This is a genomic window from Comamonas antarctica (genome assembly GCF_013363755.1).
GTDB classification, from domain to species: Bacteria; Pseudomonadota; Gammaproteobacteria; order Burkholderiales; family Burkholderiaceae_C; genus Comamonas; species Comamonas antarctica.
The window spans coordinates 2,206,120-2,435,035 of record NZ_CP054840.1 but is presented as its reverse complement, the minus strand read 5'-3'; the positions used below and the strand labels follow the sequence as shown (position 1 = coordinate 2,435,035).

The 228,916-nt window shown below is 65.0% G+C and carries 199 protein-coding genes, 2 tRNA genes and 1 riboswitch (2 of these 202 running past the window's edge); of the genes, 111 read left to right on the top strand and 90 right to left on the bottom strand.

Translation table 11 applies throughout. The features are described 5' to 3' along the window. Positions 1-734 carry the 3' portion of an isocitrate lyase gene (gene aceA / locus HUK68_RS11390; RefSeq protein ID WP_175504249.1) on the top strand. 598 nt of this gene lie to the left of the window's left edge, so only the last 734 of its 1,332 coding nucleotides appear in the window; its start codon lies beyond the left edge, outside the window; it ends in the stop codon at positions 732-734. 200 nt (positions 735-934) lie between these two features. On the opposite strand, the gene HUK68_RS11385 is transcribed toward aceA, so the two are convergent. Together HUK68_RS11385 and HUK68_RS11380 are read right to left on the bottom strand one after the other, a co-directional pair. Beyond that, on the bottom strand, positions 935-1,438 hold the full coding sequence (locus tag HUK68_RS11385) for a hypothetical protein (RefSeq protein WP_244146146.1): 504 nt from the start codon (positions 1,436-1,438) through the stop codon (positions 935-937). A gap of 163 nt (positions 1,439-1,601) precedes the next feature. After that, entirely contained in the window at positions 1,602-2,279 is a 678-nt protein-coding gene (locus HUK68_RS11380; RefSeq protein WP_175504248.1) for a GntR family transcriptional regulator, read from the bottom strand. 297 nt (positions 2,280-2,576) lie between these two features. On the opposite strand from HUK68_RS11380, the gene HUK68_RS11375 reads away from it, so the two are divergent. The 21 genes from HUK68_RS11375 (at position 2,577) to HUK68_RS11275 (ending at position 22,366) form a co-directional block, all read left to right on the top strand. Beyond that, positions 2,577-3,329 carry a DUF969 domain-containing protein gene (locus HUK68_RS11375; RefSeq protein ID WP_175504247.1) on the top strand — a complete coding sequence of 251 codons (753 nt, stop codon included), beginning with the start codon at positions 2,577-2,579 and terminating at the stop codon, positions 3,327-3,329. Between the two features lie 2 nt (positions 3,330-3,331). Continuing rightward, positions 3,332-4,288: a DUF979 domain-containing protein gene (locus HUK68_RS11370; protein ID WP_175504246.1), complete on the top strand. Its 957-nt coding sequence runs from the start codon at positions 3,332-3,334 to the stop codon at positions 4,286-4,288. Between the two features lie 13 nt (positions 4,289-4,301). Next, on the top strand, positions 4,302-4,970 hold the full coding sequence (pcp, locus tag HUK68_RS11365; protein WP_175504245.1) for a pyroglutamyl-peptidase I: 669 nt from the start codon (positions 4,302-4,304) through the stop codon (positions 4,968-4,970). Between the two features lie 16 nt (positions 4,971-4,986). After that, complete coding sequence (locus HUK68_RS11360) at positions 4,987-5,757, top strand: LamB/YcsF family protein (RefSeq protein ID WP_175505822.1); 771 nt, start codon at positions 4,987-4,989, stop codon at positions 5,755-5,757. 7 nt (positions 5,758-5,764) lie between these two features. Continuing rightward, on the top strand, positions 5,765-7,393 hold the full coding sequence (locus tag HUK68_RS11355) for a 5-oxoprolinase subunit B/C family protein (RefSeq protein ID WP_175504244.1): 1,629 nt from the start codon (positions 5,765-5,767) through the stop codon (positions 7,391-7,393). Positions 7,394-7,397: 4 nt separating this feature from the next. Next, positions 7,398-9,131 carry an acetyl/propionyl/methylcrotonyl-CoA carboxylase subunit alpha gene (locus tag HUK68_RS11350; protein WP_175505821.1) on the top strand — a complete coding sequence of 578 codons (1,734 nt, stop codon included), beginning with the start codon at positions 7,398-7,400 and terminating at the stop codon, positions 9,129-9,131. 282 nt (positions 9,132-9,413) lie between these two features. Beyond that, a complete protein-coding gene (thrS, locus tag HUK68_RS11345) occupies positions 9,414-11,345 on the top strand; it encodes a threonine--tRNA ligase (RefSeq protein WP_175504243.1) in 1,932 nt (643 codons plus the stop codon). Between the two features lie 76 nt (positions 11,346-11,421). Beyond that, positions 11,422-12,027, top strand: coding sequence for a translation initiation factor IF-3 (gene infC, locus HUK68_RS11340; protein ID WP_175505820.1), 606 nt, complete (start codon positions 11,422-11,424; stop codon positions 12,025-12,027). Between the two features lie 208 nt (positions 12,028-12,235). Further along, positions 12,236-12,439 carry a 50S ribosomal protein L35 gene (rpmI, locus tag HUK68_RS11335; protein ID WP_175504242.1) on the top strand — a complete coding sequence of 68 codons (204 nt, stop codon included), beginning with the start codon at positions 12,236-12,238 and terminating at the stop codon, positions 12,437-12,439. 26 nt (positions 12,440-12,465) lie between these two features. Further along, on the top strand, positions 12,466-12,825 hold the full coding sequence (rplT, locus tag HUK68_RS11330; protein WP_159912880.1) for a 50S ribosomal protein L20: 360 nt from the start codon (positions 12,466-12,468) through the stop codon (positions 12,823-12,825). A gap of 101 nt (positions 12,826-12,926) precedes the next feature. Then, positions 12,927-13,979 carry a phenylalanine--tRNA ligase subunit alpha gene (gene pheS / locus HUK68_RS11325; protein ID WP_175504241.1) on the top strand — a complete coding sequence of 351 codons (1,053 nt, stop codon included), beginning with the start codon at positions 12,927-12,929 and terminating at the stop codon, positions 13,977-13,979. Positions 13,980-14,051: 72 nt separating this feature from the next. After that, positions 14,052-16,499: a phenylalanine--tRNA ligase subunit beta gene (gene pheT / locus HUK68_RS11320; protein WP_175504240.1), complete on the top strand. Its 2,448-nt coding sequence runs from the start codon at positions 14,052-14,054 to the stop codon at positions 16,497-16,499. Positions 16,500-16,537: 38 nt separating this feature from the next. Next, complete coding sequence (locus HUK68_RS11315) at positions 16,538-16,873, top strand: integration host factor subunit alpha (RefSeq protein WP_175504239.1); 336 nt, start codon at positions 16,538-16,540, stop codon at positions 16,871-16,873. Between the two features lie 94 nt (positions 16,874-16,967). Next, a complete protein-coding gene (locus tag HUK68_RS11310; RefSeq protein ID WP_390887782.1) occupies positions 16,968-17,405 on the top strand; it encodes a MerR family transcriptional regulator in 438 nt (145 codons plus the stop codon). Between the two features lie 32 nt (positions 17,406-17,437). Further along, a tRNA-Pro gene (locus HUK68_RS11305) sits at positions 17,438-17,514 on the top strand. Between the two features lie 103 nt (positions 17,515-17,617). Continuing rightward, positions 17,618-17,965 (top strand): single-stranded DNA-binding protein, encoded by a 348-nt coding sequence (locus tag HUK68_RS11300; RefSeq protein ID WP_175504237.1) that lies wholly within the window; start codon positions 17,618-17,620, stop codon positions 17,963-17,965. Between the two features lie 111 nt (positions 17,966-18,076). Next, on the top strand, positions 18,077-18,877 hold the full coding sequence (locus HUK68_RS11295; RefSeq protein WP_175504236.1) for a MetQ/NlpA family ABC transporter substrate-binding protein: 801 nt from the start codon (positions 18,077-18,079) through the stop codon (positions 18,875-18,877). A 403-nt stretch (positions 18,878-19,280) separates the two neighbouring features. Next, positions 19,281-20,132, top strand: a complete 852-nt coding sequence (locus tag HUK68_RS11290) for a methionine ABC transporter ATP-binding protein (RefSeq protein WP_175504235.1) — start codon at positions 19,281-19,283, stop codon at positions 20,130-20,132. Then, positions 20,125-20,790, top strand: a complete 666-nt coding sequence (locus HUK68_RS11285; protein ID WP_175504234.1) for a methionine ABC transporter permease — start codon at positions 20,125-20,127, stop codon at positions 20,788-20,790. The genes HUK68_RS11290 and HUK68_RS11285 overlap by 8 nt, the downstream gene beginning before the upstream one ends. An 89-nt stretch (positions 20,791-20,879) precedes the next feature. Further along, positions 20,880-21,701, top strand: coding sequence for a MetQ/NlpA family ABC transporter substrate-binding protein (locus HUK68_RS11280; RefSeq protein WP_175504233.1), 822 nt, complete (start codon positions 20,880-20,882; stop codon positions 21,699-21,701). A gap of 113 nt (positions 21,702-21,814) precedes the next feature. Next, positions 21,815-22,366 carry an NADPH-dependent FMN reductase gene (locus HUK68_RS11275; protein ID WP_175504232.1) on the top strand — a complete coding sequence of 184 codons (552 nt, stop codon included), beginning with the start codon at positions 21,815-21,817 and terminating at the stop codon, positions 22,364-22,366. A gap of 72 nt (positions 22,367-22,438) precedes the next feature. Here HUK68_RS11275 and HUK68_RS11270 read toward each other — a convergent pair whose 3' ends face one another. The 3 genes from HUK68_RS11270 to HUK68_RS11260 form a co-directional block, all read right to left on the bottom strand. Next, on the bottom strand, positions 22,439-24,541 hold the full coding sequence (locus HUK68_RS11270) for a TonB-dependent receptor (protein WP_175504231.1): 2,103 nt from the start codon (positions 24,539-24,541) through the stop codon (positions 22,439-22,441). Between the two features lie 247 nt (positions 24,542-24,788). Further along, the gene (locus HUK68_RS11265; RefSeq protein ID WP_175504230.1) at positions 24,789-25,163 is read right to left on the bottom strand and encodes a hypothetical protein; all 375 of its coding nucleotides are present in this window, start codon (positions 25,161-25,163) and stop codon (positions 24,789-24,791) included. A gap of 150 nt (positions 25,164-25,313) precedes the next feature. After that, positions 25,314-25,931 carry an FMN-dependent NADH-azoreductase gene (locus HUK68_RS11260; RefSeq protein WP_175504229.1) on the bottom strand — a complete coding sequence of 206 codons (618 nt, stop codon included), beginning with the start codon at positions 25,929-25,931 and terminating at the stop codon, positions 25,314-25,316. A 136-nt stretch (positions 25,932-26,067) separates the two neighbouring features. On the opposite strand from HUK68_RS11260, the gene HUK68_RS11255 reads away from it, so the two are divergent. From HUK68_RS11255 to HUK68_RS11210, 10 genes are all read left to right on the top strand, one after another. Then, positions 26,068-26,991 carry a LysR family transcriptional regulator gene (locus HUK68_RS11255; protein ID WP_175504228.1) on the top strand — a complete coding sequence of 308 codons (924 nt, stop codon included), beginning with the start codon at positions 26,068-26,070 and terminating at the stop codon, positions 26,989-26,991. 69 nt (positions 26,992-27,060) lie between these two features. Next, the gene (locus HUK68_RS11250) at positions 27,061-27,636 is read left to right on the top strand and encodes an RBBP9/YdeN family alpha/beta hydrolase (protein ID WP_175504227.1); all 576 of its coding nucleotides are present in this window, start codon (positions 27,061-27,063) and stop codon (positions 27,634-27,636) included. Positions 27,637-27,782: 146 nt separating this feature from the next. Then, the gene (locus HUK68_RS11245; protein WP_175504226.1) at positions 27,783-28,784 is read left to right on the top strand and encodes a sulfate ABC transporter substrate-binding protein; all 1,002 of its coding nucleotides are present in this window, start codon (positions 27,783-27,785) and stop codon (positions 28,782-28,784) included. 21 nt (positions 28,785-28,805) lie between these two features. After that, complete coding sequence (cysT, locus tag HUK68_RS11240) at positions 28,806-29,699, top strand: sulfate ABC transporter permease subunit CysT (protein ID WP_175504225.1); 894 nt, start codon at positions 28,806-28,808, stop codon at positions 29,697-29,699. Further along, positions 29,696-30,619, top strand: a complete 924-nt coding sequence (cysW, locus tag HUK68_RS11235; protein ID WP_175504224.1) for a sulfate ABC transporter permease subunit CysW — start codon at positions 29,696-29,698, stop codon at positions 30,617-30,619. The genes cysT and cysW overlap by 4 nt, the downstream gene beginning before the upstream one ends. 13 nt (positions 30,620-30,632) lie before the next feature. Then, positions 30,633-31,757, top strand: a complete 1,125-nt coding sequence (locus HUK68_RS11230; protein WP_175504223.1) for a sulfate/molybdate ABC transporter ATP-binding protein — start codon at positions 30,633-30,635, stop codon at positions 31,755-31,757. A gap of 41 nt (positions 31,758-31,798) precedes the next feature. Beyond that, positions 31,799-32,308 carry a disulfide bond formation protein B gene (locus tag HUK68_RS11225; RefSeq protein WP_434082439.1) on the top strand — a complete coding sequence of 170 codons (510 nt, stop codon included), beginning with the start codon at positions 31,799-31,801 and terminating at the stop codon, positions 32,306-32,308. Positions 32,309-32,353: 45 nt separating this feature from the next. Continuing rightward, a complete protein-coding gene (locus tag HUK68_RS11220; protein ID WP_175504222.1) occupies positions 32,354-33,157 on the top strand; it encodes an MlaE family ABC transporter permease in 804 nt (267 codons plus the stop codon). 17 nt (positions 33,158-33,174) lie between these two features. Next, positions 33,175-34,170 carry an MlaD family protein gene (locus HUK68_RS11215; protein ID WP_175504221.1) on the top strand — a complete coding sequence of 332 codons (996 nt, stop codon included), beginning with the start codon at positions 33,175-33,177 and terminating at the stop codon, positions 34,168-34,170. Next, positions 34,167-34,904 (top strand): hypothetical protein, encoded by a 738-nt coding sequence (locus HUK68_RS11210; protein ID WP_244146145.1) that lies wholly within the window; start codon positions 34,167-34,169, stop codon positions 34,902-34,904. Before HUK68_RS11215 ends, HUK68_RS11210 begins: the two co-directional genes overlap by 4 nt. A 30-nt stretch (positions 34,905-34,934) precedes the next feature. On the opposite strand, the gene HUK68_RS11205 is transcribed toward HUK68_RS11210, so the two are convergent. Both HUK68_RS11205 and HUK68_RS11200 read right to left on the bottom strand, forming a co-directional pair. Further along, positions 34,935-35,096, bottom strand: a complete 162-nt coding sequence (locus HUK68_RS11205; protein WP_175504220.1) for a hypothetical protein — start codon at positions 35,094-35,096, stop codon at positions 34,935-34,937. Positions 35,097-35,320: 224 nt separating this feature from the next. Continuing rightward, positions 35,321-36,349, bottom strand: a complete 1,029-nt coding sequence (locus HUK68_RS11200) for a porin (protein ID WP_175504219.1) — start codon at positions 36,347-36,349, stop codon at positions 35,321-35,323. A 217-nt stretch (positions 36,350-36,566) separates the two neighbouring features. Between HUK68_RS11200 and HUK68_RS11195 the strand changes: the two genes are divergently transcribed. Together HUK68_RS11195 and HUK68_RS11190 are read left to right on the top strand one after the other, a co-directional pair. Continuing rightward, positions 36,567-36,779 (top strand): hypothetical protein, encoded by a 213-nt coding sequence (locus tag HUK68_RS11195; RefSeq protein ID WP_175504218.1) that lies wholly within the window; start codon positions 36,567-36,569, stop codon positions 36,777-36,779. 96 nt (positions 36,780-36,875) lie between these two features. Further along, the gene (locus HUK68_RS11190; protein WP_175504217.1) at positions 36,876-37,289 is read left to right on the top strand and encodes a hypothetical protein; all 414 of its coding nucleotides are present in this window, start codon (positions 36,876-36,878) and stop codon (positions 37,287-37,289) included. Positions 37,290-37,305: 16 nt separating this feature from the next. On the opposite strand, the gene HUK68_RS11185 is transcribed toward HUK68_RS11190, so the two are convergent. From HUK68_RS11185 to infA, 3 genes are all read right to left on the bottom strand, one after another. Then, positions 37,306-37,881, bottom strand: coding sequence for a thermonuclease family protein (locus tag HUK68_RS11185; RefSeq protein ID WP_244146144.1), 576 nt, complete (start codon positions 37,879-37,881; stop codon positions 37,306-37,308). A gap of 57 nt (positions 37,882-37,938) precedes the next feature. Beyond that, positions 37,939-38,015: transfer RNA gene (locus HUK68_RS11180), tRNA-Pro, on the bottom strand. An 82-nt stretch (positions 38,016-38,097) separates the two neighbouring features. Continuing rightward, the gene (gene infA, locus HUK68_RS11175; protein ID WP_175504216.1) at positions 38,098-38,346 is read right to left on the bottom strand and encodes a translation initiation factor IF-1; all 249 of its coding nucleotides are present in this window, start codon (positions 38,344-38,346) and stop codon (positions 38,098-38,100) included. A 362-nt stretch (positions 38,347-38,708) separates the two neighbouring features. On the opposite strand from infA, the gene asd reads away from it, so the two are divergent. Further along, positions 38,709-39,554, top strand: a complete 846-nt coding sequence (gene asd, locus HUK68_RS11170; protein WP_175504215.1) for an archaetidylserine decarboxylase — start codon at positions 38,709-38,711, stop codon at positions 39,552-39,554. A gap of 171 nt (positions 39,555-39,725) precedes the next feature. Here the strand turns inward: asd and HUK68_RS23500 are convergent, their stop codons facing one another. From HUK68_RS23500 to HUK68_RS11115, 11 genes are all read right to left on the bottom strand, one after another. Further along, positions 39,726-40,133, bottom strand: a complete 408-nt coding sequence (locus HUK68_RS23500; protein WP_350355225.1) for a hypothetical protein — start codon at positions 40,131-40,133, stop codon at positions 39,726-39,728. A 118-nt stretch (positions 40,134-40,251) separates the two neighbouring features. Next, entirely contained in the window at positions 40,252-41,313 is a 1,062-nt protein-coding gene (locus HUK68_RS11160) for an NAD(P)/FAD-dependent oxidoreductase (protein WP_175504214.1), read from the bottom strand. A gap of 18 nt (positions 41,314-41,331) precedes the next feature. After that, on the bottom strand, positions 41,332-41,661 hold the full coding sequence (gene fdxA, locus HUK68_RS11155) for a ferredoxin FdxA (protein WP_175504213.1): 330 nt from the start codon (positions 41,659-41,661) through the stop codon (positions 41,332-41,334). Positions 41,662-41,787: 126 nt separating this feature from the next. Beyond that, positions 41,788-43,122: a sulfate adenylyltransferase subunit 1 gene (locus HUK68_RS11150; protein WP_175504212.1), complete on the bottom strand. Its 1,335-nt coding sequence runs from the start codon at positions 43,120-43,122 to the stop codon at positions 41,788-41,790. Next, positions 43,122-44,054: a sulfate adenylyltransferase subunit CysD gene (gene cysD, locus HUK68_RS11145; protein ID WP_175504211.1), complete on the bottom strand. Its 933-nt coding sequence runs from the start codon at positions 44,052-44,054 to the stop codon at positions 43,122-43,124. Before cysD ends, HUK68_RS11150 begins: the two co-directional genes overlap by 1 nt. A gap of 37 nt (positions 44,055-44,091) precedes the next feature. After that, a complete protein-coding gene (locus HUK68_RS11140) occupies positions 44,092-44,868 on the bottom strand; it encodes a phosphoadenylyl-sulfate reductase (protein ID WP_175504210.1) in 777 nt (258 codons plus the stop codon). Further along, complete coding sequence (locus HUK68_RS11135) at positions 44,865-45,248, bottom strand: DUF934 domain-containing protein (protein WP_175504209.1); 384 nt, start codon at positions 45,246-45,248, stop codon at positions 44,865-44,867. Before HUK68_RS11135 ends, HUK68_RS11140 begins: the two co-directional genes overlap by 4 nt. Positions 45,249-45,277: 29 nt before the next feature. Continuing rightward, the gene (locus HUK68_RS11130) at positions 45,278-47,068 is read right to left on the bottom strand and encodes a nitrite/sulfite reductase (RefSeq protein ID WP_175504208.1); all 1,791 of its coding nucleotides are present in this window, start codon (positions 47,066-47,068) and stop codon (positions 45,278-45,280) included. Between the two features lie 251 nt (positions 47,069-47,319). After that, a complete protein-coding gene (mnmC, locus tag HUK68_RS11125) occupies positions 47,320-49,239 on the bottom strand; it encodes a bifunctional tRNA (5-methylaminomethyl-2-thiouridine)(34)-methyltransferase MnmC2/FAD-dependent 5-carboxymethylaminomethyl-2-thiouridine(34) oxidoreductase MnmC1 (protein WP_175504207.1) in 1,920 nt (639 codons plus the stop codon). A gap of 6 nt (positions 49,240-49,245) precedes the next feature. After that, positions 49,246-49,857 (bottom strand): trimeric intracellular cation channel family protein, encoded by a 612-nt coding sequence (locus HUK68_RS11120; protein WP_175505815.1) that lies wholly within the window; start codon positions 49,855-49,857, stop codon positions 49,246-49,248. Positions 49,858-50,078: 221 nt separating this feature from the next. Next, positions 50,079-50,167, bottom strand: a riboswitch (glycine riboswitch). A gap of 40 nt (positions 50,168-50,207) precedes the next feature. Further along, entirely contained in the window at positions 50,208-50,483 is a 276-nt protein-coding gene (locus HUK68_RS11115; protein ID WP_175504206.1) for an oxidative damage protection protein, read from the bottom strand. A 139-nt stretch (positions 50,484-50,622) separates the two neighbouring features. Between HUK68_RS11115 and HUK68_RS11110 the strand changes: the two genes are divergently transcribed. The 8 genes from HUK68_RS11110 (at position 50,623) to HUK68_RS11075 (ending at position 55,725) form a co-directional block, all read left to right on the top strand. Further along, positions 50,623-51,645: a sulfate ABC transporter substrate-binding protein gene (locus HUK68_RS11110; protein ID WP_175504205.1), complete on the top strand. Its 1,023-nt coding sequence runs from the start codon at positions 50,623-50,625 to the stop codon at positions 51,643-51,645. 44 nt (positions 51,646-51,689) lie between these two features. Then, positions 51,690-51,875, top strand: coding sequence for a hypothetical protein (locus tag HUK68_RS11105; protein WP_175504204.1), 186 nt, complete (start codon positions 51,690-51,692; stop codon positions 51,873-51,875). Beyond that, positions 51,872-52,285 carry a VOC family protein gene (locus tag HUK68_RS11100; protein WP_175504203.1) on the top strand — a complete coding sequence of 138 codons (414 nt, stop codon included), beginning with the start codon at positions 51,872-51,874 and terminating at the stop codon, positions 52,283-52,285. Before HUK68_RS11105 ends, HUK68_RS11100 begins: the two co-directional genes overlap by 4 nt. A 56-nt stretch (positions 52,286-52,341) precedes the next feature. Then, on the top strand, positions 52,342-53,280 hold the full coding sequence (locus tag HUK68_RS11095) for a CysB family HTH-type transcriptional regulator (RefSeq protein WP_175504202.1): 939 nt from the start codon (positions 52,342-52,344) through the stop codon (positions 53,278-53,280). Between the two features lie 71 nt (positions 53,281-53,351). Next, positions 53,352-53,909: a pseudouridine synthase gene (locus HUK68_RS11090; RefSeq protein WP_175504201.1), complete on the top strand. Its 558-nt coding sequence runs from the start codon at positions 53,352-53,354 to the stop codon at positions 53,907-53,909. Positions 53,910-54,103: 194 nt separating this feature from the next. Continuing rightward, positions 54,104-54,373, top strand: coding sequence for a hypothetical protein (locus HUK68_RS23495; RefSeq protein WP_175504200.1), 270 nt, complete (start codon positions 54,104-54,106; stop codon positions 54,371-54,373). A gap of 16 nt (positions 54,374-54,389) precedes the next feature. Then, positions 54,390-54,485, top strand: a complete 96-nt coding sequence (locus HUK68_RS23490) for a hypothetical protein (protein WP_175504199.1) — start codon at positions 54,390-54,392, stop codon at positions 54,483-54,485. Positions 54,486-54,588: 103 nt separating this feature from the next. Continuing rightward, positions 54,589-55,725 carry an ankyrin repeat domain-containing protein gene (locus HUK68_RS11075; RefSeq protein WP_175504198.1) on the top strand — a complete coding sequence of 379 codons (1,137 nt, stop codon included), beginning with the start codon at positions 54,589-54,591 and terminating at the stop codon, positions 55,723-55,725. A 52-nt stretch (positions 55,726-55,777) separates the two neighbouring features. Here the strand turns inward: HUK68_RS11075 and HUK68_RS11070 are convergent, their stop codons facing one another. Both HUK68_RS11070 and argA read right to left on the bottom strand, forming a co-directional pair. Further along, positions 55,778-56,437: a glutathione S-transferase gene (locus HUK68_RS11070; RefSeq protein ID WP_175504197.1), complete on the bottom strand. Its 660-nt coding sequence runs from the start codon at positions 56,435-56,437 to the stop codon at positions 55,778-55,780. Positions 56,438-56,636: 199 nt separating this feature from the next. Then, positions 56,637-57,983, bottom strand: coding sequence for an amino-acid N-acetyltransferase (gene argA, locus HUK68_RS11065; protein WP_175504196.1), 1,347 nt, complete (start codon positions 57,981-57,983; stop codon positions 56,637-56,639). Between the two features lie 268 nt (positions 57,984-58,251). On the opposite strand from argA, the gene hrpA reads away from it, so the two are divergent. Both hrpA and HUK68_RS11055 read left to right on the top strand, forming a co-directional pair. After that, positions 58,252-62,247, top strand: coding sequence for an ATP-dependent RNA helicase HrpA (gene hrpA / locus HUK68_RS11060; protein ID WP_244146342.1), 3,996 nt, complete (start codon positions 58,252-58,254; stop codon positions 62,245-62,247). A 5-nt stretch (positions 62,248-62,252) separates the two neighbouring features. Beyond that, complete coding sequence (locus tag HUK68_RS11055; protein WP_175504194.1) at positions 62,253-62,786, top strand: hypothetical protein; 534 nt, start codon at positions 62,253-62,255, stop codon at positions 62,784-62,786. Here the strand turns inward: HUK68_RS11055 and HUK68_RS11050 are convergent. Continuing rightward, complete coding sequence (locus tag HUK68_RS11050; protein ID WP_244146141.1) at positions 62,775-63,362, bottom strand: pyridoxamine 5'-phosphate oxidase family protein; 588 nt, start codon at positions 63,360-63,362, stop codon at positions 62,775-62,777. The genes HUK68_RS11055 and HUK68_RS11050 overlap by 12 nt on opposite strands. A 450-nt stretch (positions 63,363-63,812) precedes the next feature. On the opposite strand from HUK68_RS11050, the gene HUK68_RS11045 reads away from it, so the two are divergent. The 3 genes from HUK68_RS11045 (at position 63,813) to HUK68_RS11035 (ending at position 68,002) form a co-directional block, all read left to right on the top strand. Further along, positions 63,813-65,504 (top strand): long-chain fatty acid--CoA ligase, encoded by a 1,692-nt coding sequence (locus HUK68_RS11045; protein ID WP_175504193.1) that lies wholly within the window; start codon positions 63,813-63,815, stop codon positions 65,502-65,504. A 62-nt stretch (positions 65,505-65,566) separates the two neighbouring features. Then, positions 65,567-66,574, top strand: coding sequence for a Bug family tripartite tricarboxylate transporter substrate binding protein (locus HUK68_RS11040; protein ID WP_175504192.1), 1,008 nt, complete (start codon positions 65,567-65,569; stop codon positions 66,572-66,574). 141 nt (positions 66,575-66,715) lie between these two features. Continuing rightward, complete coding sequence (locus HUK68_RS11035) at positions 66,716-68,002, top strand: glutamate carboxypeptidase (protein ID WP_175504191.1); 1,287 nt, start codon at positions 66,716-66,718, stop codon at positions 68,000-68,002. A gap of 13 nt (positions 68,003-68,015) precedes the next feature. Here HUK68_RS11035 and HUK68_RS11030 read toward each other — a convergent pair whose 3' ends face one another. From HUK68_RS11030 to HUK68_RS11015, 4 genes are all read right to left on the bottom strand, one after another. Further along, positions 68,016-68,684 carry a hypothetical protein gene (locus HUK68_RS11030; RefSeq protein WP_175504190.1) on the bottom strand — a complete coding sequence of 223 codons (669 nt, stop codon included), beginning with the start codon at positions 68,682-68,684 and terminating at the stop codon, positions 68,016-68,018. A 183-nt stretch (positions 68,685-68,867) separates the two neighbouring features. Continuing rightward, complete coding sequence (locus HUK68_RS11025; RefSeq protein ID WP_175504189.1) at positions 68,868-70,040, bottom strand: CoA transferase; 1,173 nt, start codon at positions 70,038-70,040, stop codon at positions 68,868-68,870. A 94-nt stretch (positions 70,041-70,134) separates the two neighbouring features. Beyond that, on the bottom strand, positions 70,135-71,133 hold the full coding sequence (locus HUK68_RS11020) for a tripartite tricarboxylate transporter substrate binding protein (protein ID WP_175504188.1): 999 nt from the start codon (positions 71,131-71,133) through the stop codon (positions 70,135-70,137). 34 nt (positions 71,134-71,167) lie between these two features. Next, positions 71,168-72,046, bottom strand: a complete 879-nt coding sequence (locus HUK68_RS11015) for an HpcH/HpaI aldolase/citrate lyase family protein (RefSeq protein ID WP_175504187.1) — start codon at positions 72,044-72,046, stop codon at positions 71,168-71,170. Positions 72,047-72,121: 75 nt separating this feature from the next. On the opposite strand from HUK68_RS11015, the gene HUK68_RS11010 reads away from it, so the two are divergent. From HUK68_RS11010 to HUK68_RS10960, 11 genes are all read left to right on the top strand, one after another. Next, positions 72,122-73,057, top strand: coding sequence for a LysR family transcriptional regulator (locus HUK68_RS11010; RefSeq protein ID WP_175504186.1), 936 nt, complete (start codon positions 72,122-72,124; stop codon positions 73,055-73,057). 84 nt (positions 73,058-73,141) lie between these two features. Further along, positions 73,142-74,260, top strand: coding sequence for a 4-oxalomesaconate tautomerase (locus tag HUK68_RS11005; RefSeq protein WP_175504185.1), 1,119 nt, complete (start codon positions 73,142-73,144; stop codon positions 74,258-74,260). A gap of 72 nt (positions 74,261-74,332) precedes the next feature. Further along, on the top strand, positions 74,333-75,709 hold the full coding sequence (locus HUK68_RS11000) for an MFS transporter (RefSeq protein WP_175504184.1): 1,377 nt from the start codon (positions 74,333-74,335) through the stop codon (positions 75,707-75,709). 35 nt (positions 75,710-75,744) lie between these two features. Beyond that, positions 75,745-76,773 (top strand): amidohydrolase family protein, encoded by a 1,029-nt coding sequence (locus tag HUK68_RS10995; RefSeq protein WP_175504183.1) that lies wholly within the window; start codon positions 75,745-75,747, stop codon positions 76,771-76,773. Positions 76,774-76,801: 28 nt separating this feature from the next. Beyond that, a complete protein-coding gene (ligK, locus tag HUK68_RS10990; protein WP_175504182.1) occupies positions 76,802-77,485 on the top strand; it encodes a 4-carboxy-4-hydroxy-2-oxoadipate aldolase/oxaloacetate decarboxylase in 684 nt (227 codons plus the stop codon). A 164-nt stretch (positions 77,486-77,649) separates the two neighbouring features. Continuing rightward, a complete protein-coding gene (locus HUK68_RS10985) occupies positions 77,650-78,579 on the top strand; it encodes an amidohydrolase family protein (RefSeq protein ID WP_175504181.1) in 930 nt (309 codons plus the stop codon). Positions 78,580-78,581: 2 nt separating this feature from the next. Continuing rightward, on the top strand, positions 78,582-79,025 hold the full coding sequence (gene ligA / locus HUK68_RS10980; RefSeq protein WP_175504180.1) for a protocatechuate 4,5-dioxygenase subunit alpha: 444 nt from the start codon (positions 78,582-78,584) through the stop codon (positions 79,023-79,025). After that, complete coding sequence (locus HUK68_RS10975; RefSeq protein WP_175504179.1) at positions 79,026-79,892, top strand: class III extradiol dioxygenase subunit beta; 867 nt, start codon at positions 79,026-79,028, stop codon at positions 79,890-79,892. Further along, on the top strand, positions 79,889-80,848 hold the full coding sequence (locus tag HUK68_RS10970) for a Gfo/Idh/MocA family oxidoreductase (RefSeq protein ID WP_175504178.1): 960 nt from the start codon (positions 79,889-79,891) through the stop codon (positions 80,846-80,848). Before HUK68_RS10975 ends, HUK68_RS10970 begins: the two co-directional genes overlap by 4 nt. A 91-nt stretch (positions 80,849-80,939) precedes the next feature. Then, positions 80,940-81,953 (top strand): aldo/keto reductase, encoded by a 1,014-nt coding sequence (locus HUK68_RS10965; protein WP_175504177.1) that lies wholly within the window; start codon positions 80,940-80,942, stop codon positions 81,951-81,953. Positions 81,954-82,140: 187 nt separating this feature from the next. Beyond that, positions 82,141-82,905 carry a hypothetical protein gene (locus HUK68_RS10960; protein ID WP_175504176.1) on the top strand — a complete coding sequence of 255 codons (765 nt, stop codon included), beginning with the start codon at positions 82,141-82,143 and terminating at the stop codon, positions 82,903-82,905. Between the two features lie 85 nt (positions 82,906-82,990). Here the strand turns inward: HUK68_RS10960 and HUK68_RS10955 are convergent, their stop codons facing one another. Beyond that, positions 82,991-83,992: a Bug family tripartite tricarboxylate transporter substrate binding protein gene (locus HUK68_RS10955; protein ID WP_175504175.1), complete on the bottom strand. Its 1,002-nt coding sequence runs from the start codon at positions 83,990-83,992 to the stop codon at positions 82,991-82,993. Positions 83,993-84,160: 168 nt separating this feature from the next. Between HUK68_RS10955 and HUK68_RS10950 the strand changes: the two genes are divergently transcribed. Beyond that, positions 84,161-85,069, top strand: coding sequence for a LysR family transcriptional regulator (locus HUK68_RS10950; RefSeq protein WP_175504174.1), 909 nt, complete (start codon positions 84,161-84,163; stop codon positions 85,067-85,069). 257 nt (positions 85,070-85,326) lie between these two features. Here the strand turns inward: HUK68_RS10950 and HUK68_RS10945 are convergent, their stop codons facing one another. Continuing rightward, positions 85,327-86,124, bottom strand: coding sequence for an IclR family transcriptional regulator domain-containing protein (locus HUK68_RS10945; RefSeq protein ID WP_175504173.1), 798 nt, complete (start codon positions 86,122-86,124; stop codon positions 85,327-85,329). A 130-nt stretch (positions 86,125-86,254) separates the two neighbouring features. On the opposite strand from HUK68_RS10945, the gene pobA reads away from it, so the two are divergent. Beyond that, the gene (gene pobA, locus HUK68_RS10940; RefSeq protein WP_175504172.1) at positions 86,255-87,430 is read left to right on the top strand and encodes a 4-hydroxybenzoate 3-monooxygenase; all 1,176 of its coding nucleotides are present in this window, start codon (positions 86,255-86,257) and stop codon (positions 87,428-87,430) included. 18 nt (positions 87,431-87,448) lie between these two features. Here the strand turns inward: pobA and HUK68_RS10935 are convergent, their stop codons facing one another. Further along, a complete protein-coding gene (locus HUK68_RS10935) occupies positions 87,449-88,465 on the bottom strand; it encodes a Bug family tripartite tricarboxylate transporter substrate binding protein (protein ID WP_390887783.1) in 1,017 nt (338 codons plus the stop codon). Positions 88,466-88,548: 83 nt separating this feature from the next. Continuing rightward, positions 88,549-89,781 (bottom strand): MFS transporter, encoded by a 1,233-nt coding sequence (locus HUK68_RS10930; RefSeq protein ID WP_175504171.1) that lies wholly within the window; start codon positions 89,779-89,781, stop codon positions 88,549-88,551. A 100-nt stretch (positions 89,782-89,881) separates the two neighbouring features. Here HUK68_RS10930 and HUK68_RS10925 point away from each other — a divergent pair, with 100 nt between their 5' ends. Further along, on the top strand, positions 89,882-90,328 hold the full coding sequence (locus tag HUK68_RS10925) for a winged helix-turn-helix transcriptional regulator (protein WP_175504170.1): 447 nt from the start codon (positions 89,882-89,884) through the stop codon (positions 90,326-90,328). A gap of 71 nt (positions 90,329-90,399) precedes the next feature. Here the strand turns inward: HUK68_RS10925 and HUK68_RS10920 are convergent, their stop codons facing one another. The 3 genes from HUK68_RS10920 to HUK68_RS10910 form a co-directional block, all read right to left on the bottom strand. Beyond that, entirely contained in the window at positions 90,400-91,389 is a 990-nt protein-coding gene (locus HUK68_RS10920) for a TauD/TfdA dioxygenase family protein (RefSeq protein ID WP_175504169.1), read from the bottom strand. A gap of 20 nt (positions 91,390-91,409) precedes the next feature. Continuing rightward, positions 91,410-92,471 carry a Bug family tripartite tricarboxylate transporter substrate binding protein gene (locus HUK68_RS10915; RefSeq protein ID WP_244146140.1) on the bottom strand — a complete coding sequence of 354 codons (1,062 nt, stop codon included), beginning with the start codon at positions 92,469-92,471 and terminating at the stop codon, positions 91,410-91,412. A gap of 124 nt (positions 92,472-92,595) precedes the next feature. Beyond that, on the bottom strand, positions 92,596-93,276 hold the full coding sequence (locus HUK68_RS10910; RefSeq protein WP_175504168.1) for a GntR family transcriptional regulator: 681 nt from the start codon (positions 93,274-93,276) through the stop codon (positions 92,596-92,598). Between the two features lie 106 nt (positions 93,277-93,382). On the opposite strand from HUK68_RS10910, the gene HUK68_RS10905 reads away from it, so the two are divergent. The 4 genes from HUK68_RS10905 (at position 93,383) to HUK68_RS10890 (ending at position 97,034) form a co-directional block, all read left to right on the top strand. Next, positions 93,383-94,363, top strand: coding sequence for a Bug family tripartite tricarboxylate transporter substrate binding protein (locus HUK68_RS10905; protein WP_175504167.1), 981 nt, complete (start codon positions 93,383-93,385; stop codon positions 94,361-94,363). A 30-nt stretch (positions 94,364-94,393) separates the two neighbouring features. Then, positions 94,394-95,668, top strand: a complete 1,275-nt coding sequence (locus HUK68_RS10900; protein ID WP_175504166.1) for a glucarate dehydratase family protein — start codon at positions 94,394-94,396, stop codon at positions 95,666-95,668. Positions 95,669-95,753: 85 nt separating this feature from the next. Continuing rightward, positions 95,754-96,527, top strand: coding sequence for a 2OG-Fe dioxygenase family protein (locus HUK68_RS10895; RefSeq protein ID WP_175504165.1), 774 nt, complete (start codon positions 95,754-95,756; stop codon positions 96,525-96,527). A 69-nt stretch (positions 96,528-96,596) separates the two neighbouring features. Beyond that, positions 96,597-97,034, top strand: a complete 438-nt coding sequence (locus tag HUK68_RS10890; RefSeq protein ID WP_175504164.1) for a universal stress protein — start codon at positions 96,597-96,599, stop codon at positions 97,032-97,034. Between the two features lie 63 nt (positions 97,035-97,097). Here HUK68_RS10890 and HUK68_RS10885 read toward each other — a convergent pair whose 3' ends face one another. Further along, positions 97,098-97,508: a hypothetical protein gene (locus HUK68_RS10885; RefSeq protein WP_175504163.1), complete on the bottom strand. Its 411-nt coding sequence runs from the start codon at positions 97,506-97,508 to the stop codon at positions 97,098-97,100. 106 nt (positions 97,509-97,614) lie between these two features. Between HUK68_RS10885 and HUK68_RS10880 the strand changes: the two genes are divergently transcribed. After that, the gene (locus HUK68_RS10880; RefSeq protein WP_175504162.1) at positions 97,615-98,535 is read left to right on the top strand and encodes a LysR family transcriptional regulator; all 921 of its coding nucleotides are present in this window, start codon (positions 97,615-97,617) and stop codon (positions 98,533-98,535) included. Here HUK68_RS10880 and HUK68_RS10875 read toward each other — a convergent pair. The 4 genes from HUK68_RS10875 to HUK68_RS10860 form a co-directional block, all read right to left on the bottom strand. Continuing rightward, positions 98,518-99,216 carry an MOSC domain-containing protein gene (locus HUK68_RS10875; RefSeq protein ID WP_175504161.1) on the bottom strand — a complete coding sequence of 233 codons (699 nt, stop codon included), beginning with the start codon at positions 99,214-99,216 and terminating at the stop codon, positions 98,518-98,520. The genes HUK68_RS10880 and HUK68_RS10875 overlap by 18 nt on opposite strands. 22 nt (positions 99,217-99,238) lie before the next feature. Beyond that, on the bottom strand, positions 99,239-100,555 hold the full coding sequence (locus tag HUK68_RS10870) for a sulfatase family protein (RefSeq protein ID WP_175504160.1): 1,317 nt from the start codon (positions 100,553-100,555) through the stop codon (positions 99,239-99,241). Between the two features lie 23 nt (positions 100,556-100,578). Further along, positions 100,579-101,586, bottom strand: a complete 1,008-nt coding sequence (locus HUK68_RS10865; RefSeq protein ID WP_434082438.1) for a Bug family tripartite tricarboxylate transporter substrate binding protein — start codon at positions 101,584-101,586, stop codon at positions 100,579-100,581. Between the two features lie 170 nt (positions 101,587-101,756). After that, entirely contained in the window at positions 101,757-103,484 is a 1,728-nt protein-coding gene (locus tag HUK68_RS10860) for a RecQ family ATP-dependent DNA helicase (RefSeq protein ID WP_175504159.1), read from the bottom strand. A gap of 218 nt (positions 103,485-103,702) precedes the next feature. Between HUK68_RS10860 and HUK68_RS10855 the strand changes: the two genes are divergently transcribed. Then, positions 103,703-104,473 (top strand): glutathione peroxidase, encoded by a 771-nt coding sequence (locus tag HUK68_RS10855; protein ID WP_175504158.1) that lies wholly within the window; start codon positions 103,703-103,705, stop codon positions 104,471-104,473. Further along, a complete protein-coding gene (locus HUK68_RS10850; protein ID WP_175504157.1) occupies positions 104,473-105,786 on the top strand; it encodes a lytic murein transglycosylase in 1,314 nt (437 codons plus the stop codon). The genes HUK68_RS10855 and HUK68_RS10850 overlap by 1 nt, the downstream gene beginning before the upstream one ends. Positions 105,787-105,862: 76 nt before the next feature. Here the strand turns inward: HUK68_RS10850 and HUK68_RS10845 are convergent, their stop codons facing one another. After that, entirely contained in the window at positions 105,863-108,046 is a 2,184-nt protein-coding gene (locus HUK68_RS10845) for a bifunctional 2',3'-cyclic-nucleotide 2'-phosphodiesterase/3'-nucleotidase (RefSeq protein WP_175504156.1), read from the bottom strand. 240 nt (positions 108,047-108,286) lie between these two features. On the opposite strand from HUK68_RS10845, the gene HUK68_RS10840 reads away from it, so the two are divergent. The 3 genes from HUK68_RS10840 to HUK68_RS10830 are packed head-to-tail and all read left to right on the top strand — an operon-like array spanning position 108,287 to position 110,536. Continuing rightward, entirely contained in the window at positions 108,287-108,856 is a 570-nt protein-coding gene (locus HUK68_RS10840; RefSeq protein ID WP_175504155.1) for a helix-turn-helix domain-containing protein, read from the top strand. A 34-nt stretch (positions 108,857-108,890) separates the two neighbouring features. Beyond that, a complete protein-coding gene (locus HUK68_RS10835; RefSeq protein WP_175504154.1) occupies positions 108,891-109,355 on the top strand; it encodes a GNAT family N-acetyltransferase in 465 nt (154 codons plus the stop codon). Further along, complete coding sequence (locus HUK68_RS10830; protein WP_175504153.1) at positions 109,355-110,536, top strand: MFS transporter; 1,182 nt, start codon at positions 109,355-109,357, stop codon at positions 110,534-110,536. The genes HUK68_RS10835 and HUK68_RS10830 overlap by 1 nt, the downstream gene beginning before the upstream one ends. A gap of 24 nt (positions 110,537-110,560) precedes the next feature. On the opposite strand, the gene HUK68_RS10825 is transcribed toward HUK68_RS10830, so the two are convergent. Then, positions 110,561-111,340: an alpha/beta fold hydrolase gene (locus HUK68_RS10825; RefSeq protein ID WP_175504152.1), complete on the bottom strand. Its 780-nt coding sequence runs from the start codon at positions 111,338-111,340 to the stop codon at positions 110,561-110,563. A 5-nt stretch (positions 111,341-111,345) separates the two neighbouring features. Further along, entirely contained in the window at positions 111,346-112,323 is a 978-nt protein-coding gene (locus HUK68_RS10820; RefSeq protein WP_175504151.1) for a tripartite tricarboxylate transporter substrate binding protein, read from the bottom strand. Between the two features lie 672 nt (positions 112,324-112,995). Between HUK68_RS10820 and HUK68_RS10815 the strand changes: the two genes are divergently transcribed. From HUK68_RS10815 to HUK68_RS10795, 5 genes are all read left to right on the top strand, one after another. Then, complete coding sequence (locus HUK68_RS10815; protein ID WP_175504150.1) at positions 112,996-125,457, top strand: Ig-like domain-containing protein; 12,462 nt, start codon at positions 112,996-112,998, stop codon at positions 125,455-125,457. A 125-nt stretch (positions 125,458-125,582) separates the two neighbouring features. Continuing rightward, positions 125,583-127,094, top strand: a complete 1,512-nt coding sequence (locus HUK68_RS10810) for a TolC family protein (protein WP_175504149.1) — start codon at positions 125,583-125,585, stop codon at positions 127,092-127,094. Positions 127,095-127,114: 20 nt separating this feature from the next. Then, positions 127,115-127,918 carry an efflux RND transporter periplasmic adaptor subunit gene (locus tag HUK68_RS10805; RefSeq protein ID WP_175504148.1) on the top strand — a complete coding sequence of 268 codons (804 nt, stop codon included), beginning with the start codon at positions 127,115-127,117 and terminating at the stop codon, positions 127,916-127,918. 154 nt (positions 127,919-128,072) lie between these two features. Further along, positions 128,073-129,470, top strand: coding sequence for an efflux RND transporter periplasmic adaptor subunit (locus tag HUK68_RS10800; protein WP_175504147.1), 1,398 nt, complete (start codon positions 128,073-128,075; stop codon positions 129,468-129,470). Further along, the gene (locus HUK68_RS10795) at positions 129,470-131,629 is read left to right on the top strand and encodes an HlyD family secretion protein (protein WP_175504146.1); all 2,160 of its coding nucleotides are present in this window, start codon (positions 129,470-129,472) and stop codon (positions 131,627-131,629) included. Before HUK68_RS10800 ends, HUK68_RS10795 begins: the two co-directional genes overlap by 1 nt. A gap of 76 nt (positions 131,630-131,705) precedes the next feature. On the opposite strand, the gene HUK68_RS10790 is transcribed toward HUK68_RS10795, so the two are convergent. Then, entirely contained in the window at positions 131,706-132,647 is a 942-nt protein-coding gene (locus tag HUK68_RS10790; RefSeq protein ID WP_175504145.1) for a universal stress protein, read from the bottom strand. 4 nt (positions 132,648-132,651) lie between these two features. Beyond that, positions 132,652-133,632, bottom strand: a complete 981-nt coding sequence (locus tag HUK68_RS10785; protein WP_175504144.1) for a bile acid:sodium symporter family protein — start codon at positions 133,630-133,632, stop codon at positions 132,652-132,654. Between the two features lie 131 nt (positions 133,633-133,763). Between HUK68_RS10785 and HUK68_RS10780 the strand changes: the two genes are divergently transcribed. Beyond that, complete coding sequence (locus HUK68_RS10780) at positions 133,764-134,531, top strand: AraC family transcriptional regulator (RefSeq protein ID WP_244146139.1); 768 nt, start codon at positions 133,764-133,766, stop codon at positions 134,529-134,531. 30 nt (positions 134,532-134,561) lie between these two features. Here HUK68_RS10780 and HUK68_RS10775 read toward each other — a convergent pair whose 3' ends face one another. Continuing rightward, positions 134,562-135,554: a LysR family transcriptional regulator gene (locus HUK68_RS10775; RefSeq protein WP_175504142.1), complete on the bottom strand. Its 993-nt coding sequence runs from the start codon at positions 135,552-135,554 to the stop codon at positions 134,562-134,564. Positions 135,555-135,646: 92 nt separating this feature from the next. On the opposite strand from HUK68_RS10775, the gene HUK68_RS10770 reads away from it, so the two are divergent. Then, entirely contained in the window at positions 135,647-136,969 is a 1,323-nt protein-coding gene (locus HUK68_RS10770) for a sulfatase family protein (RefSeq protein WP_175504141.1), read from the top strand. Positions 136,970-136,993: 24 nt separating this feature from the next. Beyond that, the gene (locus HUK68_RS10765; RefSeq protein ID WP_175504140.1) at positions 136,994-137,968 is read left to right on the top strand and encodes a Bug family tripartite tricarboxylate transporter substrate binding protein; all 975 of its coding nucleotides are present in this window, start codon (positions 136,994-136,996) and stop codon (positions 137,966-137,968) included. Between the two features lie 27 nt (positions 137,969-137,995). Here the strand turns inward: HUK68_RS10765 and HUK68_RS10760 are convergent, their stop codons facing one another. Next, entirely contained in the window at positions 137,996-139,153 is a 1,158-nt protein-coding gene (locus tag HUK68_RS10760) for an acetyltransferase domain-containing protein (RefSeq protein ID WP_175504139.1), read from the bottom strand. Between the two features lie 284 nt (positions 139,154-139,437). On the opposite strand from HUK68_RS10760, the gene HUK68_RS10755 reads away from it, so the two are divergent. After that, positions 139,438-140,349, top strand: a complete 912-nt coding sequence (locus HUK68_RS10755) for a bifunctional GNAT family N-acetyltransferase/nucleoside diphosphate kinase regulator (RefSeq protein ID WP_175504138.1) — start codon at positions 139,438-139,440, stop codon at positions 140,347-140,349. Positions 140,350-140,366: 17 nt separating this feature from the next. On the opposite strand, the gene HUK68_RS10750 is transcribed toward HUK68_RS10755, so the two are convergent. Beyond that, positions 140,367-140,537 carry a type 2 periplasmic-binding domain-containing protein gene (locus HUK68_RS10750; RefSeq protein ID WP_175504137.1) on the bottom strand — a complete coding sequence of 57 codons (171 nt, stop codon included), beginning with the start codon at positions 140,535-140,537 and terminating at the stop codon, positions 140,367-140,369. 340 nt (positions 140,538-140,877) lie between these two features. Between HUK68_RS10750 and HUK68_RS10745 the strand changes: the two genes are divergently transcribed. The 5 genes from HUK68_RS10745 (at position 140,878) to HUK68_RS10725 (ending at position 149,247) form a co-directional block, all read left to right on the top strand. Further along, positions 140,878-141,237 carry a PaaI family thioesterase gene (locus HUK68_RS10745; RefSeq protein ID WP_175505810.1) on the top strand — a complete coding sequence of 120 codons (360 nt, stop codon included), beginning with the start codon at positions 140,878-140,880 and terminating at the stop codon, positions 141,235-141,237. Between the two features lie 73 nt (positions 141,238-141,310). Next, on the top strand, positions 141,311-144,628 hold the full coding sequence (locus tag HUK68_RS10740; protein WP_175504136.1) for an acetyl-CoA carboxylase family protein: 3,318 nt from the start codon (positions 141,311-141,313) through the stop codon (positions 144,626-144,628). Positions 144,629-144,658: 30 nt separating this feature from the next. Further along, on the top strand, positions 144,659-147,112 hold the full coding sequence (locus tag HUK68_RS10735; RefSeq protein WP_175504135.1) for a CaiB/BaiF CoA-transferase family protein: 2,454 nt from the start codon (positions 144,659-144,661) through the stop codon (positions 147,110-147,112). 47 nt (positions 147,113-147,159) lie between these two features. Next, a complete protein-coding gene (locus HUK68_RS10730) occupies positions 147,160-148,167 on the top strand; it encodes a Bug family tripartite tricarboxylate transporter substrate binding protein (protein WP_175504134.1) in 1,008 nt (335 codons plus the stop codon). A gap of 123 nt (positions 148,168-148,290) precedes the next feature. Then, the gene (locus tag HUK68_RS10725; protein WP_175504133.1) at positions 148,291-149,247 is read left to right on the top strand and encodes a 3-hydroxyacyl-CoA dehydrogenase; all 957 of its coding nucleotides are present in this window, start codon (positions 148,291-148,293) and stop codon (positions 149,245-149,247) included. A 24-nt stretch (positions 149,248-149,271) separates the two neighbouring features. Here the strand turns inward: HUK68_RS10725 and HUK68_RS10720 are convergent, their stop codons facing one another. Then, positions 149,272-150,375 (bottom strand): LysR family transcriptional regulator, encoded by a 1,104-nt coding sequence (locus HUK68_RS10720; protein WP_279614304.1) that lies wholly within the window; start codon positions 150,373-150,375, stop codon positions 149,272-149,274. On the opposite strand from HUK68_RS10720, the gene HUK68_RS10715 reads away from it, so the two are divergent. Beyond that, positions 150,361-150,594, top strand: a complete 234-nt coding sequence (locus HUK68_RS10715) for a hypothetical protein (protein WP_175504131.1) — start codon at positions 150,361-150,363, stop codon at positions 150,592-150,594. The two genes, HUK68_RS10720 and HUK68_RS10715, sit on opposite strands and share 15 nt — an antisense overlap. Positions 150,595-150,714: 120 nt before the next feature. On the opposite strand, the gene HUK68_RS10710 is transcribed toward HUK68_RS10715, so the two are convergent. The 7 genes from HUK68_RS10710 to HUK68_RS10680 form a co-directional block, all read right to left on the bottom strand. Further along, positions 150,715-151,917, bottom strand: a complete 1,203-nt coding sequence (locus HUK68_RS10710; RefSeq protein WP_175504130.1) for a PepSY-associated TM helix domain-containing protein — start codon at positions 151,915-151,917, stop codon at positions 150,715-150,717. Continuing rightward, positions 151,917-154,373, bottom strand: coding sequence for a TonB-dependent siderophore receptor (locus tag HUK68_RS10705; protein ID WP_208458659.1), 2,457 nt, complete (start codon positions 154,371-154,373; stop codon positions 151,917-151,919). The genes HUK68_RS10710 and HUK68_RS10705 overlap by 1 nt, the downstream gene beginning before the upstream one ends. A 118-nt stretch (positions 154,374-154,491) precedes the next feature. Further along, entirely contained in the window at positions 154,492-155,484 is a 993-nt protein-coding gene (locus tag HUK68_RS10700) for a FecR family protein (protein WP_175504129.1), read from the bottom strand. Positions 155,485-155,505: 21 nt separating this feature from the next. Next, on the bottom strand, positions 155,506-155,982 hold the full coding sequence (locus HUK68_RS10695; RefSeq protein WP_175504128.1) for an RNA polymerase sigma factor: 477 nt from the start codon (positions 155,980-155,982) through the stop codon (positions 155,506-155,508). Between the two features lie 9 nt (positions 155,983-155,991). Continuing rightward, positions 155,992-156,339 (bottom strand): hypothetical protein, encoded by a 348-nt coding sequence (locus HUK68_RS10690; RefSeq protein ID WP_175504127.1) that lies wholly within the window; start codon positions 156,337-156,339, stop codon positions 155,992-155,994. A gap of 135 nt (positions 156,340-156,474) precedes the next feature. After that, positions 156,475-157,155 (bottom strand): GIY-YIG nuclease family protein, encoded by a 681-nt coding sequence (locus tag HUK68_RS10685; protein ID WP_175504126.1) that lies wholly within the window; start codon positions 157,153-157,155, stop codon positions 156,475-156,477. A 756-nt stretch (positions 157,156-157,911) separates the two neighbouring features. Then, entirely contained in the window at positions 157,912-160,242 is a 2,331-nt protein-coding gene (locus tag HUK68_RS10680; RefSeq protein WP_175504125.1) for a P-loop ATPase, Sll1717 family, read from the bottom strand. Between the two features lie 828 nt (positions 160,243-161,070). Between HUK68_RS10680 and HUK68_RS10675 the strand changes: the two genes are divergently transcribed. The 4 genes from HUK68_RS10675 (at position 161,071) to HUK68_RS10660 (ending at position 165,789) form a co-directional block, all read left to right on the top strand. Beyond that, on the top strand, positions 161,071-161,712 hold the full coding sequence (locus HUK68_RS10675; protein ID WP_175504124.1) for a hypothetical protein: 642 nt from the start codon (positions 161,071-161,073) through the stop codon (positions 161,710-161,712). Then, positions 161,709-162,821 carry a helix-turn-helix domain-containing protein gene (locus HUK68_RS10670; RefSeq protein WP_175504123.1) on the top strand — a complete coding sequence of 371 codons (1,113 nt, stop codon included), beginning with the start codon at positions 161,709-161,711 and terminating at the stop codon, positions 162,819-162,821. The genes HUK68_RS10675 and HUK68_RS10670 overlap by 4 nt, the downstream gene beginning before the upstream one ends. Before the next feature lie 79 nt (positions 162,822-162,900). Then, the gene (locus HUK68_RS10665) at positions 162,901-164,145 is read left to right on the top strand and encodes a hypothetical protein (RefSeq protein WP_175504122.1); all 1,245 of its coding nucleotides are present in this window, start codon (positions 162,901-162,903) and stop codon (positions 164,143-164,145) included. Between the two features lie 624 nt (positions 164,146-164,769). After that, a complete protein-coding gene (locus HUK68_RS10660) occupies positions 164,770-165,789 on the top strand; it encodes an MBL fold metallo-hydrolase (protein WP_175504121.1) in 1,020 nt (339 codons plus the stop codon). Positions 165,790-166,121: 332 nt separating this feature from the next. Here HUK68_RS10660 and HUK68_RS10655 read toward each other — a convergent pair whose 3' ends face one another. The 6 genes from HUK68_RS10655 to HUK68_RS10630 all read right to left on the bottom strand — a co-directional run bounded on the left by HUK68_RS10655 (position 166,122) and on the right by HUK68_RS10630 (position 173,066). Further along, positions 166,122-166,631, bottom strand: a complete 510-nt coding sequence (locus tag HUK68_RS10655; protein ID WP_175504120.1) for an ankyrin repeat domain-containing protein — start codon at positions 166,629-166,631, stop codon at positions 166,122-166,124. 261 nt (positions 166,632-166,892) lie between these two features. Beyond that, a complete protein-coding gene (locus tag HUK68_RS10650) occupies positions 166,893-167,819 on the bottom strand; it encodes an ankyrin repeat domain-containing protein (protein ID WP_175504119.1) in 927 nt (308 codons plus the stop codon). A gap of 241 nt (positions 167,820-168,060) precedes the next feature. Further along, complete coding sequence (locus HUK68_RS10645; RefSeq protein ID WP_175504118.1) at positions 168,061-169,653, bottom strand: MFS transporter; 1,593 nt, start codon at positions 169,651-169,653, stop codon at positions 168,061-168,063. A 2-nt stretch (positions 169,654-169,655) separates the two neighbouring features. Further along, the gene (locus tag HUK68_RS10640; protein ID WP_175504117.1) at positions 169,656-171,554 is read right to left on the bottom strand and encodes an amidohydrolase; all 1,899 of its coding nucleotides are present in this window, start codon (positions 171,552-171,554) and stop codon (positions 169,656-169,658) included. A 67-nt stretch (positions 171,555-171,621) separates the two neighbouring features. After that, a complete protein-coding gene (locus HUK68_RS10635) occupies positions 171,622-172,299 on the bottom strand; it encodes a hydrolase (RefSeq protein ID WP_175504116.1) in 678 nt (225 codons plus the stop codon). A 47-nt stretch (positions 172,300-172,346) separates the two neighbouring features. Further along, positions 172,347-173,066 carry a pirin family protein gene (locus HUK68_RS10630; protein ID WP_175504115.1) on the bottom strand — a complete coding sequence of 240 codons (720 nt, stop codon included), beginning with the start codon at positions 173,064-173,066 and terminating at the stop codon, positions 172,347-172,349. A 142-nt stretch (positions 173,067-173,208) separates the two neighbouring features. On the opposite strand from HUK68_RS10630, the gene HUK68_RS10625 reads away from it, so the two are divergent. Then, positions 173,209-174,111: a LysR family transcriptional regulator gene (locus HUK68_RS10625; protein WP_175504114.1), complete on the top strand. Its 903-nt coding sequence runs from the start codon at positions 173,209-173,211 to the stop codon at positions 174,109-174,111. Here the strand turns inward: HUK68_RS10625 and HUK68_RS10620 are convergent, their stop codons facing one another. Beyond that, entirely contained in the window at positions 174,112-175,320 is a 1,209-nt protein-coding gene (locus HUK68_RS10620) for an MFS transporter (RefSeq protein WP_175504113.1), read from the bottom strand. 145 nt (positions 175,321-175,465) lie between these two features. On the opposite strand from HUK68_RS10620, the gene HUK68_RS10615 reads away from it, so the two are divergent. Continuing rightward, on the top strand, positions 175,466-176,368 hold the full coding sequence (locus HUK68_RS10615; protein ID WP_175504112.1) for a LysR family transcriptional regulator: 903 nt from the start codon (positions 175,466-175,468) through the stop codon (positions 176,366-176,368). A 54-nt stretch (positions 176,369-176,422) separates the two neighbouring features. Here HUK68_RS10615 and HUK68_RS10610 read toward each other — a convergent pair whose 3' ends face one another. The 12 genes from HUK68_RS10610 to gcvT all read right to left on the bottom strand — a co-directional run bounded on the left by HUK68_RS10610 (position 176,423) and on the right by gcvT (position 191,533). Beyond that, the gene (locus HUK68_RS10610; protein WP_175504111.1) at positions 176,423-177,403 is read right to left on the bottom strand and encodes a Bug family tripartite tricarboxylate transporter substrate binding protein; all 981 of its coding nucleotides are present in this window, start codon (positions 177,401-177,403) and stop codon (positions 176,423-176,425) included. A 384-nt stretch (positions 177,404-177,787) separates the two neighbouring features. Then, positions 177,788-178,546: an SDR family NAD(P)-dependent oxidoreductase gene (locus HUK68_RS10605; protein WP_434082437.1), complete on the bottom strand. Its 759-nt coding sequence runs from the start codon at positions 178,544-178,546 to the stop codon at positions 177,788-177,790. A 39-nt stretch (positions 178,547-178,585) separates the two neighbouring features. Beyond that, the gene (locus HUK68_RS10600; protein ID WP_175504109.1) at positions 178,586-179,296 is read right to left on the bottom strand and encodes an ABC transporter ATP-binding protein; all 711 of its coding nucleotides are present in this window, start codon (positions 179,294-179,296) and stop codon (positions 178,586-178,588) included. Then, positions 179,296-180,063 (bottom strand): high-affinity branched-chain amino acid ABC transporter ATP-binding protein LivG, encoded by a 768-nt coding sequence (livG, locus tag HUK68_RS10595; RefSeq protein WP_175504108.1) that lies wholly within the window; start codon positions 180,061-180,063, stop codon positions 179,296-179,298. Before livG ends, HUK68_RS10600 begins: the two co-directional genes overlap by 1 nt. Beyond that, positions 180,060-181,307: a high-affinity branched-chain amino acid ABC transporter permease LivM gene (locus HUK68_RS10590; RefSeq protein WP_175504107.1), complete on the bottom strand. Its 1,248-nt coding sequence runs from the start codon at positions 181,305-181,307 to the stop codon at positions 180,060-180,062. Before HUK68_RS10590 ends, livG begins: the two co-directional genes overlap by 4 nt. 186 nt (positions 181,308-181,493) lie before the next feature. Next, on the bottom strand, positions 181,494-182,423 hold the full coding sequence (livH, locus tag HUK68_RS10585) for a high-affinity branched-chain amino acid ABC transporter permease LivH (protein WP_175504106.1): 930 nt from the start codon (positions 182,421-182,423) through the stop codon (positions 181,494-181,496). 112 nt (positions 182,424-182,535) lie between these two features. Then, a complete protein-coding gene (locus HUK68_RS10580; RefSeq protein ID WP_175504105.1) occupies positions 182,536-183,660 on the bottom strand; it encodes a branched-chain amino acid ABC transporter substrate-binding protein in 1,125 nt (374 codons plus the stop codon). A 152-nt stretch (positions 183,661-183,812) separates the two neighbouring features. After that, the gene (locus tag HUK68_RS10575; protein WP_175504104.1) at positions 183,813-184,475 is read right to left on the bottom strand and encodes an RluA family pseudouridine synthase; all 663 of its coding nucleotides are present in this window, start codon (positions 184,473-184,475) and stop codon (positions 183,813-183,815) included. 4 nt (positions 184,476-184,479) lie between these two features. Further along, complete coding sequence (locus tag HUK68_RS10570; protein WP_175504103.1) at positions 184,480-186,660, bottom strand: PAS domain-containing hybrid sensor histidine kinase/response regulator; 2,181 nt, start codon at positions 186,658-186,660, stop codon at positions 184,480-184,482. Positions 186,661-186,917: 257 nt separating this feature from the next. Next, complete coding sequence (gene gcvP / locus HUK68_RS10565) at positions 186,918-189,812, bottom strand: aminomethyl-transferring glycine dehydrogenase (RefSeq protein WP_175504102.1); 2,895 nt, start codon at positions 189,810-189,812, stop codon at positions 186,918-186,920. A 95-nt stretch (positions 189,813-189,907) separates the two neighbouring features. After that, positions 189,908-190,282 carry a glycine cleavage system protein GcvH gene (gene gcvH, locus HUK68_RS10560; RefSeq protein WP_175504101.1) on the bottom strand — a complete coding sequence of 125 codons (375 nt, stop codon included), beginning with the start codon at positions 190,280-190,282 and terminating at the stop codon, positions 189,908-189,910. 90 nt (positions 190,283-190,372) lie between these two features. After that, positions 190,373-191,533, bottom strand: a complete 1,161-nt coding sequence (gene gcvT, locus HUK68_RS10555; RefSeq protein WP_175504100.1) for a glycine cleavage system aminomethyltransferase GcvT — start codon at positions 191,531-191,533, stop codon at positions 190,373-190,375. A gap of 177 nt (positions 191,534-191,710) precedes the next feature. Between gcvT and HUK68_RS10550 the strand changes: the two genes are divergently transcribed. Continuing rightward, positions 191,711-193,300 carry a long-chain-fatty-acid--CoA ligase gene (locus HUK68_RS10550; protein ID WP_175504099.1) on the top strand — a complete coding sequence of 530 codons (1,590 nt, stop codon included), beginning with the start codon at positions 191,711-191,713 and terminating at the stop codon, positions 193,298-193,300. 96 nt (positions 193,301-193,396) lie between these two features. After that, a complete protein-coding gene (locus HUK68_RS10545) occupies positions 193,397-194,926 on the top strand; it encodes an amidohydrolase family protein (protein ID WP_175504098.1) in 1,530 nt (509 codons plus the stop codon). Positions 194,927-194,969: 43 nt separating this feature from the next. Here the strand turns inward: HUK68_RS10545 and HUK68_RS10540 are convergent, their stop codons facing one another. From HUK68_RS10540 to HUK68_RS10520, 5 genes are all read right to left on the bottom strand, one after another. Beyond that, complete coding sequence (locus HUK68_RS10540) at positions 194,970-196,457, bottom strand: amino acid permease (RefSeq protein ID WP_175504097.1); 1,488 nt, start codon at positions 196,455-196,457, stop codon at positions 194,970-194,972. Positions 196,458-196,621: 164 nt separating this feature from the next. Beyond that, positions 196,622-197,416, bottom strand: a complete 795-nt coding sequence (locus HUK68_RS10535) for an ABC transporter ATP-binding protein (protein WP_175504096.1) — start codon at positions 197,414-197,416, stop codon at positions 196,622-196,624. 13 nt (positions 197,417-197,429) lie between these two features. Further along, entirely contained in the window at positions 197,430-198,320 is an 891-nt protein-coding gene (locus HUK68_RS10530) for an ABC transporter permease (RefSeq protein WP_175504095.1), read from the bottom strand. 87 nt (positions 198,321-198,407) lie between these two features. Next, positions 198,408-199,373 (bottom strand): ABC transporter substrate-binding protein, encoded by a 966-nt coding sequence (locus tag HUK68_RS10525; RefSeq protein ID WP_175504094.1) that lies wholly within the window; start codon positions 199,371-199,373, stop codon positions 198,408-198,410. A gap of 152 nt (positions 199,374-199,525) precedes the next feature. Continuing rightward, the gene (locus tag HUK68_RS10520) at positions 199,526-201,232 is read right to left on the bottom strand and encodes an electron transfer flavoprotein-ubiquinone oxidoreductase (RefSeq protein WP_175504093.1); all 1,707 of its coding nucleotides are present in this window, start codon (positions 201,230-201,232) and stop codon (positions 199,526-199,528) included. A 203-nt stretch (positions 201,233-201,435) separates the two neighbouring features. On the opposite strand from HUK68_RS10520, the gene HUK68_RS10515 reads away from it, so the two are divergent. Further along, positions 201,436-201,855, top strand: a complete 420-nt coding sequence (locus tag HUK68_RS10515; RefSeq protein ID WP_175504092.1) for an acyl-CoA thioesterase — start codon at positions 201,436-201,438, stop codon at positions 201,853-201,855. Positions 201,856-201,871: 16 nt separating this feature from the next. Here the strand turns inward: HUK68_RS10515 and HUK68_RS10510 are convergent, their stop codons facing one another. The 3 genes from HUK68_RS10510 to HUK68_RS10500 form a co-directional block, all read right to left on the bottom strand. Beyond that, positions 201,872-202,456, bottom strand: coding sequence for a peroxidase-related enzyme (locus HUK68_RS10510; protein ID WP_175504091.1), 585 nt, complete (start codon positions 202,454-202,456; stop codon positions 201,872-201,874). Positions 202,457-202,607: 151 nt separating this feature from the next. Then, the gene (locus HUK68_RS10505; protein WP_175504090.1) at positions 202,608-204,053 is read right to left on the bottom strand and encodes a catalase; all 1,446 of its coding nucleotides are present in this window, start codon (positions 204,051-204,053) and stop codon (positions 202,608-202,610) included. A gap of 136 nt (positions 204,054-204,189) precedes the next feature. Next, on the bottom strand, positions 204,190-204,732 hold the full coding sequence (locus HUK68_RS10500) for a LuxR C-terminal-related transcriptional regulator (protein ID WP_175504089.1): 543 nt from the start codon (positions 204,730-204,732) through the stop codon (positions 204,190-204,192). 75 nt (positions 204,733-204,807) lie between these two features. Here HUK68_RS10500 and HUK68_RS10495 point away from each other — a divergent pair, with 75 nt between their 5' ends. The 3 genes from HUK68_RS10495 (at position 204,808) to HUK68_RS10485 (ending at position 207,710) form a co-directional block, all read left to right on the top strand. Further along, positions 204,808-205,515, top strand: coding sequence for a CoA transferase subunit A (locus HUK68_RS10495; protein ID WP_175504088.1), 708 nt, complete (start codon positions 204,808-204,810; stop codon positions 205,513-205,515). Positions 205,516-205,517: 2 nt separating this feature from the next. Further along, entirely contained in the window at positions 205,518-206,156 is a 639-nt protein-coding gene (locus HUK68_RS10490; protein WP_175504087.1) for a 3-oxoacid CoA-transferase subunit B, read from the top strand. A 120-nt stretch (positions 206,157-206,276) separates the two neighbouring features. After that, on the top strand, positions 206,277-207,710 hold the full coding sequence (locus HUK68_RS10485) for an HD-GYP domain-containing protein (RefSeq protein ID WP_175504086.1): 1,434 nt from the start codon (positions 206,277-206,279) through the stop codon (positions 207,708-207,710). A 10-nt stretch (positions 207,711-207,720) separates the two neighbouring features. Here HUK68_RS10485 and HUK68_RS10480 read toward each other — a convergent pair whose 3' ends face one another. Continuing rightward, the gene (locus tag HUK68_RS10480) at positions 207,721-210,021 is read right to left on the bottom strand and encodes an AsmA family protein (RefSeq protein ID WP_175504085.1); all 2,301 of its coding nucleotides are present in this window, start codon (positions 210,019-210,021) and stop codon (positions 207,721-207,723) included. Between the two features lie 201 nt (positions 210,022-210,222). On the opposite strand from HUK68_RS10480, the gene HUK68_RS10475 reads away from it, so the two are divergent. Further along, complete coding sequence (locus HUK68_RS10475) at positions 210,223-211,143, top strand: pseudouridine synthase (protein WP_175504084.1); 921 nt, start codon at positions 210,223-210,225, stop codon at positions 211,141-211,143. Positions 211,144-211,885: 742 nt separating this feature from the next. Next, positions 211,886-213,829, top strand: a complete 1,944-nt coding sequence (locus HUK68_RS10470; RefSeq protein WP_009876631.1) for a tyrosine-type recombinase/integrase — start codon at positions 211,886-211,888, stop codon at positions 213,827-213,829. 37 nt (positions 213,830-213,866) lie between these two features. Here the strand turns inward: HUK68_RS10470 and HUK68_RS10465 are convergent, their stop codons facing one another. Both HUK68_RS10465 and HUK68_RS10460 read right to left on the bottom strand, forming a co-directional pair. After that, on the bottom strand, positions 213,867-214,835 hold the full coding sequence (locus HUK68_RS10465; RefSeq protein ID WP_020924940.1) for a Dyp-type peroxidase: 969 nt from the start codon (positions 214,833-214,835) through the stop codon (positions 213,867-213,869). A 118-nt stretch (positions 214,836-214,953) separates the two neighbouring features. After that, positions 214,954-215,769, bottom strand: coding sequence for a substrate-binding domain-containing protein (locus tag HUK68_RS10460; RefSeq protein WP_434082436.1), 816 nt, complete (start codon positions 215,767-215,769; stop codon positions 214,954-214,956). On the opposite strand from HUK68_RS10460, the gene HUK68_RS10455 reads away from it, so the two are divergent. Continuing rightward, positions 215,727-216,020, top strand: coding sequence for a helix-turn-helix domain-containing protein (locus HUK68_RS10455; protein ID WP_071536335.1), 294 nt, complete (start codon positions 215,727-215,729; stop codon positions 216,018-216,020). The two genes, HUK68_RS10460 and HUK68_RS10455, sit on opposite strands and share 43 nt — an antisense overlap. A 21-nt stretch (positions 216,021-216,041) precedes the next feature. Here HUK68_RS10455 and HUK68_RS10450 read toward each other — a convergent pair whose 3' ends face one another. The 3 genes from HUK68_RS10450 to HUK68_RS10440 form a co-directional block, all read right to left on the bottom strand. After that, on the bottom strand, positions 216,042-216,932 hold the full coding sequence (locus HUK68_RS10450) for a LysR family transcriptional regulator (RefSeq protein WP_023093405.1): 891 nt from the start codon (positions 216,930-216,932) through the stop codon (positions 216,042-216,044). Positions 216,933-217,416: 484 nt separating this feature from the next. Beyond that, the gene (locus HUK68_RS10445; protein ID WP_023093406.1) at positions 217,417-218,631 is read right to left on the bottom strand and encodes a glutathione-independent formaldehyde dehydrogenase; all 1,215 of its coding nucleotides are present in this window, start codon (positions 218,629-218,631) and stop codon (positions 217,417-217,419) included. Positions 218,632-219,097: 466 nt separating this feature from the next. After that, complete coding sequence (locus HUK68_RS10440; RefSeq protein WP_028698648.1) at positions 219,098-220,039, bottom strand: LysR family transcriptional regulator; 942 nt, start codon at positions 220,037-220,039, stop codon at positions 219,098-219,100. Between the two features lie 485 nt (positions 220,040-220,524). On the opposite strand from HUK68_RS10440, the gene HUK68_RS10435 reads away from it, so the two are divergent. Both HUK68_RS10435 and uvrB read left to right on the top strand, forming a co-directional pair. Further along, positions 220,525-220,956, top strand: coding sequence for a DUF488 domain-containing protein (locus HUK68_RS10435; protein WP_023628836.1), 432 nt, complete (start codon positions 220,525-220,527; stop codon positions 220,954-220,956). Between the two features lie 375 nt (positions 220,957-221,331). Further along, entirely contained in the window at positions 221,332-223,308 is a 1,977-nt protein-coding gene (uvrB, locus tag HUK68_RS10430) for an excinuclease ABC subunit UvrB (protein WP_023093409.1), read from the top strand. Positions 223,309-223,458: 150 nt separating this feature from the next. On the opposite strand, the gene HUK68_RS10425 is transcribed toward uvrB, so the two are convergent. Beyond that, a complete protein-coding gene (locus HUK68_RS10425) occupies positions 223,459-224,364 on the bottom strand; it encodes a LysR family transcriptional regulator (protein WP_023093410.1) in 906 nt (301 codons plus the stop codon). Between the two features lie 154 nt (positions 224,365-224,518). On the opposite strand from HUK68_RS10425, the gene HUK68_RS10420 reads away from it, so the two are divergent. From HUK68_RS10420 to HUK68_RS10390, 7 genes are all read left to right on the top strand, one after another. Then, positions 224,519-224,926 carry a ketosteroid isomerase-related protein gene (locus HUK68_RS10420; protein ID WP_017514126.1) on the top strand — a complete coding sequence of 136 codons (408 nt, stop codon included), beginning with the start codon at positions 224,519-224,521 and terminating at the stop codon, positions 224,924-224,926. Between the two features lies 1 nt (position 224,927). Continuing rightward, positions 224,928-225,536, top strand: a complete 609-nt coding sequence (locus HUK68_RS10415; RefSeq protein WP_023093411.1) for a GNAT family N-acetyltransferase — start codon at positions 224,928-224,930, stop codon at positions 225,534-225,536. Further along, positions 225,533-226,423, top strand: coding sequence for a carbon-nitrogen hydrolase family protein (locus HUK68_RS10410; protein ID WP_023093412.1), 891 nt, complete (start codon positions 225,533-225,535; stop codon positions 226,421-226,423). Before HUK68_RS10415 ends, HUK68_RS10410 begins: the two co-directional genes overlap by 4 nt. Positions 226,424-226,705: 282 nt before the next feature. Next, positions 226,706-226,981 carry a formaldehyde-responsive transcriptional repressor FrmR gene (frmR, locus tag HUK68_RS10405; protein ID WP_023093413.1) on the top strand — a complete coding sequence of 92 codons (276 nt, stop codon included), beginning with the start codon at positions 226,706-226,708 and terminating at the stop codon, positions 226,979-226,981. A gap of 59 nt (positions 226,982-227,040) precedes the next feature. Continuing rightward, positions 227,041-228,150 (top strand): S-(hydroxymethyl)glutathione dehydrogenase/class III alcohol dehydrogenase, encoded by a 1,110-nt coding sequence (locus HUK68_RS10400; protein ID WP_011871467.1) that lies wholly within the window; start codon positions 227,041-227,043, stop codon positions 228,148-228,150. 43 nt (positions 228,151-228,193) lie between these two features. Then, positions 228,194-228,592, top strand: coding sequence for a VOC family protein (locus HUK68_RS10395; protein WP_023093414.1), 399 nt, complete (start codon positions 228,194-228,196; stop codon positions 228,590-228,592). A 182-nt stretch (positions 228,593-228,774) separates the two neighbouring features. Next, positions 228,775-228,916: the 5' portion of a DUF3422 family protein gene (locus HUK68_RS10390; RefSeq protein WP_023093415.1), read on the top strand. 1,193 nt of this gene lie beyond the right edge of the window; 142 of the gene's 1,335 nt are visible here — the first part of the coding sequence; the start codon lies at positions 228,775-228,777; the stop codon falls past the right edge of the window.

Here is a 228,916-nt window from a genome sequence, read left to right as displayed (position 1 = left end):
TGAAGAAGTGCGGCCACATGGGCGGCAAGGTCCTGGTGCCGACCCAGGAAGCGATTGAAAAGCTCAAGTCGGCGCGCTTTGCCGCCGACGTGATGGGCGTGCCCACGCTGATCCTGGCCCGCACCGACGCCGAAGCCGCCAACCTGATCACTTCCGACCACGACGCCAACGACAAGCCGTTCCTGACCGGCGAGCGGACCCAGGAGGGGTTCTACCGGGTGAAGAACGGCATCGAGCAGGCCATCAGCCGCGGCGTGGCGTATGCGCCCTACGCCGACCTGGTGTGGTGCGAAACCGGCACGCCCGACCTGGGCTTCGCCCGCGAATTCGCCCAGGCCGTGCATGCTGCCTGCCCGGGCAAGCTCCTGAGCTACAACTGCTCGCCCTCGTTCAACTGGAAGAAGAACCTTGACGACAAGACCATTGCCTCGTTCCAGGAAGAACTCTCGGCGCTGGGCTACAAGTACCAGTTCATCACCCTGGCCGGTATCCACATCAACTGGTTCAACACCTTCCAGTTCGCCCATGCCTATGCCAACGGCGAAGGCATGAAGCACTACGTGAACATGGTCCAGGAGCCGGAGTTCGCGGCGCGCGACAAGGGCTACACCTTCGTGTCCCACCAGCAGGAAGTCGGCGTGGGCTACTTCGACGACGTGACCACGGTGATCCAGGGCGGTTCGTCCAGCGTGAAGGCGCTGACCGGCTCGACCGAGGAAGAGCAGTTCCACTGATCCTGGCGAAAGCCTGCGCTGCCGACAGAGGCGACAGGTTCGCGCGCGGCACGCGCAGCGGCTCGGGCCGCTGAACGACTCGGTCGCATGGGCCGATGCCGCAGTAAAAAAACCAGCAACGCAGTGAAATGCATTGCTGGTTTTTTTCTGCTTCAACCATTTCTCCAAGGGCCGCATCTGGATGCAGCCGCCGAAGTGCGTTATTTGGCGCTGACCACCTGACCGGCGGCGCTATTGGCCGCCGGAGTGGAATCGGCAGGCTGGGCACCAATGGTCGGCTGGCCTTCCTTTTCGGCCGTGCGGTCGAAAATCAGCGTCTGGCCGAAAACCAGCTGGATCCAGGTGGGATAGGTATAGGCGGTGCCTTTGTTGTGGTCGATGATCGCGCCAATTCCACCACCGATGATGATATTGCCCCACATGCCGCTGTTGGCCCGGGATATGGCGCGTGCATTTGCGTCGGGGTTTTGCGGATCCCTGCAGACGATGTCCAGATCCTTGCTGGAACGCCTGACCTGGGTCGTGTCACCGGACTTGACGGTGAAAGTCCCGTAATCGTTGGTCATCTTGCATTCTGCACCGGTGACCAGCTGACCGGTCTGGGTCTTTGTCTCTACTTTCACCGGATGCATGGAGTCATTCATCACGGAAGCACAACCCGTACACGCCAGCGTCACCGCCAACATCGAAATATTTTTAATCACTGCCACCCCTCTCTTTATAGGCAGTGAAATGTAACCGATGGTGTAATCTGTTTTTTTGTATTAACGAGTCTATTTCGCAAGCTCAGGGTTTTCACGCAAGCAGCGCGGCACTAAGCAAGTCGATGGGTGTTTTAACCACCATGCCCATGGCTCGACGTCAGCTCTAATCCTGTTTTGCAATCTGCCGGGCATAAACCGCCAGCACGATGCGTTCCGAATGCACCAGGTAGTCATTGAGTGACGCGGCCGCCTGCGCCATCTGGCCGGATTCCACCAATTCCATCAGTTGCAGGTTCATGCTGACATAAGGCGCGTGCAGGAATTCGGGGTCGTTGAGCAGGCCGAACGCCAGCCGCAACTCAACCAGCAGATGCGCGAAGAAACTGTTCAGGCGCTCGCTGTCGGCCATCTCCACCAGCGCCATGTGGAAATCCATATTGGCCGTGCCCACGCCCTGCCAGTCGCCGCTGGCGCGGCAGGCATGGGCCTTGTCCACGGCCTGGCGCATGCGTTTTTTCGCCGGGTGGTAGGGGTAGGCCTGGGCCAGAGCCTGGCATTCGATCATGCGGCGCACGCGGTAGATGTCGATGATCGAGGCAATGCTGGGGGTGGCCACGAACACGCCGCGGTTGGGCGCGTGCCGCAGCAACCCTTCCTTGGTCAAGGTACGGAACACCTCGCGCAAGGTGTTGCGTGAAATCTCCAGGTTTTCGCTCAAGGCCGCTTCGGACAGCTTCTGTCCCGGCACGAATTCTCCCTGCACGATGCGCTGGCGGATCATTTCCGCGACGCGTTCGTTGAGGCTGGTGCTGGTGGTGGCGAGTTCGGCGTCAAAGGTCATGGGGGGCAGGAAGCGGGCGCTGGAGGGAAAGAGGGCGGGCGTCCATTGTGCCGCCTATCTTCTATAAGACCGGCTTGGGCAACGGCTCTGCTTAGGGTAATTACTGACTTATCAGGGCCTGCATTGGCTTGCACAATCTAGGCATTGTTCATTCATTGTCTTTTGAATGCTCAACCTTCCAAGTTAATTGTTCAACAAAATGCAAGGGCTGGTCAGCAAACCAGCCCTTGCGCCGTTCTCCTTCCCAATGCCGGCGCCCTGGCGCCGGGAGCCGGGGCGGAATAAAAGGTTTACCAAATGATTGCAGACGTCAGCCTTTGGCCCCTGATCGGGGTCGGCGTCATCATTGCGGGCTTCATCCTGCGCTTCAATCCGATGCTGGTGGTGATCGTCACCGCGATCGCCACGGCCTTTGCCGCGGGTTTCGGGCCGGAAAAGATCCTGGCCGTGATCGGCGCCGGCTTCATCAAGACGCGCAACCTGCCCTTGATCATCCTGCTGCCGCTGGCCGTGATCGGCCTGCTCGAGCGCCATGGGCTGCGCCAGCATGCGCAGAACTGGATCAGCTCGATCAAGTCGGCCACCACCGGCCGTCTGCTGGTCGTGTACCTGGCGGCGCGTGAACTCACGGCGGCCGTGGGCCTGACCAGCCTGGGCGGCCACCCGCAGATGGTGCGCCCGCTGCTCGCCCCCATGGCCGAAGGTGCGGCCGAGACCAAGTACGGCGCACTGCCGCAGCGCGTGCGCCACAAGCTGCGCGCCTATTCGGCGGCCACCGACAACGTCGGCCTGTTCTTCGGCGAAGACATCTTTGTCGCGTTCGGCGCCATCGTGCTGATGGTCACCTTCCTGCGTGAAGCCGGCATCGAGGTCGAACCCATCCACGTCGCGCTGTGGGGCATTCCCACGGCCATCTGTGCCTTCATCATCCACGGCTGGCGCATGCACCGCGTCGACCGGATGCTGGAAAAGGAACTGGGCGGCGGCCGCGCCGCCGAGGAAGTTGCCGCTGAACAAGCGACTGCCGCGAAGAGCGTGGAGGCGCGCTGATCATGATTCTGTCGATCCAACATCTTTACTATCTCGTCGGCATCATCCTCGCGATCACCGCGCTGATGACGCTGGCCGACAAGGGCCACACGCGCCGCTACACCAGCGCCGCCTTCTGGGGTCTGTACTCCCTGGTCTTCCTGGTGGGCGAACGGCTGCCGCCCGAATGGGTGGGCGTGGGCGTGATCGTCATGGCGCTGATTGCAGGCTTCGGCGGCGTGGGCTTCGGCAAGCACAAGCCGCGCACCGACGCGCAATACTTCGCCAGCGCCAAGCGCCTGGGCAACAAGCTGTTCGTGCCGACGCTGGCCATTCCTGCGGTCACCGTGATCGGCACCGTGCTGCTGCACAACGTGAAGATCGGCGATGCGCTGCTGCTCGACCCGAAGAACACCACGCTGGTGAGCCTGGGCCTGGGCTGCATCGTGGCGCTGGGCCTGGCCTGCTGGCTCACGCGTGAGACACCGGTGCAGGGCATGCGTGAATCGCGCCGCCTGACCGACGCGCTCGGCTGGGCCGTGGTGCTGCCGCAGCTGCTGGGCATGCTGGGCCTGGTGTTCTCCGACGCCGGCGTGGGCAAGGCCGTGGCCTATGTGACCACGAGCTACATCAACATGGACATCCGCCTCGTGGCCGTGGCCGTGTACGTGCTGGGCATGGCGCTGTTCACCATCATCATGGGCAATGGCTTTGCTGCCTTCCCGGTCATGACCGGCGGCGTGGGCGTGCCCATCCTGGTGGGCGTGTATGGTGGCGATCCGGCCGTGATGGCGGCCATCGGCATGTTCTCGGGCTACTGCGGCACGCTGCTGACGCCGATGGCCGCGAACTTCAACATCGTGCCCGCGGCGCTGCTGGAGCTGCCGGACAAGAACGCGGTGATCAAGGCGCAGGCACCGACGGCGCTGGCGCTGCTGGTGGCAAACATCTTCCTGCTGTATTTCCTGATGTTCCGTTGATGGGAGAAATGCGATGAGTGAAGCCCTGAACATCCTGCTCACGGGCTTCGAGCCCTTCGAGCGCGACACCGTCAACGCGTCGTGGGAGGTGGCGCGCGCGCTGGACGGGTGGACATTTGCGTTCGAGGGCCGCATGGCCACCGTGCAGGCGCTGCAGCTGCCCTGCGTCTTCGGCGCTTCGGCCACCGCGCTGCGCGCCGCCATCGCGCAGCATGCACCGCAGCTGGTCGTCTGCCTGGGCCTGGCCGGCACGCGCACCGAGATCACGCCCGAGCGCGTGGCCATCAATGTCGACGATGCGCGCATTCCCGACAATGCCGGCGGACAACCCATCGACGAGCCGATTGCTGCCGAAGGTCCTGTGGCCTACTGGTCCACCTTGCCGATCAAGGCCATCGTGCGCGACCTGCGCGCGGCCGGCGTTCCGGCATCGGTCTCGAACACGGCGGGCAGCTTTGTCTGCAACCATATCTTTTACGCGCTGATGCATGCGCTGGCGCAGCAGGGCAACCGGGCGCGTGGCGGCTTCGTGCATCTGCCCTTGCTGCCCGAGCAGGCCGCGCGCCTGCCGGGCGCGCCCAGCATGGCGCTGGCCACCCAGGTCGAAGGCATACAGCAATTGCTGCGCACCGCGCTCAGCGTGCAGGCCGATGTGCGCGAAACTGGCGGCAAGCTGCATTGAGAAGGAATACACGATGTTGAAAATGGATTTGAACAGCGACCTGGGCGAAAGCCTGGGCGCATGGCGCATGGGCGACGACGCGGCCATGCTGAAGATCGTCAGCAGCGCCAACGTCGCCTGCGGCTTCCATGCGGGCGATACCGCCGGCATCCTGCAGACGCTGCGCGAAGCCAAGGCCAACGGCGTCACGGTGGGCGCGCATGTCGCCTACCGCGACCTGGTCGGCTTCGGCCGCCGCAACATGGATGTGGCGAGCGAGGACCTGGTGGCCGACGTCATCTACCAGATCGGCGCCCTGCAGGGCCTGGCCAGGGCCGCCGGCACCGAGGTGCGCTACGTCAAGCCGCATGGCGCGCTCTACAACATGATTGCGCACGACGCGCGCCAGGCACGCGATGTGATCAACGCGCTGCTGGCCATCGATGCCAGCCTGGTGCTGGTCTGCCTGGCGGGCTCGCCGCTGATCGGCTGGGCGCGCGACGCCGGCCTGAAAACGGTTGCCGAAGCCTTTGCCGACCGCGGCTACATGCCTGACGGCAGCCTGGTCTCGCGGCGCGAGAAGGGCGCGGTGCTGCACGATGCCGACGAAGTCGCGGCGCGCATGCTGCGCCTGGTGCGCGAGGGCATGGTCGCCGCCGTGAACGGCAGCGATGTGCGCATCGAGGCCGACTCGATCTGCGTGCATGGCGACAGCCCCGGCGCCGTCGGGATGGCGCGTGCGGTGCGCGCGCGCCTGCAGGCCGAAGGGGTCGAGATCGCGCCGTTTGCCGCGCGCAGTGGGAGCTGAGCCGGCAATGCGTTTCCTGCCTGTCAACCTGAACGCGGTGCTGGTCGAACTCGACGACCTGGCGCAGACCCTGGCTCTGCTGCAATCGCTGCAGGCCGAGCCGGTACCCGGTGTGCAGGAGCTGATTCCTGCGGCGCGCACCATCCTGGTGTATTTCGAACCGTCGCAGACGCAGCTGCCAGAGCTGATCGACGCGATCGGTGCGCGCGATGTCGGCGCGCAGGTCGAACGCTCCAGCCACCTGGTGCGCATTCCCGTGCATTACGACGGCGAGGACCTGCAGGAAGTGGCGGATCTGCTGGGCACCACGCCCGCAGAAGTGGTGCGCATGCACTCCGGCAGCGCGTACTCCGTGGCCTTCACGGGGTTCGCGCCGGGCTTTGCCTATCTGTCGGGCGGCCATCCGCGCCTCGACGTGCCGCGGCGCAAGACACCGCGCACGCGCATTCCCGCGGGCGCGGTCGGCCTGGCCGGCACCTTCAGCGGCGTCTACCCGCAGACCAGCCCGGGCGGCTGGCAGATCATCGGCACGACGCCGGTGCAGATGTGGGATCTGGAGCGTGCCGCGCCCTCGCTGCTGCGGCCGGGGTTTCGCGTGCAGTTCGTCGACATCGCCACGCTGGTGCCCGAAGCGCTGGCGGCGCTGATGGCGCAGTGCGCGGGCGAGCGCGCGGTGGCGCAGGGCAAGCGCGCGGCTGCCGATGCGCCGGCGTTCCGGGTCGAGGCCGCGGGCTTGCAGACGCTGTTCCAGGATGGCGGCCGTATCGGCCATGCGGGGCAGGGCGTGGGCGCGTCCGGTGCCATGGACCGCAGCGCGTTGCGCGCGGCCAACCGCGTGGTGGGCAATGCGCCCGAGACTGCCTGCCTCGAAGTTGCCTATGGCGGCTTGGCGCTCGAAGCGCTGCAACCCGCGGTCGTTGCCGTCACCGGTGCCGATGCGCCGCTGGAGGTGCAAACCGCCGAGGGCCGGCGTTACGCCGCGGCCACCTACGCGCCGCTGGCGCTCGATGCAGGCGACCGCCTGTCGATCCAGTCTCCGCAAGCCGGCTCGCGCAACTATGTGAGCGTACGCGGCGGCTGGAAGGTAGCGCCGGTGCTGGGCAGCGTGTCCACCGATACGCTGGCGCGCGTCGGCCCCGCAGCGCTGGCGGCGGGCGACACGCTGGCCGTCGGCAGCACTGCGGGCCTGCCGCCCGTTGCGCTCGCCGAGCAGCCGGCATTCGACATGCCGCGTGCGGGCGAGGAGGTCTGTCTCGATATCGTGCTGGGCCCGCGCACCGACTGGTTCGACGCGAACGCGCTGGCGCTGCTGACTTCGCAGGCCTGGGCCGTGACGCCCCAGTCCAACCGGGTGGGCATCCGCCTTCAGGGCGAAGCGGCGCTCACGCGCGCCGAAGCCAGGGAACTGCCCAGCGAAGGCACGGCGCGCGGCGCCATCCAGGTGCCGGCCAGCGGCCAGCCCGTGCTGTTCCTGGCCGACCATCCGCTGACCGGCGGCTATCCCGTGATCGCCAGCGTGGCCAGCTACCACCTCGATCTGGCCGCGCAGATCCCCGTCAACGCGCGCGTGAAGTTGCGCGTGGTGCGCGGCTTCGACGTCATCGACGTCGCGCCGCCGACAACCGAGAAGCATTGAAATGATGAAAAAAGTCCTGATTGCCAACCGCGGCGAGATCGCCGTGCGCATCGCGCGCGCCTGCGCCGACTACGGCGTGAAGTCCGTCGCGGTCTATGCCGACGCCGATATCGATGCGCTGCATGCGCGCATGGCCGACGAAGCCTACGGCCTCGACGGCCAGCGTCCCGCCGATACCTATCTGAACATCGCCAAGCTGCTGGAAGTCGCCCGCAAGAGCGGCGCCGACGCGGTGCACCCGGGCTATGGCTTCCTGTCGGAAAGCGCGGCGTTCGCGCAGGCCGTGCTCGACGCCGGCCTGGTATGGATCGGCCCTTCGCCCGAAGCCATCAGCCGCCTGGGCGACAAGGTCCAGGCACGCAAGCTGGCGATCCAGGTCGGCGCGCCGCTGGTGGCCGGCACCGCCGAGCCCGTCAAGGACGCGCAGGAAGTCGTGGACTTCGCCAAACAGCATGGGCTGCCGATTGCGATCAAGGCCGCGTTTGGCGGCGGCGGCCGCGGCATCAAGGTCGCGTGGAAGCTCGAGGAAGTCGCTGAACTCTATGACTCGGCGGTGCGCGAGGCCGTGACGGCGTTTGGCCGCGGCGAATGCTTTCTGGAGCAGTTCCTCGACCATCCGCGCCATGTCGAGGCGCAGGTGCTGGCCGACCAGCATGGCAATGTGCTGGTGCTGGGCACGCGCGACTGCTCGCTACAGCGGCGCAACCAGAAGCTGGTCGAGGAGGCCCCGGCCCCGTTCCTGAGCTACGCGCAGCGCGCCAGCATCCACCAGTCGGCCAGGGACATCTGCGCGGCCGCGGGCTATTCGGGCGCGGGCACGGTGGAATTCCTGCTGAGCCAGAACGGCGCGATCTCCTTCCTCGAAGTCAACACGCGGCTGCAGGTCGAGCATCCGGTGACCGAGGAAACCACCGGTATCGACCTCGTGGTCGAGCAACTGCGCATCGCCGACGGGCTGCCGCTGCGCGTGCTGGAAACACCCGCGCCACGCGGCCACGCGCTCGAGTTCCGCATCAACGCCGAAGACGTGGGCCGCGGTTTCGTGCCCACGCCCGGCGCGATCACGCGCTTCGACGCGCCCTCGGGCCCGGGCGTGCGCGTCGACTCCGGCGTGGTCTCGGGCTCGGTCATTCCGGGCACGTTCGACTCGATGATGGCCAAGCTGATCGTCACCGGAGCGACGCGCGCCGAAGCCATCGTGCGCGCGCGCCGCGCACTCAAGGAGTTCCAGATCGAGGGTGTGGCCTCGGTGCTGCCGTTCCACCGCGCGGTGCTCGAACAAGCCGATTTCTGCGCCGACGCCGCCGAGGACTTCAAGGTCCACACGCGCTGGATCGAGACCGATTTCGCCAATGACCTCGAAGCCGCGGCGCGCGTGGCACCGGTGCCTGACACTGCGCTGCACCGCAGCGTGATGGAGATCGACGGCCGCCGCGTGAGCCTGGGCCTGCCCGCCGAATGGCTGGCCGGCCTGTCCGCAGGGCGCGCGGCGTCGGCTGCCGCGCCGCAGGCCGCCGCGCCCGTGGACGAAAGCGCGGTGCGCGCCGCCGTCACCGGCACGCTGCACAAGTGGCAGGTCGCCGATGGCGACCAGGTGCAAGCCGGCGATGTGGTGGCCGTCATGGAAGCCATGAAGATGGAAATGCAGGTCACCGCCCACCGCGCCGGCCGCATCACGCTCAAGGCCGAAGCCGGCTCCTTCCATCAACAGGGCGCGAGTATCGCCAGCATCGAGTGAGGAGGGGTGGTGCGGGTGTGCAACGCCTTGGCCGCACGGATCGTGCAGCCGGGGTAAAATGCACGCCGGCACCACTGTTTCCAACATACAAGGGCGAGAAAGGCAATCTGGTTATGACACCGCGAACTACCTCCACGGAGATGTCCACCGGCCGCTAGGCTGGCTGTTCGCGCCTGCACGAGATTTGCTTTTCCCCTCTCAAGCGCGGACCCGTTCCGCGCTTTTTTGTTTTCCGGCATGGGCGCGCAGCTATCCCCCGACAAGATTTGACAAGGAATCCCCATGATCCACATCACGCTTCCCGACGGTTCCCAGCGCGAGTATCCCGGCCCGGTCACGGTCGCCGACGTTGCCGCCTCGATCGGCACCGGCCTGGCCAAGGCGGCGCTGGCCGGCAAGATCGGCAGCGGCGACGCGGCCAAGGTCGTCGACACCAGCTATCTCATCGACCAGGACGCCCAGTTGTCCATCGTCACCGCCAAGGATGCGGACGGCCTCGACGTGATCCGCCACTCGACGGCCCACTTGCTGGCATACGCCGTCAAGGAACTGTTTCCCGAGGCCCAGGTCACGATCGGCCCGGTGATCGAGAACGGCTTCTATTACGACTTTGCCTACAAGCGCCCGTTCACGCCCGAAGACCTCGCGGCCATCGAGAAGCGCATGGCCGAACTCGCCGCCAAGGACGAGCCCGTGCAGCGCCGCGTGCTGCCGCGCGACGAAGCCGTGGCCTATTTCAAGGGCCTGGGCGAGAACTACAAGGCCGAGATCATTGCCAGCATCCCGAGCAATGAGGACGTCAGCCTGTACCGCGAAGGCAACTTCGAGGACCTGTGCCGCGGCCCGCACGTGCCCAGCACCGGCAAACTCAAGTTCTTCAAGCTGATGAAGGTGGCTGGCGCCTACTGGCGCGGCGACCACCGCAACGAGATGCTGCAGCGTATCTACGGCACGGCCTGGGCCAGCAAGGAAGCGCTGGCGCAGTACCTGCATATGCTGGAAGAAGCCGAAAAGCGCGACCACCGCAAGCTGGGGCGCGAGCTGGACCTGTTCCACATCGACGAGCATTCGCCAGGCACCGTGTTCTGGCACCCCAAGGGCTGGACGCTGTGGCAGCAGGTCGAGCAGTACATGCGCGCCGTCTACCGCGACAACGGCTACCAGGAGGTCAAGGCGCCGCAGATCCTGGACAAGGGCCTGTGGGAGAAGACCGGCCACTGGGACAAGTACCGCGACAACATGTTCGTCACGGAAAGCGAAAAGCGCGACTACGCGCTCAAGCCGATGAACTGCCCGGGCCACATCATCATCTTCAACCAGGGCATCAAGAGCTACCGCGACCTGCCGCTGCGCTACGGCGAGTTCGGCCAGTGCCACCGCAACGAGCCCACGGGCGGCCTGCACGGCATCATGCGCGTGCGCGGCTTCACGCAGGATGACGGCCACATCTTCTGCACCGAGGACCAGATCCAGGGCGAGGTGCTGGCCTTCAGCCGTCTGCTGCAGAAGGTGTATGCCGATTTCGGCTTCACCGAGATCATCTACAAGGTCGCGACGCGCCCCGCGGCGCGCATCGGCTCGGAGGAAAGCTGGGACAAGGCCGAGTCCGCGCTGATGGACAGCCTGGCCGCCTCGGGCTGCGAATTCGAGATCGCCCCCGGCGACGGCGCGTTCTACGGCCCGAAGATCGAGTACACGCTCAAGGATGCGCTGGGCCGCCACTGGCAGTGCGGCACCATCCAGGTCGACTTCTCGATGCCCGAGCGCCTGGACGCCGAATATGTCGGCGAAGACGGCAACCGCCATCGCCCGGTCATGCTGCACCGCGCGATCGTCGGCAGCATGGAACGCTTCCTTGGCATCCTGATCGAGCAGTACGCCGGTGCGTTGCCGGTCTGGCTGGCACCGGTGCAGGCAGCCGTGCTGAACATCACCGATGCACAAGGCGACTACTGTCGTGAAATTGCCGAAAAACTGCGAAAGGCCTTGCCCGGCCAGGATCTTCGCGTGGTCACTGACCTGCGCAACGAAAAGATTACGTATAAAATACGCGAGCATTCGTTGCAGAAGCTGCCTTATATCCTTGTTGCAGGCGACAAGGAAAAGGCTGCTGGAGCGGTAGCAGTGCGCGCCCGGGGCAACAAGGACCTCGGTGTGATGTCGGTCGACGCCTTCATTGAACTGGTCGCCAACGACATTGCCTCCAAGATCTGACTGAGATGTCAGCATTTGGCTTGCGTGCACAGTGCACGCAAGCTGGTTACGCTGTTGTAGCCATTTCAAATCAAGGGTGAAAACCATAGCTACTGAATTTCGCGATCGCCGTCACCGTGAGGAGCGCAAGCACCGCCTCAACCGTGAAATCATGGCGCCTGAAGTGCGCCTGTCCGGCCCAGACAACGAGCCCCTGGGCATTGTTCCGATCATGGAAGCATTGCGCATGGCCGGCGAACTGGATGTCGACCTGGTGGAAATTGCCGCGACGGCAAATCCGCCGGTCTGCCGGTTGATGGATTACGGCAAGTTCAAGTACCAGGAACAAAAGCGCGCTGCGGAAGCCAAGGCCAAGCAGACGGTCATCGAAATCAAGGAAGTGAAGTTCCGTCCCGGTACCGACGACGGCGACTACAACATCAAGCTGCGCAATATCCGCCGCTTCCTGGCCGAAGGTGACAAGTGCAAGATCACGCTGCGTTTCCGCGGCCGTGAAATCACGCACCAGAACCTGGGCCTGGCCTTGCTCAACCGCCTTCGCGATGACCTGGCCGACAGCATTTCCGTCGAGCAGTTCCCCAAGCTCGAAGGCCGCCAGATGATCATGATGATCGCGCCGGCCAAGAAAAAGCCCACGGGCGCCAAGCCGCAGGGAGATGCGCCCACAGCGCCGGCCGCTTGAGGCATAATCCTGCCTGCAAGCGAGGTGAGCCCCAAAGGCTCACCTTTTGTTTTGCGCGGCATGGCTTTCGGGCCGTGCCGCACAGGCCGCGGATTCGTCCGTTGCCAGGCCTGCCTGAAAGGGCGGGCCAAAAAAGAAGTGGCTCGGGGCCAACAAGTTCGCGCAGTTTGCACGAACGCCTCACGAGCACAACTAAAGGAGCATTCACATGCCCAAAATGAAGACCAAGAGCAGCGCGAAGAAGCGATTCCGCGTTCGTCCCGGTGGCACCGTCAAGCGCGGTCAAGCCTTCAAGCGTCACATCTTGACGAAGAAGACCACCAAGAACAAGCGTCACCTGCGTGGTGCGGTTGCTGTGCACGAGACCAACATGGGCTCGATCGCACAAATGCTGCCCGGCTTTGGCTTGTAATTAACTGACGAACAAGGAGTACTTACATGCCTCGCGTCAAACGTGGTGTAACGGCCCGTGCCCGTCACAAAAAAGTTCTGGCCCTCGCTAAGGGTTTTCGCGGTCGCCGCGGTAATGTCTTCCGTATCGCCAAGCAGGCGGTAATGAAGGCTGGGCAATATGCCTACCGTGACCGTCGTAACAAGAAGCGCGTGTTCCGCCAGCTGTGGATTGCCCGTATCAACGCCGCTGCGCGTGAACTGGGCATGACCTACAGCGTGTTCGCCAACGGCCTGAAGAAGGCATCGATTGAAATCGACCGCAAGATGCTGGCCGATATCGCGGTGCACGACAAGGCTGCTTTCGCCAGCATCGTGGAACAAGTCAAGGCCAAGCTGGCTGCTTGAGTTCACGGCCTGCAGCTGCATGACCTGTAGCTGCTAACGCACTAACAACAAGGGCTAGAGCTTGAAAAGGCACTAGCCCTTGTTTATTTTCAAGAGTCGATATGAACGAGTTGGATTCTCTGGTTGAAAGCGCGCAGCAGCTGTTTGCGCAAGCCGCTACCCCTGCCGATCTGGAAAACGCCAAGGCCCAGTTCCTGGGCAAGTCCGGTCGCGTGACCGAACTGATGAAGGGCATGGCGCAGCTTTCCGTCGAGGAGAAGAAATCGCGCGGCGCGCAGATCAACGTCGCCAAGCAGGCCATCGAAGCGGCCCTGACGGCGCGCCGCCAGGCACTGGCCGATGCCGAGCTGCAAACCCAACTCAAGGCCGAGGCGCTGGACGTGAGCCTGCCCGGACGCCGCCGCGGCCAGGGCGGCCTGCATCCGGTGTCGCTGACGCTCGAGCGCATCGAAGGCATCTTCGGCTCGATGGGCTTCGACGTGGCCGACGGTCCCGAGATCGAGTCCGACTGGTTCAACTTCACCGCGCTCAATACGCCCGAGGACCATCCCGCGCGCTCGATGCACGACACCTTCTATGTCGAAGGCGGCACCGAGACCGCTCCCAATCTGCTGCGCACGCACACCAGCCCGATGCAGGTGCGCTATGCCGTGCAGCATGTGAAGAAATACCAGGCCCTGCTCGATGCGGGCCAGAGCATGCCCGAGATCCGCGTGATCGCGCCGGGCCGCACCTACCGCGTGGACAGCGATGCCACGCACTCGCCGATGTTCCACCAGTGCGAAGGCATCTGGATCGGCGAGAACGTCAGCTTCAAGGACTTGAAGGTGGTGTTCACCGATTTCTGCCGCACCTTCTTCGAGAGCGATGACCTGGTGCTGCGCTTCCGTCCGAGCTTCTTTCCGTTCACCGAGCCCAGCGCCGAGATCGACATCCAGTTCCAGACCGGTCCGCTGGCCGGCCGTTGGCTCGAGGTCGCGGGTTCCGGCCAGGTGCACCCGAACGTGGTGCGCAACATGGGGCTCGATCCCGAGAAGTACATCGGCTTTGCCTTCGGCATGGGCCCCGACCGCCTGACGATGCTGCGCTATGGCGTCAACGACCTGCGCCTGTTCTTCGACGGCGACATCCGCTTCCTGTCGCAGTTCCAGTAAGCACCGCAACCACCGCCTGTGTTGGCGCCTGCGCCCGGTGCGCAGGCCCGTTAGAAGCCAAAGAGACTGACTATGCAATTTCCTGAATCCTGGTTGCGTGCGTTCTGCAACCCGCCTTTGAGCACCACCGAACTGGCCGAGACCCTGACCATGGCCGGCCTGGAGGTCGAGGAGCTGGCGCCCGTCGCGCCGCCGTTCTCGAAGATCGTCGTGGGCGAGATCAAGCAGGCCGAGCAGCATCCCAACGCCGACCGCCTGCGCGTGTGCCAGGTCGATGTCGGCCAGGCCGAGCAGCTGACCATCGTCTGCGGCGCGCCCAACGCGCGCGTGGGCATCCGCGTGCCCTGCGCCATGGTGGGCGCCGAGCTGCCCCCGGGCGATGACGGCAAGCCTTTCCTGATCAAGATCGGCAAGCTGCGCGGCGTCGAGAGCTACGGCATGCTGTGCTCGGCCAAGGAGCTGAAGCTGGCCGACGACCATGGCGGCCTGCTCGAGCTGCCGCTCGATGCGCCGCTGGGCCAGGACATCCGCACCTACCTGAACCTGGATGACACGCTGTTCACGCTCAAGCTCACGCCCAATCTGGCGCACTGCCTGAGCGTGTACGGCATCGCGCGCGAAGTCGCCGCGCTGACCGGCGCGCCGCTGCAGAACCCGACATTCACGCCCGCGGCCGTGGCCACCGACGCCCGCCTGCCGGTCAAGATCAGCGCGCCCGATCTGTGCGGCCGTTTCTCGGGCCGCGTGATTCGCAACGTCAACACCCAGGCCAAGACACCGGCCTGGATGGTCGACCGCCTGGCGCGCTGCGGCCAGCGCAGCGTCGCGCCGCTGGTCGACATTTCGAACTACGTGATGTTCGAGCTGGGCCGTCCGTCGCACATCTTCGACCTGGACAAGATCCATGGCGGCCTCGATGTGCGCTGGGGCCGTCCCGGCGAGCAGCTCAAGCTGCTCAACGGCAATACCGTGACCGTCGATGACAAGGTCGGCGTGATTGCCGACGACCAGGCCATTGAATCGCTGGCCGGCATCATGGGCGGCGACGCCACGGCGGTGTCGGATGATACGCAGCACATCTATGTCGAAGCCGCTTTCTGGTGGCCGCGCGCGATTGCCGGCCGTTCGCGCCGCTTCAATTTCTCGACCGATGCGGGCCACCGCTTCGAGCGCGGCGTCGATCCAAGCCTCACGGTGGAGCATATCGAGCGCATCACCGAACTGGTGCTCGAGATCTGCGGCACGCCTGAAACCCAGTGCGGCCCGGTCGATGACCAGATCGTCAACGTGCCCACGCCCCAGCCGGTGCAGCTGCGCGTGGCGCGCGCCGCCAAGGTCATCGGCATGCCCGTGACCCAGCAGCAGTGCGCCGACGCGCTGCAAGGCCTGGGCCTGGCCGTGGAGCAGGGCGCGGGCGTGCTGACGGTGACCCCGCCGTCGTACCGCTTCGACATCGCGCTGGAAGAGGACCTGATCGAGGAAGTCGCGCGCATGCTGGGCTACGGCCGGCTGCCGACCACGCCGCCGCTGGCGCCGATCACGCCCAAGCTGCGTGCCGAGAACCGCCGCAGCAGCTTTGCCGTGCGCCGCGAACTGGCGGCCCTGGGTTACCAGGAAACCATCAACTTCAGCTTTGTCGAAGAGCGCTGGGAGCATGAACTCGCAGGCAACCCGAACCCGATCAAGCTGCTGAACCCGATCGCCAGCCAGCTGAGCGTCATGCGCAGTTCGCTGCTGGGCTCGCTGCTGCAGGTCGTGAAGTTCAACCTGGACCGCAAGGCCCAGCGCGTGCGCGTTTTCGAGCTGGGCCGCGTGTTCCTGCGCGATGCCAGCGTGCAGAACACCGACACCACGGTGCAGGGTTTCGACCAGCCGATGCGCGTGGCCGGCATGGCCTGCGGCCCGGCCGACCAGCTGCAATGGGGCCGCAAGGACCAGGCAGTGGACTTCTATGACGTCAAGGGCGATGTCGAGGCGCTGCTGGCGCCGCTGCGCCCGACCTTCGAAGCCGCCCAGCACCCGGCCATGCACCCGGGCCGCTGCGCGCGCGTGCTGCTGGACGGCAAGGCCATCGGCTTCGTCGGCGAACTGCACCCGCAGTGGCGCCAGGGCTGGGAACTGCTGCAGGCGCCAGTGATGTTCGAGCTCGAGCTCGATGCCGTGCAGCAGCGCCAGGTGCCGCAGTTCCGCGCGGTCGCCAAGCACCAGTCGGTGGAGCGCGACATCGCCGTGGTCGTCGCGGAATCGGTCACGCATGCCGAGATCATGGCTGCCGTCGAGGCTGCGGCCGCGCAGACCGTGCTGCGCTCGGCCGTGCTGTTCGACGTGTTCCGTGCCAAGCCGCTGCGTGCCGGTGAAACCCCGGCGCCGGGCGCGCTGGCACCGAACGAGAAGAGCCTGGCCGTGCGCCTGCTGCTGGGCAGCGATACCGCCAGCCTGACTGAAGCCGAGATCGAAGCCGCGATGTCGGCCGTGGTCGAACAGCTGGTCGCGCGCTGCGGCGCACGCCTGCGCGGATGATGGATATGGCTGTCTTTTCCCAAGACAAGGGGTCTGCCATGGAGTTGGCCATTGAAAGCCTGGACAGCCCGGCGCTGACCAAGGCGCAGCTTGCCGATCTGCTGTTTGACCAGATCGGCCTGAACAAGCGCGAGTCCAAGGAGATGGTGGACGCCTTCTTCGACCTGGTCTCGCAGAGCCTGGTCGAGGGCGACGACGTCAAGCTGTCGGGTTTCGGCAACTTCCAGATCCGCACCAAGGCTCCGCGGCCGGGGCGCAATCCGCGCACCGGCGAGCTGATCCCGATCCAGGCGCGGCGCGTGGTAACGTTCCATGCGAGTACCAAGCTCAAGGAACAGATCCAGAGCGGCGAGACTTCGGCGTCGGCACTCTGAGCGTTCCGTTGCCATGCGCCTTGGCCCGAGCAGGGCGATTGCGCATGGCAGTGCGGCACCGCCTGCGGTAGCCTTGTCGGGTTGATGAATGGAGATGCCAGCGATGTCCCAGGGTTCCCCGCTCCCGCCGATTCCGGCCAAACGCTACTTCACGATCGGCGAGGTGGCGCAGCTGTGTTGCGTGAAACCCCATGTGCTGCGCTACTGGGAGCAGGAGTTCACCCATCTGCGCCCGGTGAAGCGCCGCGGCAACCGGCGTTATTACCAGCATCACGAACTGCTGATGATCCGCCGCATTCGCGAGCTGCTCTACGACCAGGGCTTCACCATTCAGGGGGCGCGCAACCGCCTGCGTGAGACGGGCGGCATCGACGCGGCTCCAGCCGAGGAGTTCGATCTCGTGGCCACGGACTGGGAGGGCCCGGCGCCCGAGATGGCATCGCCGCCGTCGCTGGCGCCGGCGGCGCTGATGCTGGCTCCATCGGCGATGCGCGAGGAACTGCTGCAAATTCGTGAGCTGTTGACTTTGTGAGCGATTTTTTCGGTATATAATTCAATTCTCGTCGGCGTGTAGCGCAGCCTGGTAGCGCACTTGCATGGGGTGCAAGGGGTCGAAGGTTCGAATCCTTTCTCGCCGACCAAAATCCCAAAAAGGGCCAGCAGTTTTTTCTGCTGGCCCTTTTTTCATTGCGGGCCGCGGCCGGCTGCAGCAACAATGTCGCGCGCGACGCGAAAGGTATGGCCATGATGGATGGATTGATTGCAGGGCGCCTGTATGGCACGCCCGAGCAGCGCATCAGCAAGACCGGCAAGCCCTTCATGGTGGCGCGCATGCGCGCCGAATGCGGCGACGGCGAGAACCTGTTCGTGAATGTGATTGCCTTCGATGCCGCGCCCTGCGCCGCGCTCGAGGCCTTGCGCGAGGGCGATGCGATTGCCATCGCCGGTCCGATCACACCCAAGGTCTGGACGGACAAGCAGGGCGTCGTTCATCCTGCGCTCGATGCCATCGCGCACCAGGTGCTCACGGCCTACCACGTGGAGCACAAGCAACGCCAGGTCGCGGCCGGGCAGGCGGGCCGCGACGCGTGAGGCGGCGCGGATTATTTCCTGCAGGCATAAACAGCTGATTTTTTCTTCGAAATAGCGCTTGCGATTTGCGCGTACAGTGCTGCATCTGAATTTTTCGACACAAGGCATTCCGTGAACAAGCGCCAACTTCTGCAGACAACCCTGGCTTTGGGCCTGGCCTTCGCCGCGCCGCTGGCCGCCGTGGCCCAGGACAAGACATCGATCAAGATCGGTGTCACCGCCGGCCCCCACGCCCAGATCTTCGAGAAGGTCAAGGCCGTGGCCGACAAGCAGGGCCTGAAGATCCAGATCGTCGAGTTCGGCGACTATATCCAGCCGAACGCGGCACTGGCGGCAGGCGACCTCGATGCCAACAGCTACCAGCATCTGCCTTACCTCGATGCCCAGGTCAAGGACCGCGGCTACAAGCTGGTGCGCGTGGCCGACACCGTCAACTTCCCCATCGGCCTGTACTCGAAGAAGGTCAAGAACCTGGCCGACCTGCCGCAGGGCGCGAAGTTCGGCATTCCGAACGATCCCACCAATGGCGGCCGCGTGCTGCTGCTGCTGCAGGCCCAGGGCCTGATCAAGCTCAAGGAAAACGCCGGCCTCAAGGCGACGCCGCTGGATGTGGTGTCGAATCCAAAGAAGCTGCGTTTCGTCGAACTCGACGCCGCCCAGCTGCCGCGCTCGCTGGACGACCTCGATGCCTCGGCCATCAACACCAACTTCGCGATCTCGGCGGGCCTGAATCCGAAAACCGACTCGATTGCGCAGGAAAGCGCCAAGAACCCCTATGTCAACATCCTCGTGGTGCGCGAGTCCGAGAAGGCCCAGCCCTGGGTGGGCAAGCTGATCAAGGCCTACCAGTCGCCTGAAGTGCGCCAGTTCATTGAAACGCAGTTCAAGGGCGCGGTCGTGCCCGCGTTCTAAGCGCTGCGCAGGGCAGCCGGCGCGGGCCCTGCCGCGCGTCGCCACAAGCCGGTTCCGCATGCGGCGGGGCCGGCTTTTTTCATGCCTGTTCAAGCCGTGTGCAGGCGGTGACCCACGCCTGTCAACCATTCTTCGGCGTGGCGACTTTTGCTAGGGATTGAAGGCATTGAAGCTCCCCGCTTTATTAGCAAAAATGCATAAGCATGGGTCTTTAAATTCGTTGATGAAATCCGGGGATGGCGGCAAACTCCACGTCTTTCCCCTGTCGGAAGCGGCTGCCTTACCAGCGCTCCGCGTCAGCGCCTGGCGCTGCCGCGTACTCCCGGCATCGGACCCATGGCAACTGGCATGAGCCGCCAATGCCCCCGGGCTCCAGGGGTTTCGTTTCCAATGATGTGATTGCATGAGCCAGAACACTGCCGACAAACCGCCGCTCATCCGCCTGCGCGATGTGCAGAAAAAATTCGCCACGGCCGACGGCGGCCTGTTCGAAGCCGTCAAATCGGTGACGCTGGAGGTGCGCCAGGGCGAGATCTTCGGCCTGATCGGCAAGAGCGGCGCGGGCAAATCGACGCTGCTGCGGCTGATCAACCTGCTCGAGCGCCCTGACGCCGGTGAAGTGCATGTCGCCGGGCGCGAGCTCACGAAGCTGAGCCGGCGTGAACTGCGCGATGCCCGGCAGAACATCGGCATGATCTTCCAGCAGTTCAACCTGCTGCAAAACGCCAGCGTGTTCGACAACGTCGCCTTCCCGCTGAAGATCCATGGCGGCCTGTCGCGCGCCCAGATCGATGCACGGGTGCGCGAATGCCTGGCTCTCGTGGGACTGTCCGACAAGCTCGGCAGCTATCCGGCGCAGCTATCGGGTGGCCAAAAGCAGCGCGTGGCGATCGCGCGCGCACTGGCGCCGCGCCCCCAGGTGCTGCTGTGCGACGAGCCGACCTCGGCGCTGGACAGCGAAACCACGCGCTCACTGCTGGAGACGCTGCGCGACATCCAGCAAAAGACCGGCGTGACGATCGTGATCGTGACGCACGAACTGTCGGTGGTCGAAGTGCTGTGCAGCGAAGTGGCCATTGTCGAAGGCGGTCGGATCGCCGAGCAGTTCTCGCTGCACGGACCGCGCGTTGAACGCCGCACCGTGCTGGGCCAGGAACTCGAAGCCCTGCGCGAGCGCACCGAGCGCGAAGCGCGCTGGAGTGCGGCCTCTTCATCGAACGCTGCCGCGGCGGCCCAGGAACTGCACCATGTCTGAAAATATCGCTGCCATTCTTCCCGAACTGTGGGTGGCCATCGGCCAGACCGCGCTGATGCTGGGCATCGGCCTCACCGCCGCCGTGGTGCTGGGCGGACCGCTGGGCGTGCTGCTGTTCCTGCTGGGCCCCGGACAATCGCTGGCCAACAAGCCCGCCTTCCTGGTGCTCAACTGGATCGTGAACACCGTGCGCTCGTTCCCGTTCATCATCCTGCTGGTGGCGCTGGTCCCGCTCACACGCGTCATCGCAGGAACCTCGATTGGCCCGCTGGCCGCCGCGGTGCCACTGTCGATTGCCGCGATTCCGTATTTCGCGCGCCTGGTCGACCAGTGCCTGCGCGAAGTGCCGCGCGGAGTCATCGAGGCCGCGCATGCGATGGGTGCCTCGGAGCTGCAGATCGTCTGGCGCGTGCTGGTGGTCGAAGCGCGTTCCGGCCTGGTGCTGGCGCTGACGGTGCTGGCCGTGAGCTTCCTGTCGTACTCGGCCATTGCCGGCGTCGTGGGCGGCGGCGGCATTGGCGACCTGGCCATCCGCTACGGCTATTACCGCTTCCAGACCGACGTGATGGTGCTCACCGTCACCGTGCTGGTGGTGCTGGTGCAGATCCTGCAGTTTGTCGGCAACGCCACCGCGCGGCGCCTGGACAAGCGCGGCTGAAAGGCAAAGAGGGGGGGCCGCAGAGCGCCCCAGGTTTTCCATGTGCTGCCGTTGCTGGCAGTGTTGATTTCTCCTGAAAGAGGTTTGTGATGAAGAATCCCGTAGTGCGTCGTTCCCTGCTGGCTGCCGCGGTCGCGGCTGTGACCCTCGTCGGCCTGGCCGCGCCGGTGCAGGCCCAGGCCAAGAAGGAACTGGTCATCGGCGGCACCGCCGGCTCGAACATCGACCAGCTCAAGCAAGGCATCGTGCCGATCCTGGAGAAGAAGGGCTACAAGGTCAAGCTGGTCGAGTTCAACGATTACGTGCAGCCCAATCTGGCGCTGGCCCAGGGCTCGCTGAACGCCAACTTCTTCCAGCACCGCGTCTACCTGCAGAAATTCGCGGCCGACCAGAAGCTCGACATCGTCGAGCTGGTGCAGGGCCCGATCGCGCCGCTGGGCGTGTATTCCACCAAGCGCAAGACGCTCGAGGAAGCCAAGACCGGCGACCGCGTGACGCTGCCCAACGACCCCAGCAACCTGGCGCGCGCGCTGGTGCTGCTCGAGCAGAACCAGCTGGTGAAGATCAAGCCCGGCATCGATCCGCTGCGCGCTTCGGAAAAGGACCTGGTCGAGAACCCGCGCCAGCTCAAGTTCATCCCGCTGGAAGCCGCGCAACTGCCGCGCTCGCTGGGTGATACCGAGTACGCGATCATCAACGGCAACTTCGCGATCTCCTCGGGCCTGAAGCTGACCGAGGCCGTGAAGCTGGAGAAGACCCCCGACCATTACCTGAACGTGGTCGCGGTCAAGCGTGCCGACAAGGACACGGCATGGGCCAAGGACCTCGAAGCCGCCTACCGCTCGGCGGAATACAAGGCCGTGGTCGACAGCAAGTTCCAGGGCTATGCCAAGCCCTCGTTCCTGCAGTAAGCCGCGCATCGGCATGGCCATGCATCCTGTGGTGTAGGACGCGACCCACGGCCCTTGCCACCCGGGGCTTCCATAATGGGAAGCCCTTTTTGTTTTTGACGCGAGGAGTTTTCATGAGCCAATACAAGGTCGCGGTGATCGTCGGCAGCCTGCGCAAGGATTCGTTCAATCGCAAGCTGGCACACGCCATCGAACGCATGGCGCCCGAAGGTTTCAGCTTCGAGGAAATCGCCATCGACGCGTTGCCGCTGTACAACCAGGACGCCGATGGCAATGAGGTCGAGGCCGTGAAGCGCTTTCGCGCGCAGATCGCCGCCGCCGATGCGCTGCTGTTCGTCACGCCCGAGTACAACCGCTCGATTTCGGGCGTGCTCAAGAATGCGCTGGACCAGGGCTCGCGTCCCTATGGCCAGAGCGTCTGGGGCGGCAAGCCGGGCGCGGTGCTCGGCGTCTCCGTGGGTGCCATCGGCACGGCCCTCGCGCAGCAGCATCTGCGCAATATCCTGGCTTATCTCGACGTGCCGCTGCTCGGCCAGCCCGAGATGTTCATCCAGGCCAAGGACGGCCTGTTCAATGACGATGGCTCGATTGGCGAAGGCAGCCGCGAGTTTCTCCAGGGCTGGCTGCACCGCTATGTCGAGTGGGTGAAGAAGCACGCCGTCTGAGGCGCAGTTGCAGGCAAAGAAAAACCGGCCAGAGGCCGGTTTTTTCATGGTGTGCGCGTCTCGCGGCGCAACTCAGAACTGGTAGGCGGCGCTCACGCCCGTGATCCACTGCCGGCCCGGGGCGCCTTCGAAGTAGCGCTGGTTGCCATCGTTGACGATGACCGAGCCGACATACTTGCGGTCGAACAGGTTGTCGACGCGTGCAAACGCACGCAGCGTCCAGGGGCCCATGACCTTGCGGTAGCCGATGCTGGCCGCAGCCACGGTGTACGACGGAGCGGATTCGCTGTTGGCGTCGTTCACGTAGACCTGGCCCATGTACTCGGCCGACACCCCAACGCGCCACTCGGAAGTGAGGTCGTAGTCCAGGCCCAGCGCCAGATGCTGCTTGGCCAGGCCAGGCAGCATGTTGCCCGCGGCGGCGGTGCCCGACGCCTGGAGGAACTTGGCGTCGAGGTAGGTATAGGCAGCCTGCAGCTTCCACTGCGGCGCCAGGCGCAGGTCGGCTTGCAGTTCCAGGCCCTGGCGGCGGGTGTCGCCGGCATTGCGGTAAGTGGTGCGGCCGTTGCTGGAGCCGGCGCTGACGATCTCATCGCTGGTACGCGACTGGAACACGGCCGCGCTCCAGCCGCCCTTGACGGCGCCGGTAAGGCGCTCGCGGTAGCCGACTTCATACTGCGTGCTCACGCTGGGCTGCAGGTCGAAGTTCAGGCCGCCGATGCTGCCCGGGCGGTACGACAGTTCGGCAAAGGTCGGAGTCTCGAAACCGCGCCCTGCACTGGCGTAGACGGTCTTTTCGGGGGTGAGCTGATACGACAGCGACACCACCGGCAAGGCCTTGCTGTGGGTCACGCTGCCGGAGTCGTCGGGATTGCCGGCGCGGATGTAGCGGTCGTCCGACTCGAACTTGAGATGGCTGTAGCGCAGGCCGGTGCCCAGGCTCCATGCGGGTGCGAGTTGCCAGGTGGCCTGCACATAGGGGTCGATGCTGGTGACGCTGTTGTCCTCATCGCGGCGCAGCGCGCCCTTGACGCCCAGCTGGCTGCCGACGAAGTTCTCATAGCCCTGGCGGTCTTCCTTGACGGTATCGACCGACAGGCCAGCCGTCACGGTGAGGGGCACCGGCGTATTGCTGAAGCGTCCCGTCCAGCGCGCATCGAGGCCGGCGTAGTCGCGCGACATGTCGATGACGCCGCCCGCGTGGCCGGCGGCGCGTTGTGCGGACTCGGGAATGGACTGGTATTGCTCCATGGAGCGGTGCCCCGCATAGGCCGTGAGCGACACGCTGTGCGCGGCGCTGAGGCGGCGCTCATAGGTCGCGCCGACCTGGGTCTGCTCCAGCGTCTTGCGGGTGTTGAAGGTTTCGGCCACCGCCGAGGCCTGGCGCGGGTTGGCCTGCCACTGGGCCCAGGTCAGCCCTTGCGGATCCTGCGCGTCGGTCTTCATGGTATTGGCCACGATGGTCAGCGTCGCGTCGTCGCCGATGGCGGTGGACAGCTTGGCATTGGCCACATTGCGGTCGGCGGCGCTGTGGTCGCGATACCCGTCGGTCAGATAGCGGCTGGCGCTGAGCACATAGCTCAGGCCCTGGCCGGTCTGGCCGCTGGCCTTGGCCGAAATGCGTTTTTGGCCGTTGCTGCCCACCGTGTAGCCGCCTTCGAGGCTGGGGCGGCCGGTGGGCGTTTCGGTGTACATGCTGATCACGCCGCCGGACGAGTTGCCATACAGCGCGGAGTAGGGGCCGCGCAGCACCTCGACGCGCTCCAGGCTGCCGATGTCGATGTGCGACAGCGAACCCTGTCCGTCGGGCATGGTGGCAGGAATGCCGTCGACGTAAAGGCGCACGCCGCGCAGGCCAAAGGTCGAACGCGCGCCATAGCCGCGTATCGACAGCTGCAGGTCCTGCGCGTAGTTCTGGCGGTTGTTGATCTGCAGGCCCGGCACGCCGGACAGGCTTTCCGACAGGTTGACCTGCAGCTGGCGGTCGCGCATCTGCTCGCCATCGACCACCGTCACCGAGGCCGGCGTCTGCTCCAGCGTCGTGCCGCCCAGCGTGCTGTGGACCGTGATCTCGGAGAGGCGGGCGTCGGTGGCAGGCTGGGCAATTGCCATGCCGTACATGCCGCCGACGAGGACGGGCAGGCCGGCAACCCAGCGCAGATGATGCAGTGTCATGAAGAGAACCTTGTGGTTTGCATGCGCCGGCCGTGGCTTGTGGGCTGCGGCCATGCGCGGCGCAACGCGGCACGGCCGGCGGGGCCGGCAGGTGCTGCGCTGCAGTCGTTTCAGTGGGGAAAGGGCCGGCCTAGGATACAGCTACGCGCGGCAAGGGCCGAAGAATGCCACAGAGCGTTCATCCGATGTCACCGGGCGTTGTAAACACCGAGAATCCCGTGGTTAATGTTCCAGCCGGAGATCCATTTCAGGAGCGCGGCGCAGCCTGGCGGCCCTGGGCGCCATCGATCGCGTCGACGATCGCCTTGCCCGTGCTCTGCACGCCGGGCGAGGCGAAACCCGGGCCGGGCTTGACGCCGGGATGCGCCAGCAATTCGTCGCGTACCTTGAAACGCTCGGCAACCGCATCCGGCAGGGGCTGCGGCGGCTGGGGCGGGGTGCTGCGCAGGTACTGGCGGTAGACCGCGGACTGGGCCTGGTCCATTTCTCGCTTGCTGCGCGCATCCAGATACCAGTTCAGCAGGTAGCCCGAGACGATGGCGATGATCAGCCCGATGGTCACGGCCTTGATGACAAAGGACTCGTCCGTATATTTGCGTGGGCGCTGCGGGGCGGAAGACATGGCTGGGGAGGGGGCAGAAAGGCAGGAGCAGTGAAACTCTGGGTAAACCCTAGCCTAACAAAAAATGCCCCTGTGTCCATGACAGCAGGGGCAATGTCCGAGTGAGCGAGTGCTGCATCACCGCGGCGCGGGCCGCTCGGGCCCGGCAGTTCAAGCGGCAATGGCCAGCTGGCTGCGAATGGCTTCCTCTGCCTGCGCCAGGGCTGCGGCCTTGGCGTCTGGGCCCATGGCCACGCCTTCGGCGCGCACGAAGCGCACATCGGTCACGCCCAGGAAGCCGAGCACGGTCTGCAGCAGGCTTTCCTGGTGCTCCATCGCGCGGCCGCCTTCGGAGGTCGAGTACACGCCGCCACGGGTCGAGACGATGATGACCGTCTTGCCCTTGGCCAGGCCTTCGGGGCCGGCCGCGGTGTAGCGGAAGGTGCGGCCGGGCTGGGCAATGCGGTCGATCCAGGCCTTGAGCTGGCTGGGAATGCTGAAGTTGTAGAACGGCGCGCCGATCACCACGACGTCTGCGGCCAGGAACTGGGTCACGAGCTTCTCGGAAATCGCGTTCTCGGCGCGCTCGGCTTCGGTCGCGGCGTTCTGGCCGGTGCGAAAGCCCATGGACTGGGCGGACAGGTGGCTCGGGGCATCCTGGGCCAGGTCCAGGTAGTCGACCTGCAGGCCGGGATGGGCCTGGGCCCACGCCTGCACGGTGCGGGCGCTCAGCTCGCGGGAAACGGACATGTCGCCGGTGATGGCGGAATCGATGTGCAGCAGTTGCATGGAAAAGGCTCCTTCGGTGTTGGTTGGGACGGGTATTCCGTCAAGCTTGGTATAGATTATGCCGTTGGGACAACAGCTTGATAAGCTGCGGTTTATGCAATAGATTGTTCCGAAAATAGAACGATTGGAGGCAAGAGTGAATGATCTCAATGACATGCTGTATTTCGCCGAGGTGGTCGAGCGCGGCGGTTTTGCGGCTGCGGGACGGGCTTTGGGCATCCCGAAGTCGCGGTTGTCGCGGCGCGTGGCCGAGCTAGAAGCGCGGCTGGGCGTACGCCTGCTGCAGCGCACCACGCGCAAGCTGTCGCTGACCGAGGTCGGCGAGGCCTACCTGCGCCACTGTCAGGTCATGCGCGATGCCGCGCAGGCCGCGGCCGATACCGTGGCCCAGGTGCGCACCGAGCCCTGCGGTACGCTGCGCGTGAGCTGTCCCGTGACGCTCGCGCAGACCGTGGTGGGCGAATTGCTGCCGGTCTATCTGCAGCGCAACCCATTGGTGCGCGTGGAAATGCAGGTCACGAACCGGGCCGTGAATCTGGTCGAAGAAAGCATCGATGTGGCGCTGCGCGTGCGCTCCTCGCTCGATGACAGCGGCAGCATGGTGGTCAAGCGCCTGGATATGTCGCGGCTGGTGCTGGTGGCGAGCCCCGAACTGCTGCGCCGCCAGGGGCGGCCCACGCGGCTCGAGGAACTCGGGCGGCTCGACTCCCTGGCAATGTCGGCGGTGGACGGGCGCGCGAGCCTGTTGCTGCACGGTCCGGGCGGGCAGGAATATACGCTGGTGCATCACCCACGCTACGTCGCGGATGACCTGCTGACGCTCAAGTTCGCGGTGCTGGCCGGCACCGGCATGGGCTGGCTGCCTGACTACATGTGCCACGACGAGTTGGCCGATGGCCGCATGGTGCACCTGCTGCCGGGCTGGTCGCCGCCGCAGGGCGTGGTGCATGCGGTGTTTCCGTCGCGGCGCGGCCTGTCGCCCGCGGTGCGCGGCTTTCTCGATTTCCTCGCTGAAAGCATGCCGGGCACCAGCCACACGGCGCCGCGTGCGGACCCATAAGATAACAACCAATGGTTCGTTGGGATTTCCAGCAAAGCTGCCGACAATCTGCGCTCAAGGAGAACAGGCATGCATACAAACCCACGCGTTCTGATTGTGCCCGGCTGGCGCGACTCGGGCCCTGGCCACTGGCAGAGCCTCTGGGCCGAGCAGCTGCCCGGCGCCCAGCGCGTGGTGCAGGACGACTGGATCGCACCGCACCGCGAAGCATGGGTGCAGCGCCTCGAGGAATGCGTGCTCTCGCGCCCCGAGCCGGTCGTCATCGTCGCCCATAGCCTGGGCTGCATTGCCACGACACACATGGGCGCGGAGGCGGTCGGGCGGGTCGCCGGCGCGCTTTTCGTGGCGCCGGCCGATCCGGAGCGCCGCGCCCAGCTGATCGACTTCGCGCCCGTGCCTTCGGCCGCGCTGCCCTACCGCAGCGTGCTGGTGGCAAGCAGCAATGACCCCTTTTGTCCGATCCGGCTTGCGGGTGCCTATGCGCGCGCCTGGGGCAGCGAACTGGTGCGGCTGCAGAATGCCGGCCATGTCAATGTCGAATCGGGGCACGGCCCCTGGCCGTTGGGGCTCGCGCTGCTGCAGTCGCTGACGGCGGGACTTGCATGGTCATCCACACCGGCGGAAACTTCGGCCTTGCAGGCTTGACCCGCGCCACCGGGGCGGCCTTGGCCTTGTCTCGGGCTTGGCTCTATATTCCCAGTGCTGATTAATTAACAAGAATATATTCGTTTGAGTTTGAAGGTCGAACTCGCACAATCGAAACACTTCTTTACGTTCCAGGCTTTGCTACCATGAAATCTCTGACTCTCAAGACAGTTTTGGCCAGCCTCGCGTTTGCGGCCAGCGGCGCGGCAATGGCCCAAAACCAGTTGCTCAATGTGTCGTATGACGTGGCGCGCGAGTTCTACAAGGACTACAACGCGGCCTTCGTCGCGCACTACAAGAAGACGACGGGCAAGGACGTGAAGATCGACCAGTCGCATGCCGGCTCCAGCGCCCAGGCACGTGCGGTCAATGACGGCCTCGATGCAGACGTGGTGACCATGAACACGACCACCGACATCGAGTTCCTGGCCAGCAAAGGCGTGGTGGCCAAGGACTGGGCCAAGAAATTCCCCAATGATGCCTCGCCCACGACCTCGACCATGCTGTTCCTGGTGCGCAATGGCAATCCCAAGAACATCAAGGACTGGGACGACCTGATCAAGCCCGGCGTGCAGGTCGTCGTGGTCAACCCCAAGACCGGCGGCAACGGCCGCTATGCCTATCTGGCCGCGTGGGGTGCGGCGCGCGAGAAGGGCGCGACCGAGGCGCAGGCTGCCGAATTCGTCGGCAAGCTCTACAAGAACGTGCCGGTGCTGGGCAAGGGCGGCCGCGACGCGACCGCGATCTTCCTGCAGCGCAATATCGGCGACGTGCTGATCACCTTCGAATCCGAAGTCATCTCCATCGACCGCGAATTCGGCAAGGGCAAGGTCCAGGCGGTCTATCCCTCGTCGTCGATCGTTGCCGAGAATCCCGTGGCCGTGGTGGAACGCACGGTTGCCAAGAAGGGCACGGGCACGCTGGCCAAGGATTACCTGGACTACCTGTACTCGGAAGAGGCACAGGAGATTGCCGCCCAGCATGCGCTGCGCCCGCGCTCGGAAGCGGTGCTGAAGAAGCATGCCGCGACGTTCAAGCCGCTCAAGCAATTCACCGTGGCCAAGTACTTCGGCTCGCTGTCCGAAGCCCAGAAGGTGCACTTCAACGACGGCGGACAGTTCGACAAGCTCTACACGCCTGGCAAGTAAGCCGGCGCGCGCTCCTGCACCATGGCATCCGCTGCTAACTCGGCTCCGGCCGCATCCCTTGCCGCGGCCACGCCCCGCCGGCGCGGCCGTGGCGCCAAACGCGTGCTGCCCGGCTTCGGGCTCACGCTTGGCTACACGCTGTTCTACCTCAGCATCATCGTGCTGATCCCGCTGTCGGCGCTGGTCTTCAAGACCTTCACCATGACCTGGCCCCAGTTCTGGGAGGCCGTGAGCGCGCCGCGCGTCATGGCGTCGTACCGGCTGACGTTCGGCGCCTCGCTGATCGCGGCGCTGGTCAACCTGGTGTTCGGCCTGCTGATTGCCTGGGTGCTGGTGCGCTACCGGTTTCCTGGCAAGAAGATCGTCGACGCGCTGGTCGACCTGCCATTTGCGCTGCCCACGGCCGTGGCCGGCATCTCGCTCACGGCGCTGCTCGCGGGCAATGGCTGGATCGGCCAGTATCTCGAGCCACTGGGCATCCAGCTGGCGTTCAAGCCCGCGGGCATCGTCATCGCCTTGATCTTCATCGGCCTGCCGTTTGTCGTGCGCACGGTGCAGCCGGTGCTCGAGGATGCGGAAAAGGAACTGGAAGAGGCGGCCACCAGCCTGGGCGCGACACGCCTGCAGATCTTCGTCAAGGTGATCCTGCCGAGCATCACGCCGGCGCTGCTCACCGGCTTTGCGATGGCGTTTGCCCGCGCCGTCGGCGAGTATGGCTCGGTCATCTTCATTGCCGGCAACATGCCCATGATTTCCGAGATCACGCCGCTGATCATCATCGGCAAGCTCGAGCAATACGACTATGCCGGCGCCACCGCCGTGGCAGTGGTGATGCTGGTCATCTCCTTCGTGCTGCTGTTGATCATCAATGCGCTGCAAGCCTGGCAGCGCCGCCACGCAGGAGCGCCGGCATGAGTGGAATCTCCTCCTCCCGCAGCCCGGTACGCCGCGCCAAGGCCGGCACGACCGAGGCACCCTGGGTGCGCTGGACGCTGATCGGCATCGCGCTGGCTTTCCTGCTGCTGTTCCTGGTGCTGCCGCTGGCCGCGGTGTTCACCGAGGCGCTGCGCAAGGGCTTTGGCGCCTACCTCGATGGCCTGCGCGAGCCCGATGCCTGGTCGGCCATCAAGCTGACGCTGATCACCGCCTTGATCGCGGTGCCGTTGAACCTGGTGTTCGGTGTCGCCGCGGCCTGGTGCATCGCCAAGTACGAGTTCAAGGGCAAGGCGTTCCTGACCACGCTGGTCGACCTGCCGTTCTCGGTCTCGCCCGTGGTCGCGGGCCTGACCTACGTGCTGATGTTCGGCTCGCATGGCTGGCTCGGTCCCTGGCTGCAAGCCCACGACATCAAGATCATCTTTGCCGTGCCCGGCATCGTGCTGGCAACGATCTTCGTCACCTTCCCGTTCATTGCGCGCGAATTGATACCGCTGATGCAGGCCCAGGGCAGCGACGAGGAGCAGGCGGCCATCGTGCTGGGCGCGACCGGCTGGCAGACCTTCTACAAGGTCACGCTGCCCAACATCAAATGGGGTCTGCTGTATGGGGTGATCCTGTGCAATGCGCGCGCCATGGGCGAGTTCGGCGCGGTGTCGGTGGTGTCGGGCCATATCCGCGGCCAGACCAACACCATCCCGCTGCACGTCGAAATCCTCTACAACGAATACCAGTCGGTTGCGGCATTTGCCGCTGCCTCTTTGCTGGCGCTGCTGGCGCTCGTGACGCTGTTGGTGAAGTCGGTTGCCGAGTGGCGCGCCGAGCGCGAGCTGGCCGCGACCGCAGACCTGCCTCCCGAGCGGCCCACGCCGCTGCCGACGCCAGCGGGCATCCGCTGAAGGAAGAAACACCATGAGTATCGAAATCCGCAATGTCAGCAAGCAGTTCGGCAGCTTCCAGGCGCTGCGCGATGTGAGCCTGGACATCAACTCCGGCGAACTGATCGCGCTGCTGGGCCCCTCGGGCTGCGGCAAGACCACGCTGCTGCGCATCATTGCCGGCCTGGAAACGCCCGACGTCGGCACCATCCATTTCAGCGGCGAGGACACCACCGATGTGCATGTGCGCGAGCGCAATGTCGGCTTCGTGTTCCAGCACTATGCGCTGTTCCGCCACATGACGGTGTTCGAGAACGTCGCGTTCGGCCTGCGCATCAAGCCGCGCAAGCAGCGTCCTACCGAGGCGCAGATTCGCACCAAGGTCATGGACCTGCTCAAGCTGGTGCAGCTCGACTGGCTGGCCGACCGCCATCCGTCGCAGCTCTCGGGCGGCCAGCGCCAGCGCATTGCATTGGCGCGCGCGCTGGCGGTCGAGCCCAAGGTGCTGCTGCTGGACGAGCCGTTCGGCGCGCTCGACGCCAAGGTGCGCAAGGAACTGCGCCGCTGGCTGCGACGCCTGCACGACGAACTGCATGTGACCTCGATCTTCGTGACCCACGACCAGGAAGAGGCGCTCGAAGTGGCCGACCGCGTGGTGGTCATCAACCAGGGCAGGATCGAGCAGAGCGGTTCGCCCCAGGAAGTCTGGGAAAACCCCGCGAGCCCGTTCGTCTACGGTTTCCTCGGCGACGTGAACCTGTTCCAGGGCCGTGCGCATGAGGGCCTGGTGCACATGAGCGGCATCGAGCTCGATGCGCCCGAGGCCGACGACGCCAAGGACGCCAAGGCCTTTGCCTATGTGCGCCCGCACGACCTCGATGTCGAGCGCTATTCGCCGGGCCAGGGCCTCGATGCCCAGGGCCGGCCGCGCGGCATCGTGGCGCGCCTCGATCGCGCCATCGTGGTGGGCCCGATTGCGCGCCTGGAACTTATTCCAGACGACGATAATCATTCCACCACGCAAAGTGGAGAGGATGCCCTGATCGAAGCGCAGATTCCTGCGCAGCAGTTCAAGGACATGGGTTTGCGTGAGGGCGAAACGCTGGTGGTGACACCGCGCAGGGCCAAGGTGTTCATTGACCAGGCTGCAGGCATCTGAGGTCCTTCGGGGCCGGCTGCTGCGGCCCATGAAGGATGGAAATGTTGTTGTTGAACTGGTTTGAAACGGCGCCGCGCCGCGTGCTGGCGCTGATCAGCGCGGCCTGCGTGGCAATGCTGGCGTTTGGCATGTACCTGCAGTATGGCGTCGGCCTCGAGCCCTGCCCGATGTGCATCGTGCAGCGCTATGCGCTGATTGGCGTGGCGCTGTTCACCGGCCTGGGCAGCCTGCGCGGCGGCCGTGGCTGGGGGCTGGGGTGGGGCGTCTTGGCGCTGCTGGCCGCGGGCTTCGGTGCCTTTGTTGCCGCGCGCCAGAGCTGGCTGCAGTGGAATCCCCCGGAGATCGCGACCTGTGGCCGCGACTTCTACGGCATGGTCGAGAACTATCCTTTGAGCCGCGCGATTCCCATGATCTTCCGCGGCTCGGGCGACTGCACCGCCATCGACTGGACCTTCCTCGGCGGCTCGATCGCCAACTGGTCGTTCATTGCCTTCGTGCTGATGGCGCTGGCGCTGCTGGCGCTGTTCGTGCGCCAGCGCACGGCGCGCTGACGCATCCGGCCTGCGGGGCGCCAGCCGCCCCGTATCATTGCCAGCATGAACGTGAGCCATACCACCTGGGGTTTTGCCGCGCGCCTGTGGGACGGCGCGGCCGAGACGGCACTGGCCTGGTGGCGCAGCGTCTACCTGGGCGCCGTGGTGCTGGTGCTGCTGCTGTCGCCCTCGAGCTATCGCGGCCAGTTGCGCGCGCGCATGGCTTATCAGCTCTACGTGCAGACCGGTCCCGTGCTGCTGGGTTTCACGGCCCTCGCGGCGCTGCTGTGCGCGGTGATCACCCGCATCGTGATCGTCACTGCCTTGAGCTATGGCTTGTCGCGCTATGCGCTGGAAATGGTGGTGCGGGTCTTGGTGCTGGAACTGATTCCGCTGACCGCCTGCCTGTTTGTCGCCATGCGCTGCACCATTCCCAACGGCTCGCAGCTGATCCAGATGCGGCTGCGCGGCCATGCCGATGTGCTGCAGCGGCGCGGGCTGGACCCGGTGCGCAGCGAATTGCTGCCGCGCGCCGTGGGCGGACTGTTTGCCTGCCTCACGCTGGCCGCACTCAGCTGCGTCGTGGCGCTGGTCACGGTCTATCTCAGCGTCTATGGATTCACGCTGGCGGGGCTGCCGGCCTACACCCGGCTGTTCGGCCATGTGTTTTCCCCGGTCGTGACCCTGGTGTTCACACTCAAGACCGCCTTCTTCAGCCTGGCGGTGGCGCTGATTCCACTGTCCTCGGGCTGGTACTCGCCTTTGCAGCGGCTGCGCCACGAGGGGCGTGAGCTCGGCGGCCTGACGCGCATGTTCGCCGTGTTGCTGGTGATAGAGATTCTTTCACTGATGGGCAATTACTATTGAGGTTTTGGAGCTTGCCGATGAACCCCAACCCCCCGGCTGCGCACGCGCCAGTGCCTGCTTCGACCGAAGGCGTCGAGCTGCGCCCCGTGGCCCATCTGCGTGCCAAGGCCGCGGCCTTGCTGCTGTTCACGCTGGCGCTGTTGCTGGGCTCGGCACTCTACCTGCTGTATTCGCGCGGGGCCTTCGAGCCCACGCAGCGCCTGGTGTTGACCACTGACGATTCGGAAGGCGTGGTGGTGGGCATGGACATGACCTTCTCGGGTTTTCCGATCGGGCGGGTGCGCGAGATCCAGCTGTCGGAAGACGGCAACGTGCGCATCCTCGTCGACGTGCCGCGCAAGGACGCGCACTGGCTGCGCGAGAGCAGCATCTTCACGCTGGTGCGTGGCCTGGTCGGCGGCACGACCATCAAGGCCTATAGCGGCATCTTGGCCGATCCTGCCCTGCCGCCCGATGCCGAGCGGCCGGTGCTGCGCGGCGATGCGACGGCGGAAATTCCGCAGATCATGGCGTCGGCCAAGGAGCTGCTGAGCAACCTGGGCGCGATGACGGCGCAGGATTCCGCGCTGGGCGGAGCGCTGGGCCAGGTGCAGTCGCTGGCGCAACGCCTGCAGGGCCCGGGCGGCGCGCTGGGCGTCGTCATGGGCAACGAGGCCGATGCGCGCAAGGTGGTGCTCACGCTCGAGCGTGCCAACGCGCTGATGGCCCGCATGGAACAGCTGGTGGTGCGGGCCGACCGCCAGGTATTCGATGCCGACGGCGTGATGCCCGAGGTGCGCGCCACGGTGGTGCAACTCAACGGGCTGCTGGCCGATACGCGCCAGAGCCTGCGCAAGGTCGACGCGGTATTGGTCGAAGCCCAGGCGGTGGGTGCCAATGCCCGGGAAGCAAGCGGCGACCTCGGGGCACTGCGCAGCGAGGTGGAGAGCAATCTGCGCCGTCTGGAAGACATTCTTGGCGACATCCAGCGCAAGTGGCCGTTTGCGCGCAAGCCGGAACTGGAGTTGCCGTGAAAACCATCCTGGGTCTCTCGATGCGCCCGGCGCTCTTCGCCCTGTGCTGCTGCGCGCTGGCGGCGTGCAGCCAGAAACCGCCAGCGGCCGATTGGGCGCTCAATGCCGAATCGGCGGCCGACCGTGCCACCCAGGCGTATCTCAAGGCCGATCAGCGGGTACAGGCGCTGGAATGGAGCAAGGCGCGCGCCGAAGTGGAGCGTACCGCCAGCCCGCAGTTGCTCGCCCGGTTGGCATTGATGCGTTGCGCCGTGGAGCATGCGAGCCTGCAATGGGAGGGGTGCAGCGAGTACCAGGCGCTGGCCATCGATGCGGACCCGCCCGAACAGGCTTATGCGCTTTATCTGCAGGCCGCAGCCATGGCGCCCCAGGCGATCGCGCTGCTGCCCGAGGCCCAGCAAGCGGTGGCGCGCGCTGGCGACGCCAAAGCCGCACTGGCTGCGGTTCAGGCGATCAAAGCGCCGCTTTCACGGCTGCTTGCTGCGTCGATGGCACTGCGTGCGCACGGTCCCACTGCGGGATTGCTGGCCGAAGCCGTCGACACCGCGGCAGGCCAGGGATGGCGTCGGCCCTTGCTTGCCTGGCTGCTGCTTTCGGTGCGCGAAGCGCGGCGACGCGGTGATGAGGACCAGGCTCAGCGGATGGAGCGGCGCGTGCAGGTACTGCAGGGGCAGATGCGTCCAGGCCCGCAGCACTCCACGACGCCTGCTGCTTCAGCGAATGCATTGCCGTGACAGGCGGCAGGGCGCGCTTGCGCGCCCGGGTCACTCCTCGAGCAGTGTGAACAGATCCACCACCTGCAGGCTGTCGGCAGCCTGGGCGGCGTTGTCGATCCACAGCATCGAGCCCATGGAAGAGATTGCCAGCACTACGGTGACGGCAAAGGCGACGAGCGGGTGGCGGGAAACGGATGGGAAGGCTTTCATGGCGGCCTCCTGGACAGGTTGGTGGCGGCGGGACGATCGGCTGTGAGGGCAAACCCTGCACACCTCGATTGCACCGCTTATCCTCGACCACGCCTGTGGGACAAATGCGCATCCGCTTGACACTTGGATGACAGTCCGCTAGGTAGGCGAAAAAAAAGCGAAGCCGCCGGCTTCGCTTTTTGCTGCAGTGCAGGACCCCAGGGGGCGCACCGCAACAGCGCCGTTTAGAAACGGTGGCGCACGCCAAGCACCAGGCTGGTGCCCGAACGCACATCGGTAACCTTGTCGTACATCGCCACGGCATACAGGTCGGTGCGCTTGGACAGGAAGTGGTCGTAGCCAATGCTCGTGGTGGTGCGCGTTGCATTGACCGTGCCTTCCACTTCGGTGCGTGCCACGGCGGCCTTCACGGTACCCGCCTTGTTGAACACCGGCACATCCAGGCCGAGCGAAGCCGTACGTGCCTCGAAGTTGGTGGCGTCGACTTCCGCGCGGCCGTAGGTGCCATAGGCCTTGGCAACGCCGAAGTCGTAGGCGCCGCCCAGCATCCAGTCGGACTTGGTGTTCATCGGCGAGGGGTTGACCGGGTTGCTGATCTTGGCGTTCTCGTAGAAGCCAACCAGCGTCAGCGGACCGCCGAAGTACAGCGCGTTCACGCCCACATTGCGCTTGCCCGAGTCGCCGGCTTGCTCGCCGAACTGGTAGTGCAGGTTGGCCTTGAAGCCGCCAAAGCTGGGGGTGGTGTAGGTCACCTGGTTGCTCCAGCCGGTATCGGCAGGCGTCGTCAGGTTGCCAAAGCCCCAGACCGGCACGTTGGCGATGTTGGCATGCAGCACCAGCGGCGAAATGGTGAACGAGTCGCCGTAGGGGTTGGCCAGGATGGTGGGCAGGAAATTCGGGGCCATCGAGCGGCCCAGGCGCAGGGTACCGAAACCGCCCGACAGTGCGACGTTGGCATCGCGCGAGAAGGCCGGGTCGCCGTCGTAACGGCCCAGATTGCCGACGTCGGCGCGCAGGAAGGACGAGATCGCGAACTCCGCCTTGAGGCCGCCGCCGAGGTCTTCCGTGCCGAAGAAGCCGAGCCAAGAGGTCGTCATGCCGCCCGAACCCACGGTGCTGGTGCGCTGAGCGCCGGCGTACTGCATCGAGCCGGCGTAAACGTCGACCAAGCCGGAAATTTTGACCGTGCTTTGGGCGTGTGCCGCGCCAGCGCAGGCCAGGACTGCAACCATGGCGAGCAGGGACTTCTTCATAGGGGACTCCTGTAATAAAAGATTAGGTAACGGACTATAGCAAGAGATGTGCCAACTTGTTAAAGCGGTGTTGTCCTACGCGCAAATTAGCTTATTACGGCGCTATTACTGTTGCCCGCTGCCAACATGGGCGGCAGACGCCGTGGACCAACGCCGTGTTGCTGCATTGGTTTGCGCGTCGCAAAATGGCTCACGTGCCACAACAAAGGAAATACCTATGCAATCCGAAGTCCCTGGAGAACAAGTGTTTGGCGAGAGTGATGGAAGCACCTACAGCGCAACGCTGTGCCAGGCCGACGGCGTCTGGTATTGCTCCAGTTTCGTAGTGGACGAACACAACATCCTGCTGAATGGCGAAAGCTGGCCCACCCGCGAGGCCGCGCTGGATGCGATCCGCCGGATCGCCTCCGGCGACCGCGCGCCGCTGTAGCGTGTAACAACCTGCGTTTAATTTATTATCGGTATTGTTGATTTAATAGTTTAGCACTATTAAGATCGGGCTCTGGTCACTTTGATGAGTCGATCCATGCGCAAACTTTTCGTTGCCTGCCTTGGCGTGCTTGCATTTGCAGGCGCCCATGCCGCGCCCGAGCACCTGATCCCAGAAGAGTTCTTTGGCAGCTATCTGGCCGAGCGCTCGGCGCACACTTGCCGGCGCGACGAGAGGCAAACCCCGGCGTCGCCTGCGTATCTGGTGATTCAGGCGCGCTATTTCCGCTACGGTTACATGAATCCTGAGGCGGATAACAGCCTTGACGCCATGGTGTGCCGTGCAACGGAGCCGGTGGCCCTCGACAAGGAAGGCATGGAGGTGCACAGCGAGTGCTTCCTGACCGATCGCTTGGTCAAAAGGCATTTCCGTTTCAGCAAGAGCGCGGGCGTGCTCATGCTGCGTGATCTGGACCGTAAGACGCAGGAGCAGTTCGAAGCCTGCTATTGATGAGGCGCCGCGTGTCTCAACGGGCGTGCGCCTGTGCGTGGCGCCACTGCCATGGGGGCACCGGGTCGCTGTATGCCCAGAGGCCTGCATGGCTCTTGCGCGCCTGTGCCTGGAGTGGCGGGAGATCAGGGCGCGTGTCGGCGTACCGGGTGTAGACCCAAGCCATGCCCCTGGCCACCTGGTGCCTTGCCACATCCCGCCCGCGGCATTCGACCTGTGCGATGGAGCGCCCATATCGATCGGTTTCTATGGGGCGGATGTGTGCGGGGACATTCAGGCACAGCGCGGCCAGGCTGCTGCGTGATGTGTCGCTGAAGGACTGATAGCGCTCGGGAGCGTCGATGCCATGGACGCGGAGCTCGCGTTCGCGCATATCGCCAGGCGGCCCGCAGCGCGCCAGAAAGGAGTCGCCATCATGGATGCCGATCACCATGCAGACCAGCAGCGCGGAAATCATCTGCGCATGATGCCGCAACTGCCTGGCCCCATTGGCAGTGGTGGCGTGGCGTGTCAGCGATGGGCTGCGTGCGAGAAACAGTGGCTGCGGGGATTGGGCCAAGCCCCGCACGAGGTCTGACAGCTCCCACGTCATTTTCAGATTCAAATAGACAAAAGGCCTTGGCTATTTCTAGCCAAGGCCTTGAATCAATGGTCGGAGCGGCGGGATTCGAACTCGCGACCCTCTGCTCCCAAAGCAGATGCGCTACCAGGCTGCGCTACGCTCCGACAAAATGAATTCTAAGGGGGTTTTCCAAGCGCTTTTTTGAATTTTCAAAAATAATTCAAAAATAACGTGGAAACCACCTTGTCAGCGCGGCGCAGGGCCCGGGCCACGGCCGGCCAGATGGCGGAACGTGATGCGGCCCTTCGTCAGGTCGTAGGGCGACATTTCCAGCGACACCTTGTCGCCAGCCAGAATGCGGATGTGGTGCTTGCGCATCTTGCCGCCGGTATAGGCAATCAGTTGGTGTCCGTTTTCCAGCGTCACGCGAAAGCGCGAGTCGGGCAGGACTTCCGTGACGGAGCCTTGCATTTCAATCAATTCTTCTTTGGCCATATTCTCAATCTCTCATATAAATCTGGGTCGGCGCGCCTGGGGAAAAGACACAGCAGCATGCACGGACCCGTTGGGGCCACTGAAGGTACTGTGCAGGGCAGGCGGTGCAAGCCGCTGTGCTCCTGGCGACCAGCGGTCAGAAGGCCGGAAAACGGCTTCATTCGTACAGGCGCGGGGCTGTACGGAATCTCCTAGATTGTAACCCGTAGGCGTTGCGCCTGCCACAGTGGCGCAAAACGAGTGTTGTGCAATGTCTGCTGCACGCCGATTCAGGCGGGCAGGGCGGGCCATCCCGAATGGCTGCCGGTGCAAATGCATGGCTAGAATGCCCTGCTCTACAAGAACCATCTGGAAACCTATCCGTGTCTGACCGCCTTGCCGTGCTTCCCCAATATCTGTTGCCCAAGCAGGCGCTCACGGCCTTGATGGGCCGTCTGGCAAGCGCCCGGGCCGGTGGATTGACCACCTGGGTGATCAAGCGCTTCATTGCGCACTACAAGGTGGATATGACGGAAGCCGAGAATTCCGACCCGGCGAGCTATGACACCTTCAATGCGTTTTTCACGCGCAGCCTGCGTGCAGACGCGCGCAGGCTGGCCGATGCGCCTTTGCTGTGCCCGGTCGATGGCGCGGTGAGCCAGCTCGGAGCGATTGCCGGCGACCAGATCTTCCAGGCCAAGGGCCACCATTATTCGACGCGGGCGCTGGTGGGTGGCGATGCCGAGCTGGCCGCCGAATTCGACAACGGCCACTTCGCAACCATTTACCTGAGCCCAAGCGATTACCACCGCATCCACATGCCCTGCGATGGCCGCCTGCGTGAGATGGTCTATGTGCCTGGCGACCTGTTCTCGGTCAATCCGCTGACGGCGCGCGGCGTGCCAGGGCTGTTTGCACGCAACGAGCGCGTGGTCTGCACGTTTGACTCGGCTGAAGGTCCGTTTGTCATGGTGCTGGTGGGCGCCACGATTGTCGGCAGCATGGCCACCGTATGGCATGGCCAGGTCAACCCGCCGCGCAGCGCCGAGATCCGCCGCTGGCAATATGGCCAGGACGGTCCGCTGCTGCGCAAGGGCGAGGAAATGGGGCGTTTCCTGCTCGGCTCGACGGTGGTGCTGCTGTTTCCCAAGGGCCCGCTGCTGTTCAATCCGATGTGGCAGGCGGGCAGTTCCGTGCGCCTGGGCGAGGCGCTGGCAGAGCGGGAGTGACAGGAGCGGCCACTTCCAGGGAGTGGGGAAGGTGGCCGTTGATCCTCCGATCCTTAGGCATGCTGAGGATCAGGACAAGCGCAACCGCGTGCATCGCGCCTTCGCCGGTCTGAGTACGAGCGGGGCCGAGCCCAACAGTCCTCAGGACGGCTCAGCGGACGCGGCAGCGACCTAGAGGAACCAGCTCAGCCCTTCGGCACGGCGGGCCGTGGTGAAGCGCGTCGGCGGCAGCCGCAGGCGATCCGGGCGTACCGGCTCTTCGCGGCCTACCAGGTAGACCATCATTTCGCGCCGGCGCAGGATCACATGGCTCACGGTTTCGGTACGGCCGCCTTCCTGGACTTCGACACCGGGCCGGAACAGCGGCATGTCGAAGGTGAAGCTGCGCGCGGGCACGGGAGCAGGGTGGGGCTTGGCCGCCTCGGCAAAGGCCGCCTCGGCATAGGCCGCCCCGGCATAGGCCGCCTCGGCAAAGACCTCCTCTGTATAGACGGCCTCGACTTGGGCCGCCCCGACGTGGGCCGCCCCGACGTGGGCCGCCCCAACAGCATTTTCCGGTGAAGTAGTTAAGGATTGCATAGGCGCAGTCTGGGCAAATAAGCCATTTATCGACAGTCCGCGCTCAAAGTTAAGGGCAAATGTCTGAAAGCGCAATGAATTTGCCTGGATGCACCTCGACGCCAGGCAGCGCAGGCGCTCAGCTGGCGTCGGAGTGCTGCACGCCCAGGATGCCGTGCAGCCGCGCGCTGGTCGTCGTGTATTGCAGCAGCACTTTCTGGCCGCTGAGCCATTCGGCTGCAGCGAATGCGGCCATGGTGGCTTCATGGAAGGCACACAGGATCAGCCGGCGCTTGCCGGGATAGCTGTTGATGTCGCCAACGGCGTAGATGCCGGGCTGGCTGGTGGCAAATGTGGCAGCATCGACCAGCAACTGCTTGCGTTCGATGGCCAGGCCCCAGTCGGCCACCGGGCCCAGGCGCGGCGAGATGCCCAGGTAAACCCAGAGTTGATCCAGCGGCAGGCGCCGGGCGTCGCCTTGCGGGTCGGTGAGCTGCAGCGCGCACAAGCGGCCCTCTTGCTCCTCGATGCCGCTGATCTGCGCCGCGACCACGGTGATGCGGCCCGCATCGCGCAATGCCTGAAGGCGTGCCAGCAGGTCGGGCGCGGCCTGGAACACATCGCGGCGGTGCAGCAGCGTGACCTGGGCTGCGGGGTGGGCTTCGGCGCCATCGACGGCCGCGGCCACCGCGTCCTCGTCGCCGCCATGCACCACGATGCGCTGGCCCGCAGCCACCTCGGCGTGGGCGGGATGGTAGTACAGCTGGCGGCCCAGGTGGGCTTCGATGCCTTCGATCTTGAGCGTGCGCGGCACGAACGCCCCCACGCCTGCGGCAACGAACACGCAGCGGGCGCGCAATTGCGTTCCGGCGGAGGTGGTCAGCAGGAAGCGGCCATCATCCAGGGTTTGCAGCGCCTGCACCTGGCTGCCCAGATGCCATTGCGGCTTGATCGGCGCGAGCTGCGCGAGCAGCCGTGCCACGAGTTCGTGGCCGGTGCAGACCGGAATGCCGGGCACGTCGTAGATCGGCTTGTCGCCATAGAGCTGCGCGCACTGGCCGCCCGCATGGGGCAGGGCATCGACGATATGCACTCCCAGCCCTTGCAGGCCCAGCTGGAAGGCCTGGAACAGGCCGGCCGGGCCAGCGCCGATCACCACGGCATCGGTGTCGACGGGAGGAAGGGCGGCGTGCGCGGTCATCCGACGCAGCTCAGGCGCTCAGCGCTGCAGCGCGGCAATCTTGCCGGGCTGGCCGTTGAAGTCGTCGGCGTCGGGCAACGCGTTCTTGCGCTTGGTGATGCTCTTCCAGCCCTGTGCCACGGCCAGCTCGGCGTTGAGCTTGATGAAGGCCAGCTGATCGGGCGGCACGTCTTCTTCGGCAAAGATCGCGTTGGCCGGGCACTCGGGAATGCAGACTGCGCAGTCGATGCACTCATCCGGGTCGATGACCAGCATGTTCGGGCCTTCGCGGAAGCAGTCCACGGGGCATACGTCCACGCAGTCGGTGTATTTGCACTGGATGCAGTTTTCGGAAACGACGTGAGTCATGAGGGAACTTTGGAGTTATAGGGTCAGTACGGAGCCGATTTTATTTCACCGGGCCGATTCATGGGCGCAATGCGCAATGAGGAAAGCGCAGCGCCGGGGTATCCGCCCCGGCGCTGCGCCCTGGTTTCAGTGTGCGAGCGCCGCGGCAGCCGTCTTGTGGCTGGCCGTATCGACCAGGATCAGCGCGCCCTGGATGCGCGCTTCGGTGAAGGCGCGCAGCGGCAGCGGTTCCTGCAAGGCCAGCTCGACCACGCCGATGGCGTTGGCCTGCAGGTTGGCGGCGGGCTCTTCGGCCAGCGTATGGATGTCGAGGTGGTGCACCACGCGGCGCACCTTGGCCTTGACCCAGCGGTGGCCGTGCAGCGCGAGGTAGACGCGACCCGGCACCAGGGGTTCGTCGTCCATCCAGGCGACCGTCGCGGTAACGTCGCGCCTGCCCACCGGGACGGCTTCGGGGGGATCGAAATCGTCGGCTGCGGCGGCGGCCGGGGTTTCGGGCGCGGCCAGGATCCAGTCGCCGCGCGAGACGTCGACCTCGCGGTCCAGCACCACGCCGGCGCTGTGGCCGGCGCTCACCTTGCCCGGACGGCGCGCATGGTCAAGCACCTGGGCCACGAGCGCGCTCTGGCCGCTGGGAAAGATCTGCACGCTCTGGCCGACCTGCAGTTCGCCGGCGCCGAGCCGGCCCCAGAACACGCGGCGGCCCTGCGAGGTGTCGGACGACGAGGAGAACTTCTCGACCCACTGCACCGGCAGTGCCGCGGGCAGCGCGGTATCGGCCGGCGTGCCGGGCAGGCCCTCGAGCCATTGCAGCAGGCTCGGGCCTTCATAGCCGCACCAGCCTTCATGCGGCGTGACCACGTTCCAGCCCTTGAGCGCCGAGACCGGCACCGTGGCGGCAACGCGGATGCCGGCATCCTTGGCAAAGCGCTCGAGCGCGGCCTTGATATGGACAAACGCGAGGGCGGGATCCTCGACGGCATCGAGCTTGTTGACGGCGAACACCAGCGAAGGCACGCGCAGCAGATGCACCAGCAGGCTGTGGCGGCGCGTCTGCGGCAGCAGGGCCAGGTCGGCCGAGCGCCAGTCGAGCTTGGTTGCATCGACCAGCACCACGGCGGCGTCGGCGCTGCTCGCGGCCGTGACCATGTTGCGCGTGTACTGCTCGTGGCCGGGTGCGTCGCCAATGATGAACTTGCGCGCCGGCGTCGCGAAATAGCGGTAGGCGACGTCGATGGTGATGCCTTGCTCACGCTCGGCCGACAGGCCGTCGGTCAGCAGCGCGAGATCGGTTTCGCCGCTGCGCTGCACGCCGGCGAGCTGGTCTTGCAGCACCGACTTGCTGTCGACCAGCAGGCGGCCGATCAGCGTGCTCTTGCCGTCGTCGACGCTGCCGCAGGTGATGAAGCGCAGTGCCGATGCGGTATCGGCGGCGGGGGAGCTGTATGCGGTGCTGGTCATCAGAAGTAACCTTCCTTCTTGCGCTTTTCCATGGACGCGTCGCTGGTCTTGTCGTCCATGCGCGTGGCGCCGCGTTCGCTGACGTCGGCGGCCAGGGTTTCAATCACGATGTCGGCGGCGCTGGCGGCCGTGCTCTCGACGGGGCAGGTGCAGGTGATGTCGCCCACGGTGCGAAAGCGCACGTCGCGCACCACGACTTCCTCGCCCTCGCGCGGCGGGGTCAGCGGGGTCACGGGCACCAGCAGGCCGCGGCGCTCGACGACTTCGCGCGGGTGCGTGTAGTAGATCGAGGGCAGCGCGATCTGCTCGCGCTCGATGTATTGCCAGACGTCGAGTTCGGTCCAGTTGCTGATGGGGAACACGCGGAAGTGCTCGCCCGGCGCGATGCGCGTGTTGAACAGCGTCCACAGCTCGGGACGCTGGGCCTTGGGTTGCCACTGGCCGAAGCTGTCGCGGTGCGAGAAGATGCGCTCCTTGGCGCGCGCCTTTTCCTCGTCGCGGCGCGCGCCGCCGATCAGCGCATCGAAGCGGAATTCCTCGATGGCCTCGAGCAGCGTCACCGACTGGTGCACGTTGCGCGACTCGCCGGGATGCGCCAGGCGCACCGTGCCGCGCGCCATCGAGTCCTCGACGCTGCGCACGATCAGCTCGGCGCCGAGTTCCTTGGCGCGCAGGTCGCGGAAGTCGGTGACTTCGGGGAAGTTGTGGCCCGTGTCGATCATCAGCAGCGGATAGGGCAGGCGGCCCGCGCCAAACGCCTTCTCGGCGCAGCGCAGCATCACCAGCGAATCCTTGCCGCCGGAAAACAGCAGCGCCGGGCGCTCGAAGCTGGCGGCAACTTCACGCAGGATGAAGATGGTTTCCTCTTCCAGTGCATCGAGGTGCTGGTTGCTGAGCTGGCTCAGCACATGGGGGGCGATGGGTGCGTTCATGCAAAACCTTGGAAAGCAATATCGGGAGAAGGCGGGCTCAGGCCGCCTTGACGTGCAGGCCGCATTCCTTGGCGGCCTCGTCTTCCCACCACCAGCGGCCGGCGCGGAAGTCCTCGCCCAGGCTGATGGCACGGGTGCAGGGCGCGCAGCCGACCGAGGGAAAGAACTGGTCGTGCAGCGGGTTGTAGTCGACATCGTGGTGCGCGATGTAGTGCCACACGTCGCCCCAGGTCCAGTCGGCCAGCGGATTGAACTTGGTCAGCCCCTTCGACGCGACTTCGCTGGTGTCGACGGCGGGCACATCGGCGCGCGCATTGGACTGTTCGCGGCGCAGGCCCGTGATCCAGCCGCTCCTGCCGGCCAGCGCGCGCGCCAGCGGCTCCATCTTGCGGATGCCGCAGCACTGCTTGCGCAGTTCCAGGCTGCGGTACATCGCGTCCTGGCCTTCGCGGCGCACGAATTCAATGACCTGTTCGTGCTGCGGGTGGTAGACCCGTACCGGCGCGCGCGACGTGGCTTCGGTGCGCTCGAGCAGGGCCAGCGTCTCGCGGTGCAGCGCGCCGGTTTCCAGCACGAACACCGGAATGTCGAGCGCCAGCGCATTGATCAGATGGGTGATGACCACGTCTTCCGCGCCCAGGCTCGAGGCCTGCGTCACGCCACCGGCGCCGGGATGCGCCGCGGCCTGTACCAGCAGCGCGCGCGTCGCCTCGAGCTTGGCATCGAAGCCGCTGCTCGGTCGGGCGTTGGCCTTGATCGCCTGGCGCGCGCCGCCCGCGGGCGCCGACAGGGAACTGATGGCGCTGGCAGTCATGGCTGGGCCGCGAAGATCGGCGCGGTCTGCACCGCGTCGGCCTGGTAGTAGCGCGAGAAGCGCTCGAACTGGCGCTGCGCCGCCGAGGCATCGACATCGGGGCGCAGCACGGCGCTGCTGAAGCCGGTGCGGTGCATCTGCACGAGCTGGTCGATCAGCACATCGCCGGTGGCGCGCAGGTCGCCGGTGAAACCGCGGCGGCGGCGCAGCAGATAGGCCTGGCTGAACGCGCGGCCGTCGGTGAACTGCGGAAAGTGCAGGTCGATGCGCTCGACGCCTTCGAGCGGCAGCTGCAGGGCATCGGCGTCGTTGGCCAGCGCCACGTGGCGCGTATCGCCCTCTGCCGGGGCCTGGTGTTCGTGGGAGGTCAGGATTTTCATCGTCTCAAGCGCAATGCGTGGTGCGGGGTTCAGGCCGTAGCCTCGGCTTCGGCGGGAGCGGGGTGGCGCGCGGCTTTGCCGGCTTCCTTGAACAGATCGAGGCCCAGGCGGCGCACCGTGTCCTGGAAGCGTTCGCCGCTCACGCGCTGGTCGCGGTAGGTGGCCAGCACGGCCTCGATCACGTCGGGCACTTCGGCCGCCGAGAACGAGGGGCCGATGACCTTGCCGGCGACCGACGCGCCCGACAGCGACGAGCCGTCCGAGCCGCCCAGCGTCACCTGGTACCACTCCTTGCCGTCCTTGTCGACGCCCAGGATGCCGATGTGGCCGCTGTGGTGGTGGCCGCAGCTGTTGATGCAGCCGCTGATGTGCAGGTCGATGGGGCCGATGTCGTCGAGCTCGTCGAGATCCTGGTAGCGCTGCGTGATGGCTTCGGCGATCGGCAGCGAGCGCGCATTGGCCAGCGCGCAGAAGTCGCCGCCGGGGCAGGCGATCATGTCGGTGAGCAGCTGCACGTTGGCGCTGGCCAGGCCCAGGGCGCGCGCTTCCTGCCACAGGGCAAACAGCTCGCTGACGGGCACCCACGGCAGCAGCACGTTCTGGTCGTGCGTCACGCGCGCTTCGCCGGCCGAGTAGCGGTCCATCAACGCGGCCAGCGCATCGAGCTGGTCGGCGCTGGCATCGCCGGGCGCCTGGCCGGGGCGTTTGAACGACAGTGTCACGGCGCGCAGCTGCGGGTTGCGGTGCGGATGCACGTTGCGCGACAGCCAGCGCGCGAAGGCGGGCTGCGCGGCGGCATGGCTCAGCAGCGACTGCTCGATCTCGGCTTCGGAAAGCGGCGCCAGCGCGGGCAGCTGCGGGTCGGCAAAGCAGGCCTTGACGCGGTCGAGTTCGGCCTGGGGCACGGTATGCGGGCCGCCGTCGATTTCGACGATCTGGCGGTACTCCTCCTCGACGTCATCGATGTACTGCTGGCCTTCGGATTTGACCAGGATCTTGATGCGCGCCTTGTACTTGTTGTCGCGCCGGCCGTGCTCGTTGTAGACGCGCACGATGGCCTCGATGTAGTTCATGATCTGGTTCCAGGGCAGGAACTCGCGGATCAGCGTGCCAACCACGGGCGTGCGGCCCATGCCGCCGCCGACGAACACCTTGAAGCCGACTTCGCCGGCCTCGTTCTTCACCAGGTGCAGGCCCACGTCATGCCAGCCGGTGGCCGCGCGGTCCTCGGCAGCGCCGCTGATGGCGATCTTGAACTTGCGCGGCAGGAACGCGAACTCGGGGTGCAGCGTGGTCCACTGGCGCAGGATTTCGGCATAGGGACGCGGATCGACGATCTCGTCGACGGCAATGCCGGCCAGCGCATCGGTGGTGGTGTTGCGGATGCAGTTGCCGCTGGTCTGGATGCCGTGCAGGTTCACGCTGGCCAGCAGGTCCATCACATCGGCGGCCTTGGCCAGCGGAATCCAGTTGAACTGCACGTTGGTGCGCGTGGTGAAATGCGCGCAGTTCTTGGGCAGGAAGGTGGTGCCCAGCAGGCCCTGGCCTTCCATGGCGGCCTTGAACACCTCGGCTTCGGGCTCGTCGTACTCGCGTGCCACGCGCGCCAGTGCGCGGATCTGCGCGCTGGCGATCTCGCCATAGGGCACGGCCACGCGCAGCATGGGCGCGTAGCGTTGCACATACCAGCCGTTTTGCAGCCGCAGCGGGCGGAAGTCGTCCTCGGGCAGCGTGCCGGCTTGCCAGCGTTCGAGTTGGTCGCGGAACTGTTCGGCGCGCAGCTTCACGAATTCCTGGTCAAAGGGGGTGTATTGGTACATGGCGGTTCAGTGCGAAAACCGGTGAGGCCTCGTCTCTAGCGGGCGAGTGCGGATGCGGGGCGGCGGCATGGGCGCGCCGCGCCGTGGTGCGGCGGTTGTGGGTGGGCGCTCCATGTTTGCATGCTGGGAATGTAGGCGCGTATGGGTGCGGGGCAAACTATTGTTTTGTGCTTCCTTTATGCGAATAAGCTTATGCGCCAATGCTGGTGCGGGCTGGCGCCGATTGCAGCGGCGTGGCTGGCAGGCTGCGATCAGCCGCCCAGGCGGGCGGTGGACAGGGCCTGCGCCAGCCGTGCGTCCAGCGGCAGCGGCTCGCCGTGCAGCCTTGCCGCCAGCAGTTCGGCGCACAGCTGCGCCAGCGTGATGCCGCGCGCTCCCATCGCGGTGCAGGTCCAGAGGCCGGGCTGGCGCAAGGGGTCGACCGGGCCGACCAGCGGCAGGCGGTCGTGCGTCGCCAGGCGCACGCCGGCCCAGAGACGGGGCGTGGCCTGGAAAGCGGGCGCCAGCGCTGCCGATTTCTCCGGCAGCAGGGCTTGCAGGCGCTGGGCGTTGGCCGCATGCGCCGCGCTCTGGTCTTCGGCCGATGGCGGCAGCGCGTCGTGTCCGCGCTCGAACGTGGAGCCCATGAACCAGCCGGGTCCGCCCGACGCGAGCGGAATATGCGGCACCAGGCTGCCCTTGCCATTGACCGGGAACGGCGGCAGGGCATCGGCTGGCAAGCCGGCCTGGGTGCCCCAGGACACCTGGCCGCGCATGCGCTGCAAGGGCCAATGCGCGGGCAGCAGGCGGTCGCTGCCATATCCCGTGGCAACCACCAGCAGCGGCGCCTCTCCCAGCACCAGGCCCTGCGCGTCGAGTGCCTGCCAGCTGCCATCTGCGTGGCGCAGACTTGCCACATGGCAGTGGCCTCGCCAGGCAATGCCCGGGTGGTCCAGCAGGGCGCGCACCAGCTGCGCCGGGCGTATCCAGCCGGCTTGCCGATGCCAGCAGGCGGGCGCGGCCGCATCCAGCCCCGCCTGCGCGCGCTGTTCGGCATCTGCGGGGCGGCTCCAGTCCTGGCCGGGATGTGGCTGTGCATCCGCACCAGGGCCTTCGAGCCGCCAGTCGCGCGGCAGGCCGATCAGGCCGTCGGTGCTCTCCACGCGGTGCTCCAGCACGCCGCAGTGCTGCCAGTCGCGGCCGGCTGCCAGCAGGGTGTGGGCCAATTGCATGGTCGTGCGCACGCCGCTGCGCGACAGCCGCGACAGCACGCTGTCGTCGGGCGAGACATGCGGCGCAAACAGGCCCGCGGGCAGGCCCGAGGCGCCGGCCGCGGGCGCCTCGGCCTGGTCCAGCACGGTGACGCGCCAGCCCCGCTGCGCCAGCTGAAAAGCCACGGCCGCGCCCGCCAGCCCACCGCCCACCACGATGCAGTCGCGCGCTTCGGGCGCGGGCAGGGCGGGCGCATCGCTCCACGGGTCGGCGCGCCGGCGCGGCTCCCAGCGTGGGTTGAACCGTGCCTGCAGGTTGTCGCGCTTGGGCGGCACGCCAGGCATCTTCGTCACCTCGAAGCCGTTCTCGGCCAGCGCATCGCGCACGGCGCGCGCGATGGTCCAGGTTGCCAGGCGCGTGCCGCGGCGGCAGCAGCGTGCGACCGCCTTGAGCGTGTGCGGGTCCCAGATGCCGGGATTGCGCGCGGGGCTGAAGCCATCGAGATAGACCGAGTCGGCGGTCGGCATCTGCTGGCGCAGCTGGGCCTGGGCATCGCCGATGTAGAGCGTCAGCTGCACCTGGCCCTGCTCGAACGCCAGCCGGTGCACTCCCGGCAGCAGGCCGTGGAACTGCTCGGCCAATTGCGTCGCCAGCGCCCGCAGTTCGGGCGACTGCGGCAACGCGCGGCGCAGGTCGTGCGCCGTGACCGGGAAGGCTTCGGTGGAGATGAAATGCAGGCGCCGCGGCCGCGCCGGATCGGCCTTCCAGGCGGCCCAGGTGACGAGGAAATTGAGGCCGAAGCCGAAGCCGGTTTCCAGGATGCGCCATTGCGTTTGACCGGCCCAGGCCCCGGGCAGGCCGCAGCCGGCGAGAAAGACCTGGCGCGCCTGGTCGAGGCCGCCGTTTTCGCTGTGGTAACGGTCAGCGAAGCGCGGGCTGTAAGGCGTGCCGTCGGGCATCCAGTCAATCGTTTCGGACATGGGCGGTCATTCCCAGCGCTGCTGGTAGGAGAAGGTCGGCAGGCGCCATTTGCAGCGGATGGCCAGCAGGCGCAGCGCCAGGCCGCCGGCAAAGCACACCGCGGTGCTGATGCCGGTGGCGACATTGAAATGCTGCAGCAGCAGGAACAGCGCGCAGACCGCGAGCGACACGCTGGCATACAGTTCGCGCCGGAACACCACCGGCACCTGGTTGCACAGCACGTCGCGCAGGATGCCGCCGCTGATGCCGGTCAGCATGCCCGAGATGATGACCACGACCAGCGGGTAGTTGAGCTCGAGCGCGACATTGCAGCCGATTAGCGAGAACGCGATCAGTCCCATGGCGTCGAGCAGCAGGAACAGCTGCTTGAGGCGCAGCATGTGCCGCGCCACGAGCGTCGTGAGCAGGCCCGCGGAGATCACCAGATACACGTATTCGGGATGCTGGGTCCATCCGACCGGGAAATGGCCCAGCACCATGTCGCGGATGGTGCCGCCCCCCAGAGCGGTGACGAAGGCAATCACCGCGACGCCGAAGATGTCCATGTTGCGCCGGCCTGCGGCCAGCGCGCCGGACATGGCTTCGGCGGTGATCGCCACGAGGTAGATCACCAGCATGGTGTCGATGGGGCCGGCGGGCGGCGTGGAGATGAGGGTGGAGGGCACGCGAAAACTCTTGGTGGAAACCAGCCCGCCGCGTGGCGGCGCCGGTGCGCCTCTCCCGCTGTCCTTTGTACCTGAGAGTTTGCGTACCGGGAAAGCAGGCTGCTTCCTGGCACTTGCCCCTTCGGTGAACCGGCGGCGCAGTGCATGCACCCCGGTTGCTCTCCAGTTGGCGAACGATTCCTGCGGTTCGGGGGGCCTGAGCGATTATGGGAGTTTGCGCCTTCGGCGAAGGCGTGGTGCCTTGCTCTCCCGCAGAAAGGCGGAATTATCCCGTCCTCTCATGGAGCCGTCAATGCAGTGGCTCAGCCCTCGGTGGGCGGCACGTAGCCGACCGCGGCATCGGCGCCGCCGCCGAAGAAATGGTTTTCCATCTGGCGTGCGAGGTACTGGCGCGCGCGCGCGTCGGCCAGGTTCAGGCGGTTCTCGTTGACCAGCATGGTCTGGTGCTTGAGCCAGCCGGCCCAGGCCTCCTTGCTCACGCTCTCCCAGATGCGCTTGCCCAGTTCACCCGGGTAGGGCGGGAAATCCAGGCCTTCGGCTTCCTTGTTGAGCTTGATGCAATGAACGGTACGTGCCATGGGGAAAACTTCCTTGTGCTGACTTCAGATGTTTTGGGTATAACGAACTGAAATCTTATTGGTTTAAGTATTGATGGGCCGGTTTCAGAATGCAGTCAGCAGCGCAAAAGCACCTACCGCAAACCTTTTCGAGGCCCAAATGACAATTCGCCGTCACTTTATCAAGTTTCCTGCCCTGCTCGCGTTGACCGCCAGCCTTGGACTCACGGCGGGTCCGGCCATGGCCCAATCCTTGACACTGCTCAACGTGTCCTACGACCCGACGCGCGAGCTGTACGTCGAATACAACCAGGCCTTTGCCAAGCACTGGCAGGCCAAGACCGGGCAGACGGTGTCGATCAAGCAGTCGCATGGCGGCTCGGGCAAGCAGGCGCGCTCGATCATCGATGGCATCGATGCCGATGTGGCAACGCTGGCGCTGGCCGGCGACATCGACGCCATCGTCAAGAATGGCGGCCAGGTCAATGCCGACTGGCAAAAGCGCCTGCCGCACAATTCCGCCCCCTACAGCTCGACCATCGTGTTCCTCGTGAAGAAGGGCAATCCCAAGGGCATCAAGGACTGGGATGACCTGATCAAGCCGGGTGTGCAGGTGATCACGCCCAACCCCAAGACCTCGGGCGGGGCGCGCTGGAACTACCTCGCGGCCTGGGAGTTCGCCAAGCGCAAGTACGGCGGCGACGCCAAGGCCAAGGAGTACATCGGCAAGCTATTCCAGAACGTGCCGGTGCTCGATACCGGTGCGCGCGGCGCGACCATGACCTTCGTGCAGCGTGGCGTGGGCGACGTGCTGCTGGCCTGGGAAAACGAAGCCTTCCTGGCGCTCAAGGAATTCGGCCGCGACAAGTTCGACATCGTCGTGCCCTCGATCTCCATCCTGGCCGAGCCTTCGGTGGCCGTGGTCGACAAGGTGGTCGACAAGCGCGGCACGCGCGCCGTCGCCGAGGAATACCTGAAGTACCTGTATTCCGAGGAAGCCCAGGCGATTGCAGGGCGCAATTTCTACCGCCCGACCTCGGAAAAGGCCAAGGCGCAGTTCGCCAGCACCTTCCCCAAGCTGACACTGGTGACCATCGACCAGGCGTTTGGCGGCTGGACCAAGGCCGACAAGGACCACTTTGCCGACGGCGGCAGCTTCGACCAGATCTACACCCGCAAGTAAGCGCAACCGGCACCGACCGTTTTCGGCGCCGCAAGGAGAGCACCATGAAAACCTGCCTGCAGCCTGTGGCCCGCGTTGCCGCGCCGTTGACGCCGACATTGCAGCTGATCGCCGTCACGGCGGCCAGCTGGAACCTGATCGCACCCGCGCGCCCGCGCAAGCGCGTGCGCCGCATCCCGCTGCGCAGCCTGGCGCGCACCAGCTGCGCGGCAGCCGGGAGCGCGGCATGAGCATCCGCGGCGTCCATCACCTGCAGTTGGCGTTTCGCGCGGGCAATGCGCCGGCGATGCGGCATTTCTACCGTGACCTGCTGGGTTTGACGGAACTGCCTGACGAGCCCGCCGAAGGGGCGGCCAGGCGCGAGGCCACGCTGCGCTTTGCCGCCGGCGGCCAGCGCATCGATCTGGTCGGCGTCGCGCAGTGGCAGCCGCTGCCCGCGGTGTCGCACCTGGCGTTCGAGGTGCAGGATCTGTCGTCGCTGCGCGCACGCCTGCGCGCCGCCGAGCTGGCGCTGGTCGAAACCCAGGGCCTGGCGGGGTTCGCGCGCTTCTATCTCAAGGACCCGGCCGGCAACCAGCTCGAGTTCCTCGAAGCCGAGGCCGCGCTGCAGCCCGCGCGCCAGGAGCTGGCGCTGGCGTGAGCCGGGTCCGTTTCACCAGACGCGTGGGAACCACGCGCGAAGAATAGGTCAGTGGCATGAATTTCCAGCAATTGCGTTCGGTGCGTGAAACCGTGCGCCGAGGCTTCAACCTCACCGAGGTCGCGCAGGCGCTCTATACCTCGCAGCCCGGCGTGAGCCGCCAGATCCGCGAACTGGAAGAAGAACTGGGCGTGCAGATCTTCGTGCGCGCCGGCAAGCGCCTGACGGGGCTGACACCGCCGGGAGAAAGCCTGATGCCCATTGTCGAGAAGCTGCTGTTCGAGGCCGACAACCTGCGCCGCGCCGGCCTGGATTTCAGCACCAGCGACCAGGGCCGGCTGTCGATCGCAGCCACGCACTCGCAGGCGCGCTATGCGCTGCCGCACGTGGTGCGCGACTTCCGCAGCCGCTTTCCCCAGGTCGTGCTTCATCTGCACCAGGGCTCGCCCCAGCAGGTGGCGCAAATGCTGCTGAGTGGCGAAGCCGACATCGGCGTGGCCACCGAGGCGCTGAGCAGCCATGACGAGCTGGTCACGCTGCCTTGCTACCGCTGGACCCACAGCATCGTGGTGCCGCCGGGCCATGCGCTGCTGGAGATCGACGGGCCGCTGACGCTGGAGCAACTGGTGCAGCACCCGATCATCACCTATGAGCAGGGCTTCACGGGCCGCGCGCACATCGACGAAGCGTTTGCGCGCGAGGGCCTGGCGCCCGACGTGGTGCTGTCGGCCATGGATGCGGACGTGATCAAGACCTATGTCGAGCTGGGCATGGGCGTGGGCATCGTGGCCTCGATTGCCGTCGATGCCGAACGCGACCGCCATCTGCGGCTGCTGGATGCAGGCCATCTGTTCGAAGTCAACCTCACGCGGCTGGGCCTGCGCCGCGGCGCCTGGCTGCGCGGCTATGCGTTTCATTTCATCGAGAGCTTTGCGCCCACGTTGACGCGCGACGTCGTGGCGCAGGCGCTGGAGGTCACGCGCAGCACTGAATAGGTGCCGGATGCGCCCCGATGGGCGCCGGTGAGCACATATCGGGGACAATCGCGCTTTTGCCCGCGCTGCCCATGCCCCGCTATTTCCTGTTCCACAAGCCGTATGGCGTGCTGTCCCAGTTCACGCCCGAGGATGGCGCGCGCTCGCTGGCCGAGTTTGGCTTGCCCAAGGGCGTATACCCCGCAGGCCGGCTCGACAAGGATTCCGAAGGCCTGCTGCTGCTCACCGACGACGGCCCGCTGATCGAGCGCCTGCTCAATCCGCGCAACGAAAAACCCAAGACCTACTGGGCGCTGGTCGAACGCGTGCCGACCGAGGAATCCTTGCAGCGCATGCGCGCGGGCCTGCGCATCGAGGATTACCAGACCAAGCCCTGCGCGGTGCGCTTGCTCGACCCGCAGCCTGACGTGCCGCCGCGCGAGCCACCGGTGCGGCTGCGCAAGTCGGTGCAGGATGTGTGGCTCGAAGTGCAACTGATCGAGGGCAAGAACCGCCAGCTGCGCAAGATGACCGCGGCCATTGGCCACCCGACGCTGAGGCTGGTGCGCCAAGGCATGGCGAATCTGCGCCTGCAGGGCATGGAGCCCGGGGAATGGCGGGAAATCGAACGCGGCGACATAGCCTTCTAGCTCGCGCGCCGGGCAATGGCGCAGCGCCTTGCGCGGGGCGGTGGATCTACTTGCATCTGCGACTAGGGTTAACCCTGAATAACTCTTTGGCAGCGTGTGTCACCAATGGCCACACATTTGAATGCGATGCCAAGAGGCGTCGATGCGCGTGTGCAAGGCTAACTCTGTCAATTGCCAGACCATTGGAGATCCAAATGCCACCAGTCGCAGGAGCAGTGCAGGGGGTGTCGCCAGCAATGAGCTTGGGGCCTTCCAGTCAGAAGAAATGGGATCAATTGCTTGTTTTCGCTGTAAGGGAGAGGTTGCACGACAAGATGCGCGAGGCGCTTGCCGCCAGAGCCAACGTCAATGTAAAGCATGCAAGCGGATATACACCGTTGATGATTGCGGTGCTGAATGGCGATAGTTATTCGGTAAAGACACTGAAAGTCACGGGCGGATCTCGAAGCGGTCAGTGCCGTTGACGGGTATACCGCACTGATGCTGGCGGTAAACTCCGACCTGAAACGCAACCGCGATGACGAGATCGTCGACATACTGCTTGAAGGGAATCCAGACATCGGCTTTGTTTGGTGAACCCTGGTGTATCGCACGTTGGCCATTGTCACCATAATCAGCAGAGTTGAAAAAGGCTTCGATGGGCTTTGACTCCTGCACAAATCCTGATCCGGAGCTTTCCATGAAGATCAATCCAGCAAAAACGGACGAATCAACTTTGGGCGCCTTTTCGAGGGATATCGATCAGCCTTTGAGCATACGGGATAGAAATCTTATTTCAGCGGCTCGAGCCGGGATTCTTGGAGATTTGCGTGCGGCCATGCGATGCGGTGCCAATGTCAATGTAAAAGACTCTCGCGGATATACGCCACTGATGATACTTGCAGATATCGATAATTTGAGAGGTGTGCAATTCCTGATAGACAGCGGGGCCGATGTCAAAGCCCAAAGTACCGGAGAAGGTTTTACTGCACTGATGATTGCGGCCAACAGTGCTATTCGGATCGGATGCGGCAATGCAATTGTCGACGCCTTGCTCAATGCAGATCCCAGCGATGCGCATGTCAATTGCGTCTCGCACTCAGGTGTGACTGCCTTGATGATTTCATTGAGCGCTCGCAGAGAAAAAATGTCGCTCAAGTTGCATGATGCAGGCGCAAACATCAATCTATTGAACGACCAGGGTGACTCCGCACTTACGTTTGCCGTAAAGAATCAAGATCTAAAAACTGTGGAGTTTTTACTAAGGGAAAAATTTCCATTGTCGAGAAGCCAGGTGTGGGAAGCAATTGGAATTGCGGTCAAAAACAACATTCCAATGTGCCTGACGCTGTGGCTGGCAATAGAGAAAAATCCGGAGAACTTCATCGATTCTTCCGAGGAATGCGTAATTCCTGACGAAGTGCTGCGGTTCAGAAATCCGGGGCCTCAAGTTTCAGTCGAAGACCTTGGTTTCAATTGTCAGGACAGAAACGCAAATCCAGCAATAGCGCTGGCGAATCCATATGTTCCGGCTGCGGTACCCGATAATTTGAATGATGAGTATCAATCTGCATATCAAGATTCATATTACAGCGAATATTGGATGAACAAGCCGATCTACATGTCTCTATCTGAAGAAGAGTCTGAAGATGAACTATCGACTTTTACGCCTCGGCGGCGTCTCTTCGATCATTACGCTGACGTGAGTCATCCTGACAATCAACTGGTGCAATTGCCGAACGCCATGACGCCGGACCCGGGCGGTGGCACCGCTGCTTCGAACCCGAATGGTCCCATCGATATCGCTTCGGGCGGTGGACGCGGCCGGCCGGACTGAAGCGCGGAGGATGGGCACCCTTTTTCCCGAACGGCGGCCAGACGGGTGCTCCTTATTCGCCCGACACCTGGGCCATGAAGGTCGGACCGGTCTCGCCCTCGCGCCAGCCGGGGTAGGTTTCCATGACTTCGGCAAACAGTGCGGAGTCGATCCAGCGCTGCAGCCAGGCCTGCAGCGCGGGCCAGGGCTGCTCGGCCCACTGGGCTTCGTCGATGCGCGCGTACTGGCGCACGAAGGGGCGCAGCGCCATGTCGGCGAGGCTGGGGTGCAAGCCGAAAAGGTAGCCGGTATCGGCCAGTTGCTGGTCCAGTCCGGCCAGCCAGGTCAGAGCCTCGGCCTGGGCGTCGTTGACTTCGGCGGCGCTGTAGCGCTCAGGGTATTTGCAGCGGTCGAGCGCGGGCTTGAAGCGTGTATCGAGCTCGTTGACCAATGCCAGCATGTCGGCTTCGCTGCCCTCGGTGGGCGCAAGCCAGCCGTCGGGGTCATTCTGGCGCAGCGCCCAGAGCATGATTTCCAGGCTTTGCTCGATCACTCCGTCCGTGGTCACCAGCACCGGTACCGTGCCTTTGGGCGAGGCCAGCAGCAGCGCTTCGGGCTTGGCGCGCAGATTGACCTCACGCAGCTCGCAGGCAATGCCCGCATGCGCCAGCGCCAGGCGGGCACGGATGGCGTAGGGGCAGCGGCGGAAGGAATAGAGAACGGGCAGGGGCATGAAAACGGCAGCGGTGAGCGTGGATGGATGAAGCGGCGATGATAGCGCTGTGCAGGGGTGGGAGCGGTTCGGCCTGGCTATAGGGCCGGCCGCTCACCCTTCGACAAGCTCAGGGGGCTCGCCTAGGGCGAACGGGTTATTTCGCTCACCCTTCGACAAGCTCAAGGGGCCCGCCTAGGGCGAACGGATGGCTTAAAAATCAGAGTTTCTTGACCAGCACCTGGCTCTTGCGGTCCCAGTTGTATTTGGCCTTGCGGGATTCGGGCAGCCAGTTGGGGTCCACCGGCTGGAAACCGCGCTTGATGAACCAGTGCATGGTGCGCGTGGTCAGCACGAACAGGCTTTCGAGTCCCTGGTTGCGCGCGCGCTGTTCGATGCGCTTGAGCAGTTTCTCGCCATCGCCCGTGCCCTGGCTCTTGGGCGAAACCGTGACGGCGGCCATTTCGGCGGTCTTTTCCTTGGGGTATGGATACAGCGCTGCGCAGCCGAAAATCACGCCATCGTGTTCGATCAGCGTGTAATTGGTGATATCGCGCTCTATTTCGGTACGGCTGCGCTTGACCAGCGTGCCGTCGTTCTCGAACGGCTCGATCAGCTGCACGATGCCGGCCACGTCGTCGGGCGTGGCTTCGCGCAGTTCTTCGAGTTTCTCGTCGATGACCATGGTGCCGATGCCATCGTGCACATAGATTTCCAGCAGCAGCGCGCCATCGACGGCAAACGGCAGAATGTGGCTGCGCTCGACGCCGGCTTTGCACGCCTTGACGCAGTGCTGCAGGTAGAAGGCGGTGTCGGTGGGTTGCTGCGGCGGCGGCAGCTGGGCCAGCAGCGCCTGGGCCGTGGCCAGCGGCAGCTCGGTGTCGATGGGGTTCTCGTCGCCCGCGGGCTCGAGCGGGTCCTGGTGGATGCCCGGCACTTCGGTGAGGAAGATCAGCTTGTCGGCCTTGAGTTCGATCGCCACGCTGGTCGCAACCTCCTCCATGTTCAGGTTGAAGGCCTCGCCCGTGGGCGAGAAGCCGAACGGCGACAGCAGCACCATGGCGTCCATGTCCAGCGTCTGGCGGATCGCATTCACATCGACCTTGCGCACCAGGCCCGAATGCTTGAAGTCGACGCCGTCGACGATGCCCACCGGGCGCGCGGTGATGAAGTTGCCCGACAGCACACGCACCGTGGCGCCCGCCATGGGCGTGTTCGGCAGGCCCTGGCTGAACGCCGCTTCGATCTCGTAGCGCAGCTGGCCTGCTGCTTCCTGCGCGCAGTCGAGCGCCACCGAGTCGGTGATGCGGATGCCATGCGAATACTGCGGCGCGTGCCCCTTGGCCTGCAGCTGCTCGTTGACCTGGGGGCGGAAGCCATGCACCAGCACGATGCGCACGCCCATCGCCTGGATCATGGCCAGGTCTTGCGCAATGCTCGTGAGCTTGCCCGCGGCAATTGCCTCGCCCGTGATGCCGACCACGAAAGTCTGGTTGCGGAACTTGTGGATGTAGGGCGCAACCGAACGGAACCAGGGAACGAAGGTGAAGTTGAAGACGGTGGACATGGACGGCGGGGCGATCTTGGAAGGCTGCGGCAACGGGGCGTGCGGCGTCGAATGGCGCATCATAAGCATGTGACGGGCCGGTGCGCCGCGTGGTGGCAAGAAGTTGACACCGCAGAGTCCCGCGCGGGGAGCGCGGAAATCGGCGCCGGCGAGCGCTTATCGCCAGTGCTGCGGATAATGGCGGGCTATGCCTTTGAATCCCGCGCGCTGCGCCCTGTCCATTGAATTTCCCCCGTCCTTGCCCGTGTCCGCGCGGCGCGAGGAGATCATGCTGGCGATGCAGCAGCACCAGGTGATCATCGTCTGCGGCGAAACCGGATCCGGCAAGACCACGCAGCTGCCGAAGATCGCGCTGGCGCTGGGCCGCGGCAAGTGCAATGCGCCCGAGGGCACGCGCGGCCGGCTGATCGGCCACACCCAGCCGCGGCGCATTGCGGCCAGCTCGGTGGCCAAGCGCATTGCCGAAGAACTCAAGACGCCGCTGGGCGATGTCGTCGGCTACAAGGTGCGCTTCCAGGACCGCCTGTCCAAGGACGCTTCGGTCAAGCTGATGACCGACGGTATCCTGCTGGCCGAAACCCAGACCGACCCGCTGCTGCAGGCCTACGACACGCTGATCATCGACGAGGCGCACGAGCGCAGCCTGAACATCGACTTCCTGCTGGGCTACCTGCGCCAGATCCTGCCCAAGCGCCCCGATCTCAAGGTGGTGGTGACCTCGGCCACCATCGATGCCGACCGCTTCGCGCGCCACTTCGCCTCGGCCGATGGCCCGGCGCCGGTCATCATGGTCTCGGGCCGCACCTATCCCGTGGAGCAGCGCTACCGTCCTTTCGAGGAAAGCCGTGACTACGGCCTCAACGAGGCGATTGCCGATGGCGTCGACGAACTCTGGGCCGGCGCGCGTGGCGGCGACATCCTGGTGTTCCTGCCGGGCGAGCGCGAGATCCGCGAGGCCGCCGACCATCTGCGCAAGCATTTGCAGCACCAGCCGGTGCTGCGCGGCGCCGAGGTGCTGCCGCTGTTCTCGCGCCTGTCGCAGGCCGAGCAGGACCGGATCTTCGAGGGCCACACCGGCCGGCGCATCGTGCTTGCGACCAACGTGGCCGAAACCTCGCTCACGGTGCCGGGCATCCGCTACGTGATCGACGCGGGCACGGCGCGCGTCAAGCGCTACAGTTTCCGCAGCAAGGTCGAGCAACTGCTGGTCGAGCCGATCAGCCAGGCCGCGGCCAACCAGCGCGCGGGCCGCTGCGGGCGCGTGGCCGACGGCATCTGCCTGCGTCTCTATGACGAGGCCGACTTTCTTGCGCGCCCGGCCTTCACCGACCCCGAAATCCTGCGCAGCTCGCTGGCCGGCGTGATACTGCGCATGAAGTCGCTGGGCCTGGGCGACGTGGTCAACTTCCCGTTTCTCGAAGCACCCACGGGCCGGGCGATTGCCGATGGCTACCAGCTGCTGGCCGAGCTCGGCGCCGTCACCGAGCGCGGCGACATCACGCCCATGGGCCAGGAGCTGTCGCGCCTGCCGCTCGACCCGCGCGTGGGCCGCATGATCCTCGAGGCGCGCGCGCGCGGCGCCGTGGCCGAGGTGCTGGTGATCGCTTCGGCGCTGTCGGTGCAGGACGTGCGCGACCGGCCCATCGATGCCCAGCAGCAGGCCGACCAGCAGCACGCCAAGTTCGACGACGAGAAAAGCGAGTTTTCCGGCTACCTGCGGCTGTGGAAATGGCTGCACGATGCGCGCGGCGGCAAGGTCGTCGCGCAAAGCCGGCGCGAGATGGCGGCCCAGGCCGCACCCGCGCCGCGCGTCTCGTCGCGCAGCGCGGCCTTCCTGCCCGCGTCCCAGCGCAGCAGCGGCGCGCAGCCGGCCGGCGCAGCGGCACCCGCCTGGACTCCCGCGCCCGGCGTGCCCGAAGCCGCCGACGACGCGTCGCACAAGATCAGCAACCGCCAGTGGGAGCAGTTGCTGCGGCAGAACTTCATCAACATCCGCCGGGTGCGCGAATGGCGCGACATCCACTCGCAGCTGCTCACGGTGGTCAAGGAACAGCGCTGGCAGATCAACACCGAGCCCGCGGGCTACGAGGCGCTGCACCTGTCCATGCTGTCGGGCCTTCTCGGCAACATCGGCTACAAGGCCGACGAGAGCGACAGCTACCTCGGAGCGCGCGGCATCCGCTTTCATCCGCACCCCGGCGCGCATCTGGCGAAGAAGCCCGGGCGCTGGATCGTCGCCGCGGAACTCGTCGAGACCTCGCGCCTCTACGGCCGCGGCATTGCCGCCATCGAGCCGGTGTGGCTTGAAGAGGTCGGTGCGCATCTGCTGAAAAAGCAGCTGCTCGACCCGCATTGGGAAAAGAAGGGCGCCGATGTGGTCGCGCTCGAACGCGCGACGCTTTACGGGCTGGTGGTCTACAACGGCCGGCGCGTGAGCTTCGGCAAGGTCGATCCGCAGTCGGCACGTGAGCTGTTCATTCGCCAGGCGCTGGTCGATGGCGGCTGGGACACGCGCCTGCCATTCCTTCAGGCCAACCGCAAGCTGGTGGCCCGGATCGAGGAGATGGAGCACAAGTCGCGGCGCCAGGACGTGCTGGTCGACGACGAGTTGATCTACGCTTTCTACGACCAGCAACTGCCGCAGGATGTGTTCAGCGGCGCGACGTTCGAGCGCTGGTTCCAGGGCGCGAGCCGCGAGAACTCCGACCTGCTGCGCCTCACGCGCGATGAACTGATGCGCCACGAGGCCGCGGGCATCACGACCCAGGCGTTTCCCAAGGTGGTCAAGCTCGGCGGCGTCGATTGCGTGGCCCAGTACCTGCATTCGCCCGGCGACGCGCGCGACGGCGTCACGGTGACGGTGCCGCTGTTCGTGCTCAACCAGGTCAGCGAGGAACGCGCCGAGTGGCTGGTGCCGGGCATGCTCAAGGACAAGATCCAGGCCTTGCTCAAGAGCCTGCCGCAGCGCCCGCGCAGCCGTTTCGTGCCGCTGCCCGAGAACGCTGCGCGCCTGGCCGAGCTGCTGTGCGCGCCCGAGCGCTATGTGCAGGGCGGGCTGATCGATGCGCTGCTCAAGCAGGTGCGCGACGAAACCTCGCTGGACGTCAAGCGCGCCGACTTCAAGCTCGACATGCTGAGCCCGCACCTGTTCATGAACTTTCGCGTCACGGATGAGCATGGCCGCCAGCTGGGGCAGGGCCGCAACCTGGGCGCGCTCAAGGCCCAGCTGGGCGCCAAGGCGCGCGGTGCGTTCCAGGCGCTGGCCGGCATGAAGCTGGCCAGCGTGCTGGACGAACCCGCGCCCGCGCCTGTGGCCGCACCGGCACGCAGCGCTGCGGCCAAGGCCGCGTCCGGCAAGGCGCCCGCAGCCGCGGCCAAGGCAGCCGCTGCGCCCGCCAGCAACGCGCCCTCGGCAAGCCAGCGTTACACGCAGTGGAGCTTTGGCACGCTGCCCGAGCTGATGGAGATCCGCCAGGGCCAGCAGTCGCTGGTCGGCTTCCCGGCGCTGATCGACCATGGCGATGCGGTCGGCATCGAAGTGTTCGACGAGCCCGAAGTCGCCGCCGCGCGGCACCGCGCGGGGCTGCGCCGGCTGTTTGCGCTGCAGATCCGCGACGCGCTCAAGTACCTCGAGAAGAACATTCCCGACCTGCAGAAGATGGCCGTGGCCTATATGCCGCTGGGCACGCAGGAGGAGCTGCGCCAGCAGATCATTGATGTCGCCATCGACCGCGTCTTCCTGCTCGAGCCGCTGCCCACGACCGAAGCCGAGTTCACCCAGCGCGTGCAGGACGGCCGCGGCCGGCTGACGCTGATTGCCAACGAGGTCGCACGCCTGGCCGGCGCCATCCTGACTGAGTATTCGGCCGCGGCGCGCAAGCTCAAGGACACGAAGAACGCGCCCGAGGCCACGGCCGACGCGCAGCAGCAGCTGCAAAGGCTCATGCCCAAGCAGTTCATCGCGGCCGCGCCCTGGACGCAGCTCGCGCACTTTCCGCGCTATCTCAAGGCCATCACGCTGCGCCTGGACAAGTACCGCGCCGACATGGCGCGCGATGCCGCGCGGCTGTCCGAACTGCGCCCGCACGAGCAGCGCTACTGGCGTCTGGTGGCGGACCGCAAGGGGCAGGTCGACGCGCGCATGCAGGAGTACCGCTGGATGCTCGAGGAGCTGCGCGTGGGCTTCTTTGCCCAGGAACTGCGCACGCCGTATCCGGTCAGCGTCAAGCGGCTGGACAAGGTGTGGGCGCAACTCCAGCGCTGAGCGCCATGGCTGGCTGGTTCTGGCGCCGCCCGCTGCTGCCGTCCGAGCGCGACTTCGTGCGGCAGCACTTTGGCGCGGCGCTCGATGGCCTGCTGCCGGGCATCCACCTGTACCTGCGCCGCGTGGGCGACACGCGGCGCGCGCTGTCGCTCAATGGCGGGCGCATCTCCATGCCGCGTGCCTGCTTCATGGCGGGCGACCCGTGCCAGCCGCTGCGCCTCACCAATGCGCAGATTGCCGGGTGGTTTGCGCATGAGCTGCTGCACCAGTGGCAGCGCGCGCAGGGCCTGCCGGTCACGCGCCAGGCCCTGTGGCTGCAGCTGCGCCATCTGCTGGGCGGGCGCAATCCCTACGACTATGCGCGCTGCGGCGATGCGCAAGCCATGCACGACTGCTTTGCGCGTGCCCAGGTCGAACAGCAGGGCCAGATCTGGGAGGACCATGTGCGCGCCTGCGTCGCGGGCCAGCCGGCGCAGGAGTTTGCGCTGGTGGCCCGGCGGGTGCGCGGCGGCGTGCCGCAAGACGCGTCAATGGGGTGAGGCCAGCAGGGCCAGCAGTTCCGGCTGCTCGACGCTGCGCGTCGCGCCGTAGCCGACCACATGGCGCGCATGTTGCGGACCGATGCAGACGAAGCGGAAGTCGCCCAGTTGGGTCATGGTCGTGGCATCGGGAAAGCGGCGCAGATAGGCGTGGCGTGCGCTGACCCAGGCCGCGGACCCCGATACCGGAAATTTCGCCAGTCCGATGATGGACACCCGCTCATGGATATGCACGGGCTGCGGCGCGGATTCGCTTTGTGCAATCAACAGGCTGACCACGGGCTGCGCCTGCATCTGGCGCGCATGGGGCGCCGCGCTGCTAGCCAGCAGCACCAGGCACTTGCCCACGCCGTCGATGGCGTAGGGCACCAGCCAGATGCCTGGCGCCTCGGCCGCCTGCTGGCTTTGGGTTGCGAGAGTGGCCGTGCGCCGGCTGTGAAGCAGCGCGCGCAAGGTCTGCGCGGACCGGGGAGACGCGGGTGACGGCTCGCTCGCGCCCGAGGCGCCGGCTGCCCGGGCTCCGGCCGAGGATGGAGCGTGCTTGCGCGCCATGCCGCTGAGGATGGTGTGGTTCATGCGGTCCCTCCCGGTAAACAGTGATGCTGAATGGGACGAGTTATAGAGGTGAACGCAGCCATCTGGTCAGTTGTAAATCAGCCGGTTTCCTTGTTTCAAATGGATACATTTTGCGAAATGGTCTTTTCTCCGGCAATAAAAACGCAGCGCCTGGCACATCCGATTTCCGGCTCTGCCGGGCAGCCTCGCGGTTTGGCCCAGAAACCCGTCAAAAACGGGTCGGCGGCATGGTGGCTTGGCGGTCTGAAGTGCCTCGACCCCCGGTGATGTCGGATAGCCGGGTGCCACCAAAGGGGTAGCCTGGCGCAAGGGGCTGAGGGCAATGAAAAATGCCCGCGAGTGCATATGGCCGGGTCGCGCAGATGACTCGACCCGGGGTTTGCTCCCGATGCCAGAGCGGGGCGGGTGGTCTAGGCTGGAAGCCTTCCCTGCCAACGATCCAAAACCTCCATGCGCCCTCACTACGCTTTCTGGCCCCAGCGGCTGCCCCATTCGATCACCGTTCCAGCGACCTCCGTCTGGGAGAACCTGGCCATCAGCGCGCGGCGCTATCCCGACAAGACCGCGCTGGTGTTCTTCGGCCGGCACACGAGCTACCGCGAGCTGGCCGAAGGCGTGGAGCGCATGGCCGCGTATCTGCACGGATTGGGCGTGCGCGCGGGCGACCGGGTGGTGGTGCTCATGCAGAACTCGCCGCAACTGGTGCTGGCGCATTACGCCATCCTGCGCGCCAACGCGGTGGTGGTGCCCGTGAACCCGATGAACCGCGCGGAAGAACTGCAGCACTACATCACCGATCCCGAGGCGCGTGTCGCGTTGACCAGCGGCGATCTCGCGCTCGAACTCGCCAAGGCCAGCAACGCCTTGCCCGCGGGCAATGGCTTGAAGCACCTGGTGGTGACCCAGTTCACCGACGCGTTTGAAACCGGGGTGCAGGGCGCCGATGCGCCGCCCGCGCAGTGGCGCGAGTGGCTGGGCACGCGCCATCCATTGCCCGATCTCGCGCGCGGCGAAGTCCATGCCTGGGAAGAGGCGCTGGCCTGCACCGAGGCGCCGCCGCAGCACACCGCCGGCAGCGGCGACCTGTGCGTGCTGCCCTATACCAGCGGCACGACCGGCCTGCCCAAGGGCTGCATGCACACCCACCACAGCATCATGCACAACGCGGTGGCATCGGGCATCTGGAGCAATGGCACGAGCGAGCAGGTGGTGCTGGGCGTGGTGCCGATGTTCCATATCACCGGCCTGGTGTCGATGCTGCACGCCTGCATTTACCTGGGCGCGACCCTGGTGATCATGCCGCGCTGGGACCGGGACCTGGCAGGCCGCCTGATCTCGCGCTACCAGGTCACGAGCTGGACCAACATCCCGACCATGGTCATCGACCTGATGGGCAGTCCGAATTTCGACGAGTACGATCTCACCAGCCTGCGCCACATCGGCGGCGGCGGCGCGGCCATGCCGCAGGCCGTGGCACAGCGCCTGCTCGACCAGTTCGGCCTGCGCTACATCGAGGGCTACGGCCTGACCGAAACCGCCGCGCCCTCGCACAGCAATCCGCCCGACCGGCCCAAGCAGCAATGCCTGGGCATTCCGTTCATGAGCACGGATGCGCGCGTGATCGACCCCGACACGCTGCTGGAGGTGCCCCAGGGCGAGCAGGGGGAGATCGTGATCCACGGCCCCGAAGTGTTCGCGGGCTACTGGAAATGCCCCGAGGCCACGGCCGCGGCCTTCATCGAGATCGAGGGCAAGCGCTTTTTCCGCTCGGGCGACCTGGGCCGCGTCGATGAGGACGGCTACTTCTTCATCACCGACCGCCTCAAGCGCATGATCAACGCCAGCGGCTTCAAGGTGTGGCCCGCGGAGGTCGAGGCGCTGATGTTCAAGCACCCCGCCGTGCAGGAAGCCTGCGTGATCTCGGCGCGCGACAGCTACCGCGGCGAGACCGTCAAGGCGGTCATCGTGCTGCGCGCCTCGCACAAGGACCAGGTCAGCGCCCAGGAGATCCTCGACTGGTGCCGCGAGCACATGGCCAGCTACAAGGCGCCGCGCCAGGTGGTATTCGTCGACGCGCTGCCCAAGAGCGGCAGCGGCAAGGTGATGTGGCGCGTATTGCAGGAGCGCGAGGCCGCCGCGTGATGCCGGGCGCGGTTCACCAGACCCCCGATCCAGCCATGATTTCGCACTCTCAGGAATACGCCATGAATGTTCTGCCAATCCATCGACGCACGCTGCTGCAGGGGGCCGCCGCCTGGGCCGGCGCAAGCCTGCTGGGCGCGGCCCACGCACAAGCCGCGAAGGCGTCCTGGCCGTCCAAGCCGATACGCATCATCGTCCCCTACAACGCGGGCGGAAGCACCGACGTCGTCGCGCGCACCCTGGCCGACGGCATGTCCAAGCGCCTGGGCAAGCCGGTGGTGGTGGACAACCGCGGCGGCGCCTCCGGCATCCTGGGCACCGATGCGGTGGCGCGCGCGCCGGCCGACGGCCATACGCTGCTGGTTTCGCTGTCGACGTCGATGATGGTCAACCAGTACCTCTACTCCAAGCTGCCCTACAACCCGGAAAAGGACCTGGAACTGGTCAGCCAGATCGCCACCGCGCCGATCGTGCTGGTCGTCCATCCCTCGGTGCCGGCCAACAACATGCAGGAACTGCTGGCCTATGTGAAGGCGCGCAAGGGCAAGCTGTCGTATGGCTCGTGGGGGCAGGGCTCGCAGGCGCATCTGGTGGGCGCCTATCTCAGCAAGACCACGGGCGCGGACATGACCCATGTCGCCTACAAGGGCGAGGCGCCGATGCTGCAGGACCTGCTGGGCGGGCAGCTGCAGCTGTGCTTTGCCGGCGTGGCCGGTGCCAAGCCCTTTGTCGATGCGGGCCGGCTCAAGGCCATCGGTCTGGTCGGCCGCGAGCGCGCGCCGACGCTGCCCCAGGTCGCCACCTTGCATGAGCAAGGTCTGACCGACGGCGCCTGTTCGGTCGTCGGCTGGATAGGCCTGGGCGCGCCCGCCGGTCTTCCTGCGGAAGTGCTGGCGCAACTCTCCAGCCTGGTGAAGGAGCTGGCGCTCGAACCCAGGATGCAGGAGCAACTGGTCAACACCGGGGGCCTTGCGGTCATGGGCACGCCCCAGGCGTTTCGCGAGGTCTACCAGCGCGATGCGCCCGCCTGGAAGGCACTGGTGGCGGCCGCGGATGTGAAGCTCGATTGAGGCGGGGCATGGCGTGGCACGCTGTGCCTTGCCCGTGCTTTCCCGCAAGGCCGCTGTCACAGGAAACGCGTCCGCGCTGGCTTGGCGGTGGCGCCAGTCAGGGTCCAATCGGAAGATCGATGGCCACTGGAGGTTTCTTCCATGCGCGTCCTTTTTTCCGCGTTTCCTCTTGCGCTGCTGCTGGCCGCTTCTCCGGCGCCATGCCGCGCGCTGGCACCGTCTCATGCAGCCGTGCTGGCACTGGCCCGGCAGGAGCAGCAGCCGCTGCTCGACACGCTGCGCGATCTGGTGCAGATCGAATCGGGCAGCAATGACGTTGAAGCGCTGGCGCGGATTGCCGCGCTGATCGCGGCGCGGTTGCAGCAGCGTGGGGCCACGGCAGAGATCCTGGAGCCCGTCGACATCCACCGGCTGGACGACACGCCCGAGCGGATCGGCCCCATGGTGCTGGCCCGCCTCCAGGGGCAGGGCACGAAGAACATCCTGCTTCTTGCGCACATGGATACCGTCTATCCCCCCGGCATGCTCAAGGACCAGCCGTTTCGTCTGGACGGCGACCGGGCCTGGGGCCTGGGCATTGGCGACGACAAGCAGGGCGTGGCCGCGATCATCCATACCGTGGGCCTGCTGCAAAAGCTGGGCTTCAGCGACTACGGCGTGCTCACCGTGCTGATCAACGGCGACGAGGAGATCAGCTCGCCTGGCGCGCGCAATACCATCACGCGCCTGGCTGCGGCGCAGGATGCGGTGCTTTCGTTCGAGGGCGGCGGTGCGGATGGGGCGCTGCGGCTGGCGACCAGCGGTATCGGCGCGGCCTACCTCACGGTGCAGGGCAAGGCGGCGCATGCCGGCGTCTCGCCGGAGCAGGGCGTGAATGCGCTCTACGAGCTGTCGCACCAGCTGCTGCAGATGCGCGATCTGTCGCGGCACGCGCAGGGCTTGAAGCTGCACTGGACCGTGGCCAGCGCCGGCACCCATCGCAATGTGGTGCCCGCGCAGGCGCGGGCGCAGGCGGATGCGCGGGCGTTGCAGCTGGCGGATTTCCATGCGCTGGAACAGGCCATGCAGGCCAGGGTGCACAACCAGTTGCTGCCCGAGTCCCGCGTGCAACTGAAGTTCGAAGTGCGCCGCCCGCCGCTGGCCGCCAGCGCCGCGTCGCGCCGCGTGGCGGCGCACGCCCGGCGCATCTATCGGGAAATCGGCCTGCAGCTGCCGGTGCTGGAGGAAGCCACGGGCGGGGGCACCGATGCGGCGTTTGCCGCGTTGCAGACCCGTGGCGCGGTGGTGGAGGGCATGGGCCTTGGCAGCCTGGGCGCCCACTCCGGCAACGCCGAGCACGTGCTCATCGGCAGCATCGTGCCGCGGCTCTATCTGGCCACCCGCCTGGTGATGGACTTGTCGCGCGGCGCTGCCGGTGAGCGCCGATGAGCACCACGCCCGGCTAGGGAGCGGGGATGGGCTGGCCGGGGTAATCCTCGGCGGGAATGTCGGGACGGAACTCGGCCATGACCGCGCCATCGACCGCGCCCTGCAGCGTGCAGGTCACGCGCGTCCTGGTGCCGTGGCTGCCCTCATCGGGCTCGAGTATCAGCACGCGCTCCAGGCGCGATTTGCCTGGGGCATCGCCCGGTGGCGACGCGACGCGTTCCCAATGGCCGTCTTTGCGCACTTCGGCACGCGCCAGCAGGCCTTGCGCCGGCACCAGCTGTTCGCCGCGGTCGATCAGCGGACGCAACTGCTGCGCGACCTTTTCGGGGCTGCCTTCGACGACGAAGCCCCAGAACAGGTAGTTGCCCAGCAGGTCGAGATCGACGCTCTTGTCGAAGTACGACAGCAGCTTCACGCCAGCGACCTGGGGCGCATGCCGCAGCGGCACGGAATCGGCCTCGACATAGGCGCGGCTGCCGACCGGAATCCAGCTTACATTTTTGGCGGATTCCAGCGGTACATGTCTCTCCCACGCGGCGGAATGGGTGTGAAGGCTGGCGAAGAACTGGTCGTCGCAGTGGCTGAAGGCGCGGAAGGTGTCTTCGAGGGCGGCATTGCTGGCCAGGGCGATCGGGGCCAGCAGGCTGGAAGCAAGCAGAGCGGTGCGGGTCAGCAGGTTCATGGGCTTGTGATGCGGATGTGGCACACGGCGGGCGCCATCAACCGCCTATTCAAGCAGGCCGGCGCGGACCGGCTTGTCGGCCAAATGCTTGTCTTCGCTGATGCCGATGGCGCCAGTCGCCCAAGAACTGCAGGGTGTCCCGGCAGGGGCGTGACAGCGTCGGCCGCACTGCCGCTGTCCGCTTCAATCCTGCGGCGGCCCGTCCAACGCGCCCCGCACCAGCTGCGTGTGCTGGCCCAGCGTGGGCGCGGCAAACGGCTCGGGGCCGGGGGTGCGGTCGAACGCGATGGCGCGGGTGAAGCCCCGGTAGCTGCCCAGCGTCGGGTGGGCGATGTCGGTGATCATGCCTTCGGCGGCGACCTGCGGGTGATCGAACATGTCTTCGACGGCGCGGGCCGCGGCGCAGGGCACGGCTTCGCCAAACAGCGCTTCCCATTCCAGCGCGCTGCGCGCGGCCAGCGCCTGGCGCAGCCGCGGCACGAGTTCATCGTGGTGCTGGGCGCGCAGCCGCACGCTGGCATAGCGCGGGTCGGCGGCGAGTTCGGGCAGGCCTATCTTCTCGCACAGCGCCTGCCAGAAATGCGATGTGTTCGCGGAAATGTAGAGATGGCCCTCCCGCGTGGGATGGATGCCGGTGATGCCGCCCGAACGCATGTCGCGGCCGATGTCGCGCGGCTCGCCTTCGGCCCAGACCAGGCGCGCCGACTGCATGGTCAGCGCCGCGCGCAGCAGCGACACGCCCACATGCTGGCCCAGGCCGCTTTGCGTGCGCTCGTACAGCGCCGACGACACGCCCGCGGCGACCAGCGCGGACGCGTAGTAATCGACCACCGAGCCATAGAGGATCTCAGGCGCGCCGTTGTCCTTGGCCTGCATGGCGCACATGCCGGTCATGGTCTGCAGCACCTGGTCGTAGCCGGCCTTGCTGCGCAGCGGGCCGGTGGCGCCGTAGCCCGTGACGCTGCAGTAGACCAGGCGCGGGTTGATATGCGCCAGTTGCTCGAAGGCAATGCCCAGGCGTTCGGGAACGCCGGGGCGGAAGTTGTGCACCAGCACGTCGGCGTCGCGCACCAGGCGCATCAGCGTGGCCAGTTCATCGGGTTGCTTGAGGTCCAGCACCATGCCCCACTTGCTGCGGTTCACGCCGACGAAAGCACGGCTTTCCGCCTCGAGCGTGGACGGGTACTTGCGCAGGTTGTCGCCCGCGGGCGGCTCGATCTTGATGACTTCGGCGCCCTGGTCGGCGAGCAGCGAACAGCCATAGGGGCCGGCAATATAGGCGCTCAAATCCAGCACGCGGATGCCGCTGAGGGGGCCGCGCGGGCCGGGCCGTTGTTCTGACAGGTCTTGCTGCATGTGTCTGGTCTCTTGCGGAAAAGGCCATGGGCGCAGGCCCATGGCGGCAGTGCGCAGCCGCATGCCGCGGCACTGCCAGGGGAAATGGGCCGGTTCAGTCGGCCACGATCTGGCGCTCCTTGGCCAGCTTCTTCCAGCGCTCGACGTCGCCGCGGATCACGTCGCCGAACTGCTGCGGTGTCAGCGACGCAGCCAGCGCGCCTTCGCGCAGGAAGCTGGCCTTGATTTGCGGCGTGGCCAGGATCTGGTTCACGGCCTGGTTCAACTGGTTGACGATGGGCGCGGGCGTGCCCGCGGGGGCGAGCAGGCCCCACCACAGATCGAAGGCGTAGCCCGGCACCGCGCTGGCCATGGGCGTCAGCTCGGGCGCAATCGGGCTGGGCTCCAGGCTGGTGATGCCGATGGCGCGCAGCTTGCCGTTGCGCACCATGGGCAGGATCGAAGGCGCGCTGGAAATCATCATCTGCACCTGGTTGCCGATCACGTCGGTGACGGCGGGGCCCTGGCCCTTGTACGGCACATGGGTGATGTCGAAGCCCGGTGCCATGGAGCGCAGCATTTCGGTGGCGAAATGGTTGACGCTGCCGGTGCCCGAAGTGGCGTAGTTGAATTTGCCCGGGTTGGCCTTGACCGCCTGCACCAGTTCGGCCGGCGTGCGCGCCGCGAATTCGTTGTTGACGGCAATCACCATGGGACCGCGCGCCAGCATGGCCACCGGCGCCAGGCTTTTCACCGCGTCGAATGGCAGGCGTGGCTGGATGGCGGCGTTGGTTGTCATGCTCGACGACACGGCCACCAGGGTGTAGCCGTCGGCCGGCGCCTTGGCGACCTGGCCCGTGCCGGTGTTGCCGCTCGCGCCGGGCCGGTTGTCGACGATGACGGTCTGCTTCAGCACCTCGCCCAGCTCCTTGGCGATCTGGCGCGCGAACGAGTCGTTCGAGCCGCCGGGCGGGTAGGGCACGACCATGGTGATGGGCTTGCTTGGATAGCTGGCGCCGGGCTGGGCCTGGGCCAGCGGCGCCAGGCTTGCCGTGCCCAAGGCGAGCGCGGTCGTGAGGATGCTGCGGCGCAGCGTGTGGCTTGAGGGTTGCATGCCTGTCTCCTGGTTGTTGTGGGTGTTCGGGGTGTCAGTGCGCTGGCGGCACCAGGCCCAGGGCCTGGGCTTGGGCCACCAGCGCCTGGGCGCGCAGCACGAATGGCCGGTCGATCATCTTTCCGTCCACCACATAGGCACCGACGCCATCGGCATCGGCCCGGGCCGCGGCCTCGACGACCCTGAGCGCGCTGGCGAGTTCCGCGGCGCCGGGCTGGAACACGGCGTTGGCCGTGGCCACCTGGCTGGGATGGATGCAGGTCTTGCCGGTGAAGCCGAGGCGGGCCGCGAGTTCGGCTTCGGCGCGAAAACCCTCGGCGTCCTGGATGTTGGCAAACGCACCGTCATAGGCCGCGATGCCGGCTTCGGCCGCCGCCAGGCGCACGCGGAGCAGCACCTGCGCAATGGCGGCGGTCTCGCGGCGGTGGATGCCATAGGGTTCGAACAGGTCGCCCAGGCCGACCTGCAGGCCCACGGCCAGCGGATGGGCAGCGGCAATCTCATGCGCCAGGCGCAGCGCGCGCGGCGTCTCGATGTTGAGCAGCAGGCGCGGCGCACGCGCCATGCCCGCGGCGCTTGCCGCGCGCTCCACGGCTTCGGCTGCGGCGCGCACGTCGTCGGCGCTTTCGGGCTTGGGCAGGTTGATCCAGTCCACGGCCGGACAGACGATCCCGGCGACATCGCGCTCGAAGTGGGGTGTGTCCATCGCGTTGATGCGCACGATCAGCGTCTTGCGATGACCGGCCAGCGCCGCGGAGCTGTGCAGGAAGGCTTGCAGCAGGGCGCGCGCTTCATTCTTGCGCGGCTCGGCCACCGCATCTTCGAGGTCGAAGGACAGGCTGTCGGCCGCGCCGGCCAGCGCCTTGGCAAACAACTCGGGACGGGATGCGGGAACAAACAGTTTGCTTCTCATGCGGCGATTGTGGGACGCGTAAAAAGCAAAAGAAACACATGCAATCTTTCTTCAAAAGCAAGAAATAATGGGGTGATGGAGACCCAATACCTGCATAGCTTCCTGCTGGTCGTCGAAACCGGCTCGCTCGCCGAAGCGGCGCGGCGCCTGCACCTCACCTCGGCCGCCGTGGCGCAGCAGATGCGCACGCTCGAGCGCGAGTTCGGCACGGATCTGCTGGCGCGCGCCGGGCGCACCGTCGCGCCCACGCCGGCCGGGCACCGGCTCGCGGCCGCGGCGCCGCAACTGCTGCGCGATCTGGCGCATGCGCGCACCCACGTGAACCAGGAGGCCGAAGTCGGCGAGCTGACCATCGGCACCATCAACACCGCGCTGCACAGCCTGCTGCCCGACATCCTGGCGCGCTTCGTGGCCGAACTGCCCGGGGTCACCGTGTTCCTGCAGTCGGGCACGACCCAGCAGGTCTACCACGCGGTGCAGCAGGGCGCGCTTGACGCGGCGGTATGCCTCTACCCTTCGTTTGCGCTGTCGAAGGCATTCGACTGGTCGCTGCTGCGCGAGGAGTCGCTGATCCTGCTGGCGCCACGCCATCTGGCAGCGCTTGCGCCGCTGGAGCTGCTGCGCACCCAGCCGCTGATACGCTACGACCGCAGCCTGGGCGGCGGGCAGATGGTCGAGCGCTACCTGCGCGCGGCGCGCATCACGCCGCGCGAGCGCTTCGAACTCAGCTCGCTGGTGGCGATCTCGATGATGGTCGACCGCGGCCTGGGCGTGGCCGTGGTGCCCGATACTGCGCTGGACTGGCATGACGGCCAGAACGTGGTGCGGCTGGCACTGCCCGCGCAGGGCGGGGCGCCTGCGGCGGAGTCGCGCCGCTTCGGCATGCTGTGGCTGCGCTCGTCGCCGCGGCTGGCGCGCATCCGCCGGCTTGTCGATTGCGCGCAGCAGGTGGTGGGGGAGCGGGGCTATGCCGCGCCTCGCCCCGGTGCATCTGCGGGTTATGCCGAATAGCTATACCTGCTAGCGGGCGCAAAGCCTAGTGGAGGCGACCCTGATTGGTGAGAATGAAGCAAACACACAGGAGACACAACAGCGATGCAGACGGCTATCCCTTGCCTTTTGATGCGTGGCGGCACCTCGAAAGGCCCTTTCTTCCGTGCGCAGGACCTGCCCCAGGATCTGCCCACGCGCGACAAGGTGCTGCTTGCCGCCATGGGTTCCCCCGACAAGCGCCAGATCGACGGCATCGGCGGCGCCCATCCGCTGACCAGCAAGGTCGGCATCGTGTCGCCGAGCGAGCGCGAAGGCATTGACCTCGAATTCCTGTTTGCCCAGCTGCAACCCGACAAAGACACTGTCGACACCACGCCCAACTGCGGCAACATGCTCGCGGCCGTGGTGCCGTTCGCGCTCGAGACCGGCATGGTCAGCGCGCGCGGCGAGACCAGCACCTTCCGCGTGCTCACGCTCAACACCGACATGGCGGCCGACATCACGGTGCAGACGCCGGGCGGCGAGATCTCGTATGAAGGCACGGCGCGCATCGACGGCGCTCCGGGCCAGTCGGCGCCGGTCGACATCGGCTTTCTCGACACCGCGGGTTCGGTCTGCTCCAGCCTGCTGCCCACGGGCAACGCCAAGGACACGATCACCGTCACGGGCGAAGGCTTCGACGACTTCACGCTCGATGTGACCTGCATCGACAACGGCATGCCGCTGGTGATCCTGCGCGCGCAGGACGTGGGCCGCACGGGCCGGGAAAGCGTTGCCGAGCTCAACGCCGATGACGATCTCAAGCGCCGCATCGAGGCGCTGCGCCTGCAGATCTCGCAGCGCATGGGCCTGGGCGATGTGACGCACAAGAACTACCCAAAGATGACGCTGATCGCTGCGCCCGAACATGGCGGCGCGCTGACCACGCGCAGCTTCATTCCCCATGTCTGCCACGAGGCGATTGGCGTGCTGGCCGCGGTGACCGTCGGCACTGCGGTCAAGATGCCGGGCACGGTCTGCGAAGGCGTGGCCGAGGTGCCCGCGGGAGATGGCAGCATCACGGTGTCGGTCGAGCATCCCACCGGCGAATTCAGCGTCACGCTGGACAGCGATCCGGCCGAGCCGTCGGTCGTGACCAAGGCGGCCTTGCTGCGTACCGCGCGCCTGCTGATGCGCGGCGAGGTCATGGTGCCGCGCAGCGTCTGGGACGGCGCGCGCTGAGCCGCCCCCGGTTGAAGTTTGCAATCGCGGCCGCCCGCCCAAGCGACCGCGGCCAGAGTGAAGTGAAGCGTTATGTCATCCAAGTCCCCGCGTGAGTCCGGCGCTGCCGTGAATGTGCAGACCCTGCTCAACGAGCATCCGTTTTCCGGTTTCCAGTGGCGCATCTTCGCGCTGTGTTTCTTCATCGTGCTGCTCGATGGCTTCGATACCTCGGCCATCGGCTACATCGCCCCCCATCTGATGACGGAGTGGGGCGTGAGCAAGCCCGATCTCGCGCCGGTGCTCAGCGCCGCGCTGTTCGGCCTGGCCGCGGGCGCACTGAGCGCCGGCCCGCTGGCCGACAAGCTGGGCCGCAAGCTGGTGCTGGTGGGCTCGGTGGCGCTGTTTGCCGCGGCCTGCCTGGCGTCCGCATTCTCGCCCGACCTGTGGACCCTCACGGTGCTGCGCTTCATCACCGGCGTGGGCCTGGGCGCGGCCATGCCCAACGCGGTGACGCTGATGAGCGAGTACTGCCCCGATGGCCGCCGCTCGACGCTCACCAATGCGATGTTCTGCGGCTTTCCGCTGGGCGCGGCGTTTGGCGGCTTCCTCGCGGCCTGGATGATTCCGCACCTGGGCTGGCGCAGCGTGCTGGTGCTGGGCGGCGTGCTGCCGCTGGTGCTGGTCGTGCTGCTGCTGTGGCAGCTGCCCGAGTCGGTGCGCTACATGGTGGCCAAGCAATATCCCGTCGAGCGCGTGCGCCGCGTGCTGGTGCGCATTGCCGGCGACAGCGTCAGGAGCGTGCAGCGTTTCGTCATGACCGAAAGCGCGCCCGAGTCCGATGCCAAGAGCGGAATTGGCGTCGTTCTGTCGGCGCCGTACCGCGTCGGCTCGGTCATGATGTGGCTGGCGTATTTCATGGGCCTGGTGATCTTCTACGCGCTGATCAACTGGATGCCCATCCTCTTCCGCGATGCGGGGCTCGATCCCAAGACCGGCGCGCTGGTCGCGGCGCTGTTCCCGCTGGGCGGCGTGGGCGCGGTGTTCTTCGGCTGGCTCATGGACCGCTTCAACGCCACGCGCATCATTGCCGTCGGCTATGCGCTCACCGCCGTGTCGATCTGGTGGATCGGCCAGACCGCGGGCAACCTCGGCTGGCTGGTGGTGTCGGTGTTTCTCGCCGGCACGATCATGAATACCGCGCAGTCGTCCATGCCGGCGCTGGCCGCGGCCTTCTACCCGACACGCGGCCGTGCCACGGGCGTGGCCTGGATGCTGGGCATCGGCCGCTTTGGCGGCATCGCCGGCTCGTTCCTGGTCGCGCAGCTGTCGGCCCAGCAGCTGGGCTTCAGCGAGATCTTCAGCGTGGTGGCCGTAGCCGGCCTGGTCGCCACGGCCGCGCTGGTCGTCAAGGAAATCTTCAGCCCCAAGCCCCACGGTGAAGCCGTGGGCCGCACCGCCGCGCACTAATCCGGCACCTTCAAGAATTACAGGAGAACATTGCAATGATCATCGACGTACACGGCCACTACACCACGGCCCCCGCCGCCCTTGGCGCCTGGCGCGACCTGCAGATCGCCGGCCTCAAGGACCCGAGCCAGGCCCCGTCGGCCAGTTCGCTGAAGATCAGCGACGACGAGATCCGCGAGACCATCGAGACCAACCAGCTCAAGCTGATGAAGCAGCGCGGCTCGGACCTCACGATCTTCAGCCCGCGCGCGAGCTTCATGGCGCACCATATCGGCAACTTCGAGACCTCGTCGACCTGGGCCGCGATCTGCAACGAGCTGTGCTTCCGCGTGAGCGAACTGTTCCCCGAGCATTTCATTCCCGCAGCGATGCTGCCGCAGTCGCCGGGCGTCGACCCCGCGACCTGCATTCCCGAGCTGGTGAAGTGCGTCGAGCAATACGGCAATGTCGGCATCAACCTGAACCCCGATCCGTCGGGCGGCCACTGGACCTCGCCGCCGCTGTCCGACCGCAGCTGGTACCCGATCTACGAAAAGATGGTCGAGTACGACATTCCGGCCATGATCCACGTGAGCACCAGCTGCAACAGCTGCTTCCACACCACGGGCGCGCACTACCTCAACGCCGACACCACGGCCTTCATGCAGTGCCTGACCAGCGACCTGTTCAAGGACTTCCCCACGCTCAAGTTCCTGATTCCGCATGGCGGCGGCGCCGTGCCCTACCACTGGGGGCGATTCCGCGGCCTGGCGCAGGAGCTGAAGAAGCCGCTGCTGGACGAGCATCTGCTCAACAACATCTTCTTCGACACCTGCGTCTACCACCAGCCGGGCATTGATTTGCTCACCAACGTGATCCCGGTCAAGAACATTCTTTTTGCCAGCGAGATGATCGGTGCGGTGCGCGGCATCGACCCGACCACGGGCCATTACTACGACGACACCAAGCGCTATATCGAAGCCACGCAGAACCTGAGCGAGGAAGAGCGCTTCCAGGTCTACGAAGGCAATGCGCGCCGCGTGTTCACGCGCCTCGATGCCGCGCTCAAGAAGAAGGGCCTGTAAGCAGGCCGCCAACGATCAGGAGATTCAGATGTACGAACTGGGTGTGGTTTATCGCAACATTCAACGCGCCGACAGGGCCGCGGCCGACGGCCTCGCGGCGCTGGGCTCGGCCACGGTGCATGAAGCCATGGGCCGCGTGGGCCTGCTCAAGCCCTATATGCGGCCGATCTATTCCGGCCAGCAAGTGTCGGGTACGGCCGTCACGGTGCTGCTGCAGCCTGGCGACAACTGGATGATGCATGTCGCGGCCGAGCAGATCCAGCCTGGCGATGTCGTGGTCGCGGCCGTGACCTCCGAATGCACCGATGGCTATTTCGGCGACCTGCTGGCGACCAGCTTCCAGGCGCGCGGCGCGCGCGCGCTGATCATCGACGCCGGCGTGCGCGACGTGAAGACGCTGCAGGAGATGAACTTCCCGGTCTGGAGCCGCGCCATCTCCTCGCGCGGCACCATCAAGGCCACGCTGGGCTCGGTGAACATTCCCGTGGTCTGCGCCGGCATGTGGGTCACGCCCGGCGATGTGATCGTGGCCGACGACGACGGCGTGGTCTGCGTGCCCGCGGCCAGGGCCGCCGCCACGCTCGAAGCCGCGCAAAAGCGCGAGAGCTTCGAAGGCGAGAAGCGCGCCAAGCTGGCTTCGGGCGTGCTGGGCCTGGACATGTACAAGATGCGCGAGCCCCTGGAAAAGGCGGGTCTCCGCTATATGGATTGACACCCCCTGAGCCGCTCACGCGGCTTCCCCCTCTCATCCTTCGGTGGAGGGGGACGACACCATCGCTGCGGGGCGGCCCTTGTTCGGTGTCCCCTACCTGGGACACGCCAGTTTCCTCGGCCGCTGGCAGTGCGAAAGACGTGGATAAAAGAAAGCGGATTTACATGGCAAATTTCGAAAAGACCCCGGGCTGGCTCGATTGGTACAGCGGTCCGTCCAAGCCCACATTCCAGGTGCCGGCCGGCGCCGTCGATGCCCACTGCCATGTGTTTGGCCCGGGCAATGAATTCCCGTTCGCGCCGGAGCGCAAGTACACGCCCTGCGACGCGAGCAAGGCACAGCTGTTTGCGCTGCGCGACCAGCTGGGCTTTGCGCGCAACGTGATCGTGCAGGCCACCTGCCACGGCGCCGACAACAGCGCCATGGTCGATGCCTGCAAGGCCTCGGGCGGCAAGGCGCGCGGCGTGGCCACGGTCAAGCGCAGCATCAGCGATGAAGAGCTGCAGGCGCTGCATGACGCCGGCGTGCGCGGCGTGCGCTTCAACTTCGTCAAGCGTTTGGTCGACTTCACGCCCAAGGACGAGCTGCTGGAGATCGCCGGCCGCATCCAGAAGCTGGGCTGGCATGTGGTGATCTACTTCGAGGCCGTGGACCTGCCCGAGCTGTGGGACTTCTTCACCAGCCTGCCGACCACGGTGGTGGTGGACCACATGGGTCGCCCCGACGTCAGCAAGCCCGTCGACGGCCCGGAATTCGAGTTGTTCCTGAAGTTCATGCGCGAGCACAAGAATGTCTGGAGCAAGGTCTCGTGCCCCGAGCGCCTGTCCATCACCGGCCCGAAGGCATTGGACGGCGAGCAGAATGCCTACCAGGACGTGGTGCCGTTCGCGCGCCGCGTGGTCGAGGAGTTCCCCGACCGCGTGCTCTGGGGCACTGACTGGCCGCACCCCAACCTCAAGGACCATATGCCCGACGACGGCCTGCTGGTGGATTTCATTCCCCACATCGCGCCTACGGAGGAACTCCAGCGCAAGCTGCTGGTGGACAATCCCATGCGTCTGTATTGGCCAGAAGAAAGCGGCAAGGAGGCCTGATCATGGCTCTGCATAAACCTTATACCGATGTGCCCGGCACCATCATCTTCGACGCCCAGCAGTCGCGCAAAGGCTACTGGCTCAATCAGTTCTGCATGTCGCTGATGAAGCCCGAGAACCGCGCGCGCTTCAAGGCCAACGAGCGTGCCTATCTCGACGAGTGGGCAATGACCGAGGAGCAGAAGCAGGCGGTGCTGGCGCGCGACCTGAACTGGTGCATGCGCACCGGCGGCAACATCTACTTCCTCGCCAAGATCGGCGCCACCGACGGCCTGAGCTTCCAGCAGATGGCCGGCTCCATGACCGGCATGACCGAGGAAGAATACCGCGCCATGATGGTTGCCGGCGGCCGTTCGGCGCAGGGCAACCGCGTCATTGGCGAAGACGGCGACGCGCAGGCGCACCGCCAGCCCCAGGGACTGTCCGCACGCAAGGAGGGCAACTGAATGGCCCGCATCACCGCTTCCGTTTTCACTTCGCATGTGCCCGCGATCGGCGCGGCCATCGACCTGGGCCGCACCCAGGATGCGTACTGGCAGCCCGTGTTCAAGGGCTATGAGTATTCGCAGCAGTGGATGAAGGACAACAAGCCCGACGTCGTCTTCCTGGTCTACAACGACCACGCGACCGCGTTCAGCCTGGACCTGATTCCCACGTTTGCCATTGGCACGGCCGAAAGCTACGCTCCTGCCGACGAAGGCTGGGGCCCGCGCCCCGTGCCCACCGTGGTCGGCCATCCCGACCTGGCGTCGCACATCGCGCAGTCGGTCATCCAGCAGGATTTCGACCTGACCATCGTCAACAAGATGGATGTCGACCACGGCCTCACCGTGCCGCTGTCGCTGATGTGCGGCCAGCCCGGCCCGGGCGAGGGCTGGCCCTGCCCGGTGATCCCGTTTGCCGTGAACGTCGTGCAGTACCCCGTGCCCTCGGGCCAGCGCTGCTTCAACCTGGGCCGTGCGATCCGCAATGCCGTCGAAAGCTACGACGAAGACCTCAACGTGCATATCTGGGGCACGGGCGGCATGAGCCACCAGTTGCAGGGCGCGCGTGCCGGCCTGATCAACAAGGAATGGGACCTGGCCTTTCTCGATCGCCTGGTCGACAACCCGCATGGCCTGGCCAAGATGCCGCATATCGACTATGTGCGCGAGGCCGGCTCCGAGGGCATCGAGCTGGTGATGTGGCTCATCGCACGCGGCGCGATGTCCGATATCGACAGCCCTGCGCCCGTGCCCAAGGTCGCACACCGTTTCTACCATGTGCCCGCCTCGAATACCGCCGTGGGCCACCTGATCCTGGAGAACCAATGAACAGCAAGAAGACCATCAAAGTAGCCCTGGCCGGCGCCGGCGCGTTTGGCATCAAGCACCTCGACGGCATCAAGAACATCGACGGCGTCGAAGTCGTGTCGCTGGTCAGCCGCGACCTCGAAAAGACGCGTGAAGTCGCCGACAAGTACGGCATCGCGCATGTGAGCACCGACCTCGCCGACAGCCTGGCGCTGCCCGAGGTCGACGCCGTGATCCTGTGCACGCCCACGCAGATGCATGCGGCCCAGGCCATCCAGTGCCTCGAAGCCGGCAAGCACGTGCAAGTCGAGATCCCCATGGCCGACAGCCTGGCCGATGCCGAAGCCGTGGTCGCCGCGCAGAAGAAATCGGGCCTGGTGGCGATGTGCGGCCACACGCGCCGCTTCAATCCCAGCCACCAGTGGATCCACAAGAAGGTGGCCGCGGGCGAGTTGCATCTGCAGCAGATGGACGTGCAGACCTATTTCTTCCGCCGCACCAACACCAACGCGCTGGGCCAGGCGCGCAGCTGGACCGACCACCTGCTGTGGCACCATGCCGCGCACACCGTGGACCTGTTTGCCTACCAGGCCGGCAGCCCCATCGTGCAGGCCAACGCCATCCAGGGCCCGATCCACCCCGTGCTGGGCATTGCCATGGACATGAGCATCCAGCTCAAGGCCGCGAACGGCGCGATCTGCACGCTGAGCCTGTCGTTCAACAACGACGGCCCGCTGGGCACCTACTTCCGCTACATCGGCGACACCGGCACCTATCTCGCGCGCTACGATGACCTGTTCAATGGCAAGGACGAGAAGATCGACGTCTCCAAGGTCGATGTGTCGATGAACGGCATCGAGCTGCAGGACCGCGAATTCTTCGCCGCCATCCGCGAAGGCCGCGAACCCAATGCCAGCGTGGCCCAGGTGCTGCCCTGCTATCAAGTGCTGCATAAGCTTGAGCAACAATTGAGCTAAGAAATCGGGCAAGCTTGCCTGACTTCGCAACTCCCAGGCCAGTGCCCGCAGACCGCGAGCGCTGGCTTTGTCTTTTCCAAGGAATCCACTGATGCAAACCCGCAAGATCGGCCCCTTTGATGTCACCTCCGTCGGCCTGGGCTGCATGAACCTGAGCCATGCCTACGGCACGCCGCCCGGCGCCGAGCAGGGCCGCGAGCTGCTGGCGCATGCGCTGGACCGGGGCGTGACGCTGTTCGACACCGCTGCGCTCTATGGCTTTGGCGCCAATGAAACCCTGGTCGGCCCGGTGCTGGCGCCGCACCGCGACCGCATCACGCTGTGCAGCAAGGGCGGCATGGCCGGAGTGGCGGGCGATGATGGCGTGGTGCGCCGCGTGATCGACGGGCGTCCGGCCACGCTGCGGCGCAACTGCGAAGACAGCCTGCGCCGCCTCGGCACCGATGTCATCGACCTTTACTACCTGCACCGCTGGGACAAGTCGGTGCCGATCGAGGAGTCGGTGGGCGAGATGGGCCGGCTGCTGCAGGAGGGCAAGGTGCGCGCGCTGGGCCTGTCCGAAGTCTCGGCCGACACGCTCACGCGCGCGCATCGCGAGCACCCGATCACCGCGCTGCAAAGCGAGTATTCGCTGTGGTCGCGCAATGCCGAGCTCGGCACGCTGGCGCGCTGCGCCGAACTGGGCGTGGCCTATGTGGCCTTCAGCCCGCTGGGCCGCGGCTTTCTGGCGGGGGGCCTGCCCGACGCGGCCACCCTGGGCGACAAAGACGTGCGCAAGCCCATGCCGCGTTTCTCGGCCGAGAACTATCCGCGCAACCTGCGCCTGCTGGAGCCGATGCGCGCGCTGGCCGAGCAGGCGGGCTGCAGCCTCGCGGCGCTGGCGATTGCCTGGGTGCTGCACCAGGGCGAGCAGGTGATTGCACTGCCCGGCACGACGCAACGCAAGCACCTGGACGAAGACCTGCATGGCGCCGAGGTCAAGCTGTCGAGCGCGCAACTGGAGCAGCTCGACGCGCTGTTCCAGCCCCAGGCCATTGCGGGCACGCGCTACGCGGCGCAGGGGCACAGGGAAGTGGATACCGAGGAGTTCGCGACCGGCAATTGAGAAAGCGCCAGGGCGTGGCAGCTGATGAAAGCAATTTTCGGGTTAACCCTGTAAGTAGATAAAAACTATTTAGTTATGATATCGATTGATGAAATCATCATGCCGTGGCACCCGATGCCTGGGGTCACGGCGCCATCGATACAAGCCCCATCTCCCGGGACGCACCATTGCGCCACGCCCCATTACCATGCCGATCTTTCTTTCCGCTACCAACCCCGCAAACCTACTTACTTCTGCGCAGGACGCGGCGCGGGCGCGTCTCCTCCAATGCCAGCAGGCGCAGCTGGCGGCCGATGCCGTTGAACAGGCGGCGCTCAGGGAACTCAATGCCGCGATGCTGGAAAGCCCCCAGCTTCTCGCCGTGCAGATCAACGAGGCCTTTCACAGCTGCGGGGCGTATGGCGATTTGGTCAATCACTTGGCCGAAGCCTTATTCGACGTAGAACATGCCTGGATGTCCGCTTTGCCGGCGTCTCCCTCGCTGCCCTGGGCTGCGCAGGTGACTTCCTTTGCGGCGACCGGCGCCGTTGCGCTGGCCGATAAGGCACGGCTTGATGCGCAGCAGGATTACGAGTCGTGGTGTGACGAACTGGAGATTGCCACCGATTATTTCAATCGGCTCAAGCACGACGGAAATGCCTTGGTGAACGAGGAAATCTCGGACCTGCGCGCGGCTTGGCAAAATGCCGCCCGCATGGCTTTTGATGCGCAGCGGGAAACCAGGGACGCAATGGCATGGGTGGAGGCGCTCTGCGGCGCAGAGTGCCCCGGCAGCCCCGAAATGCCGCGGCAAGACTCCACCTCAGACGCAGCGTCGGAGCTGGCATCCCCCGAAGCGCTGTCCACTGCGGTAGACAGCGATGCCGCGCCCTTGCTGCCGCATGGTTTCACCATGCTGGTCGGTACCGTGCCAGACACGCACAGCGCCGGCGGCCATTACGCCTCCATGTAGGCGCAGCCTGCGGGTGAGGCGGCCATGAAAAAAGCCGCTGCGTCGGCTTGCAGCGGCTGGGATCAGCACAGGCGCCTGTGCGGCGTTACAGTTCGAGGTTCGCGCGCCGGATCACATCGCCGAAGCGCTTGTTTTCCTCGACCATGAAGGTCTTGAACTCCGCGGGTGTCGGGAAGTAGTTCTCGTAGCCGAAGGTCTGGAACTTGGGCTGCACATCGGGTTCGGACAAGGCCTTCATGGTGTCGCGGCGGATCTTCTCGACCACGGCGGGCGGCGTGCTCCTCGGCACGGCGAACGCGTTCCATCCGGTGACGATGGCATTGGCCGGGCCGCCCGATTCGGCGACCGTGGGCACGTCCTCGTAGCCCTTGAGGCGGTGCGGCGCCAGCACGGCCAGGAAGCGCAGCTTGCCCGAGCGCGCGAGCGGCCCGGCAGTGCCCGAGGAGCCCAGCGCGAACGAGAGTTCGCCCGTCGCGACGCTGGTGTAGAGCTGGCTGGTTTCCTTGTAGATCACATGCTCCATCTTCGTGCCGGTCAGCGACTCCAGCAGCGCCGAGCCCAGGTGCACGGGGTTGCCCACCGACCAGGAGCCGTAGTTGAGCTTGCCAGGGCGCGCCTTGGCGTCGGCAATCAGGTCGGACATGCTCTTGTAGGGGCTGTCGGTGGCCACGCAGACGAAAAAGAAGGTTCGAAACAGCGGCAGCACGACTTCGAAGTCCTTGTTGATGTCGTAGGGCAGCTTCTTGAACAGGTGCGGGTAGGCCGCGAGGTGGACGTTGTCCAGCTGGATGATGTCGGTGCCGTCGGTCGCGCCGCGCTTGAAGGCATCGATGGCAATGAAACCGTTGCCGCCAGGGCGGTTCTCGACGATCACCGGCTGGTTCCACATGCGCGACAGCTTGTCGGCCACGAGGCGCGAAGTGCCGTCGGGGCCACCGCCCACCGGGAAGGGATTGATGATGCGCACCTGTTTCGTGGGCCAGTTGGGGGCCGTCTGGGCGCGCGCGGGCGCCATCGCGCCCAGCGCCAGTGCGCCCAGGGCCAGTCCGGCGCTGCGGCGGTTCATCTTGCTTGTCTCGGTGCTCATCTTGTCTCCCTTTTGCGGCGATCGCGTCTTTGTTGCGCATCCTGCCCGGCCCCCTCTGCGTGGAACGGGCAAGTTATTTGTGCATTGTGGCAGGGCGGTATGCATCGCCTAGATGCATGGCTCTCTATCAGCTATAGCAAAATGGCATGGTTACAGCTTGAACCCGCCATGAATCTCCAGCAGATAGAAACTTTTGTGCATGTCGCCGAGACCGGCAGCTTCAGCAAGGCCGCGTTGCTGCTCGACATTGCGCAGCCGGCGCTGAGCCGCCAGGTGCGCACGCTTGAAACCGAGCTGCGCGAAACCCTGCTGATCCGCACCGGCCGCGGGGTGACGCTCACCGACGCGGGACGCCGGCTGCTGGAGCACGGGCACGCGATCATGCAGCGCGTGGCGCTGGCCAAGGAAGACCTGGGCAGCCAGCGCGACGAACCCGTGGGCCGCATCGTGGTCGGCCTGCCGCCGAGCCTGGCGCGCCGGCTCACGCTGCCGCTGATCGACGTGTTCAGCCGCGAGATGCCCAAGGCCGTGCTGGCGGTGGTCGAAGGCTTCTCGGTCAACATGGCGGAGTGGCTGACCACGGGCCGCATGGACCTGGCGCTGGTCTACACGCCCGAACCCCAGCCCCAGGTCGAGGTCACTCCGGTTCTGGAGGAGCGGCTGTGCCTGATCGGCCCGGCCAGCATGGCGCAGCAGAAGTCGGTGCAATTCAAGCAGCTGTCGGACTACCCGCTGATCATGCCGCAGCGCGGCCAGGTTTTCCGCAAGCTGATGGAAGCCCAGGCCACGCTGTCGCAGGTCAAGCTGAATGTGGTGTGGGAGGTCTCCAGCGTGCCCGCCATTCTCGACCTGGTGCGCGGCGGCTACGGCTACGCGGCGCTCACGGCCAGCGCGCTCAGCAGCCTGGACCATCAGGATGAACTGGCCTGCATTCCCATCGAGTCGCCGGGCATCGTCAGCACGCTGTGCATCGCGCAGTCGGCCAAGAAGAAAAGCACGCCGCTGATACGCCGGACGTCGGATCTGCTGCGCGCGCTGTGCCAGGAGGCGGCCATCAGGCCGCTGAAAGAGAAGTGATGGCCGGAGACGGACCAGGCTGATTTGCCGCTGCATGACCGGTGATTGCCTGGGCGTATCCGTCGTCCGGGCATGCGGGCAGGCCGTTCATGGTTCGACGGGGCCGCCCAGGCAGGCTCACCACGAACGGATGGCGGGGGCCATATGCGCGGTGGTAACCGTTCGTCCTGAGCCCTGAGCTTGTCGAAGGGTCGAAGGATGGACGTCCTGTCCTCCAGGCATGAGCGTGGGCCGTCCATGGTTCGACGGGCTTGCCCTCAAAGCAGCGGCCGCAACTCCTGCGCTGCATCCCGCAGCAGCGGCAGCATCTGCCGCTCCAGCGCCTGGGCGCTCATGCGTTGCGCCGACATCACGGCATTGAGCGCGGCCACGGTTTCGCCCGCGCTGTTGCGCAGCGGCACGGCGATGGCCTGGACTCCGAGCTCATGGCCTTCCTGGGCAATGCAGTAGTCCTGCGCGCGCACCCGTGCCAAGAAGGCGCGCAGTTCCTCGGGCTGGGTCAGCGTGTGCAGCGTGAGCCGGTGCAGCCTGCGGCAGGCGAGCCATTCGTCGAGCGCCTTGTCGGACAGCGCGGCCAGCAGCACCAGGCCGGTCGACGCCGCATGCGCCGGCATGCGGCTGCCCAGATGCACGCCATGCGCATAGAGCTGCTGCGCGCCTTCCTGCGCGGTGCTGCGCGCGATGACCACCGTCTCGCTGCCGGCAAGAATCGCCGCGGAAAAGGAGTACGCGGCCATCGCGCTGAGCCGGTTGAGCACCGGCTGCACGGTGCGCGGCAGGCGCGCGCTGGCGAGGTAGGCGCCCGACAAGCCAAGCACCTTGGGCGTGAGCCAGAAGTGGTGGCCGTCCGATTCGAGATAGCCCAGATGCGCGAGCGTCAGCAGGTGCCGGCGCGCAGCCGCGCGCGTAAGGCCCGCGCGTTCGGCAGCCAGCGTGGCATTGAGCCGCTGGCGCTCGGTGTCGAAGCATTCGAGCACGGCCAGGCCCTTGCCCAGCCCGGCGATGTAATCGGCCGGCGCAATGCCGGGTGTGGACGAAGAGGGGTGGGGGAGCATCGGGACCTGGACAGAAATTGCGCGATAGCCGCGCAGTTTGCGCGATCATCGCGCAAAAGTCGATCCTGGTTTGCGCTCGCGCAGAGCATCGCTTCTACGCTTGCCACAAACAACCTAGGTGGAGAGACATATGCGCACACAAGTCGCGATCATCGGCGCGGGCCCCGCAGGCCTGCTTCTGGGCCAGCTGCTGTACGAAGCCGGCATCGACAACATCATCTTTGAGCAGCGCAGTCCCGACTATGTGCTCGGACGGATCCGCGCCGGCGTGCTCGAACAGGTCACGGTTGACCTGCTGGCGCAGGCCAAGGCCGACAAGCGCATGCTTGCCGAAGGCCTGCCGCATGACGGCATCGAATTGCTGTTTGGCGGCAAGCGCCACCGCATCGACCTGCATGAACTCACGGGCGGCAAGCGGGTGATGGTCTATGGCCAGACCGAAGTCACGCGCGACCTGATGGAGGCGCGCAAACGCGCCGGGCTGCTGACCGTGTACGAAGCCCAGAACGTGACGCCGCTGGAGTTCGGCAGCGAGCGTCCGCGCGTGCGCTATGAGAAGGATGGCCAGCAGCACGAGATCAGCTGCGACTTCATTGCCGGCTGCGATGGTTTTCACGGCGTATGCCGCGCCAGCATTCCCGCGGACAGCATCCGCAACTATGAGAAGGTCTATCCGTTTGGCTGGCTCGGCATCCTGGCCGATGTGCCGCCGGTGTCGCATGAACTGATCTACGCCCATACCGAGCGCGGCTTCGCGCTGTGCAGCCAGCGCAGCGCGACGCGCAGCCGCTACTACCTGCAGGTGCCGCTCACCGACAAGGTCGAGAACTGGAGCGATGAAGCCTTCTGGGACGAGCTGCGCCTGCGCCTCGATCCCGAAGCCCGCGCCAACCTGGTCACCGGCGCCTCGCTGGAGAAAAGCATCGCGCCGCTGCGCAGCTTCGTCTCCGAGCCCATGCGCTTTGGCCGCATGTTCCTGGCCGGCGACGCCGCGCACATCGTGCCGCCCACGGGCGCCAAGGGCCTGAACCTGGCGGCCTCCGATGTGGGCTACCTGTCGCGCGCGTTTGCCGAGTTCTACCAGCAGCGCAGCAGCGAAGGCATCGACCGCTATTCCGAAGTCAGCCTGCGCCGCGTGTGGAAGGCCGAGCGCTTCTCCTGGTGGATGACCTCGCTGATGCACCGTTTCCCGGATTCGGGCGACTTCGACCGCAAGGTGCAGGAAGCCGAACTCGACTACCTGGTGCATTCGCGCGCCGGCGCGACCTCGCTGGCGGAGAACTACGTGGGCCTGCCGCTGAACTGAGCAGCATCCGGGCCAGGCTCAGTCCGGCTTGATCTGCGCGCGCGCGATCACCTTCTTCCAGCGCGCCTGCTCGGCCGCGATGAATTGGGCGAACTGCTCGGGCGTGCCGCCAATGGCCTCCGCCGCGTCGCCGCTCAGCCGGCGTTGCGACTCGGGCGCCCTGACGGCCTTCATGGTCTCCGCCGACAGCTTGTCGATATGCGCCTGCGCCATGTTGGCGGGCGCGAGCATGCCGTACCACTGGGTCATCTCGAAGCCGGGAAAGCCCTGCTCGGCGACGGTGGGCACATCGGGCAGCTGGGGCAGGCGCTGGGCCGAGCCGGTCGCGATGCAGCGCACCTTGCCCGACTTGATGAAGGGAATGATGGCTGCCGCGCCAATTGCCGACGCGTCGACGCGGCCGGAGATCAGGTCGGTGAGCATCGGCCCCGTGCCCTTGTACGGCACGTGCAGCATGAAGACCTCGGACGCCATCTTCAGGTATTCGAAAGCCAGGTGGCCCGCGCTGCCATTGCCGGCCGAGCCATAGCTGAGCTTGCCCGGGTTGCGCTTGGCATGGGCAATCAGCTCGCGCAGATTCTTGACGGGCAGGTCGGCATTGACCACATAGAGGCTGGGCACCTTGGCCAGCAGGCTCACGGGCTTGAAGTCCTTGGGCGACCAGGGCAGCTTGTCGAAGATATAGGGGTTGACCGCGAGCGTGCCGATATGGCCCAGGATCAGCGTGTGCTGGTCTTCGGCGCGCGCGACTTCGGACATCGCGATGTTGCCCGCGGCGCCCGGCTTGTTGTCGACAAAGACGTTCTGGCCGAGGGTCTTGGACAGCTCCACGGCCGTCGAGCGGGCGATGATCTCGGAGCTGCCGCCGGGCGCAAAGGGCACGACGAAGCGCACGGACTTCGTCGGCCAGGCCGACTGGGCCCGCGACAGCGAGGGCAGCGCTCCCGCCAGTGCCAGCGCTGCGCCGGCGTGCAGGGCATGCCTGCGGTTGACCGGATGCGGGGCGCGGACGTTGCTGGATTCGGTGGTGGTCACGGGGTTGTTCTCGTAGGGATGGACGTGTCCGATGATGGGCAGCCAGGCTTTCAATCGGCTTTCAGCAAAAGCTGTGTTTACCCTTAGCCTGCTGCCCCGCCGCCCTCGGGCCGGGTACGCCACCAGACCAGCAGCGCCAGCAGGCTCACGCCCGCGCCCAGCAGGCACACGGCCGGCCAGCCCGCGTGCGCATAGGCGGCGGTGCTTGCCAGCGCGCCGGCGCCGCTGCCCACCGCGTAGAACAGCATGTAGAGCGCGATGAGCCGGCTCGATGCCTGCGGCCGGGCCTGCAGGATCAGGCTCTGGTTGGTGACATGCAGCGCCTGGCCGCCCAGGTCCAGCAGCACGATGCCCAGCAGCAGCGCCCACAGCGACTGTTCCATCCACGACAGCGGCCACCACGCCAGCAGCAGCAGGCCCAGTGCCAGCGCGCTCACGCGCTCGCCCTGGCCTGCGTCGGCCCAGCGCCCGGCGCGCGCGCCGGCCAGCGCGCCCACCACGCCGACCAGCCCGAACGCGCCAATGGCCGTGTGCGACAAGCCTGCCGCGCGCAACGGCAGCACCAGGGCGCTCCAGAAGATGTTGAACGCGGCAAACATCAGCAGCGCGAGCAGGCCGCGCACCTGCAGCGTTTTTTCCTCGCGCAGCAGCGTCAGCATCGACGCCACCAGACGCGGATAGCCAGGTGCGCCGGCGGGGGCGGGCATGGCCGGCAGGCGGCGCCACAGCGGCAGTGCGAGGCCGAGCATCAGCAGCGCGGCGACCGCATAGACCGCGCGCCAGCCCGCGAGATCGCTGATGCCGCCGGACACCACGCGCGCCAGAAGCAGTCCGATGAACACGCCGGCCTGGGCCGAGCCCACGACGCGCCCGCGTTCCTGCGGCGCGGCTGCGCTGGCAGCATAGGCAATGAGCCCCTGGGTCATGGCCGTGCCCATCAGGCCCACGGCCAGCATGCCCGAGAGCAGCACCGGCATGCTGCGCGCCAATGCAACCGTGATCAGCGCCGCCATCAGCGCCAGCATCTGCACGGCCATCAGCCGGCGCCGTTCCATGTGGTCACCCAATGGCACGAGCAAGAGCAAGGCCAGCGCACACCCCGCCTGGGTGGCTGTCACCACGCCGCCCACGGCCGCCTGGCCGATGCCGAAGTCATGCGCAAGACTGTCCAGCAGCGGCTGGGCGTAGTAGACGTTGGCAACGCTCAGGCCGCTGGCCGCAGCGAACAGCAAGACCACGCTGCGTGCGAGTGGGGGACGGGGGTCGGCGCGGCATTCGGCGCGGGATGGGGACGCGGTGGCAGACGGTGGATTCATGCAGGGCTTCTTTGCAATCTAGTTTCAAAATAAAACCAGTCCATGCTATGTGAAGCGGTCTTAAAATGCAACCACATTGCCCTGTGCCCGAGGAAGCTGCATGCCACGCCCTGTCGCCATTGATGCCGAACCCTGTCCCGTCGCGCGCTGCGTCGACATCCTGGGCGACCGCTGGTCGCTGCTGATCGTGCGCGATGCATTCGACGGCGTGCGCCGTTTTGGCGATTTCCAGCGCGGCCTGCGCATGGCGCGCAATATCCTGTCGGACCGGCTGCACAAGCTGGTCGAGGCCGGCATCCTGGCCCTGCAGCCCGCCTCCGATGGCTCGGCCTACCAGGAATATGTGCTGACGCCGCGGGGGGAAAAGCTGTTTCCGGTGATCGTGGCGCTGCGGCAGTGGGGCGAGCAGCAGCTGTTTGCGTCCGGCGAGCGCCATTCGCTGCTGCTGGACCTGCGCACGCAAAGGCCGGTGCCGTTCATGCAACCGGTCGCTGAGGACGGCCGCGTGCTGGCGCCGGACGCGACCGTGGTGCGCAAGATCGCCTGACCCGGTACCGCACAAAAAAAAGGCGCTGCATGTGCAGCGCCCGAACTCCTGACGGAGGAGACAAACTTCGATCAGTAAGCGGCGCCGTGCGCCGCGAGTACGGGGTCGCCCTGGATGGCGGCCGAGGCCCGGCCGTCGGCGCCGACCGGCACCTGGCCGACCAGCGTGCTGCGGTAGAGCTGGCGGTCGTATTCAAGCGCGAAGATATCCTGCGGCGCGACATGGGCGGTGGAGCGGTTGTCCCAGAACGCGATCGAGCCGGGCTCCCACTTGAAGCGCACGGTGAACTCGCTGGCCACCGCGTGTTCCCACAGCAGCTCCAGCAGCACGCGGGATTCGCGCGTGCGCAGGCCGCTGATGCTTTTGAGGAAACCCGGGCTGATGTAGAGCACCTGTTCGCCGGTTTCGGGATGCACGGTGACCAGTGGATGCTCGCTGACCAGCGTGTTGTTCTTCACCAGTTCGAGGTATTCGGCCGTGGCGCTCGCGCCCGCAGGCGGGCTGAAGCGGTGCTCGCCGCGCAGTCCTTGCAGGAAGGCCTTGAGCGGCTCCGACAAGGCTTCATACGCCGCCACCAGGTTCGTCCACTGCGTATCGCCGCCGTAGGGCGGGATGGTCACGCCGCGCAGGATCGAGGCCGCGGGCGGGTTGTGCGCCGCGGTCACGTCCGCATGCCAGCCGCTCCAGGGGCGGCGCTCGGGCTCGCTGCCATGGCTGTTGGCGCGGCGGTGCTTGGCAATCGAGTACAGCGCGGGATGGCCCTCGACATGGCCGAATACCGGGTGGCCGATGGTCAGCTCGCCGAACTGGCGCGCAAACGCCACATGCTGCGCGTGGCTCAGGTGCTGTTCGCGGAAGAACACCACCTTCCAGCGCAGCAGCGCCGAGCGGATGCTGTGGATTTCGGCCGCGCTGAGCGGCTGGCTCAGGTCGACGCCGCCGATCAGCGCGCCGATGTGCGCCGATTGCGGTACGGCGCTGATGTGCGGCGTGGCTTCGAGAGCCGTCTGCAGGCGGTCGGTCAGCAGTTGCTGGGGCGAGGCATTGAGGCGCATGTTCATGGTCTGTCTCCTGGGGGTGGTCAACGCGCGTTGGCGAGCTTTTGCGGTGCGTCCGGCAACAGGCCCAGTTCGCTGAGCAGGGCCTGGTTGTTCTTCAACTGGGCGGCGAGCAGTTGCTGCGTGGCCTCGGGCCCCTGGAACCAGGGCTCCCATTGGTTGAGCGCGACGAAATCCTTCCACTCCTTGCTTTGCGACACCTGGCGCAGCGCATCGACCCAGTAGGCCTTCTGCGCTTCGCTGGCGCCGGGCACGGTCATCACGCCCTGGAACGAGTCGCTCACATAGTCGATGCCTTGCTCCTTCCAGGTCGGGGCCTGCGCAAATGCGCCGCCCAGCCGGTGCCCGGCGGCGATGGCCAGCACGCGCACGCGGCCCGCCTGCAGATACGACAACAGGTTGGGCGTGGTGGCGGAGACCACATCGAGGTGGCCGCCCACCAGCGCCGTCATGGACTCCACCGACGACTTGTAGGGCACGATGCGCAGCCCCTTGATGTCGACACCGGCCTGCTTGAGCGGCTGGGCCACGCCCAGGTGGATGTGGTTGCCCAGCGTGGTGGCAATGCCGATCGAGTACTTGCCCGGGTCTTTCTTCAACTGGGCGACCAGGTCCTGCGTGTTGCGCAGCGGCGAGTCGGCGCGCACGACCACGGTGACGTATTCGCGGAACAGCGTGGCCACGGGGGTGCCTTTTTGCAGATGCTCGGGCAGTGCGTTCTGCGCCTGGCTGTTGCCATAGCTGGTGCTGAGCGTCATCAGCGTATGCGCGTCGCCGGGGTGGCGGTGCAGGCCTTCGAGCGCAACGATGCCATGGGCGCTGGATTTGTTGCTGACCACGAACCCTGGCGCGAGCTTTTCGTGCGCCATCAGTTCGGTGAGCTTGCGCGCGGCCACATCGAGCGCCGCGCCGGCGCCGCTGGGCACGAGGAATTCGATGGACTTGCGCGGCCTCCACTCGGCATCGGCCGCCGTCTGGGCCAGCGCCGGCAGCCAGGCGCTGGCGGCCATGGCGACGGCGGCGCCCATTGCGGCGCGACGTGAGACGCCAAGGCGGCGAGACAGGGATGGGATCGTGGTGGGCATGGCGCGGTTCCTTCGCAGACTCCGGCTGCGTGAACCTGCACTGTAGAAACTGCTGCTTATGCGCGGAACTAAGCTTTTCGCATGAGCTTTTGCGAAAAACGCGTAAGCAGCGGGGTGGCTCGCCTCAAGCCGTCACGTATTCCGGATGGCGCGCGCGGATGTCCGCCACACGGCTCAGCGTGCCCGAGAGGTGGGCGCGCAGTGCCGCCTGGGCCTCATCGGGCGCGCGCGCGGCGAGTGCCTCGACGATGCGGCGGTGGTCGCGCACGACGCGCTCGGGGTTTCCGGGCGAGGGCAGGTCGAGCCGGCGCAGGCGGTCGAGATGGCCGCTGCGCCGGCGCACCAGCTCGTAGAGATCGGGCACGCCCGCGGCCTCGTACATCGCGCGGTGGAACGCCTGGTCCGCGGCAATGAAGGCCTCGGCGTCGTGGCCTGCGAGCGCCGCCTGCAGCTCGACCATGCCGCGCAGGCGCGCATACAGCGCCGCGTCGCCGGATTGCGCCAGCGTGCGCACCACCTCCAGCTCGATGGCGCAGCGCAGGAACTGCGCCTGCTCGGCCGAGTGCAGGTCGATGCGGCTGACCCGCGTCGCGTGCTGCGCAAAGATGTCCACCAGACCCTCCTGGCGCAACTGCATCAGCGCATCGCGCACCGGCGTCTGGCTCAGCTGGAAGCGGTCGGCCAGGTCGGTGCGCGACAGCGGCGTGCCGGGGGCGAGCTCGAGGGAAATGATGGCTTCGCGCAGCCAGCCGAAGACCTGGGGCGCTGCCTGGCGGGTGCGGTCGAGCTTGGGAGTGGTGTTCATCAGGGTGTCGCTATCGAAGCCTCGATTCTAGGGTCGACGACATTGACGCACTAATATATTAGTGCTTCAATGGCCGGGCACTTCAATAATTACCGGAGACAATTCCATGCATCGACGCCATGCCCTGGCTGCTGCCGCCTGCAGCGCCGCCTGCCTTTTCACCGCCACCGCGCATGCCGCCGACTGGCCCGCGGCCAAGGCCATCACCTGGGTCGTGCCGTTTGCACCCGGCGGCTCGACCGACGTCGTGGCGCGCATGGTCGGCCAGGAGCTGTCCACGGCGCTCAAGCAGTCCGTGGTGATCGACAACCGTCCGGGCGCGGGTGGCGCCATCGGCGTGCAGGCCGTGGCGCGCGCGCCCGCAGACGGCTACACGCTGATTGGCGGCACCATCAGCACGCATGCGATCAACGCCTCGCTGTACAAGAAGCTGCCCTACGACCCGGTCAAGGACTTCGAGCCGATCACGCTGATTGCCTATGTGCCCAACGTGCTGATGGTCAACAGCAGCCTGGGCGTGAACACCATGCAGGAACTCGTGGCGTGGATCCGCAAGAATCCCGAGAAGGCTTCGTATGCCTCGTCGGGCGCGGGCACCTCGACCCACCTGACCGGCGCGCAGATGTCCGATCTGCTCAAGGTGCCGATGCAGCATGTGGCCTACAAGGGCAGCCCGCAGGCGCTGCAGGATGTGGCCGCGGGCAATGTGCCTTTCCTGTTCGACCAGCTCACGGCCGGGTTGCCGCTGGTGAAGGCCGGCAAGCTCAAGTTCCTTGCCGTGACGACCAAGACGCGTTCGCCGCTCGCGCCCGATGTGCCGACCACGGCCGAGGCGGGTTTCCCGGGACTGGACCTGGTGTCCTGGCAGGCGGTCTATGCGCCCAAGGGCACGCCCAGGGACATCGTGGCGCGCCTGAACACCGAAATCGTCAAGGCGCTCAAGACCCCCGAACTCAGGAACAAGTTCGAGACCCAGTTCGGCATGCAGGTCATCGGCAGCACGCCGGCGGAACTCGCGGCGGTCACCGCCGCCGACACCGCGCGCCTGGGCGAGCTGGTGCGCAAGACCGGCGCGACCACCGAGTAATTCCACGAGACCGTAGAGACCGAAGAGACCATGGCACGCGACATCACCATCACCCACGTCCGCATCACCCCCATTGCCTTTCGCGACGGCCCGCTGCTCAATGCGGCCGGCATCCACGAGCCCTGGGCGCTGCGGGCCATCGTCGAGATCGAGACCAGTGACGGCCGCGTCGGCATTTCCGAGACCTATGGCGACGAGCCCATGCTCAAGGTGCTGGAGCAGGCGCGCCCCTTGCTCATCGGCCTGTCGCCGTTTGCACTGGGCACCATGGAGGAGCGCGTGCGCGCCACCATCAAGGCCGTGCCCGGCGCCGTCGAGTTCGAGCTGGCGCCGGGCTCGCATGCGGCCAAGAACGCGCCCAAGGTGATCAGCACCTTCGAGGTCGGCATGCTCGACCTGCAGGGCCAGATCGTCGGCGCGCCCGTGGTCGACCTGCTGGGCGGGGCGGTGCGTCCATCGGTGCCCTACAGCGCCTATCTGTTCTTCAAATATGCGGAACATATCGGCAACCCCTACGCGCCCGACGCCTGGGGCGAGGGCATCAGCCCCGCGCAGATCGTCGCGCAGGCGCAGCGCATGATCGCTCTCTACGGTTTCCAGAGCATCAAGCTCAAGGGCGGCGTGTTCGAGCCCGCGCACGAGGTGGCCTGCATGCAGGCGCTGGCGCAGGCCTTTCCTGGCGTGCCGCTGCGGCTCGACCCCAATGCCAACTGGTCGCTGGCCGCGAGCATCGCCGCGGCGCCAGCGCTCGATGAGATCCTCGAGTACTACGAAGATCCCACGCCCGGGCTCGAAGGCATGGCCGAGCTTGCAAAGCACACCCGGCTGCCGCTGGCCACCAATATGGTGATCACCACCATGGAGGATTTCCGCAAGGGCTGCGAGATGGGCGCGGTCAAGGTGCTGCTGTCCGACCACCACTACTGGGGCGGCCTGCGCGCCACGCAGACGCTGGCGCGCATGTGCCGGCTGTGGGGCCTGGGCATGTCGATGCACTCCAACTCGCATCTGGGCATCAGCCTGATGGCCATGACCCATGTCGCCGCCAGCGTGCCCAACCTGACCTATGCCTGCGACACCCACTACCCGTGGCAGGAGGAGGAAGTGGTCAAGGGCGGACGCATCCGTTTCGAGCAGGGATCGGTCGTGGTGCCGACCACGCCGGGGCTGGGCGTCGAACTCGACCGTGAGGCATTGGCCACGCTGCACGCGCAGTATCTCGAATGCGGCGTGCGCAACCGCGACGACCTTCAGCAGATGCGCCGCTACGATCCGTCGTTCAGCGGCAAGACGCCGCGCTTCTGAAGCCGCAGCGCGCGCTTGCGCTGGCGCAAAAAAGTGCCTGCCCCGGGCCCCGGTGCCCGGGCTGCGGCGTTAAGCTCGGGGACCTATGGCGCACGTCACCTTTTCCCCTCCATACATCCACCCCGACCAGGCTGCGCACCAGCTGCGCAGCCAGGGGTATGCCGTTCTATCGCCCGCCGACGTCGCGGCCTGGATTGGCGCCGCGCCCGGCGAGCTGCAGGCCTTGGCGCAGGACTGGTCCGATCTGCCGCCCGACGAGCATCTCAAGGACGGCGGCCGCTACCGCCGCCGGCGCCACTCGTGTTTCATCGAGGAAGGCGGCCGGCTGCAGCAGGTGGAGCACCGCGCGCACTGGCAGCCCGTCGAGTACAACGCGCTGCATGGCGGCATGCTGCGCATGTTTGCGCCGATGCGCGATGCCGTCGTGGCCGAGCCCGCTTGGCAGAAGCTGCTCATCGCGCTGGGCCAGCTGTCCGACCAGGTGTTCCGCGCCGGCGGCCCGCCTGCGGCCTGGTTCATCGAGGCGCACCAGTTCCGCATCGACACCACGCATGGCATCGGCCGGCCCACGCCCGAGGGCGCGCACCGCGACGGCGTCGATCTGGTGGCGGTGTTCCTGGTCGGCCGCAAGGATGTGAAGGGCGGCGAAACCCGCGTGTTCGAAGCCACGGGGCCGCAAGGGCTGCGCTTCACGTTGACAGAGCCGTGGTCGCTGATGCTGCTTGACGATGCGCGCATGATCCACGAGACCACGCCCATCCAGCCGCTGGCCGAAGGCGGCTACCGTGATACGCTGGTGGTCACCTGCCGCCGCGAGAACTTTCAAGGCGCAGAGTTTGACACCCATGCGGTGAGTTGACATCGATCAGCGTCCTGGCGGCGCCCGCATGCCACACTGCAGACACACGTTCAATAGAGGAGAAGCATCATGTTCAAGCACATTCTGGTTCCTGTCGACGGTTCGGCCACTTCCCTGCTGGCGGTGTCCAAAGCCGCCGAAATGGCGAAGGTCTTCGGCAGCAGCGTGACCGCGGTCTATGTGGTCGACCCCTATCCCTTCACCGGCGTGGGCGCCGATTTCGCCTACGGCCAGGCCCAGTACCTGAGCGCGGCCACGGCCGAGGCCAACACGGCGCTGGAAGCCGTGCGCAAGATCATGGACGAAGCCGGACAGCCCGTGACCACCGTGGTCGGCGAGGGCCATGCCGTGCATGAAGGCATCGTGCGCGTGCTGGAAAACACCGGCGCCGACCTGATCGTCATGGGCTCGAGCGGCCGCCGCGGGCTCGAAAAGCTGATGCTGGGCAGCGTGACGCAGCGCGTGCTGCGCTCGGTGCATATTCCGGTGCTGGTCGTGAAGCCCTGAAGCTTCGCGCTTGCATGCAAAAAGCCGCTGGTGACAGCGGCTTCTTTCGTGAGATCCAGCGCGTCAGTGGGCAGCGGTGGCGCCGGGGAGGGGCTGGCGGCTCTTACGGCTCTTGAGTACCGCGATCAGCACATGCGCGCCGATCGCCAGGGCCAGCAGCAGCAGCGCGCCCAGGCCCCAGATCGCCCAGGCCAGCACGCTCACGGCGCCGGCAAGCATGGGCACGGTTTCCAGCGCGGCCTGGACCATGGGGCCGATGGCGGCGAGCATCGCCTGCAGGTCGGCCGTCAGCTGCGGGGGAATCCAGGCTGTGGCCCAGGCGGGCCACAGCGCCGCGCCCATTGCGGCGCCACCCCCGGCCAGTGCGCCCGCGCCGGCCATGGCCCAGACCGTGAGCGCGTACAGGCCCCAGCAGGCCAGCGACCAGAACGCCAGCAGCCCAAGAGAAAGAAACCAGCTGAGTGCATAGAGCATGGTGTGTCGTCACTGAAAATCGCAATCGGCCAGTATGGTGGGATCGCCATTCGAAATACAGCAGCTTGAGCCGAAGCGGATATTCGGATTTCACGAAAATACGCCTATGCCCAATTTTCGCCATCTGTACTATTTCTGGATCGTTGCCAAGCAGGGCGGCTTTGCGCGTGCCGCCGAACATCTGGGCATGGCGGTGCAGACCATCAGCGTTCAGGTGCGTGAGCTGGAAAAGGACCTGGGGCATGCGCTGCTCAAGCCCGCGGGCCGCAGCGTGGCGCTGACCGAAGCCGGCCAGGCCGCATTCGCGCGCGCCGAGCAGATCTTCGCGCTGGGCCAGGGCCTGGCCGGCGAAGTGCGCGCTGCCGGCAGTGCGCCCGTGGCGCGGCTGGCGGTGGGCTTGTCCGACGGCCTGTCCAAGCTGGCCGCGCATGCGCTGCTCGCACCGGTGCTCGCAACGCCGCGGCTGCGCCTGGTCTGCCATGAGGGCGAGCTTGACGAACTGCTGTCCGAGCTGGCACTGCACCAGCTCGATGTGGTGCTCGCGGGGCAGGGCGCGCCGCGCATCGCCAACCAGCGCCTGTCGAGCGAGCGCATTGCCAGCTCCGCCCTGCATTGGTACGGTCCCGCGTCGCTGGTGCGAAAGGCCACGCGCGAGCGCTTTCCGCAGTCGCTGCAAGACCTTCCGGTGCTGCTGCCCACGGCGCATGCCCCGCTGCGCGCCACGCTGGACCAGTGGTTCGAGGACCTGGGCGTGCAGCCGCGCATTGTTGGCGAGTTCGAAGACAGCGCGCTGCTGGCGGTGTTTGCCGCGCGCGGGCTGGGCGTGTTCCCGGTCAGCGAGCTCGGCGCCAAGGATGTGGGCCTGGTGCGCGGCCTGCGCTTGCTGGGCGACTGCCCGGATTTGCGCGAGGAAGTGCATGCGATCTGGTCGCGGCGCGGGCGGAACCATCCACTGGTGCGGCAGATCGTCGCTGCGGCGCAGAGGGAGGAAACCACTGCGCGCACCGCTTCAGTCGAAGCCCGCTGACGGCCCGGTGGCAAAAAGCCCGGCGCCCGACCAGGTTGGCGCGCCAGCGGCCTCGGCCGCTTTGCCGATGCGGCTTGTCACAGCCGCCGGCAAGCGCGACAGCACGCGCGGAAAAGCGCGGCAGTAGCTGGCCTGCACCCCTGCCATCACCGCCAACTGGCCATAGCTGATCCAGCAGCCCTCGGGCACGGCCTGCGCCACCTGCGACACGCGCTCGCGCCAATCCTCGCTCAGCACCGGCGCCTGGGCGCGGGAGAGGGCGACGGCGTCGCCTGCGCGCAGTTCGCCGCCGCGCAGCACGCGCGCCAGCATGCCGCGCTCGGCGCCGATGGTCTTGAGCGTGCCGGGGCAGCGGCGCTCCAGCAGGCTGCAAGGCTCGCACTGGAAGGTCAGCCAGAGCACCACCTCGCTGCCCACGCGCAGCAGGTCGCCGGAGCGCAGCCCGCTGGTGGGGAAATCGACACGCAGATTCTCCCGCAGCGCCATGGGCGGCAATTGCCAGTGGCGATAGGCATCACTGGCCGCAAGCAGCAGCTGGCGCGGGGAGAGTGCCAAGGCGTGGCGATCGCCCGCAAGCCCGTGGCCGGCTACCGCCTGCGCCACTGCCACCGGCTGCGGCGCGCGTTCCGCGTGCGGGCGCAGGTAGAGCGCTTCCAGCGATCCAAGCGGCTGCCAATCCATGCCGAAAACGCTGCCCCAGCGTTCAGCGCTGCGGCATGTCCTTGGTCGAGTAACCGAGGCTGATGGTCGCGTCGGCCGCGATCGCGGGCATGCTTGCATTCCACGTTTCCCACGCGGCGCGCATCCGGGCCAGCCGCTCGGGGTCGCGGCCGGCCTGGTTGGCGCGTTCGCGTTCGTCGGCGGGAATGTTGAACAGGTACTCGTTGCCGTCGACGCACAGGTACTTCCAGTCGCCGTCGCGCAGCGCCTGCTGGCCGCGGTGGTTCATGCGCCAGTGCAGCGGGCGCGCGAAGCTGTGGCCGGGCTCGCGCAGCACGGGCAGCAGCGATACGCCATCGAGCGGGTAAGCGGGCGCGGCCGAAACGCCTGCCGCATCGAGGATGGTGGCCGACCAGTCCATGGTCATGCACAGCTGCCGGCTCTCGCTGCCGGGCTTGATCACGGCCGGCCAGTGGGCAATCCACGGCACGCGGATACCGCCTTCGGTCAGGTCCATCTTGCCGCCGACCAGCGGCCAGCTGTCGGAAAAGCGTTCGCCGCCGTTGTCGCTGGTGAAGATCACCAGCGTGTTCTCGGCCAGCCCATGCTGCTTCAGTGCCGCCATCACCCGGCCTATGCCTTCATCCATGTGGTGGATCATGCGGCGGTAGGTGTGGATGTTGCCGCCCGAGAGGTCGAACAGGTTGTCCTTCACCGTGGGCGCGCGGGCCGCGTCGTCGCGCGTCTCCCAGGGCCAGTGCGGCGCGGTGTAGTGCAGGCTCAGGAAGAAGGGCGCGTCCTGCTGCGCCATGCGGCCGACGTAATCGACTGCGCGCTGCGACAGCAGGTCGGTGAGATAGCCCTCGGACTGCGCAGCCTCCGCACCATTCCACAGGTCGTGGCTGCCGCGCGAGTCGCAGTGCGTGAAATAGTCGATGCCGCCCGACAGCGGGCCGAAGAACTCCTCGTAGCCCGAACGCAGCGGACCGAAGTGCGGCGGATAGCCCAGATGCCACTTGCCGATCAGCGCCGTGCGGTAGCCGCCATCGCGCAGCAGCGAGGGCAGGGTCGGATGCTCCGGCGGCATGCCCAGCGTGCTGCTGCCGCGGCTGTCGCTGCGGATCGGCTCCTCGGCCGCGCCGCGCAGGCGGTACTGGTAGCGGCCGGTGATCAGCGCGAAACGCGTGGGCGAGCACACCGGAGAGTTCGAGTAGCCCTGAGTCAGTTTGAGGCCGCCAGCCGCCATCTGGTCGAGCACGGGGGAGACCGGGCCGAATTCGGCGTCGCGGCCGCCGTAGCAGCCCAGGTCGGCGTAGCCGAGATCGTCGGCAACGATGAAGATGATGTTGGGTCGTGTCATGGACATCTGCGCTCGCGTGGCCCTCAGGGCTGGTAGCCGGACTTCTGCACCACCGGCGCCCATTGCGCGCGGTAGGCGTGGAGCATCTTGACCGTTTCGGCCTGCGTGCTGACCACGGGAACCATCATCGCGTCCTTGAAGCGGCTGGCGGTTTCGGGCTCCTGCATGACGTCATGGATGGCGCGCGCCAGGCGCTCCACCTTGTCCTTGGGCATGCTCGCCGGCGCAAAGAAGGTGTTCCAGCCGGTGGCCGCCAGGTCCAGCCCGGCTTCCTTGAAGGTGGGAATGCCGGGTGCGAACGGCGAGCGCTGCGCGCCCGACAGCGCCAGGATGCGCAACTTGCCGGCTTCATGCTGGGCGACGACGACATCGAGCGTGTCGACCGCGACCGGCACCTGGTTGCCGAGCAGGTCGTTGAGCAGCGGCGCCGAACCGCGGTAGCCGACGACCTGCGTGGGCACGCCGGCTTTCGCGCCGGCCATCAGCGCAAAGAAATGCGGCAGGCTGCCGGTGGCGGGCACGCCGAAGTTGGCCTGCTGCGGATGGGCGCGCAGCCACTCCAGCAGCTCGCCCAGGTTGCGCACGGGCAGGCTGGGCGACACCGCCAGCGCGAAATCGTAGGTGTTGACATGCGAGACCGGCACGAAGTCGCGCTCGGCGTCGTAGCCGTTGTCCTTGAATACCAGGGGCGCGACCACCATGACCGCGGGGTTGGCCAGCATCAGCACATTCTGGTTGGCGGGCGTGGCCTTGACCTGCTGCGCCGCGAGGCGGCCGCCCGCACCCGATTTGTTCTCGACGATCACGGGCACGCCCAGGCGCGCGCCGAGCTTGTCGCCGACGATGCGCGCCACGCGGTCGGTGGCGCCTCCGGGTGCATAACCGACGATGATGCGCAGCGGGCCGTCGAGCAGCGGCTGGGGCTGGGCGTGCGCGGCGGGCGCGATGCCGGCCATCAGGCCGGCCAGGGCGAGGGCGCCGCCGGCGCGGCCCAGGAAGTGGCGGCGCGAAGGCGTCGGGCGGTGAGTCATGCGGCATCTCCTGTTGTTTTGGCAGCGGCACGGATTCTTACATGGCTCGGATCCGTTTTGAGCCGGCGCCGCATGCACAAACCGAGGAGGGTTTCCGTTCGTCCTGAGCCGGTCGAAGGATGAATGGCCAGCTCTCGAAAACCCGCGCGCTTGACTTCAAGCCACCCGGATCAATGCGCCGCGGCTGCCTGCGCCACCCCGCGTGCCTGCCGCGCGACGCGCACGAACTCCGGCAGAAAGGTGCGGCGCACGCCGTCCGGGAACTCCACGGTCACCGAGTTCTGGTCGGCTTCGACGACCTGGCCCGCGCCGTAGCGTTTGGCGCGTACCGTGTCGCCCCCCGCGAAGCGCGGCTTGGCCGGCGCGGCAGGGCGGATCTCGATCGGCGGCACGACGGCAGCGGGCGCCAGGCGCGACAGCGCCGCCAGCCGCTGGCAGTTGTCGCAGTGGCCGCAGGTGTCGAACGAGGGGGCTTCGCCCAGCGCCGCCAGCACCGCCTGCCAGCGGCAGCGCCCGCCCTGCGCATAGGCCACCATGGCTTCCAGCGTCGCGCCATCCTGCTCGCGCCGCGTGCGGTAGCCGGTGAGCAGGGCTTCGAGCGCCGCGGCATCGAGATCCTGGACCACATGGAAACGGCCGGCGCGCGTGCGGCGCACGGCCTTGTGGCTGCGCAGCAGGCTCAATGCCACCAGCACCTTGGCGCGCGGGCGCTCGGCGGCCTCGACAATGGCGTCGGCCGACCAGCTGCCCTCGGGCGCTGGCTGGTGCAGCAACGCCATGATGGCCTGCAGGTCGTCGAGCGACGGGTAGCGGCCCGACAGGAAAAAGCTCTGCAGCGCGCGGTCCTGCGGCACGTAGAGCAAGGTGCAAGTGGCGTTTTCGCCGTCGCGGCCCGCGCGGCCCGCTTCCTGGTAGTAGGCATCGACGCTGGCAGGCATCTGGTAGTGCAGCACGAAGCGGATATCGGGCTTGTCGATACCCAGTCCAAACGCGTTGGTGGCCACCATCACGCGCACCCGGCCTTCCATGAAGTCGTCCTGTGCCTGCGCGCGCTCGCCGGCATTGAGCCGGCCGTGGTACAGGCCCACGGACTCGCCCTCGGCCGCGAGCTTGGCATGCAGCTCCTCGGCGCATTTGATGGTGGCCGTGTAGACGATGCCCGATCCCGCGTAGCCCGCCACCAGCGCCAGCGCCCGGGGCAGGCGGTCGGCGGCGCGCGCCAGCGGCTCGACGGCAAATTGCAGGTTGGGGCGGTAGGCGCCGGCCTGCACGACGTCCTTGGCCGCAATGCCCAGCAGCGCGATGATCTCGGACATCACCGTGGGCTTGGCGGTGGCCGTGAGCGCCAGCACCGCGGGACGGCCCAGCGCGCGCACCGCCGGCGCGATCTCCAGGAAAGCGGGGCGGAAGTCATGGCCCCATTCGGAGATGCAGTGGGCTTCGTCGACCACCAGCAGGCTCACCGGATGGCGCGACAGCGCCGTGGTCAGCGCCGGATCGGCAATCTGTTCGGGCGTGGTCAGCACGATGCGGGCGCTGCCGTTCTCCACGGCCTCGCGCGCGGCCGCGAGTTCCTCGCTGCCGATGGCGCTGTTGATCTGCACCGCCGCCACGCCCAGCGCGCGCAGGGCGTCGCACTGGTCCTTCATCAGCGCCACCAGCGGCGAGACCACCACCGTCGTGCCCGGCAGCAGCAGGGCGGGCAATTGGTAGCACAGCGACTTGCCCGCGCCCGTGGGCATGACAGCCAGCGTGTTCGTGCCCTGCAGCACGCGCTCGATCACCTCGAGCTGGCCGGGCCGCAGCCGCTTGAGGCCAAAGACCTTGCGCAACGTGGTGTCGATGGGGTTGGCGGTGCGGCGCGTGCGGGCGGGGGTGGCGCGGGGAGCGGTGCTCATGGGATGGGGCGTGCGGAAATGAGGAGGAAGCTGGTCTTCATCATGGGCGGGCATCCTCCCCCGCGGCGCCGGACTCGCGCGCTCGACCGTGTCGGACGGAACGCGGTGGCGTGCACGCGTAGGAGCAGCCTCTGGATTCCATGCGGCGCCGGCTTACGTGCCGGCCCCGCCATGCATGAGACTTTCAAAGACAGCCAAGCAACCATGAGAAGGATCCCATGCCAAAATTTGCATCCCGGGAAGGCCAGCGCGTTCCCGACGTCACGTTCCGCTACCGCGAAGATGGCGAGTGGAAGGACACCGACTCCACCCAGCTGTTCAAGGGAAAGACGGTCGCGGTTTTCTCGCTGCCGGGTGCCTATACGCCGACCTGTTCATCGACCCATCTGCCGCGCTTCAACGAGCTGGCCGAGACCTTTCGCGCCAACGGCGTCGATGACATCATCTGCGTTGCCGTGAACGACCCCTTCGTCATGGAGAACTGGGCTGGGGACCAGGGCTGCGACAACGTGTTCATGCTGCCCGACGGCAATGCCAGCTTCACCGAGCAGATGGGCATGCTGGTCGACAAGAGCGATCTGAACTTCGGCAAGCGCTCCTGGCGCTACTCGATGCTGGTGCGCGACGGCGTCATCGACAAGATGTTCATCGAGGACGATGTGCCCGGCGATCCCTTCGAGGTCTCCGATGCGGACACGCTGCTGCACTATGTGAACAAGGACGCCCAGGCGCCCGACCAGGTGGCGCTGCTGAGCAAGCCGGGCTGCGCCTTCTGCGCCCATGCCAAGCAACTGCTCGACGCGGCAGGCGTGGCCTATGCCGATATCAGCCTGCCCGACAGCATCCGCAATTGCGCGCTGGGTGCGCTTGCCAAGGCGCAGACCGTGCCGCAGCTGTTCGTCAACGGCAGCTTGATCGGCGACAGCGAAGCGATCGAACAGTGGCTCCAGCAGCGCGGCGCGGATGCAGGAACGGCGAAAATGGAATGATGCACATCACTTCTTCCTCTCCCGCACCGGCCCGCTTCTGGGTGGCTCCAAGCCTCCTGGCGCTCGTGGCCATCGCAGGTTGCACCTCCACACCCCCGGTAGACAACCAGGCGCAGGCACCCGCGGTCGCCAGCGCAAGCCCGGCTCCAGCGCCCACCCCGGCGGCGGCACCGGCCGCAACCAGCCAGGCCGAGCACGAGCAGCAGTTCGCGCGCTGGGTCGCCGAGTTCCGCACCAGCGCCCGCGCCGCCGGCATCGATGAAGCCACGCTGCAGTCCGCATTTGCCGATGTGCGCCTCGTGCCCCGCGTCATCGCGTCGGACCGTGCGCAGCCCGAGTTCACGCGCACCGTCTGGGCCTATCTCGACAGCGCGGTCTCGGCGCAGCGCATCACGCGCGGCCAGGAGAAGTTGCGCCCGCTGCGTGCCTCGATCGATCCCATTGCCGCGCGCTACGGCGTGCCCACCGAGATCCTGGCCGCGATCTGGGGCATGGAAAGCAACTATGGCAGCAATGTCGGCGACATTCCCGCGATCGACGCGCTGGCGACGCTGGCCTTCGAGGGCCGGCGCGGCGAGTGGGCGCGCGGGCAGCTGCTCGCGGCACTGAAGATCCTGCAAAACGGCGACATCGCGCGCGCGCAGATGGTCGGCTCGTGGGCCGGGGCCATGGGCCAGACGCAGTTCCTGCCCTCGAACTTCCTGGCGTATGCGGTCGATGCCGATGGCGACGGCCGGCGCGACATCTGGGGCAGCGTTCCCGACGTGATGGCCTCGACGGCGAACTTCCTCGCGCGCTCGGGCTGGCAGGCCGGCCAGCCCTGGGGGCTCGAGGTGCGCCTGCCGCAGGGCTTCGACTACGCGCGCGCCGAAGACAGCGTGCGACAGCCATCGGCCCAATGGGCGGGCGAGGGCGTGCAGTCGATGAACGGCGCGCCGCTGCCGGCGCTCGACGGCGCCTCCATCCTGCTGCCCGCGGGTGCACGCGGCCCCGCCTTCCTGGTCGGCACCAACTTCCGCACCATCCTGCGCTACAACAACTCGACCAGCTACGCGCTCGGCGTCGGGCTGCTGGCGCAGAAACTCGCGGGCGGCCCGGGTGTGCAGGCCGCCTGGCCGCGCGATCTGGCGGCCCTCAGCAGCAGCCAGGTGCGCGCGCTGCAGACGGCGCTGAACGCGCGCGGCTTCGATACCGGCACGCCCGATGGCACCATGGGCCCGGCGACACGGCGCGGCGTCCGTGCCTATCAGCAAAGCCTGGGTCTGCCCGCCGACGGCTATCCCACGCTGGAGCTGCTGCAGCGACTGCAGTGACGGCAGTCAGCCGCGCCATGAAAAAGGGGTGCCATCGGGCACCCCTTTTCCTGTGCTCGGCGCCGCGCGCCTGGCTTTACTGGTCCAGCGCGATGCGGTAGATGCCGTAGCTGCCGGTGCCGCCATTGACGCCGGTGTCGTCGGCGCGGTCCACGCTGATGTTGGCCAGGCCCGCGGCCTGCGCGACACCCAGCTCGTTCGGGGCGGACTTGAACAGCACCTTGCCCGCGGTCGGCACCTTGGTGAAGCGCCAGCTGCTGGTCGCGCCGTTGCTGGCGCGCGTGATGTTCTTCTGCGCCTTGACGTAGTTCAGCACCACTTCGCGGTTGGCGTCGGGCGAGGCCCAGACGATGTCGAAGGCCTTGCCCGTGCCCAGGATGAAGGGCGCGCTGCTGTTGGCGCGGTAGTTGTTGGTGGCAACGATGAACTCCTTGGCGTTGTCCATCGGCAGGCCCTTGTAGCGCAGGTTCCTGATGCGCTCGCCGCCCTGGGCCGGGTTGTTGACGTTGTACTTCGGCTGGGTCACGTCGATCTCGTAGCTGATGTCCGGCGAGGTGAACACATCGAAGTTGTAGCCGGGGAACGACGCGCCGGGTTGGATGCCGGTCTTGCTGTCGTTGATCAGCCACTGGTCTTCGGTCTTGGCCGGATCGATCTGGTTGAAGCGGTTGGCCGCGTTCTCCAGCCACTGCTTGATCTGTGCGCCGTTGACCTTCACCGCATGGATGGTGTTGTTGTCGTACAGGTACAGATCGGCCGCCGCCGAAACGGTCATCGTGCCCGCGGCCACATCGGTGAAATCCGTGCTGCCGGAGAAACCCGCCTTGAACGGCGCCGTGACGGACAGCACCGGCAGGCCCGCGTACTGGGGCAGGCTGGCTCGCACGTAGTCGGCCACATACGCCTGCTGCGCCTGGTTGACGATCTGCAGCGCACCGACGTTGCCGACATCGGCAAACATCGAGCTCAGGCGGAAGTCGCTGGTGCCAATGGGCGAGGCGACATAGGCGCGGGTCTTGTTGTGCAGCTCGTCCACTGCGGCCACCACGGCCGGGTCGGAATCCACATACACCGTCTTGCCGGCGGCATCCTTGGAGTCGGTGGTGCGTACCTGCACGTCGGTCTTGGCGGTGTCGACCGACCACTTCTTCGCCGTGCCGTCCCACTTGAGCGCGTAGTTGATCACGCCCAGCGCCTTGCCCCACGAACTGGCCATGACGGCCGGCACGCCGTTGACCGTGCCCTTGGCGTTGTCGGCTCCGTCGAACCTGTAGGCCGGGCTGGTGCCGCGGTCGGGGAAGGTGTTGTGCTCATGGCCCATCACGATGCCGTCGATGCCCGGCACCTCCTTGGTGATGTAGTAGCCGGGGTTTTCCATCTGCGGGAAGTAGCCGCTGGCGCTCATGCCGCCGTGCAGCAGCACGAACACCAGGTCGGCGCCCTTGGCGCGCACTTCAGGCACGTACTTGGCCGCGGTGTCCCGGCCGTCCTGGGTGCTGACCTTGCCGTCGAGCTTGTCCTTGTCCCAGTTCAGGATGCCGGGCGTGGTGATGCCGATCACGCCGATCCTGATCGGCAGCGACACGGCCGTGCCGTCGGCCTGCGTCGCGGCCAGCTGGCGCTCGAGGATGACATAGGGATCGACCAGCGGCTTGTTGCTCTTGAGGCTGGTGACGTTGGCCGTCACGATGGGAAAGCCCGGTCCCTTGTCCTTGGAGCCGATGGCCGGGTCGACCCCCGCGACATCCAGCCCGCCGCCCAGGATCTGGCTGAGAAACGGCAGGCCGAAGTTGAACTCATGGTTGCCCAGCACCCCGGCGTCGTACTTCAGCGTGGCCATGGCCTTGTACATGGACAGCTGCTGCGTGGCCGGCAGCGGCGCGACCTGCGCCTCATAGGTGCCCAGCACCGTGCCCTGGACGGTGTCGCCGTTGTCCACCAGCAGGGTATTGGGGAATTCGGCGCGCGCCTTGTGGATCAGCGTCGCGGTGCGCTCCAGGCCCACGGCCTTGTCTTCCTTGTCCGAGTAGTAATTGAAGCTGCGCGCGTAGTAGTGCAGGTCGGTGGTCTCGAGCAGCGCCAGCTGGGCGGTGGCGTTCTGCACCACAGGCGCGGGTGCCGGAGCGGGTGCCGGAGCGGGTGCCGGAGCGGCACCGTCGCTGCCGCCGCAGGCCGACAGCGCCAGCGTGGCGCTCAGCGCCAACAGGAATGGCAGGCGATGGCGGTGCAGGTCGCACGAACCCGGAATGTGATGGGACATGGAAAGGCCTCTTGGGTGGTGATGCGGGAATGGGGCGGGTACCCGGTCAAGGGTGCCGCCCCGCAGCGGGCTGGCCATGCCAGACAAGAGCTGCCCTGCCATTCTTGGGGCGAAGATTGACGGCTTTGTGACGGCGAAGTTGCCATGCCGCGACACCGCGGCGCATCCACATTGCGCATGCCGAAGCGCTGCAGCTGTCCTCCGTTCCACTATAGTGGAATTCCAGTATATTAGAGGGTTATGCCTCCAACCACATCACCCGAGAGCCTGATCCCGCGGCGCGTTCGCGATGAGCGCACGCGCCGCGGTTTGACGCTCGACCAGTTGGCCGCCAGCGCCGGCGTCAGCCGCGCCATGATTTCGAGGATCGAGCGCGGGCAGAGCAGTCCCACGGCAGTGCTGCTGTCCAAGATCGGCGATGCCATGGGCCTGAGCCTGTCCGCGCTGATGAGCGAGCCGGTCGCGGCAGGCCCGGAGATGCGCCGCATGGCGCAGCAGCCGTCATGGGCCGATCCGGCCACCGGCTATATCCGCCGGCTGGTGTCTCCGCCCGGCGGCGATGGTGAGGTGGAGGTCGTCGCGGTGGAGCTGCCCGCGGGCCGGAGCGTCACCTTTGCCGCCACGCAAAGCCTGCATTCGCAAGACCAGATCCTCTTGCTCGAAGGCCGTTTGCACCTGCGCAGCGCAGACACGGTCTACGAACTGCAGCCCGGGGACTGTGCGCGCATATCGACGACCGAAGAAAACGCATTCGGCAACCCGGCCGCCGTGCCGGCGCGCTATCTCGTCGTCAAGAGGCACTACCGTTGAGCTGTCCGCAATCAAGGAAGAGGGAATATTGAAGATGGAGTTGAGTTTCAAATGGGACCGCATGCAGGCGTTGACGGCCGTGGAAATGTACGAAGTGATCCAGGCGCGCGAAGCCGTGTTCGTCGTGGAGCAGCAGTGCGCCTACCAGGAAGCCGATGGCGCGGACCTGCACTCCTGGCATCTGCGGGTGCTGGCGGACGGGGCATTTGCCGCCTGCGCGCGCGTGGTCGAGCCCGGCATCAAATTCCATGAGCCCTCGATCGGACGGGTCATGACGCTGCGGGAATTCCGCAATCGGCAGCTGGGCCGCGCGCTGGTGGCCGAGGCCATTGCGTTCACCGAGGCGCGCTATCCCGGCATGGGCATCCGCATCGGCGCGCAGGCCCACCTGCAGAAGTTCTATGCTTCGCTGGGCTTCCAGCCTGTGGGCGAGGTGTATGACGAGGACGGAATTGCGCATATCGACATGGTCAAACCTGCGGTAGCGGTGCCGGCCTGATGGGGCTGCACGGCAGCGCGGCCGCAACCGACCGTTCCGGGCCGCTGATCCGCTGGCTTTTTGCCACGGCCACGCTGAATGTGCCCCAGGCCGCGAGCCCGATTGCGTTTGCGCTGCTGGCGCTGGGCTTGACCGGTGAAGCCACCGATGGGGCGGCGCTGATCCTGGCGATGACGCTGGCGCAGGTCGCGGCCGTGCTGCCGCTGAGCCGTATCGGCCGGCGCTTTGCACCCGTGGGCTTTCTGCGTGCGCTGGTGCTGGGCCGCTCGCTGGCCCTGGCGGCGCTGGCGCTGGCTGCATGGCTCGAAGCCTCGTTTGGCGCGCTGATCGTGCTGGCCGCACTGGCAGGCCTGGCGAACGGCGCAGCCCACGGTTACCTGCGCGTGATCCTGAACCAGCTGGTCACTGCCGCGCGGCTGCCACGCGCGCTGGGCCTGGCGGCGACACTCAACGAGCTGACCTTTGTACTGGCCCCGGTGGCCGCTTCGGGACTGGGCGTGGTGTCGCCGGTGTTTGCGGTGCTGATGCTGACCGCATTGGGCGCGCTGCCGGCGCTGCTGGTTCCATCCGTGGCCGCGCCCGATCCGCTGCCTGCGCTGCCTGCGGCTCCCAGCTTGGTCGGGACGGGCATCGGTGCGCCGATTGCGCTGTGGCTGCTGTGCGCGACGGCCAGCGGCGCGGCCGTGGCCGCGATCGAGATTGGCGCGGTGGCGCTGGCGCTCGACTTCGGTTTCGAGGCGGCGTATGCCGTGCTGTTCACCGTGCCGCTGTGCGTGGCTTCGGCCGCGGGCGGCCTGTGGATAGGCATCCGAAATCTGCGTGCCACGCGGCGCATGGTCCTGGTCCAGCTGGCCATGATGAGCTTCGGCACGCTGCTGGTGGCGCTGCAGGCCTCGTTGCCGCTGACGATGGTGGGCGTGGTGATGATGGGCGCGGTGACGGCGCCGCTGGGCACGCACTACTCGCTAACCCTCGATGCCCTGGCGCCGCCGCAGCAACGCGCCGAGGTCTTCGGCCTGCTGCGCACGGCCAATGCCGTCGGCATCATTCTCACCAGCAGCGTGCTGGCGTTAGCCTCGCTGTCCATGGCACTGATGCTGGTCGCCTGCCTGATGCTGGCGGCGACGCTTTGCGTCGGCGTCGGGAGCCCAGCGGCTTTCGCGGGAGACTGGCGCCGCTAGCACGCCCCGGCCTCGGTCACGCCATCAGGCGGAAATCCGTGGCGGCTGCTCCGACCGGTCGAGGAATTCCAGCACGCCCGCGAGATAGGCGCTGCGGCGCGACTCGCCACGCCACTTCTCGATCAGCTCGGCATGCGGCGCCAGTTCGGCCAACTCGCGCGAAATCTGCGCCGGGTGGTGCACATCGTTGCCCGCCAGCACCAGCAGCGGCGTGCGCGTGCTGCGCACGAAGTCGCGCGAGACGCTGAACACGAAGTCCTCGCCGCCGAACAGGTTCTGCTCCAGCGCCTGCAGGTGCGCAGGCGGCACGCCCGCGAGGCGGTCGGCGGCGCCGTCCACCCAGACCTGGAAATTCTCGCGCCGCAGCGGCGCATTGCGCGGCGACCAGCCGATCGGCTGCTGCAGCACCGCCGAGGCCACGCGCTGCGGCGCGAGTTCGGCCAGGCGCAAGGCAAACGACGAGCCTATGCACGCGCCCAGCACATGGAAGCGCTCGATGCCCAGCGCATCGAGCAGGCCCAGCTGGTCGGCAGCAAAGCTGTCCCAGCCGTCTTGCGGCCCCACGAGCGCAAAGGACTGGCCGGCGTTGCGCTGGTCCATGGCAACGACCTGGCGCGCGCGTGCCAGCTCCACCGTGGGGTCGGGCCAGTTGCGCGCGCGGCCGTCATGGGTGTGGCGCCACAGGCCGATGCGCGAACGCAGTCCGCCCGGGGCGAGCAGCAGCACCGGCAGCCGGGGCGGGGCGCCGGCATCCGGTCCGTAGATTTCGTAATGCAGCTTCGCGCCAAGATACAGCTCAGGCATGCGTGTCACTCCACCCGGGCGCCAAGGCTCTTGAGCAGCGGCGGAAAGCTGGCGACATCCCGGTCGAGCTGGCGCGCAAATGCCTGCGACGAGCTGCCCACGGGCTCGAATCCCTGGCGCGCGAGTTGCGCACGCAGTTGCGGATTGGCCAGCGCGCCGGCCACGGCTTGCTGCACGCGGTCCACGACGGCCTGCGGCGTGCCAGCCGGTGCCAGCAAACCGAACCAGCCGTTCTCGAGATCGATGGTGATGCCCGCCTCGGCCAACGTGGGAACCTCGGGCGCGAGGCTGCTGCGCCGCTCCTGCACCACCGCCAGCGCGCGCAGGCGGCCGGCCTGGATATGGGCCTGCGCCGCCGGCAGGGCCACGATGGCCGCATCCGTCTCGCCGCCCAGCAGCCCGACCAGTGCCGGCCCCGCTCCTTTGTAGGGAATATGGCGCCAGTCGCCGCCCCGGGCGCGGTGCAGCTTCACCAGCGCGAGGTGGTTGCCGTTGCCAAAGCCTGGCGTGCCGACGTTGAGACCGGCGCTGCGCGCCTGCCTTGCGAGCGCCCGCATGTCGCGTGCGGCCGCGTCGCTGCGCACCACGATCACGGTGGGAGAACTGGCGATGATGCTCACGGGCGCGAAACTGCGCACCGGGTCGTAACGCACCTTGCCCTCGAACAGCGTGACGTTTGCCACCAGCGCATTGCTGGTCAGCAGCAGCGTGTGGCCGTCGGGTTTTTCGCCCGCCACGAGTTCGTGCGCCAGATTGCCGCCCGCGCCCGCGCGGTTCTCGACCACGAAGCTCGCACCCAGCCGCGACGCCAGGGCATTCGCGAGTTCCCGGCCCAGCACGTCCATGGCGCCACCGGGCGCCAGCGGCAGCACCAGGCGCACATTGCGGTCACCGCCGATGGCGGCATGGGCCCCGGTGCTGGCTGCCAGCGCCGCGGCGGCGGCGGCCAGCCAGGCCCGGCGCGTTCCGGATATCGGCGTCATGGGACTGCGCCCAGGGGCGGCGGCGGTGGCTGAAGCAGGGCCCAAAGCGAGCGGAAAGCGCATACCGGAGACTCGTTGAAAAAGAAACAGGCGCCCATCTTGCGATGGGCACCTGGGCCGTGGCTACGAAGCTTTTCGCGCTTGCTTATCTGTTTTGGATGGGGACGTGATATTGCACGTCCGCCGGCGTCGAGGGCCAAATGCGCGGGCTGCGCATCATGGCGGCGTGATCCATCGAGTGCATGGCGGGACGCTGCGGCTCGCGCCCTGCGGTCGAACCACATCCCTTGGGAGAACTCGATTTCTCGCCAACGCCACAAGAAATATGTCACATTTCGTGTTTTTTTTGGCAAAATGTACGGTTTGCCCGACTGTGCCAGTCATTTGACGCAGGCTGTCTCCCAGCGGCCATTGAAGGTCGAAAGTCCGGCGGTGAGTCCGTATCCGCAATCGTCTAAGAGTTCCATGTCACACAAGAAATCACGTCTTCGGTCCAACAGTCGGGTTCTGGCCCTGGAACCCCGGTTGTTATTCGACGGCGCTGGCGCCGTGGCGATCGCAGATGCCACGCGGGATGACGCCCATCAGGATACGGACGCTGACAGGAACACGGGGAATGCGCCTGATGGCAATGCAGCGGACAGCACGCCATTCATGGGTTTCGCGGCGCTCATGGGCGCCAGCTCCGATCCCACCGTCGAGGGCATCGTGCGGCAGAGTCCGAGCTTCGAGACGACCAACGCCGACAGCGTCACTTTTCGGGTCACCTTCAGCGAGGGAGTGCAGGGCGTCAGCGGGAACTCTTTCGTCATCGCTGCCGGGTCGGTAAGTGGCGCGACCATCCAGCTCGTATCGCAGGTGGATCTGAACGGCACGCAATACGATGTGACGGTCAGCGGCCTGCAGGGAGCGACCGGCACACTCAACATCGATCTGGCCGCGAACTCCGGCATCACCAGCCGGGACGGCAATTCGCGCCCGGTGACAGAGACGAATCCTGCCGATGGCAAGCGCGACGACAGCTACACGATCGATGGCGTGATCACCGCGGCCTATGTGAGCGGCTTGAGCGGAGGCAGTATTGACGGCGCCCGGATCGCCACCAACCAGACCAGCGGCCTGCAGTTCAGCGGCAAGGCCGACGCCGGCGATACGGTGCGCTTGTACATCGGCAGCACGCTGCTGGGCACCGCCAAGGCCGATGGCAGCGGCAGTTGGGGCTTGACCTACACGGGAGCGGCGTTGGCCGAAGGCGCGCACAGCCTGGTGATCCGCAGCAGCGACGCCGCCGGCAACACTGCGGTGGGCAGTGCTGTCCTGGTGATCGACAACATGCCGCCGCAAGTCAGTGCGGCCAGCGCAGTCAGCGACATCGTCGTGACCCTGGAGTTCAACGACCTGCATGCGCTGGATGCGGGGCAGGTCCCTGGCGCTGGCGACTTCGTCGTTTCCATCAACGGGGCTGCGGTGACGGTCAACCGCGTCGTCGTCGACGGCCAGAGCGTGAGGCTCACGCTGTCGGCCGCAGCCATCGCAGGTCAGAGCGTGAAGGTGGGCTACCATGGCACCGCGCTGCGCGACGTCGTCGGCAACCAGGTCGCAGCTTTCGATAGCCTGGATTTGCTGAACCAAACCAACAGCAACAACCAAAGGCCGGTGTTCGATGCGCTGCCATCCAAGCACCAGTGGTTCAGCATGGGCGACGGTGCCAAGGTGCTGTTCAACGGCAACTTCGTCTTGAGCGACTCGGACGATACCTTCCTGGAGAGTGCGACGATCCAGATCGGCGCCAACCGCAGTGCCAGCGACGTGCTGGCGATCAAAGGCAGCCTGCCCAAGGGAATAGAGGCAGCATTCAACAGCAGTACCGGCACGCTCACGCTGAGCGGCCATGCCAGTCTGGCCGCCTACCAGATGGCGCTGGGGCAGATCACTTTCCATACGGCAGGGGGCGTAAACCAGTCGCGCAGCATCAGCGTCAGCGTCAATGATGGCCAGACCTCTTCCGTTGCGGCGACGCGCGAGATGCGCGTGCTGGGCGCGGCTTTCTCCATCGACGACAGCACCACGGCCTACCTGGTCGGTGCGGTTCCCAATACCGGTGGCAGTGGCCAGGACCTGGTCGGCGTGAACCTGGTCATGGGCACGCTGGAGACGGTTGCCAAGATTGGCGGAGGAAATTTCAACGATTTCTCCAGCTTGAGCTTGAACGGCCTGGGCTTCAATTCCATCGACGGCCATCTCTATGCTTCGGACAATACGAACAAGTTCGTTGTCAGAATCGATGCGGACGGCACGGTCACCCGGGTGTCCAGCCAGTATGGCGGCACCAATGCGCCGCCATCGAATGCCTCGGTGGTCACGGCAGACATCGACAACCACGGCATCATGTGGCTGTACTCGTCAAACAAGTTCTATCTGCTGGACCTGAATCCGCAGTCGAACACCTTCCAGCAGTGGCTTGCACCGATCAGCATCGCTTCGAATGCACCCGGCAGCGACATGGCGTTCAATGCGCAGGGCGACTTGTATTCGGCCGCCACCGACGCATTGCGCAAGATCGTCGTCGCACGCGATGCCGAAGGCAAGCCGACCGGCGTCACGGCCACGTCGACCACCATCAACGGCGTCACCAGCGCCGCAATGCAGTATTTCGACAACAACGGGTATTTCTACTTCAACATCAGCACCACGCAGCTGGGCCGCATCAATGTGGCGACCAATCAGCTCGATCGGATCGACGCCGACCCCTCGCGCACGCTGCCGAGCTCCGGCGACGCGGGACGCATCGTCACCATCAACCTGGATTTCGGCGACGCACCCGACAGCTACAAGACCAGCCTGGATGCGCAGGGCCCTCGTCACAACCAGCTTGGAAACAAGGTTTCGCTGGGCCAGAAGCCCGACGGCTATGAGATGACCGGCACGCCTTCGGCGGGCGCCGACAGCGATACCAACAGCAGTGGCGTGAGCGACGACGACGGCGTGAAGATCTTTCCTGCGCTGCGCCAGGAAGCAAGCTCTTACTCGGTGGATGTTGCCGTCAACAACGATAGCGGCAAGGATGCCAAGCTGATTGCCTGGCTGGATTTCAACGGCGATGGGAAGTTCGGCGTCGAAGAGGCAGTGACCTATATCGTCCCGGCCGGGACGAAAAACGGCACGGTGACGGTGACCTGGAACATTCCGGGGGGCGCAGGACTGCAGCTCGCCGATGGTGTGGCTACCTATGCGCGTTTCCGCATCACGTCCGAGACGCAGACGCTGGGCGCCACGCAAGACCGCTGGAGCGACAGTTACGCCGGAGCCGTCACCAACGTGGACGGCCGGGATCCACGGTCCTACGGCGCCCGCATGGACGGCGAGGTCGAAGACTACGCCATCATGGTGCAGGGACCGGATCATGCGCCGCCCCAGGTCAGCCAGCTGGAGGTGGTCGACGGCAACACCGGGCCGCGGTATACGCCTGTTGGCGAGATCAAGGTGACGTTCAACGAGGCCGTTCAAAACGTCGATGTCGGAGACTTCATCCTCGTGCGCGACGGCACTCCGGTCGCGTTGCCTGCGGATACGCCGATCAGACAGGACTCCAATGACCCGGCTATCTGGTACATCGATCTGGGCAAGGTCACCAATCCCACGGGTGACTACGAGCTGATCCTCAAGAACGGACCCAATGATCCGACCCGTCCGGGCACTGCGAGCATCGTGGACGATGCAGGCAATGACCTCGCCCAAGGCGGCAGCATCAGCTTCCAGATCGACAACACCGCTCCGCTGATCGATCTGGATGCGGGCAGCGATGTCACGCGCGATCACACGGCGCAGTTCACCGCTGGCAGTTCCACCACTGTCAGCCTGGACAACGATACTTCGCCAGTGCATGAAGCGACGGTGCAGGAGAACTCCAACCGCGTGACGCGCATCGATATAGCCGTCAGCGGCCTGCGCGATGGCGACCATGAAACACTGGTTTTTGGCGGTACCGCGCTGAAAGCCAACGGCAGCGATCTGCCTTCGGGCGCGATCACGGTGGGCGGCGTCGAGGTGGTGGTCACCTATGCGGCCGGCAAGTTCACGCTGACGCCCGTGGGGGTGAATGGGGGGGCCAACCTGCCCGGGGAAATCACTGCCGCGCAGGCCCAGGCCCTCGTGCGCGATATCTCGTACCGCAACGACGCCGGCGTGTCCGCTACCAATGGCGGCCGCAGCTTTGCTTTCACGGCCACCGACAAGGCAGGAGCCACCGCCACCCCTGCAACGGCAACGGTGAACGTCATTGGCGGCAATGGCACGAATGGTCCCGACGTGCCCACGGTGGACCGGAAAACCACCAACGACACCACGCCTGTCATCACCGGCGAGGCGAATGTGCCGGTGGACGGTACGCTCACGGTCGAGGTCAATGGCAAGACTTATGTGTGGCACGAGGGCCAGGACAATGGTTCCAGCCCGCTGCAATACAAGGCCGATGAGCACACCTGGACCCTGCAGATTCCATCGGCTGACGAGATGCCCGAAGGCAAATATCCCGTCGAGGTGTCCGTCACGCCCCATGGCGGCTCTCCCGTCAAGGACCTGACCACCAACGAGCTGGTCATCGACCTGACCCCGCCCGACGCACCCGGGGTGTTGGATCAGATCACCCATGACACCACGCCGGTGATCACTGGCAAGGGAGAGGTGCGCGATGGCGAAGTGTTGACGGTCTCCATCGTCATCGGCGGCATCACCTATAGCTTCACGGAAGGCGAGGCTCTGGGCGATACCTATCTCAAGCGCGACAACAATACCTGGAGCCTGCGCTTGCCGGATGGCGTGGCGATGGTGAAAGGCAACACGTACACGATCAACGCCAGCGTCAAGGACGCGGCGGGCAACGTCAGCGACCTGGGCAGCGGCACCGTGGCGATCAAGCCCGTCCTTGTCAGCAGCCCGGTGGTGAACGAAGGCTCGGGATATGCGGTATTCGATGTGCAGGCTCTGCCAGGCACCAGCGTCCAACTGGCATTGCCCGATGCCGTGGGCAGCGATGCGGCCACGGGCCAAGGCGTTGACTACGGCCAATCGGCAGGATCAGGCCTGCAATACTGGAACGGCACCGGCTGGAGCGCATATACGACCGGTGAGGCGGTGCCGGTCGATCCCAGCGGCAAGCTGCTCGTTCGAGTGGCCATCGTCAACGACGACATTGCCGATAACGGAGAAACCTTTGCTTTGATCGTTACGCCCGTTTATGGCGCAAATGAGATCATTGGCGACAACACCGGCACCGGCACGGCCACCATCAAGGACGATGGCACGGGCACCCGCTGGCAGCCGGCCGATCCGGCTTTGCCGAACGGACCGCTGGTACCGGTCAACCCGACCGATCCAGTCACGCCTGGCGTGACGCCACCGGTGTTCGACGATGACCGTGCGGTCAGCGTCAGCAGCATCGATGTCAACGAAGCTTCGGGCCATGGCGTGTTTGAAGTCACGGGTGCGGCCGGCCAGAAGGTGACGCTCGCACTGACCGATGGCACGGCCACGGGCGGCGGCGTGGACTTTGGTGCGGCGCTTGAATACTTTGATGGCACGTATTGGAGCAGCTATACAGCCGGTGCGCTGGTAGAGATTCCCGCGGGCGGCAAGCTGCAGGTGCGCGTGGCCATTGTCAATGACCGGGTGACCGAAGGCGCCGAGCAATTCACGCTGACGGCCACCAATACGGGCGGCACGGGCGCAAGCGGTACGGCCACCATCAAGGATGATGGCACGGGCACGATCTGGCAACCGGCCGATCCGGCGGTGCCAAACGGACTACTGGTTCCGGTCGGCCCTACAGATCCAGTGCTTCCGGGCGTGACGCCACCGGTGTTTGACGATGACCGCACGGTCGGCGTCAACAGCATCGATGTCAATGAAGCATCGGGCCATGGCGTGTTTGAAGTCACGGGTGCGGCGGGCCAGAAGCTCACGCTGGCACTGACCGATGGCACCGCCACGGGCGGCGGCGTGGACTTTGGCGCGGCGCTGGAATACTTTGATGGCACGCAATGGAACAGCTATACGGCCGGTGCGCTGGTTGAGATTCCCGCGGGCGGCAAGCTGCAGGTGCGCGTAGCCATCGTCAATGACACCGTGGCCGAAGGCGCCGAGCAATTCACGCTGACGGCCACCAATACCGGCGGCACCGCAGCAAGCGGTACGGCCACCATCAAGGACGATGGCACGGGCACGATCTGGCAGCCTGCCGATCCGGCTTTGCCGAACGGACCTCTGGTTCCGGTCAACCCGACCGACCCGGTGCTTCCGGGCGTGACGCCACCGGTGTTTGACGACGACCGTACGGTCAGCGTCAACAGCATCGATGTCAACGAAGCGTCGGGCCATGGCGTGTTTGAAGTCACAGGTGCGGCGGGCCAGAAGCTCACGCTGGCACTGACCGACGGTACGGCCACGGGTGGCGCCGACTATGGCACCACCCTTGAATACTTCAATGGTACGCAATGGACCAGCTACACGGCGGGCCAGCTGGTCGAGATTCCCGCAGGCGGCAAGCTGCAGGTGCGCGTGGCCATCGTCAATGACACGGTGGTCGAAGGCACCGAGCAATTCACGCTGACGGCCACCAACACGGGCGGCACGGGCGCAAGCGGTACGGCGACCATCAAGGACGATGGCACGGGCACGATCTGGCAGCCTGCCGATCCGGCGGTGCCAAACGGACCTCTGGTTCCCGTCAACCCGACCGACCCGGTGCTTCCGGGCGTGACGCCACCGGTGTTTGACGACGACCGTACGGTCAGCGTCAACAGCATCGATGTCAACGAAGCTTCGGGCCATGGCGTGTTTGAAGTCAGCGGCGCAGCGGGCCAGAAGCTCACGCTCGCACTGATCGATGGCACGGCCAGGGGCGGCGCCGACTATGGCACCACCCTTGAATACTTTGATGGCACGCAATGGACCAGCTACACGGCGGGCCAGCTGGTCGAGATTCCCGTGGGCGGCAAGCTGCAGGTGCGCGTGGCCATCGTCAATGACCGGGTGACCGAGGGCGACGAGCAATTCACGCTGACGGCCACCAATACGGGCGGCACGGGCGCAAGCGGTACGGCCACCATCAAGGACGATGGCACGGGCACGATCTGGCAACCGGCCGATCCGGCTTTGCCCAATGGACCTCTGGTTCCGGTCAACCCGACCGACCCGGTGCTTCCGGGCGTGACGCCACCGGTGTTTGACGACGACCGCACGGTCAGCGTCAACAGCATCGATGTCAATGAAGCTTCGGGCCATGGCGTGTTTGAAGTCACGGGTGCGGCGGGCCAGAAGGTGATGCTGTCCCTGACCGATGGCACGGCCACCGGCGGTGGCGTCGACTTTGGCGCGACGCTGGAATACTTTGATGGCACGCATTGGAGCAGCTACACCGCTGGCCAGCTGGTCGAGATTCCTGCAGGCGGCAAGCTGCAGGTGCGCGTGGCCATTGTCAATGACCGGGTGACCGAAGGCGCTGAGCAATTCACGCTGACGGCCACCAATACGGGCGGCACCGCAGCAAGCGGTACGGCCACCATCAAGGACGATGGCACGGGCACGATCTGGCAGCCTGCCGATCCGGCTTTGCCGAACGGACCGCTGGTGCCGGTCAACCCGACCGACCCGGTGCTTCCGGGCGTGAAGCCACCGGTGTTTGACGATGACCGCACGGTCGGCGTCAATAGCATCGATGTCAACGAAGCTTCGGGCCATGGCGTGTTTGAAGTCACGGGTGCGGCGGGCCAGAAGCTCACGCTGGCACTGACCGATGGCACGGCCACGGGCGGCGCCGACTATGGCACCACCCTTGAATACTTCAATGGTACGCAATGGACCAGCTACACGGCGGGCCAGCTGGTTGAGATTCCCGCAGGCGGCAAGCTGCAGGTGCGCGTGGCCATTGTCAATGACCGGGTGACCGAAGGCGCCGAGCAATTCACGCTGACGGCCACCAATGCCGGCGGCACCGCAGCGAGCGGCACGGCCACCATCAAGGACGATGGCACGGGCACGATCTGGCAGCCGGCCGATCCGGCTTTGCCGAACGGACCACTGGTTCCGGTGAATCCGACCGACCCAGTTACGCCTGGCGTGACGCCACCGGTGTTTGACGACGACCGCACGGTCGGCGTCAATAGCATCGATGTCAACGAAGCTTCGGGCCATGGCGTGTTTGAAGTCACGGGTGCGGCCGGCCAGAAGCTCACGCTCGCACTGACCGATGGCACGGCCACCGGCGGTGGCGTGGACTTTGGCGCGGCGCTGGAATACTTTGATGGCACGCAATGGAACAGCTATACGGCAGGCCAGCTGGTCGAGATTCCCGCAGGCGGCAAGCTGCAGGTGCGCGTGGCCATCGTCAATGACACGGTGGTCGAAGGCACCGAGCAATTCACGCTGACGGCCACCAACACGGGCGGCACGGGCGCAAGCGGTACGGCCACCATCAAGGACGACGGCACGGGCACGATCTGGCAGCCTGCCGATCCGGCTTTGCCCAATGGACCTCTGGTTCCGGTCAACCCGACCGACCCGGTGCTTCCGGGCGTGAAGCCACCGGTGTTTGACGACGACCGCACGGTCGGCGTCAATAGCATCGATGTCAACGAAGCTTCGGGCCATGGCGTGTTTGAAGTCACGGGTGCGGCCGGCCAGAAGCTCACGCTCGCACTGACCGATGGCACCGCCACGGGCGGCGGCGTCGACTTTGGCGCGGCGCTGGAATACTTCAATGGTACGCAATGGACCAGCTACACGGCAGGCCAGCTGGTCGAGATTCCCGCAGGCGGCAAGCTGCAGGTGCGCGTGGCCATCGTCAATGACACCGTGGTCGAAGGCGCCGAGCAATTCACGCTGACGGCCACCAATACGGGCGGCACGGGCACAAGCGGTACGGCCACCATCAAGGATGATGGCACGGGCACGATCTGGCAACCGGCCGATCCGGCGGTGCCAAACGGACTACTGGTTCCGGTCGGCCCTACAGATCCAGTGCTTCCGGGCGTGACGCCACCGGTGTTTGACGATGACCGCACGGTCGGCGTCAACAGCATCGATGTCAATGAAGCATCGGGCCATGGCGTGTTTGAAGTCACGGGTGCGGCGGGCCAGAAGCTCACGCTGGCACTGACCGATGGCACCGCCACGGGCGGCGGCGTGGACTTTGGCGCGGCGCTGGAATACTTTGATGGCACGCAATGGAACAGCTATACGGCCGGTGCGCTGGTTGAGATTCCCGCGGGCGGCAAGCTGCAGGTGCGCGTAGCCATCGTCAATGACACCGTGGCCGAAGGCGCCGAGCAATTCACGCTGACGGCCACCAATACCGGCGGCACCGCAGCAAGCGGTACGGCCACCATCAAGGACGATGGCACGGGCACGATCTGGCAGCCTGCCGATCCGGCTTTGCCGAACGGACCTCTGGTTCCGGTCAACCCGACCGACCCGGTGCTTCCGGGCGTGACGCCACCGGTGTTTGACGACGACCGTACGGTCAGCGTCAACAGCATCGATGTCAACGAAGCGTCGGGCCATGGCGTGTTTGAAGTCACAGGTGCGGCGGGCCAGAAGCTCACGCTGGCACTGACCGACGGTACGGCCACGGGTGGCGCCGACTATGGCACCACCCTTGAATACTTCAATGGTACGCAATGGACCAGCTACACGGCGGGCCAGCTGGTCGAGATTCCCGCAGGCGGCAAGCTGCAGGTGCGCGTGGCCATCGTCAATGACACGGTGGTCGAAGGCACCGAGCAATTCACGCTGACGGCCACCAACACGGGCGGCACGGGCGCAAGCGGTACGGCGACCATCAAGGACGATGGCACGGGCACGATCTGGCAGCCTGCCGATCCGGCGGTGCCAAACGGACCTCTGGTTCCCGTCAACCCGACCGACCCGGTGCTTCCGGGCGTGACGCCACCGGTGTTTGACGACGACCGTACGGTCAGCGTCAACAGCATCGATGTCAACGAAGCTTCGGGCCATGGCGTGTTTGAAGTCAGCGGCGCAGCGGGCCAGAAGCTCACGCTCGCACTGATCGATGGCACGGCCAGGGGCGGCGCCGACTATGGCACCACCCTTGAATACTTTGATGGCACGCAATGGACCAGCTACACGGCGGGCCAGCTGGTCGAGATTCCCGTGGGCGGCAAGCTGCAGGTGCGCGTGGCCATCGTCAATGACCGGGTGACCGAGGGCGACGAGCAATTCACGCTGACGGCCACCAATACGGGCGGCACGGGCGCAAGCGGTACGGCCACCATCAAGGACGATGGCACGGGCACGATCTGGCAACCGGCCGATCCGGCTTTGCCCAATGGACCTCTGGTTCCGGTCAACCCGACCGACCCGGTGCTTCCGGGCGTGACGCCACCGGTGTTTGACGACGACCGCACGGTCAGCGTCAACAGCATCGATGTCAATGAAGCTTCGGGCCATGGCGTGTTTGAAGTCACGGGTGCGGCGGGCCAGAAGGTGATGCTGTCCCTGACCGATGGCACGGCCACCGGCGGTGGCGTCGACTTTGGCGCGACGCTGGAATACTTTGATGGCACGCATTGGAGCAGCTACACCGCTGGCCAGCTGGTCGAGATTCCTGCAGGCGGCAAGCTGCAGGTGCGCGTGGCCATTGTCAATGACCGGGTGACCGAAGGCGCTGAGCAATTCACGCTGACGGCCACCAATACGGGCGGCACCGCAGCAAGCGGTACGGCCACCATCAAGGACGATGGCACGGGCACGATCTGGCAGCCTGCCGATCCGGCTTTGCCGAACGGACCGCTGGTGCCGGTGAATTCGACCGATCCGGTGCTTCCGGGCGTGACGCCACCGGTGTTCGACGACGACCGCACGGTCAGCGTCAACAGCATCGATGTCAACGAAGCGTCCTCGCACGCCGTATTTGCCGTGCAAGGCGCGCAGGGACAGAAGCTGACGCTGCAGCTGGTGGATGGCACGGCGACCGGCGGGGGAACCGACTTCGGCAGCACGGACAGCCACAACCTGCAGTACTCGCTCGATGGAGGCGCAACCTGGGCTGACTACAACGGCATCTCAGTGCAAATCACGGGTGCCGACGGCAAGCTGCTGGTGCGCACGCCCATCGTCAACGATGCGCTCACCGAGATCATCGAGGACTTCGCCTTGCAAGTGCAGGTCGTGGGCGGCCAGGCATCGGCAACCGGCAATGCCACCATCAACGACGATGGCCAGGGCAGCATCTGGGTGCCTATCGATCCGCGCGACCCCTACAGTCCGCTGGTCACGAATCCCGAAGCCGGCCAGGTTGGGCATGTCCCACCGGACATCGACAATCGCAGTCCCGAAGTGCCTCCCTCGCTGTCCGTGACGACGCCCGAGGACACGTCGGTGTCTGGCCTGGTTCCCGCGATCGACCCCGATGGCGATACCCTGGAGTATTCGCTCACCACGCCGCCATCCCATGGCACGGTGGTGCTCACGCCCGGCACCAATGCGTACACCTATACACCGGATGCGAACTATCACGGCGCCGACACCTTCGAGGTGACGGTGGACGATGGCAGGGGCGGCAAGGTCACGGCCACCATCACGGTGCAAGTCACGCCGGTGAATGATGTGCCTGTGGCGCCTGACCAAAGCGAGACCACACCGGAAGACACGCCCTTGTCGGGCCGCGTCGTGGGCAGCGATGTGGATGGTGACGCTCTGACCTATTCCAAGGGCAGCGATCCCGGCAACGGCAGCGTGGTGGTTCGCGCCGACGGCTCCTACACCTATACGCCGAACCAGGACTTCAACGGCACCGACCGCTTCGAGGTGACGGTCGACGATGGCCAGGGCGGCAGGACCACCGCCACGGTCACCGTGATGGTCACGCCGGTGAATGATGCGCCGCAGGCGGATCCCCTGGCAGTGAAGACCAATGACGGGACCCCGGTCGGCGGCAAGGTGACGGGATCCGATGTGGACGGCGATGCGCTGAGCTTTGGCGCCGGCCCCAAGGGCCCGGACCACGGCACGGTCACCATCGCGCCCGATGGCTCCTTCATCTACGTTCCCCGGCCGGGATACCACGGACCCGACGCGTTCGAGGTGACGGTCGACGATGGCCAGGGCGCAAAGGCCACGACCACCGTCACGGTGGATGTCAATGCCCGACCGGCGCTGCCGCCGGCGCAAATGACGGCGGACGAAGGGGTTCCCGTCGCTGGCCAGCTGGCAGGCTCCGACGCCGATGGCGATCCGCTGGGCTATGCGGTGGCGCAGGCGCCGGCCAAGGGCTCTGTGATCCTCAATGAGCAGACTGGCGAATTTGTCTACGTCCCTGCCCAAGGCGCATCGGGAACGGATAGCTTCGTGGTGTCGGTGGACGACGGCCGTGGCGGCACAACGACCGCGGTGGTCACGGTCGATATCCGTCCGCCGGTCAACTCGAGCCAGCCTGGCGCGACGCCGCCGCAGGACGGGAGCCGTCCGGACGCAGCATCGCCGGGCGCGAACCTGGGCGCGGGCAGCAACGATGTGAGCGGCATGCCAGGAGTGTTCTTCTACTGGGACGACTTCAACCGGGTCGCACGCATGGACGCGCCGCTGCACCCCGCGGTGTTTGTTGCCCCTGCGGTCGCGACCAGCCAGGCCGAGCAGGCCGATCGCGAAGTGCTGGGCAATGATCCCGGAATCACCCATACGGGCGAAATGCAGGCGTCGTCGATCGGCGCAGGCCTGCTGACCAACCCTGCCAACGTGATCTACGTGGGCCGTGCCGTGCAGGATTCGCAGCAGATGGGCGAATTCTGGAACCGCCTCGTGCAGAACCTGCTTGGAAAGTCGCCAGCAGACATGCAAGGCGTTCGGGCCGATGCCACGACACGCCCTGGAATGCCCGCGTCCCTGGATGCGGTCGATGCGCCAATGGCACTGCTCGGGGCCTCGCCAGCCGAAGCCGAGACGCCAGCGCAGACCCTGGCAGATGCAAATCAGCGGTTGCTGGAGATTGCGGCGCTGGGAGAGGCGCAACGCGGCAAGGAGGCACAGGGGGAACACCAACGCCTGCCGAGCAACGGCTCCTTCCGCCAGCAGCTCAATGCCCGGGCCCACCAGTTGCCAGGCCGAAAGGTGACCGGATGATCTCGGCCCCGTGACCGCCCAACCCCCGAGCGCCGATGCGGCGCGGGTTGGCGGGCACGGGCAGGGTGCATCCAGTACCCGACAACTTATTCAATGACAGTTTCAATTCAAGTGCGTTTCACTCCATGACCCGTCGTATTTCTCCGTTTGCCCTGCGCATCACCGTCGCCTCCCTGCCTTTGCTGCTTGCCGCCTGCGGCTCCGTCGCGCCCAAGGCCTTCACGTCCGAGGAGGTGCGCAGCCGCGCTGCCCAGGACGTGGTCGCCATGTACAAAGACCAGGAGCCAGTCACCGCGCCCATCGACTTCCATGAAGCTGCCGCGCGCGCCCTCAAATACAACCTCGACTACCGGCTCAAGGTGATGGAGACGGCGCTGAGCCGCAGCCTCTATGACGCCTCGACCTATGAAATGCTGCCGCGCCTGGTGGCAGGCGCCGGCTATTCGAGCCGCAACAACGATTCCGGCGGCACTTCGATCGGCATCGAAGACCGCCAGGTGTCCCTGCGCCCCTCCACATCGCAGGAGCGTGACCATTCGATGGCGAACCTGTCGTTCTCCTGGAATGCGCTTGATTTCGGTGTGTCGTACCTGCGCGCGCAGCAAAAGGCCGACCAGGTCCTGATGGCGGACGAACGTCGCCGCAAGGTGATCCAGAACGTGCTGCAGGATGTACGCAACAGCTACTGGCGCGCGCTGGGCGCGCAGAAGTTGCTCGGCCGTGTGGATGGGCTGCTCGAGCGTGTGAACAAGGCCCTGGAGCGCTCCGTCGAGGTGGAGAAGCAGGGCTTGATGCCCCAGGCGCAAATCCTCGGCTATCAGCGCGCGTTGCTCGACGCCGTGAACACGCTGACGCTGCGCCGCCAGGACCTCGAATTGGCCCGCGCCGAACTGCGCGCACTGATGTCGCTGGAGCCTGGCGTGAACTTCACCCTGGCGGAACAAGCGGAGGTGCAACTGCCCCTGCCACCTGTCAACATGGAAGCACTCGAGCGCCTGGCATTGGAAAAGCGCCCCGAGATCATGGAAGAGTGGTACCGCAAGCGCGTGACCGAGAACGACATCAAGGCGGCGAAGATCCTGCTGTGGCCGAATGTCAGCTTCGACGCGGGATGGCAGTACGACAGCAACAAGTACAACTACAACAGCAACTGGGTCGACACCGGTGTGCGCGTGTCCTGGAACCTGCTCAAGCTGGCACAGTATCCGGCGCTGGGCCGTGCGCAGCAGGCGCAGAACGAGACCGACGACATGCGGCGCCTGGCTCTGTCGATGGCGGTGCTGACGCAGGTCCGCGTGGGTGTGCAGCGCTATGGCCTGTCGCTGCAGGAACTCAAGTTCGCCGAGACCAGCCTGCAAGTGGACCAGCGTCTGCTCAAGTACGCGCAGTCGGCCGCCAAGAGCCATTTCGATTCGGAGCTCGAGGTCATCCGCACCGAAGCCCGCGCGCTGCTGGGCGAGTACCAGCGTTATGCTGCCTATTCCAATGCCCAGGCCGCCTGGGGCCGCCTCTACAACTCCGTCGGATTGGATATCCTGCCGGACACGGTGCAGGCGCATGACGTCAAGACCCTGGCGCAGGCAATGAAGAGCACGACGACCCAGTGGCAGCAAACGGTATTCCAGGTGGCGAAGTGAAATTGATCGATACAAGCTCCATGCAAATGCGCGACGTCCCGCGCCTGGTTGCGGGCTGCTGCATGCTCTGGTGGAGCGCTGCGGGGCTGGCCCAGAACACGCTGCCTGCCGTGCCCCGGCCCGCCATGGCAGCGGCGCCCGCGGCCGCGGTGGCGGCCGATCCGCATGCGATCCGCGTGTTGCTCACGCCCGAGCTGGAGACCCTGCTCGCGTCCCAGATGCTGGGGCGCGTCGCCAATGTCAACGTGGGCCTTGGCACGCGCGTGGCGAAGGGGCGCGTGCTCCTGAGTTTCGACTGCAGCGAGGCCGATGCGCGTCTGCGGATGGCACAGGCCGAATATGCGAATGCCAAGGAGTCGTTTGACGTCAAGGAGCGCCTGCGCAAGCTCGATGCCGCCGGCGATACGGAAGTGCTGCTCGCCAAGACCCTGGCGGACAAGGCCAAGGCCGCCATCGGCCTGACCCAGGTGCAAACCGGGCAGTGCGTCGTCAAGGCGCCGTTCTCGGGCCATGTAGTCAAGCTGCACGTGAAGCCCGCGCAGGGCGTCAACGTCGGTGTGCCTTTGCTCGAGATGGTGAGCGACGGCCCGTTGAAACTGCGCCTGAACGTGCCGTCGCGTTGGCTTTATGCCCTCAAGACCGGCACAGCCTTCGAGGTGATCATCGATGAGACGCGCAAGACCTATCCCGCACAGGTGACGGCCATCAATGCGCGCGTGGATGCGGTGGCGCAGACGGTCGAACTCGAGGCGCGCATCGGCGGCCAGCACCCTGAGTTGCTGGCAGGCATGAGTGGCGTGGCGCGTTTCCCGGCGCTGCAGTAGACCCGGGCTGGAGTGAATTCGCTGCCATCGCTGGTTGAACTGGCGGTGCAGGCGCTTGGCTTTCAATATTTGCTCTGTGCAAGGCGCGCCTCAAGGGCTCGCGCCTTGCGCCAAAAGCAGAGCATCCAACGTTCAATCTTCAGGCATTGCGATTATGAGTGGTACGACCCCTTCGGCAGCCGCATGGGTGGCCCAGTTGGAGGCGCGTGCCCGCGCCGCCAATACGCCTGCCGAACTGGCATTCTCGATTGCCAACGACAGCCAGGGCCTGCTGGGTTTCCGGCAGGCATTCATCATGGCCGGCAATGGCCGGCAGGCACGTTTGCTGACGCTTTCGGGTCTGGCCCTTCCGTCGGAAGACAGTCCCTATCTGATCTGGCTGCGCCGTTGCTGGCCCTGGGTGCAGCAGCGACTGGGCAGCGAGGCGGGCTGGCTTGCCTCCCCGGCGGCTGCACCGGTGCCTGTACGGGAGGAGGGCGAACCCGTGGCGCCTCAGGCCGAGGCTGCTCCGCCGGAGGTAGTGGACGGCTGGGCCGAGTGGTGGCCGGAAGGGCTCTATGCCTTGCCGCTCAAGCGTCGTGACGGCACGGTTCTGGTCTGGGCGGTCTTTCTGCTGGAGCAGGAACCGAGCGCGCTGCACAAACAGGCATTGGCCCATCTGGCCGCGCAGTGGGGCTATAGCTGGGAGATGCTGGGCGGCAAACCGCGCTTGAGTCTGCGCCAACGCTGGCGGGCATTGGGACGCAAGCGCCACCTCGCCTGGATTGCGCTGTTGCTGCTGTGCGCACTTCCCGTGCGCCAGTCGGCGTTGGCGCCGGCCGAGATCGTGGCGCTCGATGCAACGACGATTGCCTCCCCGCTGGACGGCGTGGTGAAGACCTTCCATGTCCGCCCGAGCCAGCCGGTGAAGAAGGGCGATCTGCTGATGTCGCTTGACGACACCACCTTGGGCAACCGCCTCGAGGTGGCGACACAGTCCGTGGCGGTGGCGGATGCGGAATGGATGGCCGCCAGCCAGAAGGCGTTCGACAACCTGCAAAGCAAGAGCGAATTGGCGCAGTTGCAGGGCCGCGGACTGGAAAAGCGCGCCGAGCTGGCTGCCGTGCGCGCCCAGCTCGACCGCATCGATGTGCATGCGCCGCATGACGGCATTGCAGTGTTTGGCTCCGCCGACGACTGGCTCGGACGGCCGGTGGTGACGGGCGAGCGGATCATGCAGGTGGCAAATCCCCAGTCCGCTGGCGTATTGATCCACCTGCCCGTGGCCGATGCGCTGGTCTTGGACGAGAAAGCCCCGGTCAAGCTGTTTCTCACCGTCAAGCCGCTGTCGCCATTGCGTGCGACGGTCGTGGAGACCAGCTATCAGTCCTCCTTGTCGCCCGACAATGTATCGAGCTACCGATTGCGCGCCACGCTCGATGAAGGGCAGTCGCTGGAGGATGCGCGCATAGGTTTGCACGGCACCGCGCGGATTTCCGGCGGTTGGGTCCCCTTGATCTACTACGTGCTGCGCCGCCCGCTGGCGACGATGCGCGAGTGGAGCGGCTGGTAATGGCGGCCGGACCGGTGGCTGCGCCCGCACCCGCGCCGTCCTCCCCGCCGCAGGACAGCGCCTCGCGGCAAGCCCCGTCTCCCGTCGCTGCGCAACTGCGCGACGACCTCAAACTGATGGAGTCCGCGCCCTACGCCGACGGCGCGCCGGCCTGGGTGATACAAGACCCGATCACGAATCGTTTCTATCGCATCGGCTGGCTGGAGTACGAGTGCCTGCTGCGCTGGAATCTGCCGCCGGCGCAGGTGGCCCGGGACATCAGTTCAAGCACCACGCTCGAAGTCGATGAGGAGCAGGTGCTGGAATTCGCCCAGTTCCTGGACCAGCACAACCTGCTGCGCGCCACGCCACGCAAGGTGGCGCAGCTGCAGAAGAAAAGCAGCGCGGTCAAATGGAAAAGCGCCAAATGGTGGCTGCACACCTACTTGTTCGTGCGGGTTCCATTGGTGCGGCCCCAGCGCCTGCTCGAGGCGACGTCGCCATGGGTGGCGCCATTGTTCACCTGGACGGCGTTGTGGCTGTTGCTGGGGGCCTCGGCCCTGGGCCTGATGCTTGTGGCGCGCCAGTGGGATACCTTCGTCCACAGCTTCATGGATATGCTCTCGCCCGCGGGACTGGCAGGTTTCGCGCTTGCGCTGATCGTCTCCAAAACGCTGCACGAGATGGGCCACGCTCTGGTGGCGACACGGCTTGGGGTGCGGGTGGCGCATATGGGCATGGCCTTCGTCGTGCTGTGGCCCATGCTCTACACCGATACCAGCGAATCGTGGCGGCTGCGAAGCCACAGGCAGCGACTGGCGATCTCGATTGCCGGCGTTGCCACCGAACTGGCACTGGCGGGGCTGGCCACGTTGGCCTGGGCATTGCTGGACGACGGCATATTGCGCCAGTCCATGCTTTATCTGGCCACAACCGGATGGATTTTGTCGCTCGCGCTCAACGTCAGTCCCTTCATGCGCTTCGACGGCTATTTCATTTTGTCGGATGTGCTGGATTTCCCGAATCTGCACGAACGGGCAGGGGCGATGGCCAAGGCCTTCATGCGCCGCAAGCTGCTGGGCCTGAACGACCCGGATCCGGAGCCGTTCCGCCCGCAAGTGCGCTGGAAGCTGCGCCTGTTTGCCTATGTCACCTGGCTGTATCGGCTGACGGTGTTTCTTGGCATCGCCTTTGCGGTGTACTACTTCTTCTTCAAGGCATTGGGCATTTTCCTGCTTGCCGTGGAGCTGTGGTGGTTTGTGGCTAAACCTGTATGGACGGAGATCATGGTCTGGAAAAAACGCTGGCCTGAAGTGCCTGTCTCCAAGCGCGCCCTGGTATGGGGTTTTGCGGCGGGAGTGCTGGCCTTGATGGCCTTTCCCTGGTCGGCCGATCTGAAGGCGCCAGGCGTCGCCCGCGCTGAACGCCAGCAGGCGGTCTACAGTTCCCAGCCCGCGCGCGTGCGGGTCATGCAGGCGCCCGGTGCGGTGCGCGAAGGGGATTTGCTGGTTCAGCTGGAAATGCCTGATCTGCAAGCCCGGCATGACCGGACCCAGGCCAGCGTGAATACCATTTCGCGGCAATTGCCGCAGCTGATGGGCCAGGCGCAGGGGCTGGACCTGCAGCCGGCGATGGTGCAGCGTCTGCAGGAACAACTCGCCGAGTCGCGCGCGATCGATGGCGAAGCAGCGCGACTGCAACTGAAAGCCGAATTCGCCGGGCAATGGACCGATGTGGATCAGCACTTGCGGGCCGGGGCGTGGGTCAATGCGCGTACGCCGCTGGGCATTCTCGTCGACCCCAGCAGCTGGATCGTCGATGCCTATGTCGACCAGCAGCAGGTGGGGCGCATCCTGGTCGGCGCCAACGCCAGCTTCTGGCCGCAACGCTGGGGTACTTCGGTCGATGCGGTGGTCGTGGAAGTCGACAGCGCACGCAGCCAGCAACTGCCCTACGCCATGCTGGACGCGCGCCATGGCGGTGCGGTGGCAACGCAGCCGCATGAAAAACAGGCACTGCCGGCGCAGGCCTTGTATCGGGTGCGCCTGCAGCTGCGCGAAGCGCTTCCCCAGGTGCGAGAACTTCGCGGCACGGTGCACATCAGCGCGGAGCGCAGCAGTTGGCTGGGGCATGTGCTGCAAAACGGCTTGGCCGTGGTGATTCGAGAAAGCGGGTTTTGATCGCCGATGCCTGGGTTGACAGGGGAGGGCAACCCGGCTTTCCCGGCAGAGACTGCTGCCTCGACTGCACTTGGGCTCAAGGCTGGGATTTGTCGGCGGTGGTGGGCTGCAGTCGATGGGCCGGCAGGCTGCCTGTGGCGTGAGCAGCGCTGGCCGGCTGACTCTGCGGCCCCGGGCAATCCAGGGGAACGACCATGATGTCGGCCTCGCACCAGGCAATGACGCGTTTTGCCACACCGCAGCACAGCATATCCAGGAGCGCGCAGGCGCGCCGCTTGCCAACCACGACCAGCTGGGCCTTTGCGGACGACTGTTGCAGCGCCGCGTGGCGCGCCGGCTCGCCATCGCGCAAGACGGTTTCGACGCGTTTTTGGCATTCGAGGGCGGCGGCGGCCACCTCCAGCAATTGCGCGTGCGCTTCGAGCTTTCTGCGCACCAGATAGGCGCGCAGGATGTGCTCGGGCACCTCCGCGTTGCGCAGCGGGTTGGCATGCAAGGGCGGTATCGCATGCAGGATCTGCACGGCGCTGCTGTCGTCAAGCATGCCGGCCGCCGCCACCAGGTCGTTGGCCGCCGGCGTCAGGTCGACGGCAACCAGCACGCGGTCGTAGCTTTCCTGCGCGGCCGGGACGCTCTTGAGGATCAGCACGGGGCTGTGGCAGATACGCAGCAACTGGTCGGCGAGACTGCCGCGCCAGAGCGAGCGCAGCCGCACGCGGCGCTCGTGATGCAGGGCGATGAGGCTGTGCCGGCCTGCCTCGCGGGCGATGTGCGCGACGCTCGAGGCGCGGTCCTCGATGATTTCGACGCACACACCGTGGCTTTCGGCGGCCTGCCGGGCGAGTGCGGGCAGGTGATCGGGCCCCGCCGCGGCCCCGGTCCCGCACCAGGGGCTGATGTCCATCAGCCTGAGCGCCACGCCGTGTTTTGCGGCAAGCATGGCCGCGCGCGAGACGACGGCGGCAGACGCTGGCGATCCGTCCACCGCCGCCAGGATGTTTTGCAGCTGCAAGCCCATGGTCTCAACCCTCTGCCCGCACGCGGTCGCCGCGGCGCGCGAAATGGGGTGCGAGCATGGCGCAGACCATCAGCTGGATTTGATGGAAAAGCATCAGCGGCAGGATGATCGCGCCCACCGCGCTGGCCGAGAACAGGATCTGGGCCATGGGCACGCCCGTGGCCATGCTTTTCTTCGAGCCCGCGAAAAGAATGGTGATCCGGTCTTCGACGTTGAATCCCAGGTGTTTCGCCAGCGCATGCGTCAGCCAGAGCACCAGCGCCAGCAGCATGCAGCAGACGACGGCGAGCAGCGCGAGCCTTTGCCATGGCACCGAATGCCAGAGTCCGTAGACCGTGGCTTCGCTGAAGGCCGTGTACACGACCAGCAGGATCGCGCCCTGGTCCACCACCTTGAGCCACCCGCGGTGCTTCTCCACCCAGCCGGCGATCCAGCGCCGCGCCAGTTGCCCCAGCACAAAAGGCACGAGCAGCTGAAAGACGATCTTGAGCACGGCATCCAGCCCCATGTTGGCGCCATCGACCCCGATCAGCAGATACACCAGCAGCGGCGTGAGGAAAATACCCAGCAGGCTCGATGCCGCAGCACTGCAGATCGCGGCGGGCACGTTGCCCCGCGCCAGCGAGGTGAAGGCAATCGCCGATTGCACGGTCGCAGGCAGCGCGCAGAGGTAAAGCAGGCCCAGGTACAGTTCCGCGCCCAGCCAGGGCGAGACCAGGGGCTTGAGCGCGAAGCCGATCAGCGGAAACATCACGAAGGTGCAGAAGAACACCAGCGCATGCAGGCGCCAGTGGCCGGCGCCGCTGCGAACATCCTGCGGCGACAGCCTGGCGCCGTGCAGAAAGAACAGCAGCCCGATCGCCAGCGAGGTCAGGATTTCGAACACCACTGCGCCCGCGCCCTCGCAGGGCAGCACGGTCGCGGCAAGCATCACGGCCAGCAAGGCCAGGGTGAAACGGTCAAAAAGCGTTTTGAGGACTCTCATCGTGGGGCTGCATTCAATGAAAGCGCGAATGTAGCCGCGCCTAGAATTGCCGGCTAACGCTGAAAGAACCCCAAGTGTCGACAAAAGGACAAGCCGAGCCACATCCACCCCCTGAACTGGCACAGCTGACGGTGCTTTCCCGGCCCGTGCACGGGCATGCCGAATCGCTGCCCAACCAGGTGCTGGGCTACCGGCATCGGCATGCCTGGATCCAGTTCGCCTATGCGGCCGAGGGCGTGCTCGAGGTGCGCACCGACGCCGGCCGCTTTGTTGCGCCGCCCCAGCGCGGGGTCTGGATTCCCGCCGGGGTGGCACACCGGGTGGTCTGTGCCGAGCGCACCTGCGTGCGCAGCCTGTACATCGGCGATGCAGCGCAGCTTGCAGCACCCAGCCGCTGCCGCGTGCTCGAAGTGAGCCCGCTGCTACGCGAGCTCATTCGGACCTTCAGCAGCGTGCCGGTCAACTACGCGCCCGGCAGCGCGGATGAGCGCCTTGCCGTGGTCCTGCTCGACCAGCTCGCCAGCGCACGCGAGGTGGACCTGATATTGCCGATGCCCGCCGATCTGCAGCTGCGCCAGCTGTGCCGCAGCGTGCAGGCCAGGCCAAGCCACCGAATCCATTTGAGCGTGTGGAGCGAGCGCTTCGGCGTGTCCGAGAAGACGCTGAGCCGCCGCTTCCTGCGCGAGACGGGCCTGACCTACCGGGTCTGGGACATGCGCATGCGATTGCTGAGCGCACTGCCGGGCCTCGAGCGCGGCGAGCGCGTGACCGACGTTGCGCTGGCCTGCGGCTACGACTCGCTCTCGGCGTTCATTTCCGCCTTCGCCAAGCTGTTTGATGCCACGCCCGGGGAGTTCTTCGACCGAGCGGCGCCGCAGCGCAAGTCCGCGGACGGGTGACGCGCGCCGCATGGAGCTTGAAGTTGCCGCCTAGACGTTTTCGCCATTCAGGCCGGCACCATCAGACCCCTTGGCCGGTGCAGCGCGATGGTGCACCGCCTGGCCCAAGGCCGGATGAATGCGCGCCAGCTGGCGTGCCGCCACCTCTTGCACAACGGCAGTCACCTGGGCCGTGGCCCTGTCTTCAAGCGCTTCCGAGCGGCACCAGACGTAGATCGGCCGCGGTTTGGCCGCGCCTGGCGTTGCCATCTCCACCAGCGCGAAGCGTGGCGCCAGCTGGCGCAGCGCAAAGCGCGAAAGCACTGCCAGGTGCTGGCCCTGGGACAGGATGTCCAGGAGCATGAACGCTTCACCCATGACGGCCAGGTCGACGCGCGCGCGCGGCACGCCGACGGAGCGCAGCATCTCGCGAACCTCCTGGTCGAATGGAGAGGTCGAGCCCAGGCTGATCCAGCGCAGGTCGTCGGCATTCTTCAGCGCGCCCTGCGCCGCCAAGGGATGCGTGGCACCGCAGAACACGCCCAGAACGTCGTCGATCAAGGGGAGGCGCTCGATGCCGGGGGGCGGACGCTCAAGCCAGGAAGGCGCAATCACCAGGTCGTGGCGCCCGTCGATGAGCTGCTCGACAAGCAGGTGCGGGCGGTCGCTTTGCACCGACAGCGCGAGCTCAGGACAGCGCAGCAAGGTCTCCCGCACCACGTCGCCCAGCAAGGCCGCACCGACGAGCGGGCCGGTGCCGATGCGCAACTGGCGGTGAATGCCGTGGCGATGCCGGGCTGTGACCTCGGCAACCTCCTGCAGCCGCCGCGAAATGGCGCGGCCCTCGCGCGCAAACATCTCGCCCAGAGGCGTGCTTCGCACGCCATGGCGGCTGCGCTCGAACAAGGTCCCGCCCGCCTGCATCTCCAGGGTCTGCATGTTGTGCGTGAGCGTGGGCTGGGTCAGGTGCAGATGTTTGCTGGCCTGCGTGATCGACCCCTTTTCGAGGATTGTGGCGAGCTGCACCAGATGCCGAGGATCCATAGATTTTCTTTTGTTTAGCCAGCAATTTCATGATTTTACAGATGGGTGGCCGCAACCTAAGCTCAACGCTTCAATTGCTCTGCCTGTCACTGATGCGCCCCAATATCATCTTCATCGTCGCCGACGACCTCGGTTTCGCGGACCTGGGCTGCTATGGCGGCCGTGACGCGGCCTTCGGCAAGGTCTCGCCGAATCTGGACCGCCTTGCCGCAGGCGGCCTGCGCATGACGCAGGGCTACAGCAATTCGCCGGTGTGCTCGCCCACCCGTTTTGCGCTGATGACCATGCGCTACCAGTACCGGCTGCGCGGCGGGCTGGAGGAACCCATCAGCAGCCGCAGCAAGGGCAACCCCAGGCTCGGCCTGCCGCCGGAGATTCCCACGCTGCCTTCGCTGCTGCGCGAAGCGGGATATTCCACGGCGCTGGTGGGCAAATGGCACCTGGGCTACCCGCCGGCCTGCGGGCCGCAGCGCTCGGGCTACGATGATTTCTACGGCATCATGGCCGGCGGCGTGGATTACTTCAGCCACTGCTCCGGCAGCGGCGACCATGACCTTTTCGAGGGCGAAGACGAGCGCCACGATGTCGGCTACCTCACCGACCTCTTGTCGCAGCGCGCGGTCGAGCATGTCCACTCGCGTGCGCCAGCGGCGCGCGCCGGCACGCCTTTCTTCCTGAGCCTGCACTACACGGCTCCCCACTGGCCCTGGGAGACGCGCGACGACGCGCATCTTGCGGCCGAGGTTGCATCCAACCTGTTCCACCTGGACGGTGGCGATGTCGAAACCTATCGCCGCATGATCCACCACATGGACGAAGGCATAGGGCAGTTGATGCAGGCGCTGCGCGACGAGGGCTTGCTCGACGACACCTTGATCGTTTTCACCAGCGACAACGGCGGCGAGCGCTTCTCCGACAACTGGCCATTGGTTGGCGGCAAGATGGACCTCACCGAGGGCGGAATCCGTGTTCCCTGGATCGCGCATTGGCCCGCCGGCATCCCGGCAGGCGCCACCAGCGAGCAGCTTTGCATGAGCATGGATTGGTCGGCAACGCTGTTGGAGATTGGCGGTGGCCGCGCGCACCCCGACTACCCCATCGACGGCGTATCGCTGGCCAAGATTCTGCACGACCCCTCGCAGTGCATCGAACGGCCGCTCTACTGGCGCATGAACCACCGCCATCAGCGCGCGTTGCGCAAGGGCGACTGGAAGTACCTGAAGGTCGACGGCAACGAATACCTTTTCAACATCGCCCGGGACGCGCGCGAGCGTGCGAACCTGGCGCACAGGCACCCCGACAGGTTCGATCAGCTGCGCGCCGAGTGGCAAGCCTGGGAGCAGACCGTTCCCCCGGTGCCCGAAGATGCCGGAGTCAGCCTGGGCTACTCGGCGAAAGACATGCCCCAGCGCTGACGCGCTTTGCCCCAAGGAGACTTCATGAAGAAAAACGCCGTTTCGATGCGTACCGCAGCCCTGTTGGTCGTTGCCGGCTTGAGCGCCGTGGGTGCCCATGCCTGGCCAGACAAGACCATCAAGCTGATCACCCCGTCCACGCCCGGTGGTCCGCCCGACGCTTACGCGCGTGCGCTGTCCGATCAGCTGGCCAAGGAGCTCGGGCAGTCGGTCATCGTCGAGAACATGCCGGCGGTGGGTGGAATGGTGGCCTTGCAGGGCATGGCGCGCACGCCGGCCGATGGCTACACGCTGGTGGTCGGCACGGCGGGCGCCTTGACCATCACGCCCCATGCCAATCCCAAGGCCCGCTACCAGCCTGCGGACTTCACCCCCATCTGCCAGGGCGTCGAGGCCGGCCTGGTGCTCGCCAGTCACCCCGGCATTCCGGCAAAGGACTTCCAGGAGCTGGCCCAGTGGATCAAGGCGCAGAAAACCCCGCCGACCTACTCGTCGTTCGCGCCCGGCTCGCCCGCGCATTTTCTCGGCTACCAGCTGTCCGAGGCGCTGAAGGTGGAGATGACCCATGTGCCTTACCGAAGCAGCCCGGCGCAGATCACCGACATGCTCGGCGGCACGGCGCCGCTGGGCTTCGTGCAGACAGCCACGGCCGCGCCGCACATCAAGGCCGGCAAGCTGCGCGCCTACGTCAACACCGCGGGCCAGCGCAGCGCGGATCTCGCCGACGTGCCCACCGTGGCCGAGGCCGGTATGCCGCAGCTCCAGACCACCGTGTGGTTCGGGCTGTCGGGCCCCAAGGGCCTGCCCGCGCCCGTGGTCCAGCGCCTGACCGAGGCGCATCAGAAGATCGCTGCCTCGCCGGAATTCCGCCAGCGGATGGCGATGTCGAATTTGTCGCCGACGCCCGGCATCTGCGGGGACAAGTTCCTGGCGAAGATGAACGAGGAGTCGGCCCGGTGGGCCCGTATCGTCAAGTCGACCGGGTTTGTCGCGGACTGAAAGACCCTTCGCCACCAGCACCGCGGCTCACAGGTACTTGAGCCAGGCCAGGTCCCTGCGCCGCGCCTTGAAGGCGGCGAAGGACTTGACCACGGGGTACAGCGCCACCGCCAGCACCAGCGTGCACAGCCACACGCCGTCCATGCCGTCGAAGCCGAAGTACCCGCCGTGGTTGCGGCCCCAGGTCGCCTCGGCGCCGAGGTAGAGGAACTTGAGCAGATACAGGTGCAAGACGTAGAAGAACATCGGCGCCGCGCCAAACACCGCCAACGGCCGCAGCCAGGCTACGCCGGGACGGCGGTCGAAGGCGCGCAGCAGCAGCAGACCGATGCCCAGGGTGAGCGCGATGAACAGCAGCGAGGGCGGGTACTTGGTGATGTTGACGAAGCCCATCAGCGTCTGCAATCCCGTCTCGCCGCCCACCCAGGGCTTGTCGCCGTAGAAGTTCAACGTGCGCAGCACCATGAAGCCGGCAATGAGGCCCAAACCCCAGCCCAGCAGCCGGCGCTGGCGCTGCGCTGCATCCACGCCCGTCCCGAACCACGGCCCGGCGGCATAGCCGAGCGCGATCACGCCAATCCACGGCAGCAGAGGGTAGGAGGTGCGCAGTCGCAGCGATTCGGACAGCTCGATCCAGCCGCGGTCATGCAGCACGGCCCAGGGCACGTACATCGCATGGCCCGCCGGGAAGTGCAGCGTATCGAGCAGGTTGTGGCCTGCCACCAGCACTACGCCCAAAGCGATCAGCGCCCGGCGCGGCAGCCACAGCAGCGCGGACAGCGCCATCATCGACAGGCCGATCACCCAGATCACCTGCAGGAACACCTTGGCCGGCGGGAACTGGAAGGTCCAGGCGAAGTTGACGACGGTGACCTCCAGCAGCACCAAAAAGAGCCCGCGCTTGAACAGAAAGGCCGAGGCCGCGGCGCGGCCCGCATCGCCATGGCGGCTGCCATACAGAAAGGCCGACAGGCCCGTGGGAAACACGAACACCGGCGCGCACAGGTGCGCCAGCAGGCGGCTGAAGAAAAGATCGGGCGGCGTTTCGGCCACCACCATCGGGTCGGTCACCTGCTGGTGCAGGAAAAAGGTCTCGCGCACATGGTCGAGCAGCATGAACACGATCACCAGGCCGCGCAAAGAATCGATCGCGCCAAGGCGGGTGGTGGTGGCCTGTGCCGGCATGGCCGCTGTGCTCGGGGCATTGCCGGCAGTCGCCGCTAGAGGGAGTCTAGACATGAGTCTGCTATCTTGATAATGAATTATCAATATTATAAGGATGCAGCGTGACTTCAAAACGCCAACTGGCTTGTGATTCCGCGTGCGGCAACGGGTCAGTCCTCTCAAGAACAAAACCGGGCAGGTTCCAGACCCGCGACAGGCACTGCCATAGAATCGAGCGTTTTCGAAAGAACCGTCATGGCTTTGGTCATGAAGGGCTTTCATACTTGAAACCAAATGTGGTTGAGATGAGCAAGCCTTTCATTTCTCTGAGTCCCGAGATCACCCGGGCAAACGCGCTGGATCTGATGGATTGGCTGGAGGACGAGAGCGTGGTTCGCTATCTGAGCGATTCGCGCGATGTCTCCCGCTTCATCGGGCAGGTCATCGACAGGGTCCAGCTGCCTGTCCTGACCCATCTGTTCAATCAAGGGGGCCGGTTTTTCATGGCCTGCGACCGGCATGACGTGCCCGTAGGTTTTGTCCGGCTCGTCAAGACCGGCCCGGATTGCGAAATCGTCCTGGTCATTGGCGATCGCGACAATTGGGGCCGGCGGCTGGGCGCCAGCGCCCTTCGCGAAGGCATGAAGCTGGCGTTCTTCGACATGCGCGCCGAGAAGCTCGTCGCCAGGATCCACGCGGACAATGCGCGCTCCTTGCAGGCCTTTGTGCGCTGCGACTTCCTGCTGGAAAGCGAGACGCCGACGCTGAAGTCGTTTTCCATGACTTCGCAGCGCTATCTCCGGTTCCTGCGCGAAAGCGCCGTGGATGACCCCACGGGCATCTATATCACCGAGATCGACCGTGCCCGGCTCAGGAGTGTGCTTGAGTTCGAGCAGGGCGGCGCTGCCGTCGACCTGGAGCATGAAATCGAGCGAGCCATGCTGGTCGATGCGCAGCAGGTGGCGCGCAATGTGGTCACCATGAACTCCAGGGCCCGCTTGCTGCTCGACGACGAGGCCGTGGAAGTCGCACTTGTCTACCCGCAGGACGCGGACGCAAGTGCCGGCAAGCTGTCGGTATGCTCCGAGATCGGCACCGCGATCCTGGGCTACAAGGAGGGCGATGCGATCGACTGGCGGATTCCGGACCGCACCCGCCGTATCTCGATTGAAAAGCTGCTTTATCAGCCTGAAGCGGCGGGTGATTTTCACCTGTAGGCGCGCAGAAGAATGGGTCAGTAGTGCCACACCCATGACTGCATCCTGGCGCCGGACCGAAACAGGACGGCGCGCATCATGCGGCACACGGCCTCGACACCTTGCATCTGCACGCGCAGCTTGAGCGCCTTCCGGCTCAGGCCGGCTGGCGTGGCCAGCAGGTCCGAGAGCGATGCGCCATGCTCCAAGCCGTCGAGGGGTAGGGCGGGCCCTGGTCGAGCCAAAGTTCGCCATGCTGGCCAATGGGTGGTCCGGTTTCATCACCACCGCGAGATCGTCCGGTTATGCCGAACCGCTATAGCTGTCCAAGAAACATGTGAATTGTGTCGCGGAAACGGGAAACCTACTATTCCTTTACCGATTCGCGTGGCCTGGCGGGCTGAACTGGGGGAGGGCGGGTTTGGCACCCCGGCTCCCGGCAGCTCCTGTATTTTTGGAAAGCAGCAATTGACTATCTTGACCAGCAATGGATGGAACCTGGATGCGGATGCCGCGCCCTGGTGTCATTTCGGGCTCGACGTGCCCTTCATGAACCATATCGGACTCGAGAGCATCAGCCTGCAGGGGGACTGCTGCCATACCCGCCTGAGGCTGCAGCGCGTACTGGTCAACAGCCGCGGCGACATCCACGGCGGAGCCCTGATGAGTGCGCTGGACTTCAGCCTGGGCGTCGTGGCATGCGCGCACGACCCAATCAACGTGGGTGCTGCAACCATCGACATGAACACCCATTTCTACGAGCCCGCGGCAGCGGATGTCGATGTGTTCGCGATCTGCAAGCGCCGCGGCAAGCGCATCGCCTTTTGCGAGGGCGAGGTCAAGGACGCACAGGGCAATGTACTGGCCGCCGCGAGGGCGGTGTTCAAGCTGGTGCCGCGCGCGCCCTAGGCGATCCCAGCCGTCCGTCCCCCTTTGCGCCGCACTGCGCCGCGACATCCCCGAGACAAGAATCAGGAAAACAATGAAAAGAATTTTGGTTGCAAACCGTGGCGAGATTGCCATTCGCGTCCTGCGTGCAGCGCGTGATATGGGCATTGAAGGCATTGCCGTCTACTCCAGCGACGACGCGAACTCCCAGCATCGCATCGTGGCCGATGCGGCCGTGGCGTTGGCCGGCACCGGACCGGCCGCCTATATCGATATCGGCGCCATCATTGCCGCCGCCAAGAGCCAGGAGTGCGACGCGATTCATCCGGGCTACGGCTTTCTCAGCGAGCGATCCGATTTCGCCCTGGCCTGCGCCGAAGCGGGAATCACGTTCATCGGCCCGGCCATCGAGCATCTGGCGCTGTTCGGTGACAAGGGCGCAGCGCTGCAACTCGCCAGGGAATGCGAAGTCCCGGTCATGCCCGCGACGCACGGCGGCGCCACACTCGAGGAGATCTGCGGATTCTTCGACGAACAGGGCGGCGTGGGAATCGTCATCAAGGCGGTGGGCGGCGGCGGGGGCCGCGGCATGCGCGTCGTCAAGACCCGCGCCGAGATCCCGGAGCTTTACGCCCGCTGCCGTTCCGAGGCGATGTCGGCGTTTGGCGTCGATGCACTGTATGCGGAGCGACTCGTCAATCGTGCGCGCCATATCGAAGTGCAGATCGCGGGAGACGGCGTCCATGTCGTGGCGCTCGGCGACCGCGACTGCACGCTACAGCGCCGCTTTCAGAAAGTGGTCGAGATTGCGCCCAGCCCCGTGCTCACGGCGCAGCTGCGCGCGCGCATTCTCGCGGCGGCCAAGCAACTGGCTTCCCGGGTGAAATACCTGAGCCTGGGGACCTTCGAGTTCCTCGTCGAGGAAGACGAGCAGGGCATGCAGACCGACTTCGTCTTCATCGAGGCCAATCCACGCCTGCAGGTCGAACACACGATCACCGAGCAGGTCACCGGCATCGACCTGGTGGCCTTGCAGATGGGACTTGCGCAGGGACGCAGTCTCGAAAGCCTGGGGCTGGACCCGGCCAACCCACCCCAGCTCAAGGGCTACGCCATCCAGGTCCGCGTCACGGCGGAGTCCACGGACGAGACTGGCATGGCGCGCCCTGCGCATGGGCGCCTGGAGCGCTTCGATCCGCCAGCGGGTCCGGACGTACGCGTCGATACCCACGCCTACAGCGGATATTCTCCAGCGCCGGCCTTCGATACGCTGTTGGCCAAATTGATCGTCTCCAGCCCCAGCCCGGACTTCGCGAGCGCGGTCCGACGTCTGCGCCGCAGCCTGGCCGAATTCAGAATTGTCGGGGTGCCCACCAACATCCATCTGTTGCGGGCCATCGTGGGCCGCGGCGACTTCGAACAGCAGCACAACCATACGCGCTATCTGGAATCGATTCTTCCCGAATTGCTGGCCGCTGCCGCGCTGCTCAAGACCCAGCAGCAAGAAAAGGACGCGCTGATCGGTGAAATGGGCCGGCAGGCCAGCGCGCCGGCAGTGGCCGCGCAAGCAATGCATTCGCCGCTGGAAGAGGGGCAAGTGGCGACCCGTGCGCCGTTGAGCGGGCGCATCGTCGAAGTTTCCGTCGGCGTGAATGAATCCGTGCGGCAAGGTCAGGCCATCGCGGTGATAGAGGCGATGAAGATGGAACACTCCATCGTCGCGGAATTCGACGGGCGCGTGCTGGAAGTAAGGACGGTGAAGGGCGAGCAGGCGTTGGAAGGCGACGTTCTGGTGGTGATGGAGCCCGAGGGCAGCAGCGCCGGTGCGGCCAGCGACAGCCAGGCCGTGGATCTGGATACCGTGCGTCCCGACCTGCAAGCGGTGCTGGACCGCCATGCGGTGCTGTATGACGCGGCGCGGCCCGAGGCCGTGGCAAAACGGCGCGCGCGTGGGCAGCGCACGGCCCGGGAAAATATTGCCGACCTGTGCGACGACAATTCTTTCGTCGAGTACGGTGCCCTGGTGGTCGCGGCGCAGGCCAGCCGCCGCACCAAGGAGGACCTGATTGCGAACACCCCGGCGGATGGCATCGTGACCGGCATCGCCAATATCAACGGCGCTGAATTCGGCTACGAAAGCTCGCTCAGCGCCGTCATGGCTTACGACGCCACGGTGCTGGCGGGGACCCAGGGCAAACGCAATCACATCAAGACGGATCGATTGGTGGAGCGCGCGCGCCGCGATGAACTGCCATTGGTGCTGTTTGCCGAGGGCGGCGGCGGCCGGCCCGGCGATGTGGACTTCCCCTTTGTCTCCGGTCTCTACCAGCCCGCGTTTGCCGCGCTGGCCGAGCTCAGCGGCGAGGTCCCGCTGGTAGGCCTGGTGTCCGGACGCTGCTTCGCCGGAAATGCGGCCTTCCTGGGCGTCTGCGACGTCATCATCGCAGACAAAAGCGCCAACATCGGCATGGCCGGCCCGGCCATGATCGAAGGCGGTGGCCTGGGCATCTTCAAGCCCGAGGAAGTGGGGCCGGCACCGGTGCAGTACGCGAATGGCGTGATCGACATCCTGGTCGAGAACGAGGCGCAGGCCGTGGTCGCCGCCAAGCACTATCTGTCCATGTTCCAGGGCCGGCTGAAGGACTGGTCGGCGCCGAATCCGATGGCGCTGCGCCATGTGGTTCCGGAAAACCGCCTGCGTGTCTACGACAGCCGCAAGGCGATCGAAGGAATTGCCGACATCGGCAGCGTGCTGATGCTGCGCTCGGGGTTTGGCCACGGCATGCATACGGCGCTGGCGCGCGTCGAAGGCCAGCCCGTGGGCATCATTGCCAACAACCCCCAGCATCTGGGGGGCGCCATCGATGCCGATGCGGCCGACAAGGCAGCGCGCTTCATGAATCTCTGCGATGTGCATGGCCTGCCCATCATTTCCCTGATCGACACTCCGGGCTTCATGGTCGGCCCCGACGAGGAGGCCAAGGCCCAGGTGCGTCATGTCTCGCGCATGTTCGTCACCGCGGCGAAGCTCAGGGTCGCCATCCTGGCGATTGCGCTGCGCAAAGGCTATGGCCTGGGCGCCATGGCCATGGCGGGCGGGGGCTTTCTGTCCGCGAGCTGCGCCGTGTCCTGGCCCACGGGCGAGTTTGGTCCCATGGGGCTCGAAGGCTCGATCCAGCTGGGATTCAAGAAGGAACTGGAGAGCGTTCCCGACGGCCCGCAGCGGCGGGCGCTCTACGACCAGCTCGTGGCCAGAGCCTATGAGCGCGGCCATGCGATCAATGTCGCCTCCACCACGGAAATCGACGCGGTCATCGATCCGGCCGAGACCCGGACCTGGATACGCCAGGGCATCGCCTCCGCATCGCTGCGCGCCGGCCGGCCCCGCCGCTCCTTTGTCGACACCTGGTGAGCCCTTGAGCCAACGAGCGGGAAATCGACTGTGACCAAGATTGAAACTTCGGGCCAGCTGGCCCTGACCGGAATACGGGTGCTTGAAATAGGTACCGGGTCGGCCCTGGCCTATGCCGGGAAACTCTTTGCCGACTTCGGTGCCGAAGTCATCAAGGTGGAGGATGGTGACGGCGACGAACTGCGCCATCTCCCCCCCCTGCTGAACAACGCTGGCCAGGCACCCCAGAGCGCACTGAACGTCTGGCTCGGCACCAACAAGCGCAGTGTCACGCTGCGCGGCCAGAGTATCGAGGAGCATGCATGGCTGTCGCGTCTGGCCATGAGCTGCGACGTGGTGCTCGATGCCCGGGCGTTGCGCGAGGGCGTGGAAATACTGGGCCATCCTGTCTGCCGCCGAAGCGGGGACACCGCAAGTGCCAAGCTGCCGATCGAGGTGTATCTCACCTGGTTCGGTGAAAGCGGCCCCTACAGCCAGTTCGTGGGTTCTGACGCAGTGTGCCGGGCGCTGGCGGGAGCGGTCCATGGCAGCGGTGCCGTGGAAGGGCCACCCCATCTGCCGCATGACCTGCAGACGGGAATCGTCGCGGGGCTGGCGGCTTTTTCCAGTGCCGTGGCCGCATTGCTGGGCGAATCCGACGGCAGCCGGCGCTATGTGCTGAGCATTCACGAGACGGCTTTCACGGTCGTCGAGATGGAAGCCGGCATGGTGCAGGACGGACGCCATCCACTGGCCCGTCTGGGCGTCAATCGCTTCTGCACGACCCATCCCGGAGGCATCTACCCAACCAAAAATGGATGGATCGGCCTTTTTGCGCACACCTTGCCGCAGTGGTCCACCCTGTGCGCCGCCATCGGCCGGCCGGAGTTTGCCAACGACCCGCGCTTTGTCAGCGGCCCGACGCGTATCAGCCACGCCGATGAAATCGATGCATTTTTGCAGCCGGCGTTGCTGACCAGAACGGCCAGCGAGTGGTTCGAGCTGCTGGGCAGCGCAAAATTTCCCGCGGTGCTGGTTCCCACGATGGCTGAACTGCTGGCGCAGAAGGTGCACCGCGAACGCGCGGCCTTTGTTCCGATCGAGTCAGGAGCCAGCCGTTTCGAGGGTGTCGGCGTGCCGTTTCCACTGGGCGACGCAGGCCCGCTGCGCGGCGGCGTCGCGGCGCAAAAAGGCGCGCACAGCGAGCACTACCGCAGCGAGGCCGCGCTGGCCTGCGCAGCCGGGCGGACCAGGGCCGCAGAAGGCCTGCAGCCGCTGCGCAAGATGCGTGTCATCGACCTCACCATGGGCTGGGCCGGCCCCTTGGCGGCGCGGACGCTGGCGGACTTTGGCGCCGAGGTCATCAAGGTGGAGGGAACGCAGTACCCCGATTGGTGGCGCGGCACGCATTTCACCGAGGAGTTCTACCGGGACCGTCTTTACGAGAAGAATTCCAACTTCGCGTTGATGAACCGCAACAAGCTGGGTGTCACGCTCGACCTGACGCATGCCGATGGCCGTGCGCTGTTTCTCGAGCTGGTGAAATCCGCCGACATGGTCATAGAGAACTATTCGACCGAGGTCCTGCCCAAGCTGGGCCTCGACTACGCATCCCTGCGCAAGGTGAACGACCGGCTGGTGATGGTCTCGATGCCCGCATTCGGCATCGGCAACGAGTGGAGCGGGGTGCGCGCTTACGGCGGCACGCTGGAGCAGGCCAGCGGACTGCCGCACCATACCGGCTTTGCGCAGAATCCGCCGTCTCTGACCTCCTATGCCTATGGGGATCCCATAGGAGGGGTGAGTGCGGGAGCGGCGGCATTGCTGGCCTTGCTGGTGCAGGCGCGCACCGGCCACGGCCGGCATGTCAATCTCTCGCAGGTGGAGTGCATGCTGCCCTTGGCCGCGCCGTTTCTGATCGAGCAATCGCTCAACGGCAGCACCCGTGGGCGCCAGGGCAATCTGCATCCGGTCTTTGCGCCGCACGGCATCTATCGCTGTGCGGGCGACGATGCCTGGCTGGTGGTCAGCGTTGTCAATGACGTGCAATGGAAATCCCTGGCGACCGTCGTGATGGCGGCTGAACTCGGCCTGGACGCTGCGTTGTGGGGTGTCACGGCACGCCGCGCACAACGGGAAGAGATCGATGCGGCCATCACGGCCTGGACGAGTCGGCGGCCTGCAGAGGAGGCCATGCGTTTGCTGCAGCGTGCGGGCGTCAGCGCGGGCGTCGTGAAGCCGATATGGGACGTTCTCGACGATCCGCATCTGCGCGGACGCGGCTTCTTCCGCAAGGTGCGGCGCGCGCATCTGGGAGAGTACCTTGCGACCACGCCGTGGTTTCGCGAAAGCCAGGAGCCGCTGGAAATATGCCGCGTGGCCCCGACGCTGGGCGAGCACAGCCGCGAGGTGTTCTCGCGCGTGACAGGCTTGACGGCAGGGCAGGTGGATGCGCTGGAGAGCAGCGGGATAACGGGAACGGTGGCTACAAGGAAGCGGGCCTGAGGCGCTTCCCAGGGCATTTCAAATCCATCAATCTGAGGAGACAAAACATGAACAAGTTCAGCTCGCGTCGTGATTTTCTGGCCGCTTCCGCAGGTGTTGCAGGCGCAGCGGCGCTGCCCTGGGCCGCGTCCCCGGCATGGGCCCAGGAAGCGAAGTGGCCCGCAAAAGTCATTCGCATCGTGGTTCCATTCCCGGCCGGCTCCATCACCGACACCATGGCCCGGATGCTTGCCAACGGGATGGCAAAGTCGCTGGGCCAGCCGGTGATCATCGACAACAAGGGCGGCGCCAATGGCTCCATTGGCGTTGCCGAAGTTGCGCGTGCCGCAGCCGACGGCTACACGCTGCTGGCCACGAACAGCAGCAGCATCACCGTGAATCCGCTGATCTACAGGAATTCGCCGTACAAGGCCAGCAGTCTGGTTCCGATCACGGTGGTGCTGGATGCGCCGTTCATTCTCAACGTCAATCCCGACTGGGCCAAAAGCAACGCCATCAACTCCGTGCAGGACCTGATTGCTTACGCCCGGCGCAAGCCTTCGCAGCTGACCTACGGCTCGGCCGGGGCCGGCAATCTTGCCCACCTGGGCTTTGCCATGTTGAGCAACAGCGCGAACATCCAGACCACCCATGTCCCCTACAAAGCCGCGTCCCAGGCAAGCATGGCCGTCATGGCCGGTGAAGTGAACAGTTCGTTTGACACCCTGGCGAGCGTTCCGCAGATTCAGTCCGGCAAACTCAAAGCGCTGGCCGTGACGTCCAACGAGCGACTGCCGCAAATGCCCGACGTGCCGACCATGGCCCAGGCCGGATTTCCGGATATCAACGTCAAGTTCTGGCTGGGCCTGCTGGCCCCCGCCGGCACGCCGGCGGCCATTGTCGAGGAACTCTATGCGCACGCCAAGATGGCAATGGCCGTGCCCGCCGCCCATGCGGCCTTGAGCGCGCAGGGTGTGGTGGTGATGCAAAGTCCGCAATATTTTGCCAATCGCATTGCCACCGAGGTCAAGCAGCTCGCTGAAGTGGTCAAGCGAGAGAAAATCTCGCTCGATTGAGGGTCCGCTACTGATCCCTGCATAGCATCGGAAAGCGGCGCAATCCGGGGCACCCGGCTGGCGGCAAGCCTTGGACCTGGCCGGGAATGCAGACCGCCAGCGCACCATCGATAAAGGAAGAAGATGAATCAGTTCAAGAATGTAGCCCTGGCCGGTGGCGGAAGCATTGGCGTGGCTTTTGCACTGCAATTTGCCCGCGCCGGCAAGAGCGTGCGGATTTTCGAGCAGTCGCCCGAACGCTGCGCCTTGATTCCCGGCGAGATCGACGCAAGGCTGAAGATGCTCAGCGCCGCGGGCCTGCTCGAGGGCGAGCCCGAAGTGGTGGCCGCACGCATCGAGGTGACGCCTGAACTGCAAAGCGCCGTGGCGAATTGCGATCTCGTGGTGGAATGCGTGCCGGAAGTCCTCGACATCAAGCGCGAACTCTTTGCGCAGCTCGAGCGCCATGTGGCACCCGAGGTCCCGCTGTGCAGTGCCTCCTCGGCGCTGCCGGCGTCCAGCTTTTGTTCGGAACTCGCCACGCGCCAGCGCTGCCTGATTGCGCATCCGGGCAATCCGCCGTACCTGATTCCCATTGTGGAACTGGTTCCCGCGCCGTTCACCGATGCGGCGGTGGTGCAGCGCTGCAGCGCCTATTTCCAGCAGGTGGGAATGAGCCCCATCGTGGTCCAGCGGGAAGTGGAAGGCTTTGTCTTCAACCGCCTGCAGGGCGCATTGCTGCGCGAGGCCTATTGCCTGGTGCGCGACGGCGTGGCGTCAGTGGAAGATGTCGACAAGGTGGTTCGCAATGGCCTGGGACTGCGCTGGTCGGTAATAGGTCCGTTCGAGACCGCTGACCTCAACACGCGCGGCGGCATCGCCGCGCATGCGCGAAAGCTGGGCCCGGCCTATGAACGCATGGGCAAGGAGCGCGGTCAAAACGACCCGTGGACCGATGAATTGGTGGCCAACGTGGTGGCGCAGCGCCGGGCGATGCTGCCGCTGGACCAGTGGGAGGCACGCGTCGAATGGCGCGACCAGCAGCTGATGCAGCTGGCAAGAATGCGCAAGGAGCACGCGGCCAACGACGCGTCCAGCTAATCGCTGATGGGACAGGGGAGGCGCTCAGCTTTCCTTGGCAAGCCATTCCACCCCGACATCCGCGAAGCCCGTCACGATGGGCTTGAGCAGGCCGACGAGTTCTGCGTGCAGGGCCTTCACCGTATGCGGAGTGCGATTGATGACCGGGCTGCCGACGATGACCGTACGGCGCAGGGGCGGCGCGATGATGGGCGCGCCCACCAGGCGCTTGTCCTTGAGCATGGAGGCGATCGGCATGACCGGCAGGATGGTGAAGCCCACGCCACGTTCGACCAGCTCGAGGAGAACGGCCGTGCTGTCCGATTCCGCCACGAGATTCAGATCGACGCCGATGATGGTGCAGGCCCGGTCAATCACATTGCGCAGGCTTTCGGCTTCGGGAACGACCAGAGGCATCTTTGCGACGTCCGCCAGGCCCACGGGCGCGGCCGGAGACAGTCCTGAACTCGGCAATCCCACCACATACAGGGGCTCGCGAAATACCGGCGAGGTATGCAGCAATTCCGATTGCAGGTAGTCGCCCATGAGGCAGATATCGAGCTTGCCGTGCTCGAGGCTGTGTTGCAGGAAATCGGTGAAGCCGGTGGCGATGCGCACCTTCAGGTCAGGGTACTGGCGCCTGAGCGATATCACCAGGGGACCGGCCAGCGTGGTGGCCAGGGCGGGCAGCATGCCGATCGACACCGAGCCCATCAGATTCGCCGCCGCCGCGCCGATGTCCGCCTTGGCCTGGTACAGGCCCTGCAGCGAGAGCCTGACTTGATCCACGAAGCGTCGCCCCGGCACGGTCAGGACCATCCCCAACCGATTGCGCGCGAACAGGGGCGTGCCCAACTCCTCTTCCAGTTGCCGAAGCTGCCGCGACAGCGCCGGCTGAACCACATGCAGAAGTTCTGCCGCCCGCGTCAGGCTACCGGTTTCGGCGATGGCCAAGATGGTCCGCAACTGTCTGATATCCACTGTCACCCCACTTCGATCTGCTGCCACTGTCCAGGCTAAGGATGAATTGTGTCGCAGAAGCGGTGGCTGCGGGTGCAGTTGTGCCGCTGCATGCAGGACCCGGGCAGCGGCCGCCAGATGCAGTGCGCAGTGGCTGGCAATAGTCGAGAGGGCATGCTGATCGCCCATTCCGTCCGCAAAGCCCGCGAGCAGCTGCAGCTGCGCAAACTGCGCCTGGCCATGGCGCTGCAATCCAAAAACACGCGTGACGCTGTTTACGGCATGCGGACATATCACTGGCGCCCATTGGTGCTGAAGAATGGTAAGCCTACGATGCAGCAAGCAATTCTGCGCCTGGTCGGGCAGGTCGGCGCAGCCCCTTGTGCCCAATGTCTGCTGCCGACGTAAGCTGTCGTTCTCTGAATCCAGATTCGGTGCGTCAGTGCAACAAGGCTTGGATTCGCGCTCGTGGTGGTTTGCGTCGGCCAGCAGCCGATCCAAAGAGGTCCTTGGCTGTCGCTCAAAAGGTCATCCGGACTTGCGCCGCGCACTGCGCTTGCGCAGCCAGATCAGCACGCCGGTGAGGCTGAGCATGGCAACAACCAATCCTGCCAAGGTGATGGTCAGCTTGTACGTTACCCCTCCCACGCTGGCCATGTGCAGGTTGCTCATCCAAGTGATGAAGGTGTCGCCCCCGGCCGCTCCGGTGGGCAGCCAGGTGGCGACGAGGATGCCGGTTTCCCCATCGAGAAACAGCCTCGTGCTGCCACCGCGGTCCGTGACGTCCAGGCTGCTGCGAACGTCGTAGCGGTACAGCCCGCGCACAGGGTCGTAGGCCAACGAGCTTTCCCCCGACACCGAGAAGCCGCGCAGCGAAGCTTGTTCCTGCATCAGATCTTGTGCCCGCAGGTGGGCTGCTTTCCAGTCAAGTGTGGGCTGCCGCAGGGGCTGAGTGCGGCGTGGCAGTTCACCGGTGCCAGGCTGCTGCATGCTGAAAATTCGCACCATGGGGTCGTGCCACTGCGGAAGGTTGAGGGCAAAACTGCTCCATGCCAGAACGAAAAGGATGGGCCACAGCCATAGACCGCCGGCACGGTGCAGGTCGAAGGTGGCGCGCCAGCGGCTGTGCATCTCCAGCTTCCAGGCACGTGCCCATCGCCCCAGCCATGGGCGCTGGGTGCTCTTCGCGCTTGCCGGTAGCGTCAGGGCAAAACCCACGATGCTGTCGAGCATCCACAGCAGCGACACCAGGCCCAGCAGCCAGGTCCCGACCGCCCCCAGCGCCAGCGAGTAATGCAGGCGATAAACAAAAGGCATCAGGTTGCGCCAAGTTTGGGTGATGTCTCCCCAGCGCCGCTCGCCGAGGAATTGGCCGTTGTTGGGGTCCACGAATACCTGGTCGTTTTCCAACGGCGCCTTGCCCGGCAGCGGGCGCAGCAGAAACACCAAGGCATGGCCTGGCTCCTGCGCCAGAGGTACACGCGCGGCCAAGGCATGGGGATGGCGTGCCTGGACCACGTCGCGCAGCTCCAGTGCGTCCATCGGTTGGTCGTTGGTGTTGGAAGCCGTGGTCCGAAACCAGTGCGGGTTCAAGGCGGCATCCAGCTCGGCGTTCCACACCAAGAGGCTGCCGGTCAACCCTGCCAATACTAGGAAAGCCGCCAGCGTCAGCCCGGCGAGCCGGTGGGCGACGACCAGGCAGCCCCGCAGCGATGCTTTGCGCTGCGGCATCACCAGCGGTAGGTCAGGTTGGCGCTGGCCTGGCGGGCGTCACCGTAGTGGCAGATGGAGAACTCGCAGTTGGTGAACTTCTTGTCCATGACGTTGCTCACGTTGACGTTGAGGTCCCAGTGGGCGTCGAAGCGGTAGCCCAGCATCCCATCAAAGACCGTGTATGCCGGCATGGCGGTGACAATTCCTGATGCGCGGGTGCTGCCCTTGTAGCGCGCCCCTGCTGCCAGGCGCAGCTGTGGCAAGCCCCAGGAGGCAAAGTTGTAGTCGGCCCAGAGGGCTGCCTGATGGTAGGGCGTGTCTTCGCTGCGCTGGCCTATCTCGCTGGCAATGGTGCTGCGTGAGATCTTTGAATCGGTGTAGGCATAGGACGCGATGACGCTGAGTGCCCGGGAGACTTCAGCCTTGGCTTCGAGCTCAAAGCCCCGTGACCGCACCTGTCCCGTCTGACGATAGGTGTTCTGTCCTGCATCGAATTTCAGCACGTTGTCCTGCACCAGCTCGTACACGGCAGCGCTCAACAGCATCCGGCTGCCATCGGGCTGGTAGCGCACGCCTGCCTCGTACTGCTTGCCCTTGGTGGGCCGGAAGCTCTGACCAGACACTTCGGACACCGAAACCGGGAAGAAGGATTCGCTGTAGCTCAGATATGGTGCCAGTCCGTTGGACGCCTTGTAAACCACACCGGTTCGCCAGGTGGTGGCCTCGTCCTTTTGCACGGCGTTGCTGCCGTCGCGGTGCGCGGTCTGGTCTTGCTGTGCCCAGTCGCGGCGCAGGCCGGCCAGGATGGTCCAGCGGTCTCCCAGGTTGACTTGGTCTTGGACGTACAGGCCGGCTTGCGTGGTTATCCGGCGCGAGCCGCGGTCCAGCGCAGGATCACGGTTGACCACGACCGGCTGGCCATAGTTGTAGCTGCTGAGATTGAGGGACGAGGTATTGGCGCGGAAGTTCTTCGAGTCATAGTCCATGCGGTAGGCATCGAGGCCTACCAGCATTTTGTGTTCAGCGCCCAGCAGCTTGCCGTTCCACTCCACGCGGGTGTCGGATGCCAGGCCCTTGGCGTGTTCTTGCCGGTCGCTGTACTGGCGGCGCAGCACACCCGTGGAGGCTGCTGCGGCAATGGCCGCTGCACTCGTTTGTGCCTGCAGATAGTTCCAGGTCACCTTGGACTCGAAGAAGCGCAGGCTGTGCTGCAGGCGTGTGCTGGCGTTCAGCGCGTGACTCAGCTCGTAGCCCAGCGTGAACATCTCACCTTTCATCCTGTCGTAGTCGGGCTCGCCAATGAATTCGCCACGGCCGATGAAGTAGGGGCCCTCGCCCACGCCCTCAACCAGTTGGTACGGCAGGGGGGCGGAAAAGCGCGTGTTGGTCTTTTGGTAGAACGACAGCAAGGTCAGCGAGGTGTCCGCGCTCGGCCGCCAGGTGAGGGCGGGTGCGATGTACAGCTTGTCGTCCGGAATGTAGCGATCTGCGGTATTGCTGTCGCGCCCGAGCATGGTCAGCCGGTAGTCCAGTGTGTCACTGCCGGCCACGGGGCCGCTGAAGTCTGCCGTCAACTGGCGGCGGTCGTGGTTGCCCAGCTGCAAGCCCAGCTCTCGGAGGGGCTCTGACGTGGGGCGCTTGCTGACGGCGTTGACCACCCCACCGGGCGACAACTGCCCATAGAGCACCGAAGCCGCTCCGCGCAGCACTTCCACCCGTTCCAAGCCATAGGGCTCTTGAATGCCATCGTAGGAGTTGCTTTGCAGCCGCAGGCCATCGCGCATGGAGCCGCCGTTGGCCGACTCCACATCCATGCCGCGGATGCGGAAACGGTCGGCCGTGCGGCTGAAGCTGGTGGGTTGGGTGGTGACGCCCGGCGTGTAGTTCAGCGCCTGGGACAAGGTTTCTGCCTGGCGGCTGCGCAGTTCATCGCTGGTGACCACCGAGACTGACTGCGGGGTTTCGATGATGGGCGTATCGGTCTTGCTCCCCGCCGTGGCACGGCGTGCCACATAGCCTGTCAAGGGACCAGTGGCGGTTTCCGTGTCCCTGGCGGCGGTGACTGTCACCGCAGGAAGCGCGACCGTGCCGGGGCTGGCGGATGGCTGTGGGCGAATGGATAGGGTGTTCGGCCCGCTGCGAACTGCCATCAGTCCGCTGCCAGCCAGAGCCCGGTCCATTGCTTGTTGCAGCGTGAGCCCGGCCGGTAACTCGGGGGCGGACTGGCCTTGCAAGAGCGCCGCATCCGCGCCAATCGCGACGCCCGTTTGTCGCGCCAACGTACTGAGCGTCTGTGCCAAGGCTTGCGCAGGCACGGCGGTTGGCACGCGTGGCTCGCTCGCCGCATTCTGTGCCTTGGCGGCGGGAGCCATGGCGAGAAGGCTGACTGTCGCTGCCCAGACCAAGGCAGCCTTGGCCAAGGGCGATCGGTTAAACGAGGATTCGGTTAGCGCTATTGAATGATTTTTGTTCATGGAAAGGGCTTGCGTTGAGGGGTGTTCCCGTAGAAGACCAACGAGCAGCTCTAACCCTGACAAAAGATCCCTGGCTATTTTGTAACAATGCTGCGTGAGCGCGCACGGGGCATGCGGCTCAACGCAGTTCCACCGTCACATCGCCCGTCGCATTGCGCTGAATACGCACCGGAAGCATATCGGGCAGTCCGGCCAGAAACGCTTGCGGTTGGCGTATAGGAAAGCTCCCCGAGAGCTGCAGCTGCTGGAGCCGCGGGTGGCTGCCCAGCAGCAATGGCCGCGACAGGTAGTCATTCCATTGGGCAAGGACCTGATCCAGTGGGGTGTTGTGGAACACCAGCCAGCCGTTGCGCCAGGCCGCCACGCTGTCGGCGGCCACCTGCATGCTATGTACCTGACCGCTCTGATCCGCTTCAATGGCATACCCAGCCGTCAAGTTGACGGGAGGCGTTGCTTCTAAGTACGCCGCCGCCCCGGTGCGGTCCAAGGGCCAGACGGCGACCCGGCCCTCGGCAACCTCCACCCGCATCCGGCCCGCACGGGCGCCAACGCTGAACACGGTGCCGAGCACGCGGACACGGCCCCATTCGGTGGCCACGGTGAATGGGCGTCCGATGTCCTGTGCCACACGGAAGCGCACCTGGCCTTGATCGAGCCGGACCTCGCGCCGGTCGCGGTACATCACGATGCGTATGCGCGTGTGGGGCGCCAGGCTGATCTCCGAGTCGTCGGGCAAGCGCATGTCGCGCTGTTGAGCATGCCCGGTTTGCAGCGCCAGTTCGTAGACTGGCTGTTGCCAGTACCAGCGCCCGCCGGCCCACAACATCACAGCGACTCCTCCTAAGCCCAGCAAGCCCACGGTGTTGCGCCTCGCGCGCCGGTGATCGTGAGCCTGGGGCTGCGGCACGCTCGACTGCAGGAAGCTGCCATCGGTGCTAGCCCATAGGCGTTCGGCTGTTTCCAGCGCCGCGCGGCATTCTGCCGTGCCTGCACGCCAGCGTTGCAGTTCCTGCGCCGCCGCCATTGCGGAGTCAGGGTCTGCACGATGCATACGGCCGACCAGCAGCAAGGCTTCTTCCACCTTCTTGCGAGCAGGTTCAGAAAATCCCATGGTGTTTGATCTTTTCCCTCATCAGGAACGCGAAGGCGCATAGCCCGCGCAATCGAGGATGCCTCGCATGACGTGGCGTTCGATATTTGTTTCTGTCATGCCCAGGTGTTCCCCGGCTTCCCGGTAGCTGTAGCCGTAGATGCGAACCAGAATGAACACGTCGCGGCGTTTGCGCGGCATGGCCTCCAGACGCTGGAGAAACAAGCCCAGTTGTTGACGGGCCATCGCCGAGCTTTCGGCCGAAGGCGCACTGGTCGGCGCCACCAAGCTGAGCGCATCCAACACGCGTTGCTCAGCCTCCCGGCGAGTCGCGCGGCTGGCCGCCAGGTTGCGAGCCGTTTTATACAGCAAGGCGCGGGCGTCCAGCACCGTGCCACCAGCACGCTGCAACGCATAGATTCGGGTGTAGGCGCTCTGCACCAAGTCCGCGGCGACATCGCGGTCGCCTGCGCTGCGGGTGAAATACCGCAGCAGTTCTCTGTAATAGTGCTCGGGCACAGGCACACCTCAGCCGGATTCAGAAAGAGAACTCCTGAATTGGCTGAGATCGTCAAGGTCGACCTGTTGCTGGGAAGGAGAGAGCCAGAATTGTACCGGCCTCCCGAACTTCTTCTTAGGGAGCAGGGATATCTTCACCGAGGACTGGCAGGGACACACCTGGCGGGCGGCTAAGCCAAATTCGTTCACCAGTTCAAACATCTCGGCCAGAACCTCTCTGGCTGCACTGTTGCAGGCTGATGCAATCCTCGTGTCCAGTTGAGCTCGTTCGGCCTGCGCCGACGTTGGGAGGTCAAAATGCGTGAAACAGCAACGTGGGCGCAACAAACCAATAATGGTCTTGGCAAGAAAAGGCACGGCAAGGCAAGGCACGGCACGGAGCGGCACGGCACGGCACGGCACGGCACGGCACGGCACGGAGCGGCACGGCACGGCACGGCACGGAGCGGGCTTCGCCTTGATTTGCTCGCGGTAAGGGGTCCTTATCGTTACTTAAGTCACCCGAACGAAGTTAAGAATAGACTCAATCTCTCCAATCGTCGTGTCGAACCACTCCACGCCAGGAACATTCTCTCGCCATTTACCACGGGCTTTAAGAACGTTATGGACAGCAAGCTCGGTGTGTCCAACTCGGTTGACCTGCCACTTACCTAGGATCACTGGATTGTCGAACGACGCTGATCCCTTGCATTGCTGTGCCACGCGATCTTCTACGTCCTTAAGGGTCTTACCAATTTTTATAGGAAACGGCGCATCTTGGCGTTGCAGTATCGGAAAGGTGAAGGCGTACACCCACCCCTCAAACTCTGCTGCTTCCTCATCGCCGTCTATGAGGGCGGCTTCTTCGACATCGTCATCGTCGATGTCCTCTTCAGTTTTGGCACGGAATATGCCCTTGCCCTGCGACACGAATAACTCTTGCTCCATCGTAATGAAAGAAACGAAGAATTTGACGATCGAGTGAACCGCATCGGTTTTTTCCGAATGTGCCTTCTTTAGGCGTATCTGCTGCTGCTCGGGTGTCAGATACTTGTTGATGACTAATTGAGCCAAATCTTTAAGTCGAAAATCAACGCCAGTAGCTAATTCTGCCATTGCTTCTATCTCTGGAATGACTGTATAACGGCCAAATTTATAGCAAAATGATCGTGTGGGTTCGAAAACAACTTCCATGACTGCCTTTTTTGACGTGAGTTGACCCTGAAGTGATAGCTATTTTGTTGCAAGCGGAACCTGATGGGTTAAACCATGTTTCAACGCGAGTGCGAACGGCTTAATCGACATATATGAAAATCCTAACTTATTACTCTAGTGAGAGGAGCTTGCAAGATCAAGCATCGGTATCCATACTCTACTTACTGGTGGCACGGTTTCCATCTTATTTTTCTGCTTGACAAAGTTGCTGGGGTGCACCCGGCCGGTCCTTATATGGGTAACGGCTAAAAATGCATCGCAATAAACATTGACTTAAATGGTGCTGCAATTATTTTAAATCACGATAAGTAATGCGTTATCGTTACTAAAATGCGCCAGCTGATGAAGGAAGAGCCTGTCGCCTTAAGCTTCGCTTTCGCGGGCCACATATTAAAGTGGAGCCAAGACCATTGAACAAGGTGAGAACTTCATAAGCATCCGATGTCCGATCAGCGATTCCTACCGCTTGCTCAGAAGAGACAGTACATGGTCTGGCCAAATTGTTGTCGTCACGGTTTTATAGCTTGCGTAGACGCGAACAGCTAGATTGGAGCGGTTTTCTAACATCAAAGCTTATTCTCGCTATCAGATTAGGGTCGGCGGGGCAATACCTATTCGCTACGCAAGTAAAGAGCTTTCATGTCTATTGCAGCCCATGATTTCGGATTGACCGGGCATTTTTTCAATCGTCTTATGAGAAGTAGTAGGCATAGCGTTGGCAATATTTTGAAAAAATTATCCGTTTATCAAGAGGCCAGGCCAAAAAGCCTGATTTATAACAAGGCTCACTGCTTGAACGGAATTCCTTTTTAAACCGTCCATCAAAGCTTTATTGTAGCTGAAGTCGTAAATGAACTTTGGCTCATCCGAGTTAATTCGTATTCCTAGAAATCCATACCATAATAAAAGGTCCATTACGCGAAAAGCCCTTTCATCATCCAGTCCTGATTCTTTTAGTTTATTACGAACTTCAATTTCAGAAAGTTCGGGTGATGATGCTACAAAAGCATAAAGAATTCCCTCTGTTTCGCTTGACACATCTTGAAGTTCAAAGCCTATGTCGCGAAGTAAATCAGCGGAGTAGGCAGCGATGCCTTTTTCGATATCACTGGTTTCGATGCGATCATGATTTAGATTGATTGCAAAGCTTTTGCAGTGATTTATGAGATTTAACAAGAAGCGCGGACGCATTAAAGAACGCTCGATAAGAAACTGTGAAGTCTCCTCGCCTTTGTGATGGCTCGCAAAAACTCGAAGCCATGCAGACTTGAAATCGAGCGATTCGTCAAGACCATTGGAAACTATCCTAAGACGAACCATTTCGCGAAGCAGATCTGCGTCAGTCCAGTCCAGTAGTACGCTTGCTTCTTTGCCGCGATCGGAAGTTTCTTTAACTAATAATTCATACACGTCATTGCGAAGAAATACAACTGAGCGGACTTTAAAGTCCCGGCTGCTGAACTGCCTTTCAATTTTTCGAGTCGCATCAATAAGTGTTCGGATCATTAATAGATCCTCGTGCTTCAGGCCTGAAGTCGGCCAGCCATTATCGATATTGTCAAACAGAAGCCAAAGTATATCCTTGTGAGTAAGATAATCCGACAATGTGGATTTTAACTTCTTTACGTCATGCTTATAAAGGAGCTCAGTGACTTCGGATGAATTCAGGCTAACACCTTGCTCGCTGCCATACTTGGATTGATACTCTGAGTAGATCTTTTCCATTAATGCGGACATTCGTTCGGAGAAATCTCCTTCGGAGTAGTTTCCATCACCATAGTAGAGCTCGTGCAATTCGCGATAGGGTTCGTATAAATCGTGATCGTGAATATGCCGGTTTTTATCCTTCTCTAGAATTTTGTAGCATATTTCGAGCAGAAGTACATATTCCCAAAAAGCGGTGATTGTGTGCTGAAAGGTGCCCTCTGCCAAAAACTGGAGAATGCGTTCCTTGAATTTTATAAGTTTGTATCCATCCGGCTTCAAGTCGAGAACGACATTTTTACTTCGGCTCTTTTCGCGCTCTGCATCACGAATTTGAAGGAAAATTGCAGACTTTCCAGAGCCCTTTCGCCCAACGACTAAATGAGCCTCTCCACGCAAAGATTTTAGGTATTGATCTGTCTCGAGGTAATAACGCTCGAGATCTCGCATTTCATTTTCAGCGGATGTGGCTCCGAGATTTAGATTTTTTAGAAATGATAGACTTTGTTTTGTGGTTGCAGTATCGTTGTGCTGAAATGCTTTGGTCACGCCAGATGCAAACGATTCGATGGACTTGTTGACGTCGTCGGGATGATACGTCGCCTCTACAAAATCTCGGTAGTCCAGCGGCACAGGATCGTCACCTGATTGCAGAAGAACTTTGGTTTTCCCCATTCCATCAGCTAAACCCACTATGAACGCGGCACGCATATTGTGAATTGTTGCCCCGGCGTGGACCATTGATAGCAAAGGAACCACGACCCCATATGATTGGGATACTTGAGTGATGGCATCGTGCGCAGATAATCGCGGAGACTCGTTTGGATCGAAATTCCTGAACGTGTATCCCGCCTTTTTTATTCTTGATATAATCCTGTTTGACCAATCTGTTTTCGATGGAGTGTCTAGCAAGTAAACTGGTGCTTTTATATTGAGCGGGGCTGATGTGTCAATAGCTCGGGAAATTTGAGGGTCTGATAAGAATGCCTGTAGTTCCGCGGAGTTCTGATATTCTTTGTAACCAAGGGTGTCGAATATTCCTACGTCAGATATTTTTAGTCCTCTTGGGTTGAGACTTTTATTTTTGACAAGAAGGACTCGCTTTCCTTTTCCTATTGCATATGCAATCTCGTAGGTGACATTGAAATTTAACTCGCTGATATCCGCAATGAGAAAATCTGCTGCATCGATCTCAGAGAGTACTTCGCTAGAGATGAAGTGGCCTATTATGTCGAGAGCTTTCCATGTCTTAATATAAATGTTGGGTGAGCCCCTGGAAGCGGTTGAGGTTGCTGTTTCGATGGTTCGACCGATATCTGCAGGGGCCGAGGGGTATGCAAAGAATCCGATAGTCTTAGTCATAGTTGTTCAATCGGGCAAAACGAAATTGATAAGGGCCTTGCAGTCAATCAGTATTATAGCGGCGCGTAACTATTACATCCGCTATTTTCCTCTTCCTAACCAAACGCTGTCGCCTGCTCAGAGTGCTTGATCACTCCGTTAGGTGTCTCGGTTGCGACTGTGATTCCGCGCTAAACGGAGTATGGCTTTGAGCTGCTGGGCGATGATGCGCGTAATTGACTATTCCTCTAAGCCATGTCGTAGAACATAGGACGACTAGACCGCAGCCTAGTAGCTCGCATACCAAGTTGAAGAGCGAGGGTTAGCGGAACTGGAGGGAGCCCAGACATCGCCTGCCATCTTGGCCGGTGCCTTGATAACTTGGTGTTGCAGAAAGCGTTCTTCGCGCTCAGATAATCTGAGCTTGCTAAGAGCATACGACCTCCCCAGCGCTGGTACTGGAGCTGTAGCCGATCGACGCGAAAGTTCATTCGAGTTCAACGCTAAGGGCCTTTGGCATAGCCCGACGTGCCACCTGTCTACTTGCATGCTGCATCAGCGAGCATGCGCGACAGTCCGCTTCGGGCCCGTAGCCGCCGTTGGAGTTATTTGTGCTGAGCGTCGGATTCAGCCTAATACTGCCTTTAGCACTAGCTTTGGCATTGCAGTGGTTGCACGCGCTTCGCGCTCCAGCATGAGTGGCAGTTCGCTACCTAGAGCGGTACTCCAGCATGGTACCAAGCAGTCGCTCAGATCCTCGACAATTATTGATAAATCTGAAGCCAAGCTTCCTGTTTTTGTAAAGCAATTGTGGTAGTATTTCTGAAAGCTAAACTTCCGAAAGCTACGATGGCCGCGACCCTGCATGCTGAACCTTCCTCCGTCCTCTCCCGCCTGCAGCAGCTTGGCTTAAGTGAAGCGGCGTTGCTGCGCGCGGTCATGGCTGGCTACATCGCCAGAGCCAACTGCACCGAGAATCATCCCCCATTGTTTCCACCCATCGCGGCGTGGAGCGAAGCTGTCCGTACGCTGCGCGACGTGCTGAAGCCTGAGGGATGGACGCGCTTTAACGATCAGAACTCGCCTAAAACCGTAAGCCCCGACGGTTCGATTTCGATCATCGTCTCCACCGGCAATGAGGCAACTGGCATTCTGCATGCTGAGCCTGCTACGACCTCTTCAAAGGGGCCGAATACCGCGGGCGCTATCGAAATCAATAGGAGCTTGCAGCTGTACCTGCCGGGCATGGAATTGCCCGTGCCACTTCAAGACGAAGAAGAGAAAGTGACGACCTGGATTTTGCTGGCGCACTACGCGAAGAACGAGTTGCGTGCGGAGTTGTCCTTGCCTTTAAACGTCGGTAGCGACGGCCGCGTTTCCGTGTGGCAGGAACGGATTATCTTGCGAGCTCAGCCGCTTGATGGCGAACAGGTGGTGATCATGCACCCTGTCCAACCTGACATCGACGTTTCGGTTCGGCGGAAGGCATGAGCTACGGTGCACAGTTCAACCCGAACCGCCTATGCCTTGCTCGTCGACGTCGAGGGCTAACAAAGAAGAAGTTGGCGGAGCTCATCGGCGCAGATGTGCGGGCAGTTACTGCGTACGAGAGTGGGGAGTACAAGCCTGAGAGAGAAAGGCTTCTCGCTCTAGCTGATCAACTGCACTTCCCAGTGCAGTTTTTTATTGGATCGGACGTGCAGGAATTGACACCCGACGTAGTCAGCTTCCGGTCCATGTCGAAGATGACAGCTGGTCAGCGGGATGCAGCGCTAGGCGCTGGCGCGGTCGCGCTCATGTTGAACGAATGGATCGAGCAGCGCTTCGAGTTGCCGGCGGCGCAGTTGCCTGACCTCAGCCACGAGTCCAGTCCTGCTGCGGCTGCAGCCGCACTCCGCCGAATCTGGGGCCTCGGCGAACTACCTGTCAAGAACATGGTGCATCTGCTGGAGGCGCGTGGCGTGCGGGTGTTCTCGCTGTCGCTAGACACTGTCCATGTGGACGCTTACTCCATGTGGCATGCGTCTACACCGTTCGTGTTCCTCAATACGATGAAGTCCTGTGAACGCAGCCGCTTCGATGCCGCCCATGAACTCGGGCATTTAGTCCTTCATCGTCATGCTGGCCCGAAGGTCAAGGACGCTGAACGTCAAGCCAACGAGTTCGCATCGGCGTTCCTAATGTCGGAAGGAAGCGTTTTAGCCAACGCGCCTGTCATGGCCACTGTAGACCAACTGATCTCACACAAGGTGTTCTGGACAGTCTCTGTCGGAGCGCTTGCCTACAGGTTAAAAGATCTGAAACTAGTCAACGAGTGGCACTACAGATCGCTGTGCATCGAGATGGCGCAACGTGGCTACCAGAAGTCAGAGCCAAATAGTGCGCCCCGAGAGACGTCACAGGTCTTCCAAAAGGTGTTCGCTGCACTGCGAGAGGATGGAATGACGCGCGCCGATATTGCCGATCAACTCGCCGTACACGTCAACGAACTCGACGAGTTGGTCTTCGGCTTAGCGCTTACCGCGCTGGGAGGTGATGCGCAGGCGCAAAGCCGTCCGCGGCGGCCAGTCTTGCAAGTGATCGAGGGTGGGCGTGAGTAGGCCTGTCTCATCGGTTGAGGGGTGTGTTCTGAACACACTGTGAAAACAATGGCTATCTGATTTAGGGCGGGAGAAGCGGATGTTCGGCACCATCGACAAAAGCAAAGGACTTCTATTCATCACCCATGACCTTGAGCATTCCATACGACTAAACCTACAGAAGATGTATCAGGAAGTCGAAGGACTCGACCAAAACCGGTTACTCAATACACCGCCCGAGGACCTGAAGCGCTATTTGGTTGAGAAATACGGCATAACACCGATCACGTTGCAACGAGACAAGTGGTATGCCGATCATGAGAACGTACCGGTCGATGTCCGGCACGATCCTATGCGCTTTATCGATGACCGAAGCCGCCCGGTCATGGTGGCAGGCGGGCGTGTCGAAGTCCATATCCCATTTGAGGGCGAGAGCGAGCTGTTTTACGCGAAGGCCAGCACGTATTCGCTCAATCCGCCTCGCGCTGTCATCGAAAAAAACGAAGTCGTTCTTCGGTACGACACACCTGCCGACCAGCCCCGCGACATCCGCGCACTTGCCGAACAGACCCTGAAAGAGATTGAGCAGTATCTGGGATGGCAGCGTCCGATGATCGATGCGCACAACCAGAATCTCTCCGCCGCTGCAGGGCAGTCGATCCACCAACGTCGCGAACGGCTGCTTGCGCAGTCGCAGCGCGCGGAGGCGCTCGGTATCCCGATCCGGCGACGGGCCGACGCGCCGAAGACCTACGCGCTTCCGACGGTAAAGCGCAAGGCAGTCCTGACCCTACCGCCTACGACAACGGCGCAGTTCAAGCCGGAACCGGCGCTTGCTATGGAGTTGTACGAACGCATTCTGAAAGTCGTTCAGGACATGGCGTTGGTAATGGAGCGCAGTCCCGATGCCTTCAAGTCCATGAACGAAGAAGCCCTGCGGCAGCACTTTCTTGTGCAGCTCAACGGTCAGTTTGAAGGAAAGGCGACGGGCGAGACCTTCAATATGGGAGGTAAAACCGACATTCTTCTACGAGAGGGCGACCGCAACGTCTTCATTGCCGAGTGCAAGTTTTGGAAGGGGCCGAAGGCGTTTCGCGAAGCAATCGACCAGCTCCTCGGCTACGCGACCTGGCGCGATGGCAAAATGGCGATCCTCGTATTTATTCGCGGTACCCAGACCTCGACTGTCCTCACCGGCATCGACGCTGTAGCCAAGGCGCACGAAAATTTTAAGCGTGCCGTTACATGGCCGCACGAGAGTGGCGTCCGATACGTCCTTCATAGCAGCGGCGACAAGAACCGCGAGTTATTCTTGACTGTGCTCGTGTTTCACGTGCCAATATAGCGGAACGGTGATGCCCGCTGCCCGTGTGGATGGCTAATGACAGATCTCGACGTCAGCTTGCTGTTCGATGGTCAAACCTGACCGGCGGCAATTAGCCTGAAGCACTCGGTCATCAGGTGCCGCAGGTTGGGCTGCTGGCAGCTGATAGGAACACATGAGCTTTTGCGCGTTTTCGAACATAGGTTTGGAATGCTAGGGCTATGCCTACTCCGATAACTCGCGATAAGTAGTCCAGGGCATTGCATTGGTACCGTTTTTTCGCCCTGAAATCACCCCTCTCTGTGCCCATTCCCTTGGGCTTTTTTAGTAGTCAATGATTTAATTTAAAATTATTGACGCATCATATCTCTCACTGTGTTGCGCACTGCCGAGCACCTATGCGGTACGTTGTCGCCACAGCGTCCCAACAGGGTCAACTTATCAGGCACGATTCCCTTGTCAAATGGCAGCTGGTAGCAGACACAGTCCTGACCCACATCGCAGAGTCCGTCGTCAGCCGACGGACAGGGCGGCTCGAAGAATGCGATACGGTCACTGGGATGTAATCAACAAACATGTCGTCAACTCCGATTTCACAGTCGCGAGATAAGCAACAGCCAACAAAAAAGCACGGAGCCGAGCTGAATGAAACCCCTCTCACAACGCACTCTAAGCCTCTGCCTGCTGGCCGGCATTGCCAGCCTTTATGGCTGCGGCGGCACAGCGAAACAAGTTGCAGCACCTTCGGAGGCAACGGTCGCCGCACATGTCCATGCAGCTACCCGAGCCGCCGGAACCGACCTGGGCGAAGTGCTCACGCTGTGCAAACCGGCGCCGGCTGCGCGGGCGGGGCAGGAGGATATGGAGAAGGGGTTGCGGGCGCTGATTGGCAAGCCGGCTCCGCCGCCGGGGCGGGCGTTTGACAATCTGTATTTCGTGGGCGGCGACTGGTCGAGTGCCTGGGCCATCGATACGTCCGAGGGCATCATTCTGATCGATGCGCTGAACACGCCCATGGAGGCTGCGACGCTGATCGAGGGCGGGTTGCGCAAGCAGGGGCTGGATCCGGCGCGCATTCGCTACATCATCGTGTCGCATGGGCATGGCGACCACTATGGCGGTGCGCCGTATCTCGCGCAGAAGTATGGTGCGCGGGTGGTGATGAGCGATCTGGACTGGACCATGACCGAAACGCGGCTGGAGTTCGCAACGCCGATCTGGGGGGCGCCGCCCAAGCGCGATATCTCGGTCAAGGATGGGGACCGCATCACGCTGGGCAACACCAGTGTCACGCTGCATGTGATTCCCGGCCACACCTGGGGCACGCTGGCTTCGGTGTTCGATGTGGCGTGGCAGGGCAAGACGCACCGCGTGCTGCTGTGGGGCGGCACGGGCTTCAACTTCGGCAAGGACATACCGCGGCTTGAAGCCTATGGCGCCTCCACGCAGCGCATGGCCAGTCTTTCGCGCAGCGAGGGCATCGATGTGATGCTGTCCAACCATTCGCGCATGGATGGTTCGCAGGCCAAGCTGGAGAAACTGCGCCAGGACCCGGGCACGCCTGCCAATCCTTTTGTGATTGGCCAATCCACCGTCGAGCGCACGTTGACGGTGATGAATCAATGCGCATTGGCGCAGCGCGACCGGTTTGCGCTGATGCCTTGATGCGGGATGCCGGCCCGGAGGCCGGCAACATGGCGCCTAATTGGTGTGCCAAGGCCCGCAAGGAGCTGTCGGCAAGAAAGGGAGCAAAACGCCTGTCGGTTCGATGTGCGCCGGGACATTGATGACAGCCGGGTAGGGAGCGGCAACTGGCGTGGGAAGGTCGATGTCCGACATGGTCTGATTCGTCTCCATGCCATCGGTATCGTCGGGGTTCACTGCTCCTGGCAACACCTGGACATTGTGCTGGTTGTCAGCTCTTGCCGACCATGGCAGCGGGGCAGGGTCGGTGCCGGACTGCTCCACGCGTGAATCGCGTTGCGCGAGCATCGCACTCAGCTCATGCCCAACCCCTTGCCACTGCGCAATCCCCCAGGCGGTATGCCCGTTGTATGGATTGGCAAGATGTTCATTTGCGCCATGTTCCACCAGCACCCCGATGGCGTGAAAGTTGCTGCTGTAGAGCGCGACCATCTGGGGGTGTTCCCGTCGAAGGGATTGATGAAATTGGGATCTGCACCGTGCGCCAGCAGAATTTTCATCGTGTTCCCAAAAGGCATGGACATTGCCACGATGAGGGGGGTGACGCCGGTCCGCGAATCGACGAAGTTCACATTCGCTCCACCCTTTAGCAGCCTCCACACTTCCAGGGGCTCCGCGCGTTCAACCGCGTCGATCAGCCTCCTGTCCAGCATCAGTTGCGACTGCGCATCGGCCGCCAGTGCGGCCATAAGGGTTTCGCCCGTGGCGCGCGGTGCCGCTGGAACCATTGCGGGCAGCAGGGGCTGCGCGGTATCCTGCTCCAGGAGGTCTGGGCCAACGTAGCTTCGCCCGGCCGTGAACACGTCGTCGTCCTCTTCTTCAGGCGGCCGTGACCGGCGCATGCCCGCGATACCTGGTGGAAACCGGGGAGCGCACACGCCTGTGCTGTTGGCTGGCCTGGGAACACGCATTTGCAGTTGCTTTCACGACTCTGGAGTAAACAGACAGTGGATGAGGGAGCCGCAGCTGGTTTTGCATGTGGAAATTCCTGAGGGTTCTGGTGGTGTGGCCACACCCAGTGTCTCCAACTCGGGTCAGATGAACACATACAAGCTGTTGGGCCTTCACGCCGGGTAGGTTTGCCATGGCGCTGAGAGGGCGCCCAGCAGGTATGCGTATAAATGGCCTGGGGATGCGGTATCTGTCGAGTCACTGCTGACGGCCGGGCAGGTGACGGTCACGTGCACTTCAGCATACGTTTCCTGCAGGATTTCACAGGTGTCCGTACCGTCGATTTCGCAGCCGTTCACTGCGCCCGGCAAGGGCAGGGCATTGTCCTGACCGTCAGCCCGCACCGGCAAAGGCTGCGGCCCGGAGTCGGAGTCGGAGTCGGACTGCTCCTCGCATGACTGGCGCTGCGCAAGCAGCGTGCCCAGTTCCTGCCCATACCCATGCCGCTGTGCAATCAGCCAGGCGGTTTGCCCGTTGCGAGGGTTGGCAAGATCTTCATCTGCGCCATATGCCACCAGCAATCCGGCGGCGATCGGGTTCTGTTCGAAGAGCGCAACCATCAGTGGGGTGTTTCCGCTGATGGGGTCCACGAGATTCGGATCGGCGCCGCTGGCAAGAAGAAGCTCCGTCATGCCTGCATCGAGGTTGTCCATCGCAAGGAGCAGTGGAGTATCGGCGGTCAGCGGATCCACGAAGTTCACATCCGCGCCACGGTTCAGCATGATCGTCACCCCGTGGCGGTCGTGAGTTTCAACGGCATGCGCGAGCACTTCGTTGAGCACCTGCTGCCACTCCACATCGGCGGCCGGCGCGCTGTTGCGGGTTTGCGCAGTGGCAGAGGGCGACCATTGACCCGACGCAGACAGCAGCGGCTGCGCGGCATCCTGTTCCAATGCATCTGCGGGCAGGTAGCTTCGCTTCACTGTGACGACGTCGTCGTCTTCTTCCGTAGATGGCCGCGGCCGGCGCATGCCCTCGATACACGGTGAAGACGGGGGAGCATGCATCCCGGTGCTGTTGGCCGGCTGAGGATTACGCATGGGCAGTGCCTCCGGTATCTTCGGCGTGCATGGGACGCGGACGGCAGGGTGGAAGCTGGTTTCGCATCTGATGTTGAAATTGATTTCACTATTGGAATTTATTACATCATAGATTTAATCTATCTATAGAGTTTTGATGTTGACCGCGATGGATTTGTCGTTTTGAAAACACGCCTGTCGCGGGCAGTGGGCGCGCAAGGCGCGCAGGCCCTGCGTGTTTCTGCAGCGGACAACCGCTTGGCTACCGCGCCAGCGCCAGAAAGTGCTGCACCTGCGGTCTGTCCGGACCGCTGTGCCACTGCAGCACCTCGCCCTGCAGATCCGCATCGGCTTTCGATACGCGCTGGTGCTGGCGCAGATGTTCGGCCCACGACGCAACCAGGAACCATTCCATGATTTGTTCGCTCTCGGCGCTGTGCTCCATCACGCCCCAGGCATAGGCGCCATCGCGCAGCCGTTCCTGCGACAGGCGCCGGATCGCGGCAAGAAACGCGGGGCGATTTTCGGCGCGCACCTGATAGGTGATCTGGATCATGACCGGGCCGCGGTCGTGCGCCACGGGCTCGCCGAGCAGCGGCTCTGGCCAGTGGTTCGAGGGCTGCAGGTCGGCCTCGCCGGATGGAAGTCGGGCGCGGTGGAACAGCAGGGCGACGATCACCAGGCCGGCTGCGCTCGCGGCCAGCGCCCAGGGCAGGCCGATGGCACGGGCCAGCAGGCCCCAGCCCAGGCTGCCCGCGGCGAGCGCGCCGTTGAACACCGTGAGGTAGACCGCCAGGCCGCGGCCGCGCACCCAGTTCGGCAGGATGGCCTGGGCCACGCTGTTGAACGTCGTCAGTGCCGTGATCCAGCCCATGCCCAGCAGCAGCATCAGCACGACTGCCAGCCATTGCGGCGGCGCGAACACCAGTGCGCCCATGACCGCGGCGCTGACCACCGAGGCCAGCAGCACCAGGCCGTCGGCATCGAGCCAGCGGCGCAGATGCGGCATGACCAGCGCACCCGCAATCGCGCCGGCACCGACCGCGCCCAGCATCACGCCATAGAAGCCGGCGGTGCCGCCCAGCATCTGCCGCGCGACCAGCGGCAGCAGCGCCCAGACCGCGCTGGCAAACAGGAAGAACACGGCGGCGCGCAGCAGCACGCGGTGCAGCTCCTGGCTGGCCCAGGTGTAGCGCAGGCCAGCGCGAAACGCGCCCACGAAGTTTTCGGACAACCCGGAATCGACGGCCTTGGGGCGCTTCCACCAGAGCAGGGCACCAATCACGAACACATAGCTCAGCACATCAAGGCCATAGGCCGCCGCCGCGCCAAAGCTCGCGAGGATCAGGCCGCCCGCGGCGGGGCCGATGGCGCGCGCGATGTTGATGCCCAGCGAGTTCAGCGCCACCGCGCCCTTGAGGTCTGCGCGCGGCACCAGCTCGGGCACGATGGATTGCCAGGTCGGCCCCATCAGCGCCGCGCCGATGCCGCCGATGAAGGTCAGCGCAATCAGGTATTCGACGGTGAGCGCGCCGGTGTGCGACAGCAGCAGCAGCGTGCCGCTGACCGAGGCCAGCACCAGTTGCACGAAGATCAGGAAGCGCCGGCGGTCGAGGATGTCCGAAAGCACGCCGGCCGGAATGGCCAGCAGGAAGATCGGCAGCGTGGCCGCGGTCTGGATCAGCGCCACGGCCGTCGGGCTGGCCGACAGATCGGTCACGAGCCAGGAGCTCGCGACATCGCGCATGAAGCTGCCGGTGTTGCCCAGCACGGTGGCGGCCCAGAGCACGGCAAACACCGGCTGGCGCAGCGCCGCGAAACTGCCCGCGGCCGATGGGTTCTTGGTATCGGCCATGTTCACACCGCCCAGCAGGCGCAGCCCAGCGCGCCCCAGAAGCTTTTCGCATCGGAGGTGGGCAACTGCGCATTCCAGGCGCCGCCATGCGCGTGGCCATGCACATTGCAGGCGCTGGCACAGGCACACGCAGCCGCGGCCTGGCGCGCCATGGCTTGCAGCGGGCCGCTGTCTTTCGCGCCCCAGGCACCGTAGCCGCCATAGCGGCGCACCGGCGACCAGTCGGGCATGGCGGGCGGCAGCTGCGCTTCGTCGAACTGGGCGAAGTCGCCCGCGCCGTAGACCACCTTGCCGCCGACCACTGTGAGCAGCGCCGAGGTGTCGGCGATGTCGGATTCGGGGCAGGCAAAGAAATCGCGGTCGGGCAAGACCAGGTCGGCCAGCTGGCCCACCTCGATGCGGCCCTTCTTGCCTTCCTCGTTCGAGAACCAGGTGACGTTCTCGGTCCACATGCGCAGCGCCTGTTCGCGGTCGAGGCAATTGCGCTGCGGCGTGAGCTGCAGGCCGCCCACGGTGCGGCCCGTGACCAGCCACGACAGCGAGACCCAGGGGTTGTAGCTTGCAACCCGTGTGGCATCCGTGCCGGCCGAGGTCTTGACGCCCATCTCCAGCATGCGCTTGACGGGCGGGGTGGCCTCGGCGGCGCGCGCGCCATATTGCTCGACGAAGTATTCGCCCTGGTAGGCCATGCGGTGCTGCACGGCGACGCCGCCGCCCAGCGCGGCCACGCGTTCGATCGAGCGCTCGGAAATCGTTTCGGCGTGGTCGAAGAACCAGTTCAGGCCGGCAAGCGGTGTGTCCTTGTTGACCTTTTCAAACACATCGAGCGCGCGGCTGATGGTCTCGTCATAGGTCGCATGCATGCGCCAGGGCCAGCGGTTCTGCGCCAGGATGCGCACGACTTCTTCCAGGTCGTCCTCCATGCCGGCTTCGAGTTCGGGGCGCGGCTGGCGAAAATCCTCGAAATCGGCGGCCGAGAACACCAGCATCTCACCCGCGCCGTTGTGGCGGAAGTAGTCGGTGCCCTGCTTGTATTGCGAGTTCGCCGTCCAGTTGAGGAAGTCTTCCTTCTCCTGCTTGGGCTTTTGCGTGAACAGGTTGTAGGCCAGGCGGATGGTGAGTTGGTCGGCTTCGGCCAGTTCCTCGATGACCGCGTAATCGTCGGGATAGTTCTGGAACCCGCCGCCCGCGTCGATGGCGCCGGTCACGCCCAGGCGGTTGAGTTCGCGCATGAAGTGGCGCGTGGAATTGATCTGGTACTCGCGCGGCAGCTTGGGGCCGAGCGCCAGCGTGGCGTAGAGGATGGCGGCATTGGGCTTGGCCAGCAGCAGGCCGGTGGGATTGCCGGCGCTGTCGCGCAGGATTTCGCCGCCGTGCGGCGCGGGCGTGTCGCGGGTGTAGCCGACGGCGCGCAGCGCGGCGCCGTTGAGCAGCGCGCGGTCGTAGAGGTGCAGGATGAACACCGGCGTGTCGGGCGCCGCGGCGTTGAGTTCTTCCAGCGTGGGCAGCCGCTTTTCGGCGAACTGGTGTTCGGTGAAGCCGCCGACCACGCGCACCCACTGCGGCGCGGGCGTGATGTCGACCTGGGCGCGCAGCATCGCCATTGCATCGGCCAGGCTGCGCACACCGTCCCAGCGCAGTTCCATGTTGAAGTTGAGCCCGCCGCGGATGATGTGCAGGTGGTTGTCGATCAGCCCGGGCAGCGCGCTGCGGCCCTGCAGGTCGATGCGCCGCGTGCCGGCGCCGGCCAGCGCCATGACCTCGGCATTGCTGCCCACGTGGACGAAGCGGCCGTCGGCAATGGCCACGGCGTTGGCCGTGGGGTTGCTGCGGTCGAGCGTGGTGAAGCGGCCGTTGAACAGGATCAGATCGGGCGTGGTGGACGGGGTCGGCGTCGGCATGGTTTGTCTCCGGGAATGCAATGGGTCAGTCAAGTGCCCCGCAGCCTGGCGCCCGGGGCCGCGGCGATCAGCCTTCGTGGGCGTTGAACATGCTCTTGGCGTAGTTGATGCCGATACCGTAGGCGCCGCCGAACTTCTTTGCAATGCCGGTGGTCAGGTCATAGGTTTCGCCGCGGGCCCAGTCGCGCTGCAGCTCCAGCAGGTATTGCAGCGAGGTGATGGGGCGCGCGCCGGCCTGCACCATGCGCTCCATGGCGCGCTCATGCGCTTCGGTGGAGACATCGCCGCAGGCATCGGCGATCACATACACCTCGAAGCCCTGGTCCAGTGCCGACAGCGCGGGGCCGACGATGCAGACGCTGGTCCAGAGGCCGGCCAGCACGATGCGCGGCTTGGCGATCTCGTTGACGCGGCGGATCACGGCCTCGTCTTCCCAGGTGTTCATCGAGGTGCGGTCGAGCAGGGCCTGGCCGGGGAAGGGCGCGGTCACTTCGTCGAACATCGGGCCGCTGAAGCTCTTTTCGGCGACCGTGGTCAGGATGGTCGACACGCCGAAGCCGGCCGCGGCGTGGGAGACCAGCGCCGCGTTGTTGCGCAGCGTCACGGCATCGATGGAGTGCGTGGCAAACGCCATCTGCGACTGGAAGTCGATCATCACCAGCGTGTGGTCGTTGGCGTTGAGCAGCGTGGCGCCGGGCTTGGCGTAGGCGACGGGCTGGACGGCGGTGGCGTGGGCGTTGGTCATGGTGTGATCTCCTGAAGTTGAATTGACGGATCTGAAAAAAAAGGTTCTTACATCGAGGGCAGTTCGTTGGGACGCAGGTCGAACACCAGCACCTCGGCGTTCTCGCCCTGGCCGAAGCGCAGCGCGCCGGCATTGCGGATGCGTGCGCCGTCGCCTTCGCTCAGGCGTTCGCCGTTGACTTCGAGGCTGCCGCGGGCCACATGCACATAGACATGGCGGTTGGCAGGCACTTCCAGCGTCGCGCTTTCGTCGCCGTCGAACAGGCCGGCATAGACCCGGGCATCCTGGCGCACGGCCAGCGCGCCTTGCTCGCCCTGGGGCGCAATGATCAGGCGCAGGCGACCGCGCTTGTCGGCTTCGGCGAAGTTCACCTGCTGGTAGCGGGGCTCGGCGCCGCGTTCGTTCGGCACGATCCAGATCTGCAGGAAGTGCACGGGTTCTTCGGCCGAGTGGTTGAACTCGCTGTGCTGCACGCCGCTGCCGGCGCTCATCATCTGCACGTCGCCGGGGACGATCACCGAGCCCGTGCCCATCGAGTCCTTGTGCGCCAGTGCGCCTTCGAGCACGTAAGAAAAGATCTCCATGTCGCGGTGGCCGTGGGTGCCGAAGCCTTGCGAAGGCGCCACGCGGTCATCGTTGATCACCAGCAGGTCCGAGAAGCCTTGCTGGTTGGCATCGCGGTAGTGGCCAAACGAGAAGGTGTGGCGCGATTGCAGCCAGCCATGGTTGGCGCGGCCGCGGTGGTCAGCTTTGCGGATTTCGATCATGATGTAGTCCCTTTCGTTCGATGAATTTGATGCAAGGTCTTCAGTGTTTTGCTGCGTTCCTTGCTGCGATGAATGAAGTTTCTCGCTTTTTGATGCGCTCCAGGTTGAAGGTTTTGTTGATTCATCATCGATAATTTCGAACATGCTCAAACTCTCCCTCGAAGCCATTGAAATCATCGACGCCATCGCGCGCTACGGCTCATTCGCCGCGGCGGCGGAAAGGCTTTACAAGGTGCCTTCCACCATCTCGTATGCGGTCTCCAAGCTCGAAGACCAGCTCGGGCTGGCGCTGTTCGTGCGCAATGGCCCGCGCGCGACGCTGACCCCCGCGGGGCATGAGATGCTCAAGGAAGGGCGCTGGCTGCTGGTCGCGGCGCGCCAGCTGGAATCGCGCATGCGCCAGATCTCCACCGGTTTCGAGTCGGAGCTGCGGCTGGTGCACGACTCGCTGATTCCCACCAGCGCCTTCAATTCCGATATCTGCGCCTTCGAGGACCTGAACTGCGGCACGCGCCTGCGCATCGGCTACGAAGTGATGACCGGCACCTGGGAGATGCTGCGCGAGGGCCGTGCCGACCTGATCATTGCCGCGGGCGAGGGCCCGCCCGGCGGCGGCTACAAGGCGGTGCGGGTGGGCAGCCTGGAGTTCGTGTTCTGCGTGCGCACCACGCACCCCCTGGCCAGGCTGCAGCGTCCGCTGACGCGCGACGATCTGCTGGAGCACACGGCCATCGTGGTGGGCGATGGCGCACGTTCCTCGGCCGACCGCACCGTGGGGCTGATGCTGGGACAGCGCCGCATCACCGTGCCCAGCATGCAGGCCAAGATCGCGGCGCAGGTGGACGGCCTGGGCCATGGCTTCCTGCCGCGCGTGTGCGTGCGCGCCGAGCTCGAACAGGGCGTGCTGGTCGAACTGCAGGTCGAAGAGCCGCGTCCGCCCGAGAACTTCTGGCTGGCCTGGAGCACCGAGCGCATGGGCGAGGCGCTCAAATGGTGGGTGCAGCGGCTCGACCGGCAACTGCTGCCCGGCATCCTGCCGTGCTGATCAGCGCCGCATGCGCAGGATGAACGAGGCCAGGGCCGAGGCCGTGGCCAGCGCCGTGACGGCCATCCAGCCCCAGTGCGCGAACAATTGCGCCGCGAGCGCCGAGCCCAGTGCCATGCCGATGAACATGCCGGTGAACAGCACGGCGTTGAGGCGGCTGCGCGCCGAAGCGTCGAGGCCGTAGATGATGCTCTGGTGCGCGATCAGCGCCGCCTGAACGCCCAGGTCGAAGCCAATGGCGCAGGCCACCAGCAGCCACAATTGCGCGCTGGCCGGCACGAAGGCCATCAAGCCCATCGAGGCAAAGGATGCGGCCACGAGCCCCGTGCCCAGGCGTGTCACGAGCGCCGGTCCATGGCGGTCGGCGAGGCGGCCGGCCAGCGGTGCGGCCAAGGCGCCCGCGGCGCCGGCCAGGCCAAACGCACCCGCGGCGGCCGCGCCCAGATGGAAGGGCGCGCCATGCAGCAGCACCGCCAGCGTCGACCAGAAGCCGCTGAAGCCGATCGACAGCAGCGCCTGCGCCCAGGTGGCGCGGCGCAGCGCCGGGTACTGGCGCCACAGCGTGCCCAGCGAGCGCAGCAGCGCCAAATACGGCAGTTGCGTGGTCGCGGCAAAGCGCGGCAGCCGGCGCCAGCACGCCAGGCCCAGCAGGGCAATGCTCACGGCAGCCGCGGCAAACATCGCGCGCCAGCCCCATTGCTCGGCGACGAAGCCGCTGACCACGCGCGACAGCAGGATACCGAGCAGCAAGCCGGTCATCACCGTGCCCACCACCTTGCCGCGCTGCGCCGCCGGCGCCAAGGTCGCGGCCGCCGGCACGATGTCCTGCGCCAGCGTGGCTGCAAGGCCCATCACCAGGCTCGCGGCCAGCAGCATCGCCAGCGAGGGCGCGGCCGCCGCGAGCAGCAGCGCCGCGCACAGCACCGCGGCCTTGCCCAGGATGATGCTGCGCCGGTCGTGCCGGTCGCCCAGTGGCGCGAGGAACAGAATGCCCAGCGCATAACCCAGCTGGGTCAGCGTGGGCAGCAGGCCGACTTGCTGCGTAGAGGCCTGCATGTCGGTGCCCAGCACGCCCAGCATGGGCTGGCTGTAGTAGAGCGCGGCAACTGCGAGGCCCGCGCCGCTGGCCAGCAGCAAGGTCAGTGACAAGGGAAGGCCGGCGGCAGTGGCGGACGCCGCGGTGGCGCCGAAAGAGTTGGGGCGGGACATGCTCGATTCCTGGAAAACGGTGGCGGAGGGCCGAAACGCAAGTGTGAGGCTTGCGCCGGGGATGTGCAGAGATTAATCTTTGCGTCTGAATAACTGAATACGCTCTCTGTGCAACGTCTGGTTGCGCAGGACGCAAATATCGACGATGGACAAGCTGCAGGCCCTTCGGGCATTCATGGACGTGGCGACATCGGGCGGCTTCTCCAAGGCCGCCCAGCGCCGTGGCGTTGCCACGTCATCGGTGACGCGGCTTATCGACGGGCTCGAGGCATCGTTGGGCGTGGCGCTGCTCACGCGCTCCACGCGCCAGGTGGCCTTGACGGACGCGGGCGCGGCCTATCTGGAGCAGATCACGCGACTGCTGTCCGATCTCGATGAAGCCGATGGCAGCGTCTCGGACGCAGGCGCCGAGGCCGTGGGGCCGTTGCGCGTGTCGGTGCCGGTGAGCTTCGGGCGGCTGTGCCTGGGGCCGCATGTCGCGGGCTTTCTGCGCGCCCACCCGCGGCTGACGCTGGACCTGCTGCTGTCCGACACCGCCAGCGATCTGGCCGCCGAGCGTATCGACGTCGCGGTGCGCATCGGCACGCCCGCGCACCATCCCGAGCTGATCGTGCGCCCGCTGGCCGCACACCACCGCCATGTGGTGGCCAGCCCGCAATACCTGGCCTGCCACGGCATGCCGGCCCGGCCCGAGGACCTGGCGCTGCACGAGTGCCTGCGCTTTGCCTACCAGGCGGGGCCGCAGCGCTGGTCCTTTCTGCGCGATGGGAGGGTGCAGGGCGTCGACGTCAACGGGCGGCTTGCCGCCAACAATGCCGACATCCTGCGCGAAGCCGTGCTGGGCCACGGCGGCATTGCGCTGCTGGCGCAGTGGCTGGTCGAGGATGATGTGCGTGCGGGACGGCTGCAGCGGCTGTTCGCGGAATACGAAATCAACCCGCAGGATCAGCACGTCAATGTGCATGCGGCCTATCTGCCCAATCGCCGGCATTCGCGCAAGGTGCAGGCGTTCCTCGAATTCGTGCAGCAATGCCTGGCACCGGCATGAAAAAAGCGCCCGGCCCGTCACGGGCGGGGCGCTGGCGCGCGGCAAGCCTGGGGCTTACTGGATCTTCGCGCCCGAGTCTTCGACGATCTGCTTGGCGGCCTTGAAGTCGGCCTTGAAGAACTTGTCGAAGTTGGCCACGCTCATGGCCTGGGGCTCGGCGCCCTGGGCCAGGATCGCGTCCTTGACTTCAGGCAGGGCCAGCAGGCGGTTCACTTCGGCATTGACCTTGGTCACGATGGCCGCGGGCGTGCCGGCGGGCATGAACAGGCCGTACCATGTGCTCACGTCAAAGCCCTTGATGCCGGTTTCATCGAGCGTGGGAACGTCGGGCAGCGAGGTCGAGCGCTTGGCCGAGGTCACGGCCAGCGCGCGCAGCTTGCCGGCCTTGATCTGGCTGATCGCGGAAGGCACGGACGAGACCAGCAGGTCGACATTGCCGGCCAGCGCATCCATGAGCGCCGGGTTCGAGCCCTTGTAGGGCACGTGGGTCAGCTGCACGTGCGTGGCCTTTTCAAGCAGCACGCCGGCGATATGGATGCTGGTGCCATTGCCCGGCGAGCCATAGGTGATCTTGCCGGGGTTGGCCTTGGCCGCGGCCAGCACGTCGGCCATGGTCTTGTAGGGCGAGTTCACGCTGGTGGCAATCACCACGGGCGTGTAGGCCACGTGGGCCACGGGCGTCAGGTCGCGCACCGGGTCCCAGGGCAGGTTCTTGTAGAGGTAGGGACCGAGGACCAGATTGTCCTTCTGGCCCATGACCATGTCATAGCCCGTGGGCGCGGACTTCGCCGCATCGGTGATGCCGATCGTGCCGCCCGCGCCGGCCTTGTTCTCGGGCACGACGGTCCACTTGGTGACTTCGGTGAGCTTGTTGGCCACGACGCGGGCCAGGATGTCGGTGCCGCCGCCCGGAGGAAACGGAATGACCATGCGCACGGCTTTGGTCGGATAGTCGGACGGGCCCTGGGCCGCGGCGGTGAAGCTGGCCGTGAGGGCGCAGGCCACGAGGGTGGCGGAAATCAATGGACGAAACATGAAACGGCAAACTCCGTGGACGGATCGAAAAGAGCGGCCTGCAGGACACGCGCGGCAGCGGGTAGCTGCTGGCGCCGCAGGTCGCTTGGCTGAACTAAGTGGGCAGTTTCGATGATCGGGGAGGGTGTTTCCGCCATCAATGGGTGTTTGTCTCTAGGTCGTAGAGGCGGGCCAAGGCGCAAAGCCTTTGCCAGATCACAGCCCGTGCCATGCATGGCGGGGTTGCCGACCATGCGATCACCGGCAGTGCCGCCGATCGGGTGTACTGCCACGTGTGGCCCACGGGACGCGGGCTGAGGGACAGGAGCTTACTGCATTTTGTTACCCCGGCCGGCGAACGCCCGGGGTAGCAGGACACGTCAACGGGCCTTTGCGCGCCGCCGCTCAGGCCTGGCGCACATCCGCTACCGCATCGGTGCCGAAGTCCGCGCGTTGCAGCCAGGCCAGCACCTTGGCCGCGGCCTGCTCGGGCGAGTCCAGCTGGTCGTGGCTCTTCAGATCGGCAAAGCGCTGCAGGTCGGGAAACGCGGCCGGATCGGCATTGCGCAACTGCACCTGCATGTCGGTGTCGATGACACCGGGGGCCAGGGAGCAGAGCTTGGCGCCATGCGGCTTGAGCGCCTCCTCGAGCGCCACGCAGCGCGTGAAATGGTCAAGGCCGGCCTTCGATGCGCAGTACGCGGCCTGCGATGCCATGGGGCGGCGGCCCAGGCCCGAGGAGATGTTGAGCACCTTGCGCTGTGCGGGCCAGTGTTCGGTGGCGCCGAGAAAGGCCGCCGTGAGCAGCATCGGCGCCTCGAAGCCGACGCGCAGCGCGGGCGCGAGTTCCTCGGAGGTCAGCGAAGACAGCGGCGCAATGGCCGGCATCGCGCCGGCGTTGTTGATCAGCGTGACCTGCTCGTAGGCGCCCGAGGGCTGCTGGCGCAGCCAGTCGCCCAGCTGGGCCGCGGCCTGGGCCGGCGCGCTCAGGTCCACGCTCCACTGCTGCAAGGGCGCGCCCATGGCGGCCGCGGCCTGCGCCAGCGCATCGTTGCGGTTGCGTGCCAGGCAGATCAGCGTGTGGTCGGGATGCAGCAGTTGCCGCGCCATGGCCAGGCCCATGCCGCGCGAGCCGCCGGTGAGGAAAATGAGGTGGGATGTCATGTGCATGATGGTAATCCCGTCGCCGGGCCCGAAACCCCTCTACGCGCCCAGGTAGGCGGCGCGCACGGCGTCGTTGCGCAGCAGGTTGGCGCCGGTGTCCTGCAGCACGACGCGGCCGTTTTCCAGCACATAGCCACGGTCGGCGATCTGCAGTGCGCGGTGGGCGTTCTGCTCGACGAGAAACACCGTGACGCCGGCGGCGCGGATGGTCTCGATGATCTCGAAGATCTGCGCGATGATCAGCGGCGCCAGTCCCAGCGTGGGTTCGTCCATGAGCAGCAGCCTGGGCCGGGACATCAGCGCGCGGCCGATGGCCAGCATCTGCTGCTCGCCGCCCGACATGGTGGCGCTGCGCTGGCGCGCGCGCTCGCGCAGCCGTGGGAACAGGCCGAAGACATGCTCGATGCCATCGCGGATCTGCTGCTTGTCCTGGAAGAACGCGCCCATCATCAGGTTCTCGGTCACCGTGAGCTGCGGGAACACGCGCCGGCCTTCGGGCGAGATCGCGATGCCCTTGCGCATGATCAGGTGCGTGGGCAGTTCGGTGATGTCCTCGCCCTCGAACACCACGCGCCCGCGGGTGGCGCGCGGCGTGCCGCACAGCGTCATGAGCAGCGAGGTCTTGCCCGCGCCATTGCAGCCGATCAGCGTGACGATCTCGCCCGCATGGATTTCGAGGCTCACGCCATCGACCGCGCAGATCGCGCCATAGTGCGTGAACACCTTGTCGAGTTGCAGCATGGCCGCCATCAGGCTTCTCCCAGATAGGCCTTGATGACCCGTTCGTCGTTGCGGATGGCCGCGGGCGTGCCGGTGGCGATCGGCTTGCCGTATTCCATGACCAGGATGCGCTCCGAGACGCCCATGACCAGGCCCATGTCGTGCTCGATCAGCAGCACCGCCACGCCATGCTCGCGCCGCAGCCGGTCGATCAGCAGCTGCAGGTCCTTCTTCTCCTGCGGATTGAGCCCCGCGGCGGGTTCATCCAGCATCAGCACCTGCGGCCGCGTGATCATGCAGCGCGCGATCTCGAGCCGGCGCTGGTGGCCGTAGGGCAGGTTGCCCGCCGCGCGGTTGGCGTAGGCGCGCAGGCCCATGAAGTCCAGCCATTGCATGGCGTTGTCCACCGCCGCCTGCTCGGCGCGCCGGTAGCCCGCGGTGTTGAACAGGCCGGCCACAAACGTGCTGCGCAGTTGGCGGTGCTGCGCCACCAGCAGGTTCTCGAGCGCCGTCATCGACTTGAACAGCCGCACGTTCTGAAAGGTGCGCACCACGCCGCGGCGCGCCACGTTGTGGCTGCCCATGCCGGCAATGCTGCGGCCTGCGAGCACGATGCGGCCCGCGCTGGGCGGGTAGAAGCCGCTGATGCAGTTGAATACCGTGGTCTTGCCCGCTCCGTTCGGGCCGATGATGGCAAACACTTCGCGCGGCTGCAGCGCGAAGCCCACGCTGTCGACGGCCAGCAGGCCGCCAAAGCGCATGCTCAGGCCTTCGACCTCCAGCAGCGGCGCGCTCATGGGCCGACCTCCACGTGGTGGCGCTTCATGGGCAGCAGGCCCTGCGGGCGCCAGACCATCATCAGGATCATGACCAGGCCGAAGATCAGCATGCGGTATTCGGAGAACTCGCGCGCCAGTTCTGGGAGCACCGTGAGCACGATGGCGGCGATGATCACGCCCAGCTGCGAGCCCATGCCGCCCAGCACCACGATGGCCAGGATCAGGGCCGACTCGATGAAGGTGAAGGATTCGGGGTTGACGATGCCCTGGCGCGCGGCAAAGAACGCGCCGCCCAGGCCTGCGAACATCGCGCCGAGCGTGAACGCCGAGAGCTTGATCTTCATCGGATGCAGGCCCAGCGAGCGGCTCGCGATCTCATCCTCGCGCAGCGCTTCCCAGGCGCGGCCGATGGGCATGCGGATCAGCCGGCTGGAGATCCACAGCGTGACCAGCGCCAGCGCGAGCGCCATCAGGTACAGCGCGATCACCATGTGCAGCGACTGGAACTCCAGGCCGAAGAACTGGTGGAAGGTGGTGCCGCCTTCGCTACTGGGAGTGCGCGTGAGTTCGAGCCCGAACACCGTCGGCTTGGGAATGCCCGAAATGCCATCGGGGCCGCCCGTGAAGCTGGTGAGATTGATCAGCAGCAGCCGGATTATTTCGCCAAAGCCCAGCGTCACGATGGCCAGGTAGTCGCCGCGCAGCCGCAGCACCGGAAACCCGAGCACGAAGCCAAAACAGGCGGCCACTGCCCCCGCCAGCGGCAGCGCCTCCCAGAAGCTCCAGCCGGCCCAATGGAACAGCAGTGCGTATGTATAGGCACCGACCGCGTAGAAGCCGACGAACCCCAGGTCGAGAAGGCCGGCAAATCCCACCACGATGTTGAGTCCCAGGCCCAGCATCACATAGATCATCGCCAGCGTGGCGATGTCGACCGCGTTGCGCCCCGCGAAAAACGGCCACGACACGGCGATCAGCAGCACCGCCAGCAGCAGACCCTGGCGCTGCAAGCCGGAAAGGGGCGGCAGCTGCGGGCGCTGCAGCCGCGGCACATGCTGCAATCCGCGCGAAAGCCAGGGCCGCAGCAGCTGCACCAGGAACACCAGCGCGCAGGCCCAGGCCACGGTGGTCCACTGCGGCACGATGACCGTGCGCGTGCCCGCGCGCTCCAGGTGCAACCCGAAGATCGGCACCGTGACCAGCGCCGTCAGCACGCTGGCGATCAGCGCATCGCGCAGGCTGGCGCTTAACGGGTACCGCATTGGCGATGCAGAATGTGTTCCGGTCGCCATCAGCCTTGCTCCAGCACAGTGATTAAAAACTCAGGAACTGGCGTGGCCCAGCAGGGAGGCAGCGAGGAAGGGCCGCCCCGCACCGAGGCTGCCGTCCCCCTCCACCGAAGGATGAGAGGGGGAAGCGACGTTAGTCGCACAGGGGGTGCTTTCATTTCAGACTTTCTCCACTTCGGGTTTGCCCAGCAGGCCGGTGGGCCGGACCAGCAGGATCAGCACCAGCAGCGTGAACGCCACGATGTCCTTGTATTCCGAGGAGATGTAGGCCGCGGCCAGGGTCTCGGCCACGCCCAGCAGCACGCCGCCGAGCATGGCGCCGGGAATGCTGCCGATGCCGCCCAGCACCGCTGCCGTGAAGGCCTTGATGCCCGCCAGGAAGCCGATGAAGGGATTGAGCTTGCCCACCGCCAGCGCGATCAGCACGCCGCCCACGGCGGCCAGCACCGCGCCGAGGATGAAGGTGAACGAGATGACGCGGTTGGTGTTGATGCCCAGCAGGTTGGCCATGTGCATGTCCTGCGCGCAGGCGCGCGAGGCGCGGCCCATGCGCGAATGGCGGATGTAGAGCGTGAGCAGCACCATCAGCACCACCGCGACGACGATGATCATGATGCGCGTGTAGGGGATGAAGACCTCGAAACCGCCGCCGCCGCCGCCGAACTGCAGCGCGCCGGGCAGCAGCGAGGGCACGGCCATGTCGCGTGCGCCCTGGCCCAGCGCGACCCAGTTCTGCAGGAAGATCGACATGCCGATGGCCGAGATCAGCGCCACCAGCCGCGGGCTGTTGCGCACCGGCTTGTAGGCCACCTGTTCGACGACGAAGCCGTAGACGCCGGTGATGATGGCGGCCACCACCAGCATCAGCCCGATCACCAGCCAGATCGGCACGCCGCCCTGCGTGCCCACGGCCGAGAGCGTGACCAGGCCCACATAGGCGCCGATCATGTAGATGTCGCCATGCGCGAAGTTGATCATGCCGATGATGCCGTAGACCATGGTGTAGCCAATGGCGATCAGCGCATAGATGGCGCCCAGCGACAGCCCGTTGAACAGCTGCTGCAGCAGCTGGGGCAGGAAATCATCCATTACTCACCGCCTTCCGCCTGATGAAGCCACTACTTGATGGCGCGTCCGCAGGAAGAGGGTGCGCGGCCGGGCCGCACACCATCTCCGATGCGCGCCTGCAAGCGCCGGGAAATCACTTGGCGGCCGCGGTCTTGCTGCCGTCCTTGTGCCACTCGAAGACCTGGAAGTCGAATGCCTTCAGGTCGCCCTGTGCGTTCCAGCCCACCGTCCCGAGCGCGGTTTCAAAGCTGTTCTTGTGCAGGTGGTCGGCCACCTTGGCGGGGCTGTCGCCCACGGCCTTGATGCTGTCGAGCAGCACCTGCACCGCGGCATACGCGGTCAACTGGAACGCGCCCGAAGGGTTGCGCTTCTTGTCCTGGAAGGCCTTGACCACGGCGGCGTTCTTCGGGTTGGCGGCGAAGTCGGCCGGCAGGGTCACGAGCATGCCTTCGACGGCGTTGCCCGCAATGGCGTTGACTTCGGGGTTGCCCACGCCTTCGGGGCCCATCATGCGCACCTTGAGGCCTTGCTCGCCCGCCTGGCGCAGCAGCAGGCCCATTTCGGGGTGGTAGCCCCCGTAATAGACGAAATCGACGCCATTGCTCTTGAGCTTGGTGATCACGGCCGAGTAGTCGCTGTCGCCGGCGTTGATGCCCTCGAACAGCACCACGTCGATGCCGGCTTTCTTCAGCGCGTCGCGCACCGAGGTGGCGATGCCCTGGCCGTACGACTGCTTGTCATGCACCACGGCGACCTTCTTGGGCTTGGCCTTCTCGATGATGAACTTTGCCGCCGACGGACCCTGCTGATCGTCGCGGCCGATGGTGCGGAAGATGTAGTGGAACTTCTTGCCGTCGGTCAGGGCGGGCGAGGTGGCGGAGGGGGTCACCACCACCACACCCTCGTTGTTGTAGATCGGCGCAGCGGCGATCGCGGCGCCCGAGCAGACCGGACCGATCACATAGCCGATCTTGGCATTGACCACGCGGTTGGCGGCCACCGGGCCTTGCTTGGGCTCGCAGGCATCGTCGACGGGAACGAGCTCGATCTTCTTGCCCTGGATGCCGCCTGCGGCATTGACCATTTCGACGGCGGTGGACGCGCCTTCCTTGACCATGTCGCCGTACTGGGTCAACGCTCCCGTGGTGGGAATGACCATGGCGATGCGGATGTTCTGCGCATGGGCCACGGACGTCAGGCTGGTGGCAGCAAGCCCCAGTGCAGCGATGAGAACAGACAGCCGAAACGGTTTTTGCATGGGGGATCTCCTTGAAAGGCAGAGGGTGAAGCCACAGGAGTTCCAGCTTATGCCGGCAGTCGATTGCCGCAATAGGGTATGTGCGGGGGGATGGGCGATGGCGCCCGCCGCCCAGAGGCAGGACGCCGCCGGCCTGGTTGTTTCAGGCGGTGTCAGAACGCCGCGGGCAGGTGGAACGTGCGCCAGCCGCCATCACCGGGATGGGCCAAGCCCAGCTGCTCGGCATGCAGCAGCAGGCGGGGCGCGCGCGCGGCCACCGGCTCGCCGGCGTACAGCGCGTCGCCCAGAATGGGATGGCCCAGATGCGCGAGGTGCACGCGCAACTGGTGGGTGCGGCCGGTGACGGGTTCGAGCTCGACGCGCGTGCAGCCCGGCCAGCCCGGCGGGTCGTGCGCCAGCACGCGCCAGCGCGTCTGGCTGGGCTTGCCTGCGGCATCGATGATGCGCAGCGGCCGGCGCGGCCAGTCGGCGGCAATCGGCGCATCGATGGTCTGCCAGCCGCCGTCCTCAACGGCCCCTTGGGGCAGCAGGCCGTCGACGATGGCGACGTAGCGCTTGTGCACGGCGCGCTGCTCGAAGGCCAGGCCCAGCTGGCGCTGCACGGCAGGCGAGCGTGCCATGAGCACCAGCCCCGAGGTGGCCATGTCGAGCCGGTGCACGACCAGTGCCTCGGGCCAGCGCGCCTGCGCGCGCGCGCTCAGGCAGTCTTGCTTGTCTTCGCCGCGTCCGGGCACGCACAGCAGGCCCGCGGGCTTGCCCAGCACCAGCAGGTCGTCATCGGCCGCGATGCAGCTGAACGCGTCTTGCTCCGGCATGGCCTCAGCCGAGCCGCGGCTGGTTCATCAGCTGGTCGACCGTGGTGCAGAGTTCCTCGACGTCATTGGGCTTGTGGATCAGCGCGCGCGCGCCCGCGGCCAGCGCCTCGGCCTCGATCTCGGCCGTGACATAGCCCGAGGCCAGCGCCACGGGCAGGTCGGGACGCGTGGCGAGGGCCGCGCGCACCAGGTCCACGCCGCAAAAGCCGGGCATGTTGTAGTCGGTGACCACCAGGTCGTACTGCCGGGGCGCGGCCTCGAGCGCGTCCACGGCCTCGCGCGGGTCGGTGAAGCCGCTGACCTCATAGCCGCGGCGGCGCAGCAGCCGCTGCACCAGGAACACCAATGCCTGGTCGTCGTCGACATACATCACATGGCGGCGCGGCGCGCCATCGGCGGGCGCGGCCGCCAGCGACGGCCGGCGCTCGACGGGCGGCGCCAGCACCGGGGCCGATCCGCCGGCAATGGGGAAATACAGCGTGAAGCGGCTGCCCTCGCCGGGCGTGCTGGTGACATCGACCGCACCGCCATGGGTGCGCATGACGCCATGCACGACGGCCAGGCCCAGGCCAGTGCCCTGGCCCACGGGCTTGGTGGTGAAGAACGGCTCGAAGATGCGCTGCAGCGTCGCGGCGTCGATGCCCGGGCCGGTGTCCTGCACGCTCAGCGCGACATAGCTCGCCAACGGCAGGCCCAGGCGGTCGCTCAGGCGCTGGTCGGCGGGTGCGAGCGTCGCCGTGACCTGCACCATGCCGCGCGCATCGCCGATCGCATGCACGGCGTTGGTGGTCAGGTTGAACAATGCCTGCTCGACCTGCGTTGCATCGGCCAGCAGAGCCGGCAGTTGCGGCGCGATATGCGAGTGCAGGGCAATGGCCGGCGGCAGCGTCACGCGCAGCAGGCGTTCGGTGTCGCGGATGACCTCGGCCGCCTGCACCGCGCACAGCCGCGGCGGTTCGTTGCGGCTGAAAGTGAGGATCTGGCGCACCAGGTCGCGTGCGCGCCGGCCGGCTTTCTCGATTTCCTGCAGGCTCTCGAGCAGCGAGGAATTCTCGGGGCAGTCGGCGCGCGCCAGCTCGACATTGCCCAGGATGGCACCGACGATGTTGTTGAAATCGTGCGCGATGCCACCGGCCATGGTGCCCACGGCCTGCATCTTGTGCGATTCGCGCAGCTGCGCCTCGAGTTCGCTGCGGTGGGCCTCGGCCTTCTTGCGGCTGCTCAGGTCGCGCGCGAACACCGTGGTCGTGGTTTCTCCGCCCGCGTGCTGCTCGAAGGCCACGCTGACTTCGACGGCCAGCTGCTTGCCGCTGGCGGTGCGGCCTTCCATCTCGCCGAGCACGGCCTGCGTGGTGAGCGCCGCCAGCTCCAGCGCATTGGCGGCATCGGGCAGGAAGCGCTCGAGCGGACTGCCCAGCGCGTCCTCGGCGGCGCAGGTGAACAGCGCCGCGGCCGTGGGGTTGAACACCGTGATGCGCTGCGCGTTGTCGACGCACAGGATGGCGTCGAGGCTGGAATTGATGACCGACTCGAGCCGGCGTTCGCTGGCAAACAGCTGCGTGTTGCGCTGCTGCAGCGTACGCCGCTCGGCAAGCAGCGGTCCCTGGTCGACCACGGCGCACAGGAACTGGGCGATGGGCGGGCCCTTCTTCTGCGGGATCTCGATGCAGGCGATGTGCAGGTCGCCGCAGAGGTGCACGTCGGCGTTGACGGAGAACACCACCTCGTGGACCTCGCTGCCGCCGCGTTCGCGCGCCGCGAGAAAGGCCTCGCAGACACGGTCGGCATGGTCCTCGCTCACCAGCGGCATGAACGACACCAGGATGCGGTCGTCTTCCGTCGGCTGGAAGGCGTTGTGCGCCATGGCGTTGGCCTGGATCACCATGTCGTGCTCGTCGAGCACCAGCAGCGGCAGCGGAATGCTGGCGAACAGCGCCTCGAAGCGCTCGGACGCGCTTTCGGCCACGGCCTGGCTGTAGTCGAGGACCTTGTTCTGGATTTCCAGCTCGTGCTGGTAGTTGCGCAGCTCCGTCACGAGCGCGGCAAGCGGCTCGTCGGCCAGGTATTCCGGCACTTCGGGCGGCCAGGGCCGCGCCGGAGCCACCTCGGGTTCCGGGCCCATCAGGTGATGCAAGCCGAGAGGATCGTCTTTGCGCAGGAGATAGGACAGGTCGGGACGGCTCATGAAAAGTGGTGCGTTGGCCGTACGGCTCAGGTTCCGCAGACGCCGCGAGTTTAAGCGCGACCGGATTCGGCCACAAGCCGAGGGGATAGTGGGCGGGTGGCGGACTTGGTTATCGAAGGCAACGGTCGGGGCGCGAGACCTTCATGGTTCGACAGGCTCACCACGAACGGCGGGAGTTCATGGTTCGACAGGCTCACCACGAACTGCGACAGGCTCACCACGAACGGCGGGACAGGTCGACCACGACGGGTGGACGTTCACGTCATTGGAATGCAGCTGCAATGCAGATAGCGGTCGCCGTAGACGTTGTCGATGCGCGCCACCGGCGGCCAGTATTTGGACGGGCGCTGGCCGGGCTGCGGGAATGCGGCTTGCTCGCGCGCGTAGCCATGGGGCCAGTCCTCGGCCAGCAGCGCGGCCGCGGTATGCGGCGCGTTCTTGAGCAGGTTGTCGTTGCGCGACACCGCGCCGGCCTCGATCTGCCGGATCTCCTCGCGGATCGAGATCATGGCTTCGATGAAGCGCTCGATCTCGGCCAGCGGCTCGCTTTCGGTGGGCTCGACCATGAGCGTGTTGGCCACGGGAAACGACAGCGTGGGCGCGTGCAGGCCATAGTCGATCAGCCGCTTGGCCACGTCTTCGGCGCTCACGCCGCAGCTGGCCTTGAAGCCGCGCAGGTCGAGAATGCACTCGTGGCCGACGCGCGCGCGCCGCCCGGGCGCAGCCGGGTTGGCATAGAGCGTCGGATAGTAGGGCTGCAGCCGGCAGCTGATGTAGTTGGCGCTCAGGATCGCGGTCTCGCTCGCGCGGCGCAGGCCCTCGGCGCCCATCATGCGCATGTACATCCAGCTGATCGGCAGCACCGCGGCATTGCCCAGGGGCGCGGCGCTGACTGCGCCCACGCCAGAGAACAGGCCGGTGCTCGTGTGGCCCGGCAGGAACGGCACCAGGTCTTCGACCACGCACACCGGACCCACGCCCGGGCCGCCGCCGCCGTGCGGAATGCAGAAGGTCTTGTGCAGGTTCAGGTGGCTCACGTCGCCGCCGAATTCGCCGGGCGCGGCAATGCCGACCAGTGCATTCATGTTCGCGCCGTCGACGTAGACCCGTCCGCCGTGCCGGTGCACCAGCGCGCACAGTTCCTGCACGCGCGACTCGAACACGCCATGCGTGCTGGGATAGGTGATCATCACGCACGACAGGCGCTCGCTGTACTGCTGGCATTTGCGAGCCAGGTCCTCAAGGTCGACATTGCCCTGGGCATCGCAGGCCGTGACGACGACTTCCAGCCCCGCCATCTGCGCACTGGCCGGGTTGGTGCCATGCGCACTGGAGGGAATAAGGCAGATGTCGCGCTGCGCCTGGCCGCAGGCCGCGTGGTAGGCCTGGATCGCCAGCAGCCCCGCATACTCGCCCTGCGAGCCGGCATTGGGCTGCAGGCTGATGCCCGCATAGCCCGTGGCCTCGCAGAGCCAGGCGCGCAGCTGCGCGTCGAGGAGCTGGTAGCCCGCGAGCTGTTCGGGCGGCGCGAACGGGTGGATCTGCGCGAATGCCGGCCAGGTGACCGGAATCATCTCGCTGGTGGCATTGAGCTTCATGGTGCACGAGCCCAGCGGGATCATGCTGCGGTCGAGCGCGAGGTCCTTGTCGGAGAGCGCGCGGATGTAGCGCAGCATCGCGGTCTCGGCATGGTGGCTGTTGAACACCGGGTGCGTGAGAAACGCGCTGCTGCGGCGCAGGTGGTCGGGAATGCGCAGCGCGCTGCCAGCCGCCAAAGCCGCGAAGTCGGGCTGCTCCTGGCCGGGCAGCGCAAAAATCTGCCACAGGCGTTCGATGTCGGCGCGGGTGGTGGTTTCATCGAGCGCGATGGCCAGCGCTTCTTCGGAGAACCGGCGCAGGTTCACGCCCATGCACACCGCGCGCGCGGCCAGCGCGGCTGTGGCCTTGCCGGTGTGCAGCAGCAAGGTGTCGAAGCTGTCGTTCCCAGCGACATGCTGGCCCAGTTGCTGCAGCCCCTGCGCCAGGATGGCCGCGTAGCGCGCCACGCGCAGCGCGATGCGCTCCAGCCCCCGCGGCCCGTGGTAGACGGCATACATGCTGGCGATGACGGCGGGCAGCACCTGCGCGGTGCAGATGTTGCTGGTGGCCTTCTCGCGCCGGATGTGCTGCTCGCGCGTCTGCAACGCGAGCCGGTAGGCGGGCTGGCCCAGCGCGTCCCGGCTCACGCCGACGATGCGCCCGGGCAGCGCGCGCTTGAACTCGTCGCGGCAGGCAATGAATGCCGCATGCGGGCCGCCCGCGCCCATGGGCATGCCCAGGCGCTGGCTGCTGCCGACCACGATGTCGGCGCCGCATTCGCCGGGCGGCTTGAGCAGCGTGAGCGCCAGCAGGTCGGTGGCCACGATGAAGGCGGCCTCGCGCGCATGGACCTGCTGCGCGTCGCCGCTGAGGTCTCTGAGGCTGCCGTCGGTGGCCGGGTATTGCGCCAGCGCCGCGAAGTAGTCGCCTTCGAGCGCCTGCTGCCAGGCCACGGCCGATGCGGGCAGCACGACCTCGATGCCCATGGGCCGGGCGCGCGTGCGGATGACTTCAATGGTCTGCGGATGGACACCGGGATCGATGACCAGACTCCGGCTGGCCGATTCGCCCACGCGCAGCGCGAGCGCCATCGCCTCGGCCGCCGCCGTGGCCTCGTCGAGCAGCGAGGCGTTGGCAATGGGCAGCGCCGTCATGTCGCAGACCAGGGTCTGGAAGTTTATCAGCGCTTCGAGCCGTCCCTGGGAGATTTCGGCCTGATAGGGCGTGTAGGCCGTGTACCAGCCGGGGTTCTCAAGCACATTGCGCAGGATCACGCCGGGGGTATGCGTGCCGTAGTAGCCCTGGCCGATGAAGCTCTTGAGTTGCTGGTTGCGCGCGGCGAGTTGCTGCAGTTCGGCCAGCGCCTGGGCTTCGCCCACTGCGGGCGGCAGCTGCATGGGCTTGCGGCGCGCAACGCCCGGGGGCACGATCTCGGCGATCAGTGCCGCGCGCGAGGCCGCGCCCACCACCGACAGCATGTGTGCTTCGTCGTCGGCGCCGATGCCGATGTGGCGGGCGACGAACTCTTGCGGATCCTCCAGGGTCTGCAGCGCGGGAACAGGGGGCATCGTCATGGCAGGACCTTCGCGTGAATGTCAGCAAGCAATGGGATTTCCCGGGCACCAGGCCCGGCCGGCAGGGCCTGGCGGCACCGGCGTGCCGCGCGCGCTCAGGCGCTTTGCGCGAAGGCCGTGTAGGCGGCCTCGTCGAGCAGGCTGCCGAGCTGCGCGGGATCGCTGATCTTGACCTTGAAGAACCAGCCCGCGGCCAGCGGATCGGAGTTGGCCAGCGACGGGTCGTTGCGCAGTGCTTCGTTGACCTCGACGATCTCGCCGCTCACGGGCATGTAGATGTCGGCCGCGGCCTTGACCGACTCGACCACGCCGGCCACCTCACCCTGTGCAAAGGTCTTGCCGACTTCGGGCAGATCGACGAACACCACGTCGCCCAGCGCATCTTGCGCATGCACGGTGATGCCCACCACGGCTGCGGCCGGATCGGCGGCGTTGATCCACTCGTGGTCCTTGGAAAATTGAACGCTCATGAGAACTCCAGAAAAACAAAAAAGAAATGCGCAAGGCAACAGCCCGCACTGTATCCCGTCGGCAGCGTGGTTGATGCCAGATGGGGCGCATCAGCCACGGTCATAACGGCTGGCGACGAACGGCAGGGCCGTGATTTCCATGGGAACCGGCTTGCCGCGCACCATCGCCTGCAGGCGCGTGCCGGGCGCGGCACTGGCCGGCTCGACATAGGCCTGGGCGATCGGTTGGTCCAGGCTCGGCGACAGCAGGCCGCTGGTGACCCGTCCGACCTGGCGGCCGTCGGCGCCATGCAGCGGCGCGGGCTCGCGCACCGGCACGCGTTCGAGCGCCCGCAGGCCCACGCGCTGGCGCGGGCGCAGCGCCGGATGGGCGATCTGCGCCAGCAGCCGCGCGGCACCCGGAAACCCGCCGGCGCGCAGGCCGTCCGCACGGCGCACCTTGGGCACCGCCCACAGCAGCCCGGCCTCGGCGGGCGTGGTGCTGGCATCGAGTTCGTTGCCATAGAGGCACAGCCCGGCTTCGAGGCGCAGCGCGTTGCGCGCGCCCAGGCCCGCGGGCTCGACCTCGGGATGGTGCAGCAGCGCGCGCGCAAACGCTTCGGCCAGCACCCCGGGCAGCGAGATCTCGAAGCCGTCCTCGCCGGTGTAGCCGCTGCGCGTGATGTAGAGCTCGCTGCCTTCCCAGACAAAGGCCGCGCCGTCCATGAACCGCAGTTGCTGGGCACCGGGCACGAGGCGCTGCAGCACGTCGACGGCCAGCGGCCCCTGCAATGCCAGCAGCGCATGCTCGACGAGCGGCGCGATCGCGCAGCGCTGGCCGATGCGCGCCTGCAGGTGCGCGAGATCGGCATGCTTGCACGCGCCGTTGACGACCAGCAGGAAATCGCCGCTGCGCGCCACCAGCATCAGGTCGTCGAGGATGCCGGCGTCTTCATTGAGCAGCAGGCCGTAGCGCTGGCGGCCTTCGGGCAGCTCCAGCACGTCGATGGGCATCAGCGATTCCAGCGCGGCCGCGGTGTCCGGCCCGACCAGCCGCAACTGGCCCATGTGCGACACATCGAACAGGCTGGCCGCGGAGCGCGTGTGCAGGTGCTCGGCCACCAGCCCGCGCGCAAACTGCACCGGCAGCGCGTAGCCCGCATATTCCACCATGCGCGCGCCCAGCTCCAGGTGCAGCGAATGCAGCGGCGTCTGCAGCCGTTCGCCGGGCGCAGGAGAAAGGAAATGGGGCAGGCTGTTCGCGGTGGTCATGGAGGTCTCCCGGCGTGTGGGCGCTACGACGCCCGGCGCAATGGCGCCCAGCGCAACGGCGCCCGGCGCAATGGCGCCCAGCACAACGGCGCCCGGCGCGCCATATGCAAATTGCGCAAAGCGATAAGGCACAGCCTACACTCGCCGCCAAGATTTGTGAATTTCCGGAGATTCCCCATGCAGCTCACCCTCGGCGACACCCTGGCCTGGCCCGCGCGCTACCTTGCGCGCAAGGAGGCGCTCGTGGCCTGGGAGGGCGGCCGGCGCCGCGCCTGGACCTATGCGCAGCTCGATGCCGAAGTCAACCGCCATGCGCACGGCCTGCTGGCGCTGGGCGTGGGGCGCGGCGACGTGGTCGCCGCCTTTCTCTACAACACGCCGGCCTTTGTGTTCACGCTGCTGGCGGCGGCGCGCATCGGCGCGGTCTTCAATCCGATCAACTACCGGCTCGCGGCGCAGGAGCTCGCATTCATCCTCCAGGATGGCCAGGCGCGCGCGCTGGTGTTCGAGCGCGAGGTGGCCGAGGTCGTGGCCCGCACCCAGGCGCTGCTGGCCGATGGCGGCGCGCGTCCTGCGCACTGGATCTATGCCGACGAGGGCGAAGCCGATGCCACGCCGGCGGGTGCCAGCGCACGCCTGAGCGCGCTGGCGCAAGGGCGGCCCGACCATGCGCCCGAAGTCGCGGTCGATGAAATGGACCCGTGCATCCTGATGTACACCAGCGGCACCACAGGCCGGCCCAAGGGCGTGCTGCATACCCACCGCAGCAAGCTCGCGCACAACGCGCTGATGCACCAGATCATGCAGTTCCGGCGCGAGGACGTGGGCCTGTCGGTGGCGCCGCTCAACCACACGGCCGAACTTCACACGAGCTTTCTGCCGCGGCTGCAGGTCGGCGCGACGCTGGTGCTGCAGCGCCGCTTCGATGCCGACGAAGCCTGGCGCCTGGTCGAGGCCGAGAAAGTCACGTTCTTTTTTGCCGCGCCGACCATGGTCTCGATGCTGCTGCACGCGCCGTCCCTGGCAAACCATGACACGCGCAGCCTGCGCCTGGTCGAGTACGGCGGTGCGTCGATGGCGCCGCACCTGATCCGCGAATGGACGCGCCAGGTCGGCTCGGGGCTGGTGCAGGTGTTCGGCACGACCGAGATGGGGCCCTGCATGTCGGTGCTCTATCCGCACGAGCAGCTGTCGCACGCGGGCTCGGCCGGCCTGCCGTCGCTGAGCCATGACCTGGTCGTCGCGCGCGTGCCGGCCGACGGCAGCCCGAGCGACCCCGCGGCCCCGTGCGCGCAGGGCGAGGTCGGCGAGATCCTGGTGCGCGGCCCCTGCATGATGGCCGGCTACCTGCAGCGCCCCGATGCCAACGCGCGTGCGCTGGCGCATGGCTGGTACCACACCGGCGACATGGGGCATCTCGATGGCGACGGCTATCTCTGGATCCGCGACCGCATGGACTACATGATCAATTCGGGCGCGGAAAACGTCTATCCGCGCGAAGTCGAGGACGCGCTGGTCGAGCATCCGGGCGTGCTCGAGGTGGCCGTGGTCGGCGAGGCCGACGAACGCTGGGGCCAGGTGGTCGTGGCGCATGTGGTGCGCAAGGGTGCGCAAGACCTGGCGGATGCGGCGCTGCTCGATGCCTTCCTGGTCCAGGGCGACCGCCTCGCGGCCTACAAGCGCCCGCGCCGCTACCATTTCGTCGATTCGCTGCCCAAGACCACCAGCGGCAAGATCCAGAAGCATCTGCTGCGCCAGCCCGGCTGAGGTTCACAGGCTGCAATACCCGGATGAGGGGCCCATGCTTTGGCGGCATGGGCCTTTTTTTCGCTGTAATGGCAGCAGACCAGGAGGGAGGAGACCATGCAGCTGCCGGCACGCATCTTTGACCTGCACACGCATTTGTTCAACGCGCGCTACCTGCCGCTTGCCAGCGTGATCGCCCATGCCATGGGCCGCGACTCCAGCCCGCTCGCGCGCCAGGTGGCGCGGCTGCTGCAGGCATTGACCGGGTCGGCCTATGCGCAGGTCCCGGTCGAAGCGGTGTTCTCGCAGGCCGCGGGCGACACGCTGGAGCTCGAATGCCTGGAGCATTTGTGGCGCATGGTCGAGTACGAATTGCTGCTGAGCACGGGCTCGCTCGAAGCCGTGGAGCAGGGCCTGTCGCCCCAGTTCGAGCAATCGCTCGACGCGCCGGTGTTCGACCGTTTGCGCTCCTCGCAATTCCTGGAAATTTTGCTGAGCCTGGAGCGCATCGACTACGCCGGCGAAGGCTGGCCCGGGCCGCGTACGGGCAGTCCCGCGCTGGAGGAGGATGCACCGCACGATGCGGCCGGCGCGCGCAGCTTTGCCGAGTTCCTGGCATGGGCCGAGCGCGTGGTGCGCAAGGCATTGTGGGTCGTGACGCGCCTGATGGACCCGCACGCCTGGGGCGAGGCCAGCAATTACCCGGCTTTCTTTCTCACCCTGCTGCACTCGGAGGAGCAATTGCTGCAAAAGCTCTTTGCCGGTTACGGCGCGGGGCTGCCGCCGCTGCAGGCGGCGCACTATCTGATCGACATGCAGCCGGCGTTCCCGGGTCAGGAGGCGCCGTTCTATCCCTTGCAGCCCGTGCAGGAGGACCGCATGCAGGCGCTGCAGCGCGCGCATCCGGCGCGTATCTTCGGCTTCAGCGCCTTCGACCCGCGGCGCGAGGACTGGCACGCGCGCGCGCTGAACGCGCTGGGCAGGGGGTTTGCGGGCTTCAAGTTCTATCCGGCCATGGGCTTCAAGCCGATCGGCAACGATCCGGCCGTGCAGGCCCGCGTCGACGCGTTCTACGATTTCTGCATCGCGCGCGATCTGCCGGTGTTCGCGCACTGCACGCCCGTGGGCTTCCAGACGCGGCTGCGCCTTGGCGGCTACGCGCATCCGCGCCACTGGCGCGCGGTGCTCGAGCAGCCGCGCTGGCGGGCGCTGCGCCTGTGCCTGGGCCACGGCGGCGGGGCCCGGCTGGACAACGGTGCGCTGCATTCTCCGGGCTGGCTGGCGCGCTCCGACGAGGAATGGCAGCACGAGGACAATTTCGCGCGCATCGCCAGCGAACTCTGCACCACCTATCCCAACGTCTATTGCGAGGTCGGCTACCTCACCGAACTGATGGAGCAGGGCGGGCTGGCACGCTTCGAATCCAACCTGCGGCGCGCGCGTGCCGCCGCGAGCGCCGCGGGCCGGCCCTTCGAACTGCTCGAGCGCATGGCTTATGGCTCGGACTGGCATATGCCCGAGATCGTGACCCGCACGCGCCGCTATCTCGATCTGTTTCTCGACTTGCTCGATCGGCCGGAATACGCGCAATACCGTGAGCAGTTCTTCTGGAAGAACGCCTATCGCTTCCTGCGGCTGCCGATGTAGCACGGCATTGGCGTGCGGGCTGGGGTCGCAGGCCTTGCGAGGCTCAATACGACTCGGCTTTGACCTTCATCTCGCTGTAGGGAACGATGCGCGAGCCCTTGACGACGCGGTAGCCCAGCCAGATCAGCAGGAACAGCGGCAGGCCGATATAGGTGGCCACCACGCCGGCCCAGTCGATGCGGTCTTGCATGAAGGCCTGGTAGTTCTGGCCCAGCGTGATGATCAGGCACAGCACGAAGGCAAAGATCGGGCCGAACGGAAACGCCGCCGCGCGGTAGGGCAGGGCCGCGAGGCTCAGGCCCTGGGCTTCGTAGCCCTTGCGAAAGCAGTAGTGGCTGATGGCAATGCCGAGCCAGGCAATGAAGCCGGTCATGCCCGACAGGTTCAGCAGCCAGATGTAGACCGCCTGCGGGCTGAAGATGTTGGTGAGGAAGCACAGCGCGGCAATGGCCGTCGTGGCCAGCAGGGCCATCAAGGGCACGCCGTTGCGGTTCACGCGCGCGAAGATGCGCGGCGCCATGCGCTGGCAGGCCAGCGTGTAGAGCATGCGCGTCGAGGCATACATGCCGGAGTTGCCGGCCGACAGCACCGAGGTCAGCACCACGGCGTTCATGACGGCCGCGGCCGACAGCAGGCCGGCGCGCTCGAACACCAGCGTGAACGGGCTGACGCTGATGTCGCTGACGTCGTTGCGCAGCAGTTGCGGGTCGTTATAGGGCAGCAGCAGGCTGATGATCAGAATCGCGAACACATAGAACAGCAGGATGCGCCAGAACACCTTGCGCACCGCGCGCGGCACGTTGCGCGCCGGGTCCTCGGATTCACCGGCGGCAATGCCGATCAGCTCGGTACCCTGGAAGGAGAAGCCGACGATCATCGCCACGCCGATCAACGCCGCAAAGCCGCCGGCGAAGGGCGCATCGCCCACGGTCCAGTTGGCGAGGTTGCCCCACAGGCCCTCGGGCGCGCCGCCCTGCAGGATGCCCAGCACCATCAGCAGGCCCAGCCCGATGAACACGATCACCGTGACCACCTTGATGGCCGCAAACCAGTATTCGGCCTCGCCGAAGCCCTTGACCGAGATCGCATTGAGGCCAAACATCAAGGCCAGGAACAAGGCGCTCCACAGCATGCCGTTGACTTCCGGAACCCAATACGCCATGACCAGCTGCGCGGCCACGAGGTCGACGGCAATCGTCACCGCCCAGTTGTACCAGTAGTTCCAGCCCAGCGCGAAGCCGAAGCCCTCATCGACATAGCGCGCGCCGTAGGTCGCAAACGAGCCCGAGACCGGCAGGTGCGCGGCCATTTCGCCCAGGCTGGTCATGAGGAAGTAGACCATCAGGCCGACGACCATATAGGCCAGCAGCGCGCCGCCCGGGCCGGCCTGGGAGATGGTCGCACCCGACGCCACGAACAGGCCGGTGCCGATCGAGCCGCCGATGGCGATCATCGACAGATGGCGCGCCTTGAGGCTGCGGCGCAGGCCGGACTCGGCCCCGAGGCTCGAAGAGGAAGCGTTATCGCTCATTGTTATGTTTCCTGTGTTCCGCTGCGCCTGCCGTCGGGCAGGAACGCAAAAGGCCGCACTGGCGCGGCCCGAAAAGCGGCATTGTGCGCGATTTGCCCCACCCTGGTGCCCAATGGGCACAAGACCCTGAAGGGGCATTAGCAAAACTGTTCTGGCCGGTTGGCTCAGCCCAGCAGCAGCGCGTCGTCGGCGAGCTTTTCGCCGCGCACCTTCTCGAACATCTTGAGCAGGTCGGGGACATCGAGGCGCTTGCGCTCCTCGCCGCTGACGTCCAGCACCACCTGGCCCTGGTGCAGCATGACGGTGCGGTCGCCGACATCGAGCGCCTGGCGCATGCTGTGCGTGACCATCATGGTGGTCAGCTTCGCCTCGTTCACGATGCGCGCCGTGAGCTGCAGCACGAAGTCGGCGGTGCGCGGGTCGAGCGCCGCGGTGTGCTCGTCGAGCAGCAGGATGCGCGAGGGCTGCAGCGCGGCCATCAGCAGGCTCACGGCCTGGCGCTGGCCGCCCGACAGCAGGCCGATGCGGTCGGCGAGGCGCTTTTCCAGGCCCAGGCCCAGCGTGGCCAGCCGCTCGCGAAAGACCTCGCGCATCTCGGTGCGCACGGCGCGCGTGAGCCGGCGCGCGCTGCCGCGGCGCTGGGCCAGCGCCATGTTTTCCTCGATGGTCAGGTCTTCGCAGGTGCCGGCCATCGGGTCCTGGAACACGCGCGCCACGCGTTCGGCGCGCGCCCAGACGGGCAGGGCCGTGACGTCCTGGCCGTCGATGACGATGCTGCCGCCGTCGACGCGCTGGTCGCCCGACACGGCGTTCAGGAAGGTCGACTTGCCCGCGCCATTCGAGCCGATCACGGTCACGAACTGGCCGGCCGGAATCTCCAGCGACAGCCCGCGCAGCGCGCGGGTCTCGATCGGCGTGCCGGGGTTGAAGGTGAGAACGATGTCTTTTGCACTCAGCATGGGAATTTCCGGCTTAGCGTGGCTTGCGCTTGGACAGCTTCTGCTTGAGCTGCGGGATGACAAGGGCCACCGTGACCAGCACGGCGGTGACGAGGTTCAGGTCCTGCGCCTTGAGGCCGATGAAGTCGCTGTTGAGCGCCGCGGCAATGAAGAAGCGGTAGACGATCGCGCCCAGCACCACGGCCAGCGTCGCATACACGATGCGCCGCGAGGGCAGCAGGCTTTCGCCGACGATCACCGCCGCCAGGCCGATGACGATGGTGCCGATGCCCATCGAGATGTCCGAGCCGCCCTGGGTCTGCACGAACAGCGCGCCGCCCAGGCCGACCAGGCCGTTGGAGACCGCCATGCCCAGCAGGATCATGCCGCCGGTGTTCACGCCCTGGGCACGCGCCATGCGCGCGTTCGAGCCGGTGGCACGGATCGCCAGGCCGCGTTCGGTGGAGAAGAACCAGTCCATGGTCAGCTTGGCCAGCAGCACGATCACGGCGAGGATCAGCGGCCGCGCGATGTAGTCAGGCACGCTTTCGGGCTGCAGCAGCGTGAACAGCGTGGGGTCGTTGATCAGCGGCACGTTCGGGCCGCCCATGATGCGCAGGTTGACCGAGTACAGCGCGATCATCATCAGGATCGAGGCCAGCAGGTCCATGATCTTCAGCCGCACATTGAGCCAGCCGGTGAGCATGCCCGCGACCGCACCCGCGGCCGTCGCGGCCAGCGTGGCAAGCCAGGGGTTGGTGCCGGTCGAGATCAGGATCGCGCACACCGCGCCGCCCAGCGGGAAGCTGCCGTCCACGGTGAGGTCGGGAAAGCGCAGCAGGCGAAACGAGATGAAGACGCCCAGCGCCACCAGGCTGAAGATCAGGCCGATCTCGATGGCGCCAAGAAATGAGAAGAGTGACATGGAAGTGCTGGGTAAAAATACAATGGCAGGTCCGTGCACGGTACCTGCCATCTGGAAACCCCACCGGGCACGGGCCCGGTCCGTGGTTTACTGGATTACCTGCGCCGCCGACTTGACCAGCGCATCGGAGAGCTGCACACCTTGCTTTTGCGCCGCGCCCGGGTTCACGAACAGCTCCATCTTGGTGCTGACCTCGGGCTTGATGTCGCCGGGCTTCTCGCCCTTGAGGATGCGCGCCACCATCCGGCCGGTCTGCTCGCCCAGGTCGCGGTAGTTGATGCCATAGGCTGCGACCGCGCCGCGCTTGACGGAGTCGGTGTCCGACGCCACCAGCGGGATCTTCGCGTCCTGGCCGACCTTGACCAGCGCTTCGTAGGCCGACACCACGTTGTTGTCGGTGTTGGTGTAGATCACGTCGACCTTGCCGACCAGGCTGCGCGCGGCGCTGCTGACGTCGACCGAGCGCGGCGCCGCGGCTTCGACCAGGGTCATGCCCAGTGTCGGCAGCAGCTTTTGCAGTTCCTTGACCACGACCACCGAGTTGGCTTCACCCGGGTTGTAGACCATGCCCACGCGCTTGGCGTTGGGTGCGACCTGCTTGACCAGCTGCATCTGCTTGTCGAGCGCCAGCAGGTCGGACACGCCGGTCACGTTGCCCTTGCTCGGCTCCCAGCTCGGGACCAGCTTCGCGGCCACGGGGTCGGTCACGGCCGAGAACACCACCGGCACGGCCTTGGTGGCGGCAATGACCGCCTGGGCCGAGGGCGTGGCGATCGCGACGATGGCGTCGGGCTTGTCGCCGATGAACTTGCGCGCGATCTGCGCGGCGGTGCCGGTGTTGCCCTGCGCGCTTTGGTACTGCCACTTGAGGTTCTTGCCGGTCTCGAAGCCTGCGTCCTTGAGCGCGGCCTGCACGCCGTCACGCACCGAATCGAGGGCCGGATGTTCGACGATGGCCGTCACGGCCACCGATTTCTGCTGGGCATGCACCGGTGCCACCGATGCCAGTGCCAGCGCGACTGCGCCCAGGGGCGCCAAAGACAGGTATTTCATGTTCATCTCCCACCGCGTGGTGAATGGTGTTGTGCTCCGGGCGCAGCGCCCGGGAGCGATTTCAGATCGCTTCTTCAAGTCTAATGCAGCAGCGGGCGCCCACGCGCCAATCGGCGCGTTTCAGGCGCGCCGCCGGCATCGCGGCGCAGGCCTTACATGCCCGAGTAGTTCGGGCCGCCGCCGCCTTCGGGCGTGACCCAGACGATGTTCTGCGTCGGGTCCTTGATGTCGCAGGTCTTGCAGTGCACGCAGTTTTGCGCATTGATCTGCAGGCGCTGGCTGCCTTCGCCCGCCGCTTCATCCGGCACGAACTCATAGACGCCCGCGGGGCAGTAGCGGCTTTCGGGGCCGGCATAGCGCGCCAGATTGACCTTCACTGGCACGCTCGGGTCCTTGAGCGTGAGGTGCGAGGGCTGGTTCTCGGCGTGGTTGGTGTTGCTGATGAACACGCTCGACAGGCGGTCGAAGGTCAGCTTGCCATCGGGCTTGGGGTAGACGATGGGCTGGCACTCCGCGGCGGGCTTGAGGTAGGCGTGGTCGGGTTTGTCGCGGTGCAGCGTCCAGGGGATGTTGCCGCGCAGCACGAACTGCTCGATGCCGTTCATGATCGTCGCCGTGGTCAGGCCCTTCTTGAACCAGGCCTTGAAGTTGCGCGCCTTGTTCAGTTCCTCATGCAGCCAGCTGTTCTCGAACGCCGTGATGTAGGCGCTCAGTTCATCGCCCTGGCGGCCGGCCTGGATCGCGTCGAACGCGGCTTCGGCGGCCAGCATGCCGGTCTTGATCGCGGCATGGCTGCCCTTGATGCGGCTGACGTTGAGGAAACCGGCTTCGCAACCGACCAGCGCGCCGCCCGGGAACACGAACTTGGGCAGCGACAGCAGGCCGCCCGCGGTGATCGCGCGCGCGCCGTAGCCCAGGCGCTTGGCCGGCTGGATGCCCTTGGCCTCGTCGCCTTCGAGGTAGTAGCGGATGTTGGGATGGGTCTTCCAGCGCTGCATTTCCTCGAACGGGCTCAGGTACGGGTTCGAGTAGTCGAGGCCGGTGATGAAGCCCAGCGTGACCTTGTTGTCCTCCATGTGGTACAGGAAGGCGCCGCCATAGGTGTCGGACTTCATGGGCCAGCCCGCGGTGTGCAGCACGAAGCCGGGCTTGTGGCGCGCGGGATCGATCTCCCACAGTTCCTTGACGCCCAGGCCGTAGGTCTGCGGGTCGCGGCCCGCGTCGAGCTGGTAGCGCGCAATCAGCTGGCGGCCCAGGTGGCCGCGCGCGCCTTCGGCAAAGATGGTGTACTTGCCATGCAGTTCCATGCCGAGCTGGAAATCGCCGGTCGGCTCGCCATCCTTGCCCACGCCCATGTTGCCCGTGGCCACGCCCTTGACCGAGCCGTCTTCGTTGTAGAGCACTTCGGCCGCGGGAAAGCCCGGGAAGATCTCGACGCCCAGGCCTTCGGCCTGCTCGGCAAGCCAGCGCACGACGTTGCCCAGGCTCACGATGTAGTTGCCTTCGTTATGGAAGCAGGGCGGCAGCAGGAAGTTGGGCGTGCGCAGCGAGCCCTTCTCGCCGAGGAATACCATGGCGTCCTCGGTCACGGGCTGGTTCAGCGGCGCGCCGAGCTCCTTCCAGTTCGGAATCAGCTCGGTCAGGGCCTTCGGATCCATGATCGCGCCCGAAAGGATGTGGGCACCGGGCTCCGAGCCCTTTTCCAGCACGACGACCGACAGTTCCTGTCCTTTTTCCGCAGCCAGCTGCTTCAGTCGGATGGCGGTGGACAGGCCGCCGGGGCCGCCGCCGACCACCACCACGTCATATTCCATGGCTTCGCGGGGGCCGTACTGGGCCAGGATTTCATCATTTGTCATCGGGCGTCTCTTTTTGCTACAGATGGATAGGCTTCTCACGGGCGCACCTCGGCCGGGCGCGCTCCAGCAGCGGACGATTCTATGCGCAGCGCCTATGGGTTCATGTCACCTTGGAATTTTTCTGCAGGGCTGTCGCCTGTGCGGCGGCGGACGCAAGGCCTGCCTGCGATGCTCCGCCTCTGAACGAAACAGGAACACACGCGATGAAGATTGACATTCCGCAGCACAAAAAACGCGTGCATGAGTTGCGCATGCCGGTACGCTGGGGCGACATGGACGCCATGGGCCATGTGAACAACAGCGTCTATTTTCGCTATATGGAAACCGCTCGCATCGAGTGGATGTGCGCGATCGGATGCCAGCCGGCGCCGCATGGACAGGGGCCGGTCATTGCCAATGCGTTCTGCAATTTCCATCATCAGCTCGAGCATCCCGACCAGTTGCTGCTGACGACCTATGTCAGCGATCCGCGCCGCTGCACCTTTGAGAGCTGGTGCACGATCGAACGCGAGAGCGAACCCGGCGTGGTCTGCGCGGCCGGCGGGGCGACGGTGATCTGGGTCGATGCCGCGCTGCGCAAGGCCTGCCCGCTGCCGGACTGGATGCGCGCGCTGGTGAGCTGACACGCTTGGCGTGGCCTCAGGCCTGGGGCTTGGCCTTGGGCACGTGGCCCATCAGATAGAACTCGGGATTGGGCTGCATGCCCGCGAAGCTGGCCATGCGGTTGGAGAGCCCGAAGAACGCGGTGATGGCGGCGATGTCCCAGATGTCCTCGTCATCGAAGCCATGGGGGTGCAGCGCGGCGAAGTCGGCTTCTTCGAGTTCGTGGCTGCGTTCGCTGACCTTCATCGCGAAGTCCAGCATGGCGCGCTCGCGCGGCGAGATATCGGCCTTGCGGTAGTTGACGGCCAATTGGTCGGCGAGCAGCGGCTTCTTTTCGTAGATGCGCAGGATGGCGCCATGCGCCACCACGCAGTAGAGGCATTGGTTGGCGGCACTGGTGACGGTGACGATCATCTCGCGCTCGCCCTTGGTCAGCGAGCCTTCCTCCTTGAGCATCAGCGCGTCGTGGTAGGCAAAGAACGCGCGCCACTCGGCCGGGCGGCGCGCGAAGCCCAGGAACACATTGGGCACGAAGCCGGCTTTTTCCTGAACTTCGAGGATGCGCGCCTGGATGTCTTCGGGCAGGTCGTTGACGGCGGGAAAGGGATAGCGGGTGGACATGGCAAGGTTCTCCTGGAGGAGGACCAGCATAGTGGGCTGCCGGGCGCTGCGCCATGGGCGCAATCCCCAACTTTCACGCTGGAAAAAGCCCCCGCAGGCGGATGCCGGCCGGGGCTTCATGGGGCGGACGTAGCGGGCTTACTAAGCGGGCTTACTTAGCGGCCTTGAGCGCCTCGATGGCGCGTGCCACGCCCGCGCCATAGGCCGGGTCGGCCTGGGTGCAGTGGGCGATGTGCCGCTGGATGATGTGCTCCGACACGCCGAAGATGTTGCGCGCGGTGTTGTCGAACAGGCGCTGCTGCGCGTCTGGCGTGAGCAGGCGGAACAGGTCGCCGGGCTGGGTGAAATAGTCGCTGTCGTCGGCGCGGAAGTTCCAGCGGTCGGCGGCGCCGTGCAGTGCCAGCGGCGGCTCCTGGTAAGCCGGCTGCTCCTGCCATTCGCCCCTGGTGTTGGGTTCGTAGGCAATGGTCGAGCCGAAGTTGCCGTCGACGCGCATCGCGCCGTCGCGGTGGTAGGAGTGCACCGGGCAGCGCGGCGCGTTGACCGGGATGCTGTGGTGGTTCACGCCCAGGCGGTAGCGCGCGGCGTCGCCGTAGGCAAACAGGCGCGACTGCAGCATGCGGTCGGGCGAGACGCCGATGCCCGGCACCAGGTTGGCGGGCGTGAACGCGGCCTGTTCGACGTCGGCATAGTAGTTGCGCGGGTTGCGGTTGAGTTCCATGATGCCGACCTCGATCAGCGGATAGTCCTTCTTGCTCCAGACCTTGGTCAGGTCGAAGGGGTGGAAGCGGTAGGTGTCGGCTTCGGCCTCGGGCATGACCTGCACGCAGAGCTTCCACTTGGGGAACTCGCCGCGCTCGATCGCGCCGAGCAGGTCGCGCTGCGAGCTTTCGCGGTCGGTGGCCACCACGGCGGCCGCTTCGGCGTCGGTGAGGTTCTCGATGCCCTGCTGGCAGACGAAGTGGAACTTCACATAGAAGCGCTCGTTCTGCGCGTTGTAGAAGCTGTAGGTATGCGAGCCGAAGCCATGCATGTGGCGGTAGCCGCGCGGAATGCCGCGGTCGCTCATGACGATGGTGATCTGGTGCAGGGCTTCGGGCAGGCCGGTCCAGAAGTCCCAGTTGTTCTCGGCCGAGCGCATGTTGGTGAAAGGATCGCGCTTGACGGCCTTGTTCAGGTCGGGGAACTTGAGCGGGTCGCGGAAGAAGAACACCGGCGTGTTGTTGCCGACCACATCCCAGTTGCCTTCCTCGGTATAGAACTTGAGCGCGAAGCCGCGGATGTCGCGCTCGGCATCGGCCGCGCCGCGTTCGCCGGCTACCGTGGAGAAGCGCGCGAACATCTCGGTTTTCTTGCCGATTTCCGAAAAGATGCGGGCCTTGGTGAAGCGCGTGATGTCGCCGGTCACGGTGAACGTGCCGAACGCGCCCGAACCCTTGGCGTGCATGCGGCGCTCGGGAATGACTTCGCGGTTGAAATGCGCGAGCTTCTCGAGGTGCCAGATGTCCTGCAGCAGCATGGGGCCGCGCGGGCCGGCGGTCATCGAGTCCTGGTTGTTGGCAACGGGCGCGCCGGCAACGGTGGTGAGCTTGTTCATGAGGGTCCTCTTGAGTTGTTTTGCTATCCGATGAGGTTCATTATTAGTGCTTAACTATGGTTTTGCGTGCAGTTGCCGATTGGATGTATTCAAGTCCGTCATAGGAATTTTTTTTCCGCTCGCGAGCGCGCCGCGCCTAGTTGAGGGTGAGCCTGCGCACCAGGTCGGCGGCCGTCGCCGCGCCGTATTTGCGCATCAGCCGCGCGCGGTAGATCTCCACGGTGCGGTGGCTGATGCCCAGCGCCTTGCCCATTTCCTTGGAGGTCAGGCCTTCGAGCAGGCGCGCGGCGACCTCGCGCTCGCGGCCCGTGAGGCCGGCCTTGACCGGACGCTGCGCGCTCAGGTCCTCGAAGCTCCAGACGCCGGCCGCATGCGGGCTGCCGCGCTCGAGCGTGCGGCCCGACACATGGCACCAGAAGGCCTCGCCATTGGCGCGCTGCATGATGCGGCTGTCGGAATACAGGCCCGTGGCGCTGAGGATGGGCGCCATGCGCAGCCCCAGGCGTTCATATTCCTCGACCGATGGATAGAGGATCTGGAACGACTGGCCGACCAGCAGTTCGCGCGAGGCGCCGAACATGCTGCACAGCTGCTGGTTGCAATCGGTCATGATGCGGTTGCGCGAGATTGCCAGGCCCACGGGCGCCATCTCGAAAGCCAGCCGGTAATCCTCGGTCATAGTGCAAGTCTTTACGAAAAACTACGTACTTGGTTACGTAGTATCTTAGCGGCTACCCCTTCTCAGGAGACAAGAGTGAAAAAGCTTTATCCATCCGCGGCCCAGGCGCTCGATGGCGTGGTGGCCGACGGCCAGACGCTGGCCGTCGGCGGTTTCGGCCTGTGCGGTATTCCCGAGGCGCTGATCGACGCGCTGCGCGATAGCGGCAAACAGCATCTGACGGTGATCTCCAACAATGCCGGGGTCGACGGTTTCGGCCTGGGCAAGCTGCTGGAGACGCGGCAGATCAAGAAGATGATTTCGTCCTATGTCGGCGAAAACAAGGAGTTCGAGCGCCAATACCTGGCCGGCGAACTCGAGCTGGAATTCACGCCCCAGGGCACGCTGGCCGAGAAGCTGCGCGCGGGCGGAGCGGGTATCCCGGCGTTCTTCACCAAGACCGGCGTCGGCACGCTGGTGGCCGAAGGCAAGGAATTGCGCGAGTTCGATGGCGAGACCTATGTGATGGAGCGCTCGCTGGTGCCCGACGTGGCGCTGGTCAAGGCGCACCGCGCCGACAAGAGCGGCAACCTGCAGTTCCGCCTCACGGCGCGCAACTTCAACCCCGCCGCGGCCACGGCCGGCAAGGTCTGCATCGTCGAGGTCGAGGAGGTGGTCGAGGTCGGTGCGATCGCGCCCGACGACATCCACCTGCCCGGCATCTACGTGCACCGCATCGTGCACAACCCGAACCCCGAAAAGCGCATCGAGAAGCGCACCATCACCGCAAAGCAAGGAGCCTGAGCATGGCGTGGACCCAAGACCAGATGGCTGCGCGCGCGGCGCAGGAACTCGAAGACGGCTTCTATGTGAACCTGGGCATCGGCATTCCGACGCTGGTGGCCAACCACACCGGCGACAAGGAAGTCTGGCTGCAGTCGGAGAACGGCATGCTGGGCATCGGCGCGTTTCCCACCGAGGACCAGGTCGATGCCGACCTGATCAACGCCGGTAAGCAGACCGTGACCACGATCCCCGGCTCGGCAATCTTCGGCAGCGACCAGTCGTTCGCGATGATCCGCGGCGGCAAGATCAACCTGTCGATCCTGGGCGCGATGCAGGTCAGCGAGAAGGGCGACCTGGCCAACTGGATGATTCCGGGCAAGATGGTCAAGGGCATGGGCGGCGCCATGGACCTGGTCGCGGGCGTCAAGCGCGTGATCGTGCTGATGGAGCATGTGGCGAAGAAGAAGGACGGCACGACCGACCTGAAGATCCTGCCGCAGTGCACGCTGCCGCTGACCGGCGTCGGCGTGGTCGACCGCATCATCACCGACCTGGGCGTGTTCGATGTCACGCCCGAGGGCCTCAAGCTCGTCGAACTGGCCGAGGGCGTGGCGTTCGAGCAGGTCCAGGAGCAGACCGGCGTGACCTTGTTGCGCTGATTACAGCTTACATGCAGGATAGCGGCCCGCAAGGGCCGTTTTCTTTGCTTCGCGCGTTCCCGGTGGGCAAGACCCCGGCAACGCCGTACATTTAGGGCCTGTTTCAAAACCATCGAACGCATGTCAACAAGTGCTCTCCCCGACCTGGACCTGGATGCGGTGCCGGAAGATCTGCGCGACAGCGTGCATTTCCTGCGGGCGGTCACGCAACTGGCGGAAAAAGACAACGTCATCACGCACAGCCCGATCTTCACCGACCGGGGCATCAAGCTGGTCGAGAGCGGCGCGCGCATCGACAGCCGGCTTTACGACCGGCTGGTGCAGGCGCCGCTGCGCGAGGCCATCGACCACCACCTGATGGTGGACAACATGGTCTGCATCCAGTCCATCGAGGCCGAGGTGATGGTGCAGTGCGAGACCCAGGGCCTGGTGAAGCGCCTGGTCGAAGCGCTGGGCGGAGCGGGGCGCCTGCTGGCGCCGCTGCGCTTCATGCCGCTGCCGATGCCGATTGCCTTCAAGCTGACGCTGATGCGCGAGCAGCGGCCCGAGCTCTATGCGCACAGCCTGCAGATGATGCTGGTCGCGCTGTATCTCGCCATCGAGGCCGGCTGGAGCGAGCGCGATTGCGTGCCGCTGGGCGCGGCCGGGCTGCTGCACGACATCGGCATGCTCTACATGCCGCCGGCCTGGACCGACCCCGCGCACAAGCTCACGCTCGAGGAGCGCAAGCAGCTCGTGGCGCATACCGTGACGGCGATGTGGGTGCTGCGCGAGCAGCAGGCCTATCCGCCCGCGGTGCAGATGGCGGTGCTCGAACACCATGAATGCATGGATGGCAGCGGCTACCCGCGCGGGCTGCAGCGTGAACAGATCTCGCCCATGGGGCAGATGCTGATCCTGGCCGAGGTGGTTTCGGCCTTCTATGAGAAATACGCCGATCTGGCCGGTCCGCGCCTGTCGCTGATGCTGCGCATGAACCACCGGCGCTATCCCCCCGATCTGGTCGAGAAGATCCTGCCGCTGCTGGCGGTCGACGTCGACGCCAGCCTGGAGATCGGTCCGCTGACCGCCGAGGTGCAGGCCATGGGCACGCTGCTGGGGCACAACTTTGCGAGCTGGCAGCAACTGCGCGCGCAAATGCCCGCGGCGGCGGCCAGCGCCGCAGCAGTGCCGGCCCTCGCGCCGGCGCGCGCGCCAGGCGCCAAGGCCGCGCCGCGGCCGGTCGAGCGTGCCATGGTGTGGCTGGATGGGCGACTCAAGGCGCTGGAGAAGGAACTCGCGCAGGCCGGCTCGCATCCCAAGCAGCTCGCCGACCTGCTGGGCTATCTGCACGGCGACGTGCAGGGCATGGCCGAGCTGGCGCTGCTGCACCGCGAAGCGGTATGGCAGCTCGAAGCCATTGCCCACGGCTGCCTGCGGCGCTGGCCGCAATTGCTCGAGCGCGCCGGGCCGATGGAGCAGGCGGTAGCCGGCTGGTGCCAGGCCTGCAGCACGGCGTCCGATGCGCGTGCCGACGCGCCCGCGGCCGCCAGCGCGGCGGTACAGGACGCCTGAGCGTCGCCGTTCACTTGGCGCGCGCCGGCTTGTTGGCGCCCTTGGGCCCGGCCTGCACCTGGGCCCGGCCCGCGGCCAGCAGCGCGCCGCAGTTGGCGTCGTCCTCGGCCGCGGGCACGGTGATCGGCACCAGCGCCAGCGCCACGGGCGCCACGGCCGCGGCCGCGACGGCCGCGCCGGCGCGCAGCGCCAGCGGTCCGACCTGCGGTCCGACCTTGGGCTGGGAGAAGGGCCCGCGCACATAAAGCGGTGTGCGCAGCGAGAAGAACTTCCACTTCAGCGATTCAGGCTTGATGTTGATGTCAAGCAGTTCCTGCGCCAGGTCGATGGTGCCGGTGGCTTCGACATTGGCTTCAGGCGTCGCCAGCTTGCCCACGCGGATCCGGGCCACGCCCTTGTTGACGGCGAAATCGGCCACCGCGCACTGCAGCTGCACCTCGCGCTCATTGCCGAACAGCTTGGCCACCACGATCGAGCCCACGTTCAGCGCGGCCAGGTCCAGCAGTTGCGCGCTCAGTGTGCCGTTGCGCACGTAGACCTTGAATTCACCGGTGCTGGTGCCCAGCAGCTTCGCCACCGAGTTGCCCTGGGCGCTGAGCGCCAGCGCGCCGTCCATCTGGCCCAGGCTCTTTTGCATCAATTCGACCTTGGGGAACAGCGCCGAGAGCTTGAGGCCGGCGACGGTGCCGCGGATCTCTCCTTGCAGCGGCTTCTTGTTGCTGTCGAGGGAGACCACCGTATCGAACTTGCCCTGGGCGATGCCGAAACGCAGCGGATCGAGGCGCAGCACGCCGTTCTTCAGGGTGGCGTGGGTGCTCAGCGCATCGATGGGCAGCTTGTCCGAGCTCACGATGTGCTTGCCGTCGAATTTCAGGTCGAGGTCCATCGCGTTCCAGCGGCCGATGTCAAAGGTGTCCTGGGGCAGGATCTTGCCGCCCGTGGCCTTGGCGCGCTCGGCCTTGGCTTCGGACGTGCCCAGCACCGGCACCAGGTCGGCCAGGCGCAGCTGGTCGGAGCGCATGTTGCCTTCGAGGCGCGGCCGGGGTTTGGCCGAGGTGTAGGTCAGGTTGCCGTGCAGGTCGCTGCGGCCGACCTTGCCATGGAACTCCTGGTACTTCCAGACGGCTTTTTGCGGTTCGAGGCTGCCCGTGAGGTGGCCGCGGGTCTCGAAGGGCGGGGTGTTGGGCAGCACCAGGCCGGTGAGCGGATAGAGGTCGGCCATGCTGGCCGCCTTGAGCGTGACGTCGAAATCCAGGCCCGACAGCTTGACGGGGTTGGCCAGGATGCCTTCCGCCGTGGCGCCGACGCTGCCGGCGCGCGCCGAGAACTGCAGCGGATAGTCGACCTCCTGCGCGCGCAGGCTCAGCACCGGGCCCGCGCGGCCCTCGCCCGTGACGTCGGCCTTGCCGTAGCGTCCGGTGAGCGCAAATCCGAGGCCGTAGGGGGAATCGGCCGGCGCGTTGTCGATCGAGGCCAGACGGGCGCGCACCGCGAGGTCGATGGTGCCGTCGAGGTAGCCGAGCCAGCCTTGCCGGATGCGCAGTTCGCCGACGTCGAACTGCCAGGGCTTGGCGCTGGGCTCGCGGCGCTCGAATTGCCAGTTGACCTTGCCATCCTTGTAGCGCGCAAACACGACGTCCGGCTCGTCGAGCACCAGGGTATCGATCTGCAGTTGGCGCCACAGCAGCGGCCACAGCCGCAGCGTGGCACTGGCGTGCGCAATGCTGGCCATAGTGGCTGGGTCGCGCGCGGCGCTGCTTGCGTCGTCTGTCACGAGCGCGGTGCCGCCGGCCTTGGCTTCGGGCGCCTTGGCTTCGGGCGCCTTGGCATCGGCCTTGGCTGCGGGCGACTGGCCCTCGCCCTGCGGCGCGGGTTTGCCCAGCGCCTTGCGCGCGGGCAACACCGGCAGGCCGGCCACCGCACGTTCAGGCGCTTCGGGAATGGCGAAATCGGCCGGGTTGCCCAGCTCCAGCTGCTCGGCATGCACGGTCACGCCAGGCACCCAGCGGCGCCATCCGGTATCGAGCTGACTCGGCCAGTGCCATTCGGCGCTGAGCGGACCGTCGATCGCAAAGCTGCGGCCCGTGGCCTCGCTGACCTTCTGCTCGATCCAGGGCTTGGCGCGGTTCAGGTCGTAGTAAATGATGAACAGGATCACCGCGACGAGCAGCGCGAGCAGCACGGCAACGACAGCACCGACCCAGCGCAGCACACGGCGGCGGCGCGGTCTGGGCGTGGCGGGTGGCGCTGCGGCCGGCGTGTCGGAAGCGGGGCGGGCGGCAGGGATCTCGGAGGTGTTTTGCTCTGTCATGAAGTGTGGTGGGTGCATCCTGGCGTGGCCGGACCGAGGGAGCCGGGCCGGGCGCGGGCAACCGCATGCAAGCATCCTAGCCCTGCCAAACCAAGGATCAAGGGCTGCGCACGGGCTTGCGCCATTCGCTTACAACGAAGCAAGGCGGGGTCGCGCAGCTTGCCGCGGCGCGGCCGACGGCGCCGGTAGAATTTCCCCGCCATGCACAATTCGCACGATCCCAAGGTCCTTCCCATGCGCGATGGAGTCAGCCCGAGCTGCGTCGTCATGCCCACGCAGGGGGCGGGCAGCATGCTGGACTTTCTTGCGCAGCGCCTGCCCGCCGTGGCGCGCGCCGAATGGCAGGCACGGATGGAGGCAGGCGAGGTGGTCGATGAGCATGGCGTGCCGGCCACGCCGGGCAGGGCGCTGGTGCCTGGACTGCGCCTTTACTATTACCGCGCGCTGGTGCATGAGGAGCCGCTGCCCTTCGAGGCTCAGGTCTTGTACCGCGATGCCCATCTGCTGGTGGCCGACAAGCCGCATTTCCTGCCCGTGGTGCCGGCCGGGCGCTTCCTGCAGAACAGCCTGCTGGTGCGTCTCAAGCGCAGCCTGGACCTGCCGGAGCTGTCGCCAATCCACCGTATCGACCGCGAGACCGCGGGGTTGGTGCTTTTCTCGGTGCAAAGGGCTACGCGTGGCTGTTACCAGGCGCTGTTTCGCGACCGCGCCGTGGACAAGCGCTACGAGGCGGTTGCTCCCTGGCGCGAGGAACCGGTATTTCCACGCGAACATGCGAGCCGCATGGAGGAAAGCGGGCATTTCTTTCGCATGCACGAAGTGCCGGGCGAGCCCAACAGTTTCACGCGCATGGAATTGTTGCAGCGCGAGGGCGCGTGGGCGCGCTATGCGCTCGCACCCGTGACTGGAAAGCGCCACCAGTTGCGTGTGCATATGGCCGCATTGGGCCTGCCGCTGCACGGCGATACCCTTTATCCCGAAGTCAACGATGCGCCGCCCGGCGATTATTCGCGGCCCCTGCAGTTGCTGGCGCGTTCTGTGGCATTCAATGATCCGTTGACCCACGCACCACGCTTTTTTGTAAGCCGCCTGCAATTGCGCGAACTCGGCAAAATTCGTTGAGTGTGGTGGCGCCACTCCGGGCGGAAATGCCTCGGCACGCGTTCCACGCCGAGGTCAAATTGAATGTCAACTTATATTTTGACTTACCGTAATGGTTTTTAGGCAGGCGCCGCGCAGCTTGCCCATTGCCTTGGTGGTAATCCCGAAGCGCAGATGGTCTTTCTTGTAGGTGGATGCCCTTAAATTCCCGGGTTAATTGAAATAGCCTAGCGGGGTCTCCCTTTGATTGATTTGGATTATGAAGGGACTTTTTTGATAAGCCAGAGTGAAACAAATAAGTAGATTGGAATCAATTGCGCGCAATTGTTAGCGCCAACAACTTAAATAACTTTTGGTTTCTAATATTAACCAAAAGTTTCGATTAAGCGGATTCGCGGAAAACTACTAGTCTCGAAGGTACTGGGGGCAATCCCCTAACCATTCCATCGGGAGAGGGTATGACCGTCCTTGCAGTCACAGCGCCGCTTGATCCAGCCGGTATTGCCGGTCCGAGCAGGGAGGTAGCCTCCCGCTCCAAATTTTGATCCACAGACTTCTACTGGGGTCTGTAGGTCATTGAAAAAAGGAGCTTCGGCTCCTTTTTTCATTCCAGCGAGTGCCACGGAAATCCACCCACAGCTACCGTTTTTGAGTGACCAAATAAGGCACAAGAATACGGGTGGGTCGGCTACCGGATAGTTGCTGGGGCTGAGCGGGGACCATGACGAGCATAGGGCCTAAGTCATTACTTAGGAGTCTCGAAATGGCGCTCTCTGATCTGACCGTCCGGCAGGCGAAGACCACCGGAAAACGCTACACCCTCTCCGACAACGACTGCCTGGGCCTGATGGTCTCAGCCGCAGGCGGCAAGTCATGGCAATTCCGCTACTACTGGCTGGGCAAGCAAAAGCGCCTGTGCCTGGGCGGCTATCCTGCTCTCAGCCTGCGCGAGGCCCGGATCGAGCGAGACAAGGCCCAGGCCCTGCTCGCCAGGGGGATCGATCCTCAGGTCGAGCGCGACCAGAAACGGCACGCGGCCAAGCTGGCGGGCGAATACACCTTCAAGACCGTCTTCGATGCCTGGGTCGAGCATCGCCGCAAGGAACTCAAGGAAGGCCGTCAAAGCACGCTGTCGCAGATCCTGCGCATCTTCAACAAGGACGTGTTGCCCACCCTGGGAAGAATGTCGATCTACGACATTCGCCGCCCCCAACTCCTGGGCGTCTTGGCGGCGATCGAGAAACGCAAGGCGTTCACCACCGCCGAGAAGGTCCGCACCTGGTTCAACCAGTTGTTCCGCTATGCCCTGGTCATTGCCGAGGGGTTGGAAGTCAACCCGGCCGCCGACCTGGACGTGGTGGCAGAGCCCAAGCCCCCCGTAGCCCACAATCCCTACCTGCACCTGCCCGAGATGCCCGAGTTCCTCCAGAAGCTCCGGCTCTACAACCCCCGTGGCTGGCAGACCCAGCTTGGCGTCCGGCTGCTGTTCCTGACCGGGGTGCGCACCGGCGAACTGCGATTGGCCGAACCCGAACAGTTCGACCTCGACAGGGGCTTGTGGATCATCCCACCGCAGATCGTCAAGCAGCTCCAGGATGAAATGCGCAAGGCAGGGAAGCGGCCGCAGGATGTGCCCCCCTATATCGTGCCGCTATCCCTGCAGGCCATCGAGATCGTGCGCTATCTCCTGGGGGTGATGCGGCCGGCGCAGAAGTACTTGCTGTCACACCGCAGCGAACTCAAGAAGCGCATCAGCGAGAACACCCTCAACAAGGCCGTGCAGCTCATGGGCTATGAGGGGCGCCTGACCGGCCACGGCATCCGCGGCACTATCTCGACGGCGCTCAACGAGATTGGCTACCCGAAGATTTGGGTGGACGCGCAGCTTTCCCATTCCGACCCCAACAAGGTGAGTTCGTCCTACAACCACGCCAAGTACGTTGAGCCGCGCCGTCGGATGATGCAGGACTGGGCCGATCGGCTCGACCTGCTCGAACAGGGCGAAGTGGAAGCCGCGAGCGCGCATCTGACCATCCGTATCGACGGGGTGCCGGCGATGGCAGAAGTGGAGGAAGCGGTGGATGCGACCCTCGCGATGGCCGAGCCCACTCCTCCCGGCGTCCCGCCCGTCGTGGCCACGCCTATTGTCGTAACCCCGAGCAACGGCGGCATCACGTTCCAGCGGCTGTCTCAGGTACCGCCGCCTCCGACGCATGCCCCAGAGCCGGAAGTGTCCGCGATCCAGCGCGAGCGCGAGGAAATGCTGACCATCTACGAGTCTCCAAGCAGCTTGCCGGTCCCGCTGTTCGGCAAGCTGGCCGGAAAGTCCAAGGACCAGATCAACCGCGAACTGAAAGCGGGCAAGTTGCTGTCCATCAGTTTGGGCAATCGGGGGCAGCGTGTTCCCGATTGGCAACTGGTGCCGCTCAAGCACAAGCTGGCCCAGGTGCTCATGAACCAGTGCCCGCACGCGGATTCGTGGGATCTGTACCGCATGCTGACCCAGCCGCACCCTGACCTGGGGGACCGCGCGGCCATTGATGCGGTCACGCCGACCAACGTGCCGGCGATCATCCAGGTCATCATGGGCGACTACCAGCACTATGCGGATATGCCCGAGGCCATTGCCCCGTACCCCATCCCCGAGGATGTGCGGCAAAGCGTTCGTCGGCTGGTGGATAGCGCAGTAGTTCTAGACGGAGCATAGGGCTCTCAAACCTTGCAGGGGCCTTGCGGCCCCTGCATTACGCTTGCACCGCCTCCACGAGTTCGCTCAGCGTGCGCGGTGCGGGAGCGAAGAACACGGCGCCGGTGTGCGCCGTCGAGAAATCGAGCAGGCGGTCGTGCATGCCTGGCGGATCGCCGAGGAACATGCGCTCCAGCATCTTCTGCGTCACCCACAGATGCCTGGAGTAGCCGATGAAGTAGGTGCCATATTCGCCCTGGCCGGGGCGGCCGAAGGGCATGTTGTCGCGCAGGATGTCGTGCTCGGTGCCGTCGTCGTCCACGATCGTGGCGAGGGTCTTGTGCGATTTCTGGCCGCTCGTCGCGTCGGGCAATTCGACATTGCTGACGATCTCCCGGCCGATGATCCGCTCTTGCTCGTCCTTGGCGAGCCGAGCCCACGGCTGCATTTGGTGCAGATACTTCTGCACCACCAAGTAGCTGCCGCCGGCGAACGCCTGATCTTCACTGCCGACCAGCGTCGAGGCGCCGATGTCGTGCCCGGTCGGGTTGGCCGTGCCATCGACAAAGCCAAGCAGGTCGCGGGAGTCGAAGTAGCGAAAACCGACCACCTCGTCGGCCACCGTCACGCTGCTGCCCAGTTGGTCCAGCAGCAGGCGCTCGAATTCAAAACAGAGGTCCTCGCGTTCGGCACGGATGTGAAAGAACAGGTCGCCGGGCGTGGCAGGCGCGGTGTGCTTGGCACCCTCGATGGGCACGAAGGGCCGTAGTTCCTTCGGGCGCTTCCCGGTCTGGAAACGGTCCCATAGCGCCGATCCCAGTGCAGTGATGCACGACAGCCGGCCGTTGAGATCGCGGAAGCCCACCGTTTTGATCAGGTCGTCCAGCCCGTCCAAGACGCCGGCGACCGCCTGAAGGGCCTCGTGGCCCTCGGCGACTGTCAACGTGAGAAACACCGCCGCGCGCGACAGCGGCGCATCGATGCTTTGCGAGTCAATTGGTACTCGATCCCAACCACTTCCAACCATTCGTGCCTCCAAAGACCATGTTAATTCATCATATTGCCAGAGATGGAAGCGCTATCACTGGCGCGCTAACAGGCGCGTGCCGCTGCAATTACCCGCACGCAGCCTCGGCGAGAGCGGGCTATGGGGTATTCGAGCAAGCCGCCCTGTCCCTGGCAACCAACATTGCCCTGTGCTCGAACCGCTCAGAAACAACATTGGCTCGTCCGTGGGGCCGCTGCAGGTATGTCACGATCTCGTAGGGGCCGTCTGAAAGCGGTCGCATAGTGATCCCCCACGCATGGGCACGCTCAATGCGCGATTGCGCGGAGAGCCCCACTCCGTAGCCAGCGGTCACCCAAAGCGCCATCATCTCGAACGAAGTCACATGCTGAATGCTCTGCTGGCTCAACGGAAGAAAGGACAGTCGCTGATCCAGCAGTAGGCAAGTCTCCGCCGGCCAGCGAAACACCGGATAGTCCAGAAGCTCGGCAAGCGTGATCTTCGCCTGGGCAACTAAGGGGGACCCCAGCGGCACTGCAACAGCCACGTTCTCCACCCAGAGCGGTTGGCTTTTCACGGCCGGAGTACCAGCGTTCCGAAGCGACATTCCAGCGCCGTAGCGGCCTTCCTCAAGGCCCGTCAACAGATCATCGGCTGAGGTCTCAAAGAACGTGATGGTGACTTCTGGTTCCTCCGCGCGCTGTAGGGCAAGAAGCGTTGTGAGGCAAGAGGATGGCACTCCGGGCGCGATAGCAAGCCTGAAATGGGAAAACTGGCTGGTGGCGTCATGCATGAGGGCCCCCAATAAGCGATCTGTCCAGAAAGGCAAACCAGCGTTGCAGGAAAGAGTGAAGTTTAACGTCGTTATCTTTAACGTGGTTAATTGTGGCAGATTGTTTGACGCTTCTGCTAATGCAGAAATCAACAATTCAGCCAGGCCGTCCTTCTGGCACATCGACGTATGAATCCGAGTCGGCGTCAGCCTTCGGAAAGGCCGTGCGCGCTGCGCGCGTCGCTCAAGGAGTCGCGCAAGACGAGTTCGCATCTCGGGCAAGCATTTCGCGTTCTCACATGGGTAAGATCGAGCGTGGTGAGCACGTGCCCACGCTTCCGCTCATACTGAAAATTTCTACGGCACTTGGAATAAGCGCGGCTGACCTGATGACGGCGACCGAACGCAATCTGCGTGCCGACACTGATCCCTGAGTGTCTAGCCTGCCAGCTCCGTCAACCGTCCGAAGAGTCGCGAAGGCGAACGATAAAACGCTCCACCGAAGCCGATAAATTGCCGCCGTCGGGCCGAAGCAGGTAGGTGGTGATCACGGCGGAATCCATCGCCAAGGGGCGGATCACCACATCCGGCCGTTGGGAGATGGGAATCTTGGTCGCCGTCATAAAGCCGATGCCGTAGCCGGCGCCGACCAACGTGAGCATCATGTCTAGCGAGGACACTTCCTCGACAACATTCAGCTTGTGCTCCAACGTGTTGAGCAGCCGCTTGAGTTCGCGGCAATAGCCCTCGCATACCTGCGGGTCGCACAGGACAAGTGGATGGCCTTGAAGTTCTTGAAGTGGCACCTCCTTGTAGGTGAGCAATGAGTGACGAGCTGGCACCGCAATCACCAGCGGGTCATGCCAGATTGGTTCGGCAGCGATACCGTCGCCGACATCGGCCGTGTGCGCGAACCCGATCATGAAGTCGCCCGAACGCAAGCCACGCACTTGCTCTGCCAGAGGCACTTCTGACAAGCGTATTTCGATCTCCGGCTCCTCGGCGCGGCAACGAGCCAGAAATGCCGACAGCCGTGGATCGATAGCCCCATCTGATACAGCGATGCGCAGGCTACCGCGCAAGCCCGATGCCACAGCCTTGGCATTTTCACGAGCCTGTTCCAGCACTGTGAATAGACGGCGAACATCTTGCAAGAAGACCGCGCCCGCCGCCGTTAGAACTGTTCCTCGTCGGTTTCGGTCGAAGAGCACTACGCCCAACTCGTCCTCAAGTTCCTTGATGGCTCGTGATAGCGGTGGTTGTTCGATATGCAGGCGCTCAGCCGCCCGCGTGAAATGTAGCTCCTCAGCAAGAACTACGAAGCAGCGAAGATGGCGCAGCTCCATAGGCCACCCTCCCGTTCCGACTTATCCAACACTGTGCTATCTCCCTATAGAAGTGACTGCCATTCTGGCGGCGGCGAGTTCGGCCACATCATTGGAAACTTCTGGCTGAATGAGCCAGGGCTGGGTTGACCGTGCGATGGCCCGAGGCAGGCACAACACCAGGCGAGCCTGATCAAGTCCGTGGGGTGATAAGGATCAGACGAAGGCTATCTCCAGCCACGCACGTCAATGGATGCCGTGCATCGTCCCCGTCTGACCCTTGGCCGATTGCGAACCAAGCGCTTGAACACGCTTGCGGTTGATCATCACCTGCGGATTGCTGAGGCTCTGCTCCTGGTCCGAGCCAAGGCAAGTACCTTGGGGCAGACGGCAAATGCCGGCGAAAATATTCGCCGGCTCAAGTTGCTGCCCGGAGACTGGCGGGACCAGAATGCCTCTCACCAGAAAGTGTGAGACATCCTGATGCTTAGCCCGCGCCGGATGCTTAATGCCGCACTGAACCATGCGGGTCGATGACGTACTTGTATGCAGAACCCGCGTCGAACTCTTTGTACGCGGCGGGCGCGTCTTCGAGCTTGATGAATTTAGTGTTCATCATCGGCGAAAGGTAAGGCATGCGATCGTTCAGTATCGCCCGCATTAACGCGTGGTTGTAGTTGGCCGTCGGAGATTGACCAGCCGACATTCGCGGCGACTTGATCCAGGCGTTGGACCATTCCAGATCCATATGGCCTTTCTTGGCTTTCGGGTCTTTCGAGATCGGGTTTGCGCAGTACACACCGACCGTACTGGTCATTCCGCCGAAGCGGACATATTTGAGCATTGCGTTGGTAACAGCGCTCTCCACGATCTTGTCAGCCTCCGCGCCAAACCCGCGGCAGTCCACACCAACATAGTCGATGACGCGATCCACCTCCCTGTGCCCGGTAATGCGTTCGAGATGCTCCTCGATCGGCACGCCGTCGGAAAGGTTGATGGTTTCCACGCCGTGTGGCTTGAGAAGGTCCAGCCGCTCTTGAATGTAATCGGCAACGATGATGGCGCCTGCACCCAGAAGTCTGGCGCAGGCGGCACCCGCTCTGCCGACCGGCCCGGCACCGAAGATCAGGATGTTTTCGCCGACGACGTAGGCCGGTGCGGCTGGCCAGTCCGGGCCAGCGAACCCATGGAAAGCTGTGGGTAATACGTCAGAGAGAAGGGTCAGGTCGCGGATTTTTTCCATGGCGGCATCCTTGTCAGGGAAGCGAAGGAGATTGAAATCCGCATACGGTACGAAGAGATAATCACCTTGCCCCCCCGTCCAGCCACCGAGGTTGAACCCGTAGGCTCCGCAGTCGATTTCGGGGTTGGTGTTCTCGCATACATCGGAGCGCATATGCTTGCAGTTGTAGCAACGCCCACACCCCACATTGAAGGGAACGGAAACGATGTCGCCCTTCTTCACGACTTCGACGTCTGATCCCACTTCGATCACTTCGCCGGTCATTTCATGGCCCATGGTCATTCCCTTGGGAACAGCAAACGAACCGCGATAAATGTGAAGGTCGCTGCCACAGATATTTGTGGTAACTATTTTGAGGATAGCGCCATGGGGTGCGCTTTTCCCTTGAGGGGTTATCAGCTCTGGAAATTTGAAGGTGTTGACCTTCATTTCCAAGGGCTTCTCGAAAGTCACGATTCGGTTACCGGTCGGAGTCATTTCGTCACCTCTGTGCGTTAATGTTTCCATCTTCTAAATCGAAGTGGGAAACGAGACTTACCGCTGTCAAGAAGAACGATCGTGGTACTGCCTAGCCGTTGGCCGCGTCTCCTTCTGCGGTCTTGACAGCATCGGATCAAGCTCAGAAGTGGTCAAACTGGAATAATCTATGTGCAGATAGGCACGATCTATCTACGCGGGATCGTCGAGCCGTGCTCGTCTCCTAGCCGGGAGAGGGCAACGATCATGGCTACATCGCGCCTCCTAGCTTGATCTAGGAACAGTCAGCTCGACCCAGCGAGACATGAGGAGGCCGCATGCAGCAGGTACTCCTGTCCCCCGAGTTGCCCCTGGACCTGGTGGCCTTCGATGGGTTGCTCAGCACGTGGCGCCTGTTAGCGGCGCACACGGCATGCCTGCAATCTTCGCCTGGTTGAAGCAATACAGAGTTGCTCTTCAAGACTCGCTATTTCAGGGGGCTTTGAGATGAGTCTGCTTTGGGCTGGAACCGACGATGGATCGATATAACGGATTGAAGAGTGGCGGCGAGTTCGGGGGTGTGCACCATTTCGAGCAATGCACGCGATGACGGTGCCTCGAACGCATTTTTCCCGGCAACGAATCCGACATTTGAGTGCGACATTGGTCCATTGATTGCGATTGCGTGGAGATTTGGAATGTGCGCGAGTTGGCCGGCGAGAGATTGCGGAAGAACTGCCGAATATTTTCCTGTCGCCACGTGTGCCGATAGCACGTCAATTGAATCAGTGCGAATAGTCTGCGCGGTACATTGCATCAGCCTATCTTGAATGGGTTCAGGTACTGCCGAGTTCAGCACGCAGAGTTGTCTATTGAGAACATGGTCCCACGTTGTGCTTCGGGGTTGCTGTGTTCTCGCGGCGTGAAAAAGGAAAATGCGTTCACGGTACAGAAGGTGAGTATCGAAGTCTTCCCCTGGGATATCCTCCAAATGCATGAGTGCGATATCCAAATTGTTTTCTCGAATCGCCTGTAGCAGGGAAGAAGCGCCGGAAACCAGAACTGATTGTTGAAGTAAGGGTGTTTTTTCAGCAAGGGCGATGCTTAATGTGGGCGCTACACCGGCAGTTCCTGGGAGTATCCCTAGCCGGAATTGCCCCTCTATACCTCGCCGTAATGCGGAGAGTTCTCGCTCCAGCCCTTTGCAGTCGTCATACATCTGCTGAGCCCAAGACAGTACGCGCATCCCTTCAGAAGTGAGGCCGTCATAGCGTCGCCCATGACGCACGATCTCGACACCCATGTCTTCCTCCAATTGCTTAATGCCCGCGGAGAGTGTCGGCTGAGAAACATTGCAGCTTTTGGCCGCGTTGCCAAAATGGCCTTCACGGTGCAAAGCAAGCAAGTATTCAAAGTTTCTTACGATCATAGATTTTCTTCTGATAAAGTTGATTAGATTTTATACTTTCACGAAAAACCCTGCGCACGCTTCGATCCGCGTCCAACCTTGGGCACGTAGCTGGCACGCATGAAAGGCTGCCGCGCGCAGTGCCCATACTGTAGGTTCGACTCGTCATCGACGGTCAGCACCACAACGCACGGGACAGCCAATAGCGCGAACACAGGTGCTTTGCGCTGTGGGGCGAGTCGTCCTCATGTAGCTTAGCAGTTGGCGCGTTCTGGAAGGGAGTAAGCGTGAGTGGTGAGGCACGCAACCGCAAAAGGCGGTGCTAAGCTCTTGAACTGTTCGGGTCGTGGCCGTTGAAGCGGCGAGAAAATGGAGCCTGCCATGGCCGTTGTGGCGCAGCTAGTACACCATGCCCCCAGCGTTTCCTTAGCTGCGATTGACGGGCATGCCTGGCGGTAGCTCAATAACAGCCATTTATGGATGAAGGAACGAGGGGAATAAGGCAGATGAAAATATTCACGATTGGATTCACTAAGACCTCCGCGCGGTCCTTCTTCACCAAGTTAAGTGCTTCTGGTGCCAAGCGCCTTGTCGATGTTCGCCTGAATAATGTTTCGCAATTGGCCGGCTTCGCTAAACGCGAGGATCTTCGATATTTTTCCGAGGCGTTGTGTGGGATGGAATATGAACATCTACCAGCACTTGCTCCAACCAAAGACATGTTCGAGGAATATAAAATAAAAGGGGGAGATTGGGATATCTACGCCAGGAAATTTCTGGATTTAATGTCGTCCCGAAGGATTGAGTCAATCGATAAAGAAAAGATTGATAACAGTTGCCTGCTTTGCAGCGAAGACAAGCCCCATCACTGCCATCGGAGGCTAGTGGCCGAGTACCTTGCAGGCAAATGGCCGAATGTTGAGATCGTGCATCTTTAGAGGGGCGACGTAGCTCCACGTTTCCAACGCCTCGTCTGGAGGGCTAAGAGAGACAAAGGCGCGTATCGGCGGGAGCCGGCGCCACACATTGGGCGTACAGAGCAACCTCGCCCGCCACGGCTCGATGTCGGCGCTCAACGAGGCGAGTGGCTCTAGGTGCATTGGCAGACGGGCCGTTGGCTGACGTCGTGGCGATCGGCGGATATGCACTGGGAAGCCCGCCCATGTGTTGGGCTATCATGTTGGCGACGCCTGCGCCCAGGTGGGGCGCGGCAGGATCGCCGTCATTTACACCCCAGTTTGGTACTGCTATAGGTCTTCTGAAATAGCCGATACATCAGGACAAATTGAAGTAGCTCAATTAGGAGATATCTAATGTCAACCGGTATGTTTATTCTGCACTCCAACTATACGCCGGCGGGGGACCAGCCAGAGGCGATAGCGCGCCTGCTGTCGGACATAGAAGACGGTGCGACGCACCAGACGCTGAAAGGTATCACCGGCTCAGGTAAGACCTTCACCATGGCCAATGTGATTCATCGTCTGAAGCGGCCTACGTTGATCTTGGCTCCTAACAAGACGTTGACCGCGCAGCTTTATGGTGAAATGAAGCACTTCTTTCCTGAGAACGCGGTCGAGTACTTCGTTTCCTACTACGATTATTTTCAGCCCGAAATCTATATGCCGGGCACCGATCGTTTCATTCCAAAGGACTCGGCCATCAATGACCACCTTGAGCGCCTGCGCCTGTCCACGACCAAATCCTTGATTGAGCGTCGTGACGTGATCGTCGTCGCTTCGGTGTCTTCAATCTACGGCCTGGGTGATCCAGATGCATACCGAGCGCTACAGATCGCTCTGTCCCCTGGGGTCAAACTAAACCAGAGAGAGCTAATTCGTCGCTTGGCTTTGCTGCAATATGATCGCACGGAGCGCACTCTCAAGCGTGCAACGTTCCGCGTCCAAGGTGATGTGATTGACATTTTCCCCGCTGATTCCGAGTACAGGGCGGTTCGGGTGGAACTGTTGGATGACACTGTTGCGTCTGTCCAATGGATGGACCCTGTTACCGGCAAGACGTTGGGAGAGATAGACCATTATTTGGTTTCGCCAAAAACGCTTTTCGCACCGCCCACGAACAAAATAGATTCCGCGTCCAAAAAGATACTCGCTGATATGGAAGAGCGGGTTGCCGAGCTGAACAGGAATAATCGCTTGGTCGAGGCAAACAGGCTGTACGAGCGGATCACGCATGACGTGGAAATGATGCGCGAGGTCGGCTATTGCTCGGGGATGGAGAATTATTCCTGCTACTTCAGCGACCGAGACGCAGCTTCTCCTCCGATCACGTTGCTGGATTATTTGCCGAAAGACGGGCTGCTGTTCGTCGATGAATCTCATGTCATGGTGCCACAGATATCCGCAATGTACCGGGGGGATCAGGCGCGCAAGGACACGCTGATCGATTACGGGTTCCGTTTGCCTTCATCGAAGAACAACCGGCCATTGAACTTTGACGAGTTCGAGAAGGTCAAGCCTCAGACCATCTTTGTTTCCGCTACTCCGGGCGACTACGAGCTGAGGGTGTCGAAAGGCAGGGTTGTCGAACAGGTTATCAGGCCAACGGGACTGCTTGACCCCAAGGTTGAAGTGCGGAAAGCGGATGGATACATAGATGACCTGCTTGCCGAAATATCGAAGTGCGTGAAGAGAAAGAATCGAGTGCTTGTGACTACGCTGACGAAGGTCAGTGCAGAAGAGCTAACGGATTTCTTGACGGACAACGGGATTCGAGCGCGCTACATGCATTCGGACATAAAAGCGGAGGATCGTGTTGAGATCATCAATGGCCTGCGCGCAGGAGAGTTCGATGTTTTGATTGGGATTAGTCTTTTGCGCGAAGGGCTGGATATTCCAGAGGCATCATTGGTTGCCATTCTCGATGCAGACCGTGCAGGGTTCTTGCGTTCGGCCCATGCGCTCATTCAGATGATCGGTCGAGTCGCTCGGAATGAAAACGGCAAGGCGATCTTGTACGCCGACGCGGTGACGCCGGCGATGAAGCAGGCGATCGATGAGACCAATAGGCGCAGGCAGCTTCAAATTGCCTTTAACGAGGAAAATGGGATTTCTCCAGCCTCGTCTGTGCGAAAACTAGCAGGGGAAGAGACGAATACGGAGGAGCCCACCGTTCATTCCGAGGCTTTCTGCGAGAACTTGTCCGACCTTTGCGATCAGATCACTGCCAAGGAACAGCAGCTACTCGAATTTACCGATACCGGTGACGAGCAGCGCGTCGAAGACATTCGTCGTCAGTTGGATGGGTTGTACCGGCAATTCATTTACATCTAATCGTTCGCCGGCATTGGGTTGCATGGCCGACCGATCTGCACCTGGGGCAAGCGGGCAGACGGTCGGCTCATCATTCAACCGGAGGGGTGAGCCGCCGAGGCTCAGTGCCCCGCTTTCCAAGGTGTTTGCCCTACAGCGTCTTGCGACGTGTCAGCGCAAAGCTGGCAACGATCCAACGGCGACCAGCATTTCATCAAATACCGCTCGAACCCTTCCCGGAATGGGGCCACGCTGAGGCCGATAGACGTACAACCCCCATGCCGGAGGTTCTTCGTTCTCCAGCACTCGCACGAGCTTCCCGCTGGCAATGTAGGGGGCGGCCATGTAGTCCGCCAGTTGCGCGAACGCGATCCCGGCCAGCGCCGCTCCCATTTCCATGTCGGCATTGTCGGCGACGAGAGTGGGTGCGGTAGGTGTCCACTGGCGTCCCGCCTTGAAGTGCCAAGGCCAGGGACGGCCGGTATTGATATCCAAGGCCACGGTAACTGGCAGGCTGCTTAGCGCATCGATGTTTGCAGGTACGCCCACTTTCTTGATCAGGCGCGGAGCGGCAACGATGGGGAGTCTCATGTCGGCGGCCTTGCGTGCGACGAAGCGGCTATCGCGCATGAATCCGACCCTGATCCCGACGTCAATCCCTTCGTCAACCGTATTGCTGATGCGATCGGACAGGCGCACATCCAGCGTGATGCCTGGATGACGCGCGGCCACGCGCTCCAGTGCCGGTAGCACCGCTCTGGCGCCCAAGCTGTGCGGTGCGGTGATGCGAACCGTACCGGACAGAGAGGCCTGCTGGTCGGAGCCAGGCGGTCGCCACAGATCCTCGAACCGCTCCAATGCGGGGCGCACTTGGTCTAGCAGCCCTTCGCCGAAGGCGGTGATGCGCACCTGGCGCGTGCTTCGATGAAACAACACCTCGCCGTAGTGTTGCTCCAGTTGCTGGATGGCACGGGTTACACCTTGCGGAGAAGTCCCCAGCCGGACGGCCGCATCGCGAAAACTGCTGCTTTCGGCCGCCACCCGAAAGATGCGCAGTAGTTCCATTTCCTTGTTCATGACGCACGCCTCATGGCCGGTTTCGCTGCTCGTTAATTGTTCCAGATTGTGGAATTATAAAATCGCAACAATTCCATATACAAGGGGAGCGCGGTTGCCCAGACTGACAACACCCCGGAATGCTCCGCTCCGAACAACCCAACAAGGAACGCGAATGAACGCTGCGACTCTCATCACTGCCTACTACGACGCCTTCAACCGCGGCGACCGCGAGGCCATGCTGTCAATGTTGACCGATGACGTCGCGCACGACTTGAACCAGGGCGCTCGTGAGGTCGGTCGCGAAGCCTTCCGCGCCTTCCTGCAGCGCATGGACCGCTGCTATGGCGAGCAACTGCGCGGGATCGTGGTGATGGTCAGCGCCGACGGCCTGCGTGCAGGCGCGGAGTACGTGGTGCATGGCGAATACAAGGTGACGGACGACGGGCTGCCGGAAGCCCAGGGCCAGCGCTACGTGCTGCCGGGCGGCGCGTTCTTCGAGATCCGCGATGGCAAGATCGCTCGTGTCACCAACTACTACAACCTCGGCGACTGGATCGCACAGGTTGGAGGGGACGCCTGAAATGACCAGCGACGTGCAGGTGCTGGTTCGTCGTGGCGCGGACATTGCCGAATGGTTCGATGCCGTGGCAGGCCTGCGGGCGAGCGTCTTCCGCAGCTTTCCTTACCTATACGAGGGCGACACCGAATACGAGAAGCACTACCTCGCCATGTACGCCCGTTCGGCAGACAGCCTGCTGGTACTCGCGCTCGCTGATGATGTGGTCGTGGGTGCGTCCACGGGGTTGCCGCTCGGCGATGCGGAGCCGGCCTTCCATGTGCCGTTCGCCGATCGAGGAATCCCGGTGGAGGCAGTGTTTTACTGTGGCGAATCAGTCCTGCTCCCGGCCTTCCGGGGCCTTGGCCTGGGCCATCGCTTCTTTGACGAGCGCGAAGCGCATGCCCGTTCGTTGGGCGGCATGCAGTGGGCATCGTTCGCGTCGGTGGATCGTGCAGACGACGATCTCCGGCGTCCTTCCAACTACCGCAGTAATGACCCCTTCTGGACCCGTCGCGGCTACGTGCGGCAGTCGGACATGAAGGTTACGCTGCCCTGGAAGCAGGTGGGTGAGCCGAGCGAAACCGAGCAGACGCTCACGATGTGGCTGCACTCCCTGGAGAACGCGAAATGAAAGTAGCAGTTGCGAAATACTCAGTGGGTCAGCCCGCGGACTTCGAGGCATTTGCTGCGCGGCAGCGGCTGGCTCTGGAGGAGGCGCGCCGTGGCGGGGCGGAACTGGCCGTGTTGCCCGAGTATCTATCCCTCGAACTGGCTGCAACGTTCGAGCCTGGCATCCGCCATGATTTCAACGCCTCTCTGGCCGCGCTGCAGGCCTTGCAGCCTGCGTGGCTGGCACTGTATGCCGACCTGTCGCGCGAGTTGTGCATGACCATTCAGGCCGGTACGTTTTTGACCCAGGTTGGATTGGACCGCTACCGCAACCGGGCTTGGTGGTTTGCGCCTGACGGCACACGCGACTACCAAGACAAATTGCAGTTGACGGGGTTCGAGAAAGACGCCGGCGTCATCGAGGGTGGCGACGAACTCAAGGTGTTCGATTTGAAAGGCGTGCGTGCCGGCATCGCTGTTTGCTATGACAGTGAGTTTCCATTGCCCGTGCGAGCCCAGCGAGAGGCGGGAGTGCGCCTGCTGCTGGTTCCGAGCTGTACCGACACCCAAGCAGGTGCAACCCGGGTCCGTGTGGGCTGCATGGCGCGGGCACTGGAGAACCGAATGTTCATCGCGCAGGCCGTGACGACCGGAGCTGCTGACTGGAGTCCGGCGCTGGACACGAATACTGGCGAGGCCACGATCTATGCACCCATGGATCGCGGATTCCCTGAGGACGGCATTCTCGCGACGACGTGCGGCACGCAGGCATGGGCAATCGCAGATCTTGACGTCGATGCGCTCGAACGAAACCAGGAACAGGCCCAGGTTGCCGTCGATCGCGACTGGGACGGCCAGATGTTGCCTGCACTGCGGAAGGCTCGGTACTCGGGTCGTCAGGTCGCCTAGCCGGTCTCATCTTGATAGCTTCAGCTCGATGAGTCGGCTTAGATAGATCATGTCTATCTGCGCATAGATTTTTCCAGTTTGACCAGTTTTGAACTTGCCCCGATGCTGTCGGTACATGCAAGAAATATTCATTGATTTGAATATTTTGCGCTTCTTGGGAACAAACCTGTACTAGCCTGTAAGAGTGCTCGAAGAGCACAGAATTTGTGGCGAAGTTCGGCCGCATATACTATGGGGGAGTATTGTATAATGCGGCGGTGTACCCAAGTTGAGAGGTGTTCGATGCCACATAGCCCGGAAGAAAAGAAGCAAGCCCTGACGCGCATCCGGCGCATCAAAGGTCAGGTCGCGACTCTTGAGCAAGCGCTCGATGCAGGTGCGGAATGCCCTGCAATTCTTCAGCAGCTTGCGGCCGTTCGTGGGGCAGTCAACGGATTGATGGCGACCGTTCTGGAGAGCTATCTGCGGGAAGAGTTTCCCCGTAGTGACATCAGGAGCGATTCGCAGAACAAGTCCATTGACGAGACCATCTCTATCGTCCGCTCCTATCTGCGGTAGAGGCACCAGGGTGCCCTCGGTGAGGGCAAATTTAGTTAGCTAGTAAAGGAAGCGACATCATGAAATCACGTGCAGCAGTTGCCTTCGGGCCAGGAAAGCCGCTGGAAATCGTCGAGATCGACGTCGAGCCGCCGCGCAAGGGCGAGGTGCTCATCAAGATCACGAACACCGGCGTTTGCCATACCGACGCCTTCACCCTGTCGGGCGACGATCCGGAAGGTCTCTTCCCGGTCGTGCTGGGTCATGAAGGTGCGGGTATCGTCGTGGAGGTGGGTGAAGGTGTGACCAGCGTGAAGCCTGGCGATCACGTCATTCCGCTCTACACCGCCGAGTGCGGCGAGTGCCTGTTCTGCAAGTCCGGCAAGACCAACCTGTGTGTCGCGGTTCGCGCAACCCAGGGTAAGGGGCTGATGCCCGATGGTACGACTCGCTTCTCGTACAACGGTCAGCCGCTTTACCACTACATGGGTTGCTCGACCTTCAGCGAATACACGGTCGTCGCCGAAGTCTCGCTGGCCAAGATCAACCCGGACGCCAATCCCGAGCACGTCTGCCTGCTGGGCTGCGGTGTGACCACCGGCATCGGCGCCGTGCACAACACGGCCAAGGTACAGCCCGGCGACTCGGTGGCCATCTTCGGCCTCGGCGGCATCGGTCTCGCTGCGATTCAGGGTGCGCGCCAGGCCAAAGCGGGCCGCATCATCGCCATCGATACCAATCCGGCGAAGTTCGAGCTGGCTCGTACCTTCGGCGCGACCGAATGCCTCAACCCGAAGGACTTCGACAAGCCGATTCACGAGGTTCTGATCGAGATGACCGGCTGGGGTGTCGATCACACCTTCGAGTGCATCGGCAACGTCAACGTCATGCGTTCGGCTCTGGAAGCTGCCCACCGTGGCTGGGGCCAGTCGATCGTCATCGGCGTCGCCGGTGCCGGCAAGGAAATCTCGACCCGTCCGTTCCAGTTGGTCACCGGCCGGACCTGGAAGGGCTCTGCTTTCGGCGGGGTCAAGGGGCGTACCCAACTTCCGGGCATGGTGGAAGACGCAATGAAAGGCGAGATCGATCTCGCCCCGTTCGTCACCCACACCATGGGTCTCGACGAGATCAACCACGCCTTCGACCTGATGCATGAAGGCAAGTCGATTCGCACGGTGATCCACTACTGATCGCCCACTCTCCATTCAAAACCAACCACCAAGGAAATTAACCATGTCCAATCCTGTCATTTCCGGCGACGGCATCTTCTCGCACGTCTTCATCGGCGCCGCCGACGTCCAGAAGTCGGCCGCGTTCTATGACGCCGCTCTGGGTGCTCTCGGCATCAAGAACCTCGGTCCTTTCGGCAACGGATGGGTGCTTTTCGGTCGCGAAAAGCCGGCTTTCATCATCGCCCGTCCGGGCAATGGTGAAGCGCCTTCCAGCAACGGCGTGACGATCGGCTTTGCTGCCGCCACTCCCGCCGAAGTGGATGCCTTCCACGCCGCCGGCCTTGCCGCAGGCGGCACCGACGAGGGCCAGCCTGGCGCACGTGGTCACCTGCCGGGTGCCTATGCGGCCTACCTGCGTGATCCGGCGGGCAACAAGGTCTGCTCGTACACCTTCGTCTGAAAGCTAGGAAGCTGAGGGCGTTCTGAAAGGGTCAGCACAAGCCTCTACACGGCGAGCCTATTAGACGGACCGTGTAGAGCGGTGCCTACTCATGAAGATCGGCCCGCAGCCATGTGCGAAACGCATGGCTGCGGGCATTTGCTTTGAAGCGTGTTTTTCAACCAAGAAGAAATGAGGTCGTTATGAAAGAGCCGGCCAACATCAATACGACGACCGTACAACCTGCCCCGACCGCCACCGTGTACGGCATGCCGGCCTACACCGATCGTGCTGCCGCCGTGGGGGAAGTGCATGCGCGCCCGCATCTCTTGATTCAGGCCCCTC

Excerpts from the sequence above, each read along its gene's own strand:
- HUK68_RS10635 (WP_175504116.1), bottom strand. The coding sequence starts at position 172,299 with ATGACCAACGCCCACGCCACCGCCGTCCAGCCCGTCGCCTACGCCAAG.
- HUK68_RS11120 (WP_175505815.1), bottom strand. The coding sequence starts at position 49,857 with ATGCTGGTGATCTACCTCGTGGCGATCACCGCCGAAGCCATGTCCGGC.
- HUK68_RS10805 (WP_175504148.1), top strand. The coding sequence starts at position 127,115 with ATGCAAATGCGCGACGTCCCGCGCCTGGTTGCGGGCTGCTGCATGCTC.
- HUK68_RS11285 (WP_175504234.1), top strand. The coding sequence starts at position 20,125 with ATGTCTGAAAATATCGCTGCCATTCTTCCCGAACTGTGGGTGGCCATC.
- HUK68_RS11355 (WP_175504244.1), top strand. The coding sequence starts at position 5,765 with ATGCGTTTCCTGCCTGTCAACCTGAACGCGGTGCTGGTCGAACTCGAC.
- HUK68_RS10400 (WP_011871467.1), top strand. The coding sequence starts at position 227,041 with ATGAAATCACGTGCAGCAGTTGCCTTCGGGCCAGGAAAGCCGCTGGAA.
- HUK68_RS11225 (WP_434082439.1), top strand. The coding sequence starts at position 31,799 with ATGTTGTTGTTGAACTGGTTTGAAACGGCGCCGCGCCGCGTGCTGGCG.
- HUK68_RS10965 (WP_175504177.1), top strand. The coding sequence starts at position 80,940 with ATGCAAACCCGCAAGATCGGCCCCTTTGATGTCACCTCCGTCGGCCTG.
- HUK68_RS10840 (WP_175504155.1), top strand. The coding sequence starts at position 108,287 with ATGCCTCCAACCACATCACCCGAGAGCCTGATCCCGCGGCGCGTTCGC.
- HUK68_RS10705 (WP_208458659.1), bottom strand. The coding sequence starts at position 154,373 with ATGAACAAAAATCATTCAATAGCGCTAACCGAATCCTCGTTTAACCGA.
- pheS (WP_175504241.1), top strand. The coding sequence starts at position 12,927 with ATGAACGAGTTGGATTCTCTGGTTGAAAGCGCGCAGCAGCTGTTTGCG.
- HUK68_RS11185 (WP_244146144.1), bottom strand. The coding sequence starts at position 37,881 with ATGACGTGGGAGCTGTCAGACCTCGTGCGGGGCTTGGCCCAATCCCCG.
- HUK68_RS11045 (WP_175504193.1), top strand. The coding sequence starts at position 63,813 with ATGCGCCCTCACTACGCTTTCTGGCCCCAGCGGCTGCCCCATTCGATC.
- HUK68_RS10665 (WP_175504122.1), top strand. The coding sequence starts at position 162,901 with ATGTTCGGCACCATCGACAAAAGCAAAGGACTTCTATTCATCACCCAT.
- HUK68_RS10615 (WP_175504112.1), top strand. The coding sequence starts at position 175,466 with ATGGACAAGCTGCAGGCCCTTCGGGCATTCATGGACGTGGCGACATCG.
- HUK68_RS10830 (WP_175504153.1), top strand. The coding sequence starts at position 109,355 with ATGGGGCTGCACGGCAGCGCGGCCGCAACCGACCGTTCCGGGCCGCTG.
- HUK68_RS10525 (WP_175504094.1), bottom strand. The coding sequence starts at position 199,373 with ATGAAATACCTGTCTTTGGCGCCCCTGGGCGCAGTCGCGCTGGCACTG.
- HUK68_RS10550 (WP_175504099.1), top strand. The coding sequence starts at position 191,711 with ATGCAGCTCACCCTCGGCGACACCCTGGCCTGGCCCGCGCGCTACCTT.
- HUK68_RS10435 (WP_023628836.1), top strand. The coding sequence starts at position 220,525 with ATGAAAATATTCACGATTGGATTCACTAAGACCTCCGCGCGGTCCTTC.
- HUK68_RS11015 (WP_175504187.1), bottom strand. The coding sequence starts at position 72,046 with ATGAGAAGCAAACTGTTTGTTCCCGCATCCCGTCCCGAGTTGTTTGCC.
- gcvT (WP_175504100.1), bottom strand. The coding sequence starts at position 191,533 with ATGACCACCGCGAACAGCCTGCCCCATTTCCTTTCTCCTGCGCCCGGC.
- HUK68_RS10590 (WP_175504107.1), bottom strand. The coding sequence starts at position 181,307 with ATGCGGTACCCGTTAAGCGCCAGCCTGCGCGATGCGCTGATCGCCAGC.
- HUK68_RS10945 (WP_175504173.1), bottom strand. The coding sequence starts at position 86,124 with ATGCTCCCCCACCCCTCTTCGTCCACACCCGGCATTGCGCCGGCCGAT.
- HUK68_RS10855 (WP_175504158.1), top strand. The coding sequence starts at position 103,703 with ATGCCAAAATTTGCATCCCGGGAAGGCCAGCGCGTTCCCGACGTCACG.
- HUK68_RS11095 (WP_175504202.1), top strand. The coding sequence starts at position 52,342 with ATGAATTTCCAGCAATTGCGTTCGGTGCGTGAAACCGTGCGCCGAGGC.
- HUK68_RS10770 (WP_175504141.1), top strand. The coding sequence starts at position 135,647 with ATGCGCCCCAATATCATCTTCATCGTCGCCGACGACCTCGGTTTCGCG.
- pobA (WP_175504172.1), top strand. The coding sequence starts at position 86,255 with ATGCGCACACAAGTCGCGATCATCGGCGCGGGCCCCGCAGGCCTGCTT.
- HUK68_RS11350 (WP_175505821.1), top strand. The coding sequence starts at position 7,398 with ATGAAAAAAGTCCTGATTGCCAACCGCGGCGAGATCGCCGTGCGCATC.
- HUK68_RS10870 (WP_175504160.1), bottom strand. The coding sequence starts at position 100,555 with ATGACACGACCCAACATCATCTTCATCGTTGCCGACGATCTCGGCTAC.
- HUK68_RS11070 (WP_175504197.1), bottom strand. The coding sequence starts at position 56,437 with ATGCCCCTGCCCGTTCTCTATTCCTTCCGCCGCTGCCCCTACGCCATC.
- HUK68_RS11315 (WP_175504239.1), top strand. The coding sequence starts at position 16,538 with ATGGAGTTGGCCATTGAAAGCCTGGACAGCCCGGCGCTGACCAAGGCG.
- HUK68_RS10755 (WP_175504138.1), top strand. The coding sequence starts at position 139,438 with ATGAGCAAGCCTTTCATTTCTCTGAGTCCCGAGATCACCCGGGCAAAC.
- HUK68_RS10950 (WP_175504174.1), top strand. The coding sequence starts at position 84,161 with ATGAATCTCCAGCAGATAGAAACTTTTGTGCATGTCGCCGAGACCGGC.
- HUK68_RS10960 (WP_175504176.1), top strand. The coding sequence starts at position 82,141 with ATGCCGATCTTTCTTTCCGCTACCAACCCCGCAAACCTACTTACTTCT.
- HUK68_RS10575 (WP_175504104.1), bottom strand. The coding sequence starts at position 184,475 with ATGCCGGAGCAAGACGCGTTCAGCTGCATCGCGGCCGATGACGACCTG.
- HUK68_RS10535 (WP_175504096.1), bottom strand. The coding sequence starts at position 197,416 with ATGCTGAGTGCAAAAGACATCGTTCTCACCTTCAACCCCGGCACGCCG.
- HUK68_RS10650 (WP_175504119.1), bottom strand. The coding sequence starts at position 167,819 with ATGCGTAATCCTCAGCCGGCCAACAGCACCGGGATGCATGCTCCCCCG.
- HUK68_RS11270 (WP_175504231.1), bottom strand. The coding sequence starts at position 24,541 with ATGACACTGCATCATCTGCGCTGGGTTGCCGGCCTGCCCGTCCTCGTC.
- HUK68_RS11030 (WP_175504190.1), bottom strand. The coding sequence starts at position 68,684 with ATGAACCTGCTGACCCGCACCGCTCTGCTTGCTTCCAGCCTGCTGGCC.
- HUK68_RS10985 (WP_175504181.1), top strand. The coding sequence starts at position 77,650 with ATGGCAAATTTCGAAAAGACCCCGGGCTGGCTCGATTGGTACAGCGGT.
- HUK68_RS10815 (WP_175504150.1), top strand. The coding sequence starts at position 112,996 with ATGGGCGCCAGCTCCGATCCCACCGTCGAGGGCATCGTGCGGCAGAGT.
- HUK68_RS10825 (WP_175504152.1), bottom strand. The coding sequence starts at position 111,340 with ATGCCTGAGCTGTATCTTGGCGCGAAGCTGCATTACGAAATCTACGGA.
- HUK68_RS10885 (WP_175504163.1), bottom strand. The coding sequence starts at position 97,508 with ATGCTCTATGCACTCAGCTGGTTTCTTTCTCTTGGGCTGCTGGCGTTC.
- HUK68_RS10670 (WP_175504123.1), top strand. The coding sequence starts at position 161,709 with ATGAGCTACGGTGCACAGTTCAACCCGAACCGCCTATGCCTTGCTCGT.
- mnmC (WP_175504207.1), bottom strand. The coding sequence starts at position 49,239 with ATGTCCGAAACGATTGACTGGATGCCCGACGGCACGCCTTACAGCCCG.
- HUK68_RS10645 (WP_175504118.1), bottom strand. The coding sequence starts at position 169,653 with ATGGCCGATACCAAGAACCCATCGGCCGCGGGCAGTTTCGCGGCGCTG.
- HUK68_RS11010 (WP_175504186.1), top strand. The coding sequence starts at position 72,122 with ATGGAGACCCAATACCTGCATAGCTTCCTGCTGGTCGTCGAAACCGGC.
- HUK68_RS10415 (WP_023093411.1), top strand. The coding sequence starts at position 224,928 with ATGACCAGCGACGTGCAGGTGCTGGTTCGTCGTGGCGCGGACATTGCC.
- cysT (WP_175504225.1), top strand. The coding sequence starts at position 28,806 with ATGGCATCCGCTGCTAACTCGGCTCCGGCCGCATCCCTTGCCGCGGCC.
- HUK68_RS11245 (WP_175504226.1), top strand. The coding sequence starts at position 27,783 with ATGAAATCTCTGACTCTCAAGACAGTTTTGGCCAGCCTCGCGTTTGCG.
- thrS (WP_175504243.1), top strand. The coding sequence starts at position 9,414 with ATGATCCACATCACGCTTCCCGACGGTTCCCAGCGCGAGTATCCCGGC.
- HUK68_RS10630 (WP_175504115.1), bottom strand. The coding sequence starts at position 173,066 with ATGATCGAAATCCGCAAAGCTGACCACCGCGGCCGCGCCAACCATGGC.
- cysW (WP_175504224.1), top strand. The coding sequence starts at position 29,696 with ATGAGTGGAATCTCCTCCTCCCGCAGCCCGGTACGCCGCGCCAAGGCC.
- HUK68_RS10765 (WP_175504140.1), top strand. The coding sequence starts at position 136,994 with ATGAAGAAAAACGCCGTTTCGATGCGTACCGCAGCCCTGTTGGTCGTT.
- HUK68_RS11110 (WP_175504205.1), top strand. The coding sequence starts at position 50,623 with ATGACAATTCGCCGTCACTTTATCAAGTTTCCTGCCCTGCTCGCGTTG.
- HUK68_RS10890 (WP_175504164.1), top strand. The coding sequence starts at position 96,597 with ATGTTCAAGCACATTCTGGTTCCTGTCGACGGTTCGGCCACTTCCCTG.
- HUK68_RS10835 (WP_175504154.1), top strand. The coding sequence starts at position 108,891 with ATGGAGTTGAGTTTCAAATGGGACCGCATGCAGGCGTTGACGGCCGTG.
- HUK68_RS11265 (WP_175504230.1), bottom strand. The coding sequence starts at position 25,163 with ATGTCTTCCGCCCCGCAGCGCCCACGCAAATATACGGACGAGTCCTTT.
- HUK68_RS10580 (WP_175504105.1), bottom strand. The coding sequence starts at position 183,660 with ATGCAAAAACCGTTTCGGCTGTCTGTTCTCATCGCTGCACTGGGGCTT.
- HUK68_RS10475 (WP_175504084.1), top strand. The coding sequence starts at position 210,223 with ATGCACAATTCGCACGATCCCAAGGTCCTTCCCATGCGCGATGGAGTC.
- HUK68_RS10975 (WP_175504179.1), top strand. The coding sequence starts at position 79,026 with ATGGCCCGCATCACCGCTTCCGTTTTCACTTCGCATGTGCCCGCGATC.
- HUK68_RS11100 (WP_175504203.1), top strand. The coding sequence starts at position 51,872 with ATGAGCATCCGCGGCGTCCATCACCTGCAGTTGGCGTTTCGCGCGGGC.
- HUK68_RS10445 (WP_023093406.1), bottom strand. The coding sequence starts at position 218,631 with ATGACTCCGACCGGTAACCGAATCGTGACTTTCGAGAAGCCCTTGGAA.
- HUK68_RS11375 (WP_175504247.1), top strand. The coding sequence starts at position 2,577 with ATGATTGCAGACGTCAGCCTTTGGCCCCTGATCGGGGTCGGCGTCATC.
- HUK68_RS11000 (WP_175504184.1), top strand. The coding sequence starts at position 74,333 with ATGTCATCCAAGTCCCCGCGTGAGTCCGGCGCTGCCGTGAATGTGCAG.
- HUK68_RS23500 (WP_350355225.1), bottom strand. The coding sequence starts at position 40,133 with ATGCAATCCTTAACTACTTCACCGGAAAATGCTGTTGGGGCGGCCCAC.
- HUK68_RS10510 (WP_175504091.1), bottom strand. The coding sequence starts at position 202,456 with ATGTCCACCCGCTATCCCTTTCCCGCCGTCAACGACCTGCCCGAAGAC.
- HUK68_RS10820 (WP_175504151.1), bottom strand. The coding sequence starts at position 112,323 with ATGACGCCGATATCCGGAACGCGCCGGGCCTGGCTGGCCGCCGCCGCC.
- HUK68_RS10995 (WP_175504183.1), top strand. The coding sequence starts at position 75,745 with ATGATCATCGACGTACACGGCCACTACACCACGGCCCCCGCCGCCCTT.
- HUK68_RS11260 (WP_175504229.1), bottom strand. The coding sequence starts at position 25,931 with ATGCAACTGCTGCACATCGATTCCGCCATCACCGGCGACATGTCCGTT.
- HUK68_RS10970 (WP_175504178.1), top strand. The coding sequence starts at position 79,889 with ATGAACAGCAAGAAGACCATCAAAGTAGCCCTGGCCGGCGCCGGCGCG.
- HUK68_RS10955 (WP_175504175.1), bottom strand. The coding sequence starts at position 83,992 with ATGAGCACCGAGACAAGCAAGATGAACCGCCGCAGCGCCGGACTGGCC.
- HUK68_RS11090 (WP_175504201.1), top strand. The coding sequence starts at position 53,352 with ATGCCCCGCTATTTCCTGTTCCACAAGCCGTATGGCGTGCTGTCCCAG.
- HUK68_RS10640 (WP_175504117.1), bottom strand. The coding sequence starts at position 171,554 with ATGCCGACGCCGACCCCGTCCACCACGCCCGATCTGATCCTGTTCAAC.
- cysD (WP_175504211.1), bottom strand. The coding sequence starts at position 44,054 with ATGAACGCACCCATCGCCCCCCATGTGCTGAGCCAGCTCAGCAACCAG.
- HUK68_RS10845 (WP_175504156.1), bottom strand. The coding sequence starts at position 108,046 with ATGTCCCATCACATTCCGGGTTCGTGCGACCTGCACCGCCATCGCCTG.
- fdxA (WP_175504213.1), bottom strand. The coding sequence starts at position 41,661 with ATGACTCACGTCGTTTCCGAAAACTGCATCCAGTGCAAATACACCGAC.
- HUK68_RS11310 (WP_390887782.1), top strand. The coding sequence starts at position 16,968 with ATGCCAGCGATGTCCCAGGGTTCCCCGCTCCCGCCGATTCCGGCCAAA.
- HUK68_RS11075 (WP_175504198.1), top strand. The coding sequence starts at position 54,589 with ATGAAGATCAATCCAGCAAAAACGGACGAATCAACTTTGGGCGCCTTT.
- HUK68_RS10505 (WP_175504090.1), bottom strand. The coding sequence starts at position 204,053 with ATGAACAAGCTCACCACCGTTGCCGGCGCGCCCGTTGCCAACAACCAG.
- HUK68_RS10685 (WP_175504126.1), bottom strand. The coding sequence starts at position 157,155 with ATGGAAGTTGTTTTCGAACCCACACGATCATTTTGCTATAAATTTGGC.
- HUK68_RS10680 (WP_175504125.1), bottom strand. The coding sequence starts at position 160,242 with ATGACTAAGACTATCGGATTCTTTGCATACCCCTCGGCCCCTGCAGAT.
- HUK68_RS10485 (WP_175504086.1), top strand. The coding sequence starts at position 206,277 with ATGTCAACAAGTGCTCTCCCCGACCTGGACCTGGATGCGGTGCCGGAA.
- HUK68_RS11300 (WP_175504237.1), top strand. The coding sequence starts at position 17,618 with ATGATGGATGGATTGATTGCAGGGCGCCTGTATGGCACGCCCGAGCAG.
- HUK68_RS10905 (WP_175504167.1), top strand. The coding sequence starts at position 93,383 with ATGCATCGACGCCATGCCCTGGCTGCTGCCGCCTGCAGCGCCGCCTGC.
- HUK68_RS11020 (WP_175504188.1), bottom strand. The coding sequence starts at position 71,133 with ATGCAACCCTCAAGCCACACGCTGCGCCGCAGCATCCTCACGACCGCG.
- HUK68_RS23495 (WP_175504200.1), top strand. The coding sequence starts at position 54,104 with ATGCCACCAGTCGCAGGAGCAGTGCAGGGGGTGTCGCCAGCAATGAGC.
- ligA (WP_175504180.1), top strand. The coding sequence starts at position 78,582 with ATGGCTCTGCATAAACCTTATACCGATGTGCCCGGCACCATCATCTTC.
- gcvH (WP_175504101.1), bottom strand. The coding sequence starts at position 190,282 with ATGAGCGTTCAATTTTCCAAGGACCACGAGTGGATCAACGCCGCCGAT.
- HUK68_RS11195 (WP_175504218.1), top strand. The coding sequence starts at position 36,567 with ATGCAATCCGAAGTCCCTGGAGAACAAGTGTTTGGCGAGAGTGATGGA.
- HUK68_RS10625 (WP_175504114.1), top strand. The coding sequence starts at position 173,209 with ATGCTCAAACTCTCCCTCGAAGCCATTGAAATCATCGACGCCATCGCG.
- HUK68_RS10660 (WP_175504121.1), top strand. The coding sequence starts at position 164,770 with ATGAAACCCCTCTCACAACGCACTCTAAGCCTCTGCCTGCTGGCCGGC.
- HUK68_RS11200 (WP_175504219.1), bottom strand. The coding sequence starts at position 36,349 with ATGAAGAAGTCCCTGCTCGCCATGGTTGCAGTCCTGGCCTGCGCTGGC.
- HUK68_RS10465 (WP_020924940.1), bottom strand. The coding sequence starts at position 214,835 with ATGGTTGGAAGTGGTTGGGATCGAGTACCAATTGACTCGCAAAGCATC.
- HUK68_RS10920 (WP_175504169.1), bottom strand. The coding sequence starts at position 91,389 with ATGAACATGCGCCTCAATGCCTCGCCCCAGCAACTGCTGACCGACCGC.
- HUK68_RS10395 (WP_023093414.1), top strand. The coding sequence starts at position 228,194 with ATGTCCAATCCTGTCATTTCCGGCGACGGCATCTTCTCGCACGTCTTC.
- HUK68_RS10425 (WP_023093410.1), bottom strand. The coding sequence starts at position 224,364 with ATGAACAAGGAAATGGAACTACTGCGCATCTTTCGGGTGGCGGCCGAA.
- HUK68_RS11380 (WP_175504248.1), bottom strand. The coding sequence starts at position 2,279 with ATGACCTTTGACGCCGAACTCGCCACCACCAGCACCAGCCTCAACGAA.
- HUK68_RS10760 (WP_175504139.1), bottom strand. The coding sequence starts at position 139,153 with ATGCCGGCACAGGCCACCACCACCCGCCTTGGCGCGATCGATTCTTTG.
- HUK68_RS10860 (WP_175504159.1), bottom strand. The coding sequence starts at position 103,484 with ATGAGCACCGCTCCCCGCGCCACCCCCGCCCGCACGCGCCGCACCGCC.
- HUK68_RS11140 (WP_175504210.1), bottom strand. The coding sequence starts at position 44,868 with ATGACTGCCAGCGCCATCAGTTCCCTGTCGGCGCCCGCGGGCGGCGCG.
- HUK68_RS10515 (WP_175504092.1), top strand. The coding sequence starts at position 201,436 with ATGAAGATTGACATTCCGCAGCACAAAAAACGCGTGCATGAGTTGCGC.
- HUK68_RS10730 (WP_175504134.1), top strand. The coding sequence starts at position 147,160 with ATGAACAAGTTCAGCTCGCGTCGTGATTTTCTGGCCGCTTCCGCAGGT.
- HUK68_RS11050 (WP_244146141.1), bottom strand. The coding sequence starts at position 63,362 with ATGAACCACACCATCCTCAGCGGCATGGCGCGCAAGCACGCTCCATCC.
- frmR (WP_023093413.1), top strand. The coding sequence starts at position 226,706 with ATGCCACATAGCCCGGAAGAAAAGAAGCAAGCCCTGACGCGCATCCGG.
- HUK68_RS10895 (WP_175504165.1), top strand. The coding sequence starts at position 95,754 with ATGGCGCACGTCACCTTTTCCCCTCCATACATCCACCCCGACCAGGCT.
- HUK68_RS10740 (WP_175504136.1), top strand. The coding sequence starts at position 141,311 with ATGAAAAGAATTTTGGTTGCAAACCGTGGCGAGATTGCCATTCGCGTC.
- HUK68_RS11105 (WP_175504204.1), top strand. The coding sequence starts at position 51,690 with ATGAAAACCTGCCTGCAGCCTGTGGCCCGCGTTGCCGCGCCGTTGACG.
- HUK68_RS11055 (WP_175504194.1), top strand. The coding sequence starts at position 62,253 with ATGGCTGGCTGGTTCTGGCGCCGCCCGCTGCTGCCGTCCGAGCGCGAC.
- infA (WP_175504216.1), bottom strand. The coding sequence starts at position 38,346 with ATGGCCAAAGAAGAATTGATTGAAATGCAAGGCTCCGTCACGGAAGTC.
- hrpA (WP_244146342.1), top strand. The coding sequence starts at position 58,252 with ATGCTGGCGATGCAGCAGCACCAGGTGATCATCGTCTGCGGCGAAACC.
- HUK68_RS10420 (WP_017514126.1), top strand. The coding sequence starts at position 224,519 with ATGAACGCTGCGACTCTCATCACTGCCTACTACGACGCCTTCAACCGC.
- HUK68_RS10675 (WP_175504124.1), top strand. The coding sequence starts at position 161,071 with ATGGCCGCGACCCTGCATGCTGAACCTTCCTCCGTCCTCTCCCGCCTG.
- livH (WP_175504106.1), bottom strand. The coding sequence starts at position 182,423 with ATGGATGATTTCCTGCCCCAGCTGCTGCAGCAGCTGTTCAACGGGCTG.
- HUK68_RS10865 (WP_434082438.1), bottom strand. The coding sequence starts at position 101,586 with ATGACTCACCGCCCGACGCCTTCGCGCCGCCACTTCCTGGGCCGCGCC.
- HUK68_RS11205 (WP_175504220.1), bottom strand. The coding sequence starts at position 35,096 with ATGAAAGCCTTCCCATCCGTTTCCCGCCACCCGCTCGTCGCCTTTGCC.
- HUK68_RS10545 (WP_175504098.1), top strand. The coding sequence starts at position 193,397 with ATGCAGCTGCCGGCACGCATCTTTGACCTGCACACGCATTTGTTCAAC.
- HUK68_RS10460 (WP_434082436.1), bottom strand. The coding sequence starts at position 215,769 with ATGTGCCAGAAGGACGGCCTGGCTGAATTGTTGATTTCTGCATTAGCA.
- HUK68_RS10520 (WP_175504093.1), bottom strand. The coding sequence starts at position 201,232 with ATGACAAATGATGAAATCCTGGCCCAGTACGGCCCCCGCGAAGCCATG.
- HUK68_RS10910 (WP_175504168.1), bottom strand. The coding sequence starts at position 93,276 with ATGAACACCACTCCCAAGCTCGACCGCACCCGCCAGGCAGCGCCCCAG.
- HUK68_RS10915 (WP_244146140.1), bottom strand. The coding sequence starts at position 92,471 with ATGCCCACCACGATCCCATCCCTGTCTCGCCGCCTTGGCGTCTCACGT.
- HUK68_RS10610 (WP_175504111.1), bottom strand. The coding sequence starts at position 177,403 with ATGTTTCGTCCATTGATTTCCGCCACCCTCGTGGCCTGCGCCCTCACG.
- HUK68_RS10530 (WP_175504095.1), bottom strand. The coding sequence starts at position 198,320 with ATGTCACTCTTCTCATTTCTTGGCGCCATCGAGATCGGCCTGATCTTC.
- uvrB (WP_023093409.1), top strand. The coding sequence starts at position 221,332 with ATGTCAACCGGTATGTTTATTCTGCACTCCAACTATACGCCGGCGGGG.
- HUK68_RS10850 (WP_175504157.1), top strand. The coding sequence starts at position 104,473 with ATGCACATCACTTCTTCCTCTCCCGCACCGGCCCGCTTCTGGGTGGCT.
- HUK68_RS10470 (WP_009876631.1), top strand. The coding sequence starts at position 211,886 with ATGGCGCTCTCTGATCTGACCGTCCGGCAGGCGAAGACCACCGGAAAA.
- HUK68_RS10720 (WP_279614304.1), bottom strand. The coding sequence starts at position 150,375 with ATGGGCGATCAGCATGCCCTCTCGACTATTGCCAGCCACTGCGCACTG.
- argA (WP_175504196.1), bottom strand. The coding sequence starts at position 57,983 with ATGTCCACCGTCTTCAACTTCACCTTCGTTCCCTGGTTCCGTTCGGTT.
- HUK68_RS11370 (WP_175504246.1), top strand. The coding sequence starts at position 3,332 with ATGATTCTGTCGATCCAACATCTTTACTATCTCGTCGGCATCATCCTC.
- HUK68_RS10410 (WP_023093412.1), top strand. The coding sequence starts at position 225,533 with ATGAAAGTAGCAGTTGCGAAATACTCAGTGGGTCAGCCCGCGGACTTC.
- HUK68_RS10875 (WP_175504161.1), bottom strand. The coding sequence starts at position 99,216 with ATGGATTGGCAGCCGCTTGGATCGCTGGAAGCGCTCTACCTGCGCCCG.
- HUK68_RS11190 (WP_175504217.1), top strand. The coding sequence starts at position 36,876 with ATGCGCAAACTTTTCGTTGCCTGCCTTGGCGTGCTTGCATTTGCAGGC.
- HUK68_RS10785 (WP_175504144.1), bottom strand. The coding sequence starts at position 133,632 with ATGAGAGTCCTCAAAACGCTTTTTGACCGTTTCACCCTGGCCTTGCTG.
- HUK68_RS10810 (WP_175504149.1), top strand. The coding sequence starts at position 125,583 with ATGACCCGTCGTATTTCTCCGTTTGCCCTGCGCATCACCGTCGCCTCC.
- HUK68_RS10775 (WP_175504142.1), bottom strand. The coding sequence starts at position 135,554 with ATGGATCCTCGGCATCTGGTGCAGCTCGCCACAATCCTCGAAAAGGGG.
- HUK68_RS11130 (WP_175504208.1), bottom strand. The coding sequence starts at position 47,068 with ATGTACCAATACACCCCCTTTGACCAGGAATTCGTGAAGCTGCGCGCC.
- HUK68_RS11220 (WP_175504222.1), top strand. The coding sequence starts at position 32,354 with ATGAACGTGAGCCATACCACCTGGGGTTTTGCCGCGCGCCTGTGGGAC.
- HUK68_RS23490 (WP_175504199.1), top strand. The coding sequence starts at position 54,390 with ATGCTGGCGGTAAACTCCGACCTGAAACGCAACCGCGATGACGAGATC.
- HUK68_RS10925 (WP_175504170.1), top strand. The coding sequence starts at position 89,882 with ATGCCACGCCCTGTCGCCATTGATGCCGAACCCTGTCCCGTCGCGCGC.
- HUK68_RS11040 (WP_175504192.1), top strand. The coding sequence starts at position 65,567 with ATGAATGTTCTGCCAATCCATCGACGCACGCTGCTGCAGGGGGCCGCC.
- HUK68_RS10600 (WP_175504109.1), bottom strand. The coding sequence starts at position 179,296 with ATGGCGGCCATGCTGCAACTCGACAAGGTGTTCACGCACTATGGCGCG.
- HUK68_RS11160 (WP_175504214.1), bottom strand. The coding sequence starts at position 41,313 with ATGACCGCGCACGCCGCCCTTCCTCCCGTCGACACCGATGCCGTGGTG.
- HUK68_RS11135 (WP_175504209.1), bottom strand. The coding sequence starts at position 45,248 with ATGAAAATCCTGACCTCCCACGAACACCAGGCCCCGGCAGAGGGCGAT.
- HUK68_RS10790 (WP_175504145.1), bottom strand. The coding sequence starts at position 132,647 with ATGGGCTTGCAGCTGCAAAACATCCTGGCGGCGGTGGACGGATCGCCA.
- HUK68_RS10440 (WP_028698648.1), bottom strand. The coding sequence starts at position 220,039 with ATGATCGTAAGAAACTTTGAATACTTGCTTGCTTTGCACCGTGAAGGC.
- HUK68_RS10455 (WP_071536335.1), top strand. The coding sequence starts at position 215,727 with ATGCAGAAATCAACAATTCAGCCAGGCCGTCCTTCTGGCACATCGACG.
- pcp (WP_175504245.1), top strand. The coding sequence starts at position 4,302 with ATGAGTGAAGCCCTGAACATCCTGCTCACGGGCTTCGAGCCCTTCGAG.
- HUK68_RS11215 (WP_175504221.1), top strand. The coding sequence starts at position 33,175 with ATGAACCCCAACCCCCCGGCTGCGCACGCGCCAGTGCCTGCTTCGACC.
- pheT (WP_175504240.1), top strand. The coding sequence starts at position 14,052 with ATGCAATTTCCTGAATCCTGGTTGCGTGCGTTCTGCAACCCGCCTTTG.
- HUK68_RS10500 (WP_175504089.1), bottom strand. The coding sequence starts at position 204,732 with ATGACCGAGGATTACCGGCTGGCTTTCGAGATGGCGCCCGTGGGCCTG.
- HUK68_RS10700 (WP_175504129.1), bottom strand. The coding sequence starts at position 155,484 with ATGGGATTTTCTGAACCTGCTCGCAAGAAGGTGGAAGAAGCCTTGCTG.
- HUK68_RS10450 (WP_023093405.1), bottom strand. The coding sequence starts at position 216,932 with ATGGAGCTGCGCCATCTTCGCTGCTTCGTAGTTCTTGCTGAGGAGCTA.
- HUK68_RS10715 (WP_175504131.1), top strand. The coding sequence starts at position 150,361 with ATGCTGATCGCCCATTCCGTCCGCAAAGCCCGCGAGCAGCTGCAGCTG.
- HUK68_RS10725 (WP_175504133.1), top strand. The coding sequence starts at position 148,291 with ATGAATCAGTTCAAGAATGTAGCCCTGGCCGGTGGCGGAAGCATTGGC.
- HUK68_RS11290 (WP_175504235.1), top strand. The coding sequence starts at position 19,281 with ATGAGCCAGAACACTGCCGACAAACCGCCGCTCATCCGCCTGCGCGAT.
- HUK68_RS11025 (WP_175504189.1), bottom strand. The coding sequence starts at position 70,040 with ATGCAGCAAGACCTGTCAGAACAACGGCCCGGCCCGCGCGGCCCCCTC.
- HUK68_RS10800 (WP_175504147.1), top strand. The coding sequence starts at position 128,073 with ATGAGTGGTACGACCCCTTCGGCAGCCGCATGGGTGGCCCAGTTGGAG.
- HUK68_RS11280 (WP_175504233.1), top strand. The coding sequence starts at position 20,880 with ATGAAGAATCCCGTAGTGCGTCGTTCCCTGCTGGCTGCCGCGGTCGCG.
- HUK68_RS10795 (WP_175504146.1), top strand. The coding sequence starts at position 129,470 with ATGGCGGCCGGACCGGTGGCTGCGCCCGCACCCGCGCCGTCCTCCCCG.
- HUK68_RS10880 (WP_175504162.1), top strand. The coding sequence starts at position 97,615 with ATGCCCAATTTTCGCCATCTGTACTATTTCTGGATCGTTGCCAAGCAG.
- HUK68_RS10620 (WP_175504113.1), bottom strand. The coding sequence starts at position 175,320 with ATGTCCCGCCCCAACTCTTTCGGCGCCACCGCGGCGTCCGCCACTGCC.
- HUK68_RS11150 (WP_175504212.1), bottom strand. The coding sequence starts at position 43,122 with ATGACCAGCACCGCATACAGCTCCCCCGCCGCCGATACCGCATCGGCA.
- rplT (WP_159912880.1), top strand. The coding sequence starts at position 12,466 with ATGCCTCGCGTCAAACGTGGTGTAACGGCCCGTGCCCGTCACAAAAAA.
- rpmI (WP_175504242.1), top strand. The coding sequence starts at position 12,236 with ATGCCCAAAATGAAGACCAAGAGCAGCGCGAAGAAGCGATTCCGCGTT.
- HUK68_RS11005 (WP_175504185.1), top strand. The coding sequence starts at position 73,142 with ATGCAGACGGCTATCCCTTGCCTTTTGATGCGTGGCGGCACCTCGAAA.
- HUK68_RS10480 (WP_175504085.1), bottom strand. The coding sequence starts at position 210,021 with ATGACAGAGCAAAACACCTCCGAGATCCCTGCCGCCCGCCCCGCTTCC.
- HUK68_RS10710 (WP_175504130.1), bottom strand. The coding sequence starts at position 151,917 with ATGCCGCAGCGCAAAGCATCGCTGCGGGGCTGCCTGGTCGTCGCCCAC.
- ligK (WP_175504182.1), top strand. The coding sequence starts at position 76,802 with ATGTACGAACTGGGTGTGGTTTATCGCAACATTCAACGCGCCGACAGG.
- HUK68_RS11035 (WP_175504191.1), top strand. The coding sequence starts at position 66,716 with ATGCGCGTCCTTTTTTCCGCGTTTCCTCTTGCGCTGCTGCTGGCCGCT.
- HUK68_RS10490 (WP_175504087.1), top strand. The coding sequence starts at position 205,518 with ATGGCGTGGACCCAAGACCAGATGGCTGCGCGCGCGGCGCAGGAACTC.
- HUK68_RS10930 (WP_175504171.1), bottom strand. The coding sequence starts at position 89,781 with ATGAATCCACCGTCTGCCACCGCGTCCCCATCCCGCGCCGAATGCCGC.
- HUK68_RS10570 (WP_175504103.1), bottom strand. The coding sequence starts at position 186,660 with ATGAGCCGTCCCGACCTGTCCTATCTCCTGCGCAAAGACGATCCTCTC.
- HUK68_RS11275 (WP_175504232.1), top strand. The coding sequence starts at position 21,815 with ATGAGCCAATACAAGGTCGCGGTGATCGTCGGCAGCCTGCGCAAGGAT.
- HUK68_RS10900 (WP_175504166.1), top strand. The coding sequence starts at position 94,394 with ATGGCACGCGACATCACCATCACCCACGTCCGCATCACCCCCATTGCC.
- HUK68_RS10605 (WP_434082437.1), bottom strand. The coding sequence starts at position 178,546 with ATGACATCCCACCTCATTTTCCTCACCGGCGGCTCGCGCGGCATGGGC.
- HUK68_RS11115 (WP_175504206.1), bottom strand. The coding sequence starts at position 50,483 with ATGGCACGTACCGTTCATTGCATCAAGCTCAACAAGGAAGCCGAAGGC.
- HUK68_RS10745 (WP_175505810.1), top strand. The coding sequence starts at position 140,878 with ATGAACCATATCGGACTCGAGAGCATCAGCCTGCAGGGGGACTGCTGC.
- livG (WP_175504108.1), bottom strand. The coding sequence starts at position 180,063 with ATGAGCGCGCCGCTGCTGGAGGTCGAAGGCCTGAGCATGCGCTTTGGC.
- HUK68_RS10540 (WP_175504097.1), bottom strand. The coding sequence starts at position 196,457 with ATGAGCGATAACGCTTCCTCTTCGAGCCTCGGGGCCGAGTCCGGCCTG.
- HUK68_RS11230 (WP_175504223.1), top strand. The coding sequence starts at position 30,633 with ATGAGTATCGAAATCCGCAATGTCAGCAAGCAGTTCGGCAGCTTCCAG.
- gcvP (WP_175504102.1), bottom strand. The coding sequence starts at position 189,812 with ATGACGATGCCCCCTGTTCCCGCGCTGCAGACCCTGGAGGATCCGCAA.
- HUK68_RS11250 (WP_175504227.1), top strand. The coding sequence starts at position 27,061 with ATGCATACAAACCCACGCGTTCTGATTGTGCCCGGCTGGCGCGACTCG.